This window comes from Stenotrophomonas sp. YJH_SMC_133, assembly GCF_059370655.1.
On the sequence record NZ_JCAFTW010000004.1, the window covers coordinates 223,112 to 393,144 of the forward strand.

The window sequence follows — 170,033 nt, forward strand, 5'->3', positions numbered from 1 at the left end:
GGCAGCGCGGGGTCTACCTGCTGCTCGATTTCCACCCCTACCTGGGCTATGCCAGCCACCAGCGCGCCCTGCGCGACCTGATCCAGCGCCGCCACAGCGAACCGCACGTGCTGGTGCTGATCGGCGCCAAGGTCGAACTGCCGGCCGAGCTGGAAGCGCTGGCGGTACGCTTCAACCCGCGCCTGCCCGATGCCAACGCCCTGCTGAAGATGCTGCGCGAGGAGGCCGATGCCTACGCCCGCGAACACGGCGGCCGCCGCGTCGAAGTCGACAGCGAGGCGGTGAAGAAAATCCTGAAGAACCTGCAGGGCCTGAGCCTGGTGGATGCCCGGCGCATCGCCCGGCAGCTGATCTACGCCGACGGCGCGCTGCGCGACGACGACCTGCCGCAGCTGGCACGGCTGAAGTTCGAGCTGCTCAACCGCAGCGGCCACCTGTTCTTCGAGCATGACAGCGCGCGGTTCGGCGACGTGGCCGGCGCCAACCGGCTCAAGCGCTGGATCAACCAGCGGCGTGTGGCGTTCATCGCTGGCTCCGCACCGGCCGGGCTGGACCCACCGCGCGGCATGCTGCTGCTGGGCGTGCAGGGTTGCGGCAAGTCGATGCTGGCCAAGGCCACCGCCGCCGGTTTCGGCGTACCGCTGCTGCGCCTGGACGTGGGCGCGCTGTACAACAAATACCACGGCGAGACCGAGGCCAACCTGCGCCAGGCCTTGGCCTCGGCCGAGCAGCTGGCGCCCTGCGTGCTGTGGATGGATGAAATCGAGAAGGGCCTGGCCAGCGGTGGCGAGGACGGTGGCGTGTCACGCCGCGTGCTGGGCCATCTGCTGACCTGGATGGCCGAGCGCAAGGCACCGGTGTTCATCGTGGCCACTGCCAACCAGGTGCACGAGCTGCCTGCCGAGCTGCTGCGCAAGGGCCGCTTCGACGAGATCTTCTTCGTTGACCTGCCTTCGCCGGAGGTGCGCGTGGAACTGCTGCGACTGCATCTGGGTCGGCGCCAGCTCAATGCCGACGACTTCGCGCTGCCGGCGCTGGCGGCCGCGGCGAATGGTTTCTCAGGTGCGGAGATCGAGCAGGCGATCGTGGCCGGGCTGTATGCGGCGCACGCCGAAGGCCGGCCACTGGATACCGAGCTGCTGATGAACGAGATCCGTGCGACGCGGCCGCTGTCGGTACTGATGGCCGAGCAGGTCGAGGCGCTGCGGGCGTGGGCATCGGGGCGGACGGTTTCCGCGGACGATTGAGGGGTTTCCAGCGAACGGCGCAGCCCCTCGTGGCGGCTGGTTGGCTGTGAACATCAAAAGCCACGCTTGGCCGGGCGGGGTGGATTCGCGGGGGACGCCGTGAACCCGGCCGAACCCCTCCCTCAGGGCCACGCAGGCGGGGCCGCCGCCCAGGCCTGCTGCACTTCGGCCAACGACGCGCGCTCATCCTCGCGCCACTGCGGCAGCAGCTGCGCGTAATTGGCACTGGTGCTCCATTGCGACGGCTCGGTACGCACTGCTGCGGCATACCACTGCACGGCCTCCTGCTTCTGCCCCATCCGCCATAGGGCCAGCGCGTACGTGGGTGGCACCCAGCTGGGCTTGCTGCGCGCATTGCCGGCCGACGACAACCATTGCTCCAGCGCCGCCTCCGGCTTGCCCTGGCGCAGCAGGTCCCAGCCATAGTTCCAACGCACGCTGCGGCCCGCGCTGCTCTGTGCCGGCGCCTCCTTCAGGGCCTCGCCATACAGCTGGTCGGCCAGCTCGGCACGGCCCTGGGTGCTGGCCACCGAAGCCAGCTGCACGGTGGCTTCCACCGCGCGCCGGCCGCGCTCGCGCAGCCTCACCAGCTGGGTGACCAGCTCATCGCCTTCGCCCTGCATCGCCACCATCGGTGCCGCCGCCAGGTCGCTGTCGAAGTAGAACTCCTGTGGTGCCGGCATGGCCGGCGCGGCCCACGCCGTGGCCGCTCCCGAGGCCAGCAGCACGCTGGCCAGGATCTTTCCTGGAACTGACATCCCTTCTCCCCAGGCTGCACAACCGCAGCCTCCCTCTCTCGCCCCGATCCTAACCCCAGCAGCGGCGCGGGCGCGAGTGCCGGGCCCACCACGGCCCCGCTGCTACAATTCGCGCCTTTCCCGCCGCGTGCCTGCACGCGGCCGGTGCCAGCCGATCCTACCGGGCCAGCCATGACCAGTACCGCGCAACTCACCTCGCCCTCTTCCGCCGACCTGCTCGACCGTGATTACACGCTCGACCACAAGTACACCCGCAACGAGGGGCGGATCTACCTGAGTGGCGTGCAGGCACTGGTGCGGCTGCCGCTGATGCAGCGCCTGCGCGATGCCGCCGAAGGCATCGACAGCGCTGGCTTCGTCAGTGGCTACCGTGGCAGCCCGCTGGGTGGCTTCGACCTGGAACTGTGGCGCGCGCGCAAGCATCTGGAAGCGGCCAAGGTGAAGTTCACCCCCGGCCTGAACGAGGACCTGGGCGCCACCATGGTATGGGGCACCCAGCAGACCAACCTGTTCCCCGGCGCCAACGTGCAGGGCGTGTTCGGCATGTGGTACGGCAAGGGACCGGGCGTGGACCGCTGCGGCGACGTGTTCAAGCATGCCAATGCGGCCGGCACCTCGCGCTATGGTGGCGTGCTGGCACTGGCCGCCGATGACCATGCCTGCCGCAGTTCGACCCTGCCGCATGGCAGCGAGGACGAGTTCGTCAGCGCGATGATGCCGGTGCTGAACCCGGCCGGCGTGCAGGACATCCTCGACATGGGCCTGCTGGGCTGGGCGATGAGCCGCTATACCGGCCGCTGGGTCGGCTTCAAGACGATCGCCGAGACGGTGGAATCGTCGGCGTCGGTGCAGGTCGATCCGATGGCGCGCCGCATCGTGCTGCCGGAAGACTTCGAGATGCCGTCGGGTGGCCTCAACATCCGCTGGCCGGACCCGCCGCTGGACCAGGAAATGCGCCTGCACCGCTATGCGGTGAAGGCCGCGCAGGCCTTTGCCCGCGCCAACGGCATCGACAAGGTGGTGATGGATGCGCCGCGCGCGCGGCTGGGCATCGTCACCACCGGCAAGAGCTACCTGGACGTGCTGCAGGCGCTGGAGTACCTGGGCCTGGACGAAGCCGCGTGCGCCGACATCGGCATCCGCGTGTACAAGGTCGGCATGACCTGGCCGCTGGAACCGCAGGGCATCGCGCGCTTCGCGCAGGGCCTGGAAGACATCATCGTGGTGGAGGAGAAGCGTGCCTTCATCGAGCGCCAGATGAAGGAACAGTTCTTCAATTGGCCGGCCAGCTGGGGCCAGCGCCCGTCCATCGTCGGCAAGTACGACGAGAGTGGCGAATGGATCCTGCCGTCCACCGGCGAACTGACCCCGGCCACCATCGCCGGCGTGATCGGCCGCCGCATCCAGAAGTTCTTCAACAACGAATCCATTGAACAACGCCTGCAGTGGATGCAGCAGAAGGAAGCCGAGCTTGCGTTGCCGCGCGCCAGCTTCCCGCGCGTGCCGCACTACTGCTCCGGTTGCCCGCACAACACCTCCACCCAGGTGCCGGAAGGCTCGCGGGCACTGGCCGGCATCGGTTGCCATTACATGGTGACCTGGATGGACCGCAGCACCGACACCTTCACCCACATGGGCGGCGAAGGCGTGACCTGGGCCGGGCAGGCGCCGTTCACCGATACCCCGCACGTGTTCCAGAACCTGGGCGACGGCACCTATTTCCACAGCGGCTCGCTGGCGATCCGCCAAGCGGTCGCGGCCGGCGTCAACATCACCTACAAGATCCTCTACAACGACGCGGTGGCGATGACCGGCGGCCAGCCGGTGGACGGCCCGCTGAGCGTGCCCGACATCGCACGGCAGATGCGCGCCGAAGGCATCCACACCATCGTGGTGCTGTCGGACAACATCGGCAAGTGGACCGGCCAGCGCGAGCACTTCCCCAGCGACGTGGAGTTCCACGACCGCAGCGAACTGGAGGAGGTGCAGAAGCGCCTGCGCGAAGTGAAGGGTGTTTCGATCCTGATCTACGAACAGACCTGCGCCACCGAGAAGCGTCGCCGCCGCAAGCGCGGCAAGCTGGAAGATCCGCAGAAGCGGGTGCTGATCAATTCGCTGGTCTGCGAGGGTTGCGGCGACTGCGGCAAGAAGAGCTTCTGCGTGTCGGTGCTGCCGAAGGAAACCGAGTTCGGGCGCAAGCGCGAGATCGACCAGTCCAACTGCAACAAGGACTATTCGTGCGTGAACGGGTTCTGCCCGAGCTTCGTCACCGTACACGGTGGCCAGCCGCGCAAGGGCAGCAAGCGCGATGCCTCCACGCTGCTGGACAACCTGCCGGCACCAACCATCCGCGGCACGCTGGAACAACCCTGGAACATCCTGATCACCGGCGTCGGCGGTACCGGCGTGGTGACCATCGGTGCACTGCTGGGCATGGCCGGCCACCTGGAAGGCAAGGGCGCGACTGTGCTCGACCAGACCGGCCTGGCGCAGAAGGGTGGCGCGGTGACCACGCACATCCGCATCGCACGCCGCCCGGATGACATCCACGCCGTGCGCATCGCCGCCGGTGAAGCCGACCTGGTGCTGGGCTGCGACATGGTGGTGGTCAACGACTACTGGGCGCTTTCGAAGGTGCGCGCCGGCCGTTCGCAGGTGGTGCTGAACACCTACGAAGCGATGCCGGGCACGTTCACCACCCGTCCGGACATGCAGTTCCCCGCCGCCGACATCATCGCCGGTGTGCGCGTAGCCCTGGGCGGCCAGGAGCCGCTGCTGCTCGATGCCACCCAGCTGGCCACCGCGCTGCTGGGCGATGCCATCGCCGCCAACCTGTTCATCCTCGGCTACGCCTGGCAGCAGGGCCTGGTGCCGCTGTCGTTCGAGTCGCTGATGCGCGCCATCGAACTCAATGGCGCCGCCGTGGCGATGAACCAGCAGGCCTTCGCCTGGGGCCGCCTGGCCGTGGTCGACCCGCAGGCCGTGCAGCAGGCCGCCGGCCTGGTGCGCAACCGCCACACCGATACCGAGTCCACCCCCGGCCCGCTGCACCCGCTGCCGCCGGGCGAGTGGGAAGGCAATGAATGGGGTGCGACCGCGGCACCGCGCAACACCGGCGACGAACGCGAACTGCGTGGCCTGCCATCGCACGGTGGCGACGTGGCATTCCTGCCGCTGGACGATGCACGCCTGTCGCGCTCGCTGGACGAAATGATCGAGCGTCGCGCCGCCTTCCTGGTCGATTACCAGGACGCAGCCTACGCCAACCGCTACCGCAGCCTGGTCGAGCGCGTGCGCGCCACCGAGGCCGAGCGCATCGGCGGTTCCACCGCGTTGACCGAGACGGTAGCCCGCTACCTGTTCAAGCTGATGGCCTACAAGGACGAGTACGAAGTAGCCCGCCTGTACACCAGCGGTGACTTCCAGCGCCGCCTGCAGCAGCAGTTCGAGGGTGACTACCAGCTGCGCTTCCACCTGGCGCCGCCGCTGTTCGCAAAGAAGGATGAGCAGGGCCGCCTGCTGAAGAAGGAATACGGCCCGTGGATGTTCAAGGCCTTCGGCCTGCTGGCCAAGCTGAAGTTCCTGCGTGGCGGCCGCCTGGATGTATTCGGCCGTACTGAAGAGCGGCGCATGGAGCGCCAGCTGATCGCCGATTACGAAGCCACCGTGCAGCTGCTGCTGGATGGCCTGGAGGACGGCCGCCTGGCCCTGGCGGTGGAGATCGCCAGCGTGCCCGAGCACATCCGCGGCTTCGGCCACGTCAAGGAAGCGCACTACGAACAGGCCAAGGCGCGCGAGGCTGCCCTGCTGGCGCAGTGGCGCAACCCGAAGGCGCTGCATATCGTGCAGGTGGCTTGACGCGGCGCTGCGTCATGGAAAGGCAACCTATAGGTTGCAAAGCGATATAGCAATCGATAGGTTGCCTCCTCAGCGAGAAAGCGATAGGTTGCTTGTCGTAAAGCAACCTATCCTTTGCGTACGCGTTGCCGTACGGTCATCTTTCCTTGAGGACTGCCGGTATGGACAGGCCGCTGCACACAGTGAGGACAGCCCAACAACTTGCGCCCCTGATGCGTGCTTTCCGGCGCCAGGCGGGCCTGAGCCAGGCTCAGCTGGCGGAGCGACTCGGGATCAGCCGCCAGGCAGTGGGCGCGCTGGAACGCGACCCTGCATCGGCAAGTTTTGAACGCCTGATGCGGATCTGGGCGGTGCTGGGTCTGGAGGTCAGCCTCCAGCAACGAAGTCCCCAGGAGAACACGTCGTCATTGGAGTGGTGAGCCATGGGTACGCTGCAGGTCTGGATGAATGGTGTGGAAGTCGCACTTTGGGATGATGTCCGGAACGGGTCACCCCGGTTGTCGTATGTCAGCCAGTGGATCAGCTCGCCCCAGTCCCGACCGTTGTCGCTCTCTCTACCCCTGCTCCCAGATGGCGAGAGCCATCGGGGCAACGTCGTCAACGACTACTTCGATAACCTTCTTCCCGATAACGTCGCCATACGCAACCGGATCCGCGACCGGTTCGCCACGCGCGGCAGCGATACGTTCGATCTTCTTGAAGCCATTGGACGGGATTGTGTCGGCGCAGTGCAGCTGTTGCCGCCTGCGCATCCACCCGAAGACATCCAGCAGATCACGTGCGAGGTGTTGGACGAAGCAGGTGTCGCTACGATCCTGCGTCAGGTGACGACAGGGAACCTGCCTGGCGCACCCAGCCGTGATGATGCATTCCGCATTTCCATCGCCGGTGCGCAGGAAAAGACCGGTCTTCTGCTGCATGCTGGCAAATGGTGCATTCCTACCGGCAACACACCATCCACTCACATCTTCAAGCTGCCGCTTGGCATTGTTGGCAACATGCGGGCAGACATGCATCAGTCCGTGGAGAATGAATGGCTGTGCATGCATCTGCTTTCCGCCTTTGATATCCCCGTGGCCGAGACGCAGATGGGCCGCTTCAACGACCAACGTGCTCTCATTGTCGAGCGGTTTGACCGTCGCCTGTCTGCCGACCGCCGGTGGTGGCTGCGACTGCCACAGGAAGACATGTGTCAGGTCTTTGGTCTGCCGGCTGCCAGAAAGTATGAATCCGATGGCGGCCCCGGTATCGTTCCGATCATGGATCTGCTTCGACAGTCCGAACACCCCGAGGATCGCGCGATCTTCTTCAAGACGCAGATTCTTTTCTGGATGCTGGCCGCAACCGACGGCCATGCCAAGAATTTCAGTGTTCACCTGGAAGCCGGTGGACGCTTCCGCCTGACGCCCGTCTACGACGTGCTGTCGGTATATCCCATCCTCGGCAGGGGACCCAATCAACTCGATCCACGAAACGCACAGCTCGCCATGGCCGTACATGGCAAGAACCGCCACCGGAAACTGCACCTTGTGCGACGGCGGCACTGGAATGAAACCGCGCGCGCCTGCGGCGTTGCCGATGGTGCAGAACCATGGATCAAGACATTGATCGCGGCCGTCGAGCCCGCCATCCAGCAGGTCACCCGTCAGCTCCCGGATGACTTCCCCTCAAACGTGTCCGAACCGATTTTCAACGGACTTCGTGCTGCGGCAGCACGCCTTTCCAGCATGGCCCCCGAGGCTTGATCACCCCAACCGCCACAGCAGGAGGCGGTTGTTGGCCGGCATCGCCACGTCGCGCAGGCGGGTGAAGCCGTTGTCCTCGGCCAGCGCCTGCACGGCTTCCACATCGCGTATGCCGCTGCGCGGGTCACGTGCCTTCAGCCACGCATCGAACTGCGCGTTGCTGTCGCTGGTGTAGCGGCCGCCGTAGTTGAACGGGCCGTAGACCGCCAGCAGCGCACCGTGGCGCAGCAGCGGTGGCAGCGCGGCAAACAACGCCTGCACGTGCTCCCAGCCCATGATGTGCAGGGTATTGGCAGTGAACGCCGCATCGAACGTGCTGCCCTGTGGCAGGCTGAGCCCGGGCGCCGGTGGCAGTTCCACCTGCAGCGCCGCCGGCGGCAGCAGGTTCAGCAGCGCGGCCTCTGCACGCCAGGCTTCGATGCCGGGCAGATGGTCCGGATGATCACTGGGCTGCCAGCGCAGCCACGGCCAGCGCTCGGCGAAGAAGGCCGCATGCTGGCCGGTGCCACTGCCGATCTCCAGCACCCGACGGCGGTCGCCCATCCACGGGTCGAGTGCGGTGGCGATGGGCTCGCGGTTGCGCTCGCAGGCTTCTGAATACGGCTTGCTCGACATCAGGACGGGGTCCGGGCGGGGTCGGCCCCATTGTGCACGAGGGGGTGTTGCTCGGCAGGGCTTGCAGCCCTGCACCTGCTTCAAGCCACAGCAACGGCAACAGCCACGTCAAATTCAAAAGCGGGCTTTCCGTGGGATGGCGGGGTGGGTCCGATTGAGGGGGACGCTGCAAGTACGTCCATGTAAGCTCGGTCGCCGCATCCATGCGGCTCACGCCCCCTCAACCGGACCCACCCGCCTTCGACAGTTGGCCGCGATCTGTCGGAAACACTCTTGGGGTCAGATCCGTTTTCCGCAGGAAAACGGATCTGACCCCGAATTTCATTCGATATCTGACAGATGTGCCGACCAACGGTCGGCACCCACCAACAGCCACCGGCCAGCTGTCAGAGGTGGGGCGGTGTGGGTGGGCAGGACCGTTGGCGCCATGGATGGCGCCATCGAGCCCCCAGGGACGGGTTTACGGCGTGTCCTGCCCACCCACACCGCCCCGCCATCCCACGGAATGCCGCTCTGGCTCTGGCTTTGGCCGTTGCCGTTGCTCTGAGCAGGTGCAGGGCGCAGCCCTGCCGAAACACCCCCAACCATGACTGCAGTCACTTGTCCCCACGCCCCGCGCTGGCGAAAGTCGAGGAGTTGACGTGATCGGTCCGGCCCATTGCCAACCGCACGCAAGCGAGAGAGAGAAACGCTGTGCAACGACGTGAGTTCCTGGCTTTTTCCGGTCTGGGCCTGGCGGGCCTGCTGCTGCCGCATTCCCGTGCCATCGCCGCCGAGCAGCTGCTCGCCCCGGTCGATACCGCCCAGCGCAGGCGCCTGGCGGACGTGGCGCTGGCCGCCGCACGCACCGCCAAGGCCAGCTACTGCGATGTCCGCATCGGCCGCTATCTCAACCAGTCGGTCATCACCCGCGAACACCAGGTCGGCAATGTGACCAACCGCGAGTCGTCCGGCGTGGGCGTGCGCGTGATCGTCAACGGCGCCTGGGGCTTCGCCGCCCCCCATCAGCAGACCGAGGCCGCCGTGCGCGCCGCAGTCGAGCAGGCGGCCGCGATCGCACGCGCCAACGCCAGCATCCAGACCCGGCCGGTGCAGCTGGCGCCGACGCCGTCGGTCGGCGAGGTGCACTGGCAGACCCCGATCCGCAGGAACGCAATGGCGGTGCCGATCCAGGACAAGGTCGAACTGCTTCTGGCGCTCAACGCCGCCGCGCTGAATGCGGGTGCCGACTACATCAATTCCACCCTGTTCCTGGTCAACGAACAGAAGTACTTCGCCTCCAGCGACGGCTCGTTCATCGACCAGGACATCCACCGCATCTGGCTGCCGTTCACCGCCACCGCCATCGACAAGGCCAGCGGCAGGTTCCGCACCCGCGCCGGCCTGTCCTCGCCGATGGGCATGGGCTACGAGTTCCTCGATGGCGATGCGCGCGGCAAGGTGCAGCTGCCCGGCGGCATCACCGCTTACCGCGATTCCTACGACCCGGTCGAGGACGCCATCGCGGCCGCCCGCCACGCGCGCGAGAAACTGAAGGCGCCGTCGGTGAAGCCCGGCAAGTACGACCTGGTGCTGGACCCGTCCAACCTGTTCCTGACCATCCACGAGAACGTCGGCCACCCGCTGGAGCTGGACCGCGTGCTTGGCTACGAAGCCAACTACGCCGGCACCAGCTTCGCCACCCTGGACAAGCGCGATGCGGGTTTCCGCTGGGGCAGCGACATCGTCACCTTCTTCGCCGACAAGACCCAGCCGGGCAGCCTCGGCGCCGTCGGCTACGACGATGAAGGGGTGAAGACGCAGCGTTGGGACCTGGTGCGCGACGGCATCCTGGTTGACTACCAGGCCACCCGCGACGAGGCCCATATCCTCGGCCGCGATGCATCGCATGGCTGCAGCTATGCCGATTCCTGGTCCAGCGTGCAGTTCCAGCGCATGGCCAATGTCTCACTGGCACCGGGCAAGCAGCCGCTCAGCGTCGAGGACATGATCAAGGACGTGGAGAACGGCATCTGGATCCACGGCCGCGGTTCGTATTCGATCGACCAGCAGCGCTACAACGCGCAGTTCGGCGGCCAGCTGTACTACCAGATCAAGGACGGAAAGATCGCCGGCATGGTCGAGGATGCGGCCTACCAGATCCGAACGCCGGAATTCTGGAATGCCTGCACCGCCATCTGCGATGAACGCGACTTCCGCCTGGGCGGTTCGTTCTTCGACGGCAAGGGCCAGCCCGGCCAGGTCTCGGCGGTCTCGCACGGTTCGTCCACCACCCGCTTCAACGGCATCAACATCATCAACACCGCGCGCAGTCTCGGCGCTTGAGCCACCCATCCTTCGACATGGAGAGCAGCCTTGCAAAGACGTGACTTCCTGGCCCTGACCGGGCTTACCGCGGGCGGGCTGATCGTGCCCTCCTTCTTCGGCAAGGTGATCGCTGCCGAACAGCTGCAGAGCTCGCTGGACCTGGGGCTGAAGAAGCGCCTGGCCGATGCGGCGCTGGCCGCCGCCCGCCAGGCCGGCGCCACCTACTGCGACGTGCGCATCGGCCGCTACCTGCGGCAGTTCGTGATCACCCGCGAGGACAAGGTGCAGAACGTGGTGAACACCGAGTCCACCGGCGTGGGCATCCGCGTGATCGTCAACGGTGCCTGGGGCTTTGCCGCCACCAATGCGCTGGGTACGGCCGATGTGGCCAAGGCCGCGCAGCAGGCGGCGGCGATCGCCAAGGCCAATGCCGGCGTGCAGACCGCGCCGGTGCAGCTGGCCAAGGCGCCGGGCGTCGGTGAGGTGAGCTGGCGCACGCCGATCCGCAAGAATGCGATGGAGGTGCCGATCAAGGACAAGGTCGGCCTGCTGCTGGACGTCAACGCCGCCGCAATGGGCGCCGGTGCCAGCTTCGTCAACTCGATGCTGTTCCTGGTCAACGAGCAGAAGTACTTTGCCTCCACCGACGGCTCCTACATCGACCAGGACGTGCACCGTATCTGGGCGCCGATGACGGTCACCGCCATCGACAAGTCCAGCGGCAAGTTCCGCACCCGTTCGGGCCTGTCCTCGCCGATGGGCCTGGGCTACGAGTACCTGGATGGCGCCGCCGCAGGCAAGGTGGTCGGCCCCAATGGCGTGGTCAACTACAGTTCTTCCTACGACATGAAGGAAGACGCCATCGCCGCTGCCAGGCAGGCGCAGGAAAAGCTGAAGGCACCGTCGGTGAAGCCGGGCAAGTACGACCTGGTGCTCGACCCGTCGCATACCTGGCTGACCATCCACGAATCGATCGGTCACCCGCTGGAGCTGGACCGCGTGCTTGGCTACGAGGCCAACTACGCCGGCACCAGCTTCGCCACCCTGGACAAGCGCGAACAGCATTTCCAGTACGGCAGCGAACTGGTCAACATCTTCGCCGACAAGACCCAGCCGGGCAGCCTCGGCGCGGTGGCGTACGACGATGAAGGCGTGAAGTGCAAGCGCTGGGACCTGATCAGCAACGGCAAGCTGGTGGACTACCAGACCATCCGCGACCAGGCCCACATCCTCGGCAAGACCGAGTCCGACGGCTGCTGCTATGCCGACTCGTGGTCCAGCGTGCAGTTCCAGCGCATGGCCAACGTGTCGATGGCACCGGGCAAGAAGCCATTGAGCGTGCCGGACCTGATCAAGGACGTGGAGAACGGCATCTACATCATCGGTGATGGTTCGTTCTCGATCGACCAGCAGCGCTACAACGCGCAGTTCGGCGGCCAGCTGTTCTACGAGATCAAGAACGGCCAGATCACCCGCATGCTGGAAGACGTGGCCTACCAGATCCGCACGCCGGAGTTCTGGAACGCCTGCACCGCCGTGGCCGACGAGCGTGACTACCGCCTGGGCGGTTCGTTCTTCGACGGCAAGGGCCAGCCGGGCCAGGTCTCGGCGGTCTCGCACGGTTCGTCCACCGCGCGCTTCAACGGCATCAACGTCATCAACACCGCACGCAGCCTCGGCTGATCGGTCAGGAGCCCTTACACCATGAGTATCTTCACCGAAGCCCAGGCCAAGGCCATCCTCGACAAGGTCATCGCCCTGTCCAAGGCCGACGAATGCACCGCCGTGCTGGCCGGCGCGATCGACGGCAACATCCGTTTCGCACTGAACAATGTCTCCACCAGCGGCATCGTCGACAACACCGAACTGGCGGTCACCGTTGCCTTCGGCAAGCGCGTCGGCACGGCCTCGATCAACGAGTTCGACGATGCCGCGCTGGAACGCGTGGTGCGCCGTGCCGAAGACCTGGCCCGCCTGGCCCCGGAAAACCCGGAGTTCATGCCGGCCATCGGCAAGCAGACCTACCGCGCCAGCCCAACCTTCAGCGAATCCACTGCCGCGATCGATCCGGCGTTCCGTGCCAAGGTTGCCGCAGATTCAATCGCGCCGTGCCGTGGCCATGGCCTGATCGCCGCCGGCTTCCTCGAAGACGGCCAGGGCTTCCAGGCCACCGCCAACAGCAACGGCAACTTCGCCTACCAGCGCACCACCAACTTCAATTACACCTGCACCGTGCGCACCGAGGATGGCCGTGGTTCGGGCTGGGTCGGCCGCAACCTGAAGGATGCGGCTGACTTCAAGGCGGACCAGGACATCCGCATCGCCATGCGCAAGGCCACCGAATCGGCCGAAGCCAAGGCGCTGGAACCGGGCAAGTACACGGTGATCCTGGAGCCGGCTGCGGCGGCCGGCCTGATCAGCTTCATGATGAACTTCTTCAGCGCACGCTCGGCCGATGAAGGCCGCAGCTTCCTGTCCAAGAAGGGCGGCGGCAACAAGCTGGGCGAGCAGGTCTACGACCCGCGCGTGACCATGATCGCCGACCCGTGGCACCCGGACGCACCGGTGCTGCCGTGGGACAACGAGGGCCTGCCCCGCGAGCGCATGGCCATCATCGAGAACGGCAGGATCGCCAACCTGGACTACTCGCGCTTCTGGGCGCAGAAGCAGGGCAAGACCGCCAAGGCGTCGCCGGGCAACCTGCTGATGAGCGGTGGCGACAAGAGCACCGCCGAACTGGTTCGCGGCACCCAGAAGGGCATCCTGGTCACCCGCACCTGGTACATCCGCATGGTCGATCCGCAGACCGTGCTGCTGACCGGCCTGACCCGCGATGGCACCTTCTACATCGAGAACGGCCAGATCAAGCATCCGGTGAAGAACTTCCGCTTCAACGAATCGCCGGTGATCATGCTCAACAACATCGAAGAGCTGGGCAAGCCGGTGCGCGTGGCCGGTGATGAATCCAGCTACGTGATGATGATCCCGCCGATGAAGCTGCGCGATTTCACCTTCACTTCGCTGTCCGACGCGGTCTGATGGATCGCCGGGCCTGCCTGCGCTGGTTGGCCGCTGCCGCTTCGGCGGCGGCGCTGCCAGCCTGGGCACAGGCAGGCCCGCGCAGTTCGCGCTACGACTTCTGGTTCACCCGCCTTCAGTACGACTCCGGTGACTGGGACGTGGACGCGCGCATGCCGTCCAACCTGATCACCTCGCTGATCGACTACACCTCGCTGCGCGTCGACCCGCAGGAACACGTGGTGGCGCTGGCCGACCCACGCATGCTGGAAGCGCCGTTCTGCTACCTGGCCGGGCACACGCTGGTGGAGTTCAACGCCGCCGAGCGGCAGAACTTCGTGCGCTACGTGCGCAATGGCGGCTTCGTCTTCGTCGACGACTGCAACCACGATATCGACGGCCTGTTCGCTACCTCGTTCGAGGCGCAGATGGGTCGCCTGTTCGGGCCCAGGGCATTGCAGAAGCTGCCCAACAGCCACCCGCTGTACCGCAGTTTCTTCCGCTTCCCGGATGGCCCGCCTGCCACCAGCTTCGAACTCAACGGCTGGGGCGACGACCTGGTGCACGACTACCTGAAGGGCATCGAGGTCGACGGCCGCCTGGGCCTGCTGTACAGCAACAAGGACTACGGCTGCGAGTGGGACTACGACTGGCGCAACAAGCGCTTCCTGGCCGAAGACAACACCCGCTTCGGCGTCAACATCGTGATGTACGCGTTGAACAACTGATAGGACCTGCACGCCCATGACCTCCCCCGACCTCGATTCCCTGCTGCCGCGCCTGGATGAGCTGCGCGCCGCGCTCGCACGCGCAGTGGTGGGCCAGAACACCGTGGTCGAGCAGCTGCTGATCGGCCTGCTGGCCGGCGGCCACTGCCTGCTGGAAGGCGCACCCGGGCTCGGCAAGACCCTGCTGGTGCGCTCGCTCGGCCAGGCACTGGAGCTGCAGTTCCGGCGCGTGCAGTTCACCCCCGACCTGATGCCCAGCGACATCCTCGGCACCGAGCTGCTGGAGGAAGACCACGGCACCGGCCATCGCCACTTCCGCTTCCAGCAGGGCCCGATCTTCACCCACCTGCTGCTGGCCGACGAACTCAACCGCACCCCGCCCAAGACCCAGGCCGCACTGCTGGAAGCGATGCAGGAGCGCACGGTCAGTTACGCCGGTACCACCTACGCGCTGCCCGCGCCGTTCTTCGTGCTGGCCACGCAGAACCCGATCGAGCAGGCCGGAACCTACCCGCTGCCGGAAGCGCAGCTGGACCGCTTCCTGCTGCACGTGCTGGTGGATTACCCCAGCGAAGACGAGGAGCGGCAGATCCTGGAACAGACCACCGGCGGTGCCACCGACGCAGTGCCGAAGGTGATGGATGCCGACGCGGTGATCGCGCTGCAGGCCGCAGTGCGCCAGGTGCATGTCAGCCCGGATGTGCTCGCCTGGATCACCCGCCTGGTGCGCGCCAGCCGGCCCGGCGACGGTGCTCCGGCGGCGATCAACCAATGGGTGAAGTGGGGCGCCGGCCCGCGTGCCGGCCAGTCGCTGGTGCTGGCAGCGAAGGCACGCGCACTGCTGCAGGGCCGTTTCGCCGCCACCCGCGAGGACGTGCAGGCGCTGGCCGCGCCGGTGATGCGCCATCGCCTGCTGCTGTCGTTCGCCGCCGAGGCCGAGCAGAAGCGTGCCGACGACGTGGTCGCCGCGCTGCTGCAGGCCGTGCCCTTCCCGGGTTGAGCCACGCGTGAACGCAGGTACGCCGTTGACCCTGCCGCCGGAACTGCGTGCGCGCCTGCGCCTGCTGCGGTTGCGGCCGCGCCTGGCCAGCGGTGCCAGTGGCATCGGCCAGCACGCCAGCCGCAGCCGCGGTGCCGGCCTCGAATTCGCCCAGTACCGTGCCTACGAACCGGGTGACGAACTCCGCCAGATCGACTGGAAGCTGTATGCACGCTCGGACCGCTTCTTCGTGCGCGAGTCCGAACGCGAAAGCCCGATCACGGTCTGGCTGCTGCTCGATGCCACCGCCTCGGCCGGCCAGGCGGATCGCGCGGCACCGCAGCACTCGCGTCTGGACCATATGCGCGGCGTGGCCGCGTGCGTGATTGAGCTGGCCTTGCAGCAGGGTGACCGTTTCGGCCTGCTGGCAATCAATGGCGATGGCCTGCAGCTGGTCCCCGCGGCGAACGGCGCGCGCCAGCGTGATCGCGTGCATCTGCAACTGCACGCCCTGCAGGCGCGCGGCGCCTGGCCTGCGGCCGATCGCCTTCGGCCGCTGTGGGAGCGCGTGCGCCCGGGCGACCTGCTGCTGGCAATCGGTGATGGCTTCGACGACGCCGGCATCGTGCTGCTGGAACAACTGGCCAGCGCGCGCCGCGAAGTGGCACTGCTGCAGATCCTCACCGCCGACGAGCGCGACTTCCCATTCGACGTCGGCCACCGCTTCCGCGACCCGGAGACCGGCGAGGAACTGCTGGGCGATGGCGCGGCGATCCGCGCTGACTACCTGCAGCGCTTCGCCGACGCACGCAGCGCATTGCATGCGCGCCTGCAGGCCAACGGGATTGCCAGTGCCACCGGCTGGCTGGACCAGCCGCTGGACCAGGCGCTGCAGGCGCTGTTTGGCCGTGGGGGCGATGCATGACCCTGCTGTTCCCGCTCGGCCTGGCCGCGCTCGCCGCAGGGTTGCTGCCGCTGCTGATCCACCTGGCCCGCCGCCATCCGTACACGCCACTGGATTTCGCCGCGCTGCGCTGGCTGCGCGCGCAGATACGGCCACGCCAGCGCATCCGCTTCGATGACTGGCCGTTGCTGCTGGTGCGCCTGCTGTTGCTGGCCGCACTGGCCCTGCTGCTGGCACGACCTGTGTTGACTGGCCCGACGGCGCCTCCCGCTGCATGGACCGTGGTAGCGCCGGGACTGGATGCTACGGCCCTGCGTGGAACGGCCGAGGATCGCAACTGGCACTGGCTGGCACCCGGCTTCCCCGGCATCGATCAGGCGCCACCTGCATCAACCGCCCCCCTGCCCAGCCTGTTGCGCGAACTGGACGCGCAGCTGCCCGTCGGCACCGCATTGACCGTGCACGTTCCCGATCCCCTGCCCGGCCTGGATGGTGCCCGCCTGCAGCTGTCGCGCGACGTGCAGTGGCACACGCAGCCGATGCCGGTCACTGCGCAACCGAGTGCCGCGACGTCGCCGCGCCTGCGCGTGCACAGCGATGCTTCGGCCACTGCCCAGCGCTGGTTGAACGCACTGCAGCGCGCGTGGGGCGTGCAGGCACCGCTTGCTCCGCCGCCGGCGGATGCCCTGCCGGAGCGCGGCGAGATCGGCGTGTGGAGCCGCAGCGATGCACTGCCGGCGAACTGGCAGGCGTGGCTGCGCGGCGGCGGTCGTGTCATGACTGCCGGCAAGCCTGCTGCCAGCGCCCGCATCCTGCTGCGCGATGCCGAGGGCGCACCGCTGCTGTGGCAGCAACGCATCGGCCACGGCTATCTGCTGGCGCTGCCGGGTGGCTGGAATGCCGCCAGCAACCCTGCGCTGCGCGATCCGCGCCTGCCACGTGCCCTGCTGCTGGCGCTGCAGCCGCCTACGGCCCCGCGCCTGGGCGATGCACGTGACCAGGCACCGCAGCGGGCCGCATTGCCTGCTGCAACACCACCGCTGCGTGAGCCCACGCCTTGGCTGTTGCTGGCCGTCGTGCTGCTGTTCGCGCTGGAACGCTGGATGGCCAGCAGCGCCCGGCGCAGGGTGGCCGCATGAACACCCTGCAGCACGCCTGGCAACGCGCACGCCGCCGCCGTGCGCTCATCACCCTGCTGTTGGGCCTGCCATGGGCGCTGGCCGCCACGGTGCTGGCCCTGCGTCTGGCAGGCTTCGATACCGCCTGCGTCGTCGGCACGGTCAGTCTGCTCGCGTGTGCGGCCTTCGCCACTGCGCATGTCCGCCAGCTGGACCGGCAGTGGCTGCAGCGCCAGCTCGATGGCAGCGGTGCCAGCGAGGACAGTGCCGATCTGCTGTTCGCCGATGCCGCCACGCTCAATCCGCTGCAGCAGCGCCAGCGCACGCATGTGCTGGCCATGCTGGAACGCGCGATGCCGGAGCTGCGTCCACGCTGGCCGCGTGGGGCATTGGCGCTGTGCTGGATCGCAGGCCTGGCCATTGTTGTGCTGGCATTCGGCTGGCCACGTTCCGGCCCCGGCTCCGTGCCTGTCCGCACGCCGGTGCCTGGCAGCGCTGCTGCTGCGGGCCCGCTGCGCCTGCAGTCCACCCGCCTGCGCATCGACGCGCCGGCCTATACCGGCCAGGCCACGCTCACCCAGAATGCGCTGGATGCGAAGGTTGCCGCCGACAGCCGGCTGTCCTGGTCCCTGCGCTTCGATCGCGCCCCGGACAAGGCGTGGCTGCAGTTCCACGATGGTCGCCGCTTGCCACTGAGCGAGCGCGAAGGACAGTGGCAGGCGCAGGATGTGGCACGTATGCCGCTGCTGTACCGCGTGGTGAGCGAACCGGCGCTGGCAGAGACCCGCCTGCATCGGCTGGATGTGGTGGCCGACCGTGCACCCAGCGTGCGCGTACTGGAGCCCACGGCCAGCCTGGTGCTGGGCACGCCGGGGCAACGGCAGTGGGCACTGCGCTTCGAGGCCAGCGACGATTACGGTGTCGCGGCGCAGGCAACGCTGTCGATCACCACTACCCAGGGCAGCGGTGAGAACATCACCTTCGTAAAGCGCAGCGTCACGCTTGCCGGCAGCGGCGAAGCCACCGCGCGGCGTTTCGCCCACACCCTTGATCTGGCTGCGCTGGGCGCGCAGCCTGGCAACGATGTGATCGCCCAGCTGGAGGTACGCGACAATCATGCACCCACGCCGCAGACCGGGCGCAGCAGCAGCGTGATCCTGCGCCTGCCCAGCGCCGAAGTCGCGCTCGGTGCAGAGCTCGAGGGCCGCATCAAGAAGACCCTGCCTGCGTACTTCCGCAGCCAGCGGCAGATCATCATCGATGCCGAAGCGCTGATCCGGCAGCGACCCAGCCTGGCCGCCGAGGACTTCGTGAAGCGCAGCGATGCGATCGGTGTCGACCAGCGCATCCTGCGCCTGCGCTACGGCCAGTTCCTGGGCGAGGAAAGCGAAGGTGCGCCGAAGCCGCCGCCGACCAGCGACCTGCCCACCAGCGATGCGCCGACCGCAGACGGCCACAACGACGATCACGAACACGACCATGGCGCGCAGGCCGGCGCGCAAGACGACCATGGCCACGATCATGGCAGTACAGCCAACGCAGATATCCCGCCGGTGTTCGGCAGCGAGACCGACGTGCTTTCCGAATACGGGCACACCCATGACCACGCCGAGGCGACCACCCTGCTCGATCCGCAGACCCGCGCCACGTTGAAGGCCGCGCTGGATCAGATGTGGTCGGCCGAAGGCGAGCTGCGCCAGGGCCGCCCGGAGCAGGCGCTGCCATTTGCCTACAAGGCGCTGGGCTTCATCAAGCAGGTGCAGCAGGCCGAGCGCATCTACCTGGCCCGGGTCGGGCCGGAGCTGCCACCCATCGATGAAAGCCGCCGGCTGGGCGGTGATCGCGCCGGACTGGCCAGTCGTGAACTGCCGTTGGCCGCGCGAACCCCGCCGGACCCGGCCATCGTTGAAGCCTGGCAACGCCTCGGTGATGACAACGGCGCACCGGATCTCGATGCGCTGGCGGCCTGGCAGCAGCGCAACGCCGCCTACCTGCCCGATGCACTCGATCTGGCTGCGGCCATCGAGCAGCTGCGCATCGAGCCCGACTGCGGCGACTGCCGCCAGCGCCTGCGCGCACAGTTGTGGCGGGCGCTGCAGCGTCCGCTGCCACAGGCGATGCGGCGCAGTGCCGCCGATGCGATGGGCCAGCGCTACCTCGACGCGCTGGAGGCGCAGCCATGAACGCCTCCGCTGTGAACCTGTGGATTGCACCGGCACTCGCTCTGATCGTGGTCATCGCCAGCGTGCGCCAGCCGCGTGCGGACACTGCGCACCCCGGCCGCCGGTGGGTCGTGATCGCACTGCAGATCATCGTCGCCACGCTGCTGTATTTCTGCCTGGCGCCCCCCACCCGCCAGCAACCCGCAGGCGGGCTGGTCGTGCTTGGCGTCGATGCGGGCAAGGCCGGCGCACTCCCGGCCAGCGAAGGCCCGCTGTTGCTGTTGCCGGAAGCTGCCGATGTGCCCGGCGCACAGCGCGTACCCGACCTGGCCACCGCGCTGCGCCAGCATCCGGCCGCCACGCTGACGCTGGTCGGTGCGGGCCTGGTCGCACGTGACCGCGACGCGGTGCTGCCGCCGGATGTGCGTTGGCAGGCTGCACCGGAGCCGCGCGGCTGGATCGCGCTGCAGCCGCCGGCCGATGTCGCACCCGGTGCCCGCTTCGACGTGCAGGCACAGGCGCGTGGCGCGGCCAAGGCGAAGGCCGAACTGCTCGACCCGGCCGACAGCGTGGTCGATCGCACGGACGTTGCCGACGACGGCCGCGTGCAGCTGAGTGGTGTCGCCCGCGCCGAAGGCCGCAGCGTGTTCCAGCTGCGCCTGCTCGATGCCGACGGCCATGTGGTGGACAGCGTACCGGTGCCGCAGCAGACCCTGCCGTCCGCACCGCTGCGCCTGCTGGTGCGCGCCGGCGCGCCGGGTCCAGAGCTGAAGTACCTGCGGCGCTGGGCAGCCGATGCAGGCATCCGTGTGCAGGTGCAGGCGGATACCGGGGCCGGACTCAGCATCGGCGATGGCGCGGTGTCGATCGATGCAGCATCGCTCACGCGCAGCGATCTGTTGCTGCTGGACGAGCGCAGCCTGGCGGCATTGAGTGCGGGCCAGCTGGCCGCCGTGCGCCAGGCGCTGCGCGATGGACTTGGCGTGCTGGTGCGCAGTGCGGGCGCACCTTCGGCCAGCGCGCGGCAACGCCTTCGCGATCTGGGCCTGCCAGTGCAGGGTGATGGCAGCAGCCACCCCCTCGAACTTCCAGGCGATGGCGAAAGCGCGGTCCTCGCCGCACGCCGTGGCCCGCTCGCCGCTGACACATTGCCGACCGGCTACGGCGAAGAGGCCGACCGCAGCTCGCACAGTGCCGCGCTGCCTTCGCTGGAAGCACTGGCGTTGCAGGCGCCGGGCAGCAACGCGCTGCTGCACGATCGGGGCGGCCAGGCCGTCGGCGGCTGGCGCGCGGTCGGCAGGGGCCGCATCGGCCTGCTGCCGCTGACCGACAGCTGGCGCTGGGTGCTGGCAAGCCGCGATGACCGCCACGGCGAACTGTGGAGCGACGTGGTTGCCACGCTGGCACGCGCGCAGGGCAGCGGTGATGCGCTGTGGTCACCACAGCCCATCAGCTGGGCAGGCGAGCGGCAGGCGCTGTGCGGCGTGCAGGCGCCGCTGCAGGCCTTCAACCTGCGTGGCGACAGCGTGGCGCTGATCGCCGATGGTGCAACGTCGGCGCTGCGCTGCGCCGGCTGGTGGCCCCGTGAGGCAGGCTGGCAGCGCCTGCAGCATGGCGACAGTATCGTCTGGCGCTATGTGTTCGACCCAAAGGACGCCGCTGCACTGCATCGGCAGGCGATGATCGATGCGACCACGCAGGCGTTGGCCTCCAGCACGTCGGCGAACGCGTCGGTGATGCGGCCCGTGCCGGGCTCACGCTGGCCGTGGTGGCTGGCGTTCGTGTTGTGCGCATCGCTGCTGTGGTGGCTGGAACGGCGGCGCTGACCCGGGGTCGGATCCCTTTCGCCCGCGAAAGGGCTCTGACCCCCTCCGTCAGGCGTTCTTCAACGCGAGCCCGCGCGCCGGTACACGCCGTTGAAGCGCACGTTCATGCCACCGCATTCGCTGTTGTCGGCCACGATCAGCACCTCGCCCAGCGAATGCACGCGTACCTTGCAGGTGTCCTCGACGAACTCGACGTCGGCACCGCGCGGCGCGGCGCGCGCTTCCACCTGGCCCATGTTCGGTCCGTAGGGACGCTGCTCCGGCGTGGGGTTGGCGGAGGGCCAGTAGGCGTCCCCCTCCACATGCAGTTGCCCACCCTGCACGGTGATGCGCAGGCCGTTGTCGCCATCCTTCCAGTCGCCCGACCAGTCCTGCAGCGTTGGCACAACCACCGGCAATGGCTGCAGCTTGCTGCGGTCCACCCAGCCGGCACTGCCACCCACCCTGTTCGGGAAGAACGCGCAGCGATAAGCGCCCAGGTCGCGCCCGGTCACCACCGTATCGCCGTTGACCACATAGCTGCGCTGTCGGCAGGCCGGTTCGCCCTTGGCCGGGCAGCCGTCCATGTCGCCAAGCAGGTACAGGCGCGGTGCATCGACCACCCGCGCCAGTGCGAACCGGCTCTGTTCGGACGGGAACGCGCCATTGCGGCAGGCGCCGTCATCGGCGATGCCGGAAGCGAAGGCGGAGGCCGGCAGCAACGCGGCCAGCAGGCAGATCGAACGCAGGAACATGGCAGCACTATTGGTGGGGAAGCCGGCAGGATATACCGGGCTACTTCACCGGCGGCGCGTCGCCAGCATTCTGTTCCTGGGAGAACAGCAGCGCGCGCCGCTGCTGTTCCGCACTGAGTTCCGGCGGCGGCCGCGCCACGGCGGCCTGGATCTGCGAAGGTCCACCCGTGAGCTTGTTCACGCCCTTGGCCGCCGCCATCACACCCTTGACCACGCCCATCATGATGTAGCCGCCGCCCATGCTCACCTGCTCCGGCGATGGCGGTTCGCTCCAGTCACGGCTGAAGCGGTTGTCGCCGAACTTCACCGGGTTCTTGAAGCGGTAGAGATCCAGCGGCTCGTCTTCCGGCTTGAGCGCACGCACTTCGCCGAGGGTGGTGACGTTGTCCTGCGGCAGAGCGGTGGAGATCGGTGCGGTGGTTGCCGCCGAAGCATCCACCGGGGGAACGGGCGCAGGATCGGGCACCGCCACCGGCGTGGCCTGCTGCGCCTGCGCGATGCCGGCCAGCAGCATGCCGGCCAGGAGGGCTCCCTGCGTTCCACGTCGTGCCACAGCCATCCACCTGTTGGTTGCGTCCAGCGCCCAAGGATACGGATGCCGGCTTCAGATTTCGTTGCTGCACTGGCAGCTGTTCAGCCAGGGGAGATGCGGCGACGCCACGGGACGTGGGCACTGAACGGTTCACGCCCTCCGTGTGCGGTGTCTCACATCCTGAGACGTGAGTGTGGTGCCATGTGACCCCTCGCAATCCGTCCCGGCTCCATCTTCCATGGCCTACGAACTCGCCAAGCGCACCGCCGATGCCGAGCAGAAGCTCGCCACGCGCGACGGCCTGCCCGCCCGCGACGGCGCCCTGCTCAGCGCGCGCCTGCAGCGCCGCTACCAGGACCGCATCACCGGCAGCTTTGCCATTCCCCGCCGCGAAGGCCGCTATGCGCCCATTCCCGATTCAGTTCCGCCTGCCCTGGCCGCTGCGCTGAAGGCGCGTGGCATCGAACAGCTCTACAGCCACCAGGCCGAAGCCTGGGAGGCCAGCCAGCGCGGCGAGCACGTGGCCATCGTCACCCCCACCGCCAGCGGCAAGTCGCTGTGCTACACCCTGCCGGTGGTCAGCGCGGCAATGCAGGACAAGGCCAAGGCGCTGTACCTGTTCCCGACCAAGGCACTGGCCCAGGACCAGGTGGCCGAGCTGCTGGAACTCAACCGCGCCGGCGATCTGGGCGTAAAGGCCTTCACCTTCGATGGCGACACGCCCGGCGATGCACGACAGGCCATCCGCCTGCATGGCGACATCGTGGTGTCCAACCCGGACATGCTGCACCAGGCCATCCTGCCGCATCACACCAAGTGGGCGCAGTTCTTCGAGAACCTGCGCTACATCGTCATCGACGAGGTACACACCTACCGCGGCGTGTTCGGCAGCCACGTCACCAACGTGCTGCGCCGGCTCAAGCGCATCTGCGCGTTCTACGGCGTGCAACCGCAGTTCATCCTGTGCTCGGCCACCATCGGCAACCCACAGGCGCATGCCGAGGCGCTGATCGAGGCCCCGGTGACTGCCATCACTGAATCCGGTGCGCCCAGCGGGCCGAAACAGGTGCTGTTGTGGAACCCGCCGGTGATCAATCCGGACCTGGGCCTGCGCGCCTCGGCGCGCTCACAGAGCAACCGCATCGCGCGCATCGCGATCAAGTCCGGGCTGAAGACCCTGGTGTTCGCGCAGACACGTTTGATGGTGGAAGTGCTGACCAAGTACCTGAAGGACATCTTCGACCACGACCCGCGCAAACCGCCGCGCATCCGCGCCTACCGCGGTGGCTACCTGCCCACCGAGCGGCGCGAGACCGAGCGCGCGATGCGTGCCGGCAACATCGACGGCATCGTCAGCACGTCGGCGCTGGAACTGGGCGTGGATATCGGCAGCCTGGACGTGGTCATCCTCAACGGCTACCCCGGCAGCGTGGCCGCCACCTGGCAGCGCTTCGGCCGCGCCGGCCGCCGCCAGCAACCCGCACTGGGAGTGATGGTGGCCAGCTCGCAGCCGCTGGACCAGTACGTGGTTCGCCACCCGGACTTCTTCGCCGAGGCCTCGCCCGAGCACGCGCGCATCGCGCCGGACCAGCCGCTGATCCTGTTCGACCATATCCGCTGCGCGGCCTTCGAGCTGCCGTTCCGGGTCGGCGATGGCTTCGGCCCGATCGATCCGGAGGTGTTCCTGGAAGCGCTGGCAGAGACAGAAGTGATCCACCGCGAAGGCGAGCGCTGGGAATGGATCGCCGACAGCTATCCGGCCAACGCGGTCAGCCTGCGTGCGGTGGCCGACGGCAACTTCGTGGTGGTCGACCGCAGCGATGGCCGCCAGCAGATCATCGCCGAGGTCGATTATTCCGCCGCCGCGCTCACCCTGTACGAGGGCGCCATCCACATGGTGCAGTCCACCCCGTACCAGGTGGAGACGCTGGACTGGGAGGGGCGCAAGGCCTACGTCACCCGCACCCACGTGGACTACTACACCGACAGCATCGACTTCACCAAGCTCAAGGTGCTGGACCGTTTCGATGGCGGCGTGGCCGGCCGTGGCGATTCGCATCATGGCGAAGTGCACGTGGTGCGCCGCGTGGCCGGCTACAAGAAGATCCGGTATTACACCCACGAGAACATCGGCTACGGACCGGTGAACCTGCCCGACCAGGAACTGCACACCACTGCGGTGTGGTGGCAGCTGCCGCAGGCGCTGCTGCTGCGCGCGTTCGCCAGCAAGCAGGATGCGCTGGATGGCTTCCTCGGCGCCGCGTATGCACTGCACATCGTCGCCACCGTGGCGGTGATGGCCGATGCGCGCGACCTGCAGAAGTCGGTGGGCAACGGCGATGGTTCCTGGTTCGCGATCGCCGACCAGAGCGGCCGCGGCCAGCTGCGCGGCAGCGAGGGCGATCCCGGTGGGGTGGAGCTGCTGCAGGAGTTCGTGCCCACCGTTTACCTGTACGACAACTTCCCCGGCGGCGTCGGCCTCAGCGAACCGCTGTGGCAGCGCCAGGCCGAACTGGTGCAGCGCGCGCGCGAACTGGTGCAGCGCTGCGACTGCAGGGCCGGCTGCCCGGCCTGCGTGGGCCCGGTGCTGGCCGCGCAGGAAGACGATGAGACTTCGCCGCGCGCGCTGGCGCTGCGCGTGCTCGACCTGTTCGATGCCGACGCCTGCCAGCACGTGCCCGACGTGGTGGTGACCACGCGCGACCCGATGGAGCTGCTGGCACCGTGAGCCTGAGCCTGGACAAGCTGCGCCTGCTGCGCAGGCAGGCCGGCGACACGAAGGCGAGCACACCGGCCGCGCCGGACGTGCCCCCTGCGCCACCGGCACCCGTGGCCGCGAACGATGCGCGGCAACCACCGGCCGAACGTTCGGTGTTCGCCTGGGTCGAACAGGAGATCCGCCACAAGCCGACCGGCGCTGCGGTCTCCACACCGGCACCCGCACCGCTGCGTCGGCCGGAAGTGGGCGGTCTGCATCGCCTGCTCGGCCTGCGTTCGCGCGGTGGAGCCGCGCCGGCACGCGCCAGTGCACAGGATCGTCAGTTGCCCGGCGAGGAGATCGCGCCGGGCCTGTTCCTGATCGAATCGCTGCAGCCGCAACCAATCCCGACCGCCCCGCTGTCATTGGCCTTCGCCAAGCGCGAGGACCAGCATGTAGCTGCGCGCGACCTGCTGTTCTTCGATACCGAGACCACCGGCTTGGCCGGTGGCACCGGTACGCGTGCCTTCATGATCGGCGCGGCCGACTGGCACGTGTGCCCGCAACGTGGCGAAGGCCTGCGCATCCGCCAGCTGCTGATGTCCACCATGGCTGCGGAAGAAGCGATGCTGGCCACCTTCGCCAGTTGGCTGCAGCCCTCCACCGTGTTCTGCAGCTACAACGGCCGCAGCTACGATGCGCCGCTGCTGAAGGCGCGCTACCGGCTGGCGCGCCAACGCGATCCGATCACCGCGCTGGACCATGTGGACCTGCTCTACCCCACCCGTCGCCGCTATCGCGGCACCTGGGAGAACTGCAGGCTGTCCACCATCGAGCGCCAGCTGCTGCGCGTGGTGCGCGAGGACGACCTGCCCGGCTCGGAAGCGCCGGGCGCATGGCTGCGCTTCCTGCGCGGCGGCGACGCGGTGAACCTGCGCCGGGTGGCCGACCACAACCATCAGGACGTGGTGACCCTGGCCCTGCTGCTGCAACGGCTGGTGCACGAGGAGCAGCGCGAGCGCGAGACGCTGGCGCTGGTCGGTCAATAGGCCTTGACGCGGCCTGACGGTGGCAGCGGTGACACTGCCGCCACCATCCACGCCTGGAGCCCGACGATGCGCCTCAATCCCCTGGTCCTGCTCGCCATCCTGCCCTTGGCCGCCTGCAGTCATGCCGGCAGCAGCACCTCCCACGATCCCGCGCCAGCGCCCGTGGCCGATGCCGCGCACGAATGCAAACCGGAGGCGCTGGACGCCTTCACCGGCAGGACCGCCGACGAAGCCACGATCAAGAAACTGGTGGCTGACAGCGGTGCGCGCAATGCACGGGTGGTCAAGCCGGGCATGGCGGTGACCATGGACTTCCGCCAGGACCGCGTGACCGTGCAGGTGGATGCGCAGAACCGCATCGAGCGCGCCAGCTGCGGTTGATGTTCCCAGGGTAGTGCCGGCGCTGGCCGGCCCCCCCCATTGCCGGCCAGCGGCCGGCACTACCGATCAGAGTCGCTCGGCCTTGCCACTGGCCAGTGCGCGCGCGATCACCTGCTGCGCCTGCTGCGATGCCTGCGCATGCACGCGTGCCTGGCGCTCGCCCAACGCGGCCTGTTGGCTGCCCAGCGTCGTTTGGCGGCTGGCCAGTTCAGACTGCTGGCTGGCCAGGCGCTGCATGGCGCGGGTGCGGCTGGCACGCGCGGTTTCGTTGTCCACTTCCTGCATCGCACGACGCGCCTCGGCGGCAGCCTCACGTGCGGCCTCACGTGCAACCGCCGCGTCGTTGGTCGCGCCCCGCGCCGCCTTCGCCGCTTCGGCCGCCGCTTCGCGGTTGATGTCATGCGCGGCCATCGCACTGCGCGCGGCCTCCGCTGCGGCCAGTGCCAGGCGGCGCGCCTCTTCACCCTGCAGACGCCCCATCTCACCCATCTGCTTGCCCAGGTCGCCCTGCTGGCGGCCCAGCGCACTCTGCTGGCGGCCCAGTTCGCTCTGCTGGCGACCAAGGTCCGCCGCACCGGCATAGGCGCGCTGCAGCGACTGGATCAACATCGGGTCGCGCACCACATAGCGCTTGTCGCCCTGGCGGAACCACAGCGCCGGGCCCTTGCCGAGCTGCCTGCGGGCCACCATCACGTCGTCCATGCCGCCGTTGGCGAAGGTCGAATCACCATCGACCAGCACGAAGGCCTCCCGGGGCGACTTGCCCAGATCGAGGCGACCGTAGGTCGTGATGGAGGAGGTGGTGGTCGTGCCGTCATGGTCCTCATCCATGCCAGCGGCATCGTCGACATCGGCCACATCGGCCACATCGGCATCGTCGGGACCGGAGGGTTCTTCCATATCGGCCGGTTCTGCGGGCGGTGCGGGAGCCACCGGCTCGGCCGGAACGCGCGCGGCCGAGGCTGGTGCGGGCGGGGCTTCCGGAGCCTTCGGCGGGGGCGGCACCACGGCCGTCGGGGCGGCCGGAGGTGCGGGCGGGGCCGGCGGCACCGGCGCTGCGACCAGCCGCATCGGCGCCACGCCCACCACCACCACCACAGCGGTCAGCGCCACCGCCAGCAGACGCGGGCAGGACCGGTGCGACTGCAGCGAAAGCAGGCGACGCTTGAGGCTGGTGGTGCTCGGTGCGGCGCTGGCCACGCCCAGATGCGGCTGCGGGGCCACGCCCAGCTGCAGCAACAGGCGGCCATAGGCCTGGCGGCTGGCGCCATGTTGGCCGACCACCGCCGCATCCACGGCTTCCTCGCGGGCCTGCGCGTATTCGCGCACCGACAGGCGCAGCAGCGGGTGGAAGAAGAACAGGTGCTGGGCCAGCGCGGGCAGCAGGCCCCATTGCAGGTCACGGCGCTGCAGGTGCTGCAGTTCGTGGGTCAGTGCCAGGTCCAGCGCATCGCCCTGCAGGACGTTGTCGCCGGCCGGCAGCAGCAGCACCGGGCGGAACGGCCCGACCAGCTGCGGTGCGTCCACCTGCATGCTCATCCACAGTCGCGGCGCACGGCGCACGCCGTGGGCATCGGAGGCCAGCTGCAGGGCCTGCACCAGCGCCTCGTCCTCGCAGGGATACGCCGCAGCCAGCAGTGCGCGGCAGCGGCGCCACTCACCGAAGGTGCGCAGCGCCATCATCAGCACGCCGGACAGCCACAGCGCGGCCAGTGCGACCGCCCACCACGCAACTGCCGGTACTTCGGCCGCGGGCAGCGGCATCGCGGCCAGCAGCTGCGCCGAGGCCTCCGGGGCCAGCGGGTAGACGATGTCAGCGGCCACGTCGGTCGCGGTCATCGCCACCGCCTGCGGCGCCGGCAGCCAGGCCAACTGCAACGGCTGGCTCCAGAACAGGCCGAGCACGGCCTGCAGCGAGACCAGCCACCACAGACGGCAGCGGGTCGCCGCCGACAGCGACGGCAGCGCGCGGCACAGGCCGTACACCAGCGCCACCAGCAGCACGGTCTGCAGGCTGGTCCAGCCCAACCGTTCCAGCATCGGAATCAGCATCGTGGTGTCCATGGCTCAGCCCTCGTGGCGACGCGATTGGAGTTGGGCGACCAGCGCTTCCAGCTCGGCCAGTTCGTTGTCGCTGACCTGCTGGCGCTGCGACAGGTAGGCCACGAACGGCGACACCGAGCCCTGCAGGGTGTTGTCGACGAACTGGGCCACGGCACCCTGCAGCACGCTCTGCGGGCCACGGGTGGCCTGGTAGCGGTAGACGCCGTCCTGCTGCCGGCGCTGAAGATACCCCTTCGCCCGCAGCCGCTCCATCATCGTCAGCACGGTGGAACGGGCCAGGCCGCGGGCCTCGCCGTAGCCACTGGCAACCTCGCCGACGCTGGCCGGCGCATGTTCATCGATGTACTGCAGCAGGGCCAGTTCCTGGTCCCCGATGGTCTTGCCACGCATGACACCACTCCCTTGACTACACGTGTCGTCACTGTCAGCTTGACGACAGCTGTAGTCAACCCCCCGGAAGTCATGGGCCGACGAACGGTAGGCACCACCGAGCGCTTAAACCTTTGACCCGCCCGCTGCATCCGATCCGCAACGCCCCGCTGGAATTCCGCATGTCCCGCCCAATGCTCCGAGTCCTGCTCATGCTCATCAGTGCACTGCCCTTCGCCGCTGTCTCTGCCAGCCAGGACCAGGCCAACGACCAGACCCGCCGCCTGATCCGCCAGATCATGCTGGAGCAGCGCATCCCGGGATTGCAGATCGCGGTGGTCAAGGACGGGCAGACGGTGTTGTCCGAGGCCTACGGGCTGGCCAACGTGGAGAACGGTGTGCTTGCCTCGCGCGACACCCGTTTCCCGCTCAATTCGGCCACCAAGGCGTTCACCGGCGTGGCCACCGCGCAGCTGGCCCAGCAGGGGCAGCTGGATCTGGACGCACCGGCCTCGCGCTACCTGGATGACCTTCCGCCAGCGTGGAGAGACGTACGCATACACCAGCTGCTGGCGCATACCTCCGGCCTTCCCGACATCCTTGATGCGAAGGGACTGCTGGGCGGTGGCTCAGAAGCGCAGGCGTGGGCGGCCGTCACTGCGCAGCCGCTCGAAGCCGAACCCGGGCAGCGCTTCGCCTACAACCAGACCAACTACGTACTGCTGGCACGAATCATCGCGAAGCAATCCGGCATGCCCTACGAACGTTTCCTCGCCACCGGCCAGTTCAGCAGCGCGCGCATGGCCCGCACCACCTTCGGCGACAGCTACGACCTGATTCCCGATGCGGCGACGATGTACAGCCTGGCCCCGCGTGCCACCGACGCTGCGGATGCACCGTCCCGCCTGTCGCACTGGTTCTACGACATACCGCCTTCGCTGTGGGCCGGTGGCGGCATCCTCACCACCGCCGACGACACCGCGCGCTGGCTGGTCGCGCTGACCGAAGGCCGCCTGCTGCCGGAGACCGCCCTGCGGCGGATGTGGAGCGCGGAGCGCCTGGCGGATGGCCGTGCCGGCCCGTGGGCGGGGGGCTGGCCGGTACTGCGCGCATCGCCCGACCTTCAGGTGGCCGGTATCGGCGGTGCGCGCTCGGCGTTCGTGGTCTATCCCGAGCGCGGCGTGGCGGTGGTGGTGCTGACCAATCTTGTCGGTGCCAATCCGCAGCAGTTCATTCCACGCATTGCCGATTTCTATGCGCGCGATGCCTCAACGCCCAGTCACGAACGGGTCGCCCCTGCACGGCAGTAACGGGCTGTCATCGCAGGGCCATAGCCCGGCCGGCACGGTCCTGGCCACTTCGAAGTGATCCTGGTTCCAGCGCAGGAAACCGCCGTGGATGGCATTGCCATGGTCGAAGCTGCGCGCAGCGTCGGCCAATGGCTGCTCGGGGTCGGCTTCGGCCACCCAGCGCACCACCGGCACCTTGTCCAGCTGCCCGATGAAGGCGAACAGATCGCCCGCGCCCCTGTCCTGGTAAGCCGTCATCGTCGCCGTATCAGGCAGCTCGGCCTGCGCCAGCAACGACGCGGTGACATCCTGCAGCGGTGCGGCTCCCTGTGCGATGTAGGCGCGCATGCCCGTGGTGGTTGCTGGGCAGTCCTGCAGCTGCACGAGATACCCGGTGGTACCGCCATTGCTGGAGAACGAGCGCATCCAGTAGCGGAAACGCGGTCCGCTGCGATCGGTGACCATGAAATCCTGCTGGCCACCCTGCGCGGGAATGGAAAGCACCTGCGCATTGCCGGCACTCTCCACGTTGCACTTCAACTGCGCCAGCACCCGCCTGGCCGGTTCGGGCAGCGCAGCGTAGCGGCCGCCGGAATGGGCGCTGCCGGAAGCTTCCGGCAATGCAGGCAATCCGCGTTCAGTGGGTCCTGCCTGCGCAGGCAAGGTCTCCGGTTTCGCCTCAGGCTTCGCAGCAGGTGCGACCGGCACGGTGTGCTCCCCGGCGGGTGCGCATGCGCTGCACGCCAGCAGCAACACCCACGGCAAACCGGACATCAAGGGTAGACGGACCATCCTTCAACGTCCTCCCATCGCGGGTGCTTCGTGCTGCTGTGCCGGCGCGGGCACGGGTGCACCCTGTTCGCGCGCTTGCTGCTGCAGCTGGCGCAGGCTGGTTTCCACCGCAGTCTCGCGCACCTCGGCTGCGTTGACGCCTGCGCGCACGGCCGCCGGATCGCCCGGATTGCCCTGCACCAGGAACAGTGTCTCACCCGCAGCGCGGCCGCCACTGGGATTGCTGGCCACGATCTGGTCGACCCGGGTGATGCCTGCGGCCTTCGCTTCGCGCAGCAAGACCAGACTGTAGTCATCGGCATGCTCGGCGTAGCGCCCGCCCAAGGCCTGCAGGTGCGTGCTGATCTGCTGCTGCAGGGCATGGTCGCGATGCTGCGGCTGCCGGGGATCGTCATTGGCCGCGAGCGGCGTGTCCTGTCCCAGCCCGCGCGCCTGGCCCGGCGCAACCGAGGTCAGCACATACTGCCAGCGGTTCTGCCCGGGGGTGCCGCGTACCGTCGCCACGAAGTCGTCGTACTCACCGCCGCCGATGGTCTGGCAGCCCGCCGAATCGGTATTGGACCGGCTGCCACGATGGATCTTGAAGGTGTCGTTGAGGTGCTGCACGCCCTGGGTATCGCGCGCATCGAACCAGCCATCGCCATTGCTGTCGCGCTCCACCCGTCCAGCGCCGGCGGTGATCGCCGCCTGCGAAGGGCGCAACGCGAACTCATCGGGATGGCCGTTGCGCGGATGCGTGGTCGCGCGCATCTCGGTGGTGCCTTCGCCCAACCGTCCAAGATCCTTGACCCGGTCGCCATTGACGTCCTCGCCCTCGGTCTTGGTACGCGGCGCCACGTTGCCGAAGCCAGGGCTGCGTGGCGTGGTCTTGGCGTGTCCGTCGTACTGGGCGGTCGGTTCTGTCGTGGCCTGGTTGAACTCGCGCACATGGCCGTGGCCCTGCGCATCCTTCCACAGCACCACGATGCGGTCGTCGTAGACACCACGTCCTCGCGCCTCGGTGGTGCGGTTCTCGTCGCGCAGCCCCAGCACCACGCGATCCTGCGTGGCCATCGCATCGTTCGCCGCGGCGTTGCCGCGCTGGGCCACGATACTGCCATACACGTCGTACTGCTGGGCCTGGCTCAGGCCCGCAGTCTCCGCGGCGTCGGGCATGCGCGGTGGGCGCGTCGCGTCGCTCAGGCGATCCAGCATCGGCTTGACCGTGGCCGCGTCGGTGGCGGATACGCCACCGCTCCGTCGCAGCGCCTCAAGCTCGGTGGCGCCCCGCGCCGCGATGTAGCGATCCAGCGATTCCTGCACCACCGCACGCTGGCCGTTGTGCAGGGCCTCCAGGCGGGCGGCCGCGCCACGGGCATCGTTCTGCCGCAACAGGGCGACGACTTCATCGGCCGCTGCGCTGATATCCATCTCCGGCATGATCTTTCCCTGAACGTGATCGGTATGGGAGTCCAGCCTACCCCACCGCACCGGCGCAGCCGTTGACACACGCCACACACCTGCGCGAAGCCCCGTTCAGCAGACGCCACGCCGTAGTGCTGTTCACCCGCGTGGCCCGCCCATCACCGGCAGGATCACCCCGCTGATGTAACTGGCACAGGCCGGCGAGGCCAGGAACACGTAGGCCGGCGACAGTTCCTCGGGCTGTGCAGGCCGGCCCATGTCGCTGTCCTTGCCAAATTCCGCCACGTCCTGCGCCGGCTTGTCGGCCGGGTTGAGCGGCGTCCATACCGGCCCCGGCGCCACGCAGTTGACCCGGATGCCGCGCGGCAGCAGCTGGCTGGCCAGCGATTTGGTGAACGCGTGGATCGCACCCTTGGTCGCCGAGTAATCGATCAGCGCCTTGCTGCCGAAGATTCCCGTTTCCGAACCGGTGTTGATGATGCTGGCGCCCTCGCCCAGATGCGGCAGCACCGCGCGCGCCATCTGGATGTACCCGCCGATGTTGGTCTGCAGGGTCTCCTGCAGGTGCGCGTCTTCCAGGTCTTCCAGCCGCTCGCAGTGCAGCTGGAACGCGGCGTTGTTGACCAGGATATCGATGCCGCCGAACGCCTTGGCCACCTGCTTCACCGCTTTGTCGCAGAAGCGCGGATCGCGCACGTCACCGGCGATCACCACGCAGCGACCGCCTTCGCGCTCCACGTGCTGGCGGGTGATGTCCGCGTCCTCGGCCTCGTCCAGGTGCAGCACGGCCACGTCGGCACCTTCGCGTGCGAACAGCACCGCCACCGCGCGGCCGATGCCGGAATCGCCACCGGTGACGATCGCACGCATGCCCTGCAGTTTGCCGCTGCCGGTGTAGTCGGGTGCAAGGAAACGCGGCGCCAGCTCCAGTTCGTGTTCGTGCCCGGGCTTGGCCAGCTGCTGCGCCGGCATCGCCTCCGGCTGGCGTCGTGCTCCGGCCTGGGTCGCGGTCTTCTTTGTTGCCTTCTTGGTTGCCTTCTTGGCCGCGCGGGCGTCCTTGGCCTTCTCCTGGTCCTGCAGGCGCCGCTGCCGTGCCGCAACGCGGGCGGCGCGGGGATCGCTGGCGGCGGCCTTGCGGGTTGCAGTCTTCACCACGCGCGGGCGATCGGGGTCGGCGATGGTCCTGGTTGCAGTGCTGCCTTTGCGCACCTTGGGTGAGGCTTTGCGGCGGGCGGGGGTTTTCCTGGTGGTGGCCATGCAGGTCTCCTCGGGGGGAATGGGATTGCCGGCCAGCGGCCGGCACTACCGGGCGCATGCGCCGCAGTACCGGGGGCGGCATCCGCCGCTCCTGCAGTGTCTCCACCCCTGCTGTTGGCGGCAGTGAGCGCGCCGTGTCCATGATGTGCACGGCATTCATTCCGCCACCACGTGCGCCGTCGCACCCTGCACGCAATCACACAAGGAACGCCTCCATGAAACACGCCATCGCCACCGCCGCCGTCTGCTTTGCCCTCGCCGCCTGCAGCAGCACACCGGTGGCCCAGGTACAGCCGATCGACGGTGTGATTTCCGGCCAGTGCCACAGCGACAGGGTGCGCGGCGCACTTGGCCTGGCCGCGTCGGACGCCACCGTCGCACGCGCACGGGTGGACAGCGACAGCCTGCACGTACGGGTACTGCGCCACGACGGCCCGCGGGTGCCGCCGGCCAGCGAAGGCGGCGACCGCCTGACCATCGAAAAGGGCCGCACCAACAACATCACCGCGATCTACTGCGGCTGAGCCGGCGCGCCCTGCGCAGCACGCGCAGGGTCGCCTGTTCCCACTGGCGCGGCCCACGCAGGCCGGCCAGCGTGGCCAGTTCGCCGCGCTCCCAGCCGGCGAACACGCAGGGGTCGATATAGGCCTTGCGGCACACCGCCGGGGTATTGCCCAACAGCGACGCCACTTCGCACACCACCGCGCGCTGCGCCTGCGCCAGTGCGCGCTGGCTGGCCGGTTCCGGCAGTTCGGTGGCGGCAAACGCCTGCACCGCCGCAACCGTCCCGCCCCAGGTGCGGAAATCCTTGGCAGTGAAGTCCTCGCCCATCACCTCGCGCAGGTAGTCGTTCACCGCGCCGGAGTCGACCGGCTGCAGCGCACCGTCGTCATCGCGGTACTGGAACAGGGCCTGCCCCGGCAGCTGCTGCAGGCGCCGCACCAGCAGCCCCAGCCTGCGGTCGCCCACGGTGACCTCCTGCAGCTGCCCGGACTTGCCGCGGAAGCGCATGCGCACGCGGCCACCGCGCAGCAGCTCCAGATGCCGGTTTCGCAGTGTGGTCAGTCCGAACGAACGGTTCTGCTGCGCATAGGTCTCATTGCCGACCCGCACCAGCGTGTCCGCCAACAGTGCGACCACCATGGCCAGCACCTTCTCCTTCGGGAAACCGGGGCGCTTGAGATCCCGCGACAGCCGCCGCCGCAGAGTAGGCAATGCCTCGCCAAAGGCGATGATGCGATCGAACTTGCCGGCATCGCGCTCCCTGGCCCAATCGGGGTGGTAACGGTACTGCTTGCGACCGCGCGCATCACGACCGGTGGCCTGCAGGTGGCCGTTGGCATGGGCGCAGATCCACACCGCGGTGTAGGCCGGTGGGATCGCCAGTGCGCGGATGCGTTGCAGGGTGGTGGCGTCGCGTATCGCGTGGCCATCAGCATCGCGGTAGCTGAAGCCCTTGCCGGCGCGGCGCCGGCTGATGCCCGGCTGGGTGTCGTCGACATAGCGCAGGCCGGCCGCGCGCGCTGCCTGTCGTTCGGGGGTGGAGGGAGTTGGCATGTCTCCAGTGTCGCCGTCGCCATGCCGCGATCCTGTCGATAACACAAGACAAACACGTGAGGGCCGGTTCGCCGCTATGCTCGGGTCTTCACAACCCCTTCCGGAGTCATGATGTCGTTCCCGATTCGCGCCCGTTCGCTCTCCGCCCTGTTGCTGCCGGCCGTGCTGGCCCTGACCGCCTGCCAGGCACCGGCGCTGGATGAACAGGATTCGGCCACCGCCCACGCCCAGCAGGCCGCCGAAGCAGCCAAGGCGCCGGCCGACGACGCCGGCAAGGCCACCGAGGCTCCGCCGGTCGGCACCTGCGATGCCAGCCAGGTACAGAGCCTGGTCGGCCAGGCCTACACCGATGCCCTCGGCAAGCAGGCACAGGAAGATGCAGGTGCCAGCCAGGTGCGCGTGCTCAAGCCCAATGATGTGGCCACGATGGAGTTCCTCGGCGACCGCCTGAACATCGAAGTGGACGACAAGGGCGCCGTCAGCGGCGTGCGTTGCGGCTGAGTCCCGCCCCGCGCCGGCACTGGGTTGCCGGCGCGTTCCGTTGCACCTGCAACCGTGTATTGCGGCGTTGCAGCAACCTGTGATCTAGTCGAGGCATCCGGTGGCCTCACGATGCGCTCCAGGGAATGAGCGGGGACGAGTGTCGCCGCCAACCCTATACGCATCGAGGTAGAGATGGCCCCCCGCAACCGCCAAGGGCTTTACGACCCGCGCTCCGAGCGCGATGCCTGTGGATTTGGCATGGTCGCCCAGCTCGACGATCAACCATCGCGCCTGTTGGTTGATACCGCCATCGCCGCGCTTTCGCGCATGACCCACCGTGGCGGTGTCGCCGCCGATGGCCTGACCGGTGATGGCTGCGGCCTGCTGCTGCGCCGCCCCGATGCGTTCCTGAAACTGCTGGCCAGCGAAGCCGGCATCACCACCGCCGCGCGTTTCGCCGCCGGCCTGGTATTCCTGCCGCATGACGCCGACGCTGCGCAGGCCTGCCGCGCGCAGCTGCAGGCGCAGGTGGAAGCGGTGGGCTGCAAGGTCGCTGGCTGGCGCGAGGTACCGACCGACGACAGCGTCTGCGGCCAACTGGCGCGCGACACGCTGCCGCGCATCGAGCAGGTGTTCGTCGATGCCGGGGTTGGCCAGGATGATGCCGGCTTCGCACTGGCGCTGTTCCTGGCCCGTCGCCGCAGCGAACAGCAGCTGCGCGAACACGCCGACTTCTACGTCACCACCCTCACCCCGGATGCGATCAGCTACAAGGGCATGGTGCTGCCGGACAAGCTCAGCCGCTTCTTCCCGGACCTGCAGCGCCGCGAGCTGGCCTCCAGCGCGATCGTGTTCCACCAGCGCTTCTCGACCAACACGCTGCCGCGCTGGCCGCTCGCCCACCCGTTCCGCATGCTCGCCCACAACGGCGAGATCAACACCATCGAGGGCAATCGTCGCTGGGCGCAGGCGCGCAGCAAGGTGTGGAAGACGCCGCGCTTCGATATTGGTGAATTCGACCCGGTCATCTCCATGCACGGTTCGGATTCGCAGAGCCTGGACAACATGCTGGAGCTGATGGTCGCCGGTGGCATGGAGCTGATCCAGGCGCTGCGCATCCTGGTGCCGCCCGCCACCCAGTCGCTGGAGTTCAAGGACCCGGACCTGGCCGCGTTCTACGAGTTCCACGGCCTGAACAGCGAGCCGTGGGATGGCCCGGCCGGCATCGTCGCCTGCGACAGCCGCTATGCGGTGTGTACGCTGGACCGCAACGGCCTGCGCCCGGCGCGCTGGATGCTGACCGCCGACCGCCACTTCCTGGTCGCCTCCGAGGCCGGCGTCTGGGAAGTGCCGACCGAGCGCGTGGTGCGCAAGGGCAAGCTCGGCCCCGGCGAGATGATCGCGATCGACCTCAAGCGCGGCGACCTGCTCGACTCCGACGCGGTCGACCGCATCAACCGTGGCCGTGCGCCGTACAAGCAGTGGCTGCAGCAGGGCGTGACCTACCTGCAGACCGAACTGATCGACCCGTCGCTGGTGGAGGAACCCTTCGACGAAGGCACCCTGCGCAGCTACCACAAGCTCTACCAGCTCAGCAGCGAGGAAGTGGAGCAGGTGCTGCGTCCGCTGGCCGAGACCGAGCAGGAAGCCACTGGCTCGATGGGCGATGACACGCCGATGGCGGTGCTGAGCCAGCGCAGCCGCCCGCTGTACGACTATTTCCGCCAGGCCTTCGCGCAGGTCACCAACCCGCCGATCGATCCGCTGCGCGAAGACTGCGCGATGTCCCTGTCCACCCAGCTCGGCAAGGAGACCAACATCTTCCATGCTGGCCCGGAGACGGTGAACCACGTCATCCTCAATTCGCCGGTGCTGAGCCAGCGCAAGCTGCGCCAGCTGCTGAAGATGGAGCAGTACGTGCAGGCCAACCGCCTGCTCGATCTGTCCTACAGCGAAGACGAGGGCCTGCGCGCCGGCATCGAGCGCATCTGTGCCGAGGCCGAACAGGCCGCGCGCGATGGCATGGTGATGCTGCTGCTGTCCGACCGCTACCCGGTGGCCGGACGCCCGATGGTGCATGCCCTGCTCGCCACCAGCGCCATCCACCACCACCTGTCGCGGCTGGGCCTGCGCTGCGACGTCAACCTGATCGTCGAGACCGGCACTGCGCGCGATCCGCACCACATGGCCTGCCTGCTCGGCTTCGGTGCCACCGCGGTGTACCCGTACCTGGCCTATCAGACCCTGTTCGACCTCGGCCGTCGCGGCATCCTCAAGCTCAGCAAGGGCGGTGAGCAGTCGCAGATCGGCCGCCGCTACCGCAAGGGCGTCTACAAGGGCCTGTCGAAGATCATCTCGAAGATGGGCATCTGCACCGTGGCCAGCTACCGCGGCGCGCAGCTGTTCGAGATCATCGGCCTGGAACCGGAAGTGGTGGACCTGTGCTTCCCGGATACGGCCTCGCGCATCGGTGGCGCTGGCTTCGCGCGCCTGGATGCCGACGCACGCGAGCTGTGCGCGCAGGCCTGGGACGCGCAGCAGGACGTGGACGTAGGCGGCCTGCTGAAGTACGTGCACGGCGGCGAGTACCACATGTACAACCCGGACGTGGTCACCACCCTGCAGCGCGCGGCGCGCAGCGGTGACCCGCGTGCGTGGCAGCAGTACTGCGATGCCGTGCATGCACGGCCGCCGTCGGCGCTGCGCGACCTGCTGGAACTGGTGCCGGCGGCCACGCCGGTAGCGCTGGACGAGGTGGCTCCGGCCAGTACCCTGTTCCCGCGCTTCGATACCGCGGCGATCAGCCTGGGCGCACTGTCGCCGGAAGCACATGAAGCATTGGCCATTGCCATGAACCGCCTCGGCGGCCGCAGCAATTCCGGCGAAGGCGGTGAGGATCCCGCCCGCTATGGCACCGCAAAGCGCAGCAAGATCAAGCAGGTCGCCTCGGGCCGCTTCGGCGTCACCGCCGAATACCTGGTCAACGCCGAAGTGCTGCAGATCAAGGTCGCGCAGGGCGCCAAACCCGGCGAGGGCGGCCAGCTGCCGGGCCACAAGGTGAACGAACTGATCGCGCGCCTGCGCTATGCCCGGCCCGGGATCGGCCTGATCTCGCCGCCGCCGCACCACGACATCTATTCGATCGAAGACCTGGCGCAGCTGATCTACGACCTCAAGCAGGTCAACCCGACCGCGCTGGTGTCGGTGAAGCTGGTCAGCCATGCCGGCGTGGGTACGATCGCCGCCGGCGTGGTCAAGGCCGGTGCCGACCTGATCACCATCTCCGGCCACGACGGCGGGACCGGTGCTTCGCCGGTCAGCTCGATCCGCTATGCCGGCGTGCCGTGGGAACTGGGCGTGGCCGAAGCGCACCAGGCGCTGCTGGCCAACGACCTGCGCGGGCGCACCCTGCTGCAGACCGATGGTGGCCTGAAGACCGGCCTGGACGTGGTCAAGGCCGCGCTGCTGGGCGCGGACAGCTTCGGCTTCGGTACCGCGCCGATGATCGTGCTGGGCTGCAAGTACCTGCGTATCTGCCACCTCAACAACTGCGCCACCGGCGTGGCCACCCAGGACGAGCGCCTGCGCGAGAACCACTTCACCGGCCAGCCCGAGCGCGTGGAGAACTTCTTCCGCCTGCTGGCCGAGGAAGTGCGCGGCTGGCTGGCGTACCTGGGTGCACGTTCGCTGGAAGAGATCGTCGGCCGTACCGACCTGCTGCGGCAGATCGAGGCCGCGCCGCGTGACGGCGTGCGCGTGGACCTGTCGCGCCTGCTGGCCGATGCCCGCTACGAAGGCAGCCACTGCGCCGCCCAGCGCCTGTACGAATCGCCGGACGGCCTGGCCACGCAGATGGATGGCCTGCTGGCGCCGGCCATCGAACACAAGCGCGGTGGCGAGCATCGCTTCCTGATCCACAACACCGACCGCAGCATCGGCACGCGCCTGGCCGGTGCGGTGGCGCGCGCGCACGGCAACCAGGGCATGGCCGAGGCACCGCTGGAACTGCGCTTCCGTGGCAGCGCCGGGCAGAGCTTTGGTGCCTTCAATGTCGGTGGCCTGCACCTGGAAGTGGAGGGTGAAGCCAACGACTACGTCGGCAAGGGCATGGCCGGCGGCCGCCTGGTGGTGCGCCCGCCGCGTGGCGCGCGCTTTGAAGCGCGCAGCACCGCGATCATCGGCAACACCTGCCTGTACGGCGCCACCGGTGGCGAGCTGTTCGCCGCTGGCCGCGCCGGCGAGCGTTTCGCGGTACGCAATTCCGGCGCGCTGGCGGTGGTGGAAGGTGCCGGTGACCACTGCTGCGAGTACATGACCGATGGCGTGGTGCTGGTACTGGGCAAGGTCGGCCTGAACTTCGGTGCCGGCTTCACCGGTGGCCTGGCCTACGTGCTGGACGTCGACCGCGATTTCGTCGACCGCTACAACCACGAGCTGATCGACATCCATCGCGTCTCCGCCGAGGGCTTCGAGAACTACCGCCAGCACCTGCACCGCCTGATCGGCCGCCACCGCGAGCTGACCGGCAGCATCTGGGCGCAGCAGATCCTGGACGAGTTCCGCGATTACATCGGCAAGTTCTGGCTGGTCAAACCGAAGGCCGCCAGCATCGAGTCGCTGACCGAAACCCTGCGACGCGCCGCGTAACGGTAGTGCCGGCCGCTGCCGGCAACCCAGGACCACGTAGTGCCGGCCGCTGGCCGGCGACCGCAAAACACCACAGAGCCCGCCATGAGCCGCAAGCACGCCTTCCAGTTCCTCGACCTGCCCCGCACCATGCCGCAGCGCATTCCGGTGGAACTGCGCACGTCCGGCGACTGGGGTGAGTTGTACGGCAAGTTCGGTAAGGAAGATGCCCAGTACCAGGCCGGTCGCTGCCTGGACTGCGGCAACCCCTACTGCAGCTGGAAGTGCCCGGTGCACAACGCCATTCCACAGTGGCTGCAGCTGGTGCAGGAAAACCGCATCCACGAAGCGGCCACGCTGTGCCACAGCACCAACCCGCTGCCGGAAGTGTGCGGCCGGGTCTGCCCGCAGGACCGGCTGTGCGAGGGCAGCTGCACGCTGGAAGAGTTCGGTGCGGTCACCATCGGCGCGGTCGAGAAGTACATCGTTGATACCGCGCTGGCCACGGGCTGGCGCCCGGACCTGGGCGCGGTGCAGCCGACCGGCCGCAGCGTGGCTGTGATCGGCGCCGGCCCGGCCGGGCTGGCCTGTGCCGACCGTCTGGCGCGCGCCGGCATTGCCGCCGTGGTCTACGACCGCTATGAGCAGATCGGCGGCCTGCTGCAGTTCGGCATTCCCAGCTTCAAGCTGGACAAGGATGTGATCCACCGCCGCCGCGAAGTGCTCGAGGGCATGGGCGTGCAGTTCCGCCTCGGTGTGGAGATCGGCCGTGACCTCAGCGTGCAGCAGCTGCTGGACAGCCACGATGCGGTGTTCGTCGGTACCGGCGCCTACCGCTATACCGACGGTGGCCTCGACGGCCAGGACCTGAAGGGCGTGCTGCCGGCACTGCCGTTCCTGGTGCAGAACAGCCGCATCGTCGGCGGCGATGATCCGAAGGGCCGGCCGATTGCCGGCTGGGAAGACAGCATCGCCCTGCCCGACCTCAACGGCAAGCGCGTGGTGGTGCTGGGCGGCGGTGATACCGGCATGGACTGCGTGCGCAGCGCGGTGCGGCTGGGCGCGGCCAAGGTCACCTGTGCCTACCGCCGCGACGAAGCCAACATGCCCGGCAGCGCGCGCGAAGTGGCCAATGCGCGCGAGGAAGGCGTGCGCTTCCTGTTCAACCGCCAGCCGCTGTCGATCGAAGCCGGCGCCGACGATGAGGTGATCGGCGTGACCGTGGTCGAAACCCGGCTGGGTGAGCCCGATGCCAATGGCCGCCAGAATGCGGTGCCGATCGAAGGCAGCGAATCGCTGCTGGAGGCCGACGTGGTGATCATCGCCTTCGGCTTCTCGCCAACCGTGCCGGCGTGGCTGGCCGAGCACGGCGTGGAAGGCCGGTCCAACGGCCGCATCGTGGCTGGCGGCAAGGACCGCCTGCCATTCCAGACCGCGCACCCGCGCCTGTTCGCCGGCGGTGACGCAGTGCGTGGCGCCGACCTGGTGGTGACCGCCGTGGCCGAAGGCCGCGACGCCGCCGCCAGCATCATCCGCCTACTGGCGCATTGATTCCGGCGCCAGCAGCACGGCCAGCAAGCCCCGCAGTTCCTGCGCCGCCACCGGCTTGGCCAGGAAATGATCGATGCCCGCTTCGCGGCAGGCCTCGCGGGTGCGACCCAGCGCGCTGGCCGTGAGCGCGATGATCGGGACCTGCGCGCGAACCGCGCAGGCGTCGGCGCGGATGGCCCGTGCCAAGGCAAAGCCATCCATGTGCGGCATGTGGCAGTCGGTGATGACCAGGTCGAACGCCCGCGCCTGCCAGGCCTCGAAGGCCTGGCGACCATCGGTGCAGGCGTGCACCTGCAGACCCAGATCATGCAGGCGCTGCTCCAGCAGGTGCAGGTTGGTGGGGTGATCTTCAGCTACTAGCACCCGGGCCGACGACAGTGGCCGCGCCGCCTCTGCCGGAAGCGGCAATGCCTCGGCAGGCAACTCACAGGCGTCCAGATCCAGTTCCAGCCACACGGTGGTGCCCTTGCCTGGCGCGCTGCGCAGGCACAGTTCTGCTTCCATCGATGCAGCCAGTTCACGGCAGATCGCCAGGCCCAGGCCGCTGCCGCCGAAACGGCGCGTTGTCGATGCCTCGGCCTGGGTGTAGGCAGCGAACACCGCCTGTTGCCGTTCCGGGCTGATGCCCACCCCGCTGTCACTGACCTGCAGGCGAAGACGTTGGCCGCGATCGTGCTGCTGCAGCACCTGCACCTGCAGATCCACGCCGCCATGCTCGGTGAACTTGAGCGCGTTGCCGGCAAGGTTGAACAGGATCTGGCGCAGGCGCAGGCCGTCGGCCAGCGATCCGGCCTGCAATTCCGGATCAAGTTGGATACGCAGATGCAGGCCCCGGCTGGCCGCCACCGGCATCAGCAACTGCTGCACCGCGCGCACCAGTGCCGCCACGCTCGTGGGTCGCAGCTGCGGCGGCAGTGCCTGCAGCCGTTGGCTGTGCAGCACGTCGTCCAGGATCTGCCGCAGCATCTGGGCAGCATCACCCACGGTCACCAGCACCTGTTGCTGGCGATGATCCAGATCGCTGCCCTCCAACCGCTCGAGCATGCCCAGCAGGGTGCTCATCGGCGTGCGGATCTCGTGGCTCATGGTCGCCAGGAAGTGGGCCTTGGCCAGCGCTGCCTGCTCGGCCGCACGGCGCGCCTCGGCCAGCGCATGGGTGCGCGCCTGCACTCCGCTTACGTCGATCCAGTAGCCACTCCACTCGACGTCGCCGCTGTCCAGGGACAGCGGCCGTCCATGCGAGTGGACCCAGCGCCAGCCTTGTGGCGAGCGCGTGCGGAAGGTGACATCGATCGGGCCCCGCGCCAGGGCAGCGGCGTCGACGGTGTCCATCAGCCGCGAGCGATCGTCGGGATGAACCGCTGCCAGCAGGCGCTGATGATCGATCAGGGCGGTTTCCACGCTGATTCCGAACAACGCCTGCACGTCGCCTGCGATCTGGGGAAAGCTGTAGTGGCCGGTGGCAGAGCGACGCACCTGATAGACCACCGCTGGCAGGTTCGAGGTCACCTCCTGCAGGCGTTGCGCAGCCACGCGGCGACGCTCGCTCTCGCGATGCACGCGCCAGTAGCCGAAGGCGTACACCAGCATGAGCGCCAGCAGGGTCAGCGAGGCCGGCACCAGCCAGCGCAGGGGGGACGCAGAGGGCGGGTGTCGCGGCTGGTTCGGCAGCCAGGCCGTGCGGATCGCCTCGCGTTCGTTCGCGGTCAGCTGCGACACGGCCCGCTCGAACACCGGGATGACGTCGGCGCAGGCGGGCACGGTGGCCAGCACCGGCGCGTCGTCGATTCCGGCGGGCGCAGCGATTACCAGCGGCTCGCCCTGATAGTGGCGCAACGCGGCCTCGACCTCTCCAAGATTGGCGACCACGGCATCGACCAGGCCCGTGCCCAGCAGTGACAGGGCGTCGTCGATGGGGGCGGGGGGCAACAGCTGCACGCCAGACGCCTGTTCCGTCAGCGCCCCGACCAGCGACAGCGGGTCGGGACTGGCCACGGTGCCTCCGCGCAACGCCTCCAGGCCCAGCACCGGCGATGCATCCCGGCGCCGCACAATGACCTGTGGCAGCTGCACGTAGGGCGCACTGGCCACCCACCCCGTCGGCAACTGCGAGCGCGACCAGCCCAGCAGCGCCTGGACGTCGGGCGGCACCGTTCCCTCGGCGATGGCGGCGGTTGGCAATGGCTGCATCTGCAGTGGTCGCTGCGCGCCCAGCAGCTTCAGGTACTGCGCGCTGAGCCCGCGCGGCTGGCCCTGCTCGCTGGAGGACAACGGCGCGCGGTCGGCGGGCCAGGCAATGCGCAGCGGCGTCCTGCAATCCGCAGCGGCGGCCAGGGCAGGCAACAGCAGGCCGGCCACGACCGCGGTGGCGGCACGCAGGCCAGCGGCGTTCACGATGGGCATCCTCTTCTGGCGGGCGGAATGAACGGCCGCGCAGCGGTACCGCTGCCTCTTACGCTAGCGGCGCGTGGACGAAGCGCAATGAAGAAAGTTGTAAAAACACCAAGATAGGTGAATGGCGACATACACTGCCGCTTTCACCCGTATCTGCGGAGCATTCGATGCGCATCGGCCTGGCTGCCAACCGTCTCCATCACCACGACGCGCGCGCCGCCCTGTTCCGCTGGCTGCGCGTCAGCGAACCCGGCCTGCGCGAGCTGGGCGTGTCGCTGCACGCAGTCGGCCGCACCCATGACGCGATACAGCGTCAGGGCTTCCTGACCGGATACGCGGGCCTGCATCGCTACCCCTATGGTCGCGAGGGTGGCTTGATGAAGCTGGTGGCCGAGGTGGTTGGCATGGGGCCGGATCGGACACTGGATGGCGCGGTCTACCTGATCGATCCGGTCGATCCATCCTCGGTGTTTCCGGAAGCCACGGCGCTGAAGCGGCAGTGCGTGATCCACGGCAAGCCTTTCATTTCCACCGTGGCCACCGCGCGCGACTGGATCGAGGTGGAACGCATCCATGCCGGACTGGCTGCCGATGCTGGCGCCGACGACCTGCATGCGTTCGAAGGACAGACGCTGGCGCTGATCGCGCACGACGCGATGAAGCCGGCGATGCTGGCCTTCGCCGATGAGCACTTCGATGTGCTGGCGCGGTTCGGTGAGCGGGTGGCAACCGGAACCACCGGCCAGCGCTTGAACGAGCTGGCGTGGAGCCGTGGCTGGCCCAGCGATACGCCCTGGGTGACGCGCTACCAGAGCGGCCCGATGGGCGGCGATGCGCAGATTGCCGACCGGGTACTGGAAGGGCGCTGCCAGCGCGCGATCTTCTTCGAGGATCCGCACGTAGCGCGCCAGCATGAGGCGGATATCCAGCTGCTGGAGCGCGCGGTGACGACGGTGACCGACCAGGCGGTGTGCATTACGGCGCCGCGGGTGGCGGCGCGCTGGGCGGCGGCGGCGGCGTTGCGGGCGGGGTGAGGGTTTCAGCCAACGGCTGAGCCCCTCGTGGTGGGTCGTTCAAATCAGAAGCCGTGCTAGGCCGGGCGGGGTGGATTGCGCAGGGGTCGCTGCAAGTACGTCCTTGTAAGCTCGGTCGCCGCATCCATGCGGCTCACGCCCCTGCGCAACCCACCCCGCCCGGCCACGGACAGTTTCCTGTGTGCCCATCACGGAAGAAAGAAGGAAGAGCAGGAGCGGGTCGCGCGCTGCGCGCGCTTTTGTAGAGCCGAGCCATGCTCGGCTGCTGTTGATCGCGAGGGCTGGATATCTGCGCCACGCGCGTCAGCCGAGCATCGGCTCGGCTCTACAGCAGCTGGCGAAGCATCGCCTTCAGCCTGCGGCCTTCCAGCTGGAAGTAGTCGCGCTGCTCGCGCCACGCGGGGAAACGTTGTTCCACTTCGTGCCAGAACGCGGGCGAGTGGTTGGGCTGGATCAGGTGGCAGAGCTCGTGCACCAGCACGTACTCGAACGCCTCAGGCCGGCCCAGTACCAGCGCCAGGTCCAGTGCCATGCTGCCATCGGGGGCGAGCGAGCCCCATTGCGAGGACATCACCTTCAATCGCAGGCGGCTGGGTGCGCGCGGCAGTGTGGGCAGGTACTTCGGCAGCCAGCGGCCGACGTCGGCGCGGGTCTGTGCTTCGTAGAACTCGCGCAGCAGGCGACGCAGGGTGGCGTCACCACCACGTGTCGGCCACTGCACGCAGGCACCATGCGCGTCGATCTCCAGGCGCGCGTAGCGGCCTTCCTGCCAGCGCAGCGGCAACAGTTCGCCGCGCAGGGGCAGCACGCCGTCTTCGCCCGGCTGCAGCGGTGCCGGCAGGCGCTGGCCCTGGTACTGGCGCAGCTGCAGTGCCAGCCAGTCGCGGTGCTGTTCCAGGAAGCGTTCGCCCATCACCAGGCTTGCGCGCGGCGGCAGGGTCAGGCGCGCGCCGCGTTCGTCCACGCTCAGCTTGATGCGGCGCGCACGCGGATCGCGCACGCGCAGTACCTCGATCTCGGCATCCTCCAGGCGCAGGCGAACGGTGTCGCGCTGTACGGTGGCGGGCGGGGTCGGGCTGATCAGGCGGCGCAGCAGACGGCTCATGCGCCCAGCATAGCGCCGCTTCGGGCCGCCGGATGACCGGCGGCCGTCGGGCTGCCTGTTCAGTCAGCCTTGCTGAGCTTGAAGGCTTCTTCCAGCAACAGGAACAGACGGCGGATCTCGGCGCTCTGCAGGGCGAAGCGGGCGTCGAACTCGGCGCGGCGGCCGTCTTCGTCGGCATGCTCCAGCTGGTCCAGGGCACCGTCGAGGAACTTCAGCTTGCGCACGATCAGGTCGTCGCCGATGACGAAGGACAGGTTGTCCTCGAAGATCAGCGCCAGCTTGGTCACCTGCTTGCCGGCATCCAGGTGCTTGTCGATCTCATCGCAGCGCAGTTCCTGGTGCTGGCACTTGACCACCGCGCCGCCTTCCACCGGGTCCTTCATCTCGCACTCTTCGCCCAGGCTCAGCCCGGTCGGCAGCGGCTCGCCGGCGATCCAGCCGGTCAGGATCGAACGCGGCGCGACTTCGGCGTTCAGCGGCATCGCCGGGAAGCTGCCGAGCAGGCCGCGGATGTCGGACATGAAGTACTCGCCGGTCTTGCGGCTGGAGGTATCCACCGCGACGTAGCCGTGCTGCAGGTCGATGAAGGCGTCGTTGCGCGAGGACTTCACGAAGGCGCGCGGCAGCAGTTCATGCAGCAGGTCGTCCTTCATCCGCTTGCGTTCGCGGCCACCCGGGCGGCGGCCTTCCTTCTCCTCGATCTCCTCCAGCTTGCGCTCGAGCAGGTCGTTGACCACCGCCGCCGGCAGGATCTTGTCCTCGCCGCCCACGGTCAGCCACAGGTGTTCGGCGATGCGGTGGGAGAGCAGTTCCTTCTCCTCGCGGCCGAACGGCGAGATGAAGCCGCGCGAATTCATTTCCAGTGCGCCGACCGGCTTCAGCAGGGCGTGCGGCAGCAGCGTGTCGACTTCGGAAAAATCGGTGGTGGTCGGGAAACGGAAGAACGTCAGGTTGCGAAAGAACATGGAATTCCGGATGGCAAAGAGGAAGGGCGACCGACCTTAAACGGTGGGCGTCTCGGGATCTGCGTCGGCGTCGGCCGGGGAACCGGCCAGCCAGGCATGGGCGTCGGGCAGCGGCGCGTCGTCGCGACGGCCCAGCGCCATGAAGTCGAACAGGGTGGTGTCGGCCAGCTGCGAGGGCCGGACTTCGCCCATGGCGCGCGCGATCTGCTCGATGCGGCCCGGGTGGTCCTTCTCCCACTGCTTCAGCATCAGGCCGACCTGGCGGCGCTGCAGGTTCTCCTGGCTGCCGCACAGGTTGCAGGGAATGATCGGGAACTGGCGTGCCTGCGCGTAGTCGACGATGTCGCTCTCGCGCACGTAGGCCAGCGGCCGGATCACCACATGCTTGCCGTCATCGCTGCGCAGCTTCGGCGGCATGCCCGACAGCTTGGCGTGGTGGAACAGGTTCATGAAGAACGTGGCCACCATGTCGTCGCGGTGGTGGCCCAGCGCGATCTTGGTGAAGCCGTGGGTCTCGGCGTAGTTGTACAGCGCGCCACGACGCAGGCGCGAGCACAGCGAACACATGGTCTTGCCTTCCGGGATGACCCGGCTGACCACCGAATAGGTGTCCTGCTCGATGATGTGGTACGGCACGCCCAGCCCGGCCAGGTACTCCGGCAGCACGTGCTCGGGGAAGTCCGGCTGCTTCTGGTCCAGGTTCACCGCCACCAGCTCGAACGGCACCGGCGCCTTCTTCTGCAGCTGCAGCAGCACGTCCAGCAGGGTGTAGCTGTCCTTGCCGCCGGACAGGCAGACCATCACCTTGTCGCCGGCCTCGATCATGCCGAAGTCGGCAATCGCCTCGCCGACCTGGCGGCGCAGGCGCTTGGCCAGCTTGTGCTGCTCGCGCTCGGCCACGCGCGGATCGCGGGCGGCGCGTGGCTGGGGATCAGGGAGGGAAATCACGGCACTCATGGGCTCCATTCTAACGGCTCGGAGCGGCCACGGCCGGGGGTCGGGATTCCCCTCTCCCGGCGGTCATCATCGCTGTGTATCCTCGAAGCCGTGGATACCTACGACCCCGCCGAGATTGTCGAACGCCTCGCCGCCCTGCGCGCCGAGCACCGCCTGCTGGATGAACAGATCACCCGCATGGCCGCCAACGGCGAGGACGAGCTGGAAGCCAAGCGCCTGAAGCGGCGCAAGCTGCAGTTGAAGGACTGCATTGCCAGGCTGGAAAGCCTGCAGATTCCCGACGAACCGGCCTAAGGACCGTCCTGGTGGGTGCCAACCCTGGTTGGCACGGCTGGAAGGTGTGGACCAAGGTCCACACCCACCGCATGGCCCGGCGCTGCCTTCAATCCTGCGGCGCCGGCTCGTCCGGGCGCGCTGCTTCCGGGCTGACCCGTTCGATGGTGTGGCGCAGCTCGCGGCCGAGGATGAACTTGGCGTCCTTGGCCCAGGCATCCAGGCGCTCGTCGAACAGCAGCTTGCTGTTCTCGTCCGGCCACACCAGGCGCAGTTCGCGCAGCTTCTGGATGAAGCCGCGGAACAGGGTGCGGTCGAAGAACTCCGGCGCGGCCGGTGCATAGAGCAGACTCAGACGCTGCGCCGCCTGCTGGCACAGGCTTTCCAGCTCGGCCGCGCCCAGCACGCCCGGGCCGTTCTTCACCAGCACCGAAATGGCGATGTAGTAGCGCTCGAAGGCCTGCTGCAGCGAGTGGCCGATCGCACGCAGGCGGAACACCTCGTCGGTCTGCCCGGTGTTGCGCGCCAAGATGCCGCCGTCGTCGTCATTGACGTTCTGCAGCAGGCCCTCACGCACGAACACGTTGATGGTCTGGTCGATGCGCTGTGCGAATTCGTCCTCGCTCCACGGCAGGAACAGCTCGGCCTGCAGGAACGGGTACACCGTGCGGCCCAGCTGGACCAGGCCGGTACGGCTCATGCGGCGGTTGTTCTGGAAGCAGCAGGCCACCCACGACGAGGCGGTGAACAGGTGCAGCACGTTGTTGCGGAAGTAGCTCAGCAGCACCGCGGTATCGCCGCTGACGCTGAGCACGTCGCCCAGCGGGTGCTTGATGCGGGTGAGGACGTTGATTTCCTCGGCGTGGGCGATGATCCGCTCCGGCGAGTGCGGGGTCACCGTCACCCGGTCCGAATACGGCATCTCGACCAGCAGCGTCTTGCACAGCTCGATCTGCGCGATCAGGTCGGCCTCGCCCATCGCGTGCTTCGGCGTGGACAGCAGGGCCAGCGCCAGCAGGTTGATCGGATTGACGTCAGCTGCGCCGTTGATGCGCACCTGGATGCGTTCGGCCAGCGTGTCCACCGTGGTCGACAGCCAGGCTGGCTTCTCGTCCTCGGACACCGCCTCGCCCTTCCACTCCGGCGCCTTCTCGGCCAGTACGTCGTTCAGTGCGATCGGTTCGCCGAAGTTCACCACCACCTGGCCGTAGTTCTGCTTGAGCACCTTCGGGATGCCCCACAGCAGCGACCAGATCGATTCCTTTTCCTTCGGCCGGCCGGACAGTTCGTCCAGGTAGCTGCCGCCTTCCATCAGCTTCTCGTAGCCGATGTAGATGGGCTGGAACAGCACCGGCTTGCGCGGCTGGCGCAGGAACGCACGCAGCGTCATCGAGATCATGCCGCCCTTGGGCTGCAGCAGTCGGCCGGTACGCGAGCGGCCGCCTTCGACGAAGTACTCCAGCGAGTAGCCGCCGGCCACCAGCTGCGCGACGTACTCACTGAGCACGGCCGAGTACAGCGCGTTGCCACGGATCGAGCGGCGGATGAAGAACGCACCGCCCTTGCGCAGCAGGGTGCCGACCACCGGCAGGTTCAGGTTGATGCCGGCCACGATGTGCGGCGGCACGATGCCACGGTCGTACAGCAGGTAGGACAGCAGCAGGTAGTCCATGTGGCTGCGGTGGCTGGGCACGTAGACCACTTCGTGACCCGGCGCGGCGGCCTTGAACTTGTCCAGATGGTGCACCAGCACGCCCGCATAGATGCGGTTCCACACGTGGCTGAGCATGAAGCTGGCCGAGCGCACCACCGGGCTGGAATAGTCCGCGGCGATTTCCCAGGCGTAGGCGTGTGCCTTCTTCCAGGCATCGGCCGTCTTCGAATTGTCGCGCTTGGCCTGCGCGGCGATCGCTTCGCGCACCGGTTCGGCGGCCAGCACCTGGTCCACCAGCAGGCGACGGGTCGACAGGTCGGGGCCGATCACCGATTCACGGATGCGGCGGAAATGGGTGCGCAGCACGCGCTGCAGCTTGCGTACCGTGCGTTCCGGCTCCAGGCCTTCGTCGATGATGGAACGCAGCGAGATCGGCGGCGCGAAGCGGACGATGGTGCTGCGGCCATTGAGCAGCACCGCCAGCAGGCGGCGGAAGCGGCCGACCAGCGCCCAGTTTTCCGAGAACAGCACCGCGAACCAGCCGCTCTGCTTGTCCGGCGCGCGGCCGACGAAGATCGACACCGGCACCAGGTGCACGTCCAGGTCATCGCGCACGCGATGTGCCTGCAGGACCTTGGCCAGCGAGTCGGAATGGGTCTTGGCACCGCGCTGCTCGGGGATCAGCGAATTGCTGGAGCTGCGCCGCGACAGCGCCAGGTAGGCGCGCTTGCGGCCGGTCGGGTCACCGGCCAGCGGCACCAGCGGCGACGGCAGGCCGGCCTGGCGGCAGGCCTTGTCCAGGATCAGCGCGTTGGACAGGCCGTAGTCTTCCAGCACGTACATGACCGGGCGGCCATCGTTGTACTGGCCCGGGTCTTCCGGCTCGATCTTCAGCGACAGCCACGGCTCGACCAGGCGGCCCAGCAACCGTGCCCACAGTGGGCGTCGGCCGGCCGGACGCGCGTGCACGGGCGGCGGTACCGGGTTCGGGCCGGTACCGGTCGAGGGGGACGCCGGCACCGTATCGGCGGGCGTCGACTGGGATTCTTCGCCGGGGAACGGCAGCGGGTTCTGTTTCGACATCGGCGCCATTATGGCTTAGGCGGCGGCGTTGCCGCTTCCCCACCCTCGGCGGGGGCTTCAGCCGGCGACGGCGACGCAGCGGCGCGGGCCGCCTCGGCCTTGCGCAGCAGCGCGTCGGTGTCGGCCAGGGTGCGGGTCAGGTACCAGTGGCCTTCGCGGCGGCTCAGCGGCAGCTGCAGGCTCATCTCGCGACCGGCGAGGTCGTAGCGCAGGCGTACCAGGGCGTTGTCACCTTCCACCGACAGCAGTTCGCCGCGCACGCTGCGCAACGCGTCGTCCACGCCCAGCCCGTAGCTGCCCAGCACCGCCTTGAGGGTGTGGATGAACGGCGCCAGCTGCGCCAGGCTGCCTTCCATGCCCGCGGCCTGCAGGCCGGCTTCGTCGTCGAAACCGACCTTGTTGGCGGCGCCGACCAGCGCGGCGATGGTGCTGCGTGCGCGGGCCCGGTCACTGATCGGGGCACCCTGCGCCCAGCTGGCCAGGGTTTCGACCAGCGCGATGTAATGCGCCTGTTGGCCAGGCGTATAACCCTTCTGGTGGCGCAGGTACTGCACACCGAAGTTGCCCATCGATTGTGCGGCCTGGCGAACGGCGCCGGCCTGTCCGGCCAGCTGGCGATCGAAGCTGCGCTGCAGTTCGGCGCTGGCATTGGGCTTGCGCAGTGCGGCCAGCATCGGCAGCAGCTGGTCACCCAGCGGCAGTTCGGTCAGCGGCCATTGGCTGTGGCCTTCGGTCCAGGCCTGTTGCAGGCGCTGGTACTGGCTGGGCGGTACCGACAGCTTTGCATAGCCGACCAGATCGTCCTCGGCCAGGCGCAGCGCCATGGCCTGCACCGCCGCGACCGGCTCGGCCGCCGGCTTGGCCGGGTCCTGGGCCGATTCACGACACGCCGCCACGGCCAGCAGCAGCATGGCTGCCAGCCCCCATCCACGCGCAGACCTTCCTCGCACTGCCACGCTCATGCACTCGGACTCCCCGGACCGGTCCGCATCTTGCGGCCTGTGACGTGACAGCGGCAAGCCGGGACGTCACGGTTTCCGCTGTTGCTTGTGCAAGTCACTGATGGGAATAAAAAAAGAGCCGGGATCACGGGGATCACAGGCTCTTCAAACCGGCGCAGGGCCGGTGGACAGTGTTGTGGCACATGTCCGGTCCGAGGACCGGATGGCGGCGATCCTACGCTGCCGCTCAAGTTAAGGCAACACTTCACGTAGTTCGGCCTAAATTATTGATTTTATTGATCATCCTGATGCCTGGCATGGAGGCCATGAAATCTACGGCAGGTTTTGCGGCGATTCGGGCACAACCGCTCGGTGGACGGATGCAGAAACGCCATCCCGCGCGGGTCGGGATGGCGTTCGGGCCTGCAGCCTGCGCAACGGAATCTCAGCGCGCAGCCAGCGCCGACGCGATTTCCTGCTGGATGGCCCGCGCCGCGGCCTGCGGATCGGTGGCCAGGCGGATCGGGCGACCAACCACGATGGCATCGGCGCCATCGGCAAAGGCCTGGGCCACGCCAACGGTACGCTTCTGGTCATCGCCGACCGGGCCACCGGGGCGGATGCCCGGGCAGACGATCGAGAACCCGGCGCCGGTAGCGGCGCGGATCGGGCCGGCTTCCTGGCCCGAGGCGATCACGCCATCGATACCGGCCGCCTGCGCGGCCAGCGCGCGTTCGACCACTACGTCCACCGGTTCACGGTCGATGCCCATCTGCGCCAGGTCCGGGCGGCCCATCGAGGTCAGCACGGTCACCGCCAGCAGGCGCATGTCGCTGCTGTTGGCGGCGGCGCAGGCTTCCATCATCGCCGGGTGCCAGCCGTGGATGGTGGCGTAGCTGACCGGCCACTGCGACAGGCGCTTGATCACCGCCGCGGCAGTGGCCGGGATATCGAAGAACTTCAGGTCGACGAACACGCGCTTGTCGCGGCGGGCCAGCTCGTCCAGCACCTGGAAGTACTCGCCCGACGCCAGCAGTTCCATGCCGATCTTGTAGAACGCCACGCTGTCGCCGAGGCGGTCGACCCACTCCAGCGCCTGCGCGCGATCAGGCACGTCCAGCGCGAAGATCAGGCGCTCGTCATCGCGCAGCGGCAGCGGCGCGCGGCTCACGGCGCGTAGTCCAGGGCAGCGCGCTTGGCGTCGTGGCGGGCCTGGCGCGACTGGCTGTAGTCATTGTTGAACTGCGCCGGCTCGAAACCGCCGTAGGTCGGGTTCGGCAGCATCCACCAGCGCTCGCCGAACCAGTCGTGGTACTGCTGCAGCAGGGCGTCACGGCCTTCGTTGGTGTTGGCGGTCACTTCCACGAAGTCGCCCAGCTGGTCGCCGAACTGCATCAGCACGCGGTACTTCTGCCCGGCCAGGCGGCGGCGGCAGTTCTTCTCGCTGCCGGCCTGCTCGCAGCCTTCGACCACGGTGCCCAGGCCCAGGAACACGCTGTCATCGGCCACCGGCAGGCCCTGCTCGCGCAGGTTGGCCAGGGTCGCGTCCTTCAGGTGCACGGCGCGGTTGGAGATGTACAGCAGGGTTACGCCCTTGGCGTTGGCGGCCTTGGCGAAATCGACCACGCCCGGAATGGCCTTGGCCTTCTTTTCGGCCACCCACTGGTCCCAGCTCAGCTCGTCGTATTCCTTGCCGTCGCGCACCAGGCGCGCCTGGTAGGGCGAGTTGTCCAGCACGGTCTCATCCACGTCCAGCACCACGGCCGGCTTCAGGCCCTTGGCCTCGTTGCCGCGTTCCTCCGGCACCAGCGCATCCCAGTGCGCTTCCTTCAGCGCGGCGTCCAGGTGGTCGGCGGCGGCGCGGTAGGTCTGCTCGGTGATTGCCTTGTACTCCTGCGCGCGCTGCATCCACAGCACGGCGTTGAGATTGTCGTTGGCGGTCGCATCAAGCGCGCCATCAGCCTTGGCAGCGGCGGCCGGGGCCTCCGGGGCAGCGGCTTCGGCAGCAGGCGCATCCACGCGCTTGCAGGCGGACAGGCCCAGCGCCGCAGTGGCGAGCAGGGTCAGGGACAGGGAAACGGGACGACGCATGGATTCACCGGCAATCAGATATACCGGCGCATTTTACCGGCAAAGGCGGCCCCGGGACGGCTATGCTTGGCGGTTGACCCGTTGCCCTTCCGGAGGCCGCCATGACCGATTCCGTCCAGACCCCCGACGTCCCCCTGCTCGACGCCGTGCAGGCCCGCCTGCTGGGCTGCCTGGTGGAAAAGGAGGCGACCACGCCGGACACCTATCCACTGACGGTCAATGCCGCCCAGTCGGCTGCCAACCAGAAGACTGCCCGCGAGCCGGTGATGAACATCGATGCCGGCAGCGTGCAGCACGCGCTGCGCCAGCTGGAGGCGTTGGGCCTGGCCCGCCAGCACTTCTCCTCGCGCGCGGACCGCTACGAGCACCGCCTGCAGGCCGCGCTGGACCTGACCCGGCAGCAGACCGTGCTGCTGGCGCTGCTGCTGCTGCGTGGGCCGCAGACGCTGGGCGAACTGATCACGCGCAGCGAGCGCCTGCACCGCTTCGCCGACGCCGATGACGCCCGCCACGCCATCGAACGCCTGCAGCAGCGCGCGCTGCTGGTGGTGCTGCCGCGCGCCAGTGGGCAGCGCGAAGACCGCTACATGCACCTGCTGTGCGGTGAAGTGGACGGTGCGGCGCTGGCGGCCAGGTACGCCAGCAGCGGCGGTGGCAACAGCGATGCAGCCGACCCGGGCCTGGCCGAGCGCGTGGCCCAGCTGGAAGCGGCCGTGGCCGAGCTGCAGGCGCAGCTGGCCGAACTGCGCGGCTGAGGGGGTGGGTGCCGACCGTTGGTCGGCACTGCATCTGAATCGTGCCGACCAACGGTCGGCACCTACCAACATCAGGGGTCAGACCTGCGCCGCACCCGGCGTCGCATACAACCGGCTCGGGCTGTCCACGCCCGGCAGCTGGATCACCCCCCGCTCCTGCATGCCCAACCCCAGCAGGATCTTCCCGGACACCACGTTGTCCAGATCGGTGATGCCATACAGATCCTGCAGGCCCAGCCCAGCGCGCGCATGCGCGAACACTGCCCGCGCCGCCTCACCGGCATAGCCCTGCCCGGCGAATTCCGACAGCACCGCATAGCCGATGTCCGGACCCGGCAGCCCATCACGCCGTACCAGCCCGGCATTGCCCAGCCAGGCACCGTCGGACAACCGCTCGATGGCATACATGCCAAAGCCATTCAACGCATAGCTGTGCAGCACACGCAGCGCGATGTAGTCCCGCGCCTGCTCCTCACTGCGCACATTGCGGTCGCCAATGAAGCGCACGAAGCCCGGATCATTCAACAGCGCCAGCATCGGCGCCGCATCGCGATCAGGCTCGATGGCACGCAGGCGCAGGCGTTCACTCTCGATCGGTTGCACAGGTGGACCTCCAGCCGAAACCCCGATTCTGCCTCAACCCCGGCTGCTGCTTTTGATTTTCTTTGCATTGCCGTGGAAGGAAGCGCCCGGCATCTGTCAGAGGCCGATCGGGGTGGGTTCGCGGGGGTATCCGCGCCATGGATGGCGCGGCTAAGCCCCCAGGGACGGGTTCACGGCGTCCCCCGCGAACCCACCCCGATCAGCCACACTGCGGAACCAACGCGTGCTCCACCACGGAGGGGCGGCGCCGTTGGAGCGCCCTAGTCGAACAACGCCTCGATCGCCGCCAACCCCGCACTCGCCCGTTCCTTCTTGCGCGCCGCATCGGCCACCGGATCAGCGCCATCGCGCTGGATCTCCTCGGCCGGAATCTCCTCGAAGAACCGGCTCGGCTTCAGCCGCACATGCTCGCCGAACTTGCGCGTCAGCTTGCTGTAGCTCATCCACAGCTGGATCTTGGCGCGGGTGATGCCCACGTACAGCAGCCGCCGCTCTTCCTGCAGGTTGCCCTCGTCCAGGCTCACCTGGTGCGGCAGCACGCCGTCCTCGCAGCCAACGATGAACACATACGGGAACTCCAGGCCCTTGGAGGCGTGCATGGTCATCATGCGCACCTGATTGCCACCCTCGTCCTTGTCGCTGCGTGACAGCAGCGCCAGCTGGCCGGCCAGGTCAGCGGCAGTGGCGCCGCGCGGGCCGCCCTCGAACCACTGCGCCAGTTCCTCGATGTTGTTGGCGCGGCGCTGGTAGCTGGCCTCTTCCTTGGCCTGCTGGCGCAGTTCGCTGAGCAGGCCGGATTCCTTGGCGACCTTGCGGATCATGTCGCCCGAGGTGACCTGACGCATCTGCGCGCGCAGGTCGCGCAGGATGTCGGTGAAGCGCGCCAGGCTGTTGGCGGCGCGCGGCGGCAGCTGCTGCAGGGCGCCGATCGCCTCGGCGGCCTGCGCCATCGGCATGTCCTTTTCCTGCGCCAGTTCGGCCAGCCTGGCCAGCGTGCCGGCACCGACGTCACGCTTGGGCGACTGCACCGCCCGCATGAACGCGGTGTCGTCGTCCGGGTTCACCAGCAGCCGCAGCCATGCCAGCGTGTCCTTCACTTCCTGGCGCTCCAGGAACATGGTGCCGCCGGTCAGGTGGTAAGGGATGCGCAGCAGCTGCATCGCCTTTTCCAGCGGCCGTGACTGGAAGTTGCCGCGGAACAGGATGCAGAAATCACTCCACGGCACGTTGCGCGACTGCGCCACGAAGGCGATCTCGGCCGCGACCTTTTCCGCTTCGTGCTCGCTGTTGCGGCATTCCCATACGCGGATGCGTTCACCGTCGGCCTGGTCGCTCCACAGCTTCTTCAGGTGCTCATGCGGGTTGTTGGCGATCAGCGCGTTGGCCGCGCGCAGCACGCGGTTGGAGCAGCGGTAGTTCTGCTCCAGCTTGATGATTTCCAGCGCAGGGTAGTCGCGCCCCATCTGCTGCAGGTTTTCCGGGTTGGCACCGCGCCAGGCGTAGATCGACTGGTCATCGTCACCCACGCAGGTGAAGTTGCCCTTGTCACCGGCCAGCTGCTTGAGCAGGCGGTACTGCGCGTCGTTGGTATCCTGGCATTCGTCCACCAGCAGGTAGCCGATGCGCTCGCGCCAGGCCAGCGCGATCTCCGGATTTTCCTCCAGGATCTGCACCGGCAAACGGATCAGGTCATCGAAGTCGACCGCATTGAAAGCCGTCAGGCGCAGCTGGTAGCGCTCGTAGACGCTGGCCGCTTCCTTCTCGCGGTTGCTGCGCGCGGCGGCCATCGCCTGCTCGGGCGACAGGCCGGCGTTCTTGGCGCGCGACACCAGGTTCTTCATGTCCTCGATGTCGTCGGGCTTGGCCCCGTACATCAGGTCCTTGATCTGCGCAGCGGCATCATCGGCATCGAAGATCGAGAAGCCACGCTTCAGGCCCACGGCCGCGTGTTCGATCTGCAGGAACTTCAGGCCCAGCGCATGGAAAGTGCAGATGGTCACCTCGTCGGCGTCCTGCTCGCGCAGGCGCTTGGCCACACGCTCGCGCATTTCCTTGGCCGACTTGTTGGTGAAGGTGATCGCTGCGATGCGGCGCGCCGGATAGCGGCCGCTGCCGATCAGGTGGGCGATCTTTTCCACGATCACGCGCGTCTTGCCGCTGCCCGCGCCGGCGAGCACCAGCAACGGACCTTCGATGTGCAGGACGGCGGCGGCTTGAGGGGGATTGAGACCGTGCATGGGAATGGGATTGTAGCGGGGCCGCAGCGGGCGGACCTGACTTGCATGCACACCGTTCCTAAGCTATTGATTCGCCACCGGAGCACTGGAGCCAGGTGCATGCGCCCGACCGCCTTTGCCGCCCTGCTGGGCACCCTGCTGTTGCTGCTGGCGCCGTTGGCTGCCCGCAGTGCGGACTGCGCGCCCGATGCTGGCGCATCGTTGCGGTCGGCGCTGATGACCCCGGGCTTCCTGCAGGCTCATCCTGACCTGCACTGGCGCGAGCTGGGCCTGCAGTCGTGGCGCCAGGGCCGGCCCGATCATGCGCTGGTGCGTTTCAAGCGGGCGGCCGCGCACGCCGACAAGCTGTCGCAGTCGCTGGTCGCGCGCATGTACCAGGAAGGCACGGGTACCGCCCCTGATCCGGTGCTGGCCTACATCTGGATGGACCTGGCCGCCGAACGCGGCTACCGCGACCTGCTGCTGGAGCGCGAGCGCTACTGGAACCGCCTGGATGCCGCGCAGCGGCAACGGGTGCTCGCCGAAGGAACGGCGCTGTATGCGGCCTACGGCGATGCCACGGCCAAGCCGCGCATGGAGGCTGCCATGCGCGTGGACCGCAGCCGCATGACCGGCAGCCGTACCGGCTGGGTCAGCTCGATGCTGCAGGTGGAGCTGTCCGACGGCCCCGAAGCCGGCTGGCCGACCCGCGGCGATGACTATTATCGGGATGCGTACTGGGACCCTGCAGCGTACTGGTGCATGCAGGACCGCATCTGGGAACAGGAGTTCCGCGGCCGCAGCGTCGAGGTCGGCCCACTCAGCCCCGTGGGAGGCGCGGGGCGCTGACGTTCGTATTCCATGGTCATTGCCAGGAGGGCGATCAAGTATGAAAGCGAAGCACGCTCCACGCTTCTGCCTGCTGCTGGGCCTGTCGATGGCCGCTGCCGTGACCGCCAGGGAATGCCCGGTGGAGGCCCCGCGGCAGATCCCGCCTACCGTCCTGACCGGAGGCTTCTTCGATGCCCATCCGGACCTGTTCTGGCGCAGCATCGTGACGCCGGGCAGCATCGTCTACGACAACGACTACTGGCGCGCCGCCGACTACTGGTGCCTGCAGGACAACTACTGGCGCCCCGCGCTGACCCCCAGCGTCGAGATAGGACGGCCGGACGCGGTCCGCGACGACAAGGCGGTGGACGACTAGAATTGGCCGATGGCCAAGCTCTATTTCTACTATTCGGCGATGAACGCCGGCAAGACCACGACCCTGCTGCAGAGCGCGCACAACTACCGCGAACGCGGCATGCGGGTGGCGATCCTGACCCCGCGCCTGGATGATCGTGCCGGCGCCGGCGTGGTGGCCTCGCGTATCGGCCTGCGTGCGGACGGCATGGCCTTCGACCGTGACACCGACCTGCAGCACTGGGTCGAACAGGACCTGGCCGCCAACGGCCCGATGGGCTGCGTGCTGGTGGATGAAGCGCAGTTCCTCACGCGCGCCCAGGTCTGGCAGCTCAGCGAGGTGGTCGACCAGCTGCGCATTCCGGTGCTGTGCTACGGCCTGCGCACCGATTTCCGCGGCGAGCTGTTCGAGGGCAGCCAGTACCTGCTGGCCTGGGCCGACGAGATGCAGGAGATCAAGACCATCTGCCACAGCGGGAAGAAGGCGACGATGACCGTGCGCGTGGACGAGCATGGGCACGCGGTGCAGGACGGCCCGCAGGTGGAGATCGGTGGCAACGACCGCTACGTGTCGGTCAGCCGTGCCGAGTTCAAGAAGATCACCCGCGGTGAAGGGCGGATCGATCCGGCGCAGGCGCCCCTGCCGCTGTAAGGGGTGTTCTTTTGCAGGGCTTGCAGCCCTGCACCCGCGGTAGTGCCGGCCGCTGGCCGGCAACAGCAACAGCAACAGCAACAGCAAGAGCTGACATTGCGTGGGATGGCGGGCCGGTGTGGGTGGGCAGGACACGCCGTAAACCCGTCCCTGGGGGCTCGATGGCGCCATCCATGGCGCCAACGGTCCTGCCCACCCACACCGCCCCACCTCTGACAGATCCCCGCGGCTGTTGGTGGGTGCCGACCGTTGGTCGGCACATCTGTCAGATATCGAAATTCATCTATCGAAATTCATCTGGGATCAGAGCCCGTTGCGCAGCAACGGGTTCCGACCCCGTGCTCCGACAGATCGCGGAGGTCTGTCGAAGGCGGGGCGGGTCCGGTGGCGGGAGTGTCCGCGGCATGGATGCCGCGGCCAAGCCCCCATGGACGGGTTTACGGCGTCTCCCGCCACCGGACCCACCCCGCCTCCCCACAGGAAACCAGCTTCTGCCGTTGCTTCGGCTCTGGCCTCTGCAGGTGCAGGGCTGCAAGCCCTGCAATCCCAAACCACTCAGTACAGCGTGCGCTCCGGCGCACCCGCCGGCGGCGGGGTGTACTGGTACAGCCAGGTCTCGGTCAGGGTCTTGCCGCCACTGCGCAGGAACAGGCGGATGTCGATCTGCTCGGTACTGCCCTCCGGCGGCACCAGGTCGAACATCGCGCGGTAGCCGTTGATCTCGCGCAGCGGACGCGCCGACACGATCTCGACCCGGCCGCGGCTGGCTTCCACCACCGCCTCGACCTCGCCCTTGTCGATCAGCCTGGCCAGCTCGCCACCTTCGAAGTCCACCGCGAAGCGCCAGCTGAAGTACTCGCGCTTCTTGCCGACCACGCCACCCAGGCCGGTGCGGCTGGCCACGCAGTGCGCCAGCGGCGGCCGTGCCGGCGGTTCGGCACCCCAGTACAGGCGGTAGCCGACCAGCAGTTCCTGGCCCGGCTGCGGTTTTTCCTTCGGGTTCCAGAACGCCACGATGTTGTCGAAGGTTTCATCCACGGTGGGGATCTCCACCAGCTGCACCGAGCCCTCGCCCCATTCGCCCTTCGGCTCCACCCACAGGCACGGGCGCTTCTCGTAGAACACGCCGTCGTCCTGGTAATGGTCGAAGTTGCGGTCGCGCTGCAGCAGGCCGAAGCCGCGGGGGTTGCGGTCCACGAACATGTTGAAGCGCAGGTTGCGCGGGTTCAGCAGCGGCCTCCAGATCCATTCGCCGGCACCGGTCCACAGCGACAGGCCGTCGGTGTCGTGGATCTCCGGGCGCCAGTCCCAGGCCATGCGGCGGTCGTTCTCGCCCACCTGGTACATGCTGGTGCACGGGGCGATGCCCAACCGCTCGATCGCCTTGCGCGGGTACAGCGCGCTGTCGATGTCCATCAGCAGCACGTCGCCATTGGTGATCGCGAAGCGATAGGCGCCGGCCACGCTGGGCGAATCCAGCAGGCCGTAGACCACGATCGTGTCCGAATCAGCCGAGGGTTGTTCCAGGTAATAGGCGATGAAGTCCGGGAATTCCTCCGGCTTGCCCATGCCGGTATCGATTGCCAGGCCACGCGCGGACTGGCCGTACTGGCCTTCCTTGCCGACCGCGCGGAAGTAGCTGGCGCCGAGGAAGGCGGCGAAATCGCGATCGGTGTCCTTGCGGGTGTTCAGGCGGAAACCGGCGAAGCCGAGATCGGCCGGCAGCTCGCCGTCCTTGATGCCGCTCTTGCCGTAGTTGAAGGCCGCGCCGTCATAGGCCAGCTCCTGCGCCTTGCCGTCGACCACGTCGAACATGCGCACCGGCGAATGGAAGTACAGGCCCAGGTGGAAGAACTTGGCCTGGAACTTGCCCGGCTGGTCGGCCCACAGCGCATGGTCCTGGCGGTAACCGATCGACTGGTACTGGTCCCAGTCCAGCCCTTCCAGGCGGCCCGGCAGCACCCGCTTGTGGCTCTTGTAGGGCGCCTGTGCCAGCGCGCGCGCCTGGCCCTTCAGGGTGGCGAAGTCGAACGGCTGCGGTTGGCCGAGGCGGCGCAGGCCCATCTGGCCGCTCCTGCTGGCCGCGCACGCGGGCAGGGACGGCAGGCCGAATGCAGCCAGGGCGAGGGAGGCATTGCGGATGAAGTCGCGTCGTTGCATGCAGGCGCGTCAGGCACAGAGGGGAAGGTCGGCCATCATAGGCAGACAAACGTTAACGGGCAGCGGAGACGTGCCCTGCCCGTTCAGCTGCCGCTGGCCACCTGCCTCAGCGCTGGCAGTGGCTGCACCAGACGCTGGCGCGCTGGCCGATGGTGGCGTGCTTCAACGCGCGGCCACAGTTCGGGCAGGGCAGCCCGTCACGGCCGTACACCAGCAGTTCCTGCTCGAAGTAGCCCGGCGCGCCATCGGGGCTGATGAAGTCACGCAGGGTGGTGCCACCACGGGTGATGGCGTAGCCGAGGATCTCCTTCACCGCATCGGCCAGCCGCTGGTAGCGCTCGCGCGAGATCTTCCCGGCCTCGCGCAGCGGGCTGATGCCGGCCTTGAACAGGCTCTCGGCGGCGTAGATGTTGCCCACGCCCACCACCACCGCCTGGTCCATCAGGAAGGTCTTCACCGGCGCGCTGCGGCCACGGCTGCGGGCGAACAGGTAGTCCCCCTCGAAGGCATCGTCCAGCGGCTCCGGGCCCAGCCCCTGCAGCAGCGGGTGGACTTCGCCGGCCGGCTGCCACAGCAGGCTGCCGAAGCGGCGCGGGTCGTTGAAGCGCAGCAGGCGGCCGTTGTCCAGGCTGATATCCACATGGTCGTGCGCGCGCAGCGGGGTGTCGCCGGGCAGCACGCGCAGGCTGCCGGACATGCCCAGGTGCAGCACGGCGCTGCCGATGGCGGTGTCCAGCAGCAGGTACTTGGCGCGACGGCGGATGTCCTCGATGCGCTGCCCCGGCAGCAGCTCGGCCACTTCCGGCGGAATCGGCCAGCGCAGGTCGGCGCGGCGCAGGATCACGCCATGCACGCGGCGGCCCTGCAGGTGCGGCGCCAGGCCGCGGCGGGTGGTTTCGACTTCGGGCAGTTCAGGCATGAACCGATTCTACGCCCGCTCAGCGTGGCGGCGCCGCCAGTTCACGGGCATCCAGGACGCCATCACCGTTGGCATCCTGCTTGTGGAAGCGCTGCACGATCACCTGCCGCTGCTGCTCGCGGCGGATCGCCCTGCCCTTGCCACCGGGCAGCTCCTCGGCGCTCAGCACGCCATCGCCATTGCGGTCCATGCGGTCGAAGGCATACAGCATCCACTGCACGTACTCGGCCTCGCTGACCTTGCCGTCGCCATCGCTGTCCATCCGCTGCAGGTAGCTGGTGGTATCGGTGACCTGGGCCAGCGCCGCACCCGGCAGCAGCACCGCCAGCAGAACGCCGTACCCTGCCCTCACGCGCCCACCAGGCTGTAGCCCTTCAATCGCGCAGCGTAGGCCTGCAGCGCCGCGATTCCGCTTTCCTCAGCCTCGCGGCACCAGGCCTGCAGCTGGTGCAGGCGCTCGGCGGCGTCGTGGCCTCGGGCTTCCAGCAACGCGGCCAATCGCGCGCGGTACTCGACCAGGGTGCGGATGCGCGGGCGCTGTGCCACCCATGCGCTGAGCTGGGCACGACTGTCCGGCTTCAGCCAGCGGCCATCGTTGACCAGGCCACGGCGCAGCCGGCGCGGCAGCAGGCGCCGCAGCTTGGCCCCAGCGTGGGCGGCTTCCTCGCGCAGGGCCGGCATGAACACGTTGCGCTGGTAGTCGGTCATCGCCTGGAAGCGGTGCGAGAGCAGCGCCTTCAGGGTCTCGGCATCGGGCACGGCGATGTTCGGGCGTACGTCCATGGCCGGTGCAACGCGAAGCACCTTGGCCAGGCGCAGCGCCTGCAGCAGGCGGATCGCACTCCAGCCGATGTCGAATTCCCAGCGCCGCATCGCAAAGCGCGCCGAACTGGGGAAGGCATGATGGTTGTTGTGCAGCTCCTCACCACCGATCCAGAACCCCCACGGCGTCAGGTTCGTGGAGGTATCGGCCGATTCGTAGTTGCGGTAGCCCCACCAGTGGCCCAGGCCATTGACCACGCCCGCGGCCCAGAACGGGATCCACGCCATCTGGATCGCCCACAGGGCCACGCCGGGCAGGCCGAACAGCACGCTGTTGATCGCCAGCAGCAGCACCGGGCCCAGCGTGGCGTGCGGGGTATACAGGTGGCGCTCGATCGCATCATCCGGGGTGCCGCGCCCGTACTGCTCGATGTCCGCGCGCATGCCGCGTGCCTCCCGGTACAGCTCCACGCCATGCCAGAACACCGTGCCGATGCCGCGGGTGACCGGGCTGTGCGGGTCGTCCTCGGTCTCCACCTTGGCGTGGTGCTTGCGGTGGATGGCCACCCATTCGCGGGTGATCATCGAGGTGGTCAGCCAGAGCCAGAAACGGAACACGTGGGCCAGCGCCGGGTGGAAATCGACGCCGCGATGGGCCTGGCTGCGGTGCAGGTACAGGGTCACCGAGAAGATGGTGATCTGGGTGAAGACCAGCAGCACGCCCAGCATGGCCCACCAGCCGAGGCCGAGCACACCACCGGTCAACAGGGACATCAGGGCATCGGGCATGGCGGCTCTCCGTATCGACGCGGGGATGGCAGACATCATGGGCGCTTGCGTTGCAAACTGCATCCCTGCGGCGGTGATTGCCACCGTCATCCGTGGCACCGTTCACAGTTGGGGACCTGAGTTGTCGAGCCTTGATCCACGCGCCAGCACCATGACTGCCGCCCCGTCCGTTGCGGAGCTGCCCCCCTTGATCGAACTGGACCGCGCCACCGTGGTGCGCGGCCAGGTGAAGGTGCTGCACGGGCTCAGCCTGCGCATCGCGCAGGGCCAGCACACCGCCCTGCTCGGCCCCAACGGCTGCGGCAAGTCGACCTTCATCAAGCTGATCACCCGCGAACTGTATCCCCTTGCACAGGGAGACGGCTCGGTGGCGGTGAAGGTGCTGGGCCAGAACCGCTGGCAGGTGGACCGGCTGCGTTCGCAGCTGGGCATCGTCACCGGCGACCTCAGCAGCAATCTGGCCGACATGCCCGGGCTGACCGTGGAACAGGCGGTGCTGTCCGGCTTCTTCGCCAGCTACGTGGTGCCGGCCTTCCGCGAAGTGACCGCCGACATGCGCACGCGCGTCGGCGAGACACTGGCGATGACCGGCGCCCTGTCCCTGCGCGAACGCGCCTATGCCGAGCTGTCGGCCGGCGAGACCCGCCGCGTGCTGATCGCCCGCGCGCTGGTCAATCGGCCGCAGGCACTGCTGCTGGACGAACCCTCCACCGGGCTGGACCTGGTCGCCCGCGAGCAGCTGGTGGCGACCATGCGGGTGCTGGCGCAGCAGGGCATCACCCTGGTGCTGGTGACCCACCACATCGAAGAGATCATTCCCGAGATCGAACGCGTGGTGCTGCTGCGCGACGGCCGTGTGCTGGCTGATGGCACCCGCGCCGAACTGCTGCGCAGCGCGCCGCTGTCGGCGGTGTTCGGTGGCCCGATCACCGTGTGCGAGCAGGAAGGCCGGCTGACCGCGTACGCGGGGTGAGGCGGAGCCCTCGGGGGAAACAAGGAGCCTGGAAACCGACAGGCCTGGGAGACCGACTCTACCCCGTCGTGGTGTCATTCCCGTCGTGATGTCATTCCCGCCGTCACGCCATTCCCGTCGCGATGCCATTCCGTCGCCATGCCGGTGCAGCGGGCCGGATGTTCCGGCCCGCCACCGCCTTGCTCAGAACCTCAACGCCAGCGCGCGTGACTCGATCGGTGCCATCCGGCTCTGATCCTGCAGCTGCAGGTCGCGCAGCTCATACGGCGCACCGAAACCGGCCGGCAATGCGGCCTGGTCGAACGGCAGCACCAGCTGGCCACGCCCCGGACCATCGAACCACGCGGCCGCATGCGCCTGCGCGACCGGCTTCAGCTGGCCATCGCGGCCGGTGGCATACAGCGTGCCACGCGCCTCGTAGCGGCCAGCGGCGGCTACCTGCAATGGCAGTGCGACCTGTCGACTGGCCGGGTCCGGCGCCGCCTGGCCACTGAAGCGCGCGGTCGGACGCGCCACCGCGAAGGCGACCTTGCCATCGCGCAACACACCATCGGCCTGGGCGAACACCTGCAGCTCCCACAACCCCTGCGCGTTGCCGACATCAGCCGGAATCCGCACCTGCGCACGCAGGGCACCATCGGTGGTGCGCAGCAGGCGCTGCGGCCAGCTGCGGCCGTCCGGCGCAACCAGCAACGCTTCACCGCCCAGGCTGCTGCGGCGTGAGGCCAGCGTTGCGGGAGTAGCGCCGTCTTCCAGCAGGCGCGCCTGCAGCTGCAGGTTGCCACCGGCCAGCACCTGCCCTTGGTTGGCCTGCACCTCCAGCCGCAGCGGACTGTTCGGCTCCAGTACCTGCACCACGTAGCGGCCCTGTGCCTGCGCGCTCTGCAGCGTGTACGCACCGGCCGCACTGGTCGCGCCGGTACGCAGCATGCTGCTGCCATCACTCACCGGCATACCGGCCTCCTGCAGCGCGCGCGCGTCGACACTGCGGGCCACGCTGCTGCGGCCTGCCGGGTCGCGCACCTGCAGCGAGTTGGCCGGCACTGCACGCGCGCCTTCTGCCGGGCTCAGCTGGATCACCGCATCGGCGGCCGTCAGCGGTAGATCGAGGCCGCGCTGCAGTTGCGTGCCATCGACCTGCTGCCAGTAGCTGCGGCTGACCGAGGCATACGGAGTCGCCGCCTGCAACGATTGCGCCGGGTCCAAGGCCCAGGCGAAGGACAGCGGTGCGCGTTCGCTGTCATCGGCCGGCAACGGCGCGGCAACCAGCGCCGCGGGCACCTGGTCGCCTGCGCGGGCGGCCTGCAGCGGCTGCGCGGCCTGCGCTGCGGAAAGGGACAGTGCTGCCAGCACGGCGCCGGCCAGCAGGGTGGATTGAATCGTCATGGTCGTCTCCCTCACTGGGTCAGGTCGTTGCGCAGCAGGGTGCCGAGGCCGAAGCACTCGCGGCGGCTCTGGTTGTGGCTGAGCGGTTCTGCGCCCTGGGTACGCGCCTTGTCGGTGAACCAGGTGGTGCCGGCGGCCTTCTGGCTGCTGCACTCCAGGAAGCCATCGGAGCAGGACGACAGCCAGTTCTGGGTGAACTCCAGGCCGACGTTGGCGGCATAGCCGCCGCAGTAACTGTTGCTGTCCCACACCGCCGATTCCACGTCGCTACCGACCACCGCGCGGAACGGCTTGGGCAGCGCTGGGCGACCGGCCGTGCCATACAGGTTCTGCGCGTTGTAGGTGGCCATGCTCGCCACCTGCTGCTGGCGCACCGCGTCGTTCTTGTAGCCCAGCAGCCAGCCCAGCGAGGTTTCAAAGGTGTTGCCGTTGAGTACCGCATCGGCCAACGGCGTACCCGCCGAGGAAGGTGCCAGCGCGGTGACCTTGCGCACCGTGCGGATGATCTTCGGATAGCGGCTGTCGTAGGTCGGGTTGGACAGGATCCAGCGCACCACATTGCCGCCGTTGGAATGGGTGATCACCACCAGCTGGGTGATGCCACGGCTGTCGATGAAGCTGGTCAGCTGGTTGGCCAGGCAACCGGCAGCTTCGGGCTTCCACATGTACTGGGTGAAGTCACAGTTGATGACCACGTAGTTGCTGCTGTTCGGCAGGCCCTGGCGCACGGTGTCGATGATCGCCGGCTGCCAGTAGTCCTGGGTGGCGTTGGTCTGCGCGCCGGTGCCATGCACGAAGGCCACGCCGACCACGTCGGCGGCCTGCGCCGGCGCTGTTGCAAGCCCGAGGAGCAGGGCCAGGACGGTACTTCCTGTTGCGGTGCTGCGCATCGCTTCTCTCCCTCTGTCTTCGGATCCCCCCCGACCCGGCTGGAACTGGACGGCCCTGGCGCTTGCCGTTGTGCCGATGCTCGCGGTGCAGCGGCGTGAAAGTCCGTGCGCTGCGCCCGGAATCAGGAGACTGACGTCAAACGATGACGCTTTTCATATCGCGACAATGACCATGCCGGGTCTGGCCGTATGACCGATGGCCACTGCAGTGTCGTATGGGGGCTGCGATCATGGCGCGTTGTTTTCTCTCCCGGAGCCTGTCCATGTCGCTGATTTCCCACCCTGCCCGCCCGCTGCTCGGCCTTGCCGTCGTCGCGGCCCTGGCCGGTTGTGCCGCCACCGCCACCAAGCCGACCGCCGTCGAAGCCAACATCACCACCAAGGCGGTGGGCTATCTGGACAAGAGCGCGGTTCCGGCCAGCCTCGACCTGGTACCGGCACCACCGGTGGCCGGTTCGGCCGCGCTCGCCCTGGACGAGCAGGTCAGCCGTGAAGCCCGCGCGCTGCGTGGCAGCCCGCGCTTCGCCCAGGCCGGTGTCGATGCGGAACTCGGTTTCCCCGAAGGCGCCAACCACTTCTCCTGCGCCGCCGACATCGACGTCGATGCGGTGAAGACCCCGGCGCTGTATCGCCTGCTGGAGCGCAGCCGGATCGACGCCAGTGCGGCGACCAAGGCGGCCAAGAACCACTACCAGCGCCCGCGCCCGTTCATGGTCAATGGTGAACCGACCTGCTCGCCGAAGGACGAGGAAGGCCTGCGCAAGAACGGTTCCTACCCGTCCGGCCACACCTCGATCGGTTGGGCCTGGGCACTGATCCTGTCCGAGATCGCGCCGGACCGCGCCGATGCCATCCAGGCCCGTGGCCGCAACTACGGCGAGAGCCGCCTGGTCTGCAACGTGCACTGGCAGAGCGACATCCTCGAAGGCCGCTTCATGGGCGCCGCCGCGGTGGCCCGCCTGCACGACAACGCTGCATTCAACAAGGACCTGCTGGCCGCACGCAAGGAAATCGCGGCCGCACGCAAGGCCGGCCTGCACTCCAGCCGCGATTGCACTACCGAGAACGCGGTGCTGAAGGTGCGCCCGCAGAGCGCGCTGTAAGCGCGCGCCGGATCACTCGTTGCCGGCCAGCGGCCGGCACTACAATGGGCGTAAGGAAAAAGGGCCGGCATTGCGCCGGCCCTTTTTCATTGCATCAACGCAGCCACCGCATCAGAACTTCGCGGTGAACTCCACGCCCCAGGTACGCGGCTCGTTGAGGAAGCCGGTCAGGTTGTTGAAGTCGATCGCGCCGACCACGCGGGTCTGGTTGGTCAGGTTGCGGCCGAACACGGCCACGTCGTACTGGCCGTAATCCCAGTTGTAGCCCAGGCGCAGGCCGCCTTCCAGCGAACTACGGCCGCGGAATTCCGGCGACTCGTAGATGAAGAAGTTCACCGCACTGCGGTAGGCCCAATCGGTGTAGGCGTACAGCTCGCTGCCATCGCTGAGCGGGAAGCCCACGCGCAGGGTCGCGTTGTGGATCCACTTCGGCGCCTGCGGCAGCGGGTTGCCGTTCACCAGCGCATAGGTCTGGCCGTTGATCACCGTGGTCGGGTCGTTGATGGTGCAGCCACCGCCGCAGATCGCCACCGCCAGATCCTTGTCCTTGATCTCGGTGTCGTTGTAGCTGCTGCCGAAGGTCAGCAGGACGTTGTCGGCCAGGTAGGCTTCCAGGTCCAGTTCCACGCCCTGGCCGATGGTCTTGTCGGCGTTGAGCAGGGTGGCGGTGTTGTTGCTGCCACCCACCGCGATCAGCTGCTGGCCATCGACGTTGTAGCGGAACACGCTCAGGCCCAGGCGCGCGCGGCGCTCGAACAGGTCGGCCTTGATGCCGGCTTCATACGAGAGGACCTTCTCCGAGTCGGCCTGCGACAGGCCCGGCGCGAAGGCTAGGCGGCCCTGGATCGACGGTGCGCGGAAACCCTTGGCCACGCGGGCGTAGGCGTTGATGTCGTCGGTCAGCTTGTAGACGCCGCTGACATCCCAGCTGACGTCGTTGACGTCGGTGTTGGCCAGGTACGGGCCGCTGACCGGGGTGCCGAACGGAACGGCCTGCAGCACGCTGGCGCTGAAGTCCTTCTTGTCCTGGGTGTAGCGCACGCCGGCGCGCAGCTTGAAGCGATCGGTGACATCGAAGTCGCCCGAAGCGAACACCGCCCACGCCTTGTTGCGCTGGTTCTGCACCACGTGGCCGGTCTGTGGATTGCCCGGGGTCAGCGAGTCGTAGTTGAAGTTGTTGATGGTCACGTCTTCATCGAAGTAGAAGACGCCGGCCTGCCAGTCGAAGCGGCCCCACTCGTTGGACTCGATCCGCACTTCCTGCGTCCACTGGCGGTGGTGCGGCAGGCCGTCGGCCGACTCCGACGAGAATGGAATCAGGCCCGGGCCGTAGTTGCCGGCACCGAGGAAGGCCGCACCGTAGCCGCCGTCGATGTCGCCACGGTTGAGCGATTCGGCGGTCTCGTAGCCGGTGATCGAATGCAACGTCACCGAGCCGAGGTTCCACTGCAGGCGCGCGCTGCCGCCCCAGGTTTCCAGGTCGGAGAAGTTGACGCCGTCGTTGGCCACCTTGTCGCGGTCGAAGTTCTCGACCAGCGAATTGCCACCCTTCTGGATGATGTTGGCGCGGAACAGGCGGGCGGTGCCGTTGAGCTTGCGCTTGTGCAGGTTGAACAGCGCTTCGAAGTCGTCGCCTTCGTACAGGAACTGCACGCGGCCGGCGGCTTCGTCATAGCCTTCGAAACCACTGTTGGGGGCACCGGCGCGGGTGTTGTCGACCCAGTCATCGCGGCGCTGGTAGATCGCCGAGACACGTGCCGACCAGCGGTCGGTCAGCGGGCCGCCGTAGGCGCCCTGCACGTTCCAGCTGTTGTAGCTGCCGTAGCCCACGCGCACGTAGCCGTCGGCATCCTGCGACGGTCGCGCCGAATCGAACTTGACCACGCCGGCCGGGGTGTTGCGGCCGAACAGCGTGCCCTGCGGGCCACGCAGCACTTCCACGTTGGCCAGGTCGAACAGCGGGAAGCCCTTCAGCAGCGGGCTTTCCTGCACCACGTCGTCATACACCAGCGACACCGGCTGCGAAGCATTGAGGTCGAAATCGGTGTTGCCCAGGCCGCGGATGTAGAAGCGCGGGAAGGCACGGCCGTAGGACGACTCGATGTTGAGGCTGGGCACGCGCGCGGCCAGGAAGCGGATGTCATCGCCGGCCGAGCCGAGCACATCCAGCTTCTCGCCCTGGATCGCGCTCAGTGCGACCGGTACGTCCTTGGCGTTCTCGACGCGGCGCTGCGCGGTCACCTGCAGGGCATCGAGGGCAACCGGATCCTTGGCGGCGGGGGTTTCCTGAGCGGCTGCTACCAGCGGCAGCAGGGCGGAAAGAGCGGCAACGAGGGGGCGCGCGACCGGAAGGCGGCCACGGGAAGTACGGGTCGGGGACATGGCGGTAGGCTGTGTTTGGAGGGGTGGTAAAACGGCGCTACCAGATAATTGTTGCAATACAGCACCTACGCCGCAAATGCCCGCCGTTCATGGCCCCGTCGCCGGCGCCCCGGGCGCTCGCTAGACTCGGGGTTTCCAACGCGACGGACCCGCCGCCATGACCCAGTGGTACTTCCATGCCTCCGCCCAGGCCGAGCGCATCGGCCCGCTTGATGACGAGGCCGCGCGCCGCTACGCGCAGGCCAATCCGCGCGCGCTGGCCTGGTGCCAGGGCATGAGCGGGTGGACACCGATCGCCGAGGTGGCCGAGCTGCAGGCGGTGGCCCCGGGCATGCCCAACACCCCACCGCCGGTCCCCGTCGGCGCCAGCGGCCGCGCCGACGACATCGAGTTCCGCATCGTCGGCCATGAAATGCAGTTCGTGGAGATCGAGCTCGACCCCGGCGAGAGCGCGATCGCCGAGGCCGGTGCATTGATGTTCAAGGACGCCACGGTACAGATGGACACGGTGTTCGGCGCCGCCAACGGCGACCAGGGCGGCGGCTTCATGGGCAAGGTGATGGCCGCCGGCAAGCGCGTGCTGACCGGCGAGAGCCTGTTCGCCACCGTCTACACGCAGAGCGGGCACGGCAAGGGCAAGGTCGCCTTCGCCGCGCCCTACCCGGGCACGGTGCTGGCGATGAAACTGGACCAGCACGGCGGCCGCCTGATCTGCCAGAAGGACAGCTTCCTGGCCGGTGCGCGCGGCGTGCAGATCGGCGTGCAGTTCCAGCGCAAGATCATGACCGGCCTGTTCGGTGGTGAGGGTTTCATCATGCAGAAGCTGGAAGGCGACGGCTGGGTGTTCATCCACGCCGGCGGCTGCGTGGTGGAACGCGAGCTGGCTGCCGGCGAGCGCCTGGACGTGGATACCGGCTGCGTGGTGGCCTACCACCCGACCGTGGACATGGACGTGCGCCGTGTTGCGGGCATCAAGAGCATGCTGTTCGGCGGCGAGGGCGTGTTCCTGGCCACGCTGACCGGCCCAGGCAAGGTCTGGCTGCAGTCGCTGCCGTTCTCGCGCCTGGCCGGCCGCATGTGGATGGCCGCGCCGCAGGGCGGTGGCCAGAACCGCGGCGAGGGTTCGGTACTGGGCGGCCTGGGCCGGATGCTGGACGGCGACAACCGCTTCTGACCGCCTCCGGTCGTGTCGGCGCTGGCCGGCAACCCCATCGACCTTGGCGCGCATCCCGGTAGTGCCGGCCGCTGGCCGGCAGCCCCATGGACCTTGGCGCGCATCCCGGTAGTGCCGGCCGCTGGCCGGCAACCCCATGGACCTTGGCACGCATCCCGGTAGTGCCGGCCGCTGGCCGGCAACCCCATGGACCTTGGCGCGCATCCCGGTAGTGCCGGCCGCTGGCCGGCAACCCCATGGACCTTGGCGCGCATCCCGGTAGTGCCGGCCGCTGGCAGGCAGCCCCATGGACCTTGGCACTACCTTTATGAATGGGCGATATTTCCCACCCTGCCCGCCCCGCCACGGCTTCGGTATGCTGGCGCCCTTTCCTGAATCCGGCGCCGCGAGCGCACTGCCGATGAGCCTGTTCCGCCCCCGCATGCTGCTGTCCGTCGCCCTGATCGGCCTGCTGGCCGGCTGCGGTGGCGATCCGGTCCGCCCTACGCCGCCGCCGGCGCCGACCGTGGTGCCACAGGCCAAGCCGGTGAAGATCGGCATCGCACTCGGCGGTGGCGCGGCCAAGGGCTTTGCCCACATCGGCGTGATCAAGATGCTGGAGGCCAATGGCTTCGAGCCCGCGGTGGTGTCCGGCACCAGTGCCGGCAGCGTGGTCGGCGCGCTGTACGCCAGCGGCATGGACGCGTTCCAGATGCAGAGCAAGGCGGTGGCGCTGGATGAAGCCAGCATCCGCGACGTGCGGCTGTTCTCCGGTGGCCTGGTGCAGGGCCAGAAGCTGCAGGACTACGTCAACGAACAGGTTGCCAACCGTCCGGCCGAACGCCTGAAGAAGCCGTTCGCCGCCGTCGCCACCCAGCTGGAAACCGGCGAGCGGGCGATCTTCGTGCGCGGCAACGTCGGCCAGGCGGTGCGCGCGTCGAGCAGCATTCCCGGCGTGTTCGAACCGGTGAAGATCGGTGGTCGCAACTACATCGATGGCGGCGTGGTCAGCCCGGTGCCGGTGGATGCCGCGCGCCAGCTCGGCGCCGACTTCGTGATCGCCGTGGACATCTCCAGCAAGGCCAGCGGCAAGGCGCCGACCGACATGCTGGGCATCGTCAACCAGTCCATCTCGATCATGGGCCAGCGCCTGGGCGAACAGGAACTGGCACGCGCCGACATCGTCATCCGGCCGAAGGTGCTGGACATCGGCGCTGCCGATTTCAGCCAGCGCGGCACGGCGATCCTGGAAGGCGAAAAGGCCGCGATGGCTGCAATGCCGCAGATCCGCGCCAGGATCCAGCAGCTGCAGCGTGCGCGTGCTGCGGCCGCTGCACCGGCGCCGGTGGCTGCTCCCAAGTGCGAGGAAGCCTCGCGCCTGGGCAAGCTGATGGGCCGCAAGGACAAGTGCTGAGGGCAACCCGCTCCATGCGGGTCACCCCCAGGGGCCTCACGACGGGTCAGGCGCCGATCTGGGCCAGTGCGTCGTTGGCTGCGGCCGTCACCGAGCTGCCGTAGCCATGGATGTACGAGCCGTTGCAGACCAGCGTGGCGTGCAGAATGACGCCATTGATTTCGGCCTTCTCGAAGTTGCAGCTCTGGCCTGCCGCTGTGGAGTAACGCATCAGTCGCATGGCGATGACGTTGGCGTCATCGATGCTGGCACCGAGCCCACTGATGGACCAGCTCTTCAGGGTCTGCGTGTTGCCGCAGTCGTAGCGGAAACGGAACCCCCAGGATTCCGGATAGTACGAACCCTGCAGCGGCGCTGCGCAATGGGTACCCGTGGCCGCCATTTCCGTCGCGATGGCCAGCGAGTTGCGCGCCGCGGTGGTGGGTGAGTTGCCCACGCCGGCGATCGACCAGCCATTGCAGACAAACTGGGCGAAAACACCCTTGCCGTAGGCACCACTGACGATGCTGCTGGCATCCGCGCTGCAGCTCACGCCGGCCTGCAGCACCGCCATGAAGCCGTTGAGGTTCTCCACCGCTTCATTGACCGAGACGCCGATTCCATAGACATAGCTACCATTGCACTGGCGCTTGGCCAGCGTCGACGAGTTGCTGGTCATGCCGACGAATTCAGTGGTACCGCAACTCAGCGCCAGAGGTTGGGCGTTGGCGATCTGGGGGGAAGCACCCGCAGCGGCCGGCATCAGGCCAGCGACAAGCAGGGCAATGACTGGAGCAAGGCAGACTTTCATGTCGATCTCTCCGGACAGGGTTGTCCAGTGAGTCTAGGAAGGCTGATTGCGTCACTCTGTCAGAGGTTCATCCGTCTCGCCGTAGGAAAATGCCTTGCGTCGCCCAGGATGCAAAGCAAGTCACGCTCTCCCACATCCGCCGGATGATCACGACTCCAGCTGCGAAAGCGGCAATGCCTGGAAGCCCTTCACCGTGCGCAGCACGAAGCTGGAATTGGCATCGGCCACGCCACCGGCGTTGAGCAACCGGTCCAGCAGGAAGCGAGAGAAGTGCTCCAGGTCGCGCACGTAGACGTGCAGCAGGTAGTCCATGTCGCCGGTCAGCGCATGGCAGGCCACCACCTCGTCCCACGCTTGCACGCTGTCCACGAAGTGGCCGATGGCGGCCTGGTCGTGCTTTTCCAGCTGCACGCGCACGAAGGCCTGCAGGCCCAGCCGCAGCTGCCGCGGCTCCAGCCGCGCGCCATAGCCGACGATCACACCCTCGCTTTCCAGCCGCTGCAACCGCCGCAGGCAAGCCGAAGGCGAAAGATTCACCCGCGCCGCCAGTTCGGCGTTGGTGGCGCGCCCATCCCGCTGGATTTCAGCCAGCAGGCGTATATCCGTGCGATCAAACTGGACTTCTCCGGCCATTGTTGCCCCGCAACATGGTGAGTACGCAAGGATATTGCGCCAACAGGGCCAACGGGCGCAACTTTTGCAACCCTGTTGCGCGTGCTCTGCCCTAGCATCGTAGGCATCCCGTCAAGGAGTGCCCCATGGACCTCGCCCAGCCCCGCCGCGTCGAACACCAGCAGACCGACAAGGGCTACGTGCCGGTGTACACCACCGCGCTCGTCGAGCAGCCGTGGGACACCTATACCACCGACGACCACGCCACCTGGAGCACGCTGTACCAGCGCCAGCGCGAGCTGCTGGTCGGCCGCGCCTGCCAGGAGTTCCTGGATGCACAGGACGAGATGGGCATGAGCGCGCACATGATTCCGCGCTTCGAGCAGCTCAACGAAGTACTGGGCGCCGCCACCGGCTGGACCCTGGTCGGCGTTGAAGGCCTGCTGCCGGAACTGGATTTCTTCGACCATCTGGCCAATCGCCGTTTTCCGGTGACCTGGTGGATCCGTCGCCCGGACCAGATTGATTACATCGCCGAGCCGGACCTGTTCCACGATCTGTTCGGCCACGTGCCGCTGCTGATGAACCCGGTGTTCGCCGACTACATGGAGGCGTACGGCCGTGGCGGCGTCAAAGCCCACGCGATCGGCCCGGACGCGCTGCAGAACCTCACGCGCCTGTACTGGTACACGGTGGAATTCGGCCTGATCGACACGCCCGAGGGCCTGCGCATCTACGGCGCCGGCATCGTGTCGTCGAAGGGCGAGTCGCTGTACTCGCTGGAATCGGCCGCGCCCAACCGCATCGGCTTCGACCTGCAGCGGATCATGCGCACGAAGTACCGCATCGACACCTTCCAGAAGACCTACTTCGTCATCGACAGCTTCGAACAGCTGATGCAGGCGACGTCGCCGGACTTCACCCCGATCTACGCGGCACTGGCCAGCCAGGCGCATCTGCCGGCAGGCGATGTGCAGGGCGATGACCGCGTGTTCCAGAAGGGCACCGGTGAAGGCTGGGCCGACGGCGGCGACGTGTAAGGTGTATGAGTGCTGCGCGACCGATGGAAGATGACTGCCGTTATGCAATGCGTGACACTCTGTCGCAATCGGCCTTGAACTTCGGTTCGAGGTCGAATCATCCTCTACGCACTGTCCTATCTGATTGACCAAAATTGATCGAGGCCGCGCTCGATCGAGAGACAGTCATACCGCAAGGGCTGTGCTGCACCGACTGCTACCCCAAGCTACCAGCCATTCATTAGAGATGATTTCACCCGCAGATGAGCGTTGAGACCAAGCCCAGGAAGAGGGTCCGCGTCATCGCTGGAGACGTCTATGCTGTTCCATTGGATGCTGAGCATCAGAGCTTTGGCTATATTCGTGCATATCGGGACGTTGACATCGCCGTCCTTCCTGTTTTGTCCAAAGGACGCATTCTCTCCATCACGCAGATTTCTACCTTAAACAGCGTATTGGACGTGTTCCTGTTTCAGGAGGCGATCAGGGAGGGCAGATGGCCACGCGTCGGCAATGTGCCATTCGAGGACGATGCCTCCGCATGGGCCCCACCCAGGAAGCAGGTTGCCGCGATACGACCGGATGTCAGGATGGTCGTCTTTCAGGGTCACTTCATTCCGGCCGCCAAGTTCGGCCAGTACGACAATCTCCCTGAATTTCGCAAATTCGACGAAAACGATGTCATCGAGGAGATACTGCGAAGATCCGGCGATTTTTTGGTCTTCGACTCGTAAGAAATACTGGTTTCGCAACACTAGAGAGCTGGGGGCCGACGGCGGCGACGTGTAAGCGCACGGCGCACACCGCTTTGCACTGAAAACGGCGCACCTCGATGCGCCGTTCTCGTTGATACCTGATGCCTGATGCCTTCGCGGCGGTGCAGGCGAGGGCAGGGCACTCAGGCGTCCACGGCGCGGCAGGAACCACGCACCATCAACTGCGGATGCACGCTGGCTGCGGTCGGCGCATCCGGCAGATCGGTCTGCACCAGCATCGCTGCGGCCATGCGGCCGATGTCGGACACGTGGCGGCGCACCGAGGTCAGCGGCGGCCACAGCCGCGAGGCCAGCGGGCTGTCGTCGTAGCTGACGATCGACAGCTGCTGTGGCACGGCAATACCCGCACGCAGCGCGACCTGGTAGACACCGGCCGCCATCTCGTCGTTGCCGGCGAAGATCGCACTGGGGCGGCGTTCCCCCAGCAGCAACCGTTCGGCGGCATGCACGCCGGATTCGAAGGTGTCGCCCGCTTCCAGCACGCGCTCGCCCGGCAAGGTCAGCCCCACCTGGGCCAACCGGTCAAGGAAGCCATGGGTACGCTCACGCGCCGCGCGCCGGTCACCCGGTCCGGCGATCACCGCGATGTCGCGGTGGCCGAGCGAGAGCAGGTAGCCCGCTGCTGCTGCCGCGCCATCGCGATCGTGGGTGACCACCGCCTGCACGTCTTCTTCCGACGCATGCGCGTTGATCCGCACGTAGCGGCAGTCGATGTCGTCCAGCATCTGCGCGAGTGCAACCGATTCGGATGCACGCGGGCCGAGGATCACCCCATGCAGCTTCTGCTGCTGCACGAAGCGGCGCACGCCCTGCGCGCACTCCGGGTCCTGACTGTCGCAGGGATGCACCACCAGCTCATAGCCGGTGCCGCGCAGCGCTTCCAGCGCGCCGTGCTGCAGGTCGACAATGCATTGGGCGCCGGGGTCGTCGTACACCAGCCCGATCAGGAAGGAGCGGCGGAACGCGAGTCCGCGCGCCAGGGGGTCGGGCACGTAACCGACCTCGCGCATCAACGCCTCGACCTTGTCGCGGGTGTCTTTGCGCACCAGCGGCGAGTTGTTGATGATTCTTGAAACCGTTTTCTTGGAAACTCCCGACAGTCGTGCGATGTCGTTGATCGTGGCAGCCTTGCCTTTCGATGCCGGCAACGCGGCATCGCTCATATTTCGCACTGACATGTATAGAACCAGGTAAGTCGGAGAATTCTAGCCTTGCGCCCGTCGGGCGCGAAGTTGCGGAATGTCGCAGCTGGAGCGGCACAGACCGTGTTCGACACGTTCCACCGCGTGAGGTTCCATTGTGATCGCTCTACTGCGTTTGCATCTGAACCGTTTTTCACGCGTGCTTGCCATGAATGCGGGTGCCACGCGCGCGAACACCAACATTCCCTTAACCATGCTCCGCTACAGTCGGGGCATGGACCTGCAGACTTCTCCGTTTCCGGCGTTCCGTGGCCGCGACCGGTTGATCGCCGCAGTCGACGCGGCGATGACCTCCGGTGATGCCGGGCGCATCACCGCCGACCTGCAGCTGGCGCTGCAGGAAGCCATCGCGGACAGCCGCATCGAGCTACCCGAATGCGTGCACCGTCCGGTCAGTGATCATTACGCGCGACGCCCGCTGTACCACAGCCAGGAACACGGCTACAGCGTGATTGCCATGAGCTGGGGCCCAGGGCAGGGCACGCCGCTGCACGACCACGATGCCATGTGGTGTGTGGAGGGCGTGTGGTTGGGGGAACTGGAGATCACCCGTTACGAGCTGCTGGAATGCGCCGGCGAACGCTGGCGCTTCCGACGCCACGCCGCGCTGCGCGGCGGCTGCGGCAGCGCCGGCAGCCTCATTCCACCTCACGAATACCACACCCTGCGCAATGCCAGCGATGAAGCCCTGGCCATTTCGGTGCATGTATACGAAGCGCCGATGGAACGTTCGGCGGTGTTCGACCCGCTTGGGGGTGACTGGTACCAACGCCGCATCCAGGCACTGCAGGCCGACGCAGTCTGAATCCGCCGCAGGGCAGGGTACCAGCACCTTCGCAGCGTGCATGGCATCATGCGCCGCTGCGCTGCCGGACCCGGCGGCGATCCGCGATGCCCCATCGGGCAAGGAGCAAGACCATGTCCAGCGCTGATCCGCGCCTGCGCGCGCTGTTGAAGCTGGCACCGGTGATTCCGGTGTACACCCCCGAAGATGTGAATGAGGCGGTCGAAGTGGCCCAGGCGCTGTTCCGCGGCGGCCTGCCGGTGATCGAAGTGACGCTGCGCACGCCGCAGGCGCTGGATGCGATCAAGGCCATGGTCGAGGCCGTGCCCGATGCCGTCATCGGCGCCGGCACCGTGCTCAACGCCGCGCAGATGCAGGCGGCGAAGCAGGCCGGCGCGCGCTTCGCGGTGTCGCCCGGTGCAACGCCGGCGCTGTATGCCGCCGCGCGCGATGCCGACCTGCCGTACCTGCCCGGTGCCGCCACCGCCTCGGACCTGATCCTGGGCGTGGAGCACGGCACGGACACCTTCAAGTTCTTCCCGGCGGTGCAGGCCGGTGGCGCTGCGCTGCTGGCGGCCTGGCACGGCCCGTTTGCCGACGTGCGCTTCTGCCCGACCGGCGGCATCAGCGCGCAGACCGCGCCGCAGTTCCTGCACCTGCCCAACGTGCTGTGCGTGGGCGGCTCGTGGCTGACCACCCCGGCGCTGCTGCAGACCCGTGACTGGGACGCCATCGAACGACTGGCGCGCGAAGCATCGGTACTGGCCAGCTGAACCTGCTGCACGGATCTTCAAAGGTTTGATCGTGATCAAAGCGCCGGCCTCGAGCCGGCGTCATTCTGTGGGCAAGCGCACTGCGGAGATCCGAACATGCAATCCACCATGAAGGCCGCCGTCGTACGCGAGTTCGGCAAGCCGCTGGTCATCGAGGAAGTCTCGGTACCGCGCCCGGGGGCGGGCGAGGTGCTGGTCAGGATCGAGGCCTGTGGCGTCTGCCACACCGACCTGCACGCCGCCGAGGGCGACTGGCCGGTGAAACCGAACCCGCCATTCATCCCCGGCCACGAGGGCGTGGGGCACGTCGTGGCCGTGGGAGGCGGGGTAGGGCACGTCAAGGAAGGCGACAGGGTCGGCATCCCCTGGTTGTACTCGGCGTGTGGCCATTGCGAACACTGCCTGGGTGGCTGGGAAACGCTGTGCGAGACGCAGCGCAACACCGGTTACTCGGTCAACGGCGGCTTCGCCGAGTACGCACTGGCCGATGCCAACTATGTCGGCCTGCTTCCGAAGGAAGTGGGCTTCGTCGAGATCGCGCCGGTGTTGTGCGCCGGCGTGACCGTCTACAAGGGCCTGAAGGTGACCGACACCAAGCCCGGGGACTGGGTGGTGATTTCCGGCATCGGTGGCCTGGGCCACATGGCGGTGCAGTACGCCCGTGCGATGGGCCTGAATGTGGCTGCGGTGGACGTGGACGACAACAAGCTGGCATTGGCCCGGCAGCTCGGCGCGCAGATCACCGTGAACGCGCGTACCACCGATCCGGCCGCATTCCTGAAGAAGGAGATCGGCGGTGCGCACGGCGCCCTGGTCACGGCGGTTTCGCCGAAGGCGTTCGAACAGGCTCTGGGCATGGTCCGCCGCGGTGGCACCGTGTCGCTCAATGGCCTGCCGCCCGGCAACTTCCCGCTGGACATCTTCGGCATGGTCCTCAACGGCATCACCGTGCGCGGCTCGATCGTCGGCACCCGGCTGGATCTGCAGGAGTCACTGCAGTTCGCCGCCGAAGGCAAGGTCGCAGCCACGGTCAGCACCGACCGCCTGGAAAACATCAACGACGTGTTCGCGCGCATGCACGCGGGCACCATCGAAGGCCGCGTGGTGCTCGACTTCGCCGCCTGACTGCCTGTGCATGGCCGCCGCTGCTCCGTACCCCTCTCCCACGGGCACGGCGGCCATGCCGATCCATCGGTAGTGCCGGCCGCTGGCCGGCAACGCGGGCACTCTGTGGCAGCCGTACAATACGCGCATGCCTGGCCTGCTCAAGACCCTGTTCCTGTCCATCGTCGCCCTGATCGGCGGCGTGCTGTCGCTTGCGCTGGTCAGCAGCGTCGCCGGCTGGCTGCCGCCGTTGCTGGGCCTGTCGCCGGACAGCAACAGCGTGCAGTTGGGGTGGGACCTGGCCTTCAGCGTACTCGGTGGCGTCGCCGGCATTTCCTTCGCCACCTATTACGCACCGTGCTGGCCGCGTTCACATGGCTTCTCGATCTGGTCGCTGATCGCGCTGGGCTGTGGCTACGCGATGTGGACGGCGGGTGCGGACTTCCCGTTCTGGTTCGTCATTTCGCTGTTGGCATCGCTGCCGTTGCAACTGCTGGTCGGTTGGTGGTTCGGGCGCCGCCCCTCGCGCGATCTGCGCTGAGCGCATGCAGGTAGTGCCGGCCGCGGGCCGGCAACTGCAGGATGGCCGAGGTTGCCGGCCAGCGGCCGGCACTACCGCTTCAGCGACGGCAGCCTCTGCTTCAACCGCGCGATGCCCTGCCATGGGTCACCCTTCAGCCGCTTGGCGCGCGCCAGCGCCTTGGCCATCGGAAACGCGTCGGCCGCGCTCACCCGGGCCAGTTCTTCCCAGCGCAGCGGCACCGCCACGCCGGCAGCATCGCGCGCGCGCAGCGACCACGAACACACGCTGGTGGCACCGCGTGTGTTGCGCAGCCAATCGATGAAGATCACGCCGCCGCGCTTGGCCTTGCTCATCGTCGCCACGTAGCGATCAGGCTGCTCCAGCGCCATTGCCTGCGCGAACGCCTCGCAGAACGCCTTGGCCTCGTCCCAGCCAGCCTTGGGCTGCAGCGGCACCACCACGTGCACGCCCTTGCCACCGGACAGCCGCACGAAGCTCTGCAGGCCCACCTCCTGCAGGCGGTCACGGACATCGCGCGCAGCGGCCTTCACCTGTGCCCAGCTCACCCCTTCGCCGGGGTCGAGATCGAACACCAGACGATCCGGGTGCTCGGGATCGGCCACGGTCGCGCCCCACGGATGCAGTTCCAGGGTGTTCATCTGCACCAGCTGCAGCAGGCCCCGCGCATCGTCGACGTAGACGTAATCCTCGCGGCCGCTCTTCTGCTGCAGGGGTACCGCATGTACCGCGTCCCCCAGACCGGGGCCATGGTGCTTCTGGAAGAAGCAGGCCTTGCCCACGCCGTCCGGGCAGCGCAGCAGTGACAGCGGACGTCCGGCAATCTCGGGCAGGATCCAGCGCGCCATGCGCTGGTAGTAGTCGGCCACGTCACCCTTGCGCAGTTTCTGCCTTGGAAACACCACCCGCTCCGGATGAGTGATCTCGACCTCGCCTCCGGTCTCGGTATCTGCGGTGCTCATTCCCAGGTCCTCCTTCTGCTTGTCGCTGCGCAGTCGCTTGAAACTGGCCTGGCGCAGCAGGCCTTCCTTGCCCCAGCCACGGAAGGCCACCTCGGCCACCGCCACCGGCTTCACCCAGCGTACGCTGGCAGCGCGGAACGGCACATGCGCCGGCAGCTGCAGCACGGGCGTCTTCACCGCCAATGGCTGCAGTGCCTTGAGCAGCGCGCGCAGGCTTTGGTCGTCGAAACCGGTGCCAACGCGGCCCACATAGCGCAAGCCGCCCTTGTCCGGCGTCGCCAGCAGCAGCGAGCCGAACCCCACCCGTGAACCCTTGGGTGCCGTGTAGCCGACGATCAGGAACTCGTCGGTGTCTTCGTGCTTCACCTTCACCCAGCTGCGCGCGCGGGTATTCACGTACGGGGCATCCACCTGCTTGCTGACGGTGCCTTCGAATCCGGCCTTGCCACTGGCATCGAACACCTGCGGGCCATGGTCGATCACGTGCTCACTGAAGGCCAGGGTGCCAGGCGCGGGCCCAATGAGCTCTTTCAGGAGTGCTTTGCGCTCCAGCAACGGCGCACGACTGATATCCGCTCCAGCCACGCCCGGAAGATCGAACACGATGTAGCGCAGCGGTTGCTTCGAACTGCCGTCGATCACCCGCTGCAACGCTGCGAAGTCACTGCGTCCTTCCTTGTCCAGCACCACCAGTTCGCCGTCCAGGCGTGCATCGCGCACCGGCAGCGCCTGCACGGCCTGCACCACTTCGGGAAAATCATCGGTCCAATCCAGACCATTGCGGGAGCGCAGCTTGACCTCGCCATCGTGCAGATCAGCCAGCAGGCGATAGCCATCCCACTTGATCTCGTGAAGCCAGCGGTCGCCGTCCGGCGCACTGTCGCGATGATCGGTCAACTGCGGTTTGAATGCATGCGGGTAGGGTGCGTCACGTGCGCCGTGCAGTTGCAGCGCGCGTGCATGCCAGCGCACATCGGCCTTGCGTGTGGTCGTGCGTGCGACGGGTGCAGCTCGCGCCGTCTTGTCCGCGGAACGCTTCTTCGCCGCAGGTGTTCGTTTCGGCATCGGTGCCGTCAGCAGGTCATCCGCCTCCGCGTCGCGCGCTTCCCCGTCACCGCGCTTGATCAACAGCCACTGCACCTGGCGTCCTTTCATCGCGGTCCGCACCAGCTTCCAGCCACCGGCCAGGCGTTGTCCATGCAGCACGAAGTCGATCTTGCCCGCCGCCAGTGCCTGCAGTGGATCGCCTTCACAGGCCCAGGTGCCGTGATCGAAGACTTCCACGTGGCCCGCACCATAGTGGCCTTCAGGAATGTCTCCCTCGAAACCGGCGTAGGAGAGCGGATGGTCTTCCACTTCCACGGCCAGCCGCATTTCACCGACGCGCAGGGAAGGCCCCTTGGGCACCGCCCAGCTCTTCAATACGCCGTCCATTTCCAGGCGGAAGTCATAGTGACGCGAGCTGGCATGGTGCAGCTGGATGACAAAGGTCGGCCGCTGCTTCGGGTCGCCCGGTGCGGGCGTGTCGTCGGGCTCCGTTGTCTGCCCGGCGCCACCGCCAAGCCGGCGTTTGCGCCGATACTGGTGCAACGACATGGCTCACCCCGCCTTGCGTCGGGGTGCGGTCTTCTTTGCAGCCTTCTTCGTTGTCTTCTTTGCGGCCTTCTTCACTGGCGACTTGGCGGTTGCTTTGCGCGTTGCGGCCTTCTTCGCTGGCGTTCGCTTGTTCGCATCCAGGCTCTTCTGCAGCAGCGCCATGAAGTCGACCACATTGGTACTGGCGTCCTCGCGCGGTGCCGGCTCATCGTCCACCCGCGTGGTGCCGCCCTTGGACTTGATGCGCTTGTTCAACACCTGCTGCAGGCGCTCGCGGAATTCATCGTGGTACTGCGACGGATCCCAATCGCCGGCCATCGACTCGATCAACTGCTCGGCCATCGCCGTTTCCTTGCTGGTGATGCGATAGTCGGACAGCTTGCCGGTGGGCAGCTTGTAGTCCTCGGGATCCACCAGTTCCTGCGGATAGCGCAGGATCATCAGCACCAGCGCGTCCTCATGCGGCATCACCGCACACAGGTATTCGCGCGTACGCACCACCACCCGCGCGATGCCCACCTTGCCGGTGCTGCGCAACGTTTCGCGCAGCAGCACATAGCCCTTCTCGGCCTTCTTGCCGGGCACCAGCAGATACGGTTTCTCGTAATAGCGCGGGTCGATCTGCGCCGCATCCACGAATGATTCCACCTCCACCGCTTCGTGGCTTTCAGGCGCGGCCGAGCGGATATCACCTTCCTCCAGCACGACATAGCTTCCCTTGTCGTACTCATAGGCTTTGACGATGTCCTTCCAGGGCACCTCCTCGCCGGTGTCGGCGTTGACCCGTTCGAAACGTATCGGCTTGCGGTCGCGGGAATCGAGCATGCGGAACTGCAGGTCGACCTTGCGTTCGCCGGACATCAGCGACACCGGCACGTTGAGCAGGCCAAACGACAGCGTGCCGGTCCAGATCGGGCGGGCCATGGGCGTACCTTTGGCGGAACAGGGCATCCAGCTTCGGATGGGCGGTGTAAACCACCCGTGTCGATACCGTGCACGTGGGTTCTACGCAGATGCGGTAGTGCCGGCCGCTGGCCGGCAGAGCTCGCGGCCTGAAGTTTGCTGGGGTTGCCGGCCAGCGGCCGGCACTACTGCAGCAACGGCCTCACCGCCGCCGCCGGAATATGGTCCAGCGCGCGCCAGGCGTCTTCCACCACCGGCCGCGCCTGCGACCAGCCCAAGCGTGACTGCCCGCGCATCTGTTCCCAGTGCTCGGCCAGTTCCTCGCAGGTATCGGCGGCATCACCGCGTGGCCAATCCGCAGCATGCGTGGTCAACGCGAAGGCATACACCGGGCACAGGTCGCGCCAGTTCCGGTGGCTCTGCCCGCGGCGCTCCTCGTAGTCGCTGAGCATGTACTGCAGGTAGTCCTGCGCCACCGCCTGGGGGTCTTCATGGCGACGCGTACGGCGCTGCGCGCTGCGCTGGCCGAGCGGATCGAGCAGGGCGTTGAACACGGACGGTGCGGGTCGTTCAAGACGGGGCATGGCCGGCTCCTGCAGCGGGGGCGGGTGGGCAGGAATACGCGCGGTGCCGTTACCGGGGGGTGAGCGAGATGTTCATGACGCCAGGTTCGCAACGGCTTTACCTGCGGGGCGGTGTAGTGGAATCCCCCAAGGGCAGGTACCAGACCATGAGCCGAGAGACCTCGCGAGACCCGCTGCGGGAGAACCACCCGCCCATTCCCGGCGAGCAGCGCGGCAAGCGCGATGCCGACAACGCCGACTACCGCGGCACCGGCGCGCCGTTCTTCGATGCCGAGCACGACCACCTGCCGGTGAAGCACGAGGCTGAACAGGCGGCCCAGGACCGCAAGGATGGCGGCGACCGCCATCGCGGTGGCCAGGAGAGCCCGCTCAAGCGCCGTGAACGCAAGCAGCGCGCCAGCGACAACCAGGACGAGGCGCTGGAGGAGACCTTCCCGGCCAGCGACCCGACCTCGCCGTTCGTGCCAGCCAAGGCCCCCGACTGACCGGTAGTGCCGGCCGCTGGCCGGCAACCTCTGGGCTGCCCTACACAGAGCGATGCCGGCCAGCGGCCGGCACTACCCCTTTCAGCGCCACGACCATTGCAGGCCGACGTTGGCTCGCCGTCCCGGTCCCGGCTCGTAGAAGCGACCATTGCCGTCATTGACGATCACCGAGCCGATGTAGGCCTGGTCCAGCACGTTCTCCAGCCTGGCGAAGGCGCGCAGCTCGCCGCCCGGCAGCGTCCATCGACGGCCGGCTTCCAGGTACAGCAGGGCGTAGCCCGGCGCGCGCTCGGTGGCCACGTCATTGACCACGGTATCGCTGCTGGCCATTGCCTCCAGCGCCCACTGCCAATCGGCAGGGCTCCACTGCAGCCGGGCGAAGGCCTGCTGGCGCGGCACGCCGGGCAGACGGCTGCCTACAGCGACCAGGGTGTTCGAGGTCAGGTACGGCGAGCGCACCTGCGCCTGCAGCCAGGTCCACGCCAGCTGCAGTTCCAGGTGCTCGGCCAGCGGCTGTCGGTACTGCAGCTCCAGCCCCTGGCGGCGGGTGCGGCCAATGTTGCGGTAGGTGCTGCGTCCGCCGATATTGCTGGCAACGGCCAGCTCGTCGTCGGTATCTGCACGGAACAGGCTGACATCGAGCTGGGTTCCATCCTGTGCGTGCCACTTGCTGCCTAGCTCCAGGCTGCGGCTGCGGGCGGCCGCCAGATCCAGCGCCAGACCCGCCTGACCATCGGCGCGATACCCCAGCTCGTTGAAGGTGGGGGTCTCGAATCCACGCCCCACGGCGGCATGCAGCCGCCACTGCGGGCTGGCCTCGAAGCTGACGCCTGCCACAGGCGTGATCGCCTGGTAGCGCCGGTGGCCACTGTCGTCGGGGTTGGCGCCGACGATGTAGCGGTCATTCGATTCGAATCGCACGGCGCTGTGGCGCAGCCCGGCCAGCAGCGACCAACGCGGGCTCCATTGCCACCAGGCCTGGGCGAACTGATCCACGTTCTGCACGACGTCGATCTGGTCACGACGCAGCCGCCCCCGCACGCCCAGGGCGCTGCCGATGAAGTTCTCGTAGCCGGTGCGGTGCTGGCGCTGGCGGTCGGCGCTGAGCCCGGCCACCAGATCCAGCGGTCGACCCGCCAGATCGCCGTGCCAGCCCCAGCGCGCGTCCAGCCCGCCATAGCCGCCCTGCAGATCGATCACGCCGCCGGCATGCAGCGGGCTGTTGGTCTGGGGTGCCGGCGGAATCGGCAGGTACTGGCGTACCGCGCGCTGGCCGGCATAGCCCATCAATTGCCAGCGCTGCGCTCCCGTTTCACGGGTCCAGCGCAGGCCGGCCTGCTGCTGGCGCACGGTTTTGCGGGTGTTGTACTGGTGCGCGACTGCCGTGGCCTGGCGCGGATCAGCCGCCACCTGGGCACGGGTCAGGCCCAACGGATCCTGCGCATCGGGGGCGTCAAGCGCATTGAGCAGCAGCTCCAGCCGCCCACCGCCCAGCTCTCCACCGATGCGTGCGTTGAGCGATTCACGGCGCGCGCGGCTATGGTCCCGCCAGCCATCGGTGCGGAAGTGATTGGCGGCGATGTTGTAGTCCAGCACTTGACCGGCACCCTTCAGCTGCGCACCGACACTGAGCGTGTTGTCGGCGCCGGCATTCACGCGCAACCGCCACGGGTCGCCGGCCTGGCCCTGCGCGCTCCAGACCTGCAGCACGCCGCCGGAGGAATTGCCGTACAACGCCGAGAACGGCCCGCGCAGCACCTCGATGCGCTCGGCGCCCAACAGGCTGGCATGCGACAGCTGACCCTGGCCGTCAGGCATGGTCGCCGTCACCCCGTCGATCAGCACCCGCACCCCGCGCACGCCAAAGGTCGAGCGTGCGCCGAAGCCACGAATCGACAGCTGCGTGTCCTGGGCGAAGTTCTGCCGGTCACGTGCCAGCAGTCCGGGGACCCCGGCCAAGGCCTCAGACAGCTGCGCACCGGTGCCCGCGCGGCTGGCGTCGATCCAGACCGTGTCCTGGCTGGCCGGCAGCGCGAACGGATCGATGCCTGGCACCCGGGCGGCCTGTACCTGCACCGCAGGCAGGGCGGTGGGCGCAGGCTCGGCCACCGCCGCCCAGGGCGACAGCAGCAGGGCGGACAGTGGCAGGCAACGGCGTCGTGCGGCGGGATTCATGATTCAGGTTGATGGATCAGGCGGCAACGCACGCCATGGTACGGGGCCGCGGATGACGATGGCGGCGGCCAGCCCCGGCAGGCTTTGTTACGATGGGCTGTTTCCGGCCGAAAAGCCGCGGACCGCGTAGCGCACTTCCTCCCCCTTTCCGTCTACCGAACGAGTACCGCCGTGTCCTTCTTTGCAAACGTGGAACTGGTCCCAGGCGACCCGATCCTGGGCCTGACCGAGGCGTACAACGCCGACAGCCGCCCGACCAAGGTCAACCTGGGTGTGGGCATCTACTACGACGAGAGCGGCCGCATTCCGCTGCTGCGCGCCGTCAAGCAGATCGAGCAGCAGCTCGCCGCCGAGGCCAAACCGCGCGGCTACCTGCCGATCGATGGCCTGCCGGCGTACACGCAGGCGACGCGTGAGCTGGTGTTCGGCAAGGACTCGCCGCTGCTGGCCGCCGGCCGCGTCACCACCGCACAGACCGTCGGCGGCAGCGGTGCGCTGCGCGTCGGCGCCGACGTGCTGAAGAAGCTGCTGCCGCACGCCACCGTTGCGCTGAGCAACCCGAGCTGGGAAAACCACCGTGCGGTGTTCAGCGCCGCTGGTTTCGACGTGCTGGATTACACCTACTTCGACCCGAGCACCCATGGCGTCGATTTCGACGGCATGCTGGCCGACCTGGGCAAGCTGGACGCCGGCACCGTGGTGCTGCTGCACGCCTGCTGCCACAACCCCACCGGTGCCGACCTGACGGTCACCCAGTGGAAGCAGGTCGCGCAGCTGCTGAAGGACAAGCAGCTGTTCCCCTTCATCGACATGGCCTACCAGGGCTTCGACAAGGGCATCGAGCAGGACGGCGCCGCCGTGCGCATCATCGCCGAAGCCGGCATCGACAGCTTCATCGTCGCCAACTCGTACTCCAAGTCGTTCTCGCTGTACGGCGAGCGCGTGGGTGCGCTGTCGATGGTGGCACCGACCGCCGCTGACGCCAAGGCGGTGCAGTCGCAGGTCAAGCGCGTGATCCGCACCATCTACTCCAGCCCATCCACCCACGGTGCTGCGCTGGTGGCCGGCGTGCTGACCAACCCGGAACTGCGTGCGATGTGGGAGCAGGAGCTGACCGAGATGCGCGAGCGCATCCACGCCCTGCGCCAGGGCCTGGTCGAGAAGCTGGCTGCCGCTGGCGCGCCGCAGTTCGGTTTCATCAACGAACAGGCCGGCATGTTCTCCTACTCCGGCCTGAGCCGCGAGCAGGTCGAGCGTCTGCGCGACGAGTTCGGCATCTACGCCGTCGGCACCGGCCGCATCTGCGTGGCGGCGTTGAACCAGAACAACCTGGAATACGTCGCCAAGGCCGTGGCCACCGTCGCCAAGGGCTGAAACAACGCTCCAGTAGCTTGAAGACAAAGGCGCCGAAAGGCGCCTTTGTTTTTTTGCTTTTGCTCTTGCCTTTGCCATCCCCACCGCGCTCGCGGCGAACCCTGAAGCGCGTGGGAGGGGGAGGCGCCACGAGTGCAACGCATCTGGAAACGATTACGCCTTCCCGCGCTCACGCACGGCCCCGCCATACGGGCGACAATAGGCGTTTTCCCGCTGCCGAGACCTGCCCGCTCATGTCCCGTACTTCGTTGACCCGCTTCCTGATCCAGGAACAGCACGCCGGCCGCATCAACGCCGACCTGCGCCAGCTGATCGCGGTCGTCGCCCGCGCCTGCACCAGCATCTCCATCGCCGTCAGCAAGGGCGCCCTCGGTGGCGTGCTGGGCGATGCCGGTACCGGTAACGTGCAGGGCGAGGCGCAGAAGAAGCTGGACGTCATCAGCAACGAGATCCTGCTTGAAGCGAACGCCTGGGGTGGCCACCTCGCCGCGTGCGCCTCGGAGGAAATGGACCACAGCCAGCCGGTGCCGGACATCTACCCGCGCGGTGATTTCCTGCTGCTGTTCGATCCCCTCGACGGCAGCTCCAACATCGACGTCAACGTCTCCGTCGGCACCATCTTCTCGGTGCTGCGCTGCCCGACCAATGTCGAACTGCCGGGCGACGACGCCTTCCTGCAGCCGGGCAGCAAGCAGATCGCCGCCGGCTACTGCATCTACGGGCCCAGCACCCAGCTGGTGCTGACCGTCGGCCATGGCACCCACGCCTTCACCCTGGACCGTGAGAAGGGCGAGTTCGTGCTGACCACCGAGAACATGCAGATTCCGGCGGCTACCCAGGAGTTCGCGATCAACATGTCCAACCAGCGCCACTGGGAAGCACCGATGCAGGCCTATGTCGGCGATCTGCTGGCGGGCAAGGAAGGCACGCGCGGCAAGAACTTCAACATGCGCTGGATCGCCAGCATGGTCGCCGACGTGCACCGCATCCTGACCCGCGGCGGCATCTTCATCTACCCGTGGGACAAGAAGGATCCGTCCAAGGCCGGCAAGCTGCGCCTGATGTACGAGGCCAACCCGATGGGCCTGCTGGTCGAACAGGCCGGCGGCGCCGCCTGGACCGGCCGCGAGCGCATCCTCGACATCCAGCCCGACCAGCTGCACCAGCGCGTGCCGGTGTTCCTGGGTTCGCGCGAGGAAGTGGCCGAAGCCGTGCGCTACCACCGCGCGCACGACGACGCGCAGGGCTGATTGGCGGTTGCCTGACGACGGTCATGGCAGATCGATGACATGACCGTGGGGTGACACCGAGGGCGGCAAACGGCACCATCAAGCCGTTGCCGCCTAAGGAATGCACGCATGCACGAGCAGGGCCCGGTCGATTTCATCGAGGTCATCCACAACGCGGTCCCCAGCGAGGTCTGCGCGGCGATCGTCGAGCGCATGCGGGCGGCGCGTGGCCTGCAGCCCGGTGCCGTGGGCAGTGGCGTGTTCCCGGAACTCAAGCACAGCAAGGATCTGCGCATCAGCGGCCTTGATGGCTGGCAGGATGTGGACCATCAGCTGCAGCACGCGGTGTTCAACGGCCTGCTGACTTATCTACGCCGTTATCCACAGGCATTGATCGCGCCGCTGATGTTGCAGATCCAGGACAGCAAGGGCCAACCGCGACGCCTGTCTGCCGAGGACTTCCCTGACATGCCGCAGCAGCAGCTGGCCGACCTGGCCCGCACCTGCCTGCGCCCGGGCGCCATCAACCTGCAGTGGTATGCGGCGGGCGAGGGCGGTTACCCGTACTGGCACTGCGAGCTGTACCCCAAGGATGCGCAGGCCGAGACCCTGCACCGGCACGTGCTGTGGACGCTGTACCTCAACGAGGAATTCGAAGAGGGCGAGACCGAGTTCCTGTTCCAGGGGCGGAAGATCGCACCACGCACCGGCAGCCTGCTGATTGCGCCGACGGCGTTTACCCATACCCATCGCGGTAACAGGCCGCAGGGGGGGGACAAGTTCATCGCGACGAGTTGGATCCTGTTCCAGAGCGCGCAGAAGTTATTTGGGGGACGGTGAGGTCATCGTACTCCTCCCGATTGGAGCCGATATCCAGGCAAGTTCGTTATGCCGTCGGTGGTTTACCGGGCCTCAGGAGAGCAGTAGTAGTCGCCGCCCCTGTCCGAGTCCCAGTAGGTTCCTCCATAGAGCTTCACCGTACTGCCTCTTGTCGTCAGCTCTACCGAGCGCGCCAGGCGATCCTCGCAGAAGACCATCAATCTGTAATGGCGCTGCCGTTTGTCTTTCTGCAGTCGCCACCGCTTCTCTGCGGCTTGTTTGATGAAGAAAGCGGCGATCTGCTCTGGATCAGATTCGAGTTCGGCGTCGAAGACGGCCCCCAGGAACGTGACCTTCGGTAAGAACTTAACGTTCGTGGGATGGCTCCCTGAAGGAAGTTCAAAGGTCTCGGTAGCAGCGCGCAGTTCTGATTCTGTTGGCTTTCCGGTCCAATCGCCACCTCCAATGGATCCAAACATTGAAAGATAGGTACCGCCTATCAGGGCCGCAATCACAGCGTATAGAAGCAAATGAGCCAATGATTTCTTCTTCACCAACCATTCCCCCAATCGCCATCCTTCTTAGACAGCTCACCCGGTGATGCACCGCCGCCAATTCCAATACCAATTTCAGTGGAAGTTCCACCGCCGGCGGAATAGTTGATACCTCCACCAACTCCAGCTCTACATTAGGGCTTCGGCTTCCTCCACGGTCTGATCAGGGTTTTGTACATGACCCAGGCAATCCAGCCGCAGACCAACCCAACCCCAGCGACAGTGATTTCCTCTTCCCCGAAAGGAGATCCACTTACCCCTTGATAGACGACGAAGACAGTTGCTCTCAACGACAACAGGGCAAATATCACTACAGGTGCCCAAAGTATGAACTTCATCATTCCCCCGTGTGCAATGCATGGACCCATGCTCGACAACTGGCCGTCTAGACTCTCTGTCCCGACATCTGCGGCATCATGATCTTCTTGCATGTACGGATTACCGGCATGAGGTTCCTCTTTCCGCTCTTGCCTCCGCGGTACTACCGCCGAGAATCGATGTCAGAAGAGGCAGCATTTTCCCTCAGAACGCGGTGCCAGTACGCGTAACTCCAAGCTTTCCATGCTAGCTGTTGCAGCTTCCAGAACCCGAAAGCCATCAGCCTCAGATTGGCTGTTGCAAGCGGCCGTGGCAAATAGAGTCCAGCTTGCTCGACTTCGCTCCAGATAGAGTCGGGCGGGCTCGACGCTACCGCGGGCGACGGCGATAGAGAATCCCGCCTGCCACAGCGCCGAACACCGCCACACCGAAACCAACGAGCTCTTCTTCTCCAAGCGCGTCGCCGGAGATCGGCTTGCCGCCCGTCAGCAACAGAAGGTTCAACGGAAGCATCCACAGGAACGCGATGCCCAGCCAGTAGATGATCTTCATGTCATGTGCTCACGGGTCCGGATACATCGACTTGAACCAGTAGGCGGATCTGTTCCGCATCCATGAGCTGAATTCTCCCGTCTCCAGTTTCCGCAGCTGGCGCATGTCTATTCCATAGCGCTGGAACAGCGAAATCAACTCTCTCATATCTTCGTCATCCACAGCCGACGGATCAACAGAGACGTTGATCGTCCTGAGGAACCCTTCGACAGACACCACGCCCGGAATCTGGTTCAACCTGGAGAAGAACGCATCCTCGTCCAGTCGTGATTAGAACCTCAGGGAATGAATTTCTATTTTCAGCATTGCCAGTCGTCGCAGAAGTGATTGCATGCAGGCAGTTCCACCCGGCTATCGGGTGGGACCAAAGGATCCCCAGAGATCGTCGTTTCCTCCTTGCCAGGCACTGAGCTTCTCGACAGGGATTTCCTTCAGTTGACAGGTGAACTGGAGATAGAAGGAACGGTCTTCTTTTCGATAACTGTTCCACCCGACAGCCGTCACTTTGACTTCCATCCGATTATCGCGCTCATGCGGCTGATGTAGTTCTACGTCGACTGAATCGGACAGCCAGTTGTCTCCCTTGTGCACAAAGCCCGCGCCGCCACTGGTGAGGCGTGCATCCACTACCTCCGGCGTCCCTTCCGACGAGGGCGCGTATCGCTTCAAGCTGCCTGTGATCTTGATGTACTGCTGGGAGTCGATCACGCCTGGCGACTCCGAGAAGAGGCGCAGCAGAAGGAGGGTATCGGTGCCCTTGCGCACCCTCTGACCTGTATCTGCCACCCACAGACGCTGTTCGAACTCGTCCAGGCCAGCCGGCATGTCAGTGACGATCGCGGCCTGCGGAACGATGATGCATTCGTGAATGGAGCGAGCTTCCACCTGCACGCTCGCAAGGTAGAGAAGGAGACCACTGGCGTGGAAGCAGTGAGTGCGTTTCATCATGTACAGCACGTTCGTGCGGATTCAGTTGCGCGAACGTCTGGAGGGGTGTGCCTGTTCGAAGGGGGATGCCTCCGGATCATGCACTCCCGTCCATGCATCAAGCTGCTCCAGAGACAATGGCTTGGCTCTCAGATGCTCTGACACTGTGGTCGGTGCCTCGCACTCTCCCGGCCACTGCAGTGGGCTTGCAGAGCGAAACGTTGCATCGACCTGGACCTCGATGCCGAAGTCTCCTGCGGAAACCACGGTAATCTGCCCTGCGACCGGCACTGCGTAGCAGCCCGTCTTTCCGGCAAACGCGCTGGACCCTCTGCTATGGAACATCCGTACTCGATCATTTGGGACAGAGAACCGGTCGCCTGCTTTCGCATCAGCGGGGAGCTGGATCGTGAGCTTGCTGAAGGTGGAACGGTCGGTCCTCCACGACGTGCGGAATCGTCTCAGCCCGATCACTCGGCTGTCCCCGGCAACGATCTGGTGACAAGCGAAGAGCCGCTGGCGCGGCTCGACCGTAAGGCAGGTGGGGTCGCGCATGGCAGCGTCTTCAACCACAAACGCACGGGCAGCCTCTGCATCGGTACCACAGAAAAGCAGAAACGCACCACAGCTGAAGGCATGTGAGCGCTTCATGTGCGAACCGATTCGTCGTCAAGCGAACGGCATCGCACTGTCACGGATCCTGGGTCATCCATCTGCATCCCTCCCTGGCTTGCAGGCCATCCGGCCAAGCGCAGATTGTTGCCGGTAAGCCGGGCAGCGGTCCAGCGTTCTAGAACAGACTTCCCTGCGGCGAATCCTTCTTCGGCGTCAGCGGCTTCACGAACCGGCTGCAATCCAGCTTCGGCCAATGGCTGTTCTGCGCATTGAAGCCGAGACGCTTTCGCGCCAGCTTGAAGCGGTTGTTCAACAGATCGGCATACACGCCCTGGCCACGCATGCGGGTGCCGAACTGGCTGTCGTAATCCTTGCCGCCGCGCAGCTGCTGGATGGTGCTCATCACGTGCGCGGCGCGATCGGGATGGTGGGTGTCCAACCAGTCGCGGAACAGCGGGGCCACTTCCAGCGGCAGGCGCAGCAGCACGTAGCCTGCGGTGCTGGCGCCAGCATCGTGCGCGGCCTCCAGCACGGCTTCCAGTTCGCTGTCGTTGATCCACGGGATCACCGGCGCCACCATCACACCCACCGGAATGCCCGCTTCATGCAGGCGCTTCATCGCACGCAGCCGTGCATGCGGCGCCGACGCGCGTGGCTCCAGCTTTGCGGAGAGATGCGGGTCCAGCGAGGTCACCGAGAAATGCACGCTGACCAGGTTCTCCGCCGCCAGCGGTGCGAGCAGATCGATGTCACGTTCGACCAGTGCGTTCTTGGTGATCAGCGAGAACGGATGCTTGGTTTCCAGCATCACTTCGATCAGCTGGCGGGTGAGCTTGAACTTGCGTTCGATCGGCTGGTACGCATCGGTGTTGATGCCCAGCGCGATCGGTTGCGGCACGTAACCCGGCTTCGACAACTCCTTGCGCAGCAGCTGCGGCGCATTGGTCTTGGCGAACAGCTTGGTCTCGAAGTCCAGGCCTGGCGACAGGTTCAGATAGGCGTGCGAGGGGCGCGCGAAGCAGTAGGAGCAGCCATGCTCACAACCGCGGTACGGATTCACCGATTGGCTGAAGCCGACGTCCGGTGAGGTGTTGCGGCTGATGATGCTGCGTGCGGTCTCGGCACGTACTTCAGTGCGCAGACGCGGGGCGAGGAATTCCTCGCTCTCATCGACCGCCCAGCCGTCGTCCACCGCCTCGCTGACGGTGCTTTCAAAGCGCCCGGCAAGGTGGGACGTGGAACCTCGGCCCTTGATCGCGATACCCATTGCGGCAGGTTACGCCGCAGCCGTCTCAATGGCTGCGACGGCTGCCTGAAGGGTTCAGCGCGGTGCTGCGTCGAGCATGGCTCAACGCTACAGGAGAGCGGTCAGAGCAACGCCAGGTACCCGCGCACGGTGGCATCCAAGCCGTCGTACAGCGCCTCACCGATCAGCGCGTGGCCGATCGACACCTCCAGCACGTCCGGCACGTGGGCCAGGAAATCGCGCAGGTTGTCCTGCGACAGGTCGTGCCCGGCGTTGACGCCCAGGCCCACCGCCTGCGCCCGCCGCGCCGCAGTGGCGAACAGTTCCAGCATCGCCGCAGCGTCGCCGGCCGCGTGTGCTTCGGCGTAGGGGCCGGTATACAGCTCGACACGATCTGCACCGACGTCGGCCGCCTGCTCCAGCAGTGGGTTGCCCGCATCGACGAACAGGCTGACCCGGCAGCCCTTCGCCTTCAGTTCGGCGATCAGTGGTCGCAGCCGCTCGGCATCCCGCTTGAAGTCGAAGCCATGGTCGGAGGTGATCTGTCCATCGCCATCCGGCACCAGCGTCGCCTGCGCCGGGCGGGTCTGCGCGCACAGCGGCAGCAGGCCTGGGTAGCCCTCGCGCGGCGGTGCGAACGGGTTGCCTTCGATGTTGAATTCCACGCCACGCGCGCGGGTCAGCGTGGACAGCGCCAGCACGTCCTCGGCGGTGATATGGCGGCGGTCCGGCCGCGGGTGCACGGTGATGCCATGTGCACCGGCATCCAGGCAGGCCTGGGCGGCGCGCACCACGTCCGGTTCGGCGCCGCCGCGCGAATTGCGCAGGACGGCGATCTTGTTGACGTTGACGCTGAGCTGGGTCATGGAACGGAACTACTTGGAAAGAGGGGACGGATCGTGGTCGTTGGCGTCGACATTGCGGCGGGCCTGGGCCTGCTCGCGCAGGCGGCGCAGCTCCTCGGCATCGACAAGGGTGGCAGGGTCCCGCTGAAGGTCGCCGAAGCGGGCTACATAGCGACCGCGCACCCAGGCCAGCAGGAAGGCGAGGGCGGCCAGCAGGCACAGGGTCATCAATGCGGCGCTGGGGGTCTTCAGGGCGAAGGCGAAACAGCCCAGCGCCAGCAGCAGGTACAACCAGTACATAGTCGGGCTCCCCGGATGATCGCCGCAGTGTAGCGCTGCGTCAGAGCAGCGGCGAGGCCAGCCGGGCGAAAGCCTCGGGCAGGCGGTGCAGCCACAGCGAACGGCCGGCCTGGTCGTGCACGCGGGTGGCGCGGTCGAACTCTCCCTGCAGCAGCCCGGCCAGAGCGGCGACACGGTCACGGTCGCTGATCATCATCGACAGCTCGAAGTTCAGGCGGAAGCTGCGGTGGTCGAAGTTGGCGCTGCCGACGATGCAGACATCGTCGTCGGCGATGAAAGCCTTGGTATGCAGCATGCGCGGGCCGTACTCGTAGATCTTCACCCCGGCGTGCAGCAGTTCGTCGAAATAGGAGCGCGCGGCCTGGGTGACAAACCAGGAGTCGCTCATCTTCGGCACCAGCAGGCGCACGTCCAGTCCACCCAGTGCCGCCGAAGTCAGCGCCATCCGCGCCGCTTCGCCCGGCACGAAGTAGGGCGTCACCAGCCACACGCGCTCGTGTGCTTCCTGGATGGCCGCCACGTGCAGGCGGTGGATCGTTTCCCAGCCCGAGTCCGGGCCGGAGACCAGCACCTGGGCGTTGATCGCACCATCGCCGCGCAGCGGCATGTCGGCCGGCCACAGACGGGCAATGTCCATGCGCGAGGGATCCTGGCCACTGGCATAGAGCCAGTCCTCGGCGAACACCAGCTGCAGGCTTCGCACGACGTGGCCGCGGATGCGCATGTGCAGGTCGCGGTAGGCGTTCGGCTTGCGGCTCTCGTCTTCATCGTCGGTGATATTGATGCCACCGGTGAAGGCCAGCCGGCCATCGACGATCACCAGCTTGCGGTGCGTACGCAGGTTCAACCACGGCCGCTTGAACGGCTTCAGCAGCTGCCGCGGATGGAACCAGACCGCCTCGCCACCGGCATCGATCAGGGGCTGCAGGAAGCGACGAGGCAGGGCGGAAGAACCCACTGCATCCAGCAGCAGGCGCACCTGCACGCCGGCACGGGCGCGCTCGACCAGGGCGTCGCGCAGGGCGGTGCCGGCATGGTCCGGATTGAAGATGTAGTACTCCAGGTGCACGTGATCGCGAGCCTGCGCCACCGCTTCCAACAGAGCGGCGTAGGTAGCGGCACCATCCACCAGCCAGGTCACTTCGGTCGCGCTGCTCGGCGCCAGGCCCGTGGTGGCCTGCGCGATCTTGGCCAGCTCGGTGCAGTCGGCATCCGGTGGGCAGACATCGCTGTAGTGCTCCATGCCCGATCGTGCGCGTCCGCGGCGCAGCCGTTGCCGCTTCACCTTCTGCGGGCCCAGCAGGTAGTAGATGAACAAGCCGAGGTAGGGCAGCAGCGCCAACGACAGGATCCAGCTCAGCGTGGCGACCGGCTCACGCTTCTGCAGCATGATCCAGCCCGCCAGCGCGAACAGATACAGCAGGTAGGCCACCGCCAGGATCGAGCCAAGGTGGGCGATGCCGTCGAGCCAATGACGCAGGGAGTCGAAGAGGGCGAGCATCCGCCGATCATAGCGGTCCAGGCCGGCAGGCATAAAAAAAAACGCCCCTGTCTCCAGGGGCGTCTGCAGTCGCGTCATGACTGTTGTGTTGCGGTGTAGCGATTACTGCTGCACAAAACCGATCTTCTTCATCTGAGCATTCTTCGCGGCGGCCAGAACCTTGGCCATCACGTCGTACTCGGAATCCGGGCTGGCGTCGATGCGCAGTTCCGGCTGGTTGGTCGGGTCACGCTGGACCTCCTGCTCCATCCGCTGCTGCAGCTCGCTGGTATTGATCGGGCTGTTGTTCCACGAGACCTGGTTGCTGGCGTCGATCTTCAGTTCGATCGGCGGCGGCGGTTCGACCAGCTGCGGCGGTGGGTTGAGCACGCGCTGCGGCAGGTCGACGGCGATCGGGTACGTCATGATCGGCGCGGTCACGATGAAGATGATCAGCAGAACCAGCATCACGTCCACGAGGGGCGTGACGTTGATGTCTGCCATGGGGCCCTTGCCACCACCACTACTGAATGCCATGGCTTATTGCCCCTTTTCTTTGGTCGCGACGAAGCCGACGTCCAGCATGCCCTGCTCCTGCGCGACCTTGGTCAGGTCGTTGATGACGCGCATCTTGGTGGTGCGGTCACCACGCAGGTTCAGCGGCGGCTGCGGGGTCTGCTGGGCGGCGGTCGCCAAGCGCGACTCGAGAGTCTGCTTGTTGATTTCTTCGTCGTTCCAGTAGATCGAGCCGTCTTCCTTGACTGCCAGGGTGATCGGTCCGGAACGCTTTTCAGCGTCTTCCGGCTTCTGGATCAGGTTGGCTTCCGGCAGATCCACCTTGACCTTGTGGGACATCAGGGGCGCCGTGATGATGAAGATGATCAGCAGCACCAGCATCACGTCCACGAGGGGCGTAACGTTGATGTCGGCCATGGGGCCGCCGCTGTTACCACTACTGAAAGCCATAACGGGCTCCGTCTAGATCTTGGTGACTACTTACGTTCGTCGCTGGGTGACGCGCGCCGCAATTAGCGGACGCGCGAGCCGGTGGCGAAGAAGTCGTGCAGGTCGTGCGCGAAGGTATCGAACTTGCTGATGGTCGCGCTGTTGATCTTGCTGAAGAAGTTGAAGGCGAACACGGCCGGGATCGCGACGAACAGACCGATCGCGGTCATGATCAGCGCTTCACCCACCGGGCCGGCAACGGCGTCGATCGAAGCGGAGCCGGTGGCACCGATCTTGATCAGGGCGCCGTAGATGCCCCACACGGTACCCAGCAGACCGACGAACGGAGCGGTCGCGCCGACGGTGGCCAGCAGGGTCATGCCCGACTGCAGCTTGTTGCTTTCGCGGGTGACGGCCTGGCGCAGGGCGCGGTCGACGAACTCCGAACGGCTCAGGTTCTCACCCACGCCGCCGGTGGCGCCGCCTTCAGCGCGCTGGTGGTGCGCAGCAGCCTGGGCAGCGTCCAGGGCGATCTTCGAGAACGGCTCCGAAGCCGGCTGCTCTTCCATGGCACGGATGGCGTCCTGCGCGTTCGGGGTATCCCAGAACAGGCTGACGACGCGATCAGCAGCGCTCTTCAGGCGGGTCGCACGGAAGATGTTGATGACGGTCCAGTACCAGGACATGGCCGACATGGCGATCAGGGTCAGCAGCACGACCCAGGAAACCGCGAAATCACCCGGCTTGGTGGTCATTTCGTGGATCAGGTGCTCGAAGCCCATCTGCGACAGGGCGTTGGACGGATTGCCCCCGGCAGCAGCGGCGATGAAAATTTCCTGCAGCATGACGCTTACCTTTGTTGTGTGTGGTGATAAAGGGTGTAGCTAAGCTAAACAATCGAACCGGGAGCGGGGGTGGCCATGCGGCCACCCGGGCGCATCAGTTCAGCGCAAAGTTGACCGGGACGCGAACGCGACCTGCCGCCTTCTTACCGCCAGATTCAGCGGCGTTGAAGCGCCACTTGCGAGCCGCTTCCATCGCGGCACGGTCCAGGTCGCGGTTACGGCTGGACTTTTCCACCGTGACATTGGTGACGTTGCCGTTGGCATCGACATCAATGATCAGGATCACTTCGCCCTGGATACCCGCGCGGAAGGCGGCCGGCGGGTAGCGCGGCGGATTCATGGCCTTCGACGAGATGTCCACGCTGGCCTCGATCGAGGTCGCAGGTGCCGGCGGCGCGGGGGGCGACGGCGGGGTGACGATATCGCTCGGGCGCGGCTCCGGCACGTCCACGACCGGCGCCTGCGGCGGCGGCGGGACCGGCGACGGCTTCGGCGGCGACAGATTCTTCACCGGCGGCGGCGGAGTATCGGTCGGCGGCGGCGGCGGCGGCGGCGGGGGCGGCGGCGGCGGCGCATCGACGATGGTCACCATGACGTTGCGCTCCTTCTCAGCCACGGCCTTGGGAGCCACGGCGGGAATGAGGAGCATCATGAAGGCGGCCAGATGCAGGGCAATTACAAACGCGATGCCGACGATGCGAGGCCAGCTCAGCCCCTTGTCATCGGGTTGTTCGTACCGGTGAACGACTAGTTGTTCCGTCATGCGCCAAGAGCTCAATAGTGGGGCCGGGATGCCGGGGGCGGAATCCCTGATCAGCGGTGCATGACACCGCAGGAACCTCCAAGCTTATACCAATCCTGAGCGCCTGCGCATCAACTGGGCAGGCATTCAGGCGTTATTCCTACTTACTTCAGGTTGATGATTTTCTTGGCATCAGCCTGGTTCTTCACACCCTTCGCCAGCGCCTGCTGGGCGGCCTGCTTGGCCTCCGGGATGCGACCTTCGGCATGCAGGACGCGTGCCAGGTTCAGGTAGGTCTCACCGTCCTTGGACAGCGGGGCAGCCTTCTGCCACGCATCGATCGCCTGCGGCACCTGGTCGGAGTAGTAGTAGGACTGGGCCAGCGCCAGGTAAACCTGGTAGTCCGGCTTCAGGATGCCCTTCTGCAACCCTTCGTTGATGACCGCGATGACGTCCTTTTCCTTTTTGTCGGTGTTGGCATAGATGGAGTACAGCTGCTTGTACTCGCGCTCTTCGGTGAGCTGGCCGCTGCTGCGCAGCTTGTCCATCACCGCGGCCGCCTTGTCCATCTGGTCGGCCTGCATGTACATGCTGGCCAGGTTCAGCTGGGCCTTCTTGTCGTTCGGGTTCTTGGCGGCCAGCGCCTCGGCTTCCTTGACTGCTTCGCCGGACTGGCCGGCTTCGGACAGGGCCGCCATCAGCAGCTGGTTCCAGTTGTCCTTCGGTTCGGCGGAGCCGGCGATGGCCTGCTTCAGCACCGGAATCGCTTCCTGGTAGCGCTCCAGCTGGTACAGCGCCTGGCCCTTGGCGATCAGTTCTTCCGGCTTGGTCGACTTGCTCTCGGCGAAGTACTTGTCGAGGGTTGCCAGGCCTTCGGCTGTCTGGTCTTCCTGCAGCTGCAACTGGCCCAGCATCAGCATCGACTGGAAGTGGCCGTTGTTGTCCAGGCCGTTGAACTGCAGGACCTGCTTCAGGTAGGCGATGGCAGCCGGGGCGTCATCGGTCTGGTAGGCAGCCTGCGAGGCCAGCTGCGCGGCCAGCGACTTGTCGTACTCGTTCGCGGCGCTGTCAGCCAGGATGGCGTCGGCCTGGGTGCGGGTTTCCGGGAACTTTTCCTTGTTGTAGCTGTCGATCATTTTCTGCAGCTTGCTGCCCATCTTGGCCGAAGCCTTGACCGTCGGCTCCTGGCGGGTCGCGTTCGGGTACAGCGCCTCGGCCTTGGCCTGCTTGCCGCCGCGGTTGCCGCGCTCGGAGGAACGCGAGGACTGCGCGAAGGCATCGGTGACCACGGCGCCGGTCAGGGCGGTCGCGACGAGGACGGAAAGCACAGCTTTGTGGTTACGGAAAATCATCGTTCACCTCGATCGAACCGCCGGTTAGCGGCAAAGTCGGACTGTCAGAAAAATCTGAGCCGCCAAACGTATCAGAAACAGATGGCGTGAGAAATCGTTTTATGTGCTGCAATACAGCATAGAACTGCGCACTCATCCGCACTTTGGCCGTAGCCCGGCCGCCTGCGCCTGCTGATAGACCGGCGTCAGGCCCGGGGCATCACGTCGCAGTTCCTGGATCCGGTTGGCCGGATCCGGGTGGGTGGACAGCCATTGCGGGCTGCGACCGCCGCTGGCGGCCATCATGTTCTGCCACAGGTCGACCGCCTGCGCCGGATTGAATCCGGCCTGCGCCATCAGCCGCTGGCCGATCACGTCAGCCTCGCTTTCCTGCGTCCGCGAGCCCGGCAGCAGGAAGGCAGTCTGCGCGCCCATGCCACCGAGCTGGTTGACGGTGCTGGCAGCACCTTCGCCGTAGGCTGCGCCAGCCAGCGCGCCGAGCACGGCCAGCCCGGTCTGTGCGCCCATCTGGCGGGTGATGCGCTCTTCGTGGTGGCGGGCGATGACATGGCCGATTTCATGGCCGATCACGGCAGCCAGCTGATCCTGGTTCTTGGCCACGGTGAAGATGCCGGTGTTCACGCCGACCTTGCCGCCGGGCAGGGCGAAGGCGTTGGGTTCCTTGTCGACGAATACCGCCGTCTCCCACCGTACGCCACGGTATTGAGCTGGCAGCTGCGCGACCAGGGCGTTGACCACGCACTGCACGTAACCGTTCTGGCGGCCGTCGGTGCTGATCTTTTCCTTCTGCTTGGTTTCGGCGAACGCCTGTGCGCCGAGCTGGTCCAGCTGCGCCTGCGAGACGCCGCCCACCATCTGCCGGCGACCGGTAGGGGAGGTGGTGGTCGCGCAGGCGCTGACCAGGGTGGTGATGACAAGGGCCAGCAGCAGTTGTTTCATGGAAACTCCCCCGTGTTCATATGCGGAGTGTGTAGCGTAGCGGCTTAATCTTTCGTCAAGCGGACGCGGCGTTACGTTGACCCCAGGAACACCATCGCGGCAAGGGCGACCGCATTGTTCAGCGCATGGGCGGTGACCGCCGCCCACAACGTGCCGGTGCGCCGGTAGAGCCAGCAGAACGCGGCTCCCATGCCACCATAGACCAGCCACAGCTGTGCGATTTCGGCCGGGCCATTGGCACTGGTGCCAGGGATCTCATGGATCAGGGCAAACGCGAGGCTGCTCAGTACCACGCCCAACCCTGGTCGCCCGGCCTGCCACAGGCGGCCAAACAGCACGCGGCGGAACAGCAGTTCCTCGTAGGCCGGCGCCAGGACCACCGCGAACAGCACCAGGAACAGCGGGAAACGTGCGATCGCGCTCTGCATCAGCGCCAGATTGGTGGGGACCGGCTCGACGCCGACCTGCTTGGCCAGGAAGGCGATGCCGTTGCTGCCGAGCACGATCAGGGTCGCCACCAGCAGGGTCCAGCCCCAGGTGGAGGGGCGGCGCAGCGCCTGGCGCGAGGCGTGGCGCTCGGCGGCGTTGGCCGGCCGTCGCCAGAAGTACAGCAGCAACGCGGCGCCACCGGTGGCGAACAGTGCCATGAGAATCTGCGCAAGCGCGCCGGGCTGGCCCAGTGACGCCGCGACCGAACTGGCGTCGGGTGCGCCAGCGCCAGCCTGCGCGTTCGCGTAACCAACCACCACGCCACGGTACAGGCCCCACAGCAGGCCGCTGACCAGGCTCAGGCCGAACAGGGTGACAGCGGCGATGCCCAGGTCGATGAAGAACCCCGCCAACGGCGAAACGGCACGCGGCGCGGCAGAAGCCGGCGGAACCGGGGGCGGAGCAGAGACCGGGGCGGATGCTGACATCAGGTACCTGTGTTCAAGAGTCGAAGGCCGGCGCGCCTCCCCGCGCGCCGGCCGTGTCCCGATTGTGTCAGATATCCAGGTTTGCGACCTTCAGCGCGTTGTCTTCGATGAAATCGCGACGCGGTTCGACGACATCGCCCATCAGGGTGCTGAAGATCTGGTCGGCTGCGACAGCGTCCTCGATACGCACCTGCAGCAGTCGGCGGGTTTCCGGGTTCACCGTGGTGTCCCACAGCTGCTCCGGATTCATTTCACCCAGACCCTTGAATCGCTGGATCTGGCGGCCGCGCTTGGCCTCCTCGAGCAGCCAGTTCTGTGCCTTGGCAAAGCTGTCGACTTCGATCGACTTGGCACCGCGGGAAATGGTCGCGCCTTCGCGGACCAGACCGTGCAGCAGCTTCGATGCCTGGTGGATTGCGCGCAGTTCGCCGCTTTCGAAGGCCGACATCGGCAGCACCTGGATGTGCTGTTCGCCCATGTGGCGACGGGTCACCAGCACAGCGGCCGGGCGCTCGTCGTTGGCTTCCTGCAGTTCCAGCGTGAAACGCGGGCTGCCCAGGCTGCCCTGGTTGAGGCGCTTGGCCAGTGCATCCAAGCCCTCGCCTTCGCCGGCAGCGCGCAGGCTTTCCAGGTCCATCGGCACGAAATCGACCAGCGCTTCAAGCAGGTTGCGGTCGTAGCGATGTGCGTTGCGCTCGATCGAATCCAGCGCGGCTGCGTAGGCCAGCAGCAGCTTTTCCAGCGCAAGGCCTTCGATGCCAGGCTCGCCGGTGGCCGGCACCAGCGCAGCGTTTTCCACCGCGCTGCTGGCCAGGTAGCTGTCCAGCGCCGGGTCGTCCTTCAGGTACAGCTCCTGCTTGCCCTGCTTGATCTTGTACAACGGCGGCAGGCCGATGTAGACGTAACCGCGCTCGATCAGCTCCGGCATCTGACGGTAGAAGAACGTCAGCAGCAGGGTGCGGATGTGGGCGCCGTCGACGTCGGCGTCGGTCATGATGATGATCTTGTGGTAACGCAGCTTGTCCGGGTTGTACTCGTCTCGGCCGATGCCGGTGCCCAGCGCCGTGATCAGCGTGCCGACCTGGTCGGAGGACAGCATGCGGTCGAAGCGCGCGCGTTCCACGTTGAGGATCTTGCCGCGCAGCGGCAGCACCGCCTGGTTCTTGCGGTTGCGGCCCTGCTTGGCCGAGCCACCTGCCGAGTCACCCTCGACGATGAACAGTTCGGACAGCGCCGGATCCTTTTCCTGGCAGTCGGCCAGCTTGCCCGGCAGGCCGGCGATATCCAGCGCGCCCTTGCGGCGGGTCAGGTCGCGGGCCTTTCGCGCCGCTTCACGTGCGCGCGCGGCGTCGACGATCTTGCCGGCGATCGCCTTGGCTTCGTTCGGGTTCTCCTGCAGGAACTCTTCCAGGCGCGCACCGAAGGCGTTTTCCACCGCCGGACGCACGTCGGAGCTGACCAGCTTTTCCTTGGTCTGGCTGGAGAAGCTCGGGTCCGGCACCTTCACCGACAGCACCGCGATCATGCCTTCTCGCATGTCGTCGCCGGTCAGGTTGATCTTGGCCTGCTTGGCGATGCCGTTCTGCTCGATGTAGTTGTTGAGCACACGGGTCAGCGCACCGCGGAAACCGGCCAGGTGGGTACCGCCGTCCTTCTGCGGAATGTTGTTGGTGAAGCAGTACATCGTCTCCTGATAGGAGTCGGTCCACTGCAGCGCCACATCCACGACGATGCCGTTGTGCTCGCCGGTGACTGAAATGACGTTCGGGTGCAGCGGCGTCTTCAGCTGGGCCAGATGCTCCACGAAGCTGCGGATGCCACCCTCGTAGTGGAAGTCATCGCGACGGCCGTCGCCACGCTCGTCGGCAAGGACGATCTTGACGCCGGAGTTCAGGAACGACAGTTCGCGCAGGCGGCGGGCCAGGATGTCGTAGTGGAACTCCACGTTGTCGTGGAAGGCGACGGTGGACGGCCAGAAGCGCACGGTAGTGCCGCGCTTGGTGGTGGTTTCCAGCTTGGCCAGCGCGGTCACTGCGGCGCCGTTGCTGAATTCCTGCTGGTAGTGGAAGCCGTTCTGGAACACGTCCACCAGCAGCTTCTGCGACAGCGCGTTGACCACGCTGACGCCGACGCCGTGCAGGCCGCCCGAAACCTTGTAGCTGTTGTCGTCGAACTTGCCGCCTGCGTGCAGGACGGTCATGACGACTTCGGCTGCAGACACTTCGCGACCGAGCTTGGCACTCATCTGCTCGTGCTTGCCAGTCGGGATACCACGGCCGTTGTCGGACACCGAGACCGAACCGTCGGCGTGGATCGTCACCGCAACGTGGTCGGCGTGGCCGGCCAGCGCTTCGTCGATCGAGTTGTCGACGACCTCGAACACCATGTGGTGCAGACCGGTGCCGTCATGCACGTCACCGATGTACATGCCGGGACGCTTGCGGACAGCCTCCAGGCCTTCCAGGGCGGTAATGCTGTTGGCGTCGTAATTGCCGTTGTTTGCCGGGGTGTTCTGTTCGTCGCTCATTGCGCTTGCCGTAGGCTCCGCAGGTCGGCCACCGCTTGGAGCGATGTGCCGAGAATGAAAGGATTCCAACCCGAATTATACCAGCCGGGGTCGAGCGGCCCTGGTGTGCCCACTATGGCACAGCCACGATTTGTGCATGTTCCACGTGGAACCGGGCGATGTGGGTCAGGTCCAGCAGCGCCGCCGGGGTTTCGGTAGCGGTGATGAAGATCTGTGCCGGCCCATTGAGCAGGCGCTCCAGCACCCGCGCCTGATGGGTGCGATCCAGCTCCGAGGCCAGATCGTCCAGCGCGATCACAGGCCATTCGCCGCGCTGTTCTGCATAGTCCTCGGCCTGCGCCAGCAGGCAGGCCAATGCCGTCAGCTTGGCCTGGCCACGGGACAACGCATCACGGCCCGGAATGCTGTGGAAATCCACACTCCAGTCTGCCCGGTGTGGGCCGACCGAGGTATAGCCGGCCTGCCGGTCGCGTTCCCGGGCCAGAAGCAGGGCATCGGCCAAGGGAAGCTCATGCCGCCGCCAACCGGGGCTCAGTTCCAGCCCCTGGATGCCGAGTTGCGGAGCCAGGCTGGCGGCCAAGGCCACCGTGCGCTGCTGCAGACGCTCCAGGTAGTGCTGACGGCGGCTGGTCAGCGGTTCCCCGGCCTCGGCCAGCTCGTGATCCCAGGTATCGAGCATCCGCGACGGCCCGCCCTGCTTGAGCAGAGCATTGCGCTGCTTCAGCGCCCGGGAATAGCGGCGCCACAGGGAGAGAAAACCCGGTTCCACGTGGAACAAGCCCCAATCGAGGAAACGCCGGCGGGGTTCGCCCCCCCCACTGACCAGTGCATGGCTCCCCGGCTCGAACGTCACCACGGCCAGCGCTGCGCAGAGATTGCCCAGCTGCGCGACATCCTCGCCGTCCAATCGCCCCTTCCAGTCCTGGCCACTGTGGCGCAGCCCGGCCTTTCGGCGGTGCGGCGGGTGATCGGCACGCTGTTCGTCCCATTCCACGAAGATCTCCAACGCTTCCTGGCCCTGGCGCACCAATCCGTCGCGGACCCGGCCACGGAAGCTGCGCCCGTAGGCCATCAGGTGCAGGGCTTCGAGCACGCTGGTCTTGCCGGCACCGTTGTCGCCGGTCAGCAGGTTCAATCCAGGCTGGGGCGACAGGTCCACCGCACTGAAGCGACGCAGTTGGTGCAGGGCGAGGCGGCGGATAAGCATGGGGCGCGAAGGACCATCCGCACGAGGCGGTAGTGGGGCAGGGAATCCATCAGCTTACTGCATCGGTCAAGCCAGCCGTGGCGCGCCAGACATCGCCACTGTGCTGAAGCCTCCGCCTGGCAACCCTACGCGTGTTCCACGTGGTGGCGCTCCCTCACCTGGGCTCGCCTGGGTCTGGATATGCCCGGGAATCCTTGAATTCTGAGCGGCGGCGCAGGGTACAGGCCTTCAGATTTCATCGATTTCAGCCTCATTCCGCGAGCATCGCCAGGTGCCCCCGACGGCGGGTTGCGCGAACAGCGCGCGGATTTCTTGAAATCTACGATGCGATGCCGTGGAGGGTTCCACAGATTTCAAAGAATTCAGCCCATTCGTTTCACGCTGTCCACAGCGGGTCTGTATGACTTATACACAAGGTATGGGCAAACTGTGGATAAAAAAGCCCTTTTGCCCGACCTGCGAAACTATCCACAGGTTCCCCCCCAGCCTGAGGGGCCTCTATACAGGGGGTTTCAGCTGCATAAATCTCTTAAAAATCAATTGGATAATGCATTTTTCCACGAAATCTGGGCCTACCATCACCACCATGCTTTAGATTTATACCCAGATTTAGAAGCTAGGCCAGCTCTGATCCGGCCCCAACCACGCCTGTGGACAGTGACGTCTGCAGATGAAGCAACCACTGCGATAGCGGATGCGATCCGCTTCATCCATCCGACCAGATTGGGTCACCTGCAATCAGGCTGAAGACCCGGAACTGCGTACTCGATCGAAGTTGGCTGGGCAGCGCCCAGGTCAGCAACCTGGATTCCTACCGCGCAGGGCCGATTGCATCGGAGGGCCAACCAAGAACAATCGGCAAGCAGCAATCTCGAGCAAGACATTCGTCCAGACCTGGAGATTCCGCGAACTCCGATGCTCCACGTGGAACCTGAAAAAAAAAACGCCCGGGGAGATCCCGGGCGTCCTTCGGTTCCACGTGGAACAGGCTGCTGTCAGAGACGCAGCGGCATCACCACGTGGCGCGACTTCTCGCTGCTGGATTCACGCACCAGCGCAGAAGAGTTGGAATCGCGCAGCTGGATGATGACCTCCTCATCCCGCAGCGCGGAGAGGGCGTCCAGCAGGTAGTTCACGTTGAAGCCAATGGCCAGATCACTGACCGTGGTGTCGGCTTCGATCTCTTCCTGGGCTTCTTCCTGTTCCGGATTGTGCGCGCTGATCTTCAGGTTGCCCGGCGAGACTTCCACGCGGATGCCGCGGTACTTCTCGTTGGACAGGATCGCGGCGCGCTGCAGCGAGGCACGCAGTGCTTCACGATCAACCTTCACTTCGCGGTCGGCACCGATCGGAATCACCGCTTCGTAATCCGGGAAACGACCGTCGATCAGCTTCGAGGTGAAGGTGACATCGTCGCGCTTGACGCGCACGTGGCTGCGGCCGACTTCCAGTTCGATCTCGCGATCGCCGCTCTCCAGCAGGCGCTGCAGCTCGGTCACGCCCTTGCGCGGCACGATGATCTGGCGCTTGGAACCGCTGGGCTTGGCCAGATCGGTTTCGCACAGGGCCAGGCGATGGCCGTCGGTGGCGACCGTGCGCAGCGCATCGCCGCGCAGGTCGAACAGCAGGCCGTTGAGGTAGTAGCGCACGTCCTGCTGGGCCATCGCGAACGCAGTGCGCTCGATCAGTTCCTTCAGGGTTGCTTCGCCGATCGCCACACGCTCGGTAGCTTCCACTTCGTCCACCGACGGGAAGTCGTTGGAGGGCAGGGTAGCCAGGGTGAAGCGGCTACGGCCGGCCTGCACGGTGATCTTGTCACCGGTCTGCGAGACGGTAATCCGGCTGCCGTCGGGCAGGGCGCGGATGATCTCGAACAGCTTGCGGGCGGGAATGGTGGTTTCGCCGTCCTGGGCATCTTCAACCGCGATCCGCGACACCATTTCCACTTCCAGGTCGGTACCGGTCAGCGACAGCTGGCCGTTCTGCACCTGGACCAGGAAATTGGCCAGAACCGGAAGGGTCTGGCGGCGTTCGACCACGTTGACGACCTGTGCCAACGGCTTGAGAAAGGCTTCGCGCTGCAGTGTGAAACGCATGTGGTTCCGTGCCCCTATGCTTTAAAAAATGTGGAATAAATCAAAAGCTTGGTGGTGCTGGTAGAGACAGAATCGCTGGAAAACAACGCTAAGTCTTTGTAAATAAAAGGATTTCTGGCATCGAAACCCTCTGTATTACCGACCCCCAGGGGGTGGGGAAAGCTGTGGATAAAACCGACGCGATTTCAAACGCCATTTTTATCCACAACGTGTCCCGCGCTTGCTACCGGATTCTGCACCGTTTTGTGCGATGACGCCTCATCGGCATCCGTGCATCATTCGCTCAGCTTCCGGATCAGCTTGTCCCAGTCCTCGCGGAGCTTGCCGTCGGTTTCCATCAGGGTCCGGATCTGGCGGCAGGCATGCAGCACCGTGGTGTGATCGCGACCGGCAAAGGCATCGCCGATCTCGGGCAGGCTGTGCTCGGTCAGTTCCTTGGTCAGGGCCATGGCGACCTGGCGCGGGCGTGCCAGCGAGCGGGTCCGACGCTTCGACAGCAGATCCTTGATCTGCAGGCCGTAGTAGTCGGCAACGGTTTTCTGGATGTTGGGAATGCTGATCGCCTGCTGCTGGGCGCGCAGCAGGTCGCGCAGGGTTTCCTGGGCGAATTCGGTGGTGATCGCGCGGCCGGTGAAATTGGCGCGGGCGGTCAGGGTATTGAGCGCGCCTTCGAGGTCGCGCACGTTGGAGCGCATCTTCTTGGCGATCAGGAACGCAACATCATCGGGAATCTCGGCACCGCGTTCGCGTGCCTTGGCCAGCACGATCGCGGCGCGGGTCTCGAAGTCCGGCGGTTCGATCGCGACCGACAGGCCCCAGGCAAGCCGCGACTTCAGGCGCGCTTCCAGGCCCTCGACTTCGCGCGGATAGCGGTCGCAGGTCAGGATGATCTGCTGCTTGCCATCGAACAACGCGTTGAAGGTGTGGAAGAACTCTTCCTGGGTGCGGTCCTTGCCGGCGAAGAACTGGATGTCATCGATCAGCAGCGCGTCCACCTGCTGGAACTGGCGCTTGAACTGATCCATGGTCTTTTCCTGCAGGGCCCGGATCATCGCGCTGAAGAACTGTTCCGAACGCAGGTACAGCACCTTCGCGCCCGGATTGGCCTGGCGCATGGCGTTGCCGGCGGCGAACATCAGGTGGGTCTTGCCCAGGCCGGTGCCCCCGTACAGCAGCAGCGGGTTGTGCGCGCGGTCGCCCGGCTTCTGCGCCGCCTGGAAGGCGGCGGCCAGGCCCAGCTGGTTGCTGCGGCCTTCGACGAAGTTGGCGAACGTGTAGTGGTTGTCCAGGTTGCCGGCGAACGGCACCTGCGGTTCGCTGGACACATGCGCCGACGGCGTGGAAACCGGCGCGTTCTGCGCCTCCACAGGGCGCGGGCGCGAGCCGATTTCAAGAAAAACGTCGCTGAAACCGGCGAAGTGCGCCAGCAGTTCGCGGATCCGGGCCAGGTACAGCTCGCGGACCTGGTCGACGATGAAGGCATTCGGTGCATACAGCACCAGGCTGTCCACGCGCAGATCGGCCTGCAGTGGCTTCAGCCAGGTATGAACGTCTTCCGGCGGGAACTCCGCTTCGAGGCGCTCGAGACTACGGGACCAAGCATCCATCAGCAATAATCGTCCGGTGGCCGGGGCATGGACGCGACAAGGCGCCCAAACACAGGCCTGAAAGGGGGGAAATGGATGGCTCAGACTACCACCGAGCGCCCGCCTTCGGAATGCTTGTCCCCTACTTATTCACAAAAACATCCACAGCTATTGCACAGCCCGGTGAATTCGCGTAGCTGCCAGGGGTTGACTTGGGGCAGGGTACCTCTCTAGAATTTCCGGTTCTTTCCGTCCCATTCATACGAGAGGCCCCCAATGGCCACGAAGCGCACCTACCAGCCCAGCAACCTCAAGCGTAAGCGCGACCACGGCTTCCGTGCCCGTATGAAGACCGCTGACGGCCGCAAGATCCTGTCGCGTCGCCGCGCCAAGGGCCGCAAAGTCCTGAGCGCCTGATTGCCATGCCGCACTCCGCGGCAGACGCAATCCCTTCGACAGTGAATACTGCAGACCCGCGCAAGCGATTCCCTCGCTCTGCGCGGGTTCGCACGCGTGCCGAATACTCAACGGTCTTCAACGGCGCCCGCCGTGTGTCCGATCCGCTGATGACCCTGCACTGGCTGCCGGCTGACCGGCCGGCCAGGCTGGGTCTGGCGGTTTCCCGCAAGGTTGATCCGAACGCCGTCGGGCGTAACCGGATCAAGCGCGTCCTGCGCGACATCCTGCGTCAGACACGTACCGACATCCAGCCAGGCGACTTTGTCGTCGTGGCTCGTAGTGCTGCGCGTTCCGCCAGCAACGACGAGATCCGCCAGGCCTTCCTGCGCCTGCTGCGTCGCCTGCGTGCATTGCCCACGCCGGGCGTGGACGGCACAATGCCGCCGCCTGATGGCATCGCAACTCCTTCTTTGACCGAGCCGGCATCGCGTCCCGGCCCCGCCGAGCCTGTCCGCTGATGAACCAGACCCGCGTATTCCTCATTTTTGCCTGGCTGATGGTGGCCGTGCTGCTGTGGATGGAGTGGAGCCGTGAAAAGGCTGCTCCGACCCCGGCACCAACCACCACGTCGGCCCCGGCCGCCGCACAGAGTGTTCCGGGCGCGAACCCCGGCGCCATCCCCAGCGCCCAGGTGCCGGGCGCCCCCGGCCAGGCCGCCGCACAGGCCCAGGCCAGCGCTACCCCGGCCAGCCAGCGCGTGACCGTCACCACCGACGTGCTGCGCCTGGTGCTCGACGGCGGTCGCGTGCTCGATGCCGAGCTGCTGCAGTTCCCGCAGACCAAGGACGAAGGCAGCCCGCCGGTCCGCCTGCTGACCGAAGACCCCGCGCACCCGTACAGCGCGATCAGTGGCTGGGCCAGCGAAGACAGGAACACCCCGGTCCCCGGCGCCGACGGCTTCAAGCTGGTGGGTGACACCAAGGACTTCGTGCTGGCCAAGGGCCAGAACGAGCTGCAGATCCCGTTCGTGTGGACCGCCGACAACGGCGTGACCATCAAGCGCACCCTGACCGTCTCGCGCAACGAGTACGCCGTGCGCTTCAAGGACGAAGTCAGCAACGCTGGCGCCGCGCCGTGGAACGGCTACGTCTACCGCACCCTGGACCGCACCCCGACCATCCTGTCGCGGAGCATGACCAACCCGGATTCCTTCAGCTTCAACGGTGCCACCTGGTACGACAACGACAAGAAGTACCAGCGTCGTGCGTTCAAGGACTACCTGGAAGACGGCACGCTGAACCAGAACATCACCGGCGGCTGGCTGGCGATGCTGCAGCACCACTTCTTCACCGCCTGGATCCCGCAGAAGGACCAGACCGCACACTACGTGCTGTCGCAGGTGGCCGGTCGTGACCTGATCGAAGCGCGTGGCCCGGCCTTCACCGTGGCCCCGGGCCAGTCCACCAGCACCGAAGCCCGCCTGTGGGTCGGCCCGAAGCTGGTCAACCTGATCGCCAAGGAAGACGTGCCGGGCCTGGACCGCGTGGTCGACTACAGCCGCTTCTCGATGATGGCGGTGATCGGCCAGGGCCTGTTCTGGGTGCTGAACCAGGTGCACAAGCTGGTCGGCAACTGGGGCTGGGCGATCGTCGGCCTGGTGGTGCTGCTGAAGCTGGTGCTGTACCCACTGTCGGCAACCCAGTACAAGAGCGGCGCCAAGATGCGTCGTTTCCAGCCGCGCATCGCGCAGCTGAAGGAACGCTATGGCGATGACCGCCAGAAGTTCCAGACCGCGATGATGGAGCTGTACAAGAAGGAAAAGATCAATCCGATGGGGGGCTGCCTGCCGATCCTCATCCAGATGCCGATCTTCTTCGCCCTGTACTGGGTGCTGGTGGAATCGGTCGAACTGCGCCAGGCGCCCTGGTTCGGCTGGATCCAGGACCTGACCGCACGCGACCCGTACTTCATCCTGCCGGTCATCAACGTGGCAGTGATGTGGTTCACCCAGAAGCTGACCCCGGCACCGGGCATGGACCCGATGCAGCAGAAGATGATGCAGTTCATGCCGCTGGTGTTCGGCGTCATGATGGCCTTCATGCCGTCCGGCCTGGTCCTGTACTGGGTGGTCAACGGCGGCCTGGGCCTGCTGCAGCAGTGGTGGATGACCAAGCGCCATGGCGGCGAGCCGGTCCCGGCCACCACCGCGCCGGCCCCGGTCAAAAAGAAGTAATCCCGACCTGTAGAGTCGACTGTTGGTCGACTGGCAGTAGAGCAGTCGACCAACACTCGACTCTACTACCGCCCCGGTCGATGAGAAGCCCGCCGCAAGGCGGGCTTTTCGCATGCGGCGTTAGAATCGCCGGCACACCGTTCCTCCCACCTTCGAGTCCACCATGCAGCGTGCGTCGTCGTTCCGCCTGTTCCTGCCGTCGCTGTTGTTGACCCTGGTCGTTGCCGGCTGTGGCGACAAGGACGCGAAGGCGCCGGCGACCACGGTCACCCAGCCCAGCGCGCAGGCCGCGGCCGCCGCCGATCCTGCCGCTGCACCGTTGCTGGCCGCGCTGCAGAAGCAGCTCGACGGCTACCGCCGCATCATCGTGCTGCTGGCCGACGAGGAACAGCAGTCGGCTGCCGACCGCGGTACCTCCACGCGCGTGGGCCAGCAGCTGTTCCACGATGGCCTGGAACAGCGCACGGCCATCGCCGCGCAGTTCGACACGCTGCTGCGCGGCTCCAGTCCGCAGCGCTTCGCCACCCTCGGCACCGTGCTGGACTACATCGAGTCGGCGCCGGAACTGTTCGACGCCGACCGCCTGGCCTTCCGCGAAGTGCTGCGTGACCTGCATGAACGGGTCGGCACCGATTCGTCGCTGCCGGCGGTGAAGCTGCACCAGCGCATCGGTGAGGACCTGGAGGCGCTTGATGAGATCGAGCGCAACTACAACCAGGAACTGACCCGCATCTTCAGCCGCTTCGAGCGCACCCGCGCCATCGAACTGAAGCGTGAGAAGTGGGACGACTACATCGCCCACCTGCACAAGGACTACAGCCGCGAAGCGATCCTGCGCGACTATGGCGTGATCGAGCCGTACCCGATGTCGATGAAGGACAGCGACCGCGAGATCTTCGGCCGCGACCTGCCGGCCAAGACCGTTGTGCTCACCTTCGACGATGGCCCGCACAAGGCCTACACCGATGAAGTGGTGGCCATCCTCAAGCGCTACGATGTGCCGGGCGTGTTCTTCGAAGTGGGCCGCAACCTCGGCAAGGTCGAGGCCGACGGCAAGGTCAGCCTCGGCCCGATGGCGAAGATCAGCCGCAACCTGATGGAAGAGGGCTATGCGGTCGGCAATCACAGCCTGACCCACGCCCAGCTGTCGCGCACCACCGGTGACGCGCTGCGCCAGCAGGTGCTGGACACCGACACGCTGCTGAAGGATGTCGACAGCAAGCGCGCGCCGCTGTTCCGCTTCCCCTATGGCGCACGCAATGCCGAAGGCCTGCAGCTGCTCAACGAAGCCGGGCTGAAGTCGATCATGTGGAACATCGACTCGATGGACTGGGCCGACCCGGTGCCGGAATCGATCGTGCAGCGCGTGCTCGACCAGGTGAACAAGGAACAGCGCGGCATCATCCTGTTCCACGACATTCACGATCGTGCGGTGAAGGCGCTGCCGCAGATCCTCGACCGGCTGATCGCCGATGGCTACCAGTTCGCTGGCTGGAACGGCCGCGACTTCACGGTCGCCCGTGCGCGCAAGGGCGCGACCAACGATGCCACCGTCACCACCGGCTACGAGAAGTCCTGGGCGATCGTGGTCGGCATCGACAACTACGCCAAGTGGCCGAAGCTGGAGTACGCCAGCCACGATGCGCAGGCGGTGGCCGATACCCTGACCGGGCAGTTCGGCTTCCCGTCCTCGCAGGTGATCGTGCTGAAGAACGAGCAGGCCACGCGCAACAACATCCTGGCTGCCTTCCACGACCGCCTGGCCGATGACCGCACTGGCAAGAACGATCGCGTGTTCGTGTTCTTCGCCGGCCATGGCGCGACCCGCCAGCTCGCCTCCGGGCGCGACCTCGGCTACATCATCCCGGTCGATTCGGACCCGAAGGAATTCGCTACCGACGCCATCGCGATGACCGACATCCAGAACATCGCCGAGAGCATGCAGGCCAAGCACGTGATGTTCGTGATGGATGCCTGCTACAGCGGCCTGGGCCTGACCCGTGGCGGTCCATCGTCGTCGTCGTTCCTGCGCGAGAACGCGCGGCGCAGCGCGCGGCAGATGCTGACCGCCGGCGGTGCCGACCAGCAGGTGGCCGACGCCGGTCCGAACGGCCACTCGGTGTTCACCTGGGTGCTGCTGCAGGCATTGGCCGGCAAGGGCGACCTCAACGGCGATGGGCTGATCACCGGTACCGAACTGGCCGCCTACGTTGCGCCGGCCGTCTCAGCCGTTTCACACCAGACCCCGGCCTTCGGCAGCCTGCCCGGTTCGCAGGGCGGCGAGTTCGTGTTCCAGGTGCCGGACAGCCAGGAGTTCCTCAATGCCGATACGCGCCAGTTGACCGCCGATGCGATCGCACTGAACAACAAGGTTGAAGCCGCCAGCGAAGCCAAGGGCAGCCAGGCGCCGGTGACGGTGGCTGACCTGCAGGGCGGCAAGGCCAAGCTGGTGGTGCCCACTGCGGGCCCGGCGTCGGATCGCCAGCGCGCGCAGCAGGCCAATGACCGCGGCCTGCAGCTGTACCGCGAGAAGCAGTACGACGAGGCGGTGGCGCAGTTCACCGAGGCACTGAAGCTGCGTCCGGACTTCGCCCAGGCCGCCAACAACCTCGGCTTCGTCTACTACCGCCAGCAGCGCTATGCCGAAGCGGCGCGCTGGCTGGAGAACACGCTGAAGATCGACCCCTCGCGTGCAGTGGCCTATCTCAACCTGGGTGATGCCTACTTCAACGCCGGCGACAAGGCCAAGGCCAAGCAGGCCTACACCACCTACCTGGCCTTGCAGCCGCAGGGCAGTGGCGCTGCACAGGCGCGCGCACAGCTGGAGAAGCTCTGAGCCATGAACGACGCGATCCGCACCGACACCATCGTCGCCATCGCCAGCGCCCCTGGCGCCGGCGGTGTCGGCCTGCTGCGCCTGTCCGGCCCGCGTGCTGCGGCCATCGCCAATGCACTGGGCGCACCTGCACTGCGTCCGCGCCACGCGCACTACGCGCGCCTGCGTGATGCCGACGGCGAGGTCATCGACGATGGCATCGTGCTGTGGTTCCCGGCACCGAACAGCTTCACCGGCGAGGAAGTGGTGGAACTGCAGGGCCATGGCAGCCCGGTGCTGCTGCAGCAGCTGGTCGCGCGCTGCATCGCGCTCGGCGCGCGCCAGGCGCGGCCGGGTGAGTTCAGTGAACGGGCATTCCTCAACGGCAAGCTCGACCTGGCCCAGGCCGAGGCCATCGCCGACCTGATCGCTGCGGGCGACAACCGCGCCGCGCGCGCGGCACGTCGCTCGCTGGATGGCGTGTTCTCGCGCCGCATCGACGCCGTGGTCGAGCAGCTGGTGCTGCTGCGCATCCACGTGGAAGCGGCCATCGATTTTGCCGACGAACCGCTGGATACGCTCGGTGGCGCTCAGGTGCGGCGTGGGCTGGAACAGGCGCGCAGCGATCTGGCCCTGCTGCGCCGCGATGCCGAACGCGGCCGTCGCCTGCGCGATGGCCTGCACGCGGTGCTGATCGGTCCGCCGAACGCCGGCAAGAGTTCACTGCTCAACGCGCTGGCCGGCAGCGAACGCGCCATCGTCACCGACATCGCCGGTACCACCCGCGACACCCTGCGCGAGACCATCCGCCTGGACGGCCTGGAGCTGACCCTGGTCGACACCGCCGGCCTGCGCGACGGGGGTGACGCCATCGAACGCGAAGGCATGCGCCGCGCCCACGTGGAAATCGAGCGCACCGATCTGGCGCTGATCGTGCTGGATGCGCGCGATCCGGCGGCTGGCGAAGCGGCGCTGGGCGAGGCCGTGGCGGCGGTGCCGCACAAGGTCTACATCCACAACAAGTCGGACCTGCTGGAGGCGTTGCCGTCGCTGGACGATCCGGACCGCGTGTTCGTTTCGGCCGCCACCGGCGCCGGGCTCGACGATCTGCACGCGCGTCTGCGTTCGATCGCTTCGGCCGGGGCAGGGGAGCAGGTGGATGGCGAGTTCTCCGCGCGCACGCGCCATGTGGATGCAATCGAACGTGCGCAGGAACATGCGCAGCGCGCCGATGGCGAGCTGGCGCACGAGCACCTGGAGCTGGCCGCCGAGGAACTGCGGCTGGCGCATGACGCGCTGGGTGAGATCACTGGGCAGATGAGTGCCGATGATCTGCTGGGGAGGATCTTCTCCAGCTTCTGCATCGGCAAGTAAGCCTTGGTAGTGCCGGCCGCTGGCCGGCAACCCAGCCGAACGAGCTCCTCGGGATCGCTACGGGGTCGGAGCCCCTGCGGGGATCCGACCCCAGGTCCCCCACCTGTCACATTGCCGCCGCATACTGACGCCCATCACATACCGCTTGGGGAAGTCGCAGTGAAGTCGTGGGGTTGTGCGTTGCTGTTGTCGCTGGCCGTGGCACCATCGGTGGCCATGAGTGCTGAATCCTCCACCCCGGCCGCGCACAAGGTGTCGGTCTATGGCCATCGCGGGGCGAGCGCGTTGCTGCCCGAGCACACCCTGGCCGCCTATGCGCAGGCGATCGCCGATGGCGCCGACTACATCGAGCCGGACCTGGTGATGACCAGGGACGGGGTGATGGTGGCCCGCCACGAGAACGAGATCAGCGGCACCACTGATGTGGCCTCGCATCCCGAATTCGCCAGCCGCCGCACCAGCAAGGTCATCGACGGGCAGAAGGTGGACGGCTGGTTCACCGAAGACTTCACCCTGGCCGAGCTGAAGACCCTGTACGCCCGTGAGCGCCTGCCGGAACTGCGCAGCACCGCCTACGACGGCCAGTTCCGCATCGCCAGCCTGGACGAGATCCTGGCCTTCCTGGTGCAGCAGGCCGGGCGTGCCAACCGCGGCATCGGCCTGGTACCGGAGATCAAGCACCCGACCTACTTCCAGTCGATCGGCCTGCCGATGGAAGACAAGCTCCTGACCGCGCTGCGTGGCAATGCCTATACCAACGTCGGCCCGGTCACCATCCAGTCGTTCGAGACCGCCAACCTGCGCTACCTGCGCGGCAAGATCCCGCGCGGCAGTAACATCCGCCTGCTGCAACTGCTGTGGAAGGGCGACACCCAGCCGGCCGACATCGCCAAGGCCGGTGGCAAGCTGACCTACGCCCAGATGATGACGCCGGCAGGACTGAAGGACATCGCCAGCTACGCCGACAGCATCGGCCCGGAACTGCGCTCGATCATTCCGCTGGATGCCAAGGGCGCGCTGAGCACTCCGACCACGCTGGTACAGGACGCACATGCAGTGGGCCTGATGGTGATTCCGTACACCTTCCGTCCGGAGAACCACTTCCAGGCCAGCAACCTGCGCAAGGGCGCCGACAATGCGCGCAATGCCGAGGGTTCGATTGCCGAGATGCGTGCCTATCTGGCCACCGGCATCGATGCCTTCTTCACCGATGACCCGGCACTGGGCCGGCAGGCGGTGGATGGCATGGGCGCGGCGGGGAATGCGGCGAACTGACGGACTCTGGTAGGTGCCAACCTTGGTTGGCACACTACAACCGCGCCGACCAAGGTCGGCCACTACCGGGGCATTTTCAGCCGCGCGGCTCGTCTGGCCGGCGGAACGGGATCACCACGTAGTCCTGGCCTTCGCGCGGCTGCCACAGCACCGGCACGCGCTGCGGTGACGGCGGTTCCAGCTCGTCGTCGGGTAAAGGTTCGACGTCTTCTTCTTCGTCTTCCCAACTGTAACGCGGGCGCGGCGGCAGCGGGTCGGCATTGCGGAACAGCAGCGCGGCGATGATGCCGGCGAAGGCGCCGCCCATGTGCGACTGCCAGGACACGCCGTCGGCGTGCGGCAGGATGGTCATCAGCATGCCGCCGTAGAACAGCATGCCGATCAGGCCGGTGGCAATCGCTGCACGGTCGCGGCGCAGCAGGCCCAGGCTGGCCAGCAGGAACATCAGGCCATGGGTGACGCCGCTGGCGCCCAGGTGCACGCTGCCCGGATTGCCCAGCATCCACGCACCGATGCCCGAGCCCAGCCACAGCAGGGGCAGGGCGCGCACGGTGGCTTTCGGGTAGACGCTGCCGGCCAGCGTGCCCAGGATCAGGATCGCGATGCTGTTGGCGGCGATGTGCTCGACCGAGGCATGCAGCATCGGGCCGCCGATCAGGCCAAGCAGGCCCTTGGCTTCCAGCGGCGCGACCGCCCAGGGCCGCCAGTCGAAGGTGCCCTGCAGGGCGAACACGGCCACCAGCACCAGCACGGCGGCCAGGCTGACATTGAACGCCCGCAGGATGCGCGAGCGGTCATTGCGGGGGGCCGGTACGTCGCCGGCGGGCAGGGGCGCGTTGTTGTCCATACCTCAGCAATGGCGGTGACTGGCGCGAAACCAAGGCCACCGCAACGGGAGAGTGGGTGAGGCCGGCGGGACAATCCCGCCGGCCGGCCATGATCAGGCGTGGCCGGAGCCTTCCTTCGGCGGGTACTTCAGGCTCAGTACCACGGTGGCGGCGATGATCACCGCGACCACGCCCAGCGACACCGGCGTCGGGATCTTGAACAGGTCGATGATCATCATCTTGATGCCGATGAAGCCCAGCACCAGCGCCAGGCCATACGGCAGCAGGTGGAAGCGGTCGGCCATGCCGGCCAGCAGGAAGAACATCGCGCGCAGGCCCAGCACCGCGAATACGTTGGAGGTGAGCACGATGAACGGGTCGGTGGTGATCGCGAAAATCGCCGGGATGCTGTCCACGGCGAAGATAACGTCGGTGACCGCGATCAGGATCAGCACCGCGAACAGCGGGGTGAACCAGCGCACGCCGTCGCGCTTCACGCTCAGTGCGTTGCCGGCATAGTCCGGCAGCAGGCGCAGGTGCTTGCGCATCCAGCGCAGGGCGGGATTGGTTTCCAGGTCCGGCTCCTGGCCGGCGGCGAACCACATCTTCCAGCCGGTGAACAGCAGGAAGGCGCCGAACACGTAGAGCAGCCAATGGAACTGGCTGATCAGCACGCTGCCGGCGAAGATCATGATCGTACGCAGCACGATCGCGCCCAGGATGCCGATGATCAGCACCTTCTGGCGCTGCTCCTCCGGCACCGCGAAGTAGCTCATGATCATCAGGAACACAAAGATGTTGTCGACCGCCAGCGCCTTCTCGACCAGGTAGCCGGTCAGGAATTCGAGGCCGACCTTGTTGGCCACCACCTGGCCGGCGGTTTCATTCAGGTAGTACCAGAGGCCCGCATTGAACAGCAGGGCCAGCGCTACCCAGCCGATGGACCACCACAGGGCCTCCTTGAAGGTGACCTTGTGCGGTCCACCATGGCGCATCAACACGAGGTCGACCAGCAGGGCGATGACCACCACCGCTGCGAAGCCGCCCCACAACCACACGTTACCGATCGTCTGCATTGGGAATGTCCGTTGGAAAGATGAATGCCAGGCCGGACGGCGAGGATCTGCAACGGAGGATCGGGAGGGGGATCCAGGGACAGAGCTTCGCCAGTACGGCGAAGGTCTCGCTCGCAGTTCCAGTCGGCTGGAACTGCCGTTGCACCGGAGCCTGCGGGCTCGAAATGACGGCGACAACGTCTGGGAGCTACTCCCCTTCTGGCGCCGATTCTGCCGTCTGGCCCCGCCGCCGTCAAATGGGGGAGGCCAGGGGTCGGATCCTCAAAGGGGCTCTGACCCCATTGTCGCCACACTGGGGTCAGAGCCCCTGCGGGGATCCGACCCCCGGCGCCCGGTTTACAATGGGTGGATGAATACCCCCCTTCCGATTGTCCGCCTCAAGAATGCGTGGCGTTCCAGCCACCCGTGGATCTTCCAGAAACTGGTCGAGAAACCGACCGTCCGGCCCAAGCCCGGTTCCATCGTCGACGTGGTCGGCATCGATGGCGAGTTCATTGGCCGCGGGTTCTACAACGGGCACTCGCGCATCGCCGTGCGCATCCTCGAAACCGACCAGAACGTGCCGGTCGATGCCGGCTGGTTCTCGCGCAAGATCGCCCAGGCGGTGTCGCTGCGCCGTGAGGTGCTGAAGCTCGACGCGGTCTCCGACGCCTGGCGCGTGGTGCACAGCGAAGGCGACGGCCTGTCCGGCCTGGTGGTGGATCGCTACGGCGACCTGGTGGTGGTCGAGTTCTTCGCCGCCGGCATGTTCCGCCACCGCGAATGGATCTACGACGCCCTGCGCGAGCAGTTCCCGGGCTGCCGTTTCCACAGCTTCGCCGACGAACACGTACAGAAGCAGGAGAGCTTCGACTTCCACGGCAACACCACCACCGAAGCGTCGGTGATCACCGAGTACGGCATCAAGTTCCGCGCCGACCCGGCCGGCGCGCACAAGACCGGTTTCTTCGCCGACCAGCGCGAGAACCGCGAGTGGCTGAGCCAGCAGGTGGAAGGCAAGAGCGTGCTGGACCTGTGCTGCAACACCGGCGGTTTCGCCGTGTATGCCGCTGCGCGTGGCGCTTCGGAAGTGGTCGGCATCGACATCGATGAGGACGTCATCCAGATCGCCAAGGGCAATTCGCGCCTGAACAACGTGCGCCCGAAGTTCATCCAGTCCGACATCTTCCCGTGGCTGCGCGACGCCGCCAACCGCGGCGAGCAGTACGACGTGGTGATCCTGGATCCGGCGAAGATGACCCGCGACCGCGACCAGGTCATCACCGCGCTGAAGAAGTACCTGGACATGAACAAGCTGGCGCTGGGCGTGGTCAAGCCGGGCGGCCTGTTCGCCACGTTCTCCTGCACCGGCCTGGTGGCCGAGGACCAGTTCCTCGACATGCTGCGCCGCGCGGCCTATTTCTCCGGCCGCACGATCCAGATCCTGAAGGTCGCTGGTGCGGGTCCGGACCATCCGTTCATGGCCCACGTGCAGGAATCGCGTTACCTGAAGGCCGTGTTCTGCCGCGTGGTCGACTGACCGCGGGACGATGTAGAGGCGAGCCGCGCCACCTGATCCTGGGGGCGCCATTGTTTCGAACGCATCGCAATGCGCGGGAAGCTGGCCGCTGGGCCGTGAATACGATTCATGCTCGACTCGCGGTGCCTGGCAGCCGAGCGTGAGCCCGACTCTACAAATCTGCTGGCTGCAGCGCTATGGTCGGGCTCTTCCCATTGCCGGTGAGAGCCCATGCCATCGTTGCGCCACCTGTCCGTCGTGCTTGCCCTGGCGCTGTGTGCGCCGCTGTCGGCTCATGCCATCGAGTTCAGCGCACAGGAACTGGCCCGCGCCAAGGCGCTGCAGCAGCGCCTGGTCACACTCGACAGCCATCTGGATACGCCGGCCAATTTCGGCCGGACCGGCTTCGACATCGAGCAGCGCCACGACCGCAACGCACTCTCGCAGGTGGACTACCCGCGCATGGTCGAGGGCGCGCTGGACGGTGGCTTCTGGGCCATCTACACCGATCAGGGCGACCGCAGCCCAGCCGCGCACCTCGCCGAGCGTGACCATGGCCTGCAGCGGCTGCTGGAAATCCGCGAAATGCTGGCCGCCAATCCCGAGCGTTTCGCGCTGGCATTGACCGCCGATGACGCGGCACGCATCAAGGCCGCCGGCAAGCGCGTGGTCTACATCAGCATGGAAAACGCCAGCCCGCTGGTGGAAGACCCCAGCCTGCTCTCGTTCTACCACCGTGCCGGCCTGCGCCTGCTCAGTACCGTGCACTTCGCCAACAACGAGTTCGCCGATTCGGCCACCGACCCCAAGGGAGCGGAATGGAAAGGCCTGAGCCCGGCCGGCAAGGACCTGGTGCAGCAGGCGGTGAAGCTGGGCATCGTGATCGACCAGTCGCATGCGTCCGACGCGGTGTTCGATGACCTGCTGGCAATGATGCCGGTGCCGTTCGTGCTGTCGCACAGCTCAGCCAAGGCGGTCTACGACCACCCGCGCAATCTTGATGATGCGCGCCTGCGCAAGCTGGCCAAGGCCGGCGGCGTGATCCAGGTGAACGCCTATGGTGGCTACCTGATCGACACCGCAAAGACGCCCGAGCGCAAGCAGGCCGAGGAAGCGCTGAGCAAGCAGCTGGGTGGCTGGGAAGGCATGGGCATCGAGCAGGGTGTTGCCCTGCTGAAGGCCGAACGGGCGCTGGACCACGAGCACCCGGTGCGCCATGCCAGCCTCGACGACTTCTTCGCCCACTTCGAGCACATCCTCAAGGTGGTCGGCCCCGAGCACGTGGGCATCGGCCTGGACTGGGATGGCGGCGGCGGCCTGAGCGACCTGCCCGATGTCAGCCAGCTGCCGAAGATCACCGCGTGGCTGCTGCGCAAGGGTTACACCGAGCAGCAGATTGCCGGCATCTGGGGCGGCAACCTGCTGCGGGTGATGCGCCAGGCGCAGGACTATGCGGCAAAGCAGGGCGGTTGACCGCCCTGTGGTAGTGCCGGCCGCTGGCCGGCATTGCCCGTATCAACAGGATGAGAGGTGCCGGCCAGCGGCCGGCACTACCGGTGATCCGGTTATTTCGCGATCAGCGCGTGGCGACGGCTGTACAGGAAGTACAGCACCAGGCCGGCCACGTTCCACAGCAGGAAATACAGCTGGGTGGTGTGCGGCAGGCTGAGGAACAGGTAGATGCAGCCCAGTGCGGCCAGCGGGCCGACCACGAAGGCCAGCGGCGTGCGGAACGTGCGCTCGCGGTTCGGCTCGCGCAGGCGCAGCACCACCAGGCAGATGCCGACGGCGGTGAACGCGGCCAGGGTACCGGCGTTGGCCAGCGCGGCAATCTCGTCCAGGCGCGCCACACCGGCCAGCGCCGACACCACCACTGCGGTGAACAGCGTGGTCGCCACCGGCGTGCCGGTGCGCGCGTTGACCTTGGACAGGCCACGCGGCAGCAGGCCATCACGGCTCATCACGAAGAAGATGCGGCTCTGGCCGTACAGGAAGGCCAGCAGCACGGTCGGCAGGGCGATGATCGCGATCACGCCGATCACCATCGCCGCGGTCGGATGGCCCAGCTGGCGCATGATCAGCGCCAGCGGCTCGGCGCTGTGGCCAAACACGGCGTAGCTCATCGCACCCACGGCGGCCAGCGCCACCAGCACGTAGACGATGGTGCAGCCGATCATCGAACCGATGATGCCGATCGACAGGTCGCGGCCCGGGTTCTTGGTTTCCTCGGCGGCGGTGGAGATCGCATCGAAGCCGTAGAAGGCGAAGAAGATGATCGCCGCCGCTGCCATCACGCCGTGCTCGACGCCATCGGGGCCCATCGACTTGGCGAAGCCATACGGCATGAACGGCTGCAGGTTGGCGCTGTCGAAGGCGGGCAGGGCCACGGCCACGAAGATAGCCAGCGCGATCAGCTTGAAGACCACCAGGATGGCGTTGAGGGTGGCGCTTTCCTTGGTGCCGGCCATCAGCATGCCGGCCACCAGCCAGGTGATGATGATCGCCGGCAGGTTGATCATGCCGCCTTCCACGTGCGGGCCGGCCGCCAGCCAGGCCGGCAGGTGCACGTTCCAGCCGAACTGGGTGTGGACCCATTCGAGGAAGCCGACGAAGTAGCCGGACCAGCCCACCGCCACCGTACTCACCACCAGCGAGTACTCCAGGATCAGACTCCAGCCCACCACCCAGGCAAACACCTCGCCCAGCGCACTGTAGCTGTAGGTGTAGGCACTGCCGGCGGCCGGCATCATCGTCGACAGCTCGGCGTAGGACAGCGCCGCGCAGGCGCAGACCGCACCGGCGATGGCGAAGGAGATCAGCACGGCCGGGCCGGCCAGGTTGGCACCGACGCCGATCAGCGTGTAGATGCCGGTACCGACGATGGCGCCAATACCCAACGCGATCAGGTGCGGCCAGCTGAGCGTCGGGATCAGACGCCTGCCGGCTTCGTGGACGGTGACGGAATCTAGGGACTTGCGCCGGAACAGGGACATGCAGGCCTCGGAAGGGGTGACTAAGAACGACAAGTTCCCGAGTGTGACCGAACGCAGCGCAGCATTACCACTGACGGGGGTCATGCATGGCGGGGCGCGCGCTGCACCCCGGCCACGCTGCCGGAATCGGCACAAATGCTGGCAGGGTTCGAAATGATTCGATCCCTCAAGGCGAGCCCGGAGGCGATTGAAGTACGAGAGCAGGGGCCAGATCGATGCTGACCCGCTGCGGATCGATCACCGGCGCCGCACCTTGGGTTCTCAACTGGGCCACCAGCACTTCGAAGCCATGCGCGCGGCCGAACGCGTGCTCGTCCAGGGTCAACGGCAGCAGCTGCAGGAAGTCGAATCGTCCCGATGGCAGTTGCTGGGGTCCCGGAAAGTGCAATGACGGCACGAAGACGGCCGCCTGCAGCATGCTCCCTGCGTGATCCACCGGCCCCCCCAGCTTCAGCCGGTCCCATGGCGCCAACGGATTGCCGGGCATGCGTGAGTGGCACAGCAGCAGGTGGTACGCGGTGAACCAGCGCAAGGTGGTCAGCGCCCACGTCGCTTCATCCTGCGTCTCAAGCATCAGTTCGATGCCCCACCCCGAATCTCCATCTTCGTGCCGCCCTTCCCAGGGGTTGGACAGGCCGGTGCTGACATAGATCCAGTGCCGTCGATCACCGTGCGGAGGGCACGCATTGACGCCGACATGCAGCCAGCGCGGGTCGATCTGCTCCTGCTTGAAGACGTTGCGCAGCAGATCCATGTCGAGGGGGTAGATCCCCGGTCCGGTATCGCCGAACAACCGCCGGTACAGCGTCTCCTCCCGATACTCCCAGCTGCGCTCCAGCAGGGTGTCGTCGTCGATGGTGCTCACTCAGCCACCCTGCCGGGCCAGCGGCAGCCGTCTTCCTGCCAGGCTTCGGGGTCGTCGTGGAAGGTGGTGCTGCGGCCATCGCGGGCGCGTTCGTAACGCAGATCCAGCACCAGGGCACCCTGCGTGCTCAGCAGGTAGCGGCCGTTGAGGCGTCCGTCGATGCGTTCTTCCCAGACGCTGTCGAACTGGTACGGGCGATCTTCGGCCAGCACCGTGGTCTCCATCGAGATCCGGTGCAGGGGCAGGCGCTCGCGCTGCCCGGCGTAGCGCACATCGGCCCGGCCGTCTTTCAGCCAGCGCCATTCCAGGTGGATGCTGTCATTGCGACCGCCGCTCAGGCAGCGATGGTCCTGCACGGTGGTGCCAGAGGCGGTGCCGGCGAGCAGTAGTGCGACCGCGGTTGCCAGCCAGGCCTTCATCCGTTCAACCCCAACCGGATGCCGAACCCGACAAGGAACAGGCCGGCCACCCGGCGCAGCGCATCGCTGATGCGCGGATGCTGGATCAACCGGCGGCGGGCCAGGTTGCCCACACCGATCAGCATCGAGCAGTAGGCGATGCTGACCACCAGGATGATGCCGGCCAGGGCCGCGAAGGTGGCGATGCCCTGGTGCGCCTTCGGATCGATGAACAGCGGCAGGAAGGCCATGTAGAACAGGATCGCCTTCGGGTTGAGCAGGCTGACCAGGATCGCCTGCTGGAAGTAGCGGCCCGGCTGCATGCGGATCGGGCCGGCGTCACCGCCCTCGTGCTTCGGCGTGCGCAGCAGGCTGATGCCCACCCATACCAGGTAGGCCGCACCCAGGTACTGCACAGCGTGGAAGACCAAGGGGTTGGCCTTCAGCAGTGCGGCGACACCGGCCAGCGCCAGCCACATCAGGATCTGGTCACCGACCAGCAGGCCGGCCAGTGCGGTGTAGCCGCCGCGCACGCCGCCACGGCCGGTGGCGGTCAGCAGGGTGAAGGTGCCGGGGCCGGGCAGGGCGAGAAACACCAGCACAGCGACCAGAAACGTCCACAGGTCCTGGATGCCCATCCACGGCATGGCGGTGTTCTCTCTTACGGGGGGCTGCCATTGTCGGCCAGCACCGGGGTGGGCGACAGGGGGTGGGGGAGTCCATCGGGCATGCCAGACAGCAGCGGTTGCAGGTGCTGGCGCAGCTGCGCATGCAGCTGCCGCACCGCCGGCGAGAACTGCTTGCGGTGCGGGCACACCAGCTGCAGCGGAATGTGGCTGCCGACGCCGTCGAGCAGCAGCTGCAGGCGTCCGGCCAGCACGTCTTCGCGCAGGTCCAGCCAGGATTTGTAGGTGATGCCTTCGCCGGCCACCGCCCAGCGCCGCACCACGTCGGCGTCGTCGCAGACCAGCGGGCCGCGCACCGGGATCACGGTGCGGCGCCCTTCGACCTCGAACGACCAGCGATCGTAGGCGCGGCCACTGAGCTGGTAGACCAGGCAATCGTGCTCGCGCAGTTCGTCCAGGCGCACCGGCGTGCCCCGTCGCTGCAGGTAATCGGGCGAAGCCGCGAGCACACGACGGTTGCCTTCGAGCAGGGGCAGGGCCACGTAGCTGGCGTCGTCGAAGTGGCCGATGCGGATGGCCACGTCGACCGGATCGCGGAACACGTCGGCCACTTCATCGGACAGCCGCAGGTGCAGGCGCAGCCGTGGATGCGCGGCTCGGAACGCGGTCAGCCACGGCAGCAGCAGGTTGCGACCGAAATCCGACGGTGCCGACAGCTGCAGCGTGCCGTGCAGTTCGGCGTCCTCGCCCTGTACGCGGGCCCGCCCTTCGCGCAGGGTAGCCAGTACCTCCTGCGCATACGGCAGGTACAGCGCGCCCTCGCCGGTCAGACGCAGGCTGCGGGTGGTGCGCACGAACAGGCGCAGGTCCAGTTCGCGTTCCAGCCGCGCCACGGCAGCAGCGACCTGGCCGGGTAACAGATCGGCCTCGCGGGCCGCCTGCGAGAAGCTGCCCAGTGCGGCCGTGCGGACGAACAACTGCAGGTCGTCGAAGCGGATCATCTTCATTGCCGGAGTGAAAGTGCTGCCCGATTCTGCGCCTTTCTGAGCGACCGTGCGCGGCGCAACCTGTGCACTCCTTCCCCACCGGACCGCTGCCATGCGCGCCATTGCCTACACCCACGCCGGCCTGCCGATCGATGATGCCCAGGCCCTGATCGACATCGAACTGGAGCTGCCGCAGCCCGGCCCGCGTGACCTGCGCGTGGCGGTACGCGCGGTGGCGGTGAACCCGGTCGACACCAAGGTCCGTCGCGGCGTGGCCACCGATGGCCCGCGCGTGCTGGGCTGGGATGCGGTCGGCATCGTCGACGCGGTGGGCAGCGAAGTCACCCTGTTCCAGCCTGGCGACGCGGTCTACTACGCCGGCGTGATCGACCGCCCGGGCAGCAATGCCGAGTACCAGCTGGTGGACGAGCGCAGCGTCGGCCGCAAGCCGGCCAGCCTCGATGATGCCGCCGCCGCCGCGCTGCCACTGACTGCAATCACCGCCTGGGAGCTGCTGTTCGACCGCCTGCGCATCCCCGAGGGCGGTGGCGAAGGCCAGACCCTGCTGGTGATCGGTGCTGCTGGCGGTGTCGGTTCGATCCTGGTGCAGCTGGCGCGGAAGCTGACCAGGCTGACCGTGATCGGCACCGCCTCGCGTCCGGATACCCAGGACTGGGCGTACGCAATGGGCGCACACCACGTGATCGACCACAGCCTGCCGCTGGCCGAGGGACTGGCACGGCTGGGCATCAGCGAGGTGCAGCACGTGGCCAGCCTGACCCACTCCGAGCAGCACTACGCGCAGATCGTGGAGCTGCTGGCGCCGCAGGGCCAGTTCGGCCTGATCGACGATCCGGGCCAGGTGGACGTGATGGCGCTCAAGCGAAAGGCACTGTCGCTGCACTGGGAGTCGATGTTCACCCGCCCGCTGTACAAGACCGCGGACATGCAGCGCCAGCACGACCTGCTGAACCGGGTGGCCGAGCTGATCGATGCCGGCGTGCTGCAGACAACGCTGGGCGAGCATTTCGGGCGCATCGACGCGGCCAACCTGCGGCGCGCGCATGCGCTGCTGGAGAGTCACCGCGCCAAGGGCAAGATCGTGCTGGAAGGCTGGTAACGCTGGTTGTTCCCGCGTCCTCGGGGTCAGATCCCTTTCCCGTTGGGAAAGGGATCTGACCCCTGCCTCAGGCCACGCCGTTGTCGACGTGTTCGGCAAAACCGGGCTGCTGGCGCAGGCGTTCGAACCACGCCGCGAGGTGTGGCAGCGCGGGCTTGTGGCCGGGCGTGCTGCGCCAGCGCTGGGTCGACAGCCCCAGCACGATATCGGCGAGGGTAAAGGTGTCGCCCGCCACATAGCCGTCGGAAGCGGCCAGCTGTGCATCAAGCACCCCCATCAACCGGTTCCACTGCGCCAGGCTGGCCTCGGCGCGGGCATCGTCCGGGTAGTCCGGATGCTGGCGCACGCGCGCCATGAACACATGGCGCCAGGCGCTGTTGAGGTCGCTGGACTGCCAGTCCATCCACTGCTCCACCCGGGCCCGGGCCTGCGCTGCTGCGGGCAGCAGGTCGTCACGGCCGGCGCGGTCGGCCAGGTAGCGGCAGATGCTGTTGGATTCCCACAGCACGAAGTCGCCATCGCGCAGCACCGGTACCTGCCGATTCGGATTCAGTGCGGCCAGCAGGTCCGCGGATGGCGCAGGCTCGTGGCGCAGGGGCAGATCCAGCCCCGCGCACAGCCACAGCACCTTGCGCACGTTGATGGAGGTGGGCTTTCCGTACAGAGCGAGCATGGTTCTGGCGCAGCAGCTGAGACTCCGCCAGCCTACACTTGCCCCATGCAAACCGAATATCTGCTCATTGGCGGCCTTCTATTGGCCGTGCTCATCCTGCAGCTTGTCGCCCTGCTGCGCCGCCCGCCGCACGACCGCCTCGAACAGGCGGTGCGTGAGGAGGCGCGCGCCGGGCGCAGCGAGCTGCGCGAACAGCTCGATGGCTTTGCCCGCGCGCTGACCGATCTGTCCACCCGCACCGACCAGCGCCTGGACCTGCTGCGCGAGGCGCTGGGCGAGGACGCCCGCAAGGCGCGTGCCGAGGCGGCGGAGAGCCAGCAGCGTGGCGCCGCACTCATGGGGCAGCGCCTACAGGAACTGCGCGGCCAGCTGGAAACCTTCGGCCAGCAGCAGGAAGCGCGCATCCACGCCTTCGGCCAGCAGCTGCAGGAACTCACCGGGCGGACCGATACCCAGCTGGGCGCGCTGCGCCAGACCCTGGTGGACGATGCGCGCAAGGGTCGTGAGGAAGGTGCGCAGTCGCAGCAGCGCCTGACCGAAAGCCTTGGCCTGCGCCTGCAGGAACTGACCCAGCGCAACGAACAGCGCATCGCCGAGATGCGCGCCACGCTGGAAGAGCAGCTGCGCGCGCTGCAGAACGACAATGCGCAGAAGCTGGAGCAGATGCGCCACACCGTGGACGAAAAGCTGCAGTCGACGCTGGAAACACGCCTGGGCAACTCCTTCAAGCTGGTTTCCGAGCGCCTGGAACAGGTGCAGCGCGGTCTTGGCGAGATGCAGCAGCTGGCCACCGGCGTTGGCGATCTCAAGCGTGTGCTGACCAACGTCAAGAACCGTGGCAGCTGGGGCGAAGTACAGCTGGAGAACATCCTCGAACAGACGCTCACCCAGGAACAGTACGCGCGGGCAGTGAAGGTACGCCCGGACAGTGGCGAGATGGTCGATATCGCGGTGCGCCTGCCGGGCCGCAGCAGCGACGACACGCCGGTGTGGCTGCCGATCGACTCCAAGTTCCCGCGCGAGGACTACGAGCGCCTGCTCGACGCGCAGGAACAGGGTGACGCCGAGGGCGTGCGCCTGCAGGGCATCCAGCTCGAACGCGCGGTGCGCGTGCAGGCCAAGTCGATCTGCGACAAGTACATCGCGCCGCCGCACACCACCGACTTCGCGGTGATGTTCCTGCCCACCGAAGGCCTGTATGCCGAAGTGATCCGGCGCCCGGGCCTGGTCGACCTGTTGCAGCGCGAGCACCGCGTGGTGGTGGCTGGACCGACCACGGTCACCGCGCTGCTCAACAGCCTGCAGATGGGCTTCCGCACGCTGGCCATCGAGCAGCGTTCCAGCGAGGTGTGGAGCCTGCTGGGTGCGGTGAAGAGCGAGTTCGGCAAGTTCGCCGGCATTCTCGAGAAGGCCGAGAAGCAGATCACCACGGTCGGCCGCAGCATCGGCGAAGCCAGCCGCAAGACGCGCACCATCGAACGGCGCCTGCGCGGCGTGGAGTCGCTGGCGTCAGAGCAGGCGCAATCCCTGCTGGGCGGCTTGGCCGATGCTGATGCCACGGCCGAGGACGAAGGCAACGAAGGCGACGACGGCGACGAAGCCTGAGCTACGTCGACACGCCGCCTGCATGGTCGATGCGTATGCTGGCGGCCTGTCCTACTGGATCAGGTAACGCCATGCGCTTGCGCCTCTGCACCAGTCTCATCCTGACCGCGCTGCTTGTCGCCTGCAGCAGCGCACCGCCGGCTGCCAATCCGGCGGCGGCACCCGCCGCAGCCACCAGTCCCGAAGCGGCCGAGGCCTACCGCGAAGCGCGCGATGTGGACTGCCAGGCCGCTGGCGGCACCCTGCAGCGGCTGGGCCGGCTGCAGCGCGAACAGTGCGTGATTCCCTACGCCGATGCCGGCAAGGCCTGCAGCCGCAAGAGCGACTGCACGGGCCAGTGCCTTGCCGGCGGCGAAGTGGCGGTTGGCAGCCCCGCCACCGGCACCTGCCAGCGCGATGCCCGCCAGAACTTCGGCTGCCGCCAGCGCATTGATGAGGGCAAGGCGCAGGGCATGATCTGCGTGGACTGATCGTAGTGCCGGCCGCTGGCCGGCAGCCTCATGAACCCTTGCGAACGATCGCACGATTGCCGGCCAGCGGCCGGCACGACCGACATCGCGCGGCGCTATGCTGGTGGGCCATTCCCCGCTGTTGCCGGAGCCCCCGCGTGAGCACTTCGATCCAGGACATTTCCCTCACCACCATCGACGGCCAGCCGTCCTCGCTTGCCGACTACCAGGGCAAGGTACTGCTGCTGGTCAACGTCGCCTCCAAGTGCGGCTTGACCCCGCAGTACGAAGGCCTGCAGGCGCTGTATGCGGAAAAGCACGCACAGGGCCTGGAAGTGCTGGGCTTCCCGGCCAACAACTTCCTCGGCCAGGAGCCGGGCAGCGAAGCGGAGATCCAGCAGTTCTGCCAGCTCACCTACGATGTCAGTTTCCCGATGTTCTCCAAGATCAGCGTGGCCGGTGACGACACCCACCCGCTGTACCAGCAGCTGACCGCTGCGCAGCCGCAGTCGATCGGCGAAGGCCCGCTGCGCGAGCGCCTGGCCAGCAAGGAGATTCCGATCCACGCCGCGCCGGCGGTGCTGTGGAACTTCGAGAAGTTCCTGGTCGGCCGCGACGGCAAGGTCATCGCCCGCTTCGCCCCGGACGTGGCGGCTGACGACGCGCGCCTGCGCGAAGCCATCGAAGCCGCGCTGGCTGCCTGATCGGCCGGGGTCGGATCCCTTTCCACGGGAAAGGGCTCCGACCCCACCCACGGCGCCAAAGAAAAACCCCGCCGAGGCGGGGTTTTTCATGCGTCGCTGAAAGGACTCAGTGCGTCCACTGCGGCATCGGCATCGCATCGACCGGGATCGGCGAATTGGCGTCGTCGTGGCCACGCTCGCGCTTGCTGCGCAGATCGTTCTCGATCTGGTAGTTGCGACGCTGCATCCATGCATCGCGCACCAGCGAGTACTCGTCCACGGCAGTGTCACGCAGGTCGTCGATCGCCAGCAGCTGCGCGCGGGTATCGACCAGCTGCAGGCCCTGCAGGCCGATGCGGACCTTGTCCTCTTCGATACGGCGGATCGGCGACAACGGAATGTCGCCGGCCAGGCCGAACACGTCGCGCACGGTACGCGGGCCGAAGAACGGCAGTTCCACGTAGCGCGAACGACGCCAGCCCCAGGCACCCAGGGTCTGGCCGAAGTCCTCATTGCGGCGCGGCACCATCGCCTTGCTGGCCGGATCGAACAGGCCACCGATGCCCAGCGTGCTGTTCATCAGGAAGCGGCCGAGGCTGTCCCATGCATCGGCACCGCGGCCCTGCAGCAGCTGGTTGGTGATGGTCACCGGCGCGCGCAGGTTGCTGAAGAAGTTGCTGACGCCGGTGCGGGCGAAGCGCGGCACCACGTGGGTATAGGCGGTGGCCAGCGGACGCGCGACGCCGCGGTCGACCGCGTTGTTGAACTTGTGCACCTTGCGGTTGAACGGTTCCCACGGATCGTAGGCCGCTGCGTTGGTGGTGTTGCCGGCACCGCCATAGAGGGCATCGAAGTCGTCATCGCCACCGGGCGCGGTGGCGGCTGAGGTCTTCGCCGCGCTGCCGTCGCCGCTGTCGGTGGGCGCAGCCGGCGACGATGCGGCAGCCGCCGGCGGATTGGCCACCGGCGCGACCGAAGCAGCGTCAGCCATGCCGGCATCGGTGGCCGCGGCGGCGGGCGAGGTGGAAGAACTGGCCGGGACCACGGTGCTGGCTGCCGGTGCATCGATGCGCGCGGGCTTGCCGGCACAGGCGGTGAGGGCGGTGGCCAGGACGATCAGGGGGAGAGTGCGCACGACGTTCATGTCAGCTCGCAGCAGAAGTAGCGTTGAAATCCAGGTTGGGCGACAGCCGGTAGGCCGCGCTCAGTTCGTTGTAGCCAGCCGGCGCGCCGGTGATCACCAGCGGATGGCCGGCCTTGCGCGCACGTGCCGCCAGCTCGGCCAGCAGGGCCAGGCCGGCGCTGTCCACGCGTTCGACCTCAGCCAGATCCAGCCGTGCCAGCTTTGCCGGCAGGGCCTGCAGCTGCGGCCATAGCGCGATCACCGCAGCGCGGTCGAGCACCCCGCGCAGGCGCAGGGTGTCGCCTTCCAGCAGCGCCAGTGCGTTACTTGCCATTGCCCGCGGGCCCGGCCTGCATGCTGCCGCTGTGCAGCTCGCTGGCCACCTGCTTGATGCCCTTCTGGCGCAGCGGGGTGTCGAACTGGTTGCGGAACGTCTGCACGTAGGAGATGCCTTCGATGTTGACGTCGAAGATCTTCCACTGGCCGTTCACGTTGCGCATCCAGTACTCGACAGGGGTCGGCTCGCTGCCGGCACGCACCAGCTCGGTGCTCACGCGCACGCCGCGGTTGCCCGGCAGCGGGCTTTCACCCTTCAGGCGGAAGCTCGGCTTGCCCTGGATGTTGAGCAGGGTCGAACCGTAGCGCTGCATGAGGCTGTCGGCCATGGCATCGGCGAACAGCTTGATGTCGGCATCCGAGGCACCACGGGCGTGCGGGCCCAGCACCAGGCGCGCGGCATAGTCGCGGTCGAAGGTGCGGTTCAGTTCGCTGTCGATGTAGTTGCGCAGGCTGGCCGGGTTGCTGCCGAATTCGCTCCTGCGCTGCTGCAGGGTGGTGAGGATGCGCGTGCTGGCATCGATCACCACCTTGCCGGCCTGGCCCTGCGCCGCGGCAGCGGCGGGGGCGGCGGCCTGGGCCTGGGCGAGGAACGGAGTGGCCGCCAGCAGCGCCGAGGCGAGCAGGGCCGGGATCAGTTTCATCTTCATGGTTGCGGTTCCGTTGCAGGCGCCTGCGCGCCATCGTTGGGCTTCTGAGCAGCGCCGCCACCGGCGCCGCCACTGAACATGTACTTGCCGACCAGCTGGATCAGGTCAACCGCCGGCTGGGTGAAGACAATTTCGTCGCCGGCCTTCAGCACGTCCGGATCACCGCCCGGCTGCAGTCCGATATAGCTCTCGCCGAGCAAACCACTGGTGAAGATGCCGGCCGAGGTGTCCGCCGGCAGGTCCTTGACCTTGCTGTCCATGCGCAGGGTCACGATCGATTCGAACTTCACCGGGTCCAGGTCGATGGAGGCGACCTGGCCGACGGTGACGCCGCCGATCTTCACCGGCGCCTGCTTGCGCAGCTGGCCGACCTGGGAGAAGCGCGCCTTCAGCTCGTAGCCCTGGCTGCCCCAGCTCCAGCGCTGGTTGGTCGAGGCCACCGCCAGCACCATCAGCGAGGCCAGGGCCAGCAGCAGGAAAGCGCCGACGGAGAATTCGAGTCTGGGACCGCGGATGGCCATGTGGATTACCTGATCGAGTCGTGGTGGCCGCGCGCGCCTGCGCACCGCCGGTGGAGGGGTTAGGTGAACAACATTGCCGACAGAACGAAGTTGAACATCAGCACCAGCAGCGAAGCGTTGACCACTGCACGGGTGGTCGCCACCGACGTGCCTTCAATGGTCGGCTCGGCATGGAAACCAACATAGGCGGCGACCAGCGCGGCGGTGCCGCCGAAGATCGCCGACTTCAGCATCGCCACACCGAAGTCATCCCAGAAATCGACGCTGTTGCGCAGCGCCGACCAGAACACGCCATTGTCCAGGCCCAGCACGTGCACGGCCTCGAAGTAGCTGGCACTGATCGCCAGCGAGCAGAAGATGCCGGTCAGCAGCGGCACGGTCAGCACCGCCGCCCAGAAGCGTGGCGCCACGGCCTTGGCCACCGGGTCGATCGCCATCAGCTCCAGCGCCTTGATCTGGTCGGTGGCGCGCATCAGGCCCAGCTCGGCGGCGATCGAACTGCCGGCGCGGCCGATGAACAGCAGCGCGGTCAGCACCGGTGCCAGTTCGCGGTACAGCGACAGGCCAAGCAGGGTCGACAACGCGTCGGCCGCGCCGAAGGTGGTCAGCGTGCGGTAGCCCTGCAGGGTCAGCACCAGGCCGACGAAGGCGCCACCGACGGCGATGATCGGCAGCGAGCGCGCGCCGATCTTGTAGATCTCGCGGGTCAGCTCGGACAGGAAATCACGGGTCGGCAGGGAACCGCGCAGCACGGTCAGCGAGAACAGCCCGGCGCGGCCCAGCGAGCGGGTGGCTTGGACGAACGGCATCAGGCAACCCTCGCGCGTGGCGCGGCATCGAACGGAATCGGGCCATCCGGCTGGCCATGCAGGAACTGCCGCAGCAGCGGATCCTGGCTGGACTGCAGTGCCTCGGGCGTCCCCTGGAACACGACGCCGCCATTGGCGATGGCGATCACCTGGTCGCAGATCGGCAGGGTCTCGTGCACGTGGTGGCTGACGATGATGCTGGTCAGGCCCAGGCTGTGGTTGAGGCGCTGTATCAGGCTCATGATCACCCCGGAGGCGATCGGGTCCAGCCCGGTCAGCGGCTCGTCGTAGATCATCAGTGGTGGGTCCAGCGCCAGCGCACGGGCCAGCGCCACGCGGCGCGCCATGCCGCCGGACAGTTCGCGCGGCCAGGCGTCGGCGGCGGCCAGCAGGCCCACCGCATGCAGCTTCATCTCCACCAGCCGGCGCAGCACGGCGGCCGGCAAGCGGGTATGCGTACGCAGCGGCAGTGCGACGTTTTCGGCCACGGTGAGATCGGTCAGCAGGCCATTGCCCTGCAGCAGCACGCCCACGCTCTTGCGCATCTCCAGCAGCGCGCTGCTGTCATGCGGGATCGGCTTGCCGAACAGGGTGACGTCGCCGGCCACCGGTCGCAGTTCGCCGGTCAGCGCCGCCAGCAGGGTCGACTTGCCGCTGCCGGAGGGTCCGAGCACGGCGGTGATGCTGCCCTGCGGCACCTGCAGCGACACGTCACGCAGGATCGTGCGTCCGCTCCGGTCGATGCGGACGTTGGACAACTGCACCAGACTGGAGGTGGAAGCCGACATGGGCACCATTAACGTTTTTTAGACATCGAAGGATCGGGCCAGCCGGCTGAACATAAGCAGACTGGACGGTGCAGTATTGTTGCACGGCAGGGCGTGGCGCAGGCCGGGACAATCGGCCGGCAGCCCGGAACAATCCGTACCGTCGATGGGCCGACCATTGAATACTGCCTGCCGTCCTGCACACTGTGCATGATGAGTGACCCAGGCAGCGATTTCCGCCTCTACCATTCCAACTCGCTGGACGTGCTGGCCGCGCTGCTGGCGCGCAACGTGCGTGCGCCGGTGCCAGGCCAGCCATTGCTGGCGCCGGAAGTGGTGTTGATCCCGCAGGTGGCGATGCGCCGCTGGCTGCAAGCGACACTGGCCGCCGAATTCGGTGTCGCCGCCAACCTCGAATTCCTCACCCCGGGCGAGTTCGTGGCCCGCGCGCTGAAGGCCAACGTCAGCGGCGAGCAGGACGATCTGGACGCGGCCGGCCTGCACTGGAAGCTGTACCAGGCCCTGCGCGACCCGACATTGCTGGCGCAGCCACCGATGCGTGCGCTGCAGTCCTATCTTGCCGGCGGTGACGCATTGAAACCCTGGGCGCTGGCCGGCGAGCTGGCCTCGGTATTCGAGAAGTACCAGGCGTGGCGCCGTGACTGGCTGCTGCGTTGGGCAGCCGGTGCCGATCCTGCCGACCCGCAGGCGATCCTGTGGCGCACCATCACCCAGGGCCACGACTACCGCGCGCGCCGCATCCAGGAATACCTGGACCGTTTCGAAGGTGCCGGCCAACCGCTGCCGAAGGGCTTGCCACCGCGCATGTCTGCGTTCGCAACGCTCAACATCTCGCCCGACGTGCTGCGGGTGATGGCCACCCAGGCGCGGGTGGGCGAGCTGCATTTCTATATGCCTACCCCGGTGCAGTCGTACTGGGGCGACCTGCAGACGCTGGCCGAGCGCCTGCGCAGCGGCGCACCGGACCCCTTCGGCGAAGCGGCCGGCGAGAACCGCCTGCTGGAAGCCTGGGGTGCGGCCGGGCGCGACTTCATGGCGGTGCTGGGTAGTTACGAGGTGGTGCATCCGGCCGGCGAGATCGCTGCCTATTCCGATCCGGAGGAGGACACCCACCCGATCCTGGACGAAGGCGGCCTGTCCGACAGCCTGCTGCATCGCCTGCAGCGTGACCTGTTCCACCGCCGCGCGCTGCCCTCGGGCGAGCTGCGCGACGGCCTGCGCAGCGACGACCCCAGCCTGCAGGTGCATGCCTGCCATACCCGCCTGCGCGAGCTGCAGGTGCTGCACGACCAGCTGCGCAGCCTGCTGCAGGACCCGCGCTTCGACCCGCCGCTGCAGGCACGCGAGATCGCGGTGCTGGCGCCGGACATCGATCCCTATGTGCCGTACCTGGAAGCGGTGTTCGGCGGTCGCGGCGGCGAGGAGGAACACATTCCGTATGCGCTGGCCGACAGCAGTCCGCTGGCCGGCGAGCCGTTGGCCGATGTGTTCGTGCACCTGCTGGGCCTGCCGGTCTCGCGCTTTGGCTTGAACGAAGTGCTGGACCTGCTGGCCAGCGCGCCGCTGGCCGAGGCGGCCGGGCTGGAAGCGGTGGACTTCGACCGCCTGCATGGCTGGCTGCAACAGGCCGGTGCACGCTGGGGCCTGGATGCGAAACACCGCAACCAGCACCAGGCACCGGCCGACGACGCCTACACCTGGCAGTTCGCGCTGGATCGCCTGGTACTCGGCCACGCCACCGGCAGCGAGGCCGACCTGGCCGGCGTGGCGCCGTGGATCGAACTGGAAGGCGGTGCGCTGGACGCGCTGGACCGGCTGCTGCGCCTGCTGCGCGTGCTGGCCATCTACCAGCGCCGACTGGGCGAGCTGCTGACCCCGGCGCAGTGGCGGCAACGCCTGCTGTCGCTGCTGGATGCACTGCTGCCCACCGCGCCCAGTTCCCCCAACAGCCAGCGCGCGCTGGAGCGCCTGCGCAAGCTGCTCAACCAGTTCGCCGAAGATGCCGCCAAGGCCGGCTTCGAGGAAGGCGTGCCGCCGGAGGTGGTGCGCGCGCACTTCGCCGGCGCGCTGGGCGAGGCCGATACGCGCGCACCGCTGCTGACCGGTGGCATCAGTTTCGGCCGCATGGTGCCGATGCGCCTGCTGCCGTTCCGGGTGATCTGCGTGCTCGGCCTCAATGATGGCGATTTCCCGCGCCGTGACCCCGCTGCCGGTCTCAACCAACTCACTGCCGAGCTGGATACGCCGCGCCGCCGTCCGGGCGACCGCTCCACCCGCGAGGATGACCGCTTCCTGTTCCTGCAGCTGTTCGCCGCGGCGCAGGAGGTGTTCTATCTCAGCTATCTCGGCGCCGATCCGCGCGATGGCAGCGTGCGCGAGCCGTCGGTGCTGGTCAGCGAACTGATCGATGCCGCCGCCGCGTATCACCTCGATCCGCCTGCGGCGGTCCGCGACTTCACCGTGCGCCACGCACTGCAGCCGTTCTCACCGGCGGCGTTCGGCGATGGCGATCCGCGTCGCTTCAGCTATCGCCGCCAGTGGCATCCGGCCGCCGGTCGCCTCACCGGCCAGCGCGGTGGCCTGCAGCCGTGGTTCGATGCACCGTTGCCGCCGCCGGCCGACGATGCGGTGGAAAACGAGGTCGCGCTCGATACCCTGCGCCGCTTCCTGTGCGACCCGGCCGGGCAGTTCCTCGCACAGTCGCTGGGCCTGCGCCTGGCCGACGAGGTCGAGGAGGTGGATGACCTGGAACCGCTGGTGCTGTCTTCGCGCGGGCCGGAAAAGCGCAGCGTGCAGGCGGCGGTAGTGCGCGCCACGCTCAGCGGCGATACCGAGCCGTTGTACCCACGCCTGCGCGCGCGTGGCCTGCTGCCGTCGGGTCCATTGGGCGAGCGTCAGTTCGAGGTGGAGCAGTTGAAGACACGCCCATATGCCAGTGCGCTGCTGGGCTGGATGCAGGGCGAACCACTGGAAAGCCGTCGCTACGAAGTGGACATCGATGGCGTGCGCCTGCATGGCCGCGTGGCCGATCGGCATCCCGAAGGGCTGGTGCGCCTGCGTGCCGGCACGCTCAATGGCAATGCAGTGATCCGCCACGGCCTGGACTGGCTGCTGGCGAACGCTGCGGGCGATGCGCTGCCGCTTGTGCAGTTCCATGATGGTGGCGACGCCGGTCCCGGCCCGCATGTACTGCCGGCACTGAGCGTTCCCGCTGCACGTGCGGCGCTGCGTGCGCTGCTGCAGTTGCGCCAGCGTGGCCTGCGCGAGCCGCTGCGCTTTGCCCCGTACACCGGCTGGGTGCTGTACAACGCGCCAGCAGAAAAGCAGCGCAGCGAAGGCTGGAAGCAGTGGCACGGCAGCGACCGCAGCTGGGGTGAATCCAGCAGCGACGCCTGGCAGCTGCTGCTGCGGGGGGCCGACCCGTTCGCTACCGAGGCCAGCTACGCTGACCTGCTGCACAACAGCCAGCTGGTCTTCAGCGCGGTGCGCGAAGGCCGCGCTCTCGGCACCGAAGCACGCCAGGAGGGCAACGCATGAACATCGCCATCGCCGAAGACGGCCTCGCATCCCTCAGCCGCGATCCCTATCTGGCGCTGTCGCTGGAGGGCATCCGGCTGATCGAAGCCAGCGCCGGCACCGGCAAGACCTTCACCCTGGCCACGTTGTTCACCCGCCTGGTGGTGGAGCAGGGCCTGCGCATCGGCCAGATCCTGGCGGTGACCTTCACCGATGCCGCCACCCAGGAACTGCGCAAGCGCATCCGCGAGCGCCTGGCGCTGGCCGCGCGCCTGGTCGACCTGGAAGCGGCCGACGGTGAAGCACCGGAGGTACGATTGACGCGCGACGTGCTGCAACGCCATCTGCAGGGCGGCACCGAGAGCGCCGCCGCACTGAAACGCCGCCTGCAGGTGGCCGCAGACGAGATCGACCTGGCGTCCATCTTCACCATTCATGGTTTCTGTACCCGCGTGCTGCGCGAGCATGCGCTGGAAAGCGGCCACACCTTTGATCCGCCGGAACTGCTGGCCAGCGACCGTGAACTGCTGGAGGAGCTCGCGGCCGATCTGTGGCGCGTGCATGCCAACGACCCGGCCACGCTGGAGCCGCTGACCTGGCTGTGGTCCAGCCCCGACGCGCTGGCCGCCGATCTGCGCGCGCTGCTGGGCACGCCGCCGCTGCATCCGCTGCCACGGCCGGCGGCGCTGGCCGATCCACGCCCGGCATTGCAGAGCGCGGCGGAAGCCCTGTCCGCAAGCGTGCGCGAGCATGGCGAGCAGTTCTTCATCGACCTCTGCGATGCCGTCGACAACAAGTGGCTCAACGGCGTGTCGTACAAGCTGGGCTGGCTGCACGCGCTGGGCCGGCAGCTGCTGGCCTGGGCCGAGCGCGCCGACTCGCGCGAGCTGCTGGCCAGCGATCGCCTGCCGGCACTGCTGCCGGAGGTGCTGGCCAACAAGACCAACAAGAAATTCCCTGATCGCACGCCGTCGTCGCCATTGCAGGCGCCGTTGGCGCGCTATGTTGCGCTGCTGGCCGAACGCGATGCCTGGCTGCGTGGTACCGCGCTGGATTTCCTGCACACGCTTCGCGCCGAAGCCACGCAGCGCCTGCAGGCGCTGAAGCGTACGCGCCGGGTACAGACCTACGACGATCTGATTGATGGCGTAGCGCTCGCCCTGGAAGGCCCGCAGCGGCTGACGCTGGTCAGGCAACTGCGTGCGCAGTACCGCATCGCGCTGGTCGATGAGTTCCAGGACACCGATGATCGCCAGTGGGGCATCTTTCACACCGTGTTCGGCGATTCGCCGGAGGTGCGCGAACTCGGCCTGGCGCCGGCGCTGTTCCTGATCGGCGACCCCAAGCAGGCGATCTACGGTTTCCGCGGTGGCGACATCCACACCTACCTGAAGGCCAAGCAGGTGGCGCAGCAGGCGCCGGTGCTGGACCAGAACTTCCGCTCGCGACCGTCTGTGTTGCGCGCGTTGCAGGCGCTGTACGACAACGGTGGCGAAGACGCCTTCCTCGAACGCGACATCCGGTTCGAGCCGGTGCGGCCCGGTGGCGTGCGCAGCGATGCGGACTACCTGCGCGCCGGCCAGGCCGCCAAGGCACTCACCCTGCGTGTGCTGCGCAGTGGCGGCGACAAAGCGTTGAGTGCCGACGCCTCACGTGATGCGGCGACCCAGGCCTGCGTCGCCGCGATTCACCAGATCCTGGTCGATGCGCGCGCGGGCAATGCCGTGTTGCGTGGGCGACCGGTGCAGCCCGGTGATATCGCGGTGCTGGTGCGCTCGCATCGCGAGGCCACCCTGGTACAGCGTGCGCTGGCCGCGGTCGGCATTCCCGCGGTGGCGGCCGGCAAGCAGAGCCTGTTCGCCACTGCTGAAGCCCGCGATCTTCGTGCGCTGCTGTTGGCACTGCTGCAACCGGCCGACGAAGGCCGCCTGCGTGCAGCGCTGGCCACCGTGCTGCTTGGCCAGCGGGCCAGCGCGATCGCGGCAATGGAACGCGAAGGTGACCTGCAACGCGGGTTCCAGGCACAGCTGCTGCATTGGCGCGAGCGCTGGCAACGCGGCGGACCGTTCGCAGTGATTGCCGATGTCTGTGCCGCACAGGGTGAACGCCTGCTGGCGCTGATCGATGGCGAGCGCCGCCTGACCAATTACCTGCAGCTGGGTGAACTGCTGCAGGAGGCTTCGGCGCAGGCGCTGGGCATGCATGGCCTGCTGGACTGGCTGCAGGGGCAGATGGCCAGTGCCGACCAGGATGACGAGCAGCAGCTCCTGCGCCTGGAGTCGGATGCGCGCCGCGTGCAGATCATCACCCTGCACAAGAGCAAGGGCCTGGAGTATCCGCTGGTGTTCCTGCCCTTCGTCGGCATCGACGGCGGCGCGCCGAACACCGCCTCGCACTGCACCGTGCACTTTGGCGACCAGCGCCAGCTGCACTGGAAGCTGGACAAGGACGAGGCCTGGGAAGCGGCCAACGCGCAGCGTGAGCGCGAGCAGCGGGCCGAGGATGCGCGCCTGCTCTATGTGGGACTGACCCGCGCCGAGCATGCGCTGTGGATTGCCGTGGGTGATCTGGCCGGGCTCGGCAGGACGCGTCTGGCGCCACTGCTGGGTGACCTGCAGGCGCTGTGCGCGCATGCCGATGTGCATATTGATGACAGCGAGGCACCGGCCGCGCTGCCGCAGCTGGCGGCCGAAGTGGAAGGTGACCTGCCGGCGGTACGTGCACTGACCCGCCGCGTGCCGCATGACTGGTGGGTGTACAGCTTCACCCAGCTGGCGCATGCCGATGCGGGCGCTGGCAGTGATATTGAAGCCGCCGCCACCGAGCTGCCGGCACCGGCCGCCGATGAACCGGCCGGCCCGGAACTGCCGCTGGAACCGGCGCTGCCCGAACCCACCGCCGTCGTCGAAGACAGCGCGCCGATTGACCCGCGCTTCATGGGCAGCCGCTTCGGCAACGTGCTGCACGAGGCGATGGAGAACGTCGACTTCGCTGCCTGGGGTGACTGGCAGCCGGGCCGGGAAGCGCCCGAGGGACAGGCCGAGGTGCTACGCAAGGCGCTGCATGACGAAGGCTATGCCGACGTCGACCTGGACGATGGCGTGGCCGTGCTGGTGCCGCTGGTCGGCCACACGCTCACCGTGCCGCTGCCCGAAGGCGGCGCCCTTTACAGCCTGGGCGAAGGCGAGCGCCGTGCGGAGATCGACTTCCATTTCGCCATCGAACCCACCACGGTGCCGGCGCTTCTGCAGGTGCTGCATGCACACGGCGTTTCCAGTGGCCGGCGCGGCTTCGGACAACGCCGCCGCCTGGAAGGGCTGATGACCGGCATGATCGACCTGACCTACGTGCGCGACGGTCGCTGGTATGTGCTCGACTACAAATCCAATCGTCTGCCCGGCTACAGCCCGGACCTGCTGGCCATCGCCATGCGCCACAGCGAGTACGACCTGCAGGCGCTGATCTATACCGTAGCCCTGCATCGCTGGCTGCGCTTCCGCCTGGGTGCGGCCTACGACTACGAGCGTGACATGGGCGGCATCCGCTACCTGTTCTGCCGCGGCCTCGATGGCACCGGCAACGGTGTGCATGTGGACCGTTTCCCGCTGGCGCTGGTGGATGCACTGGATGCGTTGTTCGCCGGTGGCGAACAGGCCCAGGCCGAACTGGCCGCACGTGCCCGTGGGGCCAGCGCATGAGCCTGCTGAAGGAACTGCACCAGAAGGGCCTGCTGCGCACCCTCGACCACGCGTTGGCGACCAGCCTGATGCGGCTGCGCGGCGACACGCCGGAGAGCGTGGCGCTGGCGGCGGCGCTGGCCTCGCTGGCGGTGGCGCAGGGCCACGCCGGCTTCGATCCGGCGCAGCCGCAGCGCCTGCTGGAAGGGGTGCCCGAGTGGCCCGCCGCGCAGGACTGGCTGGCACAACTGCGCGCATCGCCTTGGGTGGCTATACCCGAGCAGGCCGACGCCATCGCCGAGGATGCGCCGCTGGTGCTGGAGAACGGCCTGCTCTACCTGCGCCGCTACCGCGAGTACGAACGGCAGTTGGCCGCCGGGCTGCAGCGCATCGGCCGGCATCCGCTGCCGGCACCGGACATGGCAGCGCTGGCACCGTTGTTCGCGCAGCTGTTCCCGCAGGCATCGGGCAGCGAGGATCACCAGGCCCGTGCCGCCGGCGTGACCCTGCGCCATCCGCTGGCGCTGGTGACTGGCGGCCCCGGCACCGGCAAGACCACCACCATCGCGCGCCTGTTGCTGCTGCTGGCGGCGCAGGCCCGGCACGCCGGCCAGCCGCTGCCCGAAGTGGCGCTGGCCGCGCCTACCGGACGCGCCGCCGAGCGCATGGCCGAGAGCCTGCGTCTGGCCGTGCAGCGCCTGCAGGAGAACGGCGTGGACCCGGCGCTGTGCGCGGCATTGCCCAGTACCGGCACCACCCTGCATCGCCTGCTCGGCGTGATCCCGGATTCGCCGCGCTTCCGCCACCACGCCGACAACCCGTTGCCGGTGGACGTGGTGGTGGTCGACGAAGCCTCGATGATCGATCTGCCGATGATGGCCAAGCTGGTCGACGCGATCGCCAGCGGCACCCGCCTGATCCTGCTTGGCGACCCCGATCAGTTGCCCTCGGTCGAAGCCGGTGATGTGCTCAGCGCGATCCTGCGCGCCAGCGGTGATGGCATCGGCACCCGCGCCGATGATGCGCAGGCACTGCAGGGTCTGTTGGCACCGGCCACGTTGCAGCCGCAGGCCACGCCGCGCGCCTTCGCCGGCCGCCGCGTGCAGCTGCAACGTGGTTACCGGCAAAGCGATGCGCTGGACCTGGCACCGCTGGCGCATGCCGTGCGCGAAGGCGACAGCAGCACCGCATTGCAGCTGCTGCGCGGTGGATCGCTGGCAGGCGTGCATTTCCACGAAGGAGAGGCCGATCCATTGCGTGGCCAGCGCGAGCACCTGCTGGGCCACTGGCGTGCACTGGCCGACGCGGCCGATCCAGTGCTTGCCCTGCAGCAGGCCGGGCGCCTGCGCGTGCTGACCGCGTTGCGCGAAGGCCCGCAGGGTGCGCGCGGGCTCAACAGCCGCATCGAACAGCTGCTGGCTGGCAACACCCCGGGCTACTTCCAGGGCCGCCTGCTGCTGGTCACCGAGAACAGCTACCGGCACCGCCTGTTCAACGGCGATATCGGCATCTGCCTGCGCGATGGCAGCGGCGCGATGGTGGCCTGGTTCCCTGGCGACAGCGTCGACCAGCCGCGCGCCTTCCACCCGGCCGCACTGCCCGCGCACGAAAGCGCCTTTGCGATGACCGTGCACAAGGCGCAGGGCTCGGAGTTCGATGAAGTGTGGTTGCAGCTGCCGCGCCAGGACAGCCGCGTGCTGTCGCGCGAGCTGGTCTACACCGGCCTGACCCGCGCCCGCCAGGTGCTGCATGTGGCGGGCAGCGCAGAGGTGCTGCAGGCCGCGTTGAAACGCCACGCCAGCCGATTGGGTGGCCTGGCCTGGCGGCTGGGTGCGGAAGCGGTGGCCGAAGCACCGGCGCGCATCGAACAGCCCACGGTGCAGGGCCAGTTGTTCTGAATCGGGGTCGGATCCCGTTCCCATCGGGAACGGGCTCTGACCCCTTCACCTGATCGCCAGGCAGAAGCAGTCGAGCATGGCTCGACTTTACAACAGCGTACTTCGATCATTCCGACGTTCATCCACGCATGCCGGGATCTACCGTGTCGACCAAGGTCGACACCCACCAGAGCAGAACGCCGTGCCGGCAGATCGCAGGAAACTGTCGAAGGCGGGGTGGGTCCGGGTGCGGGGGCGTGAGCCGCATGGGCCCGAGGCATGCCTCGGGCGGGTTGGGCAGGACGCCCAACCCCGGTCTTGCCGTGTGCGCAGGACAGCGCACACGAGCAAGCGGCGACCAAGCCCCCATGGATGGGTTGACGGCGTCCCCCTCAACCGGACCCACCCCGCCATCCCAAGGAATACCCGCTTTTGACGTTGACGTTGCCTCGGCAGGTGCAGGGCGCAGCCCTGCCGCCACACCTATTCCGCGATCAGTACCAGCCCATCCGGGAACACGATCGCCGCTTCATCAGCACTCACGTCGAAGAAGCCCACGCCGTGCTTCTCGGCCAGGTCCTGCACGCGGCCGTGCGCGCGCTCGGCCACCGAATAGGCAAACGCGCCGTAGATCACCTCGCGGCCGATGCTGTACTCGGTCACCTCAGCACGGTCGTCATCGTCGTTGCTCAATGGGCCGTTCATCGGCGGGAAGTCCTGCGCCATCTCCGCGAACCACGCCTGCAGCGACGAGCTGCTGACTGCCGGGTCGTCGTACTCGTGGCGTTCGTTCCACTGCGTCTGCTTCTCGAACCAGGCGATGAAGGCCGCCGCCTCACGTGGCGCGGCGCTGGCCTCGAACACCATCATGTCGTAACTCATTGAACCGTCCTGTTGCAGCGCCAGGGTCGGATCCCTCTCCGCAGGCGAGGGCTCTGACCCCTGCGCGGGGTCTGTGGCTGCGCAGGGTATCGCGCTACGGCTGTTCGGCTGCACTCATCGCCAAGCCCGGCGCCAGCGCCTTCGCCTCCGGGAACAGCGCGAAGCGCAGGCCGATCAGGCCCATCAGGGCTTCATCGCGGGCCTTGCAGGCGGCCACGCTACCGACCCGTCCCAGCGAGGTATCCAGCCGCTCGCGCAACGCGTCGGCCGCCACAATCGGCTTGCGCGCGGCGATCTGCCGCCGGTAGTGCACGGCGACCTCTTCCAGAATGTGCTCGACCGCCTCGCGACTGCGCTCGGGCAGTTCCAGCCGGGCGCGGCGCAGCTGCAGGATGTTCAGGCCGATGCGTGCTTCATTGAGCATGTCCACCGAGGCGATGTCGCTGCCCTCCGGCGTTGCCGCCAGGCGCGGCGCGAGCAGGCCGAGCAGGTCAAGCATGCGCGCGGCGAAGCGCTGGCGGTCCTGCTGGCCACGACCTTCGGCGGCTTCGGCCAGCGTGGTCCAGCCCTGCCGCACCAGCCGGCGCGCGGTCCACTCGGCGCCCACCGAACGGAACAGGCGGGTCATCACCACTGCAAAGCCAATGCCGATGAACATCGCGATGGACGAGTTGAGGAAGGTCTGGATGTTGGCGCTGTAGGTGTTCTGCAGGCTCAGCAGCGCGGCCAGGTTGACCGTCAGCGGCAGCGCGAACAGCGCGCTCTTGGGGTGGTGCAGCATCAGCCCCAGCGGCAGGAACGCCACCGCCAGCACCAGCGCCAGCAGGCCGAAGTCGTGCACGGCCGGGAACACGCCGAACAGGTACACGCCGGCCACCACCGAGGCGACCATCGCCCACACCAGGAACGACACCATGCTCGGTGCCGGATCGTCCTGCGCGGCGAAAAATGCGGCGGTCACCGCGGCCATCATCGCGCCGTTGCCGCCGCCTTCCCACCCCAGCGCGATCCACAGCACGCAGTAGCTCATCAGCGCCACGCCGGCACTGAGCGCTGAGAACAGCGCCATGCCGTAGTCGACGTGCTTGTCGGCGGCTACGCGCTCAGTGCGGATGCGGTAGTGCGCACGGTCCAGCGGCGCAGTGCCCTGGTCGATCGCGTGCTGCAGGGTGCGGCAGTCCTGCCACAGGTCCACCAGTTCCTCCAGGCGCAGCAGCAGGCTGGCCAGCTGCAGGTGCTGCAGGTCGCGGTCCACCTGCGGCTTCAACGCACTGATGCGCGCGCGCAGGCGGGCGTACTCGCTGGCGTTGGTGGGCCCGTCCAGCCAGTCATGGATGTCGTCGACCAGCGCCGGCAGGCCTTCCGGCAGGGCCTGGCCATCGCTGCGCAGTGCGCTCAAGCGATCGGCAATCGAGGACAGCACCGGCAACAGCAGCAGCATGCGCTCGCGCAGCCGCTCCATCGACACGGCCGAACCGGCATGGCGCGGGTCGTCGCGGCGCAGGAACTCGATCAGCGCCTCGAACTGCACCAGGTCGGCGGCGAGCCGGTTGCGCGGCGCGTGCGCGCGGCCGCGTTCGAGGATCTGCCGGCACCACTGCGCCGCGTCCTCCATCCAGTTGCCGATGCGGGCGCGCAGCATCGGGCGTACCGAGGCCGGGAACAGCAGCGAAGCAAACAGCACTGCCACCACGGTGCCGAGGATGATCTCCTCGCTGCGCGCCACCACGGTGTCGAAGATGGTCTCCGGCGAGGTCACTGCCGGGAAGCCGATGAAGGCGGTGGTGTAGCCGGCCAGCAGGAACGCGTAACCGCGCGGGCCGCGGTTGAGCAGGGCCATGAACAGGCAGCCGGCCAGCCAGATCGACATCGCCGCGCTCAGCACCAGCGGCGTTTCCACCAGCGCCGGCAGCACCAGCAGGGTGGCCAGGCCGGCCACCAGGGTGCCAACGATGCGGTACACGCCCTTGGCGCGGGTTGGGCCCAGCAGCGGCTGGCTGACGATGTACACCGTGCCCATCGCCCAGTACGGGCGCGACAGGTTGCCGGCCATGGCGATGTACAGCGCGGCCACCGCGGCCAGGTAGGTCTTGATCGAGAACAGCCAGGCCTGGCGATCGGTCAGCGCGTTCATGGCTTACTTCGCCGAGGCCTGTGCGGTGGACGGCGCGGGCGGGGCAACCGATGCCTGCCAGCCGCCACCCAGCACCAGGAACAGATGGATCTGGTCGCGCGAGACCTGCGCTTCGGCGGCGGCCAGGGTGGCGTCGCTGGTGGCCAGGCTGCGGTCGGCATCCAGGCTGGACAGGTACGGCGTGCGGCCACCCTGGTACAGCCGGCGGTTCTGCTCGGCGGCCAGTGCGGCCTGCTCCTGCGCGATGCGCAGCGATTGCAGCCGGCGCAGGTCCTGCGCATAGCGGTCCAGCGCGGTCTGGGTCTCGCGCAGCGCCTGCAGCACGGTGTGGTCGAACTCGGCCAGCGCGGCATCGGCACCCGCCTCGGCGGCGTGGATGCGTGCGTGCGTGCCGGAGGACGGCAGCGTCCACGAGATCAGCGGGCCGATCGACCACTGCTGGGTCATCGGCGTGCCGAAGTCTTCCAGCAGGCCGGCGGCACCCACCGAGGCACCCAGGCGGATGTCCGGGTACAGCTCGGCGGTGGCGACCCCAATCCGCGCCGTGGCCGAGGCCAGCTTGCGCTCGGCCTGGCGCACGTCCGGGCGGCGCTGCAGCAGCGCCCGGCCATCACCGACCGGCAGCGGCTGCGCCAGGCCGGGGGCGTGCGCACAGTCGATCACGCCGGCTGGCAGCTGGCCCGGGGTTTTCCCAAGCAGCGCGGCCAGCGAATAGGCGGCCGCCGAACGCTGCGCGCGTAGCGGCGGCAGTGCCGCCTCCAGCAGTGCCACCTGCGCATTGGCGCGGGCCAGTTCCGGCGGCGTGCCGCGGCCGGCCGCGATCAGGCGCTCGGTGACCGTGCGGCTGCGCTGCTGCAGCTGCAGCGAGTGCTCGGCCACGTGCAGTTCGTGGTTGGCGTGGCAGATTTCCAGGTAGCTGTCGGCGACCTGCGCGACGACGCTGACCTGGGCCAGGTCGCGCGCCGCAGCAACCGACTGCTCGTCGGCACGCGCTGCCTCGGCGCCGCGCTTGAGCTTGCCGAACAGGTCGAACTGGTAGCTGACCGCGAACTTGCCATCGGCCAGGTTGATCACCGGCAGCTCGTGCTCCTGCAGGAACGATTCGGCCGACAGCTGCGCGCGGCTGACGCCGGCCTCGGCCTCGTACTCGAAGCCACCGGCGTCCAGCGCCTGTTCGTACACCGCCGCCGCACGACGCAGGTGTGCATCGGCGGCCTTCAGTTCCACGTTGTCACGCAGCGCCTGGGTGATCAGGCCGTCCAGCACCGGGTCGTTGTACAGCGACCACCAGCGGTCGGGCAGCGCCTGGTTGGCGGCCACCTGCGGGTTCTGCGTATCGATGAAGGCTGCATTGGCCTCCGGGCGCTTGAAGGCCGACCCTTCCGGCAGGGCGTAATCCGGGCCGACGGTCCTGCAGGCCGCCAGGCTGGCCAGCGCAACGATCAGACCGAGACGGGGCAGGGCGGCGTTCACAGGCCCGCCTGTGTCGGCGCAGTACCGGCCTTGTCGTTGTGCGGATGGCGGCCGGTGTCCACGGTCACCGTGGCGGTGCGGCCGGCGATCAGTTCCACGCCCTTGGGTACTTCGTCGATGGCGATGCGCACCGGAATGCGCTGTGCCAGCCGCACCCAGTCGAAGGCCGGGGTCACGTTCGGCAGCAGGGTGCTGCCGTTGCTGCGGTAGCGGTCCTCGATGCCGGCGGCGATGCTTTCCACGTGGCCACGCAGCGGGGCCGACTCGCCCATCAGGCGGATGTCCACGCTCTGCCCCGGAGCTACGCCGCGCAGGCGGGTTTCCTCGAAGTAGCCATCGATGCGGAACGAGCCGGTATCCAGCAGCGCCAGCACCGGCTTGCCGGCCACCACGTAGTCGCCCACGCGCAGGGTGCGGTCGTTGACCCGGCCATCGGCCGGCGCGCGCACCTCGGTGCGGTCCAGGTTGAGCTCGGCCAGGTCGACCGCCGCCTGTGCGGTGGCCAGCGCCGCCTGTGCGGCCTGCAGCTTGGCGCGGCGCACTTCGGCGTCCTCGGCGGCGACCAGGTCCTGCAGGCTGCGGTCACGGCCGATCTCGCGGCGCAGCTGCGCCACCGATGCCTGGCGCTCGGCCAGGTTGGCGCGGGCCTGCTCCAGCGCGATGCGGTAGCGGGCGCGATCGACCACGAACAGCAGGTCACCCTTCTTCACCGCCTGGTTGTCGGCCACCTGCACCGTTTCCACCAGCCCGGACACGTCCGGCGCCACCTGCACCACGTCGGCACCGACATGGGCATCGCGGGTCCACGGCTCATCCATGTAATAGACCCACAGCTGGCGCAGCACCAGCAGGGCGATGATCACGGCTGCGCTGGTGAGCAGCACCGGCAGGGTCTTCTTCACGATCTTGTTCACGATTGCATCCAACGCAGGAGGTGGAACAGCAGGCCAAGCACGATCCCGTACAGGGCCAGGTTGAACAGCGCCGGGTGCCATACGTGGCGATAGGCGCCGGCACGCTGCAGCAGCGCGTGCAGGCCGCTGTTGACCAGGTAGGCCAACAACATCAACCCGAGCAGGGTCGGGACGAACACTCCGTGGAGACTGAATTCACCGGGCATCGGTAGGGGCGGGGGCGAGGAGGGGGAGGGGAGGGACAACAGAACAACGGCAACGGGCAAAAGCCGCTGGCGTGTGCACGGCAGCGGCGGTGTTCGGGGGCAGCGGTCTTACGTGATGCGGTCGGCGGCCTCGGCCAGCAGGCGCCATGCCTTCAGCACGGCGTGCAGTTCATCCATGGAAAGCTCGCCGAACACGTCCTGGCGCAGGCCGATCAACTGGTCTTCCAGCTCGCTGACCAGCGCGTGTCCCGCGTCGGTCAGCCACAGCAGGTTGGCGCGGCGGTCGCTGGCGTCGCTCTCGCGGCGGACCAGGTCGCTGGCGCACAGCTTGTCCAGCAGGCGCACCAGGGAGGGTCCTTCCATGCCCAGCTGCTGCGCCAGCGCCACCTGACGGATGCCACCGCCGGAGCGGCCGATCATCAGCAGCGGCATGGTGCAGGCGGTGGAGATGCCGTAGCTGCCGAGCCGGCTGTCGGCCAGGCGCTGCCACTGCCGCCCTGCGTACAGCAGGCCGGAGCTGAGCTGCATCTGCAGCACGGTGCGCTCGTCGAGGGGTCGGTCCATAAGAGATAGATAGGATACTACTAATTTCATTCCTATCAATAGGTTTTTCTGAATGGGTGGGTGTAGTGAGGAAAGCGTTGCGCCTGCCTGGTGTCGGGTGGGGCAGCGGGCGCCGGACGGTGCAGGACACGCCGTGAACCCCCCTCCGGGGTCCGGCCCAGCCGCTGGCGGCTGTGCGTTCGGGCGCTTGCGAGGCATGCCTCGCAAGCAAGCGCCCTCACCCTTGGGGGCTCGGCCGCGGCATCCATGCCGCGGACGGTCCTGCCCCGCCCGGCCCCCGCGGCCTTCCCATCCCCCCGCGAGCGCGGTGGGTTGGCTCTTGGAAGCAAGAGCAGAAGCAGTGCGGACCAACGGTCCGCACCCACCAAAGCACAAAACACCACAGCAGCGGCGCGCCGATTCCGAAGCCATGAACCCCCGCTTTTGCCCCCGCTTTCGGGGGGCAGGCCGCGCCCGCGGGACACCGCCAGGGAGTGGGAGAGGGGGCTGCGCAGGACCGTTGGCGCCATGGATGGCGCCATCGAGCCCCCATGGACGGGTTTACGGCGTGTCCTGCGCTGCCCCCTCTCCCACTCCAAACCGATAGCAACGACGCGCCAACAACGACCCCCGATGAACCGTCCCAACAGGACGACCCACCCCCCGGTCGGGTACGATGCTCGCCCCCCGTTCGGGACGCTGTACGCAATGAGCAAGAACAACGAAAAGGCCGCCCCGCAGGGCGACGTGACCCAGGACCAGGCCGAGGATGCCGTGCGCACCCTGCTGCGCTGGGCCGGTGAGGACCCGTCCCGTGAAGGCCTGCTGGATACCCCCCGCCGTGTCGCCGAAGCCTATGGCGACTGGTTCAGCGGTTACCGCGACGACCCGCGCGCCTACATGGAGCGGACCTTCGAGGAAGTGGCCGGCTACGACGAGCTGATCGTCCTGCGCGACATCGAGTACGAAAGCCACTGCGAGCACCACATGGCCCCGATCATCGGCCGCGTGCACGTCGGCTACCTGCCGGCCGGCAAGGTGGTGGGCATCAGCAAGCTGGCCCGTGTCGTCGAAGCCTACGCCCGCCGTTTCCAGGTGCAGGAGAAGATGACCGCGCAGATCGCCCAGTGCATCCAGGATGTGCTGCAGCCGATCGGCGTCGGCGTGGTCGTCGAAGGCGCCCACGAGTGCATGACCACCCGCGGCATCCACAAGCGCGGCGTCAGCATGGTCACCTCCAAGATGCTGGGCAGCTTCCGCGACGACGCGCGTACCCGCGCCGAGTTCCTGCGCTTCATCGAAGTGGGCGGCAAGCGCTGAGCCGCTTGCCCGCACCACGCCGGCTCCTGCAGGCCGGCATGCCCACGGCTGTCCACGCGGCAGCTGTGCATGGCGGTTTGTCCCTGTCAGCCCTACAGACTTCTTTCGCTGCATGAAGCATCGCGAACGCATTGCCCGTTACCGCCACCTGCGCGAACAGCCCCAGTGGAAGCTGCTTGCCGCCGACCACGCTCCGGAAATCATCGGCCTGCTGCAGGGCCTGCTGATGGACGGTGAGCGCACGTTGCCGTCCTCGGTACTGAACGAGCGACTGCAGCGCGCGCTGGACCAGCTGGCCGGCGATGAACTCTCGCGCGAGCTGCCGCGCACCGCCCAGGCCTACATCGCGCACTGGCTGGCCCAGGGCTGGCTGGAACGCCGTCTGCCCGAAGGCGCCGACCAGGAGCAGTACGAGCTGGCGACCGCGGCACTGCAGGCGATCCGCTTCGCCGACGGCCTCGAGCAGGCCCGCGTGGCCGCCACCGAAAGCCGCCTGGCGCTGGTCATTGAGCAGCTCTCGGCGCTGGCTGCGCAGACCGAAGCCGATCCCGATGCGCGCCTGTCCGCGCTGCACGACGAGCGCGACCGCATCGATGCCGAAATCGCCCGGGTCGGCACCGGCCGCGTGGTTGCGCTGGATGGCAAGCGCGCGCTGGAACGCACCCGCCAGATCATCGGCCTGGCCGACGAGCTGACCGAGGACTTCCGCCGCGTGCGCGATGACTTTGAGCAGCTCAACCGCGATTTCCGCGAACGCATCATCGACGACGAGGGCGAGCGCGGCGATGTGCTGTCGCAGCTGTTCGAAGGTGTGGATGTCATTGGCGAAAGTGACGCCGGGCGCAGTTTCCAGGCCTTCTGGCGGCTGCTCAACGACGCCGAACAGAGTGCCCAGCTCGATGCCGCGCTGGAAGCGGTGCTGGCGCGCGGCTTCGCCCGCCGCCTGGACCGCAACGAACGCAACTTCCTGCGCAGCTTCACCAGCACCATGCTCGAGCGCGGTGGCCAGGTGCACGACGTGCTGCAGAACTTCGCGCGCAGCCTGCGCGGCTTCGTGCAGAGCCGTGGCTACCTGGAACAGCGCCGCCTCAACCAGTTGTTGAAGCAGGCGCAGTCCGAAGCGCTGGCCCTGCGCGACGAATTCCCCGCACAGCGCGGCATCGGGCGCGACCTGCAGCTGACCACCAGCCGCCTGCGCTCGTGGTCGCAGTGGAAGCTGCATGATCCGCGCAGCGCCCAGGTCGACGGCAATGTCGAGTACAACGACGCGGCCGCGATCAGCCTGGAGAGCGTCGGCGACCTGGTCGCTTCGTCCGAAATCGACTTCCGCACCCTGCGCCGCGACCTGCACGACCTGCTCGATGCACAGCCGCGGCTCAGCATCGCCCAGGCCCTGTCGCAGCGCGAGGCGCCGCAGGGTCTTGGCAGCGTCATCGGCTATCTGTCGCTGGGCACGCGCTTCGGCAACGTGGTCGCCGGCGAGCAGGAGCTTGCGCAATGGCGTGGTGGCGACGGCCAGGTCCGTCGCGCCCGCATCCCGCTGGTTTGGTTCACCCAGGAGAGACGCCATGAGCTGGCATGAAGATCCCATCGACGCAGCGCAGGCCGACGTGGCGGAAGACGCCTACGAGGCCGAACCGGTGGCGGCCGTGGCGCAGCCCCGCCGTGGCAACGACGTCTATTACCTCGGCGACACCGGGCGCCTGCCGCTGGATGCGCGCCGCGCGCTGTGCCAGCTGCTGATCGGCCCCAGCATCGACCAGCTGCGCCACGCCAAGCTGTGGCCGGCACTGATCCGCAGCGAAGCGGCCATCCGCTCGTCGCTGGCGGACCTGTTCCTGGAACTGGTGCTCGACCGTGACAGCGGCGTGGCGTTCACCCGCCAGGCCGATACCGAAGACGTCGACGCGCCGGTGCTGCTGCGCACCTCGCCGCTGACCTTCATCGACTCGGTGCTGTTGCTGTACCTGCGCCAGCAGCTGGCCGAAGCCGATGCGCGCGGCAACCGCGCGGTGGTCGCCGATGCCGAAATGGCCGAAGCACTGGCCATCTACGAAAAGAACCTGTCCACCGACCGCGCCGGCTTCAACCGCCGCGTCGCCTCGGCGGTGCAGAAGATGAAGGACAACCACATCCTGACCCGCCTCAGCGGCCAGGAAGACCGCCACGAAGTCTCGCCGGCGCTGAAGCTGCTGTTCTCCGCCGAAGACGTGTCCCAGCTCTCGGCGGTCTACCGCCAGCTGCGCGAAACCCCGGCCGCCGAGGCCTGAGAGACCCGACCATCGCATGGCTATCTCCAAGCACACTCCCGCCCTGTTCAACGAAGGCCTGCCGGACCCGCGCCTGCAGCAGTTCCGCATGCGCCGCCTGCAGGTGCACAACTGGGGCACCTTCAACGGCCTGACCGAAGTGCCGATCGCCGAGCGCGGCTTCCTGTTCGTCGGACGTTCCGGCTCGGGCAAGTCGACACTGCTCGATGCCATGTCCGCGCTGCTGACGCCGCCGGCCATCGTCGACTTCAACGCTGCCGCGCGTGAAGCCGAGCGCAGTGGCCGCGACCGCAACCTGGTGTCCTACGTGCGTGGCGCGTGGGCTGACCAGCAGGACAGCGGCACCGGCGAAATCGCCACCCAGTACCTGCGCAAGGGCGCCACCTGGACCGCACTGGTGCTGGAATACCGCGCCGGCGATGGCCGCGTGGTCAGCCTGGTGCGCCTGCTGTGGATCTCCGGCAACGGCACCTCGGCCGGTGACGTGCGCAAGCACTACATGATTGCCGAGCGCCCGTTCGACATCGCCAAGGATCTTGGTGGGTTCGACCTGGACCTGCGCAAGCTCAAGCAGAAGCTGTCCGACCTGCACCACTTCGACACCTTCTCCGGCTACGCCGAGCGATTCCGCGACCTGCTCGGCATCGACAACGAGATGGCGCTGCGCCTGCTGCACAAGACGCAGTCGGCGAAGAACCTGGGCGACCTCAACGTCTTCCTGCGCGACTTCATGCTCGACACGCCGAAGACCTTCGACGCCGCCGAGCGCCTGGTCAGCGACTTCGCCGAGCTCGATGGCGCGCACCAGGCAGTGGTCACCGCACGCCGCCAGGTGGAAACCCTGTTGCCGGCACGCGCCTACTACAACGATCTGAAGGAAATGCACCGCCAGCGCGGTGACGACGAAGCGCTGAAGCTCGGCGTCGACAGCTTCCGTGAAAGCCGCCGCCAGGCGCTGATCGAAGCGCGCCTGCGCGAGATGGACGTGCGTGACCGTGGCCTGCTTGGCGAAGAAGCCCAGCGTCGCGCCGCATTGGACAACCACACCGAGCGCCTGGCCGAACTGGAACTGCAGCGCCGCCAGCAGGGCGGTGAGCGCATCGAAGAACTGGAACGCGAGCAGGGCCGCGCCGAAGCCGAGCGCGACCGCCGCCAGGCCAAGCGCGAGCAGGCAAGCCTGGCCGCGCAGCAGCTGGGGGCCGAACTGCCGGACGACGCACACGGCTTCGCCGAACTGGTCGAGCGCGCACAGAACGAGCTGCAGGACCGCCAGCGCGCCTCTTCGGCGCTGGACGATGCGATCAGCGATCGCCTGGGTGGCAAGCGCGATGACGAGCGCCGCTTCGGCGAAGTCCGTGCGGAACTCGAAGCGATGCAGCGCACGCCCTCCAACATCCCGGCGCCGATGCAGAAGCTGCGCGCGCGCCTGGCCGAGGAAACCGGCATCGCTGAAGCGGCGCTGCCGTTTGTCGGCGAACTGATCCAGGTCCGCTCGGAAGAGCAGGGCTGGCAGGGTGCCATCGAGCGCGTGCTGGGTGGCTTCGCGCTGTCGCTGCTGGTCGACGACAAGCATTACAACGACGTCGCCGAGTGGGTGAACCGTACCCACCTGGGCATGCGCTTCACCTACTACCGCGTGCGCCGCAACGATGATGCGTTCGCCCGTGAGCCGTCGGCGAAGTCGCTGCTGCACAAGCTGGAACTGCGCGAACACGTGTTCGAAAGCTGGCTGCGCCGCGAGCTCGGCAAGCGATTCGACTACGAGTGCGTGGATGCCAAGCAGCTGCGCAACGTCGACCGCGGCATCACCCGCGAAGGTCAGGTCAAGCATCCGGGCGACCGTTTCGAGAAGGATGACCGCAGTGCGGTGGGCGACCGCCGTCGCTGGATCCTCGGTTTCAACAACCACGACAAGGTGGGCGCCTTCGAGCGCGAAGCTCAGGAACTGGCCAAGCGCATCGCCAGCTGCGAGACCGACATCGCGCGCCTGCGTGGACAGCGTGACCGCGACAACGAACGCCGCCTGGCCTGCCACGAGCTGGTCAGCATCAGCTGGAACGAGATCGACATCGCCGCCCCGCAGCAGCGCCTGAGCGACATCGAGGCCACGCTGCGCGACCTGCGCGAAGGCAATGCCGACCTCGCCAAGCTGGCCAAGCAGATCGACGCCGTGCGCGCCGACATCGAGCAGGCCCGCCGCACCTATGAAGACGTCCGCGTCGAGCGCGGGCAGCTGGTCAAGGAACGCGACCGCCTGGACCGCGCGCGCCAGCAGAGCCGTGCGCTGGTGCTGCCGAGCCTGGCCCAGGAGCAGGAAGCCGGCCTTGCCGAGCGCCTGCAGGAGCAGGGTCCGCTCAGCCTGGAAACGCTGGAAGCGCACATGCGCCAGGTCAGCAACGCGCTGAACGAGCAGCTGTCGTCCTCGCAGCAGGACCTCAACCGCATCGAGAACCAGTTGATCGGCTGCTTCCGTCGCTTCATCCAGCAGTGGCCGGAGGAATCGGGCGACTTCACCGTGTCGGTGGCCTCGGCCGAGGACTTCCTCGCACGCCTCGAACGACTGGAGCGCGATGGCCTGCCGCAGCACGAAGAGCGCTTCTTCGATCTGCTGCAGAACCAGAGCAAGAACAACCTGCTGGCCCTGCAGCGCCACAGCGCCGAGGCCCGCAAGTCGATCGGCCAGCGCCTGGACGAAGTGAACGCCAGCCTGGAACAGGTGCCGTTCAACCGCGGTACGCTGCTGACCATCGAACTGAGCGACCGCCGCCTGCCGGAAGTCGGCGAGTTCCACCTGCAGCTGCGCGAAGTGCTGTCGCAGCAGCAGACCGAGCAGCGCGAGCTGGCCGAATCGCAGTTCACCGTGCTGCGCCAGCTGGTCAACCGCCTGGGCTCGCAGGAAGGCGAGGACAAGCGTTGGCGGGAGCTGGTGCTGGACGTGCGCATGCACGTGGAGTTCATCGGCGTCGAGCTGGATGCGGAAACGCGCCAGCAGGTCGAGATCTACCGCAGCGGCGCCGGCAAGTCCGGTGGCCAGCGCCAGAAACTGGCTACCACCTGCCTGGCCGCGGCACTGCGCTACCAGCTCGGCGGTGCTGACAGCCAGCTGCCCAGCTACGCCGCAGTGGTGCTCGACGAAGCCTTCGACAAGGCCGACAACGAGTTCACCGCACTGGCAATGAACATCTTCGACAACTTCGGCTTCCAGATGGTGGTTGCCACCCCGCTGAAGTCGGTGATGACGCTGGAACCGTTCATCGGCGGCGCCTGCTTCGTCGAAATCAGCGGCCGCCACGACTCCGGCGTGCTGCTGATCGAGTATGACGAGGAAGGCAAGCGCCTGAAGCTGCCCGAGCGCAGCCGCCAGCAGGCCAACGAACCGGAAGAAGCCGAGGCCTGACCTGGCCGATTGAAGGGGAATGCCGGCCAGCGGCCGGCACTACATGGGCGGGGTTCATGACCCGATCGGATGGGGAATGCCGGCCAGCGGCCGGCACTGCCCATGGGCGGGGTTCATGACCCGATCGGATGGGGATGCCGGCCAGTGGCCGGCACTATCCATGGGCGGGGTTCATGACCTGATCGGATGGGGATGCCGGCCAGCGGCCGGCACTACCCATGGGCGGGGTTCATGACCCGGTAGTGCCGGCCGCTGGCCGGCAACCGCGTTCACGCAGCGCGGAACGTATCCCACGCCATCCGCGCGATCAGCACCACCACCAGCCCCACGAACAGCTTGCGGATGAACGGCGTGCCGCCCTTCAGCGCCAGGCGCGTGCCCACCACCGAGCCGATGATGTTGGCCGCCGCCATCGGCAGCGCGAACAGCCACAGGATGTTGCCGGTCGGCACGAAGAACGAGATCGCCGCCACATTCGTCGCCAGGTTCACCACCTTTGATGCCGCCGAGGCGCGCAGGAAATCCAGCCCGAAGAGGCGCACGAACAGGAAGATCAGGAAGCTGCCGGTGCCCGGCCCGAAGAAGCCATCGTAGAAGCCGATCGCCGCACCGATCGCCAGCGCGATCACCAGTTCGCGGCGACCGATCTCCTGCGGACGGTGCAGCGCGCCGAAGTCCTTCTTCCACAGTGTGTAGGCCAGCATCGCGACCAGCAGCACCAGCACCAGTGGGCGCACCGCGTCCTTGGGCAGCAGGCTTACCGCGGTGGCGCCGGCGAAGGAGAAGATGAAGGCCGTGCCGGCCGCGAACAACACCGGCTTCCACGGGAAGCGCACGTTGCGCGCATAGCGCCAGGCGGCCGCACCGGTACCGAACATCGAACTGAACTTGTTGGTACCAAACAGCATCGCCGGCGTCTGCTGCGGCAGCACCGTGAACAGGCCAGGCAGCTGCACCAGCCCACCACCACCGACGGCGGCATCGACCAGCCCGGCGATGAAGGCGATGACCACCAGCCACCACAACTCAGGGGGAACCAGTTCCAGCACGGCGATCAATCGATATGGGGGCGCGACAGCATACGCCTGTCCTGCACTGGTTGACCGGTGCCCCGCGTGGATCCATCCGGACAACCCGGCGACAATGTCCGCATGAGCCGAAAACCCACCGATCCCTGCCCCTGCGGCCTTCCCGCCGAGTACGCCGCCTGCTGTGGCCGTTTCCATGCCGGTGAGGCCGCCCCCGATGCCGAGCGCCTGATGCGATCACGTTACAGCGCCTATGTGCGGGGGCTGGCGGACTATCTGCGCCAGAGCTGGCATCCGGATACCCGTCCGGCCGAGTTGTCGCTGGATGATGCGCCCGGCCAGCGTACGCATTGGCTGGGCCTGACCGTGCACGAGCACACCGTCACCGGCGCCGACAGCGCCGAAGTGCGCTTCACCGCCCGCTACCGCGTGGGCGGCGGCAGCGCGGTGAAGATGGCCGAGCACAGCCGCTTCCTGCGCGTCGACGGCCGCTGGTACTACCTCGACGCGGTGTGAGCCTCAGCCGCCGCGTGCCGCCAGCACGCGCTGGCCGGCATGCGCGCGGACCTGGTTGCGGCCACCGTCCTTGGCTGCGTACAGCGCCTGGTCGGCGGCCTTGATCACTGCCGCTGGCCGCTCATCCACGCGGCTGTCTGCCAGCCCGATGCTCACCGTCACCTGCACCGTCTGCCCGCTTCCGCCGCGTCCTCGTTGCCGGCGCCCCGTTTCATCGTCGCGGCTGCGTGTGCTCCGGTCGCGCAGCTGCATGCGGGTGTCCTCGATGGTCTGCCGCAGCGCCTCGACTGCATCCACGCAGGCCGCTGCGGGACGATCCAGGAACACCACCGCGAACTCCTCGCCGCCATAGCGGAACGCCCGGCCACCATCGCCCACCCGGCCCAAGCGCGAGGCCACCAGGCGCAGCACATCGTCGCCGGTGTCGTGGCCGTGGGTGTCGTTGAACGACTTGAAGTGGTCCACGTCCACCATCGCGATGCTGTAGGTGCCGCGCGCCCGCTGCAGGGTCTCATTGAAGGCGCGGCGCCCCGGCAGGCCGGTCAGCTCATCGCGGAAGGCCATATGGAAGGACTCCTGCAGCATCGCGCCCAGCATCAGCAGCAGGGCCGCGCTGGCCAGTGCCGGCAGTAGCACCGGCTGCAGGAACACCCGTGGCAGCATCCACCACAGGCACAGCAGGGCCAGCAGCATCGCCGTGTGCAACGGGCGCGGATGCCGCCAGGCCTGCCAGCCCAGCGCGGCGGTTGCCAGAAGGAACAGCAGCGCTGGCAGCTGTGCCAGCGCGTTCCAGTCGGCCGGAATCCAGCTCCAGTGGCGGTTGGACAGCAGATCGTGCATGCCCCGGGGTTGCTGCGTGGCCAGCAGCAGGAAGATCATCAGCGCGGTGCCACTGGCAACACTCCGCAACAGCAGGTCGTGGCGGCGCCGCCCGCGCTCGGGCCACAATGCCAGGCCCGCGAACAGCAAGGGCAACCAGGCCGAAATGGCATGGAAGCGCAGCGGTGTCAGCGCCGTGACGTGGCCGCTGTGCAGGTAGCCGCCCACGTCCTGGTGCAGCAGCGCGAACATGACCGCCACCACCAGCAGCAGGCAGAGCGTACGCACCTGGTGGTAGAGCAGGGCAAGGCCGGCGCCGAGGCAGGCCAGCAGCCAGGGCAGGATGCGTTGGGCCGGACTGGCAACGTCTTCGTTGCCCAGTGCTGCCCACAGCACCACGGCAACCAGCACGGCGGGCAGCACGAACAGGTAATGCGCAGGCTGGCGGAGCGGATGCAGGGGCAAGCAGGAATTCCAGCGCGGTGACGACGCGGCCGCAGCATTGCCGTTAGCGGCGTTCGCACCGGCTTCTTGAATGCGGGATGGTCACGCATGTGAACGCGTTGACGTCGAACGATGACATCGCACTCACCCTGTTGCGCAGATGCTGCCCGGATGGACAGCGTAGCCACCGCCGTCGCTGCCCCGCAGCGCGATCTCGCCCGCCAGTACGCATGTGTGCGGAACCGCAGCATGCACCTGGCAGCCCCCCTCAGCGCCGAAGATGCCATGCTGCAGAGCATGGCCGATGCCAGCCCGAGCAAATGGCACCTGGCCCACACCACCTGGTTCTTCGAATGCTTCGTGCTGGCCGGCTTCCCACCTGCACCGGCGCATGACCCTGCCTGGGACTACCTGTTCAACAGCTACTACAAGAGCCTCGGCCCGGCGCATGCCCGGCCGCAGCGTGGGCTGCTGTCGCGGCCATCGCTGCAGCAGGTGCGCGACTACCGCCAGCAGGTCGATGCACAGGTGCAATCGCGGCTGGCGGCAGGCGACCTTGATGAGCAGGCACTGCAGCACCTGCAGTTGGGCCTGCAGCACGAACAGCAGCACCAGGAACTGCTGCTCACCGACATCAAGCACGCGTTCTGGTGCAATCCGTTGCAGCCGGCCTACCGCGAGGACCTGCAGCCTGCAACCAGCGCTGCCAGTGCGCAGGGCTGGATCGAGTCGCCCGAGCGCATCGTCACCATCGGCGCCGCAGCCTGGCCGCAGCACACCGCCTTCGCCTACGACAACGAATCGCCGGCGCATCGCGTGCTGCTCGCCGCGCACGCACTGGCCGAGCGCCCCGTCAGCAATGCCGAGTACCGCGCCTTCATCGACGCCGGCGGCTACCGCGAACCGCGCTGGTGGCTCAGCGAAGGCTGGGCGCTGCGCGAAGCCGAGGGCTGGCAGCACCCGCTGTACTGGGATGGCGCCCTGCAGCGCGAGTACACCCTGGGCGGTTGGCGCGAACTGGATCCGCATGCGCCGGTCTGCCACCTCAGCTACTACGAGGCCGATGCCTGCGCCCGCTGGGCCGGCGCGCGCCTGCCCAGCGAGTTCGAGTGGGAGGCTGCCGCCGCAACGCTGCCGCCTCGCGGTCATTTTGCCGATGACGATCGGCTGCACCCGCAGGCTGCCGGGGGCAGTGGACTGCGTCAGCTGTTCGGCGATGTATGGGAATGGACCCACAGCGCGTATGGCGCCTACCCGGGCTTCCGCCCTTTCGCCGGCAACCTCGGTGAATACAACGGCAAGTTCATGTGCGGACAATGGGTGCTGCGCGGTGGCAGCTGCGCCACGCCGCGTGGCCACGTGCGTGCCAGCTACCGCAACTTCTTCATGCCCCCGGCGCGTTGGCAGTTCTCCGGGCTGCGCCTGGCCAGGGACCTCGCATGAGTACGGTGCACGACGCACTGCAGGCGCTGACCGATCTCACCCCTGGCCGCCAGCAGATCCTCACCGACGTGGTGGCCGGGTTGTCGCGCACGCCGCGCCAGCTGCCGTCCAAGTACTTCTACGATGCGCGCGGCTCGCGCCTGTTCGAGCAGATCACGCAGACCGCCGAGTACTACCCCACGCGCACCGAGCTGGCCCTGCTTTCACGGGTACTGCAGGACATCGCCCGAAGCGTCGGGCCGCATCTGCACGTGGTGGAACTGGGCAGCGGCAGTGGCCGCAAGACCGCGTTGCTGCTGGCCGCCCTGCACGACCCGGTGGCCTACACGCCGATTGAAATCTCGCGTGCCGCGCTGCTGTCCAGCATCGACCATCTGGCCCCGGCGCTGCCCGAGGTGGAGATGCTGCCGGTCTGTGCCGACTTTACCCGTCCCGTCGCCGTACCCATGCCCGAACGCGACCCCGCGCGACGGCTGCTGTTCTTCCCCGGTTCCACGCTGGGCAACTTTGAAGGCGAGGACGCGGTCGCGCTGCTGCGCGCGATGCGCCAGACCATGGGGCGTGATGGCCTGGCCCTGGTCGGCATCGACCTGCACAAGGACCCGGCGTTGATCGAGGCGGCCTACAACGATGCGCAGGGCGTCACCGCCGCATTCACCCTGAACCTGCTGGCCCGCCTCAACCGCGAGGTCGGCAGCGACTTCGATCTGCAGGGCTTCCGTCATCGTGCCCGCTACAGCGTCGCGCGGCTGCGCATCGAGACCGATCTGGTCAGCCAGCGGGCACAGGACGTCCATCTGGATGGCCGGACCTTCCATTTCGAGGCCGACGAACCGATCCGCGTCGAATACAGCCACAAGTACACCGACGAGAGCTTCGAAGCGCTGCTGCGGCCGGCTGGCCTGCAGGTCATGCAGCGCTGGGATGCTGAAGGCCCGGCCTATGGCCTGCGCCTGTTGCGTGCCATCTAGGGCGGACGGCCAGCCGGTACCGCTTCAGGTTCAGCAGCACCGCTACCCCTAAGATGGCCGTGCAACGGCAACACGGAGGACGCCATGCCCATTCTGACCACGCTCGGCCTGGCGGCCGCTCTTGCCTCGGCGCCGACAGCGCCCGCCGCTCCTGCCGGCGACATCGATCCGGCGTTCAGCCGCTGCCTGTCGGGCCTGCAGGCCACCGCTGTGACACAAGGCATCAGTCCCGACCGTTTCAACGCGATCACCGCCGGCCTCACCCCGGACCCCAGCGTGCTCGGCCTGCTTGATGCGCAGCCGGAATTCACCACGCCGATCTGGGACTACCTGGCCGCGCTGGTCGATCGCCAGCGCGTGGCTGATGGCCGCGCCCTGCTGCAGCAGCACCGCGACCTGCTCGATCGCGTGTCGGCGCAGTACGGCGTCGATCCGGCCACTATCGTCGCGGTCTGGGGCGTGGAGAGCGACTACGGCCGCGTGTTCGGCAAGCGCCCGCTGCTGCAGTCATTGGCCACGCTGTCCTGCGCCGGCCGTCGCCAACCCTTCTTCCGCGGTGAACTGCTGGCGCTGCTCAAGCTGATCGACCGCGGCGACCTGCAGGCCCAGGGGCTCACCGGCTCCTGGGCCGGTGCCTTCGGGCATACGCAGTTCATGCCCAGCACCTATGCACGCATCGCCGTGGACGGTGATGGCGATGGCCGCCGCGATCTGGTCGGCAGCATTCCCGATGCACTGGCCTCCACCGCCAACTACCTCAAGCGCGCCGGCTGGCGCAGCGGCGAGCCGTGGGGCATGGAAGTCCGCGTTCCTGCGGGCTTCAACGCCAGCCAGGCCGGCCGCACCCAGCGTCGCGCCCTGGCCGACTGGCGTGCGCAGGGCGTGACTGCGCTGGATGGCAGCGTGTTGGCTCCAGCCAACCTGCCGGCGGATGCGCGCGCCGCGCTGCTGCTGCCGGCCGGCAACAAGGGCCCGGCATTGCTGGTGTTCCGCAACTACGACGCGATCTACAGCTACAACGCCGCCGAAAGCTATGCGCTGGCGATCGCGACGCTGGCTGACCAATTGCGTGGCGGCAACGGGTTGGCCACCGCCTGGCCGACCGATGACCCGGGCCTGGGCCGCGATGAGCGCCGCCAGCTGCAGACCCTGCTGCTGGCCCGCGGCCACGATATCGGTGCCGCCGACGGCATGATCGGTACCGCCACGCGCCGCGCGATCCAGGCCGAGCAGCAGCGCCTGGGCTGGAGCGAGGTGGACGGCCGCGCAGGCCAGCGCATCCTGCGCACGCTGCAGGAAGAGGCGACCGCCATCGCACCCGCTGGGCAGAAAGCCTTGCCGGCGGCACGTTGACCGCGACATCATCGCCGCGGTCTTCAAGGAGCGTCATCGCATGCAGTCGAATCCGGACATCAGCACCGGCCTGTATCACGGCCTGGAGGCCTGGCAGGTGCGAACCGCCAACGCCACGGCGGTCGTCAGCGTGTTCGGCGGCCAGCTGCTGTCGTTCATTCCTGATGGGCAGCCCGATCTGCTGTGGCTTTCGCCCACGCGCGCCGAGCTGCCCACGCCCATCCGCGGTGGCGTCCCGGTGTGCTGGCCGTGGTTCGGTCGCCAGGGCCAGAGCGCCGATGTACCGGCGCATGGCCTGGTACGTACCGCGCGCTGGGAGCTTCTGCAGGCCAGCCAGCGCGATGATGGCGAGGTCGAGCTGCAGTTGGCGCCTGCGCCCAGCGCCGATCGCGGCCTGCGCCTGCAGATGCAGCTGCGCATTGGCCGCCAGCTGCGCCAGCAGCTGGTCACCGAGAACACCGGAACCTCGCCGGTGACCTTCACCCAGGCCCTGCACAGCTATTTCCGGGTGGGCGATGCCAAGCGGGTCGAGGTCGAGGGCCTTGACGGCCTGCAGTACCTGGACAAGTACGAGGACTATGCGCAGCTGCGCCTGCAACAGGGACCGTGGTCATTGCGCGATCCACGTGATCCCGGTCGCAGCGATCGCATCTACACCGGTGCCGGCGGCCATTACGTGCTGCATGATCCCGTACTACAGCGGCGGATCGAGATCCGCAGCGAAGGCAGCCAGACGCTGGTGGTCTGGAATCCGGGTGCCGAGGCGGCAGCCAGGATGGCCGATGTCGGCGAGGGCTGGCGCGATTACGTATGCCTGGAAGTGGCCAACGCAGGCCCGGAGCAGATTACGCTTGCGCCGGGTGCGCGCCATCAGCTGGTGCAGACCCTGGGCAGTACCGCGCTGTAGGCGCGGACAACGATTTCAGTTTGTCGATGCAGGTAGCAAGGACGGAAAACATGCAGGAAGCACAATGGTGGTACGCCAATGGCAGGCAGAGCAGTGGGCCGGTGGATCTGGCCGGTCTTCGCCAGCTGCAGCAGGAAGGGACGGTTACGGCGCGCACCCTGCTCTGGTGCGAAGGCATGCCCTCATGGCGGCCGTTGGCGGAACTGGAGCAGGCTTCCACCCCCGTCGAGGTGGCTCCGGCCCTGGATATCGACGCAGCCCCTGCGGTTGAGGGCATCGCGCCGGATGTCGGCGATCCGTCCGATCCCTATCGTGCGCCGGCCGCCGCACCGGACAGGGCTGCGGCTGCCGGGCTGGAGGGCGAGATGGCCTTGTACGCCAGCGTGGTCGGCGGCAACTTCCCGATCTATCGCCAGCGCTGGCGGCTGGATCAGGGCGTTGCCACGGGCAGTGGCACCTGGCATTGGCCGGCCTTCCTGCTCGGGCTGATCTGGATGATGTACCGCAGGATGTACCGCCTGGCGGCGATGTGGGCTGGCCTGCTGCTGCTGATCAGCGTGGTGGAGACCTGGCTGGATGTGCCGGATGGCCTGTCGCTGGTCATCACCTTCGCGCTGAGCATCACCACCGGCATCTTTGGCAACAGCTGGTACCTGGCACACTGCCAGCGCCTGATCGCCCAGGCCCGTGCCGTCACCGGCGACGATGATGCACGGCTGCGCAGCGAGCTGACCGCGCGTGGCGGCACCAGCGTGGTCGCCACACTGATCGCCATCGTCATCGCGGTGGCGCTGAGCATCGTCGGCGCCGCATTGGCCGGGTAGGGTGGGTCAGCGGTCCTGACGGGGCCGCAGCACCAGCAGGCACAGCGCACCGGCCACCAGGCCCCAGAACGCCGAGCCGATGCCGGCCAGTGAGACGCCCGAGGCGGTGACCAGGAAGGTGACCAGTGCCGCCTCGCGGTCCCGCTCTACCGCCAGCGCACTGGCCAGGCTGTTGGCGATGGTGCCGAACAGCGCGATACCGGCCACGCAGGCCACCAGCTCCTTGGGGAAGGCAGCGAACAGTGCGGCTACGGTGGCACCGAACAGCCCGATGACGATGTAGAAGGCACCTGCCGCCATGGCGGCGGTATAGCGTCGTGCCGGGTCCTCATGGGCATCACGGCCCATGCAGATCGCGGCGGTGATTGCCGCCAGGTTCAGCGCGTACGCACCGAACGGCGCCAGTAGTGTATTGACCACACCGATCCAGCCGATCAGCGGCGACACCGGGGCGTCGTAGCCGGATGCCCGCATCACCGCCACGCCCGGAATGTTCTGCGAGGCCATGGTGACCACGAACAGGGGCAGGGCGATGCCGGCCACCGCGGTCCAGGACAGGGATGGGGTCACCCATTGCGGTACCGCCAGTTGCAGCTGCACCTGCTGTGCGTGCAGCAGGCCACGGCTGGCCGCAACCGCGATGCCGACCAGCAGGGTGGCGATGACCGCATAGCGCGGGAACAGGCGGCGTCCGGCCAGCCACGTGGCGAACATGGCCAGCGCCAGTACCAGCTGGGTGTTCATGGCCACGAACACGTCCAGACCGAAGCGCAGCAGCACCCCGGCCAGCATGCCGGCGGCCAGCGCCATCGGTACCCGTTGCATCAACCGGGCGAAGATGCCGGAGAAGCCAGCCAGCATGCCCAGAACCGCAGCGAGCAGGAATGCACCGGTGGCCTCGGAAAGAGATGCGCCGCCGGCACCGACCACCAGCATCGCCGCGCCCGGTGTCGACCATGCGGTCACCACCGGTACCCGATAGCGCAGTGACAGCCCGATGCAGGTGACACCCATGCCCAGTCCCAGTGCCCACATCCATGAAGCGATCTGCGCCTGATTGGCACCGACAGCTTGTGCAGCCTGGAACACGATGACGGCCGAACTGGCGAAGCCGACCAGCACAGTAATGAAGCCGGCAACGAGGGCCGGTACTGAAAGGTCGCGCCACCACGCTTGCCGCACCTGCATGTTCATTGCCGTCTCTCCACTGTGCATCCGTGCATTGATAGCCCTTGTGGCGTTGACCGCGCAACGCGCGGTCAACGCCACAGTGATCTTCGAGCGTATGCCATGCGTGACGTTGCCTTGGTTCTGTCATCACCGTGCAAAAAAATGCTTGACGAAATCTGCAGGATCTCTAGAATTCGCTCCCTTGCTGCAGCGCACCGCTTCTTCGGAAACGGCACGCAAACAGCAACGCCACCACCGACGAACGAGATGATCGAACGAAGGTGTTGACGGACTCGAAAAGTCCGGCATAATAGGCGGCTCGCAACGACGAAAGGCCTCCGGGCCCAACGACGAAGCAGCATCGGCAACAACGTCCACCCCGGTGAGACGGCCTTGAAAAAAGGTGTTGACGAAGCGGAAAAGCCGGCTATAATGGGCGGCTCGCTACGAAGGAAACTTCGCAGCACACGGGAACGGCGCTGAGGCCACTTCCCCGGATCTTTGAAAGTATGCGCAGGTATCTTGTGAAGGCGCCTGCAGGAAGGATGATTGTCCATCTTGCAGACGTTTGATCAAGCAACTATTAATTGTTTTAAAGCAAGCGATACGTTGCCAG

Annotated in this window: 143 protein-coding genes (1 of these 143 cut by a window edge); 67 read left to right on the forward strand and 76 right to left on the reverse strand. The window is 67.3% G+C overall.

Translation table 11 applies throughout. The annotated features are described in order from the left end of the window. Positions 1-1,247, forward strand: partial view of an AAA family ATPase gene (locus tag AC5P78_RS07610; protein WP_005411847.1) — the 3' portion only. The gene continues 238 nt to the left of window position 1, outside the view; only the last 1,247 of its 1,485 coding nucleotides appear in the window; its start codon lies beyond the left edge, outside the window; its stop codon occupies positions 1,245-1,247. Between the two features lie 122 nt (positions 1,248-1,369). On the opposite strand, the gene AC5P78_RS07615 is transcribed toward AC5P78_RS07610, so the two are convergent. Beyond that, positions 1,370-2,005 carry a tetratricopeptide repeat protein gene (locus AC5P78_RS07615; RefSeq protein ID WP_005407536.1) on the reverse strand — a complete coding sequence of 212 codons (636 nt, stop codon included), beginning with the start codon at positions 2,003-2,005 and terminating at the stop codon, positions 1,370-1,372. Positions 2,006-2,176: 171 nt separating this feature from the next. Here AC5P78_RS07615 and AC5P78_RS07620 point away from each other — a divergent pair, with 171 nt between their 5' ends. The 3 genes from AC5P78_RS07620 (at position 2,177) to AC5P78_RS07630 (ending at position 7,608) form a co-directional block, all read left to right on the forward strand. Next, positions 2,177-5,863: an indolepyruvate ferredoxin oxidoreductase family protein gene (locus AC5P78_RS07620; protein WP_065183490.1), complete on the forward strand. Its 3,687-nt coding sequence runs from the start codon at positions 2,177-2,179 to the stop codon at positions 5,861-5,863. A 161-nt stretch (positions 5,864-6,024) separates the two neighbouring features. Then, positions 6,025-6,282, forward strand: coding sequence for a helix-turn-helix domain-containing protein (locus AC5P78_RS07625; RefSeq protein WP_005407534.1), 258 nt, complete (start codon positions 6,025-6,027; stop codon positions 6,280-6,282). A gap of 3 nt (positions 6,283-6,285) precedes the next feature. After that, the gene (locus AC5P78_RS07630; RefSeq protein WP_049419249.1) at positions 6,286-7,608 is read left to right on the forward strand and encodes a type II toxin-antitoxin system HipA family toxin; all 1,323 of its coding nucleotides are present in this window, start codon (positions 6,286-6,288) and stop codon (positions 7,606-7,608) included. Here AC5P78_RS07630 and AC5P78_RS07635 read toward each other — a convergent pair whose 3' ends face one another. Next, positions 7,609-8,223: a DUF938 domain-containing protein gene (locus AC5P78_RS07635; protein WP_012478716.1), complete on the reverse strand. Its 615-nt coding sequence runs from the start codon at positions 8,221-8,223 to the stop codon at positions 7,609-7,611. A gap of 693 nt (positions 8,224-8,916) precedes the next feature. Between AC5P78_RS07635 and AC5P78_RS07640 the strand changes: the two genes are divergently transcribed. From AC5P78_RS07640 to AC5P78_RS07680, 9 genes are read left to right on the forward strand one after another with little or no spacing between them, the layout of a single operon-like run. Further along, positions 8,917-10,548 (forward strand): TldD/PmbA family protein, encoded by a 1,632-nt coding sequence (locus AC5P78_RS07640; protein ID WP_495217177.1) that lies wholly within the window; start codon positions 8,917-8,919, stop codon positions 10,546-10,548. Between the two features lie 30 nt (positions 10,549-10,578). Then, entirely contained in the window at positions 10,579-12,213 is a 1,635-nt protein-coding gene (locus tag AC5P78_RS07645) for a TldD/PmbA family protein (RefSeq protein ID WP_005407530.1), read from the forward strand. Between the two features lie 21 nt (positions 12,214-12,234). Continuing rightward, positions 12,235-13,569: a TldD/PmbA family protein gene (locus tag AC5P78_RS07650; protein WP_005407529.1), complete on the forward strand. Its 1,335-nt coding sequence runs from the start codon at positions 12,235-12,237 to the stop codon at positions 13,567-13,569. Next, a complete protein-coding gene (locus AC5P78_RS07655) occupies positions 13,569-14,276 on the forward strand; it encodes a DUF4159 domain-containing protein (RefSeq protein WP_005411842.1) in 708 nt (235 codons plus the stop codon). Before AC5P78_RS07650 ends, AC5P78_RS07655 begins: the two co-directional genes overlap by 1 nt. 16 nt (positions 14,277-14,292) lie before the next feature. After that, the gene (locus AC5P78_RS07660) at positions 14,293-15,276 is read left to right on the forward strand and encodes an AAA family ATPase (RefSeq protein ID WP_005407527.1); all 984 of its coding nucleotides are present in this window, start codon (positions 14,293-14,295) and stop codon (positions 15,274-15,276) included. A 7-nt stretch (positions 15,277-15,283) separates the two neighbouring features. Continuing rightward, on the forward strand, positions 15,284-16,180 hold the full coding sequence (locus tag AC5P78_RS07665; protein ID WP_049395464.1) for a DUF58 domain-containing protein: 897 nt from the start codon (positions 15,284-15,286) through the stop codon (positions 16,178-16,180). After that, positions 16,177-17,298 carry a BatA domain-containing protein gene (locus tag AC5P78_RS07670; RefSeq protein WP_099561596.1) on the forward strand — a complete coding sequence of 374 codons (1,122 nt, stop codon included), beginning with the start codon at positions 16,177-16,179 and terminating at the stop codon, positions 17,296-17,298. Before AC5P78_RS07665 ends, AC5P78_RS07670 begins: the two co-directional genes overlap by 4 nt. Further along, positions 17,295-19,460 carry a hypothetical protein gene (locus AC5P78_RS07675; RefSeq protein ID WP_414498360.1) on the forward strand — a complete coding sequence of 722 codons (2,166 nt, stop codon included), beginning with the start codon at positions 17,295-17,297 and terminating at the stop codon, positions 19,458-19,460. The genes AC5P78_RS07670 and AC5P78_RS07675 overlap by 4 nt, the downstream gene beginning before the upstream one ends. After that, a complete protein-coding gene (locus AC5P78_RS07680; protein WP_495217178.1) occupies positions 19,457-21,265 on the forward strand; it encodes a hypothetical protein in 1,809 nt (602 codons plus the stop codon). Before AC5P78_RS07675 ends, AC5P78_RS07680 begins: the two co-directional genes overlap by 4 nt. Positions 21,266-21,324: 59 nt before the next feature. On the opposite strand, the gene AC5P78_RS07685 is transcribed toward AC5P78_RS07680, so the two are convergent. Continuing rightward, positions 21,325-21,999, reverse strand: coding sequence for a hypothetical protein (locus AC5P78_RS07685; protein ID WP_414498362.1), 675 nt, complete (start codon positions 21,997-21,999; stop codon positions 21,325-21,327). A 40-nt stretch (positions 22,000-22,039) separates the two neighbouring features. Next, on the reverse strand, positions 22,040-22,558 hold the full coding sequence (locus AC5P78_RS07690) for a hypothetical protein (protein WP_062606887.1): 519 nt from the start codon (positions 22,556-22,558) through the stop codon (positions 22,040-22,042). Positions 22,559-22,769: 211 nt separating this feature from the next. Here AC5P78_RS07690 and AC5P78_RS07695 point away from each other — a divergent pair, with 211 nt between their 5' ends. From AC5P78_RS07695 to AC5P78_RS07705, 3 genes are all read left to right on the forward strand, one after another. Further along, the gene (locus tag AC5P78_RS07695) at positions 22,770-25,259 is read left to right on the forward strand and encodes a DEAD/DEAH box helicase (RefSeq protein WP_414498363.1); all 2,490 of its coding nucleotides are present in this window, start codon (positions 22,770-22,772) and stop codon (positions 25,257-25,259) included. Beyond that, positions 25,256-26,278 carry a ribonuclease H-like domain-containing protein gene (locus AC5P78_RS07700; protein WP_060380950.1) on the forward strand — a complete coding sequence of 341 codons (1,023 nt, stop codon included), beginning with the start codon at positions 25,256-25,258 and terminating at the stop codon, positions 26,276-26,278. The genes AC5P78_RS07695 and AC5P78_RS07700 overlap by 4 nt, the downstream gene beginning before the upstream one ends. A gap of 66 nt (positions 26,279-26,344) precedes the next feature. Beyond that, entirely contained in the window at positions 26,345-26,659 is a 315-nt protein-coding gene (locus AC5P78_RS07705) for an I78 family peptidase inhibitor (protein WP_012478704.1), read from the forward strand. 66 nt (positions 26,660-26,725) lie between these two features. On the opposite strand, the gene AC5P78_RS07710 is transcribed toward AC5P78_RS07705, so the two are convergent. Both AC5P78_RS07710 and AC5P78_RS07715 read right to left on the reverse strand, forming a co-directional pair. Continuing rightward, positions 26,726-28,723, reverse strand: a complete 1,998-nt coding sequence (locus AC5P78_RS07710) for a M56 family metallopeptidase (protein ID WP_012478703.1) — start codon at positions 28,721-28,723, stop codon at positions 26,726-26,728. 3 nt (positions 28,724-28,726) lie between these two features. Next, positions 28,727-29,113 carry a BlaI/MecI/CopY family transcriptional regulator gene (locus AC5P78_RS07715; protein ID WP_019661969.1) on the reverse strand — a complete coding sequence of 129 codons (387 nt, stop codon included), beginning with the start codon at positions 29,111-29,113 and terminating at the stop codon, positions 28,727-28,729. Positions 29,114-29,304: 191 nt separating this feature from the next. Here AC5P78_RS07715 and AC5P78_RS07720 point away from each other — a divergent pair, with 191 nt between their 5' ends. Beyond that, complete coding sequence (locus AC5P78_RS07720) at positions 29,305-30,402, forward strand: serine hydrolase domain-containing protein (protein WP_049395484.1); 1,098 nt, start codon at positions 29,305-29,307, stop codon at positions 30,400-30,402. On the opposite strand, the gene AC5P78_RS07725 is transcribed toward AC5P78_RS07720, so the two are convergent. The 3 genes from AC5P78_RS07725 to AC5P78_RS07735 form a co-directional block, all read right to left on the reverse strand. Further along, positions 30,361-31,002 carry a hypothetical protein gene (locus AC5P78_RS07725; RefSeq protein ID WP_231110288.1) on the reverse strand — a complete coding sequence of 214 codons (642 nt, stop codon included), beginning with the start codon at positions 31,000-31,002 and terminating at the stop codon, positions 30,361-30,363. The two genes, AC5P78_RS07720 and AC5P78_RS07725, sit on opposite strands and share 42 nt — an antisense overlap. A gap of 174 nt (positions 31,003-31,176) precedes the next feature. Continuing rightward, positions 31,177-32,592, reverse strand: a complete 1,416-nt coding sequence (locus AC5P78_RS07730; RefSeq protein WP_060380427.1) for an XVIPCD domain-containing protein — start codon at positions 32,590-32,592, stop codon at positions 31,177-31,179. A 123-nt stretch (positions 32,593-32,715) separates the two neighbouring features. Beyond that, positions 32,716-33,834: an SDR family oxidoreductase gene (locus tag AC5P78_RS07735; RefSeq protein ID WP_005411829.1), complete on the reverse strand. Its 1,119-nt coding sequence runs from the start codon at positions 33,832-33,834 to the stop codon at positions 32,716-32,718. 215 nt (positions 33,835-34,049) lie between these two features. Between AC5P78_RS07735 and AC5P78_RS07740 the strand changes: the two genes are divergently transcribed. After that, positions 34,050-34,358 (forward strand): putative periplasmic lipoprotein, encoded by a 309-nt coding sequence (locus AC5P78_RS07740; RefSeq protein WP_005407511.1) that lies wholly within the window; start codon positions 34,050-34,052, stop codon positions 34,356-34,358. On the opposite strand, the gene AC5P78_RS07745 is transcribed toward AC5P78_RS07740, so the two are convergent. Next, positions 34,336-35,391, reverse strand: a complete 1,056-nt coding sequence (locus AC5P78_RS07745) for a DNA topoisomerase IB (protein ID WP_005407510.1) — start codon at positions 35,389-35,391, stop codon at positions 34,336-34,338. The two genes, AC5P78_RS07740 and AC5P78_RS07745, sit on opposite strands and share 23 nt — an antisense overlap. 111 nt (positions 35,392-35,502) lie before the next feature. On the opposite strand from AC5P78_RS07745, the gene AC5P78_RS07750 reads away from it, so the two are divergent. The 3 genes from AC5P78_RS07750 (at position 35,503) to AC5P78_RS07760 (ending at position 42,051) form a co-directional block, all read left to right on the forward strand. Then, positions 35,503-35,892, forward strand: a complete 390-nt coding sequence (locus tag AC5P78_RS07750) for an I78 family peptidase inhibitor (RefSeq protein ID WP_005407509.1) — start codon at positions 35,503-35,505, stop codon at positions 35,890-35,892. A 174-nt stretch (positions 35,893-36,066) separates the two neighbouring features. Further along, positions 36,067-40,521, forward strand: coding sequence for a glutamate synthase large subunit (gene gltB, locus AC5P78_RS07755; RefSeq protein WP_111193566.1), 4,455 nt, complete (start codon positions 36,067-36,069; stop codon positions 40,519-40,521). A gap of 84 nt (positions 40,522-40,605) precedes the next feature. Further along, entirely contained in the window at positions 40,606-42,051 is a 1,446-nt protein-coding gene (locus AC5P78_RS07760; RefSeq protein ID WP_012478696.1) for an FAD-dependent oxidoreductase, read from the forward strand. On the opposite strand, the gene AC5P78_RS07765 is transcribed toward AC5P78_RS07760, so the two are convergent. Then, a complete protein-coding gene (locus AC5P78_RS07765; RefSeq protein WP_044571112.1) occupies positions 42,037-44,445 on the reverse strand; it encodes an ATP-binding protein in 2,409 nt (802 codons plus the stop codon). The genes AC5P78_RS07760 and AC5P78_RS07765 overlap by 15 nt on opposite strands. Before the next feature lie 167 nt (positions 44,446-44,612). On the opposite strand from AC5P78_RS07765, the gene AC5P78_RS07770 reads away from it, so the two are divergent. Beyond that, complete coding sequence (locus AC5P78_RS07770; protein ID WP_012478694.1) at positions 44,613-45,479, forward strand: methylglyoxal synthase; 867 nt, start codon at positions 44,613-44,615, stop codon at positions 45,477-45,479. Positions 45,480-45,804: 325 nt separating this feature from the next. Here AC5P78_RS07770 and AC5P78_RS07775 read toward each other — a convergent pair whose 3' ends face one another. Genes AC5P78_RS07775 through ttcA form a run of 3 tightly spaced genes read right to left on the reverse strand, consistent with a single transcriptional unit; the run spans position 45,805 to position 48,506 of the window. After that, entirely contained in the window at positions 45,805-46,584 is a 780-nt protein-coding gene (locus AC5P78_RS07775; protein WP_049419278.1) for a M48 family metallopeptidase, read from the reverse strand. Between the two features lie 59 nt (positions 46,585-46,643). Next, on the reverse strand, positions 46,644-47,549 hold the full coding sequence (locus tag AC5P78_RS07780; RefSeq protein WP_005411825.1) for a recombination-associated protein RdgC: 906 nt from the start codon (positions 47,547-47,549) through the stop codon (positions 46,644-46,646). Positions 47,550-47,585: 36 nt separating this feature from the next. After that, positions 47,586-48,506 (reverse strand): tRNA 2-thiocytidine(32) synthetase TtcA, encoded by a 921-nt coding sequence (gene ttcA, locus AC5P78_RS07785; RefSeq protein WP_171956739.1) that lies wholly within the window; start codon positions 48,504-48,506, stop codon positions 47,586-47,588. Positions 48,507-48,596: 90 nt separating this feature from the next. Here ttcA and AC5P78_RS07790 point away from each other — a divergent pair, with 90 nt between their 5' ends. Then, entirely contained in the window at positions 48,597-48,800 is a 204-nt protein-coding gene (locus tag AC5P78_RS07790) for a YdcH family protein (RefSeq protein ID WP_005407501.1), read from the forward strand. An 88-nt stretch (positions 48,801-48,888) separates the two neighbouring features. On the opposite strand, the gene plsB is transcribed toward AC5P78_RS07790, so the two are convergent. The 4 genes from plsB to AC5P78_RS07810 form a co-directional block, all read right to left on the reverse strand. Next, entirely contained in the window at positions 48,889-51,525 is a 2,637-nt protein-coding gene (gene plsB, locus AC5P78_RS07795) for a glycerol-3-phosphate 1-O-acyltransferase PlsB (protein ID WP_044569309.1), read from the reverse strand. Further along, positions 51,525-52,478 carry a hypothetical protein gene (locus tag AC5P78_RS07800; protein ID WP_012478691.1) on the reverse strand — a complete coding sequence of 318 codons (954 nt, stop codon included), beginning with the start codon at positions 52,476-52,478 and terminating at the stop codon, positions 51,525-51,527. The genes plsB and AC5P78_RS07800 overlap by 1 nt, the downstream gene beginning before the upstream one ends. A 424-nt stretch (positions 52,479-52,902) precedes the next feature. Continuing rightward, positions 52,903-53,628, reverse strand: a complete 726-nt coding sequence (pyrF, locus tag AC5P78_RS07805) for an orotidine-5'-phosphate decarboxylase (protein WP_005411820.1) — start codon at positions 53,626-53,628, stop codon at positions 52,903-52,905. Then, complete coding sequence (locus AC5P78_RS07810) at positions 53,625-54,548, reverse strand: 5'-nucleotidase, lipoprotein e(P4) family (RefSeq protein ID WP_021202272.1); 924 nt, start codon at positions 54,546-54,548, stop codon at positions 53,625-53,627. Before AC5P78_RS07810 ends, pyrF begins: the two co-directional genes overlap by 4 nt. Before the next feature lie 101 nt (positions 54,549-54,649). Here AC5P78_RS07810 and AC5P78_RS07815 point away from each other — a divergent pair, with 101 nt between their 5' ends. Next, positions 54,650-55,303: a YceH family protein gene (locus AC5P78_RS07815; protein WP_111118364.1), complete on the forward strand. Its 654-nt coding sequence runs from the start codon at positions 54,650-54,652 to the stop codon at positions 55,301-55,303. Between the two features lie 78 nt (positions 55,304-55,381). On the opposite strand, the gene AC5P78_RS07820 is transcribed toward AC5P78_RS07815, so the two are convergent. After that, a complete protein-coding gene (locus AC5P78_RS07820) occupies positions 55,382-55,906 on the reverse strand; it encodes a GNAT family N-acetyltransferase (RefSeq protein ID WP_005407495.1) in 525 nt (174 codons plus the stop codon). A gap of 260 nt (positions 55,907-56,166) precedes the next feature. Further along, positions 56,167-58,143, reverse strand: coding sequence for a UvrD-helicase domain-containing protein (locus tag AC5P78_RS07825; protein WP_414498365.1), 1,977 nt, complete (start codon positions 58,141-58,143; stop codon positions 56,167-56,169). Between the two features lie 99 nt (positions 58,144-58,242). Between AC5P78_RS07825 and AC5P78_RS07830 the strand changes: the two genes are divergently transcribed. From AC5P78_RS07830 to AC5P78_RS07840, 3 genes are read left to right on the forward strand one after another with little or no spacing between them, the layout of a single operon-like run. Continuing rightward, positions 58,243-58,971, forward strand: a complete 729-nt coding sequence (locus tag AC5P78_RS07830) for an SEL1-like repeat protein (protein ID WP_111193565.1) — start codon at positions 58,243-58,245, stop codon at positions 58,969-58,971. 40 nt (positions 58,972-59,011) lie between these two features. Next, complete coding sequence (locus tag AC5P78_RS07835) at positions 59,012-59,329, forward strand: hypothetical protein (protein WP_111174128.1); 318 nt, start codon at positions 59,012-59,014, stop codon at positions 59,327-59,329. A 9-nt stretch (positions 59,330-59,338) separates the two neighbouring features. Next, a complete protein-coding gene (locus AC5P78_RS07840) occupies positions 59,339-59,959 on the forward strand; it encodes a thymidine kinase (protein WP_033833540.1) in 621 nt (206 codons plus the stop codon). A 555-nt stretch (positions 59,960-60,514) separates the two neighbouring features. On the opposite strand, the gene AC5P78_RS07845 is transcribed toward AC5P78_RS07840, so the two are convergent. The 4 genes from AC5P78_RS07845 to AC5P78_RS07860 all read right to left on the reverse strand — a co-directional run bounded on the left by AC5P78_RS07845 (position 60,515) and on the right by AC5P78_RS07860 (position 64,589). Then, positions 60,515-62,119, reverse strand: coding sequence for an OpgD/OpgG family glucan biosynthesis protein (locus AC5P78_RS07845; RefSeq protein ID WP_012478684.1), 1,605 nt, complete (start codon positions 62,117-62,119; stop codon positions 60,515-60,517). A 106-nt stretch (positions 62,120-62,225) separates the two neighbouring features. Next, positions 62,226-63,038 (reverse strand): bifunctional DNA-formamidopyrimidine glycosylase/DNA-(apurinic or apyrimidinic site) lyase, encoded by an 813-nt coding sequence (gene mutM, locus AC5P78_RS07850; protein WP_414498323.1) that lies wholly within the window; start codon positions 63,036-63,038, stop codon positions 62,226-62,228. A 19-nt stretch (positions 63,039-63,057) separates the two neighbouring features. Continuing rightward, positions 63,058-63,390, reverse strand: a complete 333-nt coding sequence (locus AC5P78_RS07855) for an EF-hand domain-containing protein (protein WP_005411812.1) — start codon at positions 63,388-63,390, stop codon at positions 63,058-63,060. Continuing rightward, positions 63,387-64,589 carry a DesA family fatty acid desaturase gene (locus tag AC5P78_RS07860; protein ID WP_065183481.1) on the reverse strand — a complete coding sequence of 401 codons (1,203 nt, stop codon included), beginning with the start codon at positions 64,587-64,589 and terminating at the stop codon, positions 63,387-63,389. The genes AC5P78_RS07855 and AC5P78_RS07860 overlap by 4 nt, the downstream gene beginning before the upstream one ends. 151 nt (positions 64,590-64,740) lie before the next feature. Here AC5P78_RS07860 and AC5P78_RS07865 point away from each other — a divergent pair, with 151 nt between their 5' ends. Further along, positions 64,741-65,562 carry an ABC transporter ATP-binding protein gene (locus AC5P78_RS07865; RefSeq protein WP_012478682.1) on the forward strand — a complete coding sequence of 274 codons (822 nt, stop codon included), beginning with the start codon at positions 64,741-64,743 and terminating at the stop codon, positions 65,560-65,562. Between the two features lie 183 nt (positions 65,563-65,745). On the opposite strand, the gene AC5P78_RS07870 is transcribed toward AC5P78_RS07865, so the two are convergent. Both AC5P78_RS07870 and AC5P78_RS07875 read right to left on the reverse strand, forming a co-directional pair. After that, a complete protein-coding gene (locus AC5P78_RS07870) occupies positions 65,746-66,948 on the reverse strand; it encodes a DUF4785 domain-containing protein (protein WP_012478681.1) in 1,203 nt (400 codons plus the stop codon). Positions 66,949-66,959: 11 nt separating this feature from the next. Next, positions 66,960-67,838, reverse strand: coding sequence for a lipase family protein (locus AC5P78_RS07875; protein WP_005407483.1), 879 nt, complete (start codon positions 67,836-67,838; stop codon positions 66,960-66,962). A 263-nt stretch (positions 67,839-68,101) separates the two neighbouring features. On the opposite strand from AC5P78_RS07875, the gene AC5P78_RS07880 reads away from it, so the two are divergent. After that, entirely contained in the window at positions 68,102-68,941 is an 840-nt protein-coding gene (locus AC5P78_RS07880; protein ID WP_005411807.1) for an acid phosphatase, read from the forward strand. Between the two features lie 111 nt (positions 68,942-69,052). Here AC5P78_RS07880 and AC5P78_RS07885 read toward each other — a convergent pair whose 3' ends face one another. Further along, complete coding sequence (locus AC5P78_RS07885; protein WP_012478680.1) at positions 69,053-71,323, reverse strand: TonB-dependent receptor; 2,271 nt, start codon at positions 71,321-71,323, stop codon at positions 69,053-69,055. Positions 71,324-71,480: 157 nt separating this feature from the next. On the opposite strand from AC5P78_RS07885, the gene AC5P78_RS07890 reads away from it, so the two are divergent. Next, positions 71,481-72,497 (forward strand): TIGR00266 family protein, encoded by a 1,017-nt coding sequence (locus AC5P78_RS07890; protein WP_005407480.1) that lies wholly within the window; start codon positions 71,481-71,483, stop codon positions 72,495-72,497. A 400-nt stretch (positions 72,498-72,897) separates the two neighbouring features. Then, positions 72,898-73,890 carry a patatin-like phospholipase family protein gene (locus AC5P78_RS07895; protein WP_005411784.1) on the forward strand — a complete coding sequence of 331 codons (993 nt, stop codon included), beginning with the start codon at positions 72,898-72,900 and terminating at the stop codon, positions 73,888-73,890. A 46-nt stretch (positions 73,891-73,936) separates the two neighbouring features. Here AC5P78_RS07895 and AC5P78_RS07900 read toward each other — a convergent pair whose 3' ends face one another. Both AC5P78_RS07900 and AC5P78_RS07905 read right to left on the reverse strand, forming a co-directional pair. After that, on the reverse strand, positions 73,937-74,680 hold the full coding sequence (locus AC5P78_RS07900) for a hypothetical protein (protein ID WP_005411783.1): 744 nt from the start codon (positions 74,678-74,680) through the stop codon (positions 73,937-73,939). 147 nt (positions 74,681-74,827) lie between these two features. Then, positions 74,828-75,313, reverse strand: coding sequence for an Lrp/AsnC family transcriptional regulator (locus AC5P78_RS07905; RefSeq protein WP_005411782.1), 486 nt, complete (start codon positions 75,311-75,313; stop codon positions 74,828-74,830). Positions 75,314-75,438: 125 nt separating this feature from the next. Between AC5P78_RS07905 and phhA the strand changes: the two genes are divergently transcribed. After that, the gene (gene phhA / locus AC5P78_RS07910; RefSeq protein WP_414498321.1) at positions 75,439-76,332 is read left to right on the forward strand and encodes a phenylalanine 4-monooxygenase; all 894 of its coding nucleotides are present in this window, start codon (positions 75,439-75,441) and stop codon (positions 76,330-76,332) included. A 242-nt stretch (positions 76,333-76,574) separates the two neighbouring features. Next, positions 76,575-77,045 (forward strand): Imm26 family immunity protein, encoded by a 471-nt coding sequence (locus AC5P78_RS07915; protein ID WP_012478677.1) that lies wholly within the window; start codon positions 76,575-76,577, stop codon positions 77,043-77,045. A gap of 164 nt (positions 77,046-77,209) precedes the next feature. Here AC5P78_RS07915 and AC5P78_RS07920 read toward each other — a convergent pair whose 3' ends face one another. Beyond that, complete coding sequence (locus AC5P78_RS07920; protein WP_032966127.1) at positions 77,210-78,265, reverse strand: LacI family DNA-binding transcriptional regulator; 1,056 nt, start codon at positions 78,263-78,265, stop codon at positions 77,210-77,212. A 238-nt stretch (positions 78,266-78,503) separates the two neighbouring features. Here AC5P78_RS07920 and AC5P78_RS07925 point away from each other — a divergent pair, with 238 nt between their 5' ends. The 4 genes from AC5P78_RS07925 to AC5P78_RS07940 all read left to right on the forward strand — a co-directional run bounded on the left by AC5P78_RS07925 (position 78,504) and on the right by AC5P78_RS07940 (position 81,491). Then, positions 78,504-79,094: a cysteine dioxygenase family protein gene (locus AC5P78_RS07925; protein ID WP_005411799.1), complete on the forward strand. Its 591-nt coding sequence runs from the start codon at positions 78,504-78,506 to the stop codon at positions 79,092-79,094. A 113-nt stretch (positions 79,095-79,207) separates the two neighbouring features. Next, positions 79,208-79,846, forward strand: a complete 639-nt coding sequence (eda, locus tag AC5P78_RS07930; protein WP_043035290.1) for a bifunctional 4-hydroxy-2-oxoglutarate aldolase/2-dehydro-3-deoxy-phosphogluconate aldolase — start codon at positions 79,208-79,210, stop codon at positions 79,844-79,846. A 96-nt stretch (positions 79,847-79,942) separates the two neighbouring features. Further along, positions 79,943-80,971: an alcohol dehydrogenase AdhP gene (gene adhP, locus AC5P78_RS07935; protein WP_043035289.1), complete on the forward strand. Its 1,029-nt coding sequence runs from the start codon at positions 79,943-79,945 to the stop codon at positions 80,969-80,971. Positions 80,972-81,098: 127 nt separating this feature from the next. After that, positions 81,099-81,491 (forward strand): hypothetical protein, encoded by a 393-nt coding sequence (locus tag AC5P78_RS07940; protein ID WP_005411776.1) that lies wholly within the window; start codon positions 81,099-81,101, stop codon positions 81,489-81,491. A 71-nt stretch (positions 81,492-81,562) separates the two neighbouring features. Here the strand turns inward: AC5P78_RS07940 and ligD are convergent, their stop codons facing one another. From ligD to AC5P78_RS07955, 3 genes are all read right to left on the reverse strand, one after another. Beyond that, the gene (ligD, locus tag AC5P78_RS07945; protein WP_414498320.1) at positions 81,563-84,049 is read right to left on the reverse strand and encodes a DNA ligase D; all 2,487 of its coding nucleotides are present in this window, start codon (positions 84,047-84,049) and stop codon (positions 81,563-81,565) included. A gap of 3 nt (positions 84,050-84,052) precedes the next feature. Beyond that, a complete protein-coding gene (ku, locus tag AC5P78_RS07950; protein ID WP_012478658.1) occupies positions 84,053-84,973 on the reverse strand; it encodes a non-homologous end joining protein Ku in 921 nt (306 codons plus the stop codon). A gap of 164 nt (positions 84,974-85,137) precedes the next feature. Continuing rightward, positions 85,138-85,536: a hypothetical protein gene (locus AC5P78_RS07955; RefSeq protein ID WP_012478657.1), complete on the reverse strand. Its 399-nt coding sequence runs from the start codon at positions 85,534-85,536 to the stop codon at positions 85,138-85,140. Between the two features lie 146 nt (positions 85,537-85,682). On the opposite strand from AC5P78_RS07955, the gene AC5P78_RS07960 reads away from it, so the two are divergent. Next, positions 85,683-86,021, forward strand: a complete 339-nt coding sequence (locus AC5P78_RS07960) for a hypothetical protein (RefSeq protein ID WP_005411772.1) — start codon at positions 85,683-85,685, stop codon at positions 86,019-86,021. A gap of 81 nt (positions 86,022-86,102) precedes the next feature. On the opposite strand, the gene AC5P78_RS07965 is transcribed toward AC5P78_RS07960, so the two are convergent. Further along, on the reverse strand, positions 86,103-88,196 hold the full coding sequence (locus AC5P78_RS07965; protein WP_414498319.1) for a TonB-dependent receptor family protein: 2,094 nt from the start codon (positions 88,194-88,196) through the stop codon (positions 86,103-86,105). 171 nt (positions 88,197-88,367) lie between these two features. On the opposite strand from AC5P78_RS07965, the gene AC5P78_RS07970 reads away from it, so the two are divergent. The 3 genes from AC5P78_RS07970 to AC5P78_RS07980 all read left to right on the forward strand — a co-directional run bounded on the left by AC5P78_RS07970 (position 88,368) and on the right by AC5P78_RS07980 (position 91,639). Beyond that, a complete protein-coding gene (locus AC5P78_RS07970; RefSeq protein WP_005411770.1) occupies positions 88,368-89,570 on the forward strand; it encodes an amino acid aminotransferase in 1,203 nt (400 codons plus the stop codon). A 233-nt stretch (positions 89,571-89,803) separates the two neighbouring features. Beyond that, positions 89,804-90,820: a class 1 fructose-bisphosphatase gene (locus AC5P78_RS07975; RefSeq protein WP_043035283.1), complete on the forward strand. Its 1,017-nt coding sequence runs from the start codon at positions 89,804-89,806 to the stop codon at positions 90,818-90,820. A gap of 108 nt (positions 90,821-90,928) precedes the next feature. Then, positions 90,929-91,639, forward strand: coding sequence for a 2OG-Fe(II) oxygenase (locus AC5P78_RS07980; protein WP_024958796.1), 711 nt, complete (start codon positions 90,929-90,931; stop codon positions 91,637-91,639). 62 nt (positions 91,640-91,701) lie between these two features. Here the strand turns inward: AC5P78_RS07980 and AC5P78_RS07985 are convergent, their stop codons facing one another. From AC5P78_RS07985 to AC5P78_RS08000, 4 genes are all read right to left on the reverse strand, one after another. Then, positions 91,702-92,172: a hypothetical protein gene (locus AC5P78_RS07985; protein WP_197633364.1), complete on the reverse strand. Its 471-nt coding sequence runs from the start codon at positions 92,170-92,172 to the stop codon at positions 91,702-91,704. Between the two features lie 687 nt (positions 92,173-92,859). Next, positions 92,860-93,042, reverse strand: a complete 183-nt coding sequence (locus AC5P78_RS07990) for a hypothetical protein (protein ID WP_223846460.1) — start codon at positions 93,040-93,042, stop codon at positions 92,860-92,862. Positions 93,043-93,051: 9 nt separating this feature from the next. Continuing rightward, the gene (locus AC5P78_RS07995) at positions 93,052-93,279 is read right to left on the reverse strand and encodes a hypothetical protein (RefSeq protein ID WP_062606456.1); all 228 of its coding nucleotides are present in this window, start codon (positions 93,277-93,279) and stop codon (positions 93,052-93,054) included. Between the two features lie 114 nt (positions 93,280-93,393). Beyond that, positions 93,394-93,990 carry a hypothetical protein gene (locus tag AC5P78_RS08000; protein ID WP_223846461.1) on the reverse strand — a complete coding sequence of 199 codons (597 nt, stop codon included), beginning with the start codon at positions 93,988-93,990 and terminating at the stop codon, positions 93,394-93,396. Between the two features lie 315 nt (positions 93,991-94,305). Between AC5P78_RS08000 and AC5P78_RS08005 the strand changes: the two genes are divergently transcribed. Beyond that, complete coding sequence (locus AC5P78_RS08005; protein ID WP_138970112.1) at positions 94,306-94,611, forward strand: hypothetical protein; 306 nt, start codon at positions 94,306-94,308, stop codon at positions 94,609-94,611. A 148-nt stretch (positions 94,612-94,759) separates the two neighbouring features. Here AC5P78_RS08005 and AC5P78_RS08010 read toward each other — a convergent pair whose 3' ends face one another. From AC5P78_RS08010 to dnaA, 15 genes are all read right to left on the reverse strand, one after another. Then, positions 94,760-95,851: a PA0069 family radical SAM protein gene (locus AC5P78_RS08010; protein ID WP_049395276.1), complete on the reverse strand. Its 1,092-nt coding sequence runs from the start codon at positions 95,849-95,851 to the stop codon at positions 94,760-94,762. Between the two features lie 101 nt (positions 95,852-95,952). Then, on the reverse strand, positions 95,953-96,696 hold the full coding sequence (locus tag AC5P78_RS08015; protein ID WP_049395275.1) for a pyridoxine 5'-phosphate synthase: 744 nt from the start codon (positions 96,694-96,696) through the stop codon (positions 95,953-95,955). A 9-nt stretch (positions 96,697-96,705) separates the two neighbouring features. Then, positions 96,706-96,975: a hypothetical protein gene (locus AC5P78_RS08020; protein ID WP_005411742.1), complete on the reverse strand. Its 270-nt coding sequence runs from the start codon at positions 96,973-96,975 to the stop codon at positions 96,706-96,708. Between the two features lie 40 nt (positions 96,976-97,015). Then, on the reverse strand, positions 97,016-98,476 hold the full coding sequence (cls, locus tag AC5P78_RS08025) for a cardiolipin synthase (RefSeq protein ID WP_012478630.1): 1,461 nt from the start codon (positions 98,474-98,476) through the stop codon (positions 97,016-97,018). A 102-nt stretch (positions 98,477-98,578) separates the two neighbouring features. After that, positions 98,579-98,992 carry an ExbD/TolR family protein gene (locus tag AC5P78_RS08030; RefSeq protein WP_005411740.1) on the reverse strand — a complete coding sequence of 138 codons (414 nt, stop codon included), beginning with the start codon at positions 98,990-98,992 and terminating at the stop codon, positions 98,579-98,581. A gap of 3 nt (positions 98,993-98,995) precedes the next feature. Next, entirely contained in the window at positions 98,996-99,421 is a 426-nt protein-coding gene (locus AC5P78_RS08035; RefSeq protein WP_005411739.1) for an ExbD/TolR family protein, read from the reverse strand. A 62-nt stretch (positions 99,422-99,483) separates the two neighbouring features. After that, a complete protein-coding gene (gene exbB, locus AC5P78_RS08040) occupies positions 99,484-100,245 on the reverse strand; it encodes a TonB-system energizer ExbB (RefSeq protein WP_005411738.1) in 762 nt (253 codons plus the stop codon). A gap of 94 nt (positions 100,246-100,339) precedes the next feature. Next, the gene (locus AC5P78_RS08045; RefSeq protein WP_005411737.1) at positions 100,340-101,008 is read right to left on the reverse strand and encodes an energy transducer TonB; all 669 of its coding nucleotides are present in this window, start codon (positions 101,006-101,008) and stop codon (positions 100,340-100,342) included. Positions 101,009-101,151: 143 nt separating this feature from the next. Continuing rightward, a complete protein-coding gene (locus AC5P78_RS08050; RefSeq protein ID WP_005411736.1) occupies positions 101,152-102,339 on the reverse strand; it encodes a tetratricopeptide repeat protein in 1,188 nt (395 codons plus the stop codon). 132 nt (positions 102,340-102,471) lie between these two features. Further along, entirely contained in the window at positions 102,472-103,278 is an 807-nt protein-coding gene (locus AC5P78_RS08055) for a M48 family metallopeptidase (RefSeq protein ID WP_005411735.1), read from the reverse strand. Positions 103,279-103,349: 71 nt separating this feature from the next. Next, complete coding sequence (locus tag AC5P78_RS08060) at positions 103,350-104,195, reverse strand: CPBP family intramembrane glutamic endopeptidase (protein WP_012478629.1); 846 nt, start codon at positions 104,193-104,195, stop codon at positions 103,350-103,352. A 67-nt stretch (positions 104,196-104,262) separates the two neighbouring features. Continuing rightward, on the reverse strand, positions 104,263-106,722 hold the full coding sequence (gyrB, locus tag AC5P78_RS08065; protein ID WP_005411733.1) for a DNA topoisomerase (ATP-hydrolyzing) subunit B: 2,460 nt from the start codon (positions 106,720-106,722) through the stop codon (positions 104,263-104,265). A gap of 112 nt (positions 106,723-106,834) precedes the next feature. Next, complete coding sequence (gene recF / locus AC5P78_RS08070) at positions 106,835-107,929, reverse strand: DNA replication/repair protein RecF (protein WP_043035313.1); 1,095 nt, start codon at positions 107,927-107,929, stop codon at positions 106,835-106,837. A gap of 995 nt (positions 107,930-108,924) precedes the next feature. Then, a complete protein-coding gene (gene dnaN, locus AC5P78_RS08075; protein ID WP_005411731.1) occupies positions 108,925-110,025 on the reverse strand; it encodes a DNA polymerase III subunit beta in 1,101 nt (366 codons plus the stop codon). Positions 110,026-110,300: 275 nt separating this feature from the next. Beyond that, positions 110,301-111,632, reverse strand: coding sequence for a chromosomal replication initiator protein DnaA (gene dnaA, locus AC5P78_RS08080; RefSeq protein ID WP_005411730.1), 1,332 nt, complete (start codon positions 111,630-111,632; stop codon positions 110,301-110,303). Positions 111,633-111,887: 255 nt separating this feature from the next. Here dnaA and rpmH point away from each other — a divergent pair, with 255 nt between their 5' ends. The 6 genes from rpmH to AC5P78_RS08110 all read left to right on the forward strand — a co-directional run bounded on the left by rpmH (position 111,888) and on the right by AC5P78_RS08110 (position 119,707). Further along, entirely contained in the window at positions 111,888-112,028 is a 141-nt protein-coding gene (gene rpmH / locus AC5P78_RS08085) for a 50S ribosomal protein L34 (protein WP_005411729.1), read from the forward strand. 5 nt (positions 112,029-112,033) lie between these two features. After that, positions 112,034-112,528: a ribonuclease P protein component gene (gene rnpA, locus AC5P78_RS08090; protein ID WP_012481687.1), complete on the forward strand. Its 495-nt coding sequence runs from the start codon at positions 112,034-112,036 to the stop codon at positions 112,526-112,528. Continuing rightward, positions 112,528-114,243 carry a membrane protein insertase YidC gene (yidC, locus tag AC5P78_RS08095; RefSeq protein ID WP_012481686.1) on the forward strand — a complete coding sequence of 572 codons (1,716 nt, stop codon included), beginning with the start codon at positions 112,528-112,530 and terminating at the stop codon, positions 114,241-114,243. Before rnpA ends, yidC begins: the two co-directional genes overlap by 1 nt. Positions 114,244-114,406: 163 nt before the next feature. Beyond that, positions 114,407-117,079 carry a polysaccharide deacetylase family protein gene (locus AC5P78_RS08100; protein ID WP_049418150.1) on the forward strand — a complete coding sequence of 891 codons (2,673 nt, stop codon included), beginning with the start codon at positions 114,407-114,409 and terminating at the stop codon, positions 117,077-117,079. 3 nt (positions 117,080-117,082) lie between these two features. Beyond that, positions 117,083-118,432 carry a tRNA uridine-5-carboxymethylaminomethyl(34) synthesis GTPase MnmE gene (mnmE, locus tag AC5P78_RS08105; RefSeq protein ID WP_024958544.1) on the forward strand — a complete coding sequence of 450 codons (1,350 nt, stop codon included), beginning with the start codon at positions 117,083-117,085 and terminating at the stop codon, positions 118,430-118,432. A gap of 159 nt (positions 118,433-118,591) precedes the next feature. Beyond that, positions 118,592-119,707 carry a glycerophosphodiester phosphodiesterase gene (locus tag AC5P78_RS08110; protein WP_005411724.1) on the forward strand — a complete coding sequence of 372 codons (1,116 nt, stop codon included), beginning with the start codon at positions 118,592-118,594 and terminating at the stop codon, positions 119,705-119,707. 76 nt (positions 119,708-119,783) lie between these two features. On the opposite strand, the gene AC5P78_RS08115 is transcribed toward AC5P78_RS08110, so the two are convergent. Together AC5P78_RS08115 and AC5P78_RS08120 are read right to left on the reverse strand one after the other, a co-directional pair. Next, positions 119,784-120,554, reverse strand: a complete 771-nt coding sequence (locus AC5P78_RS08115; RefSeq protein ID WP_049420925.1) for a rhomboid family intramembrane serine protease — start codon at positions 120,552-120,554, stop codon at positions 119,784-119,786. A 93-nt stretch (positions 120,555-120,647) separates the two neighbouring features. Next, entirely contained in the window at positions 120,648-121,610 is a 963-nt protein-coding gene (locus AC5P78_RS08120; RefSeq protein ID WP_005411722.1) for a TerC family protein, read from the reverse strand. Positions 121,611-121,959: 349 nt separating this feature from the next. Here AC5P78_RS08120 and AC5P78_RS08125 point away from each other — a divergent pair, with 349 nt between their 5' ends. Both AC5P78_RS08125 and AC5P78_RS08130 read left to right on the forward strand, forming a co-directional pair. Continuing rightward, entirely contained in the window at positions 121,960-123,129 is a 1,170-nt protein-coding gene (locus AC5P78_RS08125) for a class I SAM-dependent rRNA methyltransferase (protein ID WP_005411721.1), read from the forward strand. 210 nt (positions 123,130-123,339) lie between these two features. Further along, positions 123,340-124,581, forward strand: a complete 1,242-nt coding sequence (locus AC5P78_RS08130; RefSeq protein ID WP_043035318.1) for a dipeptidase — start codon at positions 123,340-123,342, stop codon at positions 124,579-124,581. Positions 124,582-124,673: 92 nt separating this feature from the next. Here the strand turns inward: AC5P78_RS08130 and AC5P78_RS08135 are convergent, their stop codons facing one another. From AC5P78_RS08135 to AC5P78_RS08155, 5 genes are all read right to left on the reverse strand, one after another. After that, positions 124,674-126,101, reverse strand: coding sequence for an amino acid permease (locus AC5P78_RS08135; RefSeq protein ID WP_005411719.1), 1,428 nt, complete (start codon positions 126,099-126,101; stop codon positions 124,674-124,676). Positions 126,102-126,267: 166 nt separating this feature from the next. Beyond that, positions 126,268-126,966: a suppressor of fused domain protein gene (locus tag AC5P78_RS08140; RefSeq protein ID WP_005411718.1), complete on the reverse strand. Its 699-nt coding sequence runs from the start codon at positions 126,964-126,966 to the stop codon at positions 126,268-126,270. Further along, entirely contained in the window at positions 126,963-127,385 is a 423-nt protein-coding gene (locus tag AC5P78_RS08145) for a hypothetical protein (protein WP_005411717.1), read from the reverse strand. The genes AC5P78_RS08140 and AC5P78_RS08145 overlap by 4 nt, the downstream gene beginning before the upstream one ends. Beyond that, positions 127,382-128,011, reverse strand: a complete 630-nt coding sequence (leuE, locus tag AC5P78_RS08150) for a leucine efflux protein LeuE (protein WP_005411716.1) — start codon at positions 128,009-128,011, stop codon at positions 127,382-127,384. The genes AC5P78_RS08145 and leuE overlap by 4 nt, the downstream gene beginning before the upstream one ends. A gap of 14 nt (positions 128,012-128,025) precedes the next feature. After that, entirely contained in the window at positions 128,026-128,997 is a 972-nt protein-coding gene (locus AC5P78_RS08155) for a LysR family transcriptional regulator (protein WP_049395268.1), read from the reverse strand. 91 nt (positions 128,998-129,088) lie between these two features. On the opposite strand from AC5P78_RS08155, the gene AC5P78_RS08160 reads away from it, so the two are divergent. After that, the gene (locus AC5P78_RS08160; RefSeq protein WP_012481679.1) at positions 129,089-130,096 is read left to right on the forward strand and encodes a zinc-binding alcohol dehydrogenase family protein; all 1,008 of its coding nucleotides are present in this window, start codon (positions 129,089-129,091) and stop codon (positions 130,094-130,096) included. A 67-nt stretch (positions 130,097-130,163) separates the two neighbouring features. Here AC5P78_RS08160 and AC5P78_RS08165 read toward each other — a convergent pair whose 3' ends face one another. Beyond that, complete coding sequence (locus AC5P78_RS08165; protein WP_012481678.1) at positions 130,164-130,769, reverse strand: glutathione S-transferase family protein; 606 nt, start codon at positions 130,767-130,769, stop codon at positions 130,164-130,166. 45 nt (positions 130,770-130,814) lie between these two features. Between AC5P78_RS08165 and AC5P78_RS08170 the strand changes: the two genes are divergently transcribed. From AC5P78_RS08170 to AC5P78_RS08180, 3 genes are all read left to right on the forward strand, one after another. Then, the gene (locus tag AC5P78_RS08170) at positions 130,815-132,374 is read left to right on the forward strand and encodes a DNA recombination protein RmuC (RefSeq protein WP_005411712.1); all 1,560 of its coding nucleotides are present in this window, start codon (positions 130,815-130,817) and stop codon (positions 132,372-132,374) included. Positions 132,375-132,445: 71 nt separating this feature from the next. Continuing rightward, entirely contained in the window at positions 132,446-132,844 is a 399-nt protein-coding gene (locus AC5P78_RS08175) for a hypothetical protein (protein WP_005411711.1), read from the forward strand. A gap of 137 nt (positions 132,845-132,981) precedes the next feature. After that, positions 132,982-133,527 (forward strand): glutathione peroxidase, encoded by a 546-nt coding sequence (locus AC5P78_RS08180; protein ID WP_005411710.1) that lies wholly within the window; start codon positions 132,982-132,984, stop codon positions 133,525-133,527. A gap of 106 nt (positions 133,528-133,633) precedes the next feature. On the opposite strand, the gene AC5P78_RS08185 is transcribed toward AC5P78_RS08180, so the two are convergent. The 6 genes from AC5P78_RS08185 to AC5P78_RS08210 are packed head-to-tail and all read right to left on the reverse strand — an operon-like array spanning position 133,634 to position 137,733. After that, a complete protein-coding gene (locus AC5P78_RS08185; protein WP_012481677.1) occupies positions 133,634-134,650 on the reverse strand; it encodes an MlaA family lipoprotein in 1,017 nt (338 codons plus the stop codon). Between the two features lies 1 nt (position 134,651). After that, the gene (locus tag AC5P78_RS08190) at positions 134,652-134,963 is read right to left on the reverse strand and encodes an STAS domain-containing protein (protein ID WP_005414956.1); all 312 of its coding nucleotides are present in this window, start codon (positions 134,961-134,963) and stop codon (positions 134,652-134,654) included. Further along, a complete protein-coding gene (locus tag AC5P78_RS08195; RefSeq protein ID WP_005411707.1) occupies positions 134,953-135,615 on the reverse strand; it encodes an MlaC/ttg2D family ABC transporter substrate-binding protein in 663 nt (220 codons plus the stop codon). Before AC5P78_RS08195 ends, AC5P78_RS08190 begins: the two co-directional genes overlap by 11 nt. Further along, complete coding sequence (gene mlaD / locus AC5P78_RS08200) at positions 135,612-136,136, reverse strand: outer membrane lipid asymmetry maintenance protein MlaD (RefSeq protein WP_005411706.1); 525 nt, start codon at positions 136,134-136,136, stop codon at positions 135,612-135,614. Before mlaD ends, AC5P78_RS08195 begins: the two co-directional genes overlap by 4 nt. 59 nt (positions 136,137-136,195) lie before the next feature. Beyond that, positions 136,196-136,945: an MlaE family lipid ABC transporter permease subunit gene (locus tag AC5P78_RS08205; protein WP_005411705.1), complete on the reverse strand. Its 750-nt coding sequence runs from the start codon at positions 136,943-136,945 to the stop codon at positions 136,196-136,198. Next, complete coding sequence (locus AC5P78_RS08210; RefSeq protein ID WP_005411704.1) at positions 136,945-137,733, reverse strand: ABC transporter ATP-binding protein; 789 nt, start codon at positions 137,731-137,733, stop codon at positions 136,945-136,947. Before AC5P78_RS08210 ends, AC5P78_RS08205 begins: the two co-directional genes overlap by 1 nt. A gap of 189 nt (positions 137,734-137,922) precedes the next feature. On the opposite strand from AC5P78_RS08210, the gene recC reads away from it, so the two are divergent. Genes recC through recD form a run of 3 tightly spaced genes read left to right on the forward strand, consistent with a single transcriptional unit; the run spans position 137,923 to position 146,824 of the window. Continuing rightward, a complete protein-coding gene (gene recC, locus AC5P78_RS08215) occupies positions 137,923-141,270 on the forward strand; it encodes an exodeoxyribonuclease V subunit gamma (RefSeq protein ID WP_495217179.1) in 3,348 nt (1,115 codons plus the stop codon). After that, on the forward strand, positions 141,267-144,947 hold the full coding sequence (gene recB, locus AC5P78_RS08220) for an exodeoxyribonuclease V subunit beta (RefSeq protein ID WP_495217180.1): 3,681 nt from the start codon (positions 141,267-141,269) through the stop codon (positions 144,945-144,947). Before recC ends, recB begins: the two co-directional genes overlap by 4 nt. Next, positions 144,944-146,824, forward strand: a complete 1,881-nt coding sequence (recD, locus tag AC5P78_RS08225) for an exodeoxyribonuclease V subunit alpha (RefSeq protein WP_005411701.1) — start codon at positions 144,944-144,946, stop codon at positions 146,822-146,824. Before recB ends, recD begins: the two co-directional genes overlap by 4 nt. A gap of 462 nt (positions 146,825-147,286) precedes the next feature. On the opposite strand, the gene AC5P78_RS08230 is transcribed toward recD, so the two are convergent. From AC5P78_RS08230 to AC5P78_RS08255, 6 genes are all read right to left on the reverse strand, one after another. Continuing rightward, the gene (locus AC5P78_RS08230) at positions 147,287-147,685 is read right to left on the reverse strand and encodes a hypothetical protein (RefSeq protein WP_099474218.1); all 399 of its coding nucleotides are present in this window, start codon (positions 147,683-147,685) and stop codon (positions 147,287-147,289) included. A 94-nt stretch (positions 147,686-147,779) separates the two neighbouring features. Beyond that, the gene (locus tag AC5P78_RS08235; protein WP_495217181.1) at positions 147,780-149,819 is read right to left on the reverse strand and encodes an FUSC family protein; all 2,040 of its coding nucleotides are present in this window, start codon (positions 149,817-149,819) and stop codon (positions 147,780-147,782) included. 3 nt (positions 149,820-149,822) lie between these two features. Continuing rightward, positions 149,823-151,292, reverse strand: coding sequence for an efflux transporter outer membrane subunit (locus tag AC5P78_RS08240; RefSeq protein WP_049460860.1), 1,470 nt, complete (start codon positions 151,290-151,292; stop codon positions 149,823-149,825). Continuing rightward, entirely contained in the window at positions 151,289-152,206 is a 918-nt protein-coding gene (locus AC5P78_RS08245; protein ID WP_049460862.1) for an efflux RND transporter periplasmic adaptor subunit, read from the reverse strand. Before AC5P78_RS08245 ends, AC5P78_RS08240 begins: the two co-directional genes overlap by 4 nt. Continuing rightward, complete coding sequence (locus tag AC5P78_RS08250; protein ID WP_010487502.1) at positions 152,203-152,412, reverse strand: DUF1656 domain-containing protein; 210 nt, start codon at positions 152,410-152,412, stop codon at positions 152,203-152,205. The genes AC5P78_RS08245 and AC5P78_RS08250 overlap by 4 nt, the downstream gene beginning before the upstream one ends. Before the next feature lie 108 nt (positions 152,413-152,520). Further along, on the reverse strand, positions 152,521-152,976 hold the full coding sequence (locus AC5P78_RS08255; protein ID WP_012481667.1) for a MarR family winged helix-turn-helix transcriptional regulator: 456 nt from the start codon (positions 152,974-152,976) through the stop codon (positions 152,521-152,523). Positions 152,977-153,663: 687 nt separating this feature from the next. Here AC5P78_RS08255 and folE point away from each other — a divergent pair. The 4 genes from folE (at position 153,664) to AC5P78_RS08275 (ending at position 159,942) form a co-directional block, all read left to right on the forward strand. Beyond that, positions 153,664-154,275 (forward strand): GTP cyclohydrolase I FolE, encoded by a 612-nt coding sequence (gene folE / locus AC5P78_RS08260; RefSeq protein WP_004141296.1) that lies wholly within the window; start codon positions 153,664-153,666, stop codon positions 154,273-154,275. 112 nt (positions 154,276-154,387) lie between these two features. Further along, positions 154,388-155,857, forward strand: a complete 1,470-nt coding sequence (locus AC5P78_RS08265) for a DUF3375 domain-containing protein (RefSeq protein ID WP_005411693.1) — start codon at positions 154,388-154,390, stop codon at positions 155,855-155,857. Next, on the forward strand, positions 155,844-156,545 hold the full coding sequence (locus AC5P78_RS08270) for a DUF4194 domain-containing protein (RefSeq protein WP_005411692.1): 702 nt from the start codon (positions 155,844-155,846) through the stop codon (positions 156,543-156,545). The genes AC5P78_RS08265 and AC5P78_RS08270 overlap by 14 nt, the downstream gene beginning before the upstream one ends. A 16-nt stretch (positions 156,546-156,561) precedes the next feature. Next, positions 156,562-159,942, forward strand: coding sequence for an ATP-binding protein (locus AC5P78_RS08275; RefSeq protein ID WP_495217182.1), 3,381 nt, complete (start codon positions 156,562-156,564; stop codon positions 159,940-159,942). Positions 159,943-160,211: 269 nt separating this feature from the next. Here AC5P78_RS08275 and AC5P78_RS08280 read toward each other — a convergent pair whose 3' ends face one another. Then, complete coding sequence (locus tag AC5P78_RS08280; RefSeq protein WP_495217183.1) at positions 160,212-160,991, reverse strand: sulfite exporter TauE/SafE family protein; 780 nt, start codon at positions 160,989-160,991, stop codon at positions 160,212-160,214. Between the two features lie 102 nt (positions 160,992-161,093). Here AC5P78_RS08280 and AC5P78_RS08285 point away from each other — a divergent pair, with 102 nt between their 5' ends. Then, on the forward strand, positions 161,094-161,486 hold the full coding sequence (locus tag AC5P78_RS08285; protein ID WP_005414942.1) for a YchJ family protein: 393 nt from the start codon (positions 161,094-161,096) through the stop codon (positions 161,484-161,486). A gap of 3 nt (positions 161,487-161,489) precedes the next feature. Here AC5P78_RS08285 and AC5P78_RS08290 read toward each other — a convergent pair whose 3' ends face one another. After that, on the reverse strand, positions 161,490-162,770 hold the full coding sequence (locus AC5P78_RS08290) for a GGDEF domain-containing protein (RefSeq protein WP_065184131.1): 1,281 nt from the start codon (positions 162,768-162,770) through the stop codon (positions 161,490-161,492). Positions 162,771-162,920: 150 nt separating this feature from the next. Between AC5P78_RS08290 and egtB the strand changes: the two genes are divergently transcribed. From egtB to AC5P78_RS08315, 5 genes are all read left to right on the forward strand, one after another. Next, positions 162,921-164,192 carry an ergothioneine biosynthesis protein EgtB gene (gene egtB / locus AC5P78_RS08295; RefSeq protein ID WP_495217184.1) on the forward strand — a complete coding sequence of 424 codons (1,272 nt, stop codon included), beginning with the start codon at positions 162,921-162,923 and terminating at the stop codon, positions 164,190-164,192. After that, entirely contained in the window at positions 164,189-165,163 is a 975-nt protein-coding gene (gene egtD, locus AC5P78_RS08300; protein ID WP_024958386.1) for an L-histidine N(alpha)-methyltransferase, read from the forward strand. The genes egtB and egtD overlap by 4 nt, the downstream gene beginning before the upstream one ends. Before the next feature lie 84 nt (positions 165,164-165,247). Beyond that, positions 165,248-166,516 (forward strand): lytic murein transglycosylase, encoded by a 1,269-nt coding sequence (locus AC5P78_RS08305; RefSeq protein WP_012481659.1) that lies wholly within the window; start codon positions 165,248-165,250, stop codon positions 166,514-166,516. Between the two features lie 40 nt (positions 166,517-166,556). Continuing rightward, on the forward strand, positions 166,557-167,423 hold the full coding sequence (locus AC5P78_RS08310) for a D-hexose-6-phosphate mutarotase (protein ID WP_005411684.1): 867 nt from the start codon (positions 166,557-166,559) through the stop codon (positions 167,421-167,423). 50 nt (positions 167,424-167,473) lie between these two features. Beyond that, complete coding sequence (locus AC5P78_RS08315) at positions 167,474-168,247, forward strand: DUF2628 domain-containing protein (RefSeq protein ID WP_005411683.1); 774 nt, start codon at positions 167,474-167,476, stop codon at positions 168,245-168,247. A gap of 6 nt (positions 168,248-168,253) precedes the next feature. Here the strand turns inward: AC5P78_RS08315 and AC5P78_RS08320 are convergent, their stop codons facing one another. Next, the gene (locus AC5P78_RS08320) at positions 168,254-169,441 is read right to left on the reverse strand and encodes a benzoate/H(+) symporter BenE family transporter (protein ID WP_005414935.1); all 1,188 of its coding nucleotides are present in this window, start codon (positions 169,439-169,441) and stop codon (positions 168,254-168,256) included. Positions 169,442-170,033: the final 592 nt, after the last annotated feature.

Bases quoted from the DNA above. Each gene is read 5' to 3' on its own strand.
- AC5P78_RS07635 (WP_012478716.1), bottom strand. From the start codon at position 8,223: ATGTCGAGCAAGCCGTATTCAGAAGCCTGCGAGCGCAACCGCGAGCCC.
- AC5P78_RS07835 (WP_111174128.1), top strand. From the start codon at position 59,012: ATGAAAGCGAAGCACGCTCCACGCTTCTGCCTGCTGCTGGGCCTGTCG.
- AC5P78_RS07745 (WP_005407510.1), bottom strand. From the start codon at position 35,391: ATGCCAACTCCCTCCACCCCCGAACGACAGGCAGCGCGCGCGGCCGGC.
- ttcA (WP_171956739.1), bottom strand. From the start codon at position 48,506: ATGAGTGCCGTGATTTCCCTCCCTGATCCCCAGCCACGCGCCGCCCGC.
- cls (WP_012478630.1), bottom strand. From the start codon at position 98,476: ATGCTCGCCCTCTTCGACTCCCTGCGTCATTGGCTCGACGGCATCGCC.
- AC5P78_RS07915 (WP_012478677.1), top strand. From the start codon at position 76,575: ATGAGCGTTGAGACCAAGCCCAGGAAGAGGGTCCGCGTCATCGCTGGA.
- AC5P78_RS08130 (WP_043035318.1), top strand. From the start codon at position 123,340: ATGCCATCGTTGCGCCACCTGTCCGTCGTGCTTGCCCTGGCGCTGTGT.
- recD (WP_005411701.1), top strand. From the start codon at position 144,944: ATGAGCCTGCTGAAGGAACTGCACCAGAAGGGCCTGCTGCGCACCCTC.
- AC5P78_RS07830 (WP_111193565.1), top strand. From the start codon at position 58,243: ATGCGCCCGACCGCCTTTGCCGCCCTGCTGGGCACCCTGCTGTTGCTG.
- AC5P78_RS08235 (WP_495217181.1), bottom strand. From the start codon at position 149,819: ATGAACGCGCTGACCGATCGCCAGGCCTGGCTGTTCTCGATCAAGACC.
- AC5P78_RS07690 (WP_062606887.1), bottom strand. From the start codon at position 22,558: ATGGCTGTGGCACGACGTGGAACGCAGGGAGCCCTCCTGGCCGGCATG.
- AC5P78_RS08205 (WP_005411705.1), bottom strand. From the start codon at position 136,945: ATGCCGTTCGTCCAAGCCACCCGCTCGCTGGGCCGCGCCGGGCTGTTC.
- AC5P78_RS08275 (WP_495217182.1), top strand. From the start codon at position 156,562: ATGGCTATCTCCAAGCACACTCCCGCCCTGTTCAACGAAGGCCTGCCG.
- gyrB (WP_005411733.1), bottom strand. From the start codon at position 106,722: ATGAGCGACGAACAGAACACCCCGGCAAACAACGGCAATTACGACGCC.
- AC5P78_RS08255 (WP_012481667.1), bottom strand. From the start codon at position 152,976: ATGGACCGACCCCTCGACGAGCGCACCGTGCTGCAGATGCAGCTCAGC.
- AC5P78_RS08015 (WP_049395275.1), bottom strand. From the start codon at position 96,696: ATGACCCAGCTCAGCGTCAACGTCAACAAGATCGCCGTCCTGCGCAAT.
- AC5P78_RS07860 (WP_065183481.1), bottom strand. From the start codon at position 64,589: ATGCCCGATGCCCTGATGTCCCTGTTGACCGGTGGTGTGCTCGGCCTC.
- egtD (WP_024958386.1), top strand. From the start codon at position 164,189: ATGAGTACGGTGCACGACGCACTGCAGGCGCTGACCGATCTCACCCCT.
- AC5P78_RS08100 (WP_049418150.1), top strand. From the start codon at position 114,407: ATGCAGCGTGCGTCGTCGTTCCGCCTGTTCCTGCCGTCGCTGTTGTTG.
- AC5P78_RS08115 (WP_049420925.1), bottom strand. From the start codon at position 120,554: ATGGACAACAACGCGCCCCTGCCCGCCGGCGACGTACCGGCCCCCCGC.
- dnaN (WP_005411731.1), bottom strand. From the start codon at position 110,025: ATGCGTTTCACACTGCAGCGCGAAGCCTTTCTCAAGCCGTTGGCACAG.
- AC5P78_RS07920 (WP_032966127.1), bottom strand. From the start codon at position 78,265: ATGTCAGTGCGAAATATGAGCGATGCCGCGTTGCCGGCATCGAAAGGC.
- AC5P78_RS07685 (WP_414498362.1), bottom strand. From the start codon at position 21,999: ATGTTCCTGCGTTCGATCTGCCTGCTGGCCGCGTTGCTGCCGGCCTCC.
- AC5P78_RS07885 (WP_012478680.1), bottom strand. From the start codon at position 71,323: ATGTCCCCGACCCGTACTTCCCGTGGCCGCCTTCCGGTCGCGCGCCCC.
- AC5P78_RS08160 (WP_012481679.1), top strand. From the start codon at position 129,089: ATGCGCGCCATTGCCTACACCCACGCCGGCCTGCCGATCGATGATGCC.
- AC5P78_RS07960 (WP_005411772.1), top strand. From the start codon at position 85,683: ATGAGCCGAGAGACCTCGCGAGACCCGCTGCGGGAGAACCACCCGCCC.
- ligD (WP_414498320.1), bottom strand. From the start codon at position 84,049: ATGTCGTTGCACCAGTATCGGCGCAAACGCCGGCTTGGCGGTGGCGCC.
- AC5P78_RS07625 (WP_005407534.1), top strand. From the start codon at position 6,025: ATGGACAGGCCGCTGCACACAGTGAGGACAGCCCAACAACTTGCGCCC.
- AC5P78_RS08055 (WP_005411735.1), bottom strand. From the start codon at position 103,278: ATGAAACAACTGCTGCTGGCCCTTGTCATCACCACCCTGGTCAGCGCC.
- AC5P78_RS08190 (WP_005414956.1), bottom strand. From the start codon at position 134,963: ATGGCAAGTAACGCACTGGCGCTGCTGGAAGGCGACACCCTGCGCCTG.
- AC5P78_RS07825 (WP_414498365.1), bottom strand. From the start codon at position 58,143: ATGCACGGTCTCAATCCCCCTCAAGCCGCCGCCGTCCTGCACATCGAA.
- mnmE (WP_024958544.1), top strand. From the start codon at position 117,083: ATGAACGACGCGATCCGCACCGACACCATCGTCGCCATCGCCAGCGCC.
- mutM (WP_414498323.1), bottom strand. From the start codon at position 63,038: ATGCCTGAACTGCCCGAAGTCGAAACCACCCGCCGCGGCCTGGCGCCG.
- AC5P78_RS08050 (WP_005411736.1), bottom strand. From the start codon at position 102,339: ATGATTTTCCGTAACCACAAAGCTGTGCTTTCCGTCCTCGTCGCGACC.
- AC5P78_RS08165 (WP_012481678.1), bottom strand. From the start codon at position 130,769: ATGCTCGCTCTGTACGGAAAGCCCACCTCCATCAACGTGCGCAAGGTG.
- AC5P78_RS08135 (WP_005411719.1), bottom strand. From the start codon at position 126,101: ATGTCCCTGTTCCGGCGCAAGTCCCTAGATTCCGTCACCGTCCACGAA.
- AC5P78_RS07815 (WP_111118364.1), top strand. From the start codon at position 54,650: ATGACCGATTCCGTCCAGACCCCCGACGTCCCCCTGCTCGACGCCGTG.
- AC5P78_RS08120 (WP_005411722.1), bottom strand. From the start codon at position 121,610: ATGCAGACGATCGGTAACGTGTGGTTGTGGGGCGGCTTCGCAGCGGTG.
- AC5P78_RS07670 (WP_099561596.1), top strand. From the start codon at position 16,177: ATGACCCTGCTGTTCCCGCTCGGCCTGGCCGCGCTCGCCGCAGGGTTG.
- AC5P78_RS08020 (WP_005411742.1), bottom strand. From the start codon at position 96,975: ATGTACTGGTTGTACCTGCTGCTGGCGCTGGGCTGTTTCGCCTTCGCC.
- mlaD (WP_005411706.1), bottom strand. From the start codon at position 136,136: ATGGCCATCCGCGGTCCCAGACTCGAATTCTCCGTCGGCGCTTTCCTG.
- AC5P78_RS07615 (WP_005407536.1), bottom strand. From the start codon at position 2,005: ATGTCAGTTCCAGGAAAGATCCTGGCCAGCGTGCTGCTGGCCTCGGGA.
- AC5P78_RS07810 (WP_021202272.1), bottom strand. From the start codon at position 54,548: ATGCGTCGTCCCGTTTCCCTGTCCCTGACCCTGCTCGCCACTGCGGCG.
- egtB (WP_495217184.1), top strand. From the start codon at position 162,921: ATGGACAGCGTAGCCACCGCCGTCGCTGCCCCGCAGCGCGATCTCGCC.
- AC5P78_RS07980 (WP_024958796.1), top strand. From the start codon at position 90,929: ATGCACGAGCAGGGCCCGGTCGATTTCATCGAGGTCATCCACAACGCG.
- recB (WP_495217180.1), top strand. From the start codon at position 141,267: ATGAACATCGCCATCGCCGAAGACGGCCTCGCATCCCTCAGCCGCGAT.
- rnpA (WP_012481687.1), top strand. From the start codon at position 112,034: ATGCCGCACTCCGCGGCAGACGCAATCCCTTCGACAGTGAATACTGCA.
- gltB (WP_111193566.1), top strand. From the start codon at position 36,067: ATGGCCCCCCGCAACCGCCAAGGGCTTTACGACCCGCGCTCCGAGCGC.
- rpmH (WP_005411729.1), top strand. From the start codon at position 111,888: ATGGCCACGAAGCGCACCTACCAGCCCAGCAACCTCAAGCGTAAGCGC.
- AC5P78_RS07775 (WP_049419278.1), bottom strand. From the start codon at position 46,584: ATGAGCCGTCTGCTGCGCCGCCTGATCAGCCCGACCCCGCCCGCCACC.
- yidC (WP_012481686.1), top strand. From the start codon at position 112,528: ATGAACCAGACCCGCGTATTCCTCATTTTTGCCTGGCTGATGGTGGCC.
- AC5P78_RS08060 (WP_012478629.1), bottom strand. From the start codon at position 104,195: ATGTCAGCATCCGCCCCGGTCTCTGCTCCGCCCCCGGTTCCGCCGGCT.
- plsB (WP_044569309.1), bottom strand. From the start codon at position 51,525: ATGGCGCCGATGTCGAAACAGAACCCGCTGCCGTTCCCCGGCGAAGAA.
- AC5P78_RS07780 (WP_005411825.1), bottom strand. From the start codon at position 47,549: ATGTTCTTTCGCAACCTGACGTTCTTCCGTTTCCCGACCACCACCGAT.
- AC5P78_RS07630 (WP_049419249.1), top strand. From the start codon at position 6,286: ATGGGTACGCTGCAGGTCTGGATGAATGGTGTGGAAGTCGCACTTTGG.
- eda (WP_043035290.1), top strand. From the start codon at position 79,208: ATGTCCAGCGCTGATCCGCGCCTGCGCGCGCTGTTGAAGCTGGCACCG.
- AC5P78_RS07875 (WP_005407483.1), bottom strand. From the start codon at position 67,838: ATGCGCAGCACCGCAACAGGAAGTACCGTCCTGGCCCTGCTCCTCGGG.
- AC5P78_RS07695 (WP_414498363.1), top strand. From the start codon at position 22,770: ATGGCCTACGAACTCGCCAAGCGCACCGCCGATGCCGAGCAGAAGCTC.
- AC5P78_RS07865 (WP_012478682.1), top strand. From the start codon at position 64,741: ATGACTGCCGCCCCGTCCGTTGCGGAGCTGCCCCCCTTGATCGAACTG.
- phhA (WP_414498321.1), top strand. From the start codon at position 75,439: ATGGACCTCGCCCAGCCCCGCCGCGTCGAACACCAGCAGACCGACAAG.
- AC5P78_RS08210 (WP_005411704.1), bottom strand. From the start codon at position 137,733: ATGTCGGCTTCCACCTCCAGTCTGGTGCAGTTGTCCAACGTCCGCATC.
- AC5P78_RS08045 (WP_005411737.1), bottom strand. From the start codon at position 101,008: ATGACGGAACAACTAGTCGTTCACCGGTACGAACAACCCGATGACAAG.
- AC5P78_RS07800 (WP_012478691.1), bottom strand. From the start codon at position 52,478: ATGAGCGTGGCAGTGCGAGGAAGGTCTGCGCGTGGATGGGGGCTGGCA.
- AC5P78_RS07955 (WP_012478657.1), bottom strand. From the start codon at position 85,536: ATGCCCCGTCTTGAACGACCCGCACCGTCCGTGTTCAACGCCCTGCTC.
- dnaA (WP_005411730.1), bottom strand. From the start codon at position 111,632: ATGGATGCTTGGTCCCGTAGTCTCGAGCGCCTCGAAGCGGAGTTCCCG.
- AC5P78_RS07650 (WP_005407529.1), top strand. From the start codon at position 12,235: ATGAGTATCTTCACCGAAGCCCAGGCCAAGGCCATCCTCGACAAGGTC.
- AC5P78_RS08035 (WP_005411739.1), bottom strand. From the start codon at position 99,421: ATGGCTTTCAGTAGTGGTAACAGCGGCGGCCCCATGGCCGACATCAAC.
- AC5P78_RS08125 (WP_005411721.1), top strand. From the start codon at position 121,960: ATGAATACCCCCCTTCCGATTGTCCGCCTCAAGAATGCGTGGCGTTCC.
- AC5P78_RS07710 (WP_012478703.1), bottom strand. From the start codon at position 28,723: ATGGACACCACGATGCTGATTCCGATGCTGGAACGGTTGGGCTGGACC.
- ku (WP_012478658.1), bottom strand. From the start codon at position 84,973: ATGGCCCGCCCGATCTGGACCGGCACGCTGTCGTTTGGCCTGCTCAAC.
- AC5P78_RS07925 (WP_005411799.1), top strand. From the start codon at position 78,504: ATGGACCTGCAGACTTCTCCGTTTCCGGCGTTCCGTGGCCGCGACCGG.
- AC5P78_RS07965 (WP_414498319.1), bottom strand. From the start codon at position 88,196: ATGAATCCCGCCGCACGACGCCGTTGCCTGCCACTGTCCGCCCTGCTG.
- AC5P78_RS07900 (WP_005411783.1), bottom strand. From the start codon at position 74,680: ATGAAAGTCTGCCTTGCTCCAGTCATTGCCCTGCTTGTCGCTGGCCTG.
- AC5P78_RS07880 (WP_005411807.1), top strand. From the start codon at position 68,102: ATGTCGCTGATTTCCCACCCTGCCCGCCCGCTGCTCGGCCTTGCCGTC.
- AC5P78_RS08285 (WP_005414942.1), top strand. From the start codon at position 161,094: ATGAGCCGAAAACCCACCGATCCCTGCCCCTGCGGCCTTCCCGCCGAG.
- AC5P78_RS08310 (WP_005411684.1), top strand. From the start codon at position 166,557: ATGCAGTCGAATCCGGACATCAGCACCGGCCTGTATCACGGCCTGGAG.
- AC5P78_RS07895 (WP_005411784.1), top strand. From the start codon at position 72,898: ATGAGCCTGTTCCGCCCCCGCATGCTGCTGTCCGTCGCCCTGATCGGC.
- AC5P78_RS07660 (WP_005407527.1), top strand. From the start codon at position 14,293: ATGACCTCCCCCGACCTCGATTCCCTGCTGCCGCGCCTGGATGAGCTG.
- AC5P78_RS08305 (WP_012481659.1), top strand. From the start codon at position 165,248: ATGCCCATTCTGACCACGCTCGGCCTGGCGGCCGCTCTTGCCTCGGCG.
- AC5P78_RS07705 (WP_012478704.1), top strand. From the start codon at position 26,345: ATGCGCCTCAATCCCCTGGTCCTGCTCGCCATCCTGCCCTTGGCCGCC.
- AC5P78_RS07905 (WP_005411782.1), bottom strand. From the start codon at position 75,313: ATGGCCGGAGAAGTCCAGTTTGATCGCACGGATATACGCCTGCTGGCT.
- leuE (WP_005411716.1), bottom strand. From the start codon at position 128,011: ATGCCGTGGATGGGCATCCAGGACCTGTGGACGTTTCTGGTCGCTGTG.
- AC5P78_RS08010 (WP_049395276.1), bottom strand. From the start codon at position 95,851: ATGGGTATCGCGATCAAGGGCCGAGGTTCCACGTCCCACCTTGCCGGG.
- AC5P78_RS07715 (WP_019661969.1), bottom strand. From the start codon at position 29,113: ATGCGTGGCAAGACCATCGGGGACCAGGAACTGGCCCTGCTGCAGTAC.
- AC5P78_RS07890 (WP_005407480.1), top strand. From the start codon at position 71,481: ATGACCCAGTGGTACTTCCATGCCTCCGCCCAGGCCGAGCGCATCGGC.
- AC5P78_RS07840 (WP_033833540.1), top strand. From the start codon at position 59,339: ATGGCCAAGCTCTATTTCTACTATTCGGCGATGAACGCCGGCAAGACC.
- AC5P78_RS07620 (WP_065183490.1), top strand. From the start codon at position 2,177: ATGACCAGTACCGCGCAACTCACCTCGCCCTCTTCCGCCGACCTGCTC.
- AC5P78_RS08030 (WP_005411740.1), bottom strand. From the start codon at position 98,992: ATGGCATTCAGTAGTGGTGGTGGCAAGGGCCCCATGGCAGACATCAAC.
- AC5P78_RS07975 (WP_043035283.1), top strand. From the start codon at position 89,804: ATGTCCCGTACTTCGTTGACCCGCTTCCTGATCCAGGAACAGCACGCC.
- AC5P78_RS08195 (WP_005411707.1), bottom strand. From the start codon at position 135,615: ATGAAGATGAAACTGATCCCGGCCCTGCTCGCCTCGGCGCTGCTGGCG.
- AC5P78_RS08230 (WP_099474218.1), bottom strand. From the start codon at position 147,685: ATGAGTTACGACATGATGGTGTTCGAGGCCAGCGCCGCGCCACGTGAG.
- AC5P78_RS07740 (WP_005407511.1), top strand. From the start codon at position 34,050: ATGAAACACGCCATCGCCACCGCCGCCGTCTGCTTTGCCCTCGCCGCC.
- recF (WP_043035313.1), bottom strand. From the start codon at position 107,929: ATGCTTATCCGCCGCCTCGCCCTGCACCAACTGCGTCGCTTCAGTGCG.
- AC5P78_RS07655 (WP_005411842.1), top strand. From the start codon at position 13,569: ATGGATCGCCGGGCCTGCCTGCGCTGGTTGGCCGCTGCCGCTTCGGCG.
- AC5P78_RS07870 (WP_012478681.1), bottom strand. From the start codon at position 66,948: ATGACGATTCAATCCACCCTGCTGGCCGGCGCCGTGCTGGCAGCACTG.
- AC5P78_RS07845 (WP_012478684.1), bottom strand. From the start codon at position 62,119: ATGCAACGACGCGACTTCATCCGCAATGCCTCCCTCGCCCTGGCTGCA.
- AC5P78_RS07750 (WP_005407509.1), top strand. From the start codon at position 35,503: ATGTCGTTCCCGATTCGCGCCCGTTCGCTCTCCGCCCTGTTGCTGCCG.
- AC5P78_RS07770 (WP_012478694.1), top strand. From the start codon at position 44,613: ATGCGCATCGGCCTGGCTGCCAACCGTCTCCATCACCACGACGCGCGC.
- AC5P78_RS08175 (WP_005411711.1), top strand. From the start codon at position 132,446: ATGCGCTTGCGCCTCTGCACCAGTCTCATCCTGACCGCGCTGCTTGTC.
- AC5P78_RS07735 (WP_005411829.1), bottom strand. From the start codon at position 33,834: ATGGCCACCACCAGGAAAACCCCCGCCCGCCGCAAAGCCTCACCCAAG.
- AC5P78_RS08265 (WP_005411693.1), top strand. From the start codon at position 154,388: ATGAAGCATCGCGAACGCATTGCCCGTTACCGCCACCTGCGCGAACAG.
- AC5P78_RS07675 (WP_414498360.1), top strand. From the start codon at position 17,295: ATGAACACCCTGCAGCACGCCTGGCAACGCGCACGCCGCCGCCGTGCG.
- AC5P78_RS07990 (WP_223846460.1), bottom strand. From the start codon at position 93,042: ATGAAGATCATCTACTGGCTGGGCATCGCGTTCCTGTGGATGCTTCCG.
- AC5P78_RS08270 (WP_005411692.1), top strand. From the start codon at position 155,844: ATGAGCTGGCATGAAGATCCCATCGACGCAGCGCAGGCCGACGTGGCG.
- adhP (WP_043035289.1), top strand. From the start codon at position 79,943: ATGCAATCCACCATGAAGGCCGCCGTCGTACGCGAGTTCGGCAAGCCG.
- AC5P78_RS07730 (WP_060380427.1), bottom strand. From the start codon at position 32,592: ATGCCGGAGATGGATATCAGCGCAGCGGCCGATGAAGTCGTCGCCCTG.
- AC5P78_RS08320 (WP_005414935.1), bottom strand. From the start codon at position 169,441: ATGAACATGCAGGTGCGGCAAGCGTGGTGGCGCGACCTTTCAGTACCG.
- AC5P78_RS08185 (WP_012481677.1), bottom strand. From the start codon at position 134,650: ATGAACGTCGTGCGCACTCTCCCCCTGATCGTCCTGGCCACCGCCCTC.
- AC5P78_RS07680 (WP_495217178.1), top strand. From the start codon at position 19,457: ATGAACGCCTCCGCTGTGAACCTGTGGATTGCACCGGCACTCGCTCTG.
- AC5P78_RS07760 (WP_012478696.1), top strand. From the start codon at position 40,606: ATGAGCCGCAAGCACGCCTTCCAGTTCCTCGACCTGCCCCGCACCATG.
- AC5P78_RS08000 (WP_223846461.1), bottom strand. From the start codon at position 93,990: ATGATGAAACGCACTCACTGCTTCCACGCCAGTGGTCTCCTTCTCTAC.
- AC5P78_RS07720 (WP_049395484.1), top strand. From the start codon at position 29,305: ATGCTCATCAGTGCACTGCCCTTCGCCGCTGTCTCTGCCAGCCAGGAC.
- exbB (WP_005411738.1), bottom strand. From the start codon at position 100,245: ATGCTGCAGGAAATTTTCATCGCCGCTGCTGCCGGGGGCAATCCGTCC.
- AC5P78_RS07940 (WP_005411776.1), top strand. From the start codon at position 81,099: ATGCCTGGCCTGCTCAAGACCCTGTTCCTGTCCATCGTCGCCCTGATC.
- folE (WP_004141296.1), top strand. From the start codon at position 153,664: ATGAGCAAGAACAACGAAAAGGCCGCCCCGCAGGGCGACGTGACCCAG.
- AC5P78_RS08005 (WP_138970112.1), top strand. From the start codon at position 94,306: ATGGAACATCCGTACTCGATCATTTGGGACAGAGAACCGGTCGCCTGC.
- recC (WP_495217179.1), top strand. From the start codon at position 137,923: ATGATGAGTGACCCAGGCAGCGATTTCCGCCTCTACCATTCCAACTCG.
- AC5P78_RS08315 (WP_005411683.1), top strand. From the start codon at position 167,474: ATGCAGGAAGCACAATGGTGGTACGCCAATGGCAGGCAGAGCAGTGGG.
- AC5P78_RS08170 (WP_005411712.1), top strand. From the start codon at position 130,815: ATGCAAACCGAATATCTGCTCATTGGCGGCCTTCTATTGGCCGTGCTC.
- AC5P78_RS08155 (WP_049395268.1), bottom strand. From the start codon at position 128,997: ATGAAGATGATCCGCTTCGACGACCTGCAGTTGTTCGTCCGCACGGCC.
- AC5P78_RS08250 (WP_010487502.1), bottom strand. From the start codon at position 152,412: ATGCCCGGTGAATTCAGTCTCCACGGAGTGTTCGTCCCGACCCTGCTC.
- AC5P78_RS08145 (WP_005411717.1), bottom strand. From the start codon at position 127,385: ATGAAGGCCTGGCTGGCAACCGCGGTCGCACTACTGCTCGCCGGCACC.